The 230,686-nt window shown below is 55.1% G+C and carries 190 protein-coding genes, 38 pseudogenes, 1 riboswitch and 1 other annotated feature (1 of these 230 cut by a window edge); of the genes and pseudogenes, 131 read left to right on the forward strand and 97 right to left on the reverse strand.

From position 1 onward, the window contains the following. From GTU79_RS17180 to GTU79_RS17195, 4 genes and pseudogenes are all read left to right on the forward strand, one after another. Nucleotides 1-462: the 3' end of an O-acetylhomoserine aminocarboxypropyltransferase/cysteine synthase family protein gene (locus tag GTU79_RS17180; RefSeq protein ID WP_203523209.1), read on the forward strand. It extends 837 nt beyond the left edge of the window; the window shows 462 of its 1,299 coding nt (coding positions 838-1,299); its start codon lies beyond the left edge, outside the window; it ends in the stop codon at nucleotides 460-462. Nucleotides 463-475: 13 nt separating this feature from the next. Further along, entirely contained in the window at nucleotides 476-1,537 is a 1,062-nt protein-coding gene (locus tag GTU79_RS17185; RefSeq protein WP_203523210.1) for a homoserine O-acetyltransferase family protein, read from the forward strand. 32 nt (nucleotides 1,538-1,569) lie between these two features. Beyond that, complete coding sequence (gene nifA / locus GTU79_RS17190; protein WP_203523211.1) at nucleotides 1,570-3,153, forward strand: nif-specific transcriptional activator NifA; 1,584 nt, start codon at nucleotides 1,570-1,572, stop codon at nucleotides 3,151-3,153. Nucleotides 3,154-3,308: 155 nt separating this feature from the next. Further along, nucleotides 3,309-5,648: pseudogene (locus GTU79_RS17195) on the forward strand (DMSO/selenate family reductase complex A subunit); the annotation flags it as partial. A gap of 73 nt (nucleotides 5,649-5,721) precedes the next feature. Here the strand turns inward: GTU79_RS17195 and GTU79_RS17200 are convergent. The 4 genes and pseudogenes from GTU79_RS17200 to GTU79_RS17215 all read right to left on the reverse strand — a co-directional run bounded on the left by GTU79_RS17200 (nucleotide 5,722) and on the right by GTU79_RS17215 (nucleotide 10,555). Beyond that, nucleotides 5,722-6,966 carry an LVIVD repeat-containing protein gene (locus GTU79_RS17200; RefSeq protein ID WP_203523213.1) on the reverse strand — a complete coding sequence of 415 codons (1,245 nt, stop codon included), beginning with the start codon at nucleotides 6,964-6,966 and terminating at the stop codon, nucleotides 5,722-5,724. A gap of 9 nt (nucleotides 6,967-6,975) precedes the next feature. Continuing rightward, nucleotides 6,976-8,040: a sugar ABC transporter substrate-binding protein gene (locus GTU79_RS17205; protein WP_203523214.1), complete on the reverse strand. Its 1,065-nt coding sequence runs from the start codon at nucleotides 8,038-8,040 to the stop codon at nucleotides 6,976-6,978. A 19-nt stretch (nucleotides 8,041-8,059) separates the two neighbouring features. Then, a complete protein-coding gene (locus tag GTU79_RS17210; protein ID WP_203523215.1) occupies nucleotides 8,060-9,055 on the reverse strand; it encodes an ABC transporter permease in 996 nt (331 codons plus the stop codon). Beyond that, a pseudogene (locus tag GTU79_RS17215) lies at nucleotides 9,052-10,555 on the reverse strand (sugar ABC transporter ATP-binding protein). Before GTU79_RS17215 ends, GTU79_RS17210 begins: the two are co-directional and overlap by 4 nt. A 162-nt stretch (nucleotides 10,556-10,717) precedes the next feature. Between GTU79_RS17215 and GTU79_RS17220 the strand changes: the two are divergent. Continuing rightward, on the forward strand, nucleotides 10,718-11,833 hold the full coding sequence (locus tag GTU79_RS17220; RefSeq protein ID WP_203523217.1) for an oxidoreductase: 1,116 nt from the start codon (nucleotides 10,718-10,720) through the stop codon (nucleotides 11,831-11,833). A gap of 215 nt (nucleotides 11,834-12,048) precedes the next feature. On the opposite strand, the pseudogene GTU79_RS17225 reads toward GTU79_RS17220, so the two are convergent. The 3 genes and pseudogenes from GTU79_RS17225 to GTU79_RS17235 all read right to left on the reverse strand — a co-directional run bounded on the left by GTU79_RS17225 (nucleotide 12,049) and on the right by GTU79_RS17235 (nucleotide 13,727). Then, nucleotides 12,049-12,965, reverse strand: a pseudogene (locus GTU79_RS17225) (alpha/beta hydrolase fold domain-containing protein). Between the two features lie 20 nt (nucleotides 12,966-12,985). Next, nucleotides 12,986-13,249: a hypothetical protein gene (locus GTU79_RS17230; RefSeq protein WP_214513186.1), complete on the reverse strand. Its 264-nt coding sequence runs from the start codon at nucleotides 13,247-13,249 to the stop codon at nucleotides 12,986-12,988. Nucleotides 13,250-13,313: 64 nt separating this feature from the next. Further along, nucleotides 13,314-13,727, reverse strand: a complete 414-nt coding sequence (locus tag GTU79_RS17235) for a GlcG/HbpS family heme-binding protein (RefSeq protein ID WP_203523219.1) — start codon at nucleotides 13,725-13,727, stop codon at nucleotides 13,314-13,316. Nucleotides 13,728-13,851: 124 nt separating this feature from the next. Here GTU79_RS17235 and GTU79_RS17240 point away from each other — a divergent pair, with 124 nt between their 5' ends. Continuing rightward, the gene (locus tag GTU79_RS17240) at nucleotides 13,852-14,748 is read left to right on the forward strand and encodes a LysR family transcriptional regulator (protein WP_214513187.1); all 897 of its coding nucleotides are present in this window, start codon (nucleotides 13,852-13,854) and stop codon (nucleotides 14,746-14,748) included. Between the two features lie 46 nt (nucleotides 14,749-14,794). Here the strand turns inward: GTU79_RS17240 and GTU79_RS17245 are convergent, their stop codons facing one another. Continuing rightward, nucleotides 14,795-14,935 (reverse strand): hypothetical protein, encoded by a 141-nt coding sequence (locus tag GTU79_RS17245; protein ID WP_203523221.1) that lies wholly within the window; start codon nucleotides 14,933-14,935, stop codon nucleotides 14,795-14,797. Between the two features lie 227 nt (nucleotides 14,936-15,162). Here GTU79_RS17245 and GTU79_RS31155 point away from each other — a divergent pair, with 227 nt between their 5' ends. The 6 genes and pseudogenes from GTU79_RS31155 (at nucleotide 15,163) to GTU79_RS17270 (ending at nucleotide 20,331) form a co-directional block, all read left to right on the forward strand. Beyond that, nucleotides 15,163-15,291: a hypothetical protein gene (locus GTU79_RS31155; protein WP_338091411.1), complete on the forward strand. Its 129-nt coding sequence runs from the start codon at nucleotides 15,163-15,165 to the stop codon at nucleotides 15,289-15,291. A 46-nt stretch (nucleotides 15,292-15,337) separates the two neighbouring features. Next, nucleotides 15,338-16,026, forward strand: a pseudogene (locus GTU79_RS17250) (5'-nucleotidase). Nucleotides 16,027-16,461: 435 nt separating this feature from the next. Continuing rightward, a complete protein-coding gene (locus GTU79_RS17255; RefSeq protein ID WP_203523225.1) occupies nucleotides 16,462-18,024 on the forward strand; it encodes a PTS sugar transporter subunit IIA in 1,563 nt (520 codons plus the stop codon). Between the two features lie 27 nt (nucleotides 18,025-18,051). Further along, on the forward strand, nucleotides 18,052-19,071 hold the full coding sequence (locus GTU79_RS17260) for a PTS fructose transporter subunit IIC (RefSeq protein ID WP_203523226.1): 1,020 nt from the start codon (nucleotides 18,052-18,054) through the stop codon (nucleotides 19,069-19,071). Between the two features lie 19 nt (nucleotides 19,072-19,090). After that, nucleotides 19,091-19,945, forward strand: a complete 855-nt coding sequence (locus tag GTU79_RS17265) for a helix-turn-helix domain-containing protein (protein WP_203523227.1) — start codon at nucleotides 19,091-19,093, stop codon at nucleotides 19,943-19,945. Continuing rightward, nucleotides 19,945-20,331: a PTS fructose transporter subunit IIB gene (locus tag GTU79_RS17270; protein ID WP_253073338.1), complete on the forward strand. Its 387-nt coding sequence runs from the start codon at nucleotides 19,945-19,947 to the stop codon at nucleotides 20,329-20,331. The genes GTU79_RS17265 and GTU79_RS17270 overlap by 1 nt, the downstream gene beginning before the upstream one ends. On the opposite strand, the pseudogene GTU79_RS17275 reads toward GTU79_RS17270, so the two are convergent. Next, nucleotides 20,318-21,081: pseudogene (locus GTU79_RS17275) on the reverse strand (PHP domain-containing protein). The gene GTU79_RS17270 and the pseudogene GTU79_RS17275 sit on opposite strands and share 14 nt — an antisense overlap. A gap of 122 nt (nucleotides 21,082-21,203) precedes the next feature. Continuing rightward, nucleotides 21,204-21,302, reverse strand: a pseudogene (locus tag GTU79_RS31470) (hypothetical protein); the annotation flags it as partial. A gap of 632 nt (nucleotides 21,303-21,934) precedes the next feature. On the opposite strand from GTU79_RS31470, the pseudogene GTU79_RS30555 reads away from it, so the two are divergent. The 14 genes and pseudogenes from GTU79_RS30555 to atzF form a co-directional block, all read left to right on the forward strand. After that, a pseudogene (locus tag GTU79_RS30555) lies at nucleotides 21,935-23,131 on the forward strand (PEP-utilizing enzyme); the annotation flags it as partial. Nucleotides 23,132-23,192: 61 nt separating this feature from the next. Next, on the forward strand, nucleotides 23,193-24,203 hold the full coding sequence (locus tag GTU79_RS30560; protein ID WP_253073339.1) for a putative PEP-binding protein: 1,011 nt from the start codon (nucleotides 23,193-23,195) through the stop codon (nucleotides 24,201-24,203). Nucleotides 24,204-24,225: 22 nt separating this feature from the next. After that, complete coding sequence (locus GTU79_RS30565) at nucleotides 24,226-24,345, forward strand: PTS sugar transporter subunit IIA (protein WP_253073340.1); 120 nt, start codon at nucleotides 24,226-24,228, stop codon at nucleotides 24,343-24,345. A 41-nt stretch (nucleotides 24,346-24,386) separates the two neighbouring features. After that, nucleotides 24,387-24,705 (forward strand): annotated as a pseudogene (locus tag GTU79_RS17290) (PTS fructose transporter subunit IIB). A 159-nt stretch (nucleotides 24,706-24,864) separates the two neighbouring features. Beyond that, complete coding sequence (locus tag GTU79_RS17295; protein WP_203523232.1) at nucleotides 24,865-25,968, forward strand: PTS fructose transporter subunit IIC; 1,104 nt, start codon at nucleotides 24,865-24,867, stop codon at nucleotides 25,966-25,968. A gap of 9 nt (nucleotides 25,969-25,977) precedes the next feature. Further along, nucleotides 25,978-26,880 carry a class II D-tagatose-bisphosphate aldolase non-catalytic subunit gene (locus GTU79_RS17300; protein WP_253073343.1) on the forward strand — a complete coding sequence of 301 codons (903 nt, stop codon included), beginning with the start codon at nucleotides 25,978-25,980 and terminating at the stop codon, nucleotides 26,878-26,880. A 205-nt stretch (nucleotides 26,881-27,085) separates the two neighbouring features. Beyond that, complete coding sequence (locus GTU79_RS30575) at nucleotides 27,086-27,235, forward strand: hypothetical protein (RefSeq protein WP_253073344.1); 150 nt, start codon at nucleotides 27,086-27,088, stop codon at nucleotides 27,233-27,235. A gap of 451 nt (nucleotides 27,236-27,686) precedes the next feature. Further along, a riboswitch (guanidine-I (ykkC/yxkD leader) is annotated at nucleotides 27,687-27,804 on the forward strand. A gap of 68 nt (nucleotides 27,805-27,872) precedes the next feature. Then, nucleotides 27,873-28,940 (forward strand): putative urea ABC transporter substrate-binding protein, encoded by a 1,068-nt coding sequence (locus tag GTU79_RS17305; protein ID WP_214513188.1) that lies wholly within the window; start codon nucleotides 27,873-27,875, stop codon nucleotides 28,938-28,940. A 15-nt stretch (nucleotides 28,941-28,955) separates the two neighbouring features. Next, nucleotides 28,956-29,768, forward strand: a complete 813-nt coding sequence (locus GTU79_RS17310; RefSeq protein ID WP_132921029.1) for an ABC transporter permease — start codon at nucleotides 28,956-28,958, stop codon at nucleotides 29,766-29,768. A gap of 10 nt (nucleotides 29,769-29,778) precedes the next feature. Next, the gene (locus tag GTU79_RS17315; RefSeq protein WP_203523235.1) at nucleotides 29,779-30,558 is read left to right on the forward strand and encodes an ABC transporter ATP-binding protein; all 780 of its coding nucleotides are present in this window, start codon (nucleotides 29,779-29,781) and stop codon (nucleotides 30,556-30,558) included. Nucleotides 30,559-30,579: 21 nt separating this feature from the next. Continuing rightward, entirely contained in the window at nucleotides 30,580-31,380 is an 801-nt protein-coding gene (locus GTU79_RS17320) for an urea amidolyase associated protein UAAP1 (RefSeq protein ID WP_203523236.1), read from the forward strand. Next, nucleotides 31,373-32,011 (forward strand): urea amidolyase associated protein UAAP2, encoded by a 639-nt coding sequence (locus GTU79_RS17325; RefSeq protein ID WP_203523237.1) that lies wholly within the window; start codon nucleotides 31,373-31,375, stop codon nucleotides 32,009-32,011. The genes GTU79_RS17320 and GTU79_RS17325 overlap by 8 nt, the downstream gene beginning before the upstream one ends. Nucleotides 32,012-32,183: 172 nt before the next feature. Next, a pseudogene (uca, locus tag GTU79_RS17330) lies at nucleotides 32,184-35,798 on the forward strand (urea carboxylase). An 87-nt stretch (nucleotides 35,799-35,885) separates the two neighbouring features. Continuing rightward, nucleotides 35,886-37,694 (forward strand): allophanate hydrolase, encoded by a 1,809-nt coding sequence (atzF, locus tag GTU79_RS17340; RefSeq protein ID WP_203523239.1) that lies wholly within the window; start codon nucleotides 35,886-35,888, stop codon nucleotides 37,692-37,694. Here the strand turns inward: atzF and GTU79_RS17345 are convergent. Together GTU79_RS17345 and GTU79_RS17350 are read right to left on the reverse strand one after the other, a co-directional pair. After that, nucleotides 37,681-37,986, reverse strand: a complete 306-nt coding sequence (locus GTU79_RS17345) for a helix-turn-helix domain-containing protein (RefSeq protein ID WP_214513190.1) — start codon at nucleotides 37,984-37,986, stop codon at nucleotides 37,681-37,683. The genes atzF and GTU79_RS17345 overlap by 14 nt on opposite strands. A 41-nt stretch (nucleotides 37,987-38,027) precedes the next feature. After that, nucleotides 38,028-39,308, reverse strand: a complete 1,281-nt coding sequence (locus GTU79_RS17350; RefSeq protein ID WP_214513191.1) for a sigma 54-interacting transcriptional regulator — start codon at nucleotides 39,306-39,308, stop codon at nucleotides 38,028-38,030. 272 nt (nucleotides 39,309-39,580) lie between these two features. On the opposite strand from GTU79_RS17350, the gene GTU79_RS30580 reads away from it, so the two are divergent. The 15 genes from GTU79_RS30580 to GTU79_RS17420 all read left to right on the forward strand — a co-directional run bounded on the left by GTU79_RS30580 (nucleotide 39,581) and on the right by GTU79_RS17420 (nucleotide 50,214). Then, nucleotides 39,581-39,901, forward strand: coding sequence for an ATP-binding cassette domain-containing protein (locus GTU79_RS30580; protein ID WP_253073345.1), 321 nt, complete (start codon nucleotides 39,581-39,583; stop codon nucleotides 39,899-39,901). A 313-nt stretch (nucleotides 39,902-40,214) separates the two neighbouring features. After that, entirely contained in the window at nucleotides 40,215-40,379 is a 165-nt protein-coding gene (locus GTU79_RS30585; RefSeq protein WP_253073346.1) for a hypothetical protein, read from the forward strand. Further along, nucleotides 40,376-41,152, forward strand: a complete 777-nt coding sequence (locus GTU79_RS17360; protein ID WP_203523241.1) for an ABC transporter permease — start codon at nucleotides 40,376-40,378, stop codon at nucleotides 41,150-41,152. Before GTU79_RS30585 ends, GTU79_RS17360 begins: the two co-directional genes overlap by 4 nt. A gap of 24 nt (nucleotides 41,153-41,176) precedes the next feature. Further along, entirely contained in the window at nucleotides 41,177-42,103 is a 927-nt protein-coding gene (locus GTU79_RS17365; protein ID WP_214513192.1) for an ABC transporter substrate-binding protein, read from the forward strand. Nucleotides 42,104-42,164: 61 nt separating this feature from the next. Continuing rightward, nucleotides 42,165-43,832: a carbon-nitrogen hydrolase family protein gene (locus tag GTU79_RS17370; RefSeq protein WP_203523243.1), complete on the forward strand. Its 1,668-nt coding sequence runs from the start codon at nucleotides 42,165-42,167 to the stop codon at nucleotides 43,830-43,832. Nucleotides 43,833-44,234: 402 nt separating this feature from the next. Continuing rightward, nucleotides 44,235-45,230 carry an ABC transporter substrate-binding protein gene (locus GTU79_RS17375; RefSeq protein WP_203523244.1) on the forward strand — a complete coding sequence of 332 codons (996 nt, stop codon included), beginning with the start codon at nucleotides 44,235-44,237 and terminating at the stop codon, nucleotides 45,228-45,230. Then, a complete protein-coding gene (locus GTU79_RS17380; RefSeq protein ID WP_203523245.1) occupies nucleotides 45,227-46,024 on the forward strand; it encodes an ABC transporter permease in 798 nt (265 codons plus the stop codon). The genes GTU79_RS17375 and GTU79_RS17380 overlap by 4 nt, the downstream gene beginning before the upstream one ends. Before the next feature lie 2 nt (nucleotides 46,025-46,026). Further along, nucleotides 46,027-46,608, forward strand: coding sequence for an ABC transporter ATP-binding protein (locus tag GTU79_RS17385; protein ID WP_214513193.1), 582 nt, complete (start codon nucleotides 46,027-46,029; stop codon nucleotides 46,606-46,608). After that, nucleotides 46,596-46,781 carry a hypothetical protein gene (locus GTU79_RS17390; RefSeq protein ID WP_214513194.1) on the forward strand — a complete coding sequence of 62 codons (186 nt, stop codon included), beginning with the start codon at nucleotides 46,596-46,598 and terminating at the stop codon, nucleotides 46,779-46,781. Before GTU79_RS17385 ends, GTU79_RS17390 begins: the two co-directional genes overlap by 13 nt. Before the next feature lie 22 nt (nucleotides 46,782-46,803). Further along, a complete protein-coding gene (nthB, locus tag GTU79_RS17395; RefSeq protein ID WP_203523247.1) occupies nucleotides 46,804-47,484 on the forward strand; it encodes a nitrile hydratase subunit beta in 681 nt (226 codons plus the stop codon). An 11-nt stretch (nucleotides 47,485-47,495) separates the two neighbouring features. Continuing rightward, complete coding sequence (gene nthA / locus GTU79_RS17400; protein ID WP_203523248.1) at nucleotides 47,496-48,113, forward strand: nitrile hydratase subunit alpha; 618 nt, start codon at nucleotides 47,496-47,498, stop codon at nucleotides 48,111-48,113. Next, the gene (locus GTU79_RS17405) at nucleotides 48,110-48,496 is read left to right on the forward strand and encodes a nitrile hydratase accessory protein (RefSeq protein ID WP_203523249.1); all 387 of its coding nucleotides are present in this window, start codon (nucleotides 48,110-48,112) and stop codon (nucleotides 48,494-48,496) included. Before nthA ends, GTU79_RS17405 begins: the two co-directional genes overlap by 4 nt. Further along, entirely contained in the window at nucleotides 48,493-49,218 is a 726-nt protein-coding gene (locus GTU79_RS17410; protein ID WP_132921013.1) for a cysteine hydrolase family protein, read from the forward strand. Before GTU79_RS17405 ends, GTU79_RS17410 begins: the two co-directional genes overlap by 4 nt. 41 nt (nucleotides 49,219-49,259) lie before the next feature. Then, on the forward strand, nucleotides 49,260-49,916 hold the full coding sequence (locus GTU79_RS17415; RefSeq protein ID WP_214513195.1) for a LysR family transcriptional regulator: 657 nt from the start codon (nucleotides 49,260-49,262) through the stop codon (nucleotides 49,914-49,916). 16 nt (nucleotides 49,917-49,932) lie between these two features. Beyond that, the gene (locus GTU79_RS17420) at nucleotides 49,933-50,214 is read left to right on the forward strand and encodes a type 2 periplasmic-binding domain-containing protein (RefSeq protein ID WP_214513196.1); all 282 of its coding nucleotides are present in this window, start codon (nucleotides 49,933-49,935) and stop codon (nucleotides 50,212-50,214) included. A gap of 100 nt (nucleotides 50,215-50,314) precedes the next feature. On the opposite strand, the gene GTU79_RS17425 is transcribed toward GTU79_RS17420, so the two are convergent. Continuing rightward, on the reverse strand, nucleotides 50,315-51,229 hold the full coding sequence (locus GTU79_RS17425; RefSeq protein WP_253073347.1) for a LacI family DNA-binding transcriptional regulator: 915 nt from the start codon (nucleotides 51,227-51,229) through the stop codon (nucleotides 50,315-50,317). Then, nucleotides 51,190-51,450 (reverse strand): LacI family DNA-binding transcriptional regulator, encoded by a 261-nt coding sequence (locus GTU79_RS30590; protein WP_253073348.1) that lies wholly within the window; start codon nucleotides 51,448-51,450, stop codon nucleotides 51,190-51,192. The genes GTU79_RS17425 and GTU79_RS30590 overlap by 40 nt, the downstream gene beginning before the upstream one ends. 196 nt (nucleotides 51,451-51,646) lie before the next feature. On the opposite strand from GTU79_RS30590, the gene GTU79_RS17430 reads away from it, so the two are divergent. The 3 genes and pseudogenes from GTU79_RS17430 (at nucleotide 51,647) to GTU79_RS17440 (ending at nucleotide 53,665) form a co-directional block, all read left to right on the forward strand. Beyond that, the gene (locus tag GTU79_RS17430) at nucleotides 51,647-52,090 is read left to right on the forward strand and encodes a PTS sugar transporter subunit IIA (protein ID WP_203523250.1); all 444 of its coding nucleotides are present in this window, start codon (nucleotides 51,647-51,649) and stop codon (nucleotides 52,088-52,090) included. A 75-nt stretch (nucleotides 52,091-52,165) separates the two neighbouring features. Next, nucleotides 52,166-52,373, forward strand: a pseudogene (locus tag GTU79_RS17435) (PTS sugar transporter subunit IIB). Nucleotides 52,374-52,405: 32 nt separating this feature from the next. Further along, nucleotides 52,406-53,665 carry a PTS ascorbate transporter subunit IIC gene (locus GTU79_RS17440; RefSeq protein WP_214513197.1) on the forward strand — a complete coding sequence of 420 codons (1,260 nt, stop codon included), beginning with the start codon at nucleotides 52,406-52,408 and terminating at the stop codon, nucleotides 53,663-53,665. Nucleotides 53,666-53,829: 164 nt separating this feature from the next. On the opposite strand, the gene GTU79_RS17445 is transcribed toward GTU79_RS17440, so the two are convergent. Beyond that, nucleotides 53,830-54,114, reverse strand: a complete 285-nt coding sequence (locus tag GTU79_RS17445) for a hypothetical protein (RefSeq protein WP_214513198.1) — start codon at nucleotides 54,112-54,114, stop codon at nucleotides 53,830-53,832. Nucleotides 54,115-54,228: 114 nt separating this feature from the next. Between GTU79_RS17445 and GTU79_RS17450 the strand changes: the two genes are divergently transcribed. From GTU79_RS17450 to GTU79_RS17480, 7 genes are all read left to right on the forward strand, one after another. Beyond that, entirely contained in the window at nucleotides 54,229-54,711 is a 483-nt protein-coding gene (locus GTU79_RS17450; RefSeq protein WP_214513199.1) for a GntR family transcriptional regulator, read from the forward strand. Nucleotides 54,712-55,291: 580 nt separating this feature from the next. Next, nucleotides 55,292-56,179 (forward strand): ABC transporter substrate-binding protein, encoded by an 888-nt coding sequence (locus tag GTU79_RS17455; RefSeq protein ID WP_214513200.1) that lies wholly within the window; start codon nucleotides 55,292-55,294, stop codon nucleotides 56,177-56,179. A 203-nt stretch (nucleotides 56,180-56,382) separates the two neighbouring features. After that, on the forward strand, nucleotides 56,383-57,336 hold the full coding sequence (locus GTU79_RS17460) for an ABC transporter substrate-binding protein (protein ID WP_214513201.1): 954 nt from the start codon (nucleotides 56,383-56,385) through the stop codon (nucleotides 57,334-57,336). After that, entirely contained in the window at nucleotides 57,333-58,253 is a 921-nt protein-coding gene (locus GTU79_RS17465; RefSeq protein WP_203523256.1) for an ABC transporter permease, read from the forward strand. The genes GTU79_RS17460 and GTU79_RS17465 overlap by 4 nt, the downstream gene beginning before the upstream one ends. Further along, a complete protein-coding gene (locus GTU79_RS17470; RefSeq protein ID WP_203523257.1) occupies nucleotides 58,250-59,056 on the forward strand; it encodes an ABC transporter ATP-binding protein in 807 nt (268 codons plus the stop codon). Before GTU79_RS17465 ends, GTU79_RS17470 begins: the two co-directional genes overlap by 4 nt. Further along, the gene (locus GTU79_RS17475; RefSeq protein WP_203523258.1) at nucleotides 59,056-59,937 is read left to right on the forward strand and encodes a carbon-nitrogen hydrolase family protein; all 882 of its coding nucleotides are present in this window, start codon (nucleotides 59,056-59,058) and stop codon (nucleotides 59,935-59,937) included. Before GTU79_RS17470 ends, GTU79_RS17475 begins: the two co-directional genes overlap by 1 nt. A 25-nt stretch (nucleotides 59,938-59,962) precedes the next feature. Further along, entirely contained in the window at nucleotides 59,963-61,507 is a 1,545-nt protein-coding gene (locus GTU79_RS17480) for an amidohydrolase family protein (protein ID WP_203523259.1), read from the forward strand. A gap of 54 nt (nucleotides 61,508-61,561) precedes the next feature. On the opposite strand, the gene GTU79_RS17485 is transcribed toward GTU79_RS17480, so the two are convergent. Then, a complete protein-coding gene (locus tag GTU79_RS17485; RefSeq protein ID WP_420854189.1) occupies nucleotides 61,562-62,584 on the reverse strand; it encodes a LacI family DNA-binding transcriptional regulator in 1,023 nt (340 codons plus the stop codon). Between the two features lie 431 nt (nucleotides 62,585-63,015). On the opposite strand from GTU79_RS17485, the pseudogene GTU79_RS17490 reads away from it, so the two are divergent. Beyond that, nucleotides 63,016-64,211: pseudogene (locus GTU79_RS17490) on the forward strand (L-talarate/galactarate dehydratase). Nucleotides 64,212-64,322: 111 nt separating this feature from the next. Next, a pseudogene (locus GTU79_RS17495) lies at nucleotides 64,323-65,620 on the forward strand (MFS transporter). Between the two features lie 38 nt (nucleotides 65,621-65,658). On the opposite strand, the gene GTU79_RS17500 reads toward GTU79_RS17495, so the two are convergent. Then, nucleotides 65,659-66,417, reverse strand: a complete 759-nt coding sequence (locus tag GTU79_RS17500; protein ID WP_203523263.1) for an iron ABC transporter ATP-binding protein — start codon at nucleotides 66,415-66,417, stop codon at nucleotides 65,659-65,661. Beyond that, on the reverse strand, nucleotides 66,414-67,346 hold the full coding sequence (locus tag GTU79_RS17505) for an iron chelate uptake ABC transporter family permease subunit (protein ID WP_203523264.1): 933 nt from the start codon (nucleotides 67,344-67,346) through the stop codon (nucleotides 66,414-66,416). The genes GTU79_RS17500 and GTU79_RS17505 overlap by 4 nt, the downstream gene beginning before the upstream one ends. Between GTU79_RS17505 and GTU79_RS17510 the strand changes: the two are divergent. The 5 genes and pseudogenes from GTU79_RS17510 to GTU79_RS17530 form a co-directional block, all read left to right on the forward strand. Further along, a pseudogene (locus GTU79_RS17510) lies at nucleotides 67,324-67,464 on the forward strand (inositol 2-dehydrogenase); the annotation flags it as partial. The gene GTU79_RS17505 and the pseudogene GTU79_RS17510 sit on opposite strands and share 23 nt — an antisense overlap. 116 nt (nucleotides 67,465-67,580) lie before the next feature. Next, nucleotides 67,581-68,477, forward strand: coding sequence for a myo-inosose-2 dehydratase (iolE, locus tag GTU79_RS17515; protein ID WP_132927690.1), 897 nt, complete (start codon nucleotides 67,581-67,583; stop codon nucleotides 68,475-68,477). A 118-nt stretch (nucleotides 68,478-68,595) separates the two neighbouring features. Then, a complete protein-coding gene (locus GTU79_RS17520; RefSeq protein ID WP_203523265.1) occupies nucleotides 68,596-69,717 on the forward strand; it encodes a Gfo/Idh/MocA family protein in 1,122 nt (373 codons plus the stop codon). A 203-nt stretch (nucleotides 69,718-69,920) separates the two neighbouring features. Beyond that, entirely contained in the window at nucleotides 69,921-71,324 is a 1,404-nt protein-coding gene (locus tag GTU79_RS17525) for a sugar porter family MFS transporter (protein WP_132927688.1), read from the forward strand. A 52-nt stretch (nucleotides 71,325-71,376) separates the two neighbouring features. Beyond that, nucleotides 71,377-71,806: pseudogene (locus tag GTU79_RS17530) on the forward strand (PTS mannitol transporter subunit IIA). 260 nt (nucleotides 71,807-72,066) lie between these two features. Here GTU79_RS17530 and GTU79_RS17535 read toward each other — a convergent pair. Beyond that, the gene (locus GTU79_RS17535) at nucleotides 72,067-72,324 is read right to left on the reverse strand and encodes a hypothetical protein (protein ID WP_203523266.1); all 258 of its coding nucleotides are present in this window, start codon (nucleotides 72,322-72,324) and stop codon (nucleotides 72,067-72,069) included. 33 nt (nucleotides 72,325-72,357) lie between these two features. Beyond that, nucleotides 72,358-73,980 (reverse strand): DNA/RNA non-specific endonuclease, encoded by a 1,623-nt coding sequence (locus GTU79_RS17540; RefSeq protein ID WP_203523267.1) that lies wholly within the window; start codon nucleotides 73,978-73,980, stop codon nucleotides 72,358-72,360. Nucleotides 73,981-74,960: 980 nt separating this feature from the next. On the opposite strand from GTU79_RS17540, the gene GTU79_RS17545 reads away from it, so the two are divergent. The 4 genes and pseudogenes from GTU79_RS17545 to GTU79_RS17560 all read left to right on the forward strand — a co-directional run. Further along, a complete protein-coding gene (locus GTU79_RS17545; protein ID WP_132927685.1) occupies nucleotides 74,961-76,289 on the forward strand; it encodes an MFS transporter in 1,329 nt (442 codons plus the stop codon). A gap of 426 nt (nucleotides 76,290-76,715) precedes the next feature. Continuing rightward, nucleotides 76,716-77,166, forward strand: a pseudogene (gene rpiB / locus GTU79_RS17550) (ribose 5-phosphate isomerase B). 59 nt (nucleotides 77,167-77,225) lie between these two features. Next, nucleotides 77,226-78,176 carry a transaldolase gene (gene tal / locus GTU79_RS17555; RefSeq protein ID WP_203523268.1) on the forward strand — a complete coding sequence of 317 codons (951 nt, stop codon included), beginning with the start codon at nucleotides 77,226-77,228 and terminating at the stop codon, nucleotides 78,174-78,176. 20 nt (nucleotides 78,177-78,196) lie between these two features. Next, nucleotides 78,197-78,301 (forward strand): annotated as a pseudogene (locus GTU79_RS17560) (hypothetical protein); the annotation flags it as partial. A 117-nt stretch (nucleotides 78,302-78,418) separates the two neighbouring features. On the opposite strand, the gene dcuC reads toward GTU79_RS17560, so the two are convergent. The 5 genes from dcuC to GTU79_RS17585 form a co-directional block, all read right to left on the reverse strand. Beyond that, on the reverse strand, nucleotides 78,419-79,789 hold the full coding sequence (dcuC, locus tag GTU79_RS17565; RefSeq protein WP_203523269.1) for a C4-dicarboxylate transporter DcuC: 1,371 nt from the start codon (nucleotides 79,787-79,789) through the stop codon (nucleotides 78,419-78,421). 12 nt (nucleotides 79,790-79,801) lie between these two features. Next, complete coding sequence (locus GTU79_RS17570; RefSeq protein WP_203523270.1) at nucleotides 79,802-80,635, reverse strand: alpha/beta fold hydrolase; 834 nt, start codon at nucleotides 80,633-80,635, stop codon at nucleotides 79,802-79,804. Nucleotides 80,636-80,835: 200 nt separating this feature from the next. Next, nucleotides 80,836-81,405: a MurR/RpiR family transcriptional regulator gene (locus GTU79_RS17575; RefSeq protein WP_214513202.1), complete on the reverse strand. Its 570-nt coding sequence runs from the start codon at nucleotides 81,403-81,405 to the stop codon at nucleotides 80,836-80,838. A gap of 67 nt (nucleotides 81,406-81,472) precedes the next feature. Further along, nucleotides 81,473-81,691: a MurR/RpiR family transcriptional regulator gene (locus GTU79_RS17580; protein WP_214513203.1), complete on the reverse strand. Its 219-nt coding sequence runs from the start codon at nucleotides 81,689-81,691 to the stop codon at nucleotides 81,473-81,475. A gap of 210 nt (nucleotides 81,692-81,901) precedes the next feature. Beyond that, nucleotides 81,902-82,837 carry a quinone oxidoreductase family protein gene (locus GTU79_RS17585; RefSeq protein ID WP_214513204.1) on the reverse strand — a complete coding sequence of 312 codons (936 nt, stop codon included), beginning with the start codon at nucleotides 82,835-82,837 and terminating at the stop codon, nucleotides 81,902-81,904. Between the two features lie 63 nt (nucleotides 82,838-82,900). Between GTU79_RS17585 and GTU79_RS17590 the strand changes: the two genes are divergently transcribed. Beyond that, nucleotides 82,901-83,383, forward strand: a complete 483-nt coding sequence (locus GTU79_RS17590; protein WP_214513205.1) for a MarR family winged helix-turn-helix transcriptional regulator — start codon at nucleotides 82,901-82,903, stop codon at nucleotides 83,381-83,383. Between the two features lie 93 nt (nucleotides 83,384-83,476). Here GTU79_RS17590 and GTU79_RS17595 read toward each other — a convergent pair whose 3' ends face one another. Beyond that, on the reverse strand, nucleotides 83,477-84,307 hold the full coding sequence (locus tag GTU79_RS17595) for an SDR family NAD(P)-dependent oxidoreductase (RefSeq protein ID WP_203523273.1): 831 nt from the start codon (nucleotides 84,305-84,307) through the stop codon (nucleotides 83,477-83,479). 297 nt (nucleotides 84,308-84,604) lie between these two features. Between GTU79_RS17595 and GTU79_RS17600 the strand changes: the two genes are divergently transcribed. After that, nucleotides 84,605-85,513: an AraC family transcriptional regulator gene (locus GTU79_RS17600; RefSeq protein ID WP_203523274.1), complete on the forward strand. Its 909-nt coding sequence runs from the start codon at nucleotides 84,605-84,607 to the stop codon at nucleotides 85,511-85,513. Between the two features lie 173 nt (nucleotides 85,514-85,686). Here the strand turns inward: GTU79_RS17600 and GTU79_RS17605 are convergent, their stop codons facing one another. From GTU79_RS17605 to GTU79_RS17635, 7 genes and pseudogenes are all read right to left on the reverse strand, one after another. Further along, nucleotides 85,687-86,136 (reverse strand): flavodoxin, encoded by a 450-nt coding sequence (locus tag GTU79_RS17605; protein WP_253073349.1) that lies wholly within the window; start codon nucleotides 86,134-86,136, stop codon nucleotides 85,687-85,689. Between the two features lie 13 nt (nucleotides 86,137-86,149). Beyond that, the gene (locus GTU79_RS17610) at nucleotides 86,150-87,430 is read right to left on the reverse strand and encodes an MFS transporter (RefSeq protein WP_203523275.1); all 1,281 of its coding nucleotides are present in this window, start codon (nucleotides 87,428-87,430) and stop codon (nucleotides 86,150-86,152) included. A 76-nt stretch (nucleotides 87,431-87,506) separates the two neighbouring features. Continuing rightward, the gene (locus tag GTU79_RS17615; protein WP_203523276.1) at nucleotides 87,507-89,582 is read right to left on the reverse strand and encodes an FAD-binding protein; all 2,076 of its coding nucleotides are present in this window, start codon (nucleotides 89,580-89,582) and stop codon (nucleotides 87,507-87,509) included. Between the two features lies 1 nt (nucleotide 89,583). Next, complete coding sequence (locus GTU79_RS17620; RefSeq protein ID WP_203523277.1) at nucleotides 89,584-91,122, reverse strand: acyl CoA:acetate/3-ketoacid CoA transferase; 1,539 nt, start codon at nucleotides 91,120-91,122, stop codon at nucleotides 89,584-89,586. Between the two features lie 14 nt (nucleotides 91,123-91,136). Continuing rightward, nucleotides 91,137-91,916, reverse strand: a pseudogene (locus GTU79_RS17625) (enoyl-CoA hydratase/isomerase family protein). A gap of 11 nt (nucleotides 91,917-91,927) precedes the next feature. Further along, nucleotides 91,928-92,773, reverse strand: coding sequence for a sugar phosphate isomerase/epimerase family protein (locus GTU79_RS17630; protein ID WP_203523279.1), 846 nt, complete (start codon nucleotides 92,771-92,773; stop codon nucleotides 91,928-91,930). Between the two features lie 14 nt (nucleotides 92,774-92,787). Beyond that, complete coding sequence (locus tag GTU79_RS17635; protein WP_214514167.1) at nucleotides 92,788-93,549, reverse strand: 3-ketoacyl-ACP reductase; 762 nt, start codon at nucleotides 93,547-93,549, stop codon at nucleotides 92,788-92,790. A 253-nt stretch (nucleotides 93,550-93,802) separates the two neighbouring features. On the opposite strand from GTU79_RS17635, the gene GTU79_RS17640 reads away from it, so the two are divergent. Next, a complete protein-coding gene (locus GTU79_RS17640; RefSeq protein WP_203523281.1) occupies nucleotides 93,803-94,426 on the forward strand; it encodes a TetR/AcrR family transcriptional regulator in 624 nt (207 codons plus the stop codon). Between the two features lie 199 nt (nucleotides 94,427-94,625). Here GTU79_RS17640 and GTU79_RS17645 read toward each other — a convergent pair whose 3' ends face one another. The 4 genes and pseudogenes from GTU79_RS17645 to GTU79_RS17660 all read right to left on the reverse strand — a co-directional run bounded on the left by GTU79_RS17645 (nucleotide 94,626) and on the right by GTU79_RS17660 (nucleotide 97,653). Next, on the reverse strand, nucleotides 94,626-95,615 hold the full coding sequence (locus GTU79_RS17645; RefSeq protein WP_203523282.1) for an aldo/keto reductase: 990 nt from the start codon (nucleotides 95,613-95,615) through the stop codon (nucleotides 94,626-94,628). 343 nt (nucleotides 95,616-95,958) lie between these two features. Then, complete coding sequence (locus GTU79_RS17650) at nucleotides 95,959-96,615, reverse strand: DUF799 domain-containing protein (RefSeq protein ID WP_203523283.1); 657 nt, start codon at nucleotides 96,613-96,615, stop codon at nucleotides 95,959-95,961. Next, nucleotides 96,612-96,971 carry a DUF4810 domain-containing protein gene (locus GTU79_RS17655; protein ID WP_203523284.1) on the reverse strand — a complete coding sequence of 120 codons (360 nt, stop codon included), beginning with the start codon at nucleotides 96,969-96,971 and terminating at the stop codon, nucleotides 96,612-96,614. Before GTU79_RS17655 ends, GTU79_RS17650 begins: the two co-directional genes overlap by 4 nt. Nucleotides 96,972-96,986: 15 nt before the next feature. Continuing rightward, nucleotides 96,987-97,653 (reverse strand): annotated as a pseudogene (locus GTU79_RS17660) (CsgG/HfaB family protein). A gap of 880 nt (nucleotides 97,654-98,533) precedes the next feature. Between GTU79_RS17660 and GTU79_RS17665 the strand changes: the two are divergent. Further along, nucleotides 98,534-99,733: an MFS transporter gene (locus tag GTU79_RS17665; protein WP_338091412.1), complete on the forward strand. Its 1,200-nt coding sequence runs from the start codon at nucleotides 98,534-98,536 to the stop codon at nucleotides 99,731-99,733. Next, nucleotides 99,734-100,426: a cyclase family protein gene (locus GTU79_RS17670; protein ID WP_203523287.1), complete on the forward strand. Its 693-nt coding sequence runs from the start codon at nucleotides 99,734-99,736 to the stop codon at nucleotides 100,424-100,426. 3 nt (nucleotides 100,427-100,429) lie between these two features. Here GTU79_RS17670 and GTU79_RS30595 read toward each other — a convergent pair. The 6 genes and pseudogenes from GTU79_RS30595 to tehA form a co-directional block, all read right to left on the reverse strand. Beyond that, a pseudogene (locus GTU79_RS30595) lies at nucleotides 100,430-100,576 on the reverse strand (iron chelate uptake ABC transporter family permease subunit); the annotation flags it as partial. 44 nt (nucleotides 100,577-100,620) lie between these two features. Then, nucleotides 100,621-101,511, reverse strand: a complete 891-nt coding sequence (locus tag GTU79_RS17680; protein WP_203523289.1) for an oxidoreductase — start codon at nucleotides 101,509-101,511, stop codon at nucleotides 100,621-100,623. A 94-nt stretch (nucleotides 101,512-101,605) separates the two neighbouring features. Continuing rightward, the gene (locus GTU79_RS17685) at nucleotides 101,606-102,433 is read right to left on the reverse strand and encodes an EamA family transporter (RefSeq protein ID WP_203523290.1); all 828 of its coding nucleotides are present in this window, start codon (nucleotides 102,431-102,433) and stop codon (nucleotides 101,606-101,608) included. Between the two features lie 74 nt (nucleotides 102,434-102,507). Next, a complete protein-coding gene (gene gcvA, locus GTU79_RS17690) occupies nucleotides 102,508-103,413 on the reverse strand; it encodes a transcriptional regulator GcvA (protein WP_203523291.1) in 906 nt (301 codons plus the stop codon). Nucleotides 103,414-103,574: 161 nt separating this feature from the next. After that, the gene (locus tag GTU79_RS17695) at nucleotides 103,575-103,832 is read right to left on the reverse strand and encodes a helix-turn-helix domain-containing protein (RefSeq protein ID WP_253073353.1); all 258 of its coding nucleotides are present in this window, start codon (nucleotides 103,830-103,832) and stop codon (nucleotides 103,575-103,577) included. A 61-nt stretch (nucleotides 103,833-103,893) separates the two neighbouring features. Beyond that, nucleotides 103,894-104,889: a dicarboxylate transporter/tellurite-resistance protein TehA gene (gene tehA / locus GTU79_RS17700; protein WP_203523292.1), complete on the reverse strand. Its 996-nt coding sequence runs from the start codon at nucleotides 104,887-104,889 to the stop codon at nucleotides 103,894-103,896. A gap of 329 nt (nucleotides 104,890-105,218) precedes the next feature. On the opposite strand from tehA, the gene GTU79_RS17705 reads away from it, so the two are divergent. Next, entirely contained in the window at nucleotides 105,219-105,983 is a 765-nt protein-coding gene (locus GTU79_RS17705; RefSeq protein WP_203523293.1) for an SDR family NAD(P)-dependent oxidoreductase, read from the forward strand. Between the two features lie 157 nt (nucleotides 105,984-106,140). On the opposite strand, the gene GTU79_RS17710 is transcribed toward GTU79_RS17705, so the two are convergent. The 8 genes and pseudogenes from GTU79_RS17710 to GTU79_RS17745 all read right to left on the reverse strand — a co-directional run. Beyond that, entirely contained in the window at nucleotides 106,141-106,938 is a 798-nt protein-coding gene (locus GTU79_RS17710; RefSeq protein WP_132928087.1) for an SDR family oxidoreductase, read from the reverse strand. Between the two features lie 215 nt (nucleotides 106,939-107,153). Continuing rightward, nucleotides 107,154-107,414 (reverse strand): annotated as a pseudogene (locus GTU79_RS30600) (FGGY family carbohydrate kinase); the annotation flags it as partial. Beyond that, on the reverse strand, nucleotides 107,407-108,483 hold the full coding sequence (locus tag GTU79_RS17720; protein ID WP_203523295.1) for an ABC transporter permease: 1,077 nt from the start codon (nucleotides 108,481-108,483) through the stop codon (nucleotides 107,407-107,409). The gene GTU79_RS17720 and the pseudogene GTU79_RS30600, both read right to left, overlap by 8 nt. 9 nt (nucleotides 108,484-108,492) lie before the next feature. Then, nucleotides 108,493-110,083, reverse strand: a pseudogene (locus GTU79_RS17725) (sugar ABC transporter ATP-binding protein). 10 nt (nucleotides 110,084-110,093) lie between these two features. After that, nucleotides 110,094-110,711 (reverse strand): DUF2291 family protein, encoded by a 618-nt coding sequence (locus tag GTU79_RS17730; RefSeq protein WP_203523297.1) that lies wholly within the window; start codon nucleotides 110,709-110,711, stop codon nucleotides 110,094-110,096. Nucleotides 110,712-110,767: 56 nt separating this feature from the next. After that, nucleotides 110,768-111,700: a D-ribose ABC transporter substrate-binding protein gene (locus GTU79_RS17735; RefSeq protein WP_132927654.1), complete on the reverse strand. Its 933-nt coding sequence runs from the start codon at nucleotides 111,698-111,700 to the stop codon at nucleotides 110,768-110,770. 103 nt (nucleotides 111,701-111,803) lie between these two features. Further along, a complete protein-coding gene (locus GTU79_RS17740) occupies nucleotides 111,804-112,607 on the reverse strand; it encodes a GolD/DthD family dehydrogenase (RefSeq protein ID WP_243701546.1) in 804 nt (267 codons plus the stop codon). Nucleotides 112,608-112,655: 48 nt separating this feature from the next. Continuing rightward, a pseudogene (locus tag GTU79_RS17745) lies at nucleotides 112,656-112,904 on the reverse strand (transketolase); the annotation flags it as partial. Nucleotides 112,905-113,263: 359 nt separating this feature from the next. On the opposite strand from GTU79_RS17745, the pseudogene GTU79_RS17750 reads away from it, so the two are divergent. Next, nucleotides 113,264-114,060, forward strand: a pseudogene (locus GTU79_RS17750) (DeoR/GlpR family DNA-binding transcription regulator). A gap of 36 nt (nucleotides 114,061-114,096) precedes the next feature. On the opposite strand, the pseudogene bcsC reads toward GTU79_RS17750, so the two are convergent. From bcsC to bcsR, 5 genes and pseudogenes are all read right to left on the reverse strand, one after another. Further along, nucleotides 114,097-117,590 (reverse strand): annotated as a pseudogene (gene bcsC, locus GTU79_RS17755) (cellulose synthase complex outer membrane protein BcsC). A gap of 5 nt (nucleotides 117,591-117,595) precedes the next feature. Then, complete coding sequence (gene bcsB, locus GTU79_RS17760) at nucleotides 117,596-119,869, reverse strand: cellulose biosynthesis cyclic di-GMP-binding regulatory protein BcsB (RefSeq protein WP_203523300.1); 2,274 nt, start codon at nucleotides 119,867-119,869, stop codon at nucleotides 117,596-117,598. Between the two features lie 16 nt (nucleotides 119,870-119,885). After that, nucleotides 119,886-122,495: pseudogene (bcsA, locus tag GTU79_RS17765) on the reverse strand (UDP-forming cellulose synthase catalytic subunit). Next, entirely contained in the window at nucleotides 122,492-123,229 is a 738-nt protein-coding gene (bcsQ, locus tag GTU79_RS17770) for a cellulose biosynthesis protein BcsQ (RefSeq protein WP_203523302.1), read from the reverse strand. The pseudogene bcsA and the gene bcsQ overlap by 4 nt, the downstream one beginning before the upstream one ends. Before the next feature lie 3 nt (nucleotides 123,230-123,232). Then, nucleotides 123,233-123,463, reverse strand: a complete 231-nt coding sequence (gene bcsR, locus GTU79_RS17775) for a cellulose biosynthesis protein BcsR (protein ID WP_203523303.1) — start codon at nucleotides 123,461-123,463, stop codon at nucleotides 123,233-123,235. A gap of 178 nt (nucleotides 123,464-123,641) precedes the next feature. On the opposite strand from bcsR, the gene bcsE reads away from it, so the two are divergent. The 17 genes from bcsE (at nucleotide 123,642) to GTU79_RS17860 (ending at nucleotide 139,536) form a co-directional block, all read left to right on the forward strand. Continuing rightward, nucleotides 123,642-125,219, forward strand: coding sequence for a cellulose biosynthesis protein BcsE (bcsE, locus tag GTU79_RS17780; RefSeq protein ID WP_214513206.1), 1,578 nt, complete (start codon nucleotides 123,642-123,644; stop codon nucleotides 125,217-125,219). Beyond that, nucleotides 125,216-125,410, forward strand: a complete 195-nt coding sequence (gene bcsF, locus GTU79_RS17785; RefSeq protein ID WP_132927647.1) for a cellulose biosynthesis protein BcsF — start codon at nucleotides 125,216-125,218, stop codon at nucleotides 125,408-125,410. The genes bcsE and bcsF overlap by 4 nt, the downstream gene beginning before the upstream one ends. After that, nucleotides 125,407-127,047: a cellulose biosynthesis protein BcsG gene (gene bcsG / locus GTU79_RS17790; RefSeq protein ID WP_203523305.1), complete on the forward strand. Its 1,641-nt coding sequence runs from the start codon at nucleotides 125,407-125,409 to the stop codon at nucleotides 127,045-127,047. Before bcsF ends, bcsG begins: the two co-directional genes overlap by 4 nt. Nucleotides 127,048-127,624: 577 nt before the next feature. Beyond that, entirely contained in the window at nucleotides 127,625-127,993 is a 369-nt protein-coding gene (locus GTU79_RS17795; RefSeq protein ID WP_203523306.1) for a YidH family protein, read from the forward strand. Next, a complete protein-coding gene (locus tag GTU79_RS17800; RefSeq protein WP_203523307.1) occupies nucleotides 127,994-128,317 on the forward strand; it encodes a DUF202 domain-containing protein in 324 nt (107 codons plus the stop codon). A 675-nt stretch (nucleotides 128,318-128,992) separates the two neighbouring features. Then, nucleotides 128,993-130,135, forward strand: a complete 1,143-nt coding sequence (locus GTU79_RS17805) for a cupin domain-containing protein (protein ID WP_203523308.1) — start codon at nucleotides 128,993-128,995, stop codon at nucleotides 130,133-130,135. Between the two features lie 10 nt (nucleotides 130,136-130,145). Next, a complete protein-coding gene (locus GTU79_RS17810) occupies nucleotides 130,146-131,276 on the forward strand; it encodes an LVIVD repeat-containing protein (protein ID WP_203523309.1) in 1,131 nt (376 codons plus the stop codon). Nucleotides 131,277-131,285: 9 nt separating this feature from the next. Next, on the forward strand, nucleotides 131,286-131,681 hold the full coding sequence (locus GTU79_RS17815; RefSeq protein WP_132927641.1) for a RidA family protein: 396 nt from the start codon (nucleotides 131,286-131,288) through the stop codon (nucleotides 131,679-131,681). Further along, entirely contained in the window at nucleotides 131,674-132,303 is a 630-nt protein-coding gene (locus GTU79_RS17820; protein ID WP_203523310.1) for a glutathione S-transferase family protein, read from the forward strand. Before GTU79_RS17815 ends, GTU79_RS17820 begins: the two co-directional genes overlap by 8 nt. 29 nt (nucleotides 132,304-132,332) lie before the next feature. Continuing rightward, nucleotides 132,333-132,653 (forward strand): ATP-binding cassette domain-containing protein, encoded by a 321-nt coding sequence (locus GTU79_RS31025; RefSeq protein ID WP_214513207.1) that lies wholly within the window; start codon nucleotides 132,333-132,335, stop codon nucleotides 132,651-132,653. Further along, on the forward strand, nucleotides 132,565-133,149 hold the full coding sequence (locus GTU79_RS17830; RefSeq protein WP_214513208.1) for an ABC transporter ATP-binding protein: 585 nt from the start codon (nucleotides 132,565-132,567) through the stop codon (nucleotides 133,147-133,149). The genes GTU79_RS31025 and GTU79_RS17830 overlap by 89 nt, the downstream gene beginning before the upstream one ends. Beyond that, the gene (locus tag GTU79_RS17835; RefSeq protein ID WP_214513209.1) at nucleotides 133,146-133,970 is read left to right on the forward strand and encodes an ABC transporter permease; all 825 of its coding nucleotides are present in this window, start codon (nucleotides 133,146-133,148) and stop codon (nucleotides 133,968-133,970) included. The genes GTU79_RS17830 and GTU79_RS17835 overlap by 4 nt, the downstream gene beginning before the upstream one ends. Before the next feature lie 55 nt (nucleotides 133,971-134,025). Beyond that, nucleotides 134,026-135,057 carry an ABC transporter substrate-binding protein gene (locus GTU79_RS17840; protein ID WP_132927637.1) on the forward strand — a complete coding sequence of 344 codons (1,032 nt, stop codon included), beginning with the start codon at nucleotides 134,026-134,028 and terminating at the stop codon, nucleotides 135,055-135,057. 86 nt (nucleotides 135,058-135,143) lie between these two features. Further along, nucleotides 135,144-136,646, forward strand: coding sequence for an aldehyde dehydrogenase family protein (locus GTU79_RS17845; protein ID WP_203523313.1), 1,503 nt, complete (start codon nucleotides 135,144-135,146; stop codon nucleotides 136,644-136,646). Between the two features lie 3 nt (nucleotides 136,647-136,649). After that, nucleotides 136,650-138,296, forward strand: a complete 1,647-nt coding sequence (locus tag GTU79_RS17850) for a GMC family oxidoreductase (RefSeq protein ID WP_203523314.1) — start codon at nucleotides 136,650-136,652, stop codon at nucleotides 138,294-138,296. Nucleotides 138,297-138,320: 24 nt separating this feature from the next. Continuing rightward, the gene (locus tag GTU79_RS17855; protein ID WP_203523315.1) at nucleotides 138,321-138,770 is read left to right on the forward strand and encodes a Rossmann-fold NAD(P)-binding domain-containing protein; all 450 of its coding nucleotides are present in this window, start codon (nucleotides 138,321-138,323) and stop codon (nucleotides 138,768-138,770) included. Nucleotides 138,771-138,825: 55 nt separating this feature from the next. Continuing rightward, nucleotides 138,826-139,536 (forward strand): FadR/GntR family transcriptional regulator, encoded by a 711-nt coding sequence (locus GTU79_RS17860; RefSeq protein WP_214513210.1) that lies wholly within the window; start codon nucleotides 138,826-138,828, stop codon nucleotides 139,534-139,536. Nucleotides 139,537-139,562: 26 nt separating this feature from the next. On the opposite strand, the gene GTU79_RS17865 is transcribed toward GTU79_RS17860, so the two are convergent. The 3 genes and pseudogenes from GTU79_RS17865 to GTU79_RS17875 all read right to left on the reverse strand — a co-directional run bounded on the left by GTU79_RS17865 (nucleotide 139,563) and on the right by GTU79_RS17875 (nucleotide 143,629). Next, nucleotides 139,563-140,756, reverse strand: coding sequence for a CdaR family transcriptional regulator (locus GTU79_RS17865; protein ID WP_203523317.1), 1,194 nt, complete (start codon nucleotides 140,754-140,756; stop codon nucleotides 139,563-139,565). 462 nt (nucleotides 140,757-141,218) lie between these two features. Then, a pseudogene (locus GTU79_RS17870) lies at nucleotides 141,219-142,356 on the reverse strand (glycerate kinase family protein). A 28-nt stretch (nucleotides 142,357-142,384) separates the two neighbouring features. Next, nucleotides 142,385-143,629, reverse strand: a complete 1,245-nt coding sequence (locus GTU79_RS17875) for a GntP family permease (RefSeq protein ID WP_253073355.1) — start codon at nucleotides 143,627-143,629, stop codon at nucleotides 142,385-142,387. A gap of 729 nt (nucleotides 143,630-144,358) precedes the next feature. Here GTU79_RS17875 and GTU79_RS17880 point away from each other — a divergent pair. Next, nucleotides 144,359-146,440: a sigma 54-interacting transcriptional regulator gene (locus GTU79_RS17880; protein ID WP_253073356.1), complete on the forward strand. Its 2,082-nt coding sequence runs from the start codon at nucleotides 144,359-144,361 to the stop codon at nucleotides 146,438-146,440. Nucleotides 146,441-146,714: 274 nt separating this feature from the next. Then, on the forward strand, nucleotides 146,715-146,912 hold the full coding sequence (locus GTU79_RS30610; RefSeq protein ID WP_253073357.1) for a PRD domain-containing protein: 198 nt from the start codon (nucleotides 146,715-146,717) through the stop codon (nucleotides 146,910-146,912). Between the two features lie 73 nt (nucleotides 146,913-146,985). On the opposite strand, the pseudogene alsE reads toward GTU79_RS30610, so the two are convergent. From alsE to GTU79_RS31160, 11 genes and pseudogenes are all read right to left on the reverse strand, one after another. Then, a pseudogene (gene alsE / locus GTU79_RS17885) lies at nucleotides 146,986-147,668 on the reverse strand (D-allulose 6-phosphate 3-epimerase). Continuing rightward, entirely contained in the window at nucleotides 147,669-148,715 is a 1,047-nt protein-coding gene (locus tag GTU79_RS17890) for a galactitol-1-phosphate 5-dehydrogenase (protein WP_203523319.1), read from the reverse strand. Between the two features lie 36 nt (nucleotides 148,716-148,751). Further along, nucleotides 148,752-149,315: an SIS domain-containing protein gene (locus tag GTU79_RS17895; RefSeq protein WP_203523320.1), complete on the reverse strand. Its 564-nt coding sequence runs from the start codon at nucleotides 149,313-149,315 to the stop codon at nucleotides 148,752-148,754. Continuing rightward, nucleotides 149,316-149,504 carry a hypothetical protein gene (locus GTU79_RS30615; RefSeq protein ID WP_253073715.1) on the reverse strand — a complete coding sequence of 63 codons (189 nt, stop codon included), beginning with the start codon at nucleotides 149,502-149,504 and terminating at the stop codon, nucleotides 149,316-149,318. Continuing rightward, complete coding sequence (locus GTU79_RS30620; RefSeq protein ID WP_253073674.1) at nucleotides 149,426-149,695, reverse strand: hypothetical protein; 270 nt, start codon at nucleotides 149,693-149,695, stop codon at nucleotides 149,426-149,428. Before GTU79_RS30620 ends, GTU79_RS30615 begins: the two co-directional genes overlap by 79 nt. Further along, nucleotides 149,695-150,354, reverse strand: coding sequence for an alcohol dehydrogenase catalytic domain-containing protein (locus GTU79_RS30625; RefSeq protein WP_253073358.1), 660 nt, complete (start codon nucleotides 150,352-150,354; stop codon nucleotides 149,695-149,697). Before GTU79_RS30625 ends, GTU79_RS30620 begins: the two co-directional genes overlap by 1 nt. 56 nt (nucleotides 150,355-150,410) lie before the next feature. Further along, a complete protein-coding gene (locus tag GTU79_RS30630; RefSeq protein WP_253073359.1) occupies nucleotides 150,411-150,701 on the reverse strand; it encodes a PTS system mannose/fructose/sorbose family transporter subunit IID in 291 nt (96 codons plus the stop codon). A 64-nt stretch (nucleotides 150,702-150,765) separates the two neighbouring features. Then, a complete protein-coding gene (locus GTU79_RS30635; RefSeq protein WP_253073360.1) occupies nucleotides 150,766-151,266 on the reverse strand; it encodes a PTS system mannose/fructose/sorbose family transporter subunit IID in 501 nt (166 codons plus the stop codon). A gap of 15 nt (nucleotides 151,267-151,281) precedes the next feature. Continuing rightward, on the reverse strand, nucleotides 151,282-152,025 hold the full coding sequence (locus GTU79_RS17910; RefSeq protein WP_203523323.1) for a PTS mannose/fructose/sorbose/N-acetylgalactosamine transporter subunit IIC: 744 nt from the start codon (nucleotides 152,023-152,025) through the stop codon (nucleotides 151,282-151,284). Between the two features lie 52 nt (nucleotides 152,026-152,077). Continuing rightward, nucleotides 152,078-152,506 carry a PTS sugar transporter subunit IIB gene (locus GTU79_RS17915; protein ID WP_214513211.1) on the reverse strand — a complete coding sequence of 143 codons (429 nt, stop codon included), beginning with the start codon at nucleotides 152,504-152,506 and terminating at the stop codon, nucleotides 152,078-152,080. Between the two features lie 289 nt (nucleotides 152,507-152,795). After that, nucleotides 152,796-152,963 carry a PTS sugar transporter subunit IIA domain-containing protein gene (locus GTU79_RS31160; protein WP_338091413.1) on the reverse strand — a complete coding sequence of 56 codons (168 nt, stop codon included), beginning with the start codon at nucleotides 152,961-152,963 and terminating at the stop codon, nucleotides 152,796-152,798. A gap of 413 nt (nucleotides 152,964-153,376) precedes the next feature. Here GTU79_RS31160 and GTU79_RS17925 point away from each other — a divergent pair, with 413 nt between their 5' ends. The 3 genes and pseudogenes from GTU79_RS17925 to GTU79_RS17935 all read left to right on the forward strand — a co-directional run bounded on the left by GTU79_RS17925 (nucleotide 153,377) and on the right by GTU79_RS17935 (nucleotide 155,630). Beyond that, the gene (locus tag GTU79_RS17925) at nucleotides 153,377-154,105 is read left to right on the forward strand and encodes a GntR family transcriptional regulator (protein ID WP_203523326.1); all 729 of its coding nucleotides are present in this window, start codon (nucleotides 153,377-153,379) and stop codon (nucleotides 154,103-154,105) included. Nucleotides 154,106-154,293: 188 nt separating this feature from the next. Then, nucleotides 154,294-154,413, forward strand: a pseudogene (locus GTU79_RS17930) (PTS sugar transporter subunit IIB); the annotation flags it as partial. A 308-nt stretch (nucleotides 154,414-154,721) separates the two neighbouring features. After that, a complete protein-coding gene (locus GTU79_RS17935) occupies nucleotides 154,722-155,630 on the forward strand; it encodes a Kdo hydroxylase KdoO (RefSeq protein ID WP_214513212.1) in 909 nt (302 codons plus the stop codon). Between the two features lie 139 nt (nucleotides 155,631-155,769). Here GTU79_RS17935 and GTU79_RS17940 read toward each other — a convergent pair whose 3' ends face one another. The 5 genes from GTU79_RS17940 to GTU79_RS17960 form a co-directional block, all read right to left on the reverse strand. Beyond that, the gene (locus GTU79_RS17940; protein ID WP_214513213.1) at nucleotides 155,770-156,126 is read right to left on the reverse strand and encodes a hypothetical protein; all 357 of its coding nucleotides are present in this window, start codon (nucleotides 156,124-156,126) and stop codon (nucleotides 155,770-155,772) included. Continuing rightward, a complete protein-coding gene (locus GTU79_RS17945; protein ID WP_214513214.1) occupies nucleotides 156,123-157,670 on the reverse strand; it encodes an FUSC family protein in 1,548 nt (515 codons plus the stop codon). The genes GTU79_RS17940 and GTU79_RS17945 overlap by 4 nt, the downstream gene beginning before the upstream one ends. Continuing rightward, nucleotides 157,670-158,536, reverse strand: a complete 867-nt coding sequence (locus tag GTU79_RS17950; RefSeq protein ID WP_132927625.1) for an efflux RND transporter periplasmic adaptor subunit — start codon at nucleotides 158,534-158,536, stop codon at nucleotides 157,670-157,672. The genes GTU79_RS17945 and GTU79_RS17950 overlap by 1 nt, the downstream gene beginning before the upstream one ends. Next, nucleotides 158,533-158,748 (reverse strand): DUF1656 domain-containing protein, encoded by a 216-nt coding sequence (locus GTU79_RS17955; protein WP_132927624.1) that lies wholly within the window; start codon nucleotides 158,746-158,748, stop codon nucleotides 158,533-158,535. The genes GTU79_RS17950 and GTU79_RS17955 overlap by 4 nt, the downstream gene beginning before the upstream one ends. Nucleotides 158,749-158,971: 223 nt before the next feature. Beyond that, nucleotides 158,972-160,234: a PucR family transcriptional regulator gene (locus tag GTU79_RS17960; protein WP_214513215.1), complete on the reverse strand. Its 1,263-nt coding sequence runs from the start codon at nucleotides 160,232-160,234 to the stop codon at nucleotides 158,972-158,974. A 267-nt stretch (nucleotides 160,235-160,501) separates the two neighbouring features. Between GTU79_RS17960 and GTU79_RS17965 the strand changes: the two genes are divergently transcribed. Then, complete coding sequence (locus GTU79_RS17965; RefSeq protein WP_420854111.1) at nucleotides 160,502-161,098, forward strand: ATP-dependent Clp protease proteolytic subunit; 597 nt, start codon at nucleotides 160,502-160,504, stop codon at nucleotides 161,096-161,098. 147 nt (nucleotides 161,099-161,245) lie between these two features. On the opposite strand, the gene GTU79_RS17970 is transcribed toward GTU79_RS17965, so the two are convergent. The 11 genes and pseudogenes from GTU79_RS17970 to GTU79_RS18025 form a co-directional block, all read right to left on the reverse strand. Next, nucleotides 161,246-162,838 (reverse strand): ABC transporter substrate-binding protein, encoded by a 1,593-nt coding sequence (locus GTU79_RS17970; RefSeq protein WP_203523782.1) that lies wholly within the window; start codon nucleotides 162,836-162,838, stop codon nucleotides 161,246-161,248. Nucleotides 162,839-162,933: 95 nt separating this feature from the next. Beyond that, complete coding sequence (locus GTU79_RS17975) at nucleotides 162,934-163,605, reverse strand: GntR family transcriptional regulator (protein WP_203523331.1); 672 nt, start codon at nucleotides 163,603-163,605, stop codon at nucleotides 162,934-162,936. Nucleotides 163,606-163,689: 84 nt separating this feature from the next. Continuing rightward, nucleotides 163,690-164,463 carry a carboxymuconolactone decarboxylase family protein gene (locus GTU79_RS17980; RefSeq protein ID WP_203523332.1) on the reverse strand — a complete coding sequence of 258 codons (774 nt, stop codon included), beginning with the start codon at nucleotides 164,461-164,463 and terminating at the stop codon, nucleotides 163,690-163,692. Further along, nucleotides 164,460-164,858: a cupin domain-containing protein gene (locus GTU79_RS17985; RefSeq protein WP_203523333.1), complete on the reverse strand. Its 399-nt coding sequence runs from the start codon at nucleotides 164,856-164,858 to the stop codon at nucleotides 164,460-164,462. Before GTU79_RS17985 ends, GTU79_RS17980 begins: the two co-directional genes overlap by 4 nt. Further along, nucleotides 164,855-165,778, reverse strand: a complete 924-nt coding sequence (locus tag GTU79_RS17990) for an NAD(P)-dependent oxidoreductase (RefSeq protein WP_203523334.1) — start codon at nucleotides 165,776-165,778, stop codon at nucleotides 164,855-164,857. The genes GTU79_RS17985 and GTU79_RS17990 overlap by 4 nt, the downstream gene beginning before the upstream one ends. Nucleotides 165,779-165,858: 80 nt before the next feature. Beyond that, nucleotides 165,859-167,205, reverse strand: a complete 1,347-nt coding sequence (locus GTU79_RS17995) for an MFS transporter (RefSeq protein ID WP_203523335.1) — start codon at nucleotides 167,203-167,205, stop codon at nucleotides 165,859-165,861. Nucleotides 167,206-167,322: 117 nt separating this feature from the next. Further along, nucleotides 167,323-167,717: pseudogene (locus tag GTU79_RS18000) on the reverse strand (carboxymuconolactone decarboxylase family protein). Nucleotides 167,718-167,801: 84 nt separating this feature from the next. Beyond that, nucleotides 167,802-169,231: pseudogene (locus GTU79_RS18005) on the reverse strand (aldehyde dehydrogenase family protein). Beyond that, nucleotides 169,228-170,115 carry an NAD(P)-dependent oxidoreductase gene (locus GTU79_RS18015; protein WP_214513218.1) on the reverse strand — a complete coding sequence of 296 codons (888 nt, stop codon included), beginning with the start codon at nucleotides 170,113-170,115 and terminating at the stop codon, nucleotides 169,228-169,230. Before GTU79_RS18015 ends, GTU79_RS18005 begins: the two are co-directional and overlap by 4 nt. 47 nt (nucleotides 170,116-170,162) lie before the next feature. Continuing rightward, the gene (locus GTU79_RS18020) at nucleotides 170,163-170,489 is read right to left on the reverse strand and encodes an NIPSNAP family protein (protein ID WP_132927614.1); all 327 of its coding nucleotides are present in this window, start codon (nucleotides 170,487-170,489) and stop codon (nucleotides 170,163-170,165) included. A gap of 156 nt (nucleotides 170,490-170,645) precedes the next feature. Continuing rightward, on the reverse strand, nucleotides 170,646-171,449 hold the full coding sequence (locus GTU79_RS18025) for an N-acyl homoserine lactonase family protein (RefSeq protein ID WP_214513219.1): 804 nt from the start codon (nucleotides 171,447-171,449) through the stop codon (nucleotides 170,646-170,648). A gap of 526 nt (nucleotides 171,450-171,975) precedes the next feature. Here GTU79_RS18025 and pduA point away from each other — a divergent pair. The 21 genes and pseudogenes from pduA (at nucleotide 171,976) to GTU79_RS18125 (ending at nucleotide 193,102) form a co-directional block, all read left to right on the forward strand. Further along, on the forward strand, nucleotides 171,976-172,260 hold the full coding sequence (gene pduA / locus GTU79_RS18030) for a propanediol utilization microcompartment protein PduA (protein ID WP_132927612.1): 285 nt from the start codon (nucleotides 171,976-171,978) through the stop codon (nucleotides 172,258-172,260). Further along, complete coding sequence (gene pduB / locus GTU79_RS18035) at nucleotides 172,257-173,072, forward strand: propanediol utilization microcompartment protein PduB (protein WP_132927611.1); 816 nt, start codon at nucleotides 172,257-172,259, stop codon at nucleotides 173,070-173,072. The genes pduA and pduB overlap by 4 nt, the downstream gene beginning before the upstream one ends. Before the next feature lie 30 nt (nucleotides 173,073-173,102). Further along, the gene (locus tag GTU79_RS18040; RefSeq protein ID WP_476749677.1) at nucleotides 173,103-175,751 is read left to right on the forward strand and encodes a glycyl radical protein; all 2,649 of its coding nucleotides are present in this window, start codon (nucleotides 173,103-173,105) and stop codon (nucleotides 175,749-175,751) included. 10 nt (nucleotides 175,752-175,761) lie between these two features. After that, the gene (locus GTU79_RS18045; RefSeq protein ID WP_203523340.1) at nucleotides 175,762-176,682 is read left to right on the forward strand and encodes a glycyl-radical enzyme activating protein; all 921 of its coding nucleotides are present in this window, start codon (nucleotides 175,762-175,764) and stop codon (nucleotides 176,680-176,682) included. Between the two features lie 52 nt (nucleotides 176,683-176,734). Beyond that, nucleotides 176,735-177,561: pseudogene (locus GTU79_RS18050) on the forward strand (MIP/aquaporin family protein). Nucleotides 177,562-177,627: 66 nt separating this feature from the next. Further along, nucleotides 177,628-177,918, forward strand: a complete 291-nt coding sequence (locus tag GTU79_RS18055; RefSeq protein ID WP_132927607.1) for a BMC domain-containing protein — start codon at nucleotides 177,628-177,630, stop codon at nucleotides 177,916-177,918. 28 nt (nucleotides 177,919-177,946) lie between these two features. Further along, nucleotides 177,947-178,633, forward strand: coding sequence for a BMC domain-containing protein (locus GTU79_RS18060; protein WP_203523341.1), 687 nt, complete (start codon nucleotides 177,947-177,949; stop codon nucleotides 178,631-178,633). A gap of 5 nt (nucleotides 178,634-178,638) precedes the next feature. Further along, nucleotides 178,639-179,274: a phosphate propanoyltransferase gene (locus GTU79_RS18065; protein WP_203523342.1), complete on the forward strand. Its 636-nt coding sequence runs from the start codon at nucleotides 178,639-178,641 to the stop codon at nucleotides 179,272-179,274. 17 nt (nucleotides 179,275-179,291) lie between these two features. Then, nucleotides 179,292-179,771, forward strand: a complete 480-nt coding sequence (pduM, locus tag GTU79_RS18070; RefSeq protein WP_203523343.1) for a microcompartment protein PduM — start codon at nucleotides 179,292-179,294, stop codon at nucleotides 179,769-179,771. A 4-nt stretch (nucleotides 179,772-179,775) separates the two neighbouring features. Continuing rightward, on the forward strand, nucleotides 179,776-180,054 hold the full coding sequence (locus GTU79_RS18075) for a EutN/CcmL family microcompartment protein (RefSeq protein ID WP_132927604.1): 279 nt from the start codon (nucleotides 179,776-179,778) through the stop codon (nucleotides 180,052-180,054). 32 nt (nucleotides 180,055-180,086) lie between these two features. Further along, nucleotides 180,087-180,347, forward strand: coding sequence for a hypothetical protein (locus GTU79_RS18080; protein ID WP_203523344.1), 261 nt, complete (start codon nucleotides 180,087-180,089; stop codon nucleotides 180,345-180,347). Then, nucleotides 180,334-181,722: an aldehyde dehydrogenase family protein gene (locus GTU79_RS18085; protein WP_253073362.1), complete on the forward strand. Its 1,389-nt coding sequence runs from the start codon at nucleotides 180,334-180,336 to the stop codon at nucleotides 181,720-181,722. The genes GTU79_RS18080 and GTU79_RS18085 overlap by 14 nt, the downstream gene beginning before the upstream one ends. 63 nt (nucleotides 181,723-181,785) lie before the next feature. Then, nucleotides 181,786-182,850 carry a 1-propanol dehydrogenase PduQ gene (locus GTU79_RS18090; RefSeq protein WP_420854112.1) on the forward strand — a complete coding sequence of 355 codons (1,065 nt, stop codon included), beginning with the start codon at nucleotides 181,786-181,788 and terminating at the stop codon, nucleotides 182,848-182,850. A 450-nt stretch (nucleotides 182,851-183,300) separates the two neighbouring features. Continuing rightward, nucleotides 183,301-183,888 (forward strand): annotated as a pseudogene (locus GTU79_RS31165) (PocR ligand-binding domain-containing protein). Between the two features lie 44 nt (nucleotides 183,889-183,932). After that, nucleotides 183,933-184,217, forward strand: a complete 285-nt coding sequence (locus tag GTU79_RS30655; RefSeq protein WP_253073364.1) for a helix-turn-helix transcriptional regulator — start codon at nucleotides 183,933-183,935, stop codon at nucleotides 184,215-184,217. A 113-nt stretch (nucleotides 184,218-184,330) separates the two neighbouring features. After that, nucleotides 184,331-186,379 carry an NAD(+) synthase gene (locus GTU79_RS18100; RefSeq protein ID WP_203523347.1) on the forward strand — a complete coding sequence of 683 codons (2,049 nt, stop codon included), beginning with the start codon at nucleotides 184,331-184,333 and terminating at the stop codon, nucleotides 186,377-186,379. Nucleotides 186,380-186,571: 192 nt separating this feature from the next. Further along, entirely contained in the window at nucleotides 186,572-187,483 is a 912-nt protein-coding gene (locus GTU79_RS18105; protein WP_203523348.1) for a metallophosphoesterase, read from the forward strand. A 250-nt stretch (nucleotides 187,484-187,733) separates the two neighbouring features. Beyond that, complete coding sequence (locus tag GTU79_RS18110; protein WP_203523349.1) at nucleotides 187,734-189,011, forward strand: citrate synthase; 1,278 nt, start codon at nucleotides 187,734-187,736, stop codon at nucleotides 189,009-189,011. Nucleotides 189,012-189,384: 373 nt separating this feature from the next. After that, complete coding sequence (locus GTU79_RS18115) at nucleotides 189,385-190,518, forward strand: metallo-dependent hydrolase (RefSeq protein WP_214513220.1); 1,134 nt, start codon at nucleotides 189,385-189,387, stop codon at nucleotides 190,516-190,518. Between the two features lie 23 nt (nucleotides 190,519-190,541). After that, nucleotides 190,542-191,784: pseudogene (locus GTU79_RS18120) on the forward strand (MFS transporter). A 121-nt stretch (nucleotides 191,785-191,905) separates the two neighbouring features. Continuing rightward, on the forward strand, nucleotides 191,906-193,102 hold the full coding sequence (locus GTU79_RS18125) for a sugar transporter (protein ID WP_203523352.1): 1,197 nt from the start codon (nucleotides 191,906-191,908) through the stop codon (nucleotides 193,100-193,102). A 479-nt stretch (nucleotides 193,103-193,581) separates the two neighbouring features. Here GTU79_RS18125 and GTU79_RS18130 read toward each other — a convergent pair whose 3' ends face one another. After that, complete coding sequence (locus GTU79_RS18130) at nucleotides 193,582-195,273, reverse strand: sensor domain-containing protein (protein ID WP_203523353.1); 1,692 nt, start codon at nucleotides 195,271-195,273, stop codon at nucleotides 193,582-193,584. Nucleotides 195,274-195,628: 355 nt separating this feature from the next. Between GTU79_RS18130 and GTU79_RS18135 the strand changes: the two genes are divergently transcribed. Further along, entirely contained in the window at nucleotides 195,629-196,924 is a 1,296-nt protein-coding gene (locus GTU79_RS18135) for an NCS2 family permease (protein ID WP_214513221.1), read from the forward strand. A 430-nt stretch (nucleotides 196,925-197,354) separates the two neighbouring features. On the opposite strand, the gene GTU79_RS18140 is transcribed toward GTU79_RS18135, so the two are convergent. After that, entirely contained in the window at nucleotides 197,355-197,993 is a 639-nt protein-coding gene (locus GTU79_RS18140; protein ID WP_203523354.1) for a DNA-3-methyladenine glycosylase family protein, read from the reverse strand. 160 nt (nucleotides 197,994-198,153) lie between these two features. Here GTU79_RS18140 and GTU79_RS18145 point away from each other — a divergent pair, with 160 nt between their 5' ends. Then, complete coding sequence (locus tag GTU79_RS18145) at nucleotides 198,154-199,104, forward strand: L-lactate dehydrogenase (protein WP_214513222.1); 951 nt, start codon at nucleotides 198,154-198,156, stop codon at nucleotides 199,102-199,104. Between the two features lie 1,221 nt (nucleotides 199,105-200,325). On the opposite strand, the gene GTU79_RS18150 is transcribed toward GTU79_RS18145, so the two are convergent. Together GTU79_RS18150 and GTU79_RS18155 are read right to left on the reverse strand one after the other, a co-directional pair. Continuing rightward, the gene (locus GTU79_RS18150; protein ID WP_243701544.1) at nucleotides 200,326-200,706 is read right to left on the reverse strand and encodes a DUF496 family protein; all 381 of its coding nucleotides are present in this window, start codon (nucleotides 200,704-200,706) and stop codon (nucleotides 200,326-200,328) included. A 132-nt stretch (nucleotides 200,707-200,838) separates the two neighbouring features. Then, nucleotides 200,839-201,917, reverse strand: a pseudogene (locus GTU79_RS18155) (FUSC family protein). Between the two features lie 253 nt (nucleotides 201,918-202,170). On the opposite strand from GTU79_RS18155, the gene GTU79_RS18160 reads away from it, so the two are divergent. The 3 genes and pseudogenes from GTU79_RS18160 to GTU79_RS18170 all read left to right on the forward strand — a co-directional run bounded on the left by GTU79_RS18160 (nucleotide 202,171) and on the right by GTU79_RS18170 (nucleotide 205,906). Beyond that, nucleotides 202,171-202,926, forward strand: a complete 756-nt coding sequence (locus GTU79_RS18160; protein ID WP_203523357.1) for a gluconate 2-dehydrogenase subunit 3 family protein — start codon at nucleotides 202,171-202,173, stop codon at nucleotides 202,924-202,926. A gap of 6 nt (nucleotides 202,927-202,932) precedes the next feature. Then, nucleotides 202,933-204,699, forward strand: coding sequence for a GMC family oxidoreductase (locus GTU79_RS18165; protein ID WP_203523358.1), 1,767 nt, complete (start codon nucleotides 202,933-202,935; stop codon nucleotides 204,697-204,699). Beyond that, nucleotides 204,696-205,906: pseudogene (locus GTU79_RS18170) on the forward strand (c-type cytochrome). The gene GTU79_RS18165 and the pseudogene GTU79_RS18170 overlap by 4 nt, the downstream one beginning before the upstream one ends. 678 nt (nucleotides 205,907-206,584) lie before the next feature. On the opposite strand, the gene GTU79_RS18175 reads toward GTU79_RS18170, so the two are convergent. Then, the gene (locus GTU79_RS18175; protein ID WP_203523360.1) at nucleotides 206,585-208,645 is read right to left on the reverse strand and encodes a carbon starvation CstA family protein; all 2,061 of its coding nucleotides are present in this window, start codon (nucleotides 208,643-208,645) and stop codon (nucleotides 206,585-206,587) included. Nucleotides 208,646-208,956: 311 nt separating this feature from the next. Beyond that, the gene (locus GTU79_RS18180; RefSeq protein ID WP_132927568.1) at nucleotides 208,957-209,220 is read right to left on the reverse strand and encodes a hypothetical protein; all 264 of its coding nucleotides are present in this window, start codon (nucleotides 209,218-209,220) and stop codon (nucleotides 208,957-208,959) included. 537 nt (nucleotides 209,221-209,757) lie between these two features. Between GTU79_RS18180 and GTU79_RS18185 the strand changes: the two genes are divergently transcribed. Beyond that, nucleotides 209,758-210,426: a hypothetical protein gene (locus tag GTU79_RS18185; RefSeq protein ID WP_214513223.1), complete on the forward strand. Its 669-nt coding sequence runs from the start codon at nucleotides 209,758-209,760 to the stop codon at nucleotides 210,424-210,426. Between the two features lie 305 nt (nucleotides 210,427-210,731). Next, nucleotides 210,732-210,884, forward strand: a complete 153-nt coding sequence (locus tag GTU79_RS18190; RefSeq protein WP_214513224.1) for a hypothetical protein — start codon at nucleotides 210,732-210,734, stop codon at nucleotides 210,882-210,884. Between the two features lie 1,145 nt (nucleotides 210,885-212,029). Here GTU79_RS18190 and GTU79_RS31475 read toward each other — a convergent pair. Both GTU79_RS31475 and GTU79_RS30660 read right to left on the reverse strand, forming a co-directional pair. After that, nucleotides 212,030-212,209, reverse strand: a complete 180-nt coding sequence (locus GTU79_RS31475; RefSeq protein WP_420854190.1) for a ricin-type beta-trefoil lectin domain protein — start codon at nucleotides 212,207-212,209, stop codon at nucleotides 212,030-212,032. 548 nt (nucleotides 212,210-212,757) lie between these two features. After that, a pseudogene (locus GTU79_RS30660) lies at nucleotides 212,758-212,925 on the reverse strand (Arm DNA-binding domain-containing protein); the annotation flags it as partial. A gap of 39 nt (nucleotides 212,926-212,964) precedes the next feature. Here GTU79_RS30660 and sbcB point away from each other — a divergent pair. Further along, entirely contained in the window at nucleotides 212,965-214,386 is a 1,422-nt protein-coding gene (sbcB, locus tag GTU79_RS18200) for an exodeoxyribonuclease I (protein WP_203523365.1), read from the forward strand. 12 nt (nucleotides 214,387-214,398) lie between these two features. On the opposite strand, the gene GTU79_RS18205 is transcribed toward sbcB, so the two are convergent. After that, complete coding sequence (locus tag GTU79_RS18205; RefSeq protein ID WP_203523366.1) at nucleotides 214,399-215,829, reverse strand: glutamine synthetase family protein; 1,431 nt, start codon at nucleotides 215,827-215,829, stop codon at nucleotides 214,399-214,401. Nucleotides 215,830-215,950: 121 nt separating this feature from the next. Then, the gene (locus GTU79_RS18210) at nucleotides 215,951-216,784 is read right to left on the reverse strand and encodes an SDR family oxidoreductase (protein WP_203523367.1); all 834 of its coding nucleotides are present in this window, start codon (nucleotides 216,782-216,784) and stop codon (nucleotides 215,951-215,953) included. 179 nt (nucleotides 216,785-216,963) lie between these two features. Continuing rightward, nucleotides 216,964-217,080 (forward strand) — a sequence feature (His leader region). A gap of 33 nt (nucleotides 217,081-217,113) precedes the next feature. On the opposite strand from GTU79_RS18210, the pseudogene hisG reads away from it, so the two are divergent. From hisG to GTU79_RS18260, 10 genes and pseudogenes are all read left to right on the forward strand, one after another. Continuing rightward, a pseudogene (gene hisG / locus GTU79_RS18215) lies at nucleotides 217,114-218,012 on the forward strand (ATP phosphoribosyltransferase). Between the two features lie 4 nt (nucleotides 218,013-218,016). Then, nucleotides 218,017-219,337: pseudogene (gene hisD / locus GTU79_RS18220) on the forward strand (histidinol dehydrogenase). Then, nucleotides 219,334-220,422: a histidinol-phosphate transaminase gene (gene hisC / locus GTU79_RS18225; protein ID WP_132927554.1), complete on the forward strand. Its 1,089-nt coding sequence runs from the start codon at nucleotides 219,334-219,336 to the stop codon at nucleotides 220,420-220,422. The pseudogene hisD and the gene hisC overlap by 4 nt, the downstream one beginning before the upstream one ends. After that, entirely contained in the window at nucleotides 220,419-221,483 is a 1,065-nt protein-coding gene (hisB, locus tag GTU79_RS18230; protein ID WP_203523369.1) for a bifunctional histidinol-phosphatase/imidazoleglycerol-phosphate dehydratase HisB, read from the forward strand. The genes hisC and hisB overlap by 4 nt, the downstream gene beginning before the upstream one ends. After that, nucleotides 221,483-222,073: an imidazole glycerol phosphate synthase subunit HisH gene (gene hisH / locus GTU79_RS18235; RefSeq protein WP_132927550.1), complete on the forward strand. Its 591-nt coding sequence runs from the start codon at nucleotides 221,483-221,485 to the stop codon at nucleotides 222,071-222,073. Before hisB ends, hisH begins: the two co-directional genes overlap by 1 nt. Before the next feature lie 3 nt (nucleotides 222,074-222,076). After that, the gene (hisA, locus tag GTU79_RS18240; protein WP_203523370.1) at nucleotides 222,077-222,817 is read left to right on the forward strand and encodes a 1-(5-phosphoribosyl)-5-[(5-phosphoribosylamino)methylideneamino]imidazole-4-carboxamide isomerase; all 741 of its coding nucleotides are present in this window, start codon (nucleotides 222,077-222,079) and stop codon (nucleotides 222,815-222,817) included. Beyond that, a complete protein-coding gene (hisF, locus tag GTU79_RS18245; RefSeq protein WP_132927546.1) occupies nucleotides 222,799-223,575 on the forward strand; it encodes an imidazole glycerol phosphate synthase subunit HisF in 777 nt (258 codons plus the stop codon). The genes hisA and hisF overlap by 19 nt, the downstream gene beginning before the upstream one ends. After that, nucleotides 223,569-224,186, forward strand: a complete 618-nt coding sequence (hisIE, locus tag GTU79_RS18250; protein ID WP_203523371.1) for a bifunctional phosphoribosyl-AMP cyclohydrolase/phosphoribosyl-ATP diphosphatase HisIE — start codon at nucleotides 223,569-223,571, stop codon at nucleotides 224,184-224,186. Before hisF ends, hisIE begins: the two co-directional genes overlap by 7 nt. Before the next feature lie 575 nt (nucleotides 224,187-224,761). Continuing rightward, the gene (locus GTU79_RS18255; RefSeq protein ID WP_214513226.1) at nucleotides 224,762-225,742 is read left to right on the forward strand and encodes an ankyrin repeat domain-containing protein; all 981 of its coding nucleotides are present in this window, start codon (nucleotides 224,762-224,764) and stop codon (nucleotides 225,740-225,742) included. Beyond that, a complete protein-coding gene (locus GTU79_RS18260) occupies nucleotides 225,724-227,529 on the forward strand; it encodes an ankyrin repeat domain-containing protein (protein ID WP_214513227.1) in 1,806 nt (601 codons plus the stop codon). The genes GTU79_RS18255 and GTU79_RS18260 overlap by 19 nt, the downstream gene beginning before the upstream one ends. 2,042 nt (nucleotides 227,530-229,571) lie before the next feature. Here the strand turns inward: GTU79_RS18260 and GTU79_RS18265 are convergent. Next, entirely contained in the window at nucleotides 229,572-230,108 is a 537-nt protein-coding gene (locus GTU79_RS18265) for a hypothetical protein (RefSeq protein ID WP_214513228.1), read from the reverse strand. Nucleotides 230,109-230,686 lie beyond the last annotated feature (578 nt).

Here is a 230,686-nt window from a genome sequence, read left to right on the forward strand (position 1 = left end):
CTGTCGCCTTTCAATGCCTTCCTGCTTTTACAAGGGCTGGAAACGCTCTCCCTGCGGGTAGAACGCCATGTGGCTAACGCGCTGGAACTGGCCCGCTGGCTGGAAAAACATCCCGAAGTGGAAAGCGTGAATTATCCGGGGTTACCCTCCAGTCCGGCATACGACATTGCCCATAAATACCTGAAAAAGGGATTTGGCGGCGTGCTGTCCGTGGAAATCCGCGGCGGCAAAGAGCGTGCCGGCCGTTTTATTAATAGCCTGCAACTGATTACTCATCTGGCAAATGTGGGGGACGCAAAGACCCTCATTATCCAGCCTTCGGCCACTACCCATCAACAGTTAAGCGATGCGCAGCAGCTCTTGGCCGGGGTGACGCCGGCCGGGCTGCGGATCTCGGTGGGCATTGAGCATATTGATGACCTGAAGTCGGACATCGAACAGGCATTCAAGGCCAGTAAATAGCCTGGCTATCTCTATGACATTGCAACATTTTCACTCCGCTGCGTCCTTTGTCCTGGAGAACGGTTCCGTTCTCCAGGATATTGATATCGCTTTTCACACCTATGGTACGCTGAATGCCGATAGATCCAATGTGGTATGGATTTGTCACGCCCTGACAGGCAGTTCGGATGTTATCTCCTGGTGGCCCGGCCTGGTGGGCAAGGGGAAATGTTTTGATCCCGGTCGCTGGTTCATTGTCTGCGCCAATGTGCCCGGCTCGCCTTATGGCTCAACCAGCCCGCGGAGCCTCAACCCGGCCACCCATCAGCCTTATCTACAGGATTTTCCGGCCATAACCATTCGGGATATGGTTTTTGCGCACAGCCTGCTCGCCGATGCGCTGGGGATAGCGAATATACATTTACTGATTGGCGGTTCCATGGGCGGCCAACAGGCGCTGGAATGGGCCATTCATGAGCCTCGGCGAATAAGCCGGTTGGTGCTTCTGGCCACCAATGCCGTTTGTTCTCCCTGGGGAATTGCTTTCAATGAAAGCCAGCGGCTGGCGTTGCTGGCAGATAAAACCTTTGACGGCGTCGACCCCAACGGCGGCATGGCCGGACTGAAGGCAGCCCGAAGTATTGCCCTGCTGTCCTATCGTTGTTTCGATACCTACCAGCACACCCAGGCAGAAAGCGACCGGCATAAACAAGACCGTTTTCTGGCCGCCGCCTATCAACGTCATCAAGGGGAAAAATTCATCCGGCGATTTAACGCCTATTGTTACTGGTGCCTGCTTAACGCGCTCGATAGCCATAATATCGGCCGCCAGAGAGATAAACCGGAAGCCATGCTGGCTAAAATAACGGCCAGAACGCTGATTATCGGCATCACTTCCGATCTGCTGTTTCCGATCAGGGAACAGCAATATCTGTCTAGACATATCAAAAGTGCTCAATATGCGGAAATTGATTCCCTTTATGGACATGATGGTTTTCTGACCGAAGCGCCAGCGCTGGAAAAACATCTTTTCCCGTTTTTATATGGGCAAGAGATTAAGCCGGAAAAGAAAATAGCGGCTATGACGAGGCGTTAAAGCCCGAAAACGTAAGCAGCAGGAGAATCATCATGAATAATCTCCCCATCGCCGATCGGGTATCACGGCATTTTGATCTCTCCCGGCAGTTCACCGCACTGCATAAAATCAGCGTAACGCTCAGCCGCTCGCTGGAAACGGGACAAACACTCCTGGCCATAATCCGGGCGCTGTATGAAAACGCCGATATGCAGTACGGCATGGTTTGCCTGTTCGATAAAGCCCGCAGCGCATTATTTATCGAAGCGTTATACGGTGCCGATAGTGAAATGGAGAAAAAATGCAAAAATGTGCGCTATCGCATCGGCGAAGGCATTCTGGGGACGGTAATGAGCCAGCGGCGTTCACTGGCCTTGCCGCGGATTTCGGACGATCCGCGCTTTCTTGACCGGCTTAATCTGTATGATTACAGTCTGCCGTTTATCTGCGTGCCGATCCCGGGTTCGGACGGCATCCCGCTGGGGGTGCTGGCGGCACAGCCGATGGCAGCAGGCGAGGATCAACTGCCGGCCGCTACCCGTTTTCTGGAAATGGTGGCTAATTTGATTTGCCAAACCGTCCGGCCAGTGGAACACCCGTGTGATGTAACCGGCGCCCCGGAACAGCAAAGGGGCACACCGCGCCCCTTGGTAAAGCAGCGATACGGCTTCGACAATATGGTGGGCAGTAGCCGGTCGATGCGGCGAATTTTCGACATGATCCACCAGGTGGCCAAATGGGACACCACCGTCCTGGTACGCGGCGAAAGCGGCACCGGTAAAGAGCTTATCGCTAACGCGATTCACTATGATTCACCCCGCGCTCGCGAACCTTTTGTCAAATTCAACTGCGTGGCGTTGCCGGATACCTTGCTGGAAAGCGAATTATTCGGTCATGAGAAGGGAGCATATACCGGCGCGGTACGTCAGCGTAAAGGGCGGTTTGAACTCGCCGACGGCGGTACGCTGTTTTTGGATGAAATCGGTGAAAGCAGCCTCTCTTTCCAGGGGAAATTACTGCGTATTTTGCAAGAAGGGGAAATGGAGCGCGTCGGCGGCGATACCACTATCAAAGTCAACGTGCGTATTATCGCCGCCACTAACCGTAATCTGGAAGAGGAAGTGCAAAGCGGTAACTTCCGGGAAGATCTCTATTACCGCCTGAATGTCATGCAGATTAACTTACCGCCGCTGCGCAAACGGCAGGAAGACATCGTCGAGCTGACGCAGTTTCTCATTGCTAAACTGGCGGCAAAACAGGGGCGGGATCTGCGCATCAGCGAGGGCGCGCTGTGTTTGCTAAAGAATTATAGCTGGCCCGGCAACGTCCGCGAGCTGGAGAACTGCCTGGAGCGCGCGTCAGTGATGTCAAAAGAAGGCTTGATTGACCGCAACATCATTGTGTCCAATCAGAGAACACCGGCACGTCAGGCGATCCAGGCCTTACGGCGTAACCTGCCGCACCCGCAATCTGCCGAAGACCAGGACGATGACGATTTGGACGATCGGCAGCGGCTGATTGCCGCATTGGAAAAGTCCGGTTGGGTCCAGGCGAAAGCTGCCCGTTTGTTGGGCATGACTCCGCGTCAGGTTGCCTACCGGATACAGAACCTGAATATCGATATACCACGGTTATGATGATGCCTTTTTACGTTGGCTCGATGCGCATATATCGGCGCATTCCCTTTCAAGCAAGATGAATATCGATAGTTGCCGTGCGGCGCTACAAGCCTCTATGGAGGAGGAGTATGTTGAATAATAGCTCTCACAGCGGATCCGCCTTGGCGGCATGCGCAGGAGCATTGCCTTTCAGCCGAGATGCCGGCGCGGTTCCGCCAACGGCGGAGAAGACGGAGGATGTGGTCTGGAGCGCCTGCACGGTCAATTGCGGCAACCGTTGCCCGTTGCGTATGCATGTGGTGGATGGGGAAATTACCTACGTTGAAACAGATAATATCGGCAACGACGGCTTTGATGAACCGCATCAAGTGCGCGCCTGTCTGCGCGGGCGATCCATTCGGCGGCGCGTGTATCATGCCGACCGGCTGAAGTACCCCATGCTGCGAGTGGGTCGGCGCGGAGCAGGGAAATTCAGGCGTATCTCCTGGGACGAAGCCTTTACCTTAATCAGCGATAATCTTAAACGCATCATCAAACAATACGGCAATGAAGCGGTTTACCTGAATTACGGCACCGGCACATTGGGGGGCACCATTACGCGCTCCTGGCCGCCCGGCAAAACGCTTATCGCCCGGCTGATGAATTGTTGCGGCGGATACCTCAATCATTACGGCAATTACAGCGCGGCGCAGATAGAGGCCGGCCTGAATTATACCTATGGCGGCGGGGCCGATGGCAATAGCCCGACGGATATCGTTAACAGCAAACTGGTGGTGATGTTCGGCAATAATCCGGCCGAAACGAGCATGGGCGGCGGCGGCGTCGCCTATTTGCTGGAGCAGGCGCGCGAGCGCTCCAATACCCGCATGATAGTCATCGATCCCCGTTACACCGATACCGCGGCCGGCCGCGAGGATGAGTGGATACCCATCCGGCCGGGTACGGACGGGGCCCTGGTTGCCGGTCTAGCGTATGTGCTGATTAACGAAAATCGGGTGGACCAGCTTTTTCTGGACAAATATTGCGTCGGCTATGACGAGAAAACCTTGCCGGCCGGCGCGCCGGCCAACGGGCATTATAAGGCCTATATCCTCGGCAAGGGTCCGGATGGCGTGGCGAAAACCCCGGACTGGGCGTCCAGCATCACCGGCATTCCCAGCCATCGCATCATAAAGCTGGCCAGGGAAATCGGCGCCGCCAAACCGGCCTATATCTGTCAGGGGTGGGGGCCGCAACGCCATGCCAACGGCGAGCTGGCTAGCCGCGCCATCGCCATGCTGCCGATCCTCACCGGTAATGTCGGGATTTCGGGCGGCAACAGCGGCGCGCGGGAAGGATCTTATGCTCTGCCGTTCGTGCGCATACCGACGCTGGATAACCCGGTGAAAACGGCTATTGCCATGTTTACCTGGACCGACGCCATATTGCGCGGCGCGGAAATGACCGCCAGACACGATGGCGTCCGGGGCAAGGACAAGCTGGATGTACCGATTAAATTTATCTGGAACTATGCTGGCAATTGCCTGGTCAATCAGCATTCCGATATCAACCGCACCCATGGGATTTTGCAAGACGACAAGAAGTGCGAAATGATTGTGGTGATTGATAACCATATGACCTCATCCGCGCAATACGCGGATCTGGTTTTGCCCGATTGCACCGCCTCGGAACAAATGGATTTCTGTCTGGATGCCTCCAGCGGCAATATGGCTTACGTTATTTTCGCCAGCCAGGCGATAAAACCGCGTTTCGAATGTAAAACCATTTACGAGATGACCAGTGAAATCGCCCGCCGCATGGGGGTTGAGCAGCAATTCACCGAAGGACGAAACCAGGAAGAGTGGCTGCGTTATATTTATCAACAGTCCAGGGAAAAAATTCCGGCCTTGCCCGAATTCGAACAGCTCCAGGCGCAGGGCGTTTTCAAACAGCGCGACCCCGACGGTCACTTTATCGCTTATAAAGCCTTCCGCGCCGATCCTGCGGCGCATCCGCTGACCACCCCTTCGGGAAAAATCGAGATTTACTCGGCCGCGCTGGCGGAACTGGCCGCGACCTGGGAACTGACGCCAGACGATGTCATACATCCGTTACCCGTCTATAGCGCCGGCTTTGAAAGCTATAACGATCCGCTGGCCCAAAAATATCCGCTGCAATTGATCGGTTTTCATTACAAGGCACGCACCCACTCCACTTACGGCAATGTGGAGGTATTGAAAGCCGCCTGCCGGCAAAACATATGGATTAATCCCATTGATGCGCAAGCGCGCGGTATCAAGAACGGCGACGTGGTCCGGATTTTCAACGATCGCGGCGAAGTACGAATTGATGCCAACGTCACGCCGCGGATGTTGCCCGGCGTGGTTGCTCTGAGCGAAGGCGCCTGGTATTCCCCCGACGGTAACCGGATCGACCATGCCGGCTCTATTAATGTACTGACGACGCAACGTCCATCGCCATTGGCAAAAGGAAATCCTTCCCACACCAATCTGGTACAGGTTGCCAGACTGTAGGTATCGCCCATAATGAGCCAATATGGCTTTTTCCCGATATTGGCTCATAAAAGATTTTCAGGAAAAAGTTTCTCTATCCCAAATACTCTATTATCGACAAACCGCCATTATAGTCGGTGCTGTAGATTATCCCCTGCGCATCCACAAAAACATCGCAGGACTGGATAACCCTGGGGCGGTTCGGCCGGGTATCCATCATCTTCGCCGGCGCCGCGGGCACCAGTGCGCCGGTTTCCACCGGGCGGTACGGATTGGAGATATCGTAGGCGCGCACGCCCGCGTTCTGGTACGTGGCGAAAATCAGCGTTGAACTGATAAAGCTGCCCGGCCGGTTTTCATGCAGGTTATGCGGTCCGAAATGGGCGCCTTTGGCGACATAATCCGTTTCATGCGGCTGCGGGAAAGTGGCGATGCTCACCGGATTGGCGGGTTCACGGATATCGAACAGCCAGATAAGCTTCTCGCCGTCCTCCTGATTATCCAGCACCGCTTCGTCCAGCACCACCAGCAGGTCGCGATCCGGCAGGGGTAGCGCCGTATGCGTACCGCCGCCAAACGGCGGGCTCCAGTTGCGATGGCTGATAAGCCTGGGCTGTGTACGGTCTTTGACATCCAGGATGGTCAGGCCGCCATCGCGCCAACTGCCATAGGCGGTATCGCCGCTGATAATGGCGTGGTGAAGTGCGTAGCGTTTTCCTCCCGGCCAGACCGGCGTTTCCCCCGCTGCCTGGTTCATCCCCGGCAGCCACCAGCGCCCCGCCACCTCCGGTTTACGCGGATCGGCCAAATCAATGGTCAGGAAGATATAATCGGTAAAACCGTCTATCAACGCGGACACGTAAGCCCAGCGGCCACCGACATACCAGATGCGGTGGATGCCGATGCCATTGAGCGGCAGAAAGCCGATTTCCCGCGGCTGGTCCGGGGTGGAAATATCAAAAATACGCAGGCCGGCGCTCCAGCCCCGATCCCGCACATCGCTTACCGTCTCGCTGACCGCCCGGGTGTAGTAGACCTTTTCATCTGCAAACCGGACATCGGCGAACAGATCTCGGGCGTTAATCACCAGCAACAGGTCGTCATACGCCTGTAAATGTACATTCCAGGTGCCCGGCGGCGCAGGTACATACCCCACCGCCTTGGGATTCTTCGGATCACGCACATCGACAATGGAGAACCCCTGCGACACCATATGGCCGATGTAGGCAAAACCGCGATGCACCATCAATTGTACGCCGTCGGGGCGCCCGCCCTGATCGCTGTGGCCTATAAGCCGCATATTGCGGCTGTAGTCCGGGCGCGGTAATTCGTTAACCATAGCCGCTCCTTAGTGGTTTTTCTCTTCAAGCGTGGCAAACCAAGGGGCGATAAAGTCCTCGGTCTGTCCCCAGCCGGGGATTATTTTCCCCAGGCCGGCCACACTCACCGGTCCGGGCTGGCCGGCGACCAATGCCTGCGGAATAACCGCCGCCTTGAAATCATAGGTGGCGGGGGTTTTCTCACCGGCCAGCTTATTGGCAATCAACCGCACGTTGGTTGCGCCGATCAGTTTCGGGTCCACCGCCACGCTCACTTTCCACGGGCTGTTGGATTCACGGATCAATTGCAGATCCTGGTTGGACACATCGATGCTATAAAGCTTGATTTCAGTACGGCCATTTTCTTTCAACGCTTTGTAGGCGCCCTGGCTGAAGGCATCCCAGGTTCCCCAGATAGCGTCAATCTTTCCTTTCGGGTATTTCGCCAGTACCGCGCCCAGTTTGTTGGCGGTGTCGCCCTGGACATCGCTTGATACCGCGCCGATTGATTCCAGCTCTTTGATGCCCGGATTCTGTTTCAGCAAAGCCTCATACGCTGCCTGGCGGCGTTCCATTGGCGGGAAGCCGGCGACCCATAGCTTGATGATATTCGCCTTGCCATTGAAGTCTTTGATCAATTGGCCAAACGAGAGCTGCGTCAGCGAAATGTCATCCTGCTGCGTTACCGTCACGCCCGGGATATCTCCATTAACCGCCGTGTCGAACACCGACACGGCAATCCCGGCATCCGCCGCGCGTTTGACCAACGGCGTGGAATACGGGTCGCGTCCCTGGGAAAGAATGATACCGTCATATTTCTGGCTGATGGCCTGATTCACAAAATCCTGGAATTTGGCATCGTCGCCGTTACTGAGAAAGGTACTGACTTTGAAACCCAGCTTTTTACCTTCCTGTACAGCCCCTGACACAAATTGGGTGGTGTTATCGTCAGAGCCAAGGTTGCGGATAATCGCGATACGTATCGGACCGTTATGATTGGCGATGGCTGACGGTACCGGCGCCGGCACGGCGGCATGGCCCGGCATGGCGGCCAGCAGCCCGAGCATCAGCAATGAACCTGCGAAATGTTTCATTATTCTTCCCCTGTTGAAGTTAACGTCGCTGGAAATAGGTCAATGCAAGAGCGCCGGCCAGCACCAGTCCCTTGATAATGTCCATGGCATAATACGGGACGGACAGCATCACCAGGCCGTTTTGCAACACGCCGAGGATAACCGCCCCCACCAATGTGCCCAAGGCGTTGGGTTTGCCGGACCCCGCCAGTGAAAACCCGATCCAGGCCGCGGCGACGGCGTCCATTAAATAGCTTCCGCCGGCGTTGACCTGTGAAGAACCGATACGCGATGCCAGCAGAATGCCGCCCAGGCCGGCCAGCAGCGATGAGAGCACATAGGCAATGACTTTGTAGCGCGTGGTGCGGATTCCGGATAAGCGGGCCGCTTCCGGGTTGCCGCCGATGGCATACATACGGCGGCCGTGGGTGGTCAACGACAGCCCGAGCTGCGCCGCCACGGCCACCGCCAGCATGATGATGACGATGGTCGGCACCTGCCCCAGCAGGCCAAAGCCGGGCGGAATGGTCCCTTGCGCCATGTCGCCGCTCGGCAGTACCATATTTTCGGTAATGGAGCCGCCATAGCTGTAGGTCATCGCCACGCCCTGGATCACAAACAGGCTGGCAAGGGTGGCGAGCATATCCGGAATGCGCAGCACCACAATCAGTAAGACGTTGAATAATCCCACCAGCGTACACAGCGCCAGCGTCAGCACGATGGCTTCGGTGGCGCCGAAACCGTGCCAGACAAACATCGAGATAACCAGCGCATTCGCCAGCGAAGCGGTGGAGCCCACCGACAGATCAAACCCGCCCACCGTCAATGAAATCGACACGCCGATGGCGATAACCGTCACGATGGCGATAGACCGCAGGATATTGATGATATTGAAAGGATCGAGGAAATTATCCGACGCGACGCCAAAGATGGCGATAAGCGCCACTACGGTCAGCAACATGCCCCATTTATAGAGAAAATCGAACATCAGCCGACGGAGCGATACCGTCTTCTTCACAGTAAGAGCCTTGCTCACGACGCCGCGCCTCCGGTCGAGTAGTACAATAATGTGTCTTCACGGGCGTCGGCGCCGGCGATTTCCGCCACCACGCGGCCGTCCCACAATACGCAGATGCGATCGCATAAACCCACCAGTTCGCCGAACTCTCCGGAGGCATAAATCACGCCTTTTCCCTCCCTGGCCAAGCCGTCGATCAAATTGAATACATCAGTTTTCGCTTTTACATCCACGCCCTTGGTGGGTTCATCAAAGATCAACACCCGCGCATCGGCGCGCAGCCATTTGCCTATGGCCACTTTTTGCTGGTTGCCGCCTGACAAACGGCGCAGGGTTTGCGCCGGCCCGGTGGTTTTCACTCCCAGACGGGTTATCACCTGTTGCGCCCAGTGCCAGGCTTGGCGATGGCCAAAGACACTCCAGCGCGAGAAGCTGTTATCGGCGCTGACCGACAGGTTCATACTGATGGATTCATCAATGAAAATACCCTCTTTACGCCGCTCCTCCGGCACCAGAGCGAGGCCCCGGCTGACCGAATCAGCCGGGTCGTGCGGCCGCCACGTCCGTCCCTGCAGCTCGCCGCGGTCCAGACGGCTTTTACTGGCGCCGAACAGCGCCTTGCACAGCTCGGTCTTCCCGGCGCCGGCCAGCCCGGCAATGCCCAGGACTTCACCTTTATGCAGATGCAGGGAGATATCTCTCAATAATCCTTCGTCATGCAAACCCTCAATCCGCAGCAGCGTTTCGTTGCTGTGCGGCGGCCGGCGCGGGGGGTAGATATCGCGTATTTCATGTCCCAGCATCTTTTCGACGATGGTCTCGCCGCTGAGACTCGCCATCGGGCCGGATTCAATCAGCTGGCCATCGCGCAATACCGTCAGGGTATCGCAAACGGCTTTCAGTTCATGGATACGGTGGGAGATGAAGACCACGCCAATTCCCTGCGCCTTCAGGCGTCTCACCACGGTGAACAATCGTTCGCTTTCCTGCTGATCGAGCGGCGCGGTGGGCTCATCGAGTATCAGAAAACGGCAGTGATGGGACAGCGCGCGCGCCAGCATGATGTGCTGCTTTTGCGCCAGCAGAGCCGCCCGCCGCCTTGCGTCTGACACCCATCTGCATATCCAACTGGGCCAGCGCCGCCCTCGCCCGCTGCCGCACATCCCGCCAGTGGAAACGATGGCCGCCCTCGGCCAGCCGGTCGAGCATGATGTTTTCCGCGACACTGAGCCCCGGCACCAGGGCCACATCCACTTCCTGCTGCACCAGGTGGATACCCAGCCGTTTCGCCTCGCGGGGATGGCGAATCGTCACACTCTCATTATTAATGGCGATATTGCCCTCATAATGGCTGTGGATGCCGCACAACACCGCCATCAATGTCGATTTGCCCGCGCCGTTGGCGCCGGTCAGCGCATGTACGGAACCGCCCGACAGCGTGAAATCCACCTGCTTTAATGCCTGGAACCCCGAAAAGGCCAGACTGACTCCGCGCATCTCAAGTCGGTTGGCTACCATCCGCGGCGAATCCTTGTGATTAATGGTTTGATTTAACGAATTTTTCATAGTGTCCCTTGATTGGCAACAACGTAAAATGCATAAGATAAAGCAAAATGTTATTAGCCATCCAGGCGTCCAGACATAACATAGGGTTAGCCGTACACCAACAGGACAAGATTCATGAGCACTACCACCGATATCCGCGTCGTCACCGGGCCGGCCAACTACTACTCGCACAGCGGCAGCTTGACGCGGCTGGGCGATTTTTTCTCCGCCGGGCAATTGGCCCGCGCCGTCTGGATTTTCGGCGAACGCGCCATCGAGGCCGCGCGCCCTTATCTGCCGGCGGCCTTTACTGCGCCGGGGGCAAAGCAGCTGTTGTTCAAAGGCCATTGCAGCGAGAGCGATGTGGCCCGGCTGGCGCAGGACGCCGGCGATGACCGCGCGGTAGTGATCGGCGTGGGCGGAGGGACGGTACTGGATACCGCCAAAGCGGTGGCCCGCCGCTTGGGCCTGCCGGTGGTGAATATACCGACCATTGCGGCCACTTGTGCCGCCTGGACGCCGCTTTCCGTCTGGTATAACGACGCAGGCCAGGCGCTGCATTTTGAAATTTTCGATGACGCCAATTTTCTGGTACTGGTGGAGCCGGAAATCATCCTGAAGGCGCCGGCGGAGTATTTGCTGGCCGGGATCGGGGATACGCTGGCGAAATGGTATGAAGCGGTGGTGCTGGCGCCCGAGCCGCAGAATCTGCCGTTAACGGTGCGGCTTGGCATCAATGGCGCGCTGGCGATTCGCGATGTACTGCTCGAAGGCAGTGAAACGGCGCTCACACATCAGCGGCAAGGCAAACTCAGCCAGGTTTTCCGGGACGTGGTGGACGCCATTATCGCCGGCGGCGGCATGGTCGGCGGGTTGGGCGAGCGCTATACCCGCGTAGCGGCGGCGCATGCGGTGCACAATGGTTTGACGGTGTTACCGCAAACGGAAAAATTCTTGCACGGCACCAAGGTCGCCTACGGTATTCTGGTGCAAAGCGCCCTGCTCGGCCAGGACGATGTATTGGCGCAACTGATTGCCGCCTACCGCCGTTTTCACCTGCCCACCACGCTGGCGGCGCTGGAGGTGGATATCCATAACCGCGCGGATCTGGATAAAGTCATCGCCCATACCTTGCGTCCGGCGGAATCTATTCACTACCTGCCGGTGGAGCTGACGCCGGATAGCCTGCGGGCCGCTTTCGAAAAAGTGGAAAGCATCGGCCATCCCCGCTCAATACCGGCTCACTCATAGTCGATACCTTTCTCGCCAGTCTGTTCCGGCAACAGGCCGGCGACCACATCATCATGCATTGCCAAGGGATAAACTCATTAATTCATAATAATATTTCTGATAGCACATTCATTTTCAATATGTATTATTAATATTATTCCGGGGCGCATTCAGGGAGGGTGCTGCTGGGCACTATCCCTGAGTGTTAGAATGAGCAAACACAATGCCATTTATGGCTAATAGATATGACGCGCCAAGAATTGATAGTTACGCTCGAGGTTATTGGTCGTATGGAAATATAAATCTTCTGCATGATGAGCGCTCATCAATAAATTATATTCAACATTATCGCTACCAATGGCCTTTGCAAGGCGAACAGCGAATTCTTGGCTTTGCAAGCGTGGAATGGTGTCATCCAAATAGCCATGCTGGATAAGGAACGGGGAGCATCTGCAGTAATATAGTTTTCTGGGTTAGTTGTATCCATTACGCTCTTATCAACCTTGGTTATCTGTTTCCTCATTAACAAAGACTCAAATGAGTCTTCCGTTGAATGCTTCTGTCCATCTATACCGATTTCTTTCCATTGTTGATCCATCGTCAAAAATTGATCGGAGGATACCAGGCAATAACCGCCTGTACGCGCGTTGAAACATCGGCATTACCCAGTTTAGGATCTTCCAGGGATTTTACATCGGCAGAAACACCCGCCAGCGCCACCAGGTTGCCCCCGGCTGAACCGCCCATCAGGATGATATTATCCGGGTCGAAGTTATATTTATTCGCATTGGCGCGAACGAATTTTATTGCGGCTTTCACATCGTTGATCTGCGCTGGCCAGGGTGCTTCAGGGCTGAGACGATAGTTGATGTTCGCTACGGCATAACCTTTCTGTAAACCATAGAGCGCGGGAACCAACTGGTTGTCCATTTTATCACAACCAAAAAACGCGCCGCCGTGGACGTTGATAATGACCGGGTATTTTAACTTCCACTGTTCCGGAAGAAAGATATCCATCTTTTCCGCAGGCGAAACATTTGCATAACTGACATCGAGATACTTGTTTTTAATCCGAGAAATATCCGGGGCCTGACCGCAAGCGTTTGGTCCTTGCGGTGGGCCAATGATTTTTGCCATGCCAATCTGATGGCATCGGCACATCTGCCGCATGACTCAATGGGATGCCAGCGAAAATGCGGCAAGCAAGAGATATCCAATCCTGTTTTCATTCTTATTACGCTCCTTAAGGCGGTCTTCATATAAGATCGTCAAAACCAGGGAGTTAAAACCTTTTAAATCCGAACCGACGAACTCAATGCGCCAGAAGTCCTTCGCCACGCGAGTTTTGTTGGCAATCTTAATGCCTCGGAAACACAATTCGTGGCGTACGCGCTGCGGTTCACGGCTATGATTATCGTCAGTCTTTTTTTTACCCAAAAGAAAACTCCTTGCGTCACGGTGGAATAAAATGTCCTGGTTGGCGCCCACTGCCATTAGCGCTTCAAAGCGCGGCGACAATACATTTAGCCAAGCTCAGGTCGCCTTCACTCGTGGATCCGCTGACGCCCACGGCGCCGATAATCTCACTGTCGGCACACAGCGGCAGGCCGCCCTTTAACGGCACCAGATGCGGCACGGAAAGCATCGCCACCTCCCCTCGATTGATCATGCTTTCAAACAGCTCGGTACTGTCCTGAATGGCGGCGGCGGTGCGGGCCTTACCTTCCGCTACGCTGGCTGAAATCGGCGGCGCGGCGTCCATTTTGCCGAAGGCCACCAGCTGTCCGGCGCGATCAACCACCGCAATACTGACGGAGATGTTTTGCTTTATGGCGGTCTCGATGCCAACGTTAAGTAATGCCTGCGCCGCCGTGAAAGTAATATTATTAGCGGAATAATAATTTAAATTAGACATGGCTATTCCTTGAAAAAGCGGGAGACATTACACTGCCGTGTTCAATGGGCTAACCTAACAGTTGTCCGGGCCATGCGGTACCGTCATTCCTGGTAACAGAGCATTGACTAAAAGGGGAGTCATCATGCAGGTACTGGATGATATAAAGGGATTCGTCACCGTTGCGCAAACCGGTGGATTTACCCTCGCGGCCAGAAAGCTGGCTATTTCAACCTCCGTGGTCAGCCGTCGTATTGATCGGCTGGAAACCGAGCTTGGGGTCTGCTTAATGCTGCGCAATACCCGCGGCGTCACGCTGACCCCGGCGGGCAATGAATTTTACCGTCGGGCGCAGTTGATCCTCCGGGAGCTGGATAACGCCTATCAGGCCGTTGCCGAAAGAAAAGAAGAGATCACCGGCTGTTTACATATCAGCACGCCCTATTCTTTCGGCATTCGCCATTTAGAGCCGGTGCTGACCCGGCTGAGCACCCGTTATCCTTTGCTGGAATTTGATATCTCATACAACGATCGCTACGTGGATTTATTAAAAGAATCCTTTGATGCTGTCATCCGTATCGGCGCCATTAGCGAACTGAGCTTTGCCGCGCGCCGTATCGCCCCCATACCTACCGTCCTGGTGGCCAGTCCGGCCTATTTGGAAAAGCACGGGACATTGCAAACGCCTGATCTGATTTCGGGACACCAATGCCTGATTTATTCCGGCCGGACCCATGCCGAGTGGGTCTTTCAGCAGGGCGAAAACAGGATTTCCCTATTGCCCTCGGGGCGTTTCCATTCCGATAGCGGGGAGGTGCTGCTCAAGTGGGCATTGAATGGGCGCGGGATCGCCGTATTTCCCCATTTCATGGTCAAGGAGGCCCTGTCCGGGGGCGGGCTGGTGCGGCTGTTGCCGGACTATGCCATGCCGGAACACGATCTGTATATTTTGCGTCCCCCGGGCGTGCGGGTGGCGGGCAAGGTGCGGGTGCTGTTTGATGAAATGGTGGCCTATTGCCAGGATGCGCTGCAGGGACCGTGACAGCCGCAGGCAATTCTCCCCTGTTTTGCATCGGCTTTTCGGGCGATCAAAAATAGTTATAGGGATTGTCAAAAATCACGGTCACGTTGTGCCGGTAGTCAATGTCCAGACTAACGGCGATATCACGCCCCAGCGCCAGGACATCAAAGCGAAAACTCATGCGCCAAATGACAGGCGCCGCCAACAAGCCCGCTTCAGTTCCCTGAAGCGGGCTTTTACATTCAATTAACTCCTCGTTTTGTGGCCTCTTTGAGAAAATCACCCCATCGGTTCTGGCCCTTAGGTTTCTCTGCGTATGGTCGAATACGATGCAAAACTGTTGTACTATATGAAAAATATTCTTAAAGGAAATCAAATGGCTTACGACCTTGAACACCGTCTTGTCATAGGTGTCGCCTCAAGCGCTGTTTTGATTTGAAAGAATCCGATGAAGTATTCAAAAGTCAGGGCGAGGAAGAATACAGAAGATTTCAGGAGGCACATCTTAATCAAGCCTTACCCCAGGGATTGCCTTTCCCTTCATTAAACGATTACTTTCCTTAATGACCTCAGCGCTGATCCGATAAACGACCCGCTTGTTGAAGTAGTTTTGCTGTCAAGGAATGATCCTGATACAGGGTTGAGGGTTATGAAAACCATCGAGCATTACAGACTTAGCATGACCAGAGCGATATTCATGCAAGGCCGTTCACCGTATGAGTATATTCCTGCTCTCAATATTGCATTATTTTTATCAGCCAATAAAGCTGATGTTGACGCTGCCATCAAGGCAGGATTCCCAGCAGGGCAAGTATTAAATTCAAGAATCGTCGACGATGAAACGGATACATCTCTTAGAATCGCCTTCGATTTTGACGGCGTTCTGGCCGATGACGCCTCTGAGTCTGTCATGCAAACCTCCGGGCTCGGTGAATTCCATGCGAATGAAGTAAAGAACGTTATGCAGCCTCATAATCCCGGACCACTCAAAGAATTCCTTGTCAGGATGTCAAAAATCCAATCCGAGGAAGAAAAATATAAGATAAAACATCCCGGTTATGAGAATCGGCTGAGAATTTCAATAGTGACGGCCAGGAACGCGCCGTCCCATGAAAGAGCATTAACGACATTAAAAGCTGGGGCGTTATGGCAAATGACGCATTCTTTCTTGGTGGTATTGAAAAGGGTAAAGTATTAAAGATTCTTAAACCACATATCTTTTTGATGATCAATCTCGGCATTTGCTGGGCACGAGCGCTGTTGTACCCTCCGTCCATATTCCTTTGGAATAATCAATAATCCATCAAGCAAAATTGTCGAACCTCCAGCCGCACCGCAGGCGAACGATTCCAGGTAGGCGGAATACAACGCATAAACGCTCATCTGACGCTTATCACCTGGAGTGCCGGCAAGGACAACATTCCTCAACGCGCATAATTTGGACTGATTATCAGTTCGTGATAGTCGGGGAATTTCCCTAGGGATAAATCCACACCGTTGGCTTCAGGGTATGAAGAGGCGTCAGTCAAGACGTGACGGCTTATTCCACGCTATCCATTCATTAGCTTATTTATAAATATGACAACTGTCACAAACTCCGAAACAGGTAACAATTTTCCAGTAAATAGCACGTTTTACCATGTCGGCCCCCACGCGAACAGTTAAAGATAGGGTGCATAAGACGTTTGCGCGAGTACCAACTGATGGCCAAAGCGTGCAATCCCGGGGGTTTGAATGGCGCTGGAAATTACCTATCAATGCGAACTGAGCGAAGGAATCCATGCCAGGCCTGCCGGGCATATCGCTCGTCTTTGCAATGGTTTTCATGCCGACATCATCTGGCATAACACGCGTACCGTGCTGGATGGGAACGCCAAAAGCTCCCTCGCGTTGGTGTCTACCGATACCTTGCTCTATGATGAATGCCGGATTACGCTTTGCGGTTGTGATGAAAAAGCCGCTGCGGCAGAGCTTATCGCTTTGCTCAGGAATCTGACGACCTTCGCTGCTGAACAGGTATCTAAGCCGGTGCGGGGCGCAAGTTATCTGCCCCGTTGTTTGCGCGAGCTGCAGCCAACGTATCTGCGGGGAACCGCCATTAGCGCCGGAATCACCATCGCCAGGCCCGTTATCCTGCAGGGTGTCACCTTTTCCGAGTTGCTTGCGCGCAGTCCTTCGGCCCCGGTGACCCCGGAAGGTGAAAAGCGGCGCCTGACGCAGGGGCTGGAAAACCTGCGCCGCGCCAAAATGCGTGCGCTGACGCAAGCCGAAGGCATTGAGTACAACCTGCTTGAAGCCCATTTATCATTAATTAGCGATAGAGCTTTTCTGGAAAGCATCATCAGTTACCTTGATGAGCATATGAATGCCTGGTCGGCCATCGTCAAAGTGGCCATTGATTTTAGCGCCGTACTCGAACGTTCATCCAGCCAATACATCCAAGAACGCACCCTGGATGTTCTCGACATCGCAACGCAGATTCTTGCCCAGCTTTATGGCGAACAATCACTGATGCAAAACGCGCTGGTGTTGGACGGACCGGCAATAGTTCTTGCCAGTACGCTGACGCCAAGCCAGTTTCTGGCTATCGACAAAACGCATCTCGCGGGTCTGGTGCTGTCATCAACCGGAAAAACGTCGCACACGGCGATCCTTGCACGCTCACTCAACATTCCCACCCTTGCCGATATCGATATCGCCACTCTCAATATTTTGTCGCAGCAGGAGGTTGTACTCGACGCAGAAGCGGGAATTCTGATTACCAAGACCAATGAATCGATTCTTCGCTATTACCGCAATGAAATGGCTGTGCAGCGGCAAAAGACACTGGCGGTAGCCCTGCCCGACACCAGCAAACCTCTGCTGGTGCCGGAGGCAATTCTGTGGGGTCTGGACGCGGCGGATAAAAACGAAGCGATCAAAATGATGGTGGACAACCTCTGGCTGCAGCAACGCACCGATTGCCGGGATAAGCTGTGTGAGGATATCTGGGCCAGGGAAGTGCCCTTTCCCACCGTTGTCGGCTCCGGCTTCGCAATCCCGCATGCCAGGAGCGAGGCGATCCTGCACTCCTCCATCGGTATCGCCAGGCTCAGACAGCCGATCGCCTGGGGCGGCGTACAGGTGGATACGGTATTTATGCTCGCTATCCGCCAGGCCGCCGCGGAAAACGAACACATGAAATATTTTTCCACCCTCGCACGGATGCTGATGAATGAAGAGTTTGTCCAAAAGACCAAAGCCGCGCAGACGCCCATGGCACTTTACAACCTGATATTCAGTACATTATCACCCTAAATAGCCGAATCATGATTTGAGGCTGGTATGTTAAAACTATTAAAAAATACTAAAAGACATTTTATGACCGGGGTATCCTACATGATCCCGTTTGTGGTGGCCGGCGGTGTTCTGCTGGCACTGGCGGTGATGTTCAACGGTCAGGCGGCCATTCCCGATCATGGTTTTCTCAAGGCGATGTCGCAAATAGGCATCGCCGGATTGACGCTGTTTATTCCGATTCTCGCAGGCTATATTGCCTATTCGATGGTGGATAAACCCGGCATCGCACCGGGCGCCATTGGCGGATTAATGGCTTACCAGATGGGGGCCGGATTCTTAGGCGGGATGCTGGCCGGGATTATCGCCGGGCTGATTGTCTGGTCACTGTTGAATATCATTGCCCGCTTAAAAATCCCCCATTTTCTCAGAATGGTTCTGCCGATTTTTATTATTCCGCTGCTCGGCACTTTCCTCACCGGGATGGCGATTTACTACATCATCGGCGATCCTATTGCCGGATTGATGAAATGGCTCAGCGCCTGGCTTGCCAATATGCAGGGGACCTCTTTTATCATTCTCGGCAGCGTACTGGGCTGTATGATCGCCGTCGATATGGGCGGCCCGATGAATAAAACCGCCTTCTTCTTCGCTGTCGCCCTAATCTCCACCAACCCGCAATTAATGGCCGCTGTGGCCGTCGCTGATTGCACCCCGCCGCTTGGGCTGGCGCTGGCCACCTTCTTATTTAAAGGGATCTTTAACGATGTGGAACGGGAGGCGGGCAAACCGGCGGTGATTATGGGTTTTATGGGCATTACCGAAGGCGCCATCCCCTTTGCCGCCGCCGACCCGGTACGGGTGATCCCGGCGATTATGCTTGGCAGCGCGGTCGCGGCAGTGCTGTCGCTCTGGTTCGGCGCCACCAACGCTGCCCCTTGGGGCGGGCTTATCGTTCTGCCGGTGGTCAGCAATCATTTCGGTTACATCATTGCCGTTATCGCCGGAACGCTCACCACCGCCGTGGCCGTTAAGGTGCTGAAAACCGTCGTCAAACCCAAAGAATAGCAACCGGGGCAGAGAGAAGATGGCCGCATTTATTCAGTCGATTTTGAGCGAATTCAGCACACAGTGCGCCAGCGCGGAGAGTGTTCTGGTCGCCAATGGCAACGCGCCGGCTCCGGCAATGGCTTACCATCTGCACGTACCGCGCATCGAGCTGACGGTGAAAGGGATCATGAGCATGCTTATCCCCAAAGGGGCCGATCGGGTCGTCAAATATGTGCGTCCGGTGGGCACCATCACCTACATTCCGGCCAACAGCTGGAACTCGCCCCAGTGGGAAAGCCCGGTGATTTGCATGTCGATTGTTTTCTGGAAGCAGGATGTCGGTTTCAGTATCAGCAACTGGGATGGCAGCCAGTTTAAAGAGGTGGAGAAGTTCAATCTGCAGAATTCCAGCAGTGCCGTGCGTGATCACCTGCTTGAAATGGCAGAGTCACTGGCGTGGGGGCAGAACACCACCGGCGAAACCTTTTCCCATATCATCTACGCCCTGCTCAACGACCTGCTGTACCAGATGACTGAGGGAATGGACAACCCCAAAGGGCCGTTCTCTTTGTTTGATGAAATCAAAAACCATATCGATAGCCACTATCACACCGACATTAGCCGGGAGAGCGTCGCGGAAGCCTTTAATATCTCACCCGGCTACCTGTCGCGGCTTTTCTCCCGCGAGTCAGACATGAAGTTTAATGAGTATCTGAGGTTAGCCCGGATCTCACGCTCGAAAACGCTGCTCACCAACACCAATATGAAAATCAATGAGGTCTCATGGAGGTGTGGTTTCACTGATACCAACTATTTCTGCAAGGTGTTCCGGGATATCAATGACTGTACGCCGCTTGAGTACCGACGTAAGAACAAGGGAGCAAATGTATAATGATCCGTGCAGCAAAAGATGAAGTACACCCCTTCTCCAGCGATCGCAACCTGCATATCGTGGCGGTGACCGCCTGCGCCACCGGCGTGGCGCATACCTATATGGCCGCCGAACAGCTGGAAAAACTGGCGAAAGCCTATCGTTTCTCCATCAAAATCGAGACCCAGGGCGTGCTGGGGCTGAAAAATCCTATTACCGAAAGAGACATACTCTGCTCGGAGCTGGTTATCATCGCCTCCGATATCGCCATCGATAACCCCGGGCGCTTTGACGGCTGCCGCCTTCTGAATGTATGCATTAACTCTTTGTTGCTTAAACCTTCCGAGGTCATCTCCGCTATCCGCAAGTCGCTGAATCTACCCAGGGGTAACATCATCGACCTGTAGCCTGGCCATATCCTGTTAGTAAGGTATAAATCTCGGTAATTCTCGCGCCGCCGCGCTGTTCAAGGAATTCCAGAACGCGCAGCGGCGACGCATTCAGGTTTTGCGCTTCAGGGAAGTCGGCTTCATGCAGGAGATGCAGACAGCCACTGAAGCCCCCCACTAAAACGCACTGTGCGAATCGGTTCCCAGGGCGATCATCCCGCCGCTATCCCGCACGGCAGCCACGATTTTCCGGCAATTCGCTTCGCTCCCCTTCCTGGAGTGCACAAATGAGGCGTTGTTCACCTCCAGCGCAACATCGCAGGCTTTAGCCGCCGCCGCCACCGCCGGGATATCAATGGGATATTCGGGATTCCCCGGGTGGCTGATGATGTGCACCTTCCCGCTGGAGATCACCGCGATCAGCGCATCGGTATTGGTGACCGTATCGGCAGGCGCGAAAACCTGCTTGTGGAACCCGGCGATGATTAAATCCAGCGAGTCGCGCATTTTGTCGCTGCAATCGGTAGAACCGTTGGTTTTGATGTTGGCCTCAATGCCGCGCAAAATCCCCACCCCATCAACCACACGCGGCAAAACACGCAGGTTGGTAAAATGAAACGCATGGGGTGCATCCACCATTTCCGGGCCGTGATCGGTAATTGCGATAAGCTTGAGGCCGTTACGCACGGCGGCGGCAATATAATCATGAACGGTGCTATAGGCGTGGGTGCTGGCCAGGGTATGCATATGAAGATCGACATTGTACATCGTAACTCCTTTCCGTTGTGCCAAGGCCCCTATCACAGGAGACGCTGTATTTGCCGCAGCAGTGCTTTAGCCTGATGCGCCGCCGCTTCAGATCTAATACCAAACGCCGCTTAGCGCTGTTCCATCCTCATCGGCGCACCCGGATGACCGGATTTTGCCTGCTGCACCGCATCAATACTGATAAAGCGAATCGCAGCCGCCAGGGTCTTTGTTGATAACAATTCAAACCCCACCGTTATAGCCTGAGCAGAAAATCGCCACCGCGCGTAGGGCTGACGTCGAGACCGAGGTAATTGCTGATGGTGGCGAAGGTAGCGATATCGTGCGCCGTTGATTGCGGGGTGACGACTTCCACCACCACACTGCCCACGTTTCCGGCCGACAGCAGGCCCGCGCGGGAGTCTTCAAAGGCGATACAGCATGAAGCCGGTACGTTAAGCCTTTCGGCGCCACGTAAAAAAGGAGCCGGATCAGATTCCCACCATCTGACTAATAAAAAGATATCTATTTTTATCCCATCAGCCGGTAAACAATATATAGAAATAAAAGGCTTTCATAGCAATCAAATTACCCATCTACGGCAATGATTTACTCTGTGAACGTCATCACATAATTATAATCAGGCGGTTTTTGAGTAAAGGTCACTTTTTATATTTAAAAGCAGTGCGGACGGCAAAGACTATTAATCATGAAATACAGGGATGACGCCTGTTTATAAAATTACTGAGCTTTCGTATAAAGATTTTGGGAGTCGTTATGTCAGAAGTAATAATTTATCAATGTGAGCTTAAGGATGGCATTCACGCCAGACCCGCGGGACATATCGAGCGTCTGTGTAATTCTTTCCTGGCCGATGTGCGCTGGAAAATATCCGCACCGGCCTCGAAGGCAGTGCAAAAGCGCCCTGTCTATTGTTGCCACTGACACATTATTAAATGATGACTGTGAGATTACCCTCAGCGGTGAAGATGCGCGCGCTGCAGCAAAATTGCTTGCGGCACTGCTAAGGCAGCTGCCTGCTTTTGAAACCGCGGAGGAAGCGGAGCCCGCCGCGCAGACGGGCTATCTGCCACGTTCATTGCGTGAAACACATTTGAAGTTTATTCAGGGCACCCGCATCAGCGCCGGCGTCGCGATTGCTAAACCCGTATTGGTACAAAGCCTGACTTTTGCCGAGCTGCTGGCGCGCAATCCAGCGACAGCTCCCCCTGATGCCCATGAGAAAATCGTCGTCATTGAGGGGATTGAAGCGCTGAAACACGAAAAGCAGGTGGCGCTGGAGAGTAAAAACGGGGTTGAACACGATATTATTCAGGCGCATCTATCGATTATCTCCGATGCGGTTTTCCTGAGCGCCATCACCGGTTTTATCGATAAAGGTAAAAATAGCTGGGAAGCCATTATCCTGGCAGCAATGCATTTTTGTGATACTCTCAGCCGCTCATCCAGTAAATATATTAAAGAACGAACCCTGGATGTGTTTGATATTACCGCACAGTTATTAACGAATATCTATGGCACTGACACACTGCCGCAAAATAGTCTTGCTTTGCAGGAACCCGCAATAATTCTGGCCGACAATTTGACGCCCAGCAAATTTCTCGGCATAGACAAAAGTTTGCTGGCGGGCATGGTGCTGTTGTCCACCGGTAAAACATCGCACACCGCGATCCTTGCGCGTTCGCTCGGCATCCCGGCGTTAACCGATATCGATTTTTCCGCGCTGCACCTTGATCCGCAGCAGGAGATCATTCTCGACGGAAATCCCGGAATTCTGATCAGCGCACCGGATGAAAAAGTACTGCGCTACTATCGCAATGAAATGGCGGTGCAGCGGAACATGCAGCAACAGATGCTGGCCGACGCCACCCTGCCGGCCGCCACTGCTGACGGGTATCGCGTTGAGATCGCCGCGAACATCGCCAGCCTGGCGGAGGCCGAATCCGCGTTCGGCAACGGTGCTGAGGGCATCGGCCTGTTTCGTACGGAAATCTCGTTTATGGACCGGGAAACATCGCCGGATTATGCCGAGCTGGCCGATCTTTATACCCGGGTGATTAAGCTTGCCGACCACAAATCGGTTATCTTCCGCACCTTTGATATCGGCGGGGGTGAAACCGGCCAATTATCTCAGTATCGGCGAGGAGGCGAACCCGTTCCTGGGCTTTCGCGCAGTTCGCACCTATCCGCATTATCGGGAGCTGTTCGCCATGCAACTGAAGGCAATTCTCACCGCCTCTGCGCACGGCAACGCCAAAATCATGATCCCGATGATTGCCAACGTCGACGAAGTCATCTGGTGTCGCGATGCGCTGGAATCCGTCAAAGGGGAAATGCGCAACGCGGGACTGACGTTCAACGATAGCATTGAATTAGGTGTCATGCTGGAAGTCCCTTCCGTGATCTTCGCTATCCAGGAAATTGCCGACTATGCCGACTTCTTTAGCATCGGCAGCAACGACCTGACGCAGTACTTTTTTGCCGCCGACCGTGGTAATACCCGGGTGGCTGGCGTTTACGACAATTATTCCCCCGCCTTCCTGCGCGCCATGCGGTTCGCCGTCGACGAGGTACACCGCGCGGGAAAATGGATTGGCATCTGTGGGGAACTGGGTGCCAGCAAGGATTTTCTGCCACTGTTTACCGGCATGGGCTTTGATGAACTCAGCATGAGTGGTACCGCTATTCCAGGGGTAAAACACGCTCTGCGGGAGCTGAATTTCGACAAATGCCGGCGGCTGGCCGAGGAAATCGTCACCCTCCGGCGTTCTGATGAAGTGAAAAGCGCTCTGCGCGCCCCTGGCGTCAAAACAAAGAGTACAAGACCGCTTCTCGCACCGGAGTTTATCCTTAGCTGTTTGGCGGCCAGCGATAAAAATGAAATCATCAAGATGATGACCGATAACCTCTGGCTACATCACCGGACCGATAACCGGGATCGGCTCTGCGATGATATCTGGACCCGGGAAGACGCCTTCTCGACCGCCGTGGGATATGGTTTTGCCATCCCCATACCAAATCCGACCATATCCTCTATTCCACTATCAGTATGGCGACGTTGGATAAACCGGTTATGTGGGGCGACCAGCAGGTTGAAACCGTATTTTGCTCACGGTGAGTAAATCCGCCGAACCGAATGAACATATGAAATATTTCTCCACCCTTGCCAGAAAGCTCATGAAAGAGGAATTCCGTCATGAAATAAAACATGCCGAAAACGCCACGGTACTCTACAACCTGATGGCCAGAACCTTAGAGATATAAATCCAGGTCATTTTAAAATAAGCATAACTCAGGAGTCACTCATGAAAATCGTCGGAGTCGCAGCATGCATTACCGGTGTCGCTCATACTTATATGGCTCAGGAAGCCATTGAGCAGGAATGCAAAAAGGGGTTATGAGGTTAAGGTCGAAACCCAGGGCGGTATGGGGATTGAAAACGAATTAAGTGAAGATGAAATTGCTGCAGCGGATGTGGTGATTCTGGCTATTGCTATCGGCATTGAAGGCGTGGAGCGTTTTGAAGAAAAAGAAAATGCTGGGCTGGTTATTTCATTAAATCCGGCAGAAGTCGTGCGCGACCCGGCGGCGATTATTGATAAGGCCGTAAAACTGGCGCAGTGACTTCGCTTATTTCGCGATTAAGCAGCCGTGCATTACAAAAATTAATAAATATCTGTGAATCCCGGATATTCCCTGGCAAAGCAATATTGCCCGAGGATTAGCACGTCCCTACTCGTGGTAATCCCGTCCGGAAATAGAAGGGTTCGGGAGGAATAAATAATGTCCGATACGATGAAAGCCATTAAGAATGATTTAGTCAAAGCGTTCAGCACCGGCGTGTCCTATATGATGCCCGTGGTGGTGGTGGGCGGGATCTGTCTGGCGCTGTCGCTGGTTGGCGGAGAACCGACTCCCGGCAAAGGGATGGTGGTCACCAATCCATTTTTATTAAACCTCGGTGCCATCGGTAGCGCGGGCCTCGGAATGATGATCCCGGTATTGGCCGCCTATATCGCCTACTCCATTGCCGGTAAACCAGGGCTAACGCCGGGCTTAATCACCGGTTTCATGGCCAGCACACCATTGGGCGACAACCACGTGGTCACCGGCTTCCTCGGCGCGATGCTGCTCGGCATTCTGAGCGGCTACGTTGTCAAGTGGGTGAAAACCTGGAAGGTCGGCAAGGCGCTGATGCCGGTCATGCCAATCATGATTATCCCTATCGTCTCCACCGGCCTGGTCGGCATGCTTTATCTGTATGTGCTGATTGGCCCCATCGGGGTGGCGATGAGGTGGCTGGTTTCAATGCTCTCGGATATGCGCGGCAGCAGTGGACTGGTACTGGGGCTGATTCTCGGGGCGATGGCTGCCTTTGATATGGGGGGGCCGGTCAATAAAACCGCGACCGCCTTTACCCTGGCGCTGATGGCAGAAGGTATTTACGGACCGAATGGCGCTTACCGTATCGCCTGTGCTATTCCACCGCTGGGCCTTGCTCTTTCGACATTTATTTCACGCCGCAAATGGTCTGAAGATGAAAGAAGGATGGGCACCTCCGCCGCTTTTATGGGGTTGATTGGTATTACCGAAGGAGCCATCCCCTTTGCGGTTAAAAACCTCAAAACGGTTCTGCCGTCCATTATTATCGGCAGCGCCGTGGGTGCCGGTCTGGCAATGATTCACGGCGTTGAATCCATGGTGCCCCATGGCGGATTAGTCGCGATTGCCGGCGTGAATAAAGGCGCGCTCTGGTACGTCATCGATATGGCTATCGGCGTGATTATCACGGCTATTTGCCTGCATATTTTACGACCCAATATTAGCGAAGCCGTTAAAAAAGAACCGGCAAAGAAAATCATTAATTCTGACATGAACAAAGCCTGAGGAGTTATTATGAAAAACACAATGAAACAGTACGTCGATTATATCGTTAACGGTGGCAAGTCTACTATGCTGGGTATTGGTCCTATGTCCCCAGCGCTTATCCAGGCCTGCTTTGAACTGGGTAAAGAAAAAGATCTGCCGCTGATGTTTATCGCCAGCCGCAACCAGGTCGATGCTGATGAATTTGGCGCCGGATACGTGAATAACTGGGATCAGTTCCGGTTCGCGGCTGATTTAAAGGCGATGGCAGATAAAGTCGGTTTTGAGGGTGACTACTTCCTTTGCCGCGACCACGGTGGCCCGTGGCAGCGCGATAAAGAACGTAAAGATCACATCCCGGAAGCAGAAGCGATGGCGCTGGCGCGTCGTTCCTATCAGGTGGATATGGATGCCGGTTTCGATCTATTGCATATTGACCCCACCAAAGACCCGTATGTAGTGGGTAAAGTCATTGATATTGAATTGGTTCTCAGCCGTACCGTTGAACTGATCCGTTTCTGCGAAGATTACCGTAAGGCCAACAAGCTTAAGGAGTTCTTCTATGAAGTAGGCACCGAAGAGACAAATGGCGGCCTGACCGATATCAACGCTTATGAAGCCTTTATTAACGAACTCAATCAACGTCTGTCCGCCGAAGGCCTGCCGCAGCCGTTGTTCATTGTTGGCCAGACCGGGACCCTGACCCGCCTGACGCGCAACGTGGGTCACTTCAATGACAAACAATCGGCTGAACTTTCCGCTATCAGTACCCGCTACGGCGTGGGGCTGAAAGAACATAACGGGGATTATCTGCCCGATGAAATCCTGCTAAAACACCCGGGACTGAGGATCACCGCGATGAACGTCGCGCCAGCGTATGGCACCATCGAAACCCGCGCATATCTCAAACTGGCCGAGGTGGAAAAGATTTAGCAGCCAAGGGCTTTATCTCATCGGCCTCTGATTTGAAAAATGTCCTTACCCGTGAATGCGTACTTAGCCACAAATGGGAAAAGTGGATGACCGATGAGCATAAAACAAATCAGAAGAACAAATCTTCAGCGAGCCTGAATTACTGAAAGAAATCCTTGAGCTGAGCGGACATTATAATTATGAAAAGCCCGCCGTGGTGAAAGAAATGCAAACCCTGTTTGCGCACCTGAAATCATTTGGCGTCGAACCTGAGCGCTATGTGGTGAATAAAATCAAGGATATGATTCAGAACGAAGCGGAATGTTTTAATATGCCGGGACTGACGTCACGGGTCGCCAATGCTAACAACCGCTAACCCGATGTAATTTAATAAGGAGAGGGCCCTCCTTATTAGTACCCAGCGATATTGACTAAACAGGTAAGGTAAATAAATCAAATTGAGCAACTCAAGCAGTGGACAATTATTGTTGCTGGCAATGGGGCTATTGATAGCATTATTGCTTATCAACCCGACGGCATTCTCTAGCGGGAGAAGTAAAACGTGCAATATGCCAGGCGTTGCCCCGTCATGGAACAATTCACCAATAGAGTGCGTTTCCACGCTGTTTTTTTAATCGATCGGGTTCAAGGCGATTCAGGCTAACCTTCGCAACGTTTGTTTTTTTTATCCATCATCTAATTGATAAAAAACGAATTATTTCCAAAATTTTATTCCCATCCTTTAACATCATTACCAGATGGCAAGTTTTTTGCTTGTTTTCCCACAGCAGGAGCGATAGCGGGTAACCGGTGTCGCCATACAATTTGCAACAGGTCACTAGGGTTCCGGTTCGGTTAACGAATGTCTGGTCCGAGAGTGACCGACCACCATATGACGGTTAATACCCTCTGGCGGTTACACGGCGGGATAAAAGCCCGGGAGGCCAAGGTGAGACGTTTTCTCGCCGCCGACCTCCTGTGTCTATTTATCGTCGTTAACGTCAGAGGTGTATATGGTTACTGTTGTCAAAAGACTGCTGCTGCTCGCAACACTCTGTTTCACCACCCTGTTCAGCCCCATTGCGCCGGCCGCCGATAAGCCGGTTTTTAAAATCTGCTGGTCTATTTACGCCGGCTGGATGCCCTGGGACTATGCCCAGCAAACCGGTATCGTCAAAAAGTGGGCCGATAAGTACGGTATCGACATCCGCTTCGTCCAGGTCAACGATTACATCGAATCCGTCAACCAGTATACCGCCGGCGGCTTCGATGGCTGCACCATGACCAATATGGATGCCTTGACCATTCCCGCGGTCGGCGGCGTCGACAGCACCGCGCTGATTGTCGGCGACTATTCCAACGGCAACGACGGCATTCTGCTAAAAGGCCAAGGTGATATCCGCTCCCTGAAAGGCCGGCCTATCAACCTGGTGGAGCTTTCGGTTTCCCACTATCTTTTGGCCCGCGCGCTGGCGAAAAACGGCATGAGTGAAAAAGACATCAAGGTGGTCAATACCGCCGATGCCGATTTGGTCGCGGCTTTCGGCACTGCCGATGTGAATGCCATTGTGACGTGGAATCCGCTGCTTGCCGAGGCGGAGAAACAGCCCGGCAGTCATGAAATTTTCTCCTCCGCCCAGATCCCCGGCGAAATTCTCGATTTGCTGGTAGTGAATAGCGCAACGTTAAAAAAGCATCCGGAACTGGGTAAAGCGCTCACCGGCGCCTGGTATGAAACCCTCAACACCATGCACGGCGACAACCCGACGGCCGTTGCCGCCAGGACCATGATGGGAAAGAGTTCCGGCACCGATTTGGCGGGCTTCGCCGAACGGCGGGCGGCCACCTCCCTTTTAAGCAACCCCAAGCAACCGCTGGTTTTTGTACAGAGCAAGGCGCTCCTCACGACCATGCAGTCGGTGGCCGAATTCTCCTTCAAACATGGACTGCTGGGCAACGGCGCGCCGGGGGCCGATGCCGTGGGGATCGGCGCGCCCGCCGGCGTATGGGGAAACACCGCCAATATCAAGCTGCGTTTCTCCGACGAGTTCGTAAAGCTGGCCGCGGCCGGCCAGCTATAAAAGAGGGATCCGCCGATGCGCAAGATGATCAACAGCCACCCCCAGCGTCTGTCGCGAGGCCTGCTGGGCTTGCTGCCGCTGTTGCTTTTGTTACTGGTCTATCTGGTTGCGTCGGATGCCCGTTTGGCGATCAACCCCCTGGATAAGCTGTTGCCGGGGTTCAATGATATGAGCAGCGCGATTTACCGTATGGCGCTGGAGCCGGATGCCCGTACCGGCGAATATCTGCTGTGGACCGATACCCTCGCCAGTCTGACGCGGCTGCTGAGCGGTATCTTTATCAGCGCGCTGCTGGGATTGCTGCTGGGATTGTTCTGCGGCGGCCTGCCGCCGGTCGGGGCGCTGCTGTCGCCGCTGGTCATGCTGGCGGCGCTGATACCGCCGCTGGCGATACTGCCGATTCTTTTTATCTGTTTTGGCCTGGGAGAACTGTCCAAAGTCATGCTGATAGTGATAGGGGTAACGCCTTTTATCGCCCGCGACCTACAGCAGCACGTGCAAAACATCCCCCGAGAGCAGGTGATCAAAGCCCAAACGCTGAACGCCCACAGCGCCCAGATCCTCTGGCGGGTGATCCTGCCGCAACTGCTGCCGCGCCTGCTGGAATCGGTTCGGTTATCACTGGGCTCGGCCTGGCTGTTCCTTATCGCCGCCGAGGCCATCGCCTCCACCGAGGGGCTGGGTTATCGCATATTCCTCATGCGCCGATACCTGGCCATGGACGTCATTTTGCCCTACGTCGCCTGGATTACCCTGCTGGCCTTCATGCTTGAGGCTGTCCTGCGCATCTATGGCCGCCGGCAATGGCCGTGGTATTACGTCAAATAAGGACCGCATCATGAGTTTAGTGAGTCTGCGCCGGCTGGAGAAACATTATGGCGATCAAGTGGTGTTGGAACGTTTAAACGCAGAGGTAAACGAGGGAGAGTTTGTGTCCATTGTTGGCGCATCGGGCTGCGGCAAGACCACTTTCCTGAATATGATGCTGGGCATCGAGCCGCCCAGCCGAGGCGCGTTGCTATTGGACGGCAAGCCGATCCCGCAGGAGCCGGGGGCCGATCGCGGCGTGGTTTTCCAGCGTTACTCGGTATTTCCCCATCTGACCTCGCTGGAGAATGTGATGCTGGGTACCGAGTTTACGCAGGCGCGCTGGCTGGGGCGAGTCTGGGGATCCGCCCGGCGCGACATCGCCGCGCAGGCCCTCGCCATGCTGCAACAGGTAGGATTGGGACAGGCCGCCGACAAATATCCCCACCAGCTCTCCGGCGGGATGCAGCAGCGTCTGGCGCTGGCGCAGGCGCTAACCAAAAAACCGCGGATACTGTTGCTGGACGAACCTTTCGGCGCCCTCGATCCGGGTATCCGCCGCGATATGCATCAATTGATCACCGATTTGTGGCGGCAGCACCGGCTGACCATTTTCATGATCACCCACGATCTTAAAGAGGGGTTTTCCCTCGGGTCCCGCCTGTGGGTTTTTGACAAAATCCGTCACGACCCGCAAGCCCCCGATCGCTGGGGCGCCAGCATTACCTATGACATTCCGTTAGACCGTAATTCGGCCGGGCTGGAACGACAGCTCGACAACATTGTTTATCCGCGGCAGGACGTAGCCTGAATCCGCTGATAAGGAGGGATCATGACCGACAGCAGTAAATTGTTATATCGAACCGTATTGCCGGCCGGAGCGCACTGGTCGCTCCGGCTGCGGCGCGGCACCGCGTTGCGCCTGACCGATATCCGGGGCGGCGCCAATGTGGGCATGCTGTTTTATAACCCTGAGAACCTCTTGGAGCGTTATAACGCGCCGGACACCATGAAGTGCCAGCATACGTTCCGCCTCACCACCGGGCATTGCCTCTATTCAGACATGGGCCGCATTTTCTGCGGAATCGAACAAGATAGTTTCGGCTGGCACGATACGGTATGCGGCACCATGAACGCGCAGCTTACCGAGCAGCGTTTCGGAGCGTCCGATTACCAGCAGGCGCGCAACGATCGTCACCAGAACGGTTATGACAGTTTCCTGGTGGAACTGACCAAATACGGCCTGGGTAAACGGGATCTGGCCGCCTGCCTGAATGTCTTTTCCCGGGTCAGCGCCGACGAACAGGGCAATTTGCGGCTGGAATCGCCCGCCCTTCCCGGCGCGTCCGTCACGCTGCGTTTCGCCATGGATACCCTGGTAGTGTTGCATACCTGCCCCCATCCCCTCAGTCAGGCCGGGGCTTATCCCCGTTCGCCGGTGGAGATAGCCCTGCCGGCCGACCTTGCGCCGCTGCCGGAAGCCTGCCTGACCCGCGAGGAAAACCGGCGCGGACAGGCGAATAACGCGCTGTACTATTTAGGAACCATAGCCCCCGCAGGAACCATAGCCCCTGCCGGAACAATGCTCGGCGACAGCCATGCCGCGCCTGCCCAGGAATGCCATCATGATTAAAACCAGCCCTCGCCGGACACAGGATACCCTCTACCGGCGCCAAATCAATGCGGGGGATTATTGGCTCTACCGCCTGGAGGCGGGACAGACGCTGAGGATCACCGACAGTGAAGGCAATCAGGCGGTGGATACGCTGTTTTTCAACGCCGACGATACCGCTGAACGCTACAGCATGACGGACACCGTGCGGGGACAAAACAATCTGTTCCTCACCACCGGCAGCGTGCTGCGCTCCAGCGAGGATCGGCCAATGCTGAAGATCGTCGCCGACACCTGCGGCCGGCACGATACGGTGGGCGGCGCCTGCGCCACCGAGAGCAATACCGTGCGCTACTCGCTGGAAAAACGCCACATGCACGCCTGTCGAGATAGCTGGATGCTGGCGCTGGCCGAACACCCGGAATTCGGCCTGACCAAACGGGACCTGGGTCATAATATCAACTTTTTCATGAATGTACCGGTCACGGCCGAGGGCGGGCTGACCTTTGCCGACGGCATTTCCGCACCGGGCAAGTATGTCGAGCTGGAGGCGGCGATGAATGTATTGGTGCTGATTTCCAATTGTCCGCAGCTCAATAATCCCTGTAATGGCTATAACCCAACCCCCATTGAGGTGGCGGTCTGGTCATGAACAGGGGATATCGGGCGATGCCGGCGGGGCATGCCTAACGTCGCGGAAGGCCGGCGGTGGATATCGCCGCCTCGGTGTGAAGCGGATCGGTCAATGCGCGACGCGGGACGTCCCGGGAAAATACGCGCCAAAGAGATGCAGGACGACCTGCCGTTAGCCAAGAGAGTTAATCATGTTTACATGCATTTTGATCGCCAACCGGGGCGCCATCGCGGTGCGCATTATCCGCACGCTGAAAACATTAGGCATCCGGTCAGTGGCGGTCTATGCCGAATCGGACAGCCATTCGCTGCATGTCCGCCAGGCGGACGAAGCCTATAGCCTGGGGGAAGGAACCGTCCGCGAGACCTATCTCCACCAGGATAAGCTGCTGGCCATAGCCGCCCGGTGCGGCGCGCAGGCGATTCACCCCGGTTATGGATTTCTCAGTGAAAACGCCGATTTTGTGCAACGTTGCCAGCAGAACGGCCTGGTGTTTCTCGGTCCCACCGTCCGGCAGATGGTTACCTTCGGTTTGAAACATCGCGCCCGCGAACTGGCAAAGATCAACCGTGTGCCGCTGCTGCCGGGCAGCGGACTGTTGGCGGATGCGGATGATGCGCTGCGGGCCGCCGGGGACATAGGCTATCCGGTGATGCTAAAGAGTACCGCCGGCGGGGGCGGCATCGGCATGCAGCGTTGCGATGACGCCGCTATGCTCCTTGAGGCATTCAGCCGGGTTAAACGGCTGGCGGGCCATAATTTTGCCGATGACGGCGTTTTCGTCGAAAAGTACATCGGCGCGGCGCGCCATATCGAGGTACAGATTTTCGGCGATGGCGCGGGCAATGTCATTGCCCTGGGCGAACGTGACTGCTCCACGCAGCGCCGTAACCAAAAGGTACTGGAGGAGTGTCCCGCGCCGAATTTGCCGGCCCCGGTGCGCCGGGCGTTACATGCCGCCGCCGTGCGCCTGGGCCGGGCGGTCGGTTACCGCAGCGCCGGTACGGTGGAGTTCGTGTATGACGCCGCCACGGAAGCGTTTTACTTTCTCGAAGTGAATACCCGGCTGCAGGTTGAACATGGCGTCACCGAGATGGTGTACGGCGTGGATCTGGTCCAATGGATGATTGAACTGGGCGCGGAATGCCTGCCGCCGCTGGAGACGCTGGCGCCTAACGCGCCGCGTGGCCACGCGATTCAGGCCAGGTTATATGCGGAAGACCCGGCCAAGCAATTTTCTCCTTGCGCCGGGCTGCTGACCCGGGTGGTATTCCCCCGGCAGGCGCCCGGCGGCGCGGAACTGCGAATTGATAGCTGGGTTGAGAGCGGCAGCGACGTCTCACCCCATTATGATCCGCTGCTGGCGAAGGTCATCGTTCGGGGAGAAACCCGCGACGCCGCCCTGGACGCCCTGGCCGCCGTACTGGCCGACAGCGAATTATACGGTATTGAAACCAATCTCGATTATCTGCGCCATCTGCTGGAACTGCCGCTGGTGCGGGCGGGCGAAATCCGCACGGCGTCCCTGGGAACGGTACGGTACCGGCCGGCGACGCTGGATGTCGTCTCGCCTGGCACATTGACCAGCATCCAGGATTTCCCCGGCCGTACCGGCTACTGGCATGTGGGCGTACCGCCATCGGGTCCTTTCGACAGCCGCGCTTTCCGTCTCGGCAACCACCTGCTAGGCAACGGCGCTGATGCCGCGGGGCTGGAAATCACCCTGCGCGGGCCGGTGCTGCGCATAAATCATGACTGCTCGCTGGTCATCACCGGCGCGGATATTGAAGCGGCCCTTGACGGCGCCGCACTCCCCATGTGGCGTGTATGCCGGGTCCGCGCCGGTCAAACGTTAGCGTTGGGCAACGTCTACGGCAACGGCTGCCGCAGCTACCTGCTGCTGGCGGGGGGATTGCGTTGCCCTGCTTATCTTGGCAGCCGAAGTACCTTTACGCTGGGCCGTTTTGGCGGACATGGCGGGCGTCAATTGCGCAGCGGCGATGTTCTTCACTTTACGCCGCCGGACATCGACAGGACCCAACCGGACATGCTGCCCATGGATCTGCGGCCGGCCCTGGCGGGAATCCGCCCACCGCGGGGGGTATATGGCCCCCAGGGCGCACCGGACTTTTTTACCCCACAGGACATCGACCTGTTTTTCGGCGCGGTCTGGCAGGTTCACTATAACTCCAGCCGCACCGGCATCCGGCTGATCGGTCCGAAACCGCAGTGGGCGCGGAGCGACGGCGGCGAAGCGGGTATGCATCCGTCCAATATCCACGATAACGCCTATGCGTTCGGTACCGTGGACTTTACCGGCGATATGCCGGTGATCCTGGGTCCCGACGGGCCATCCCTGGGCGGGTTCGTCTGCCCGGCGACGGTTATCCATGCCGACCTGTGGCAACTGGGCCAGCTCAAAGCCGGCGATCGGGTGCGTTTTGTACCGGTATCGCTGGAACAGGCCGACCAGCTGGCGCAACAGGCGGAAGAGGACATCGCCGCGTTGCGGGGTTGGGAACCGGGCGCGGCGGCCCGCTGCCGTACTTCACCATTGCTTTGGCACCGGCCCGCGCTATCCCCCTACCCGGCGGTGAGCTACCGCGCCGCCGGCGATCGGTTCATCCTGGTGGAATACGGTGAACAGGTAGCGGATATTTCGCTGCGTTTTCGCGCCCATGCGTTAATGCAATGGCTGGAACGGCATACCTTGCCGGGGATGCAGGAGCTTACGCCGGGGATCCGCTCCCTGCAGATTCACTTCGACAGCCTGCAGTGCCCGCGAGACGCCCTGATCGCGCATTTGCAGCAAGGGGAGCAGGCATTAGGGGATTTATCGCAGGTCGACGTTCCCTCCCGCACCGTCTGGCTTCCCTTAAGCTGGGATGATGACGCCTGCCGGGAGGCCATCGAGAAATACAGCCAATCGGTACGCCCGGGCGCGCCATGGTGTCCCAGCAATATCGAATTCATTCGACGGATCAACGGCCTGGACTCGGTGGATCGGGTCAAGGACATCGTCTTCAATGCCCGTTATCTGGTCATGGGGCTGGGAGATGTCTATCTTGGCGCGCCGGTTGCCGTCCCCCTCAGTCCCCTTCACCGTCTGGTGACCACCAAATACAATCCGGCGCGGACCTGGACTGCGGAGAATTCAGTGGGTATCGGCGGCGCCTATCTTTGCGTTTACGGTATGGAAGGCCCCGGCGGTTACCAGTTTGTCGGACGAACCCTGCAAATGTGGAACCGTGATCGCAAGACCGCTGAATTTACCCAACCCTGGCTGCTGCGTTTTTTCGATCAAATCCGGTTTTAACCGGTGAGCGCCGCCGAACTCCAGGATATCCGCCAGCGTTTTCCCTACGGACTTTACCCGCTGCGCACCGAACCGGGACATTTTCGCCTGGCGGATTACCAGCGGCTGTTAGCGGAACAGCATCAAGACATTACGCAATTCACCCAGCGGCGCCGGCTGGCGTTCGACCAGGAACTGGCGCGCTGGCGCGCCGAAGGCCAGTTCACCTTTGACAGCGCCCCGCCGGAAGAATCCACCGCGGATACGGATATGCTGCCGCCGGGCTGCCTGGGCGTGGACAGCCAGGTGGCGGGCAACATCTGGCAGTGGCAGGTAAAACCCGGCGACCGGGTGAAAGAGGGCCAGACCCTGGGAATCCTTGAATCGATGAAAATGGAAATTCCCATTCCGGCCCCTGGCGCGGGCCGGGTGCGTCGCGTAGTGCGTACGGCGGGACAGCAGGTCCATGCGGGCCAACTGCTGCTGATACTTGAACAGGAAGGAGATTAACCCTCCCGATGAAAACCTGGGCCAGGCGCTCGATCCCGATAATCGGCGCCAAAATCATTTCTTTACCGACCTGACAGGAATCGGATTATGCAACCTATGACCCTTGGCACACTGCATGAATGGCAACGGCATTACCAAAACGATCCGGACAGCGTAAGGGCGACCTTAACCGCCCTGCTGGACGGACTTCCTAAACACGATACGGCATGGATTTATCTGCCCGGCGCCGAAGGTTTGGCGCCGCAGTTGGCCGAACTGGCGCGGCGCTTGGAGGATCTGGGGGGAGATCCGCTGTCGTTACCGCTCTACGGTATTCCCTTTGCGGTCAAAGACAATATCGATGTGGCCGGCTGGCCCACCAGCGCGGCTTGTCCTGATTTTGTTTATCAAGCGGAACGGGATGCGGAAGTGGTCGCCCGGCTGCGGGCATGCGGCGCCATCGTCATCGGCAAAACCAATCTGGATCAGTTCGCCACCGGACTGGTGGGTACGCGGTCTCCATACGGTGCCGTACCCAACAGTTTCAATCCCGCCTATGTCAGCGGCGGCTCAAGTTCCGGATCGGCTTCAGTGGTGGCGCGCGCGCTGGTTCCTTTCGCGCTGGGGACGGATACCGCCGGCTCCGGTCGCGTTCCGGCCGGATTCAATAATATCGTCGGGCTCAAGCCCACCAAAGGGTGGCTGTCTACCTCCGGCGTGGTGCCCGCCTGCCGCCTGCAGGACTGCGTCTCTATTTTTGCGTTGACCGTCGACGATGCCCAGCGGATAGCCCATCTAGCCGGCGGTTATGATAAGAATGATGCCTATTCACGCGGCAATCCCCACACCGCGCCGGCGGCAATGCCCGCCGCGCCGCGCTTCGCCGTACCGCAACGTCTGGAGTTTTTTGGCGATAGGCACAGCGAACAAGCTTTCCGGCAGGCTTTACGGCAATTGGAAGCCAGCGGCGCCACGCTTGAAAGCATCGATTTCGCCCCTTTCGCTCAATTGGCGGAACAACTCTACAGTGCCGCCTGGGTAGCCGAGCGCACCGTGGGAATCGGCGATCGTTTGCAGACCAACCCCGATTCATTGGATCCGGTGGTGCGCGCCATTGTCGCCAACGGTTTTAACTTCAGCGCCTGCGATGCCTGGCGGGCCGAATACCTGCGCGCCGAACTGGCACAAACTATCAACCGGGCGCTGGCGGGGTATCATGCGCTGGTAGTGCCCACCTCCCCCACCATCCGTACCCTGGAAGAAATGAAACAGGAGCCGGTTCGTTATAATTCGCAGTTCGGTACTTACACCAACTTTGTTAATCTGGCCGATCTCTGCGCGCTGGCGCTCCCCTCTTTCTTACGGGATGACGGTTTGCCGGCCGGCATTACCCTGATAGCCCCTGCCTGGCATGACCACGCGCTGGCGGATTTCGGCCGGCGTTGGCAACAGGCCCTCGGTCTTACGCTGGGGGCGACCGGCCGCCCATTGCCGCCGCCGGACGCAGGGTTATCCGCTGCGCCGGCCCATCAGGTGCGGGTCGCGGTGGTGGGCGCTCATCTCAGCGGTATGCCGCTCAATTTCCAGCTTACCGACCGGAATGGAGTACTGGTGGAAAAAACGCAAACCGCGCGGCAATATCGTCTCTATGCCTTGGCGAACACGCAGCCGCCTAAGCCCGGGCTGGTAAAGACCGATGATGGCGGGTTCATTGAGGTGGAGCTGTGGGATATCCCTCTGGCGCGCTTTGGGGAGTTCGTCGCCGAAATACCGGCCCCCCTGGGCATAGGCACCCTGACGCTGGCGGACGGTCGCCATGTTAAAGGTTTTATCTGCGAACCGGAGGCGCTGCGCAATGCGAAGGACATTACCGCCTATGGCGGCTGGAGAAACTATATGGCCGCTATCCCGAAGTAAGGCCGAATTTGCGTAGCCGGTAGACCAGCTGGCTCAGCGTCAGGCCCAGTTTCTGCGCCGCACGGGACTTATTACCGTCCGACTGGCGAAGCGCCTGCAATATTGCCTGCGCATCGTCGGCTTCGATGCGCGCCGCCGGCACCCCCATCCATTTTTTCTCCGGTTCCGGCGCCGGATTTTCCGCCGGCGCGGACGTGGTGCCCTCTTCGTTTGCCAAGATGGGCGCCACCTCGGCCGCGTCAACCAGGGGCGACTCGGACAGCAGGACCAGGCGGTTTACCACATTTTGCAATTGGCGAACGTTTCCGGGCCAGGAATAGCGGATCAGGGCGGCTAAAGCATCCCCGAGCAGTGAACCCGCCGTTGAAAAGCAACATTGGCTTCCTCGATAAAATGCTGAATCAAAATCGGTACATCTTCCGGCCGATCCCGCAGCGAGGGCAGGAAAATCGGCACCACATACAGCCGATAGAAGAGATCCAGCCGAAATCGGCCTTCCGCCACCCGCTGGCGTAAATCCTGGTTGGTGGCGGCGATGATCCGCACGTTCACCGCCCGTTCCCTGCCACCGATGCGCTGTATGGTTTTCTCCTGCAATACCCGCAGGAGCTTTGCCTGCAAGTTAAGCGGTAATTCACTTATTTCATCTAAAAAAAGAGTCCCATTGTCAGCCTGTTCAAACTGTCCGGCTTTTGCCGTCATCGCACCGGTAAAGGCCCCTTTTTCATGACCGAATAATTCGGACTCGAACAGACTTTCCGGCACCGCTGCGCAGTTCATTTTGATATATTTGCCCTCGGCGCGCCGGCTTGCGATATGCAACGCGTTGGCAAAAAGCTCCTTGCCGGTGCCCGATTCCCCCACCAGCAATACCGTGACATCGCTAGCCGCCACCTGTTCGATTTGCCGGATGGCGGTACGGACCTTGACGGAATCGCCATAGATGCCGTACTTGAGCGTATCGTGCTTCAAGGCTTGGCGTAATGCCCGGTTTTCATGCTCCAGCGCCACGGTGTGGGTTTGCACCCGTTCGGCAATCAGTTCTTCCACCCGCAGCATCTGGCCAATATGTCCCACCACCTCGTGCATGATCCCGATATCCGCGGTCAGGTTGCGCGATATGCCGCGAAAACGGTTGGCGCAAAACACCCCGCGGGTTTTACCATCCAGGACTATAGGGAAAAAAAACATTGATGTCGTGCCGCTGGGCATCGCGGAACGGGCCACGGACCGCCAAAGATAGGTGGGCTCGGAGTCAATATCCTGAACGATGGTCATCTGGCCCGAGACAAAGACCTTGCCGGTGACGCCCTCATCCGGACGGAGTATCCCACGGGCTTTTTCCTTTTCGGTCAGGCCATAGGCGCAGCGGATGGATAACAATCCGCTATTGTCGTCATAGATAAATAGCCTGCCGCGGTTCAGGCCTAAAATCTCCGACAGCAGATGGAAAACTTCCCGCAGATTTTGGTCGGTATCGGTATCCCGGCTGTATATCTCCGCCATCTCCCGCCGAAAAAACAGCTCATGCTGCGCCCAGTCGACATTCACATGCACATCGGGCGTCAGCGCGGCGCGCGCGGATGAGACCTGCTGGTGGAAAGCGCGTTTCATGGCATACCTTGTGGGAAGCGTTAAGGCCGAATAGCAGGCTAATGTTAAATTATTAATAATTTATTAACTTGTCAATAATATTGATTTTCTAGACCAGCCAGCCTACCCCAATCCGGCGCACACCTTTCCCATTGGTAAGGACAAGCTGCTGATTTAATTTGTATTATAAATAAAAAAGAAATTAACCCCATTTGGCGCAACTCTTGCTTTATTCAATATCACAGGATTCATTCATTTTTAGTTTAATGCTTAACAATGCTAAGGGTAGATTAATGCACGCGACGGTAACCGACTCGGCTAACTCCTATTCATCGGGGCCAAACACCTCCGTGGTCACCCTAACCCATCTTTGTAAAAATTTCGGTTCTGAGATCATCTACGACGATTTCAACTTCGATTTTAAATACGGCACCTTTACCTCCATATTCGGCCCGAACGGCTGCGGCAAATCCACCTTAATCAACATGATGGCCGGTTTGACGCCTTATGACGGGGACAGATACTCTATAATGGCCGGGATATCAGTAAAGCCACCATCGGGTATGTTTTCCAAAATTATCGCGAGGCGCTCTTCCCTGGTGGAAGGCCTATGAAAATATCGAATATCCCTCAAAATTAAAGGCATGCCGGCCGCTGAACGACATCAGCGGCTCGATGAACTCATTGAACAATTCGACATTAAATTTGATCTCAACCGCTACCCTATGAATTTTCCGGCGGGCAGCAACAGCTTATATCAATATTACGGGCCTTAGCGCCCAACCCGGAAATTGTTTTCCTGGATGAACCTTTCTCCGCTCTGGATTATGAAATGACCCTGTTCATCAGGGATAAATTACAGTTGATATTTACCCAAAGCAAAATTGCCATGGTATTGGTCTCTCACGATCTTGAGGACGCGGTATTTTGGCTGAACAAGTATTAATGCTCAGTAAAAGACCTACCCGTGTGGTTGAAATTGTGCCGGTGGACCTACCCTATCCCAGAAACGACCGAACGCTGCAACTGCCTGAATTTTTAGAGGCCAAACGGCGCAGCCTGGAAATTTTCCAGCAAGAGGTTCATAAATGATCAGGCTTTCATTACGGCGTCACTCTCGTTTTTTTCGCCCCGGTTTTATCGGTCCAATCGTACTGGTTATTATCTGGAGCCTAGCGCATACGGCCCATTGGGTCACGCCGCGCCTGTTGCCCGGTCCGCTGGAAACCTTTAACGCATTCTTGCAAAGTATCGCCGACGGCAGCCTGTGGGGCGATTTTATCCAAACGGTATTAAGAACGGTCTATTCTTTCTTGATTGCGGCTATTATCGGCATACCCTTGGGTATTACCATCGGCTCCAGCAAGCTGATATATCGCAGCGTGGAATTTATAATTGATTTTTTTCGCTCCACTCCCGCTACCGCGTTATTCCCTTTGTTCCTGCTGATTTTCGGCATCGGCGAAGAGTCAAAGATCGCCATCGCTGCGTTCTCCGCCTGCCTGGTAATCGTATTCAACGTGGCCTACGGCGTCATGAACGCACGGCAAACCCGCATCCTGGCGGCCAAGGTCATGGGTGCATCCCAATGGCGCATTCTGCGCGACGTGCTGCTGTACGAATCGCTGCCGCAAACGTTTATCGGTTTAAGGCTCGGGGTTTCTTATGCCCTGGTGGTCATTATTGTCGCTGAAATGTTTATCGGTTCATCCACCGGGATGGGACACCGGATCATTGACGCGGAACAAGTCTATAACCTGGCCGAGATGTACAGCTCAATTATAGTAACCGGATGCATCGGCTATTTAATCAACTTCATTTTTCTTATCGTCGAACGCCATTTTATTAAATGGTCTGGTAAATAAATCATCACCCCATAAGGAAATTGTATGAAACGACTGACGTTGCCGGCGGCGGCAACCTCGATGGTTCTTTTATTCTCTGCTCTGCCGTCATGGGCAAATGAAAAAGTCACCGTCGCCTGGTTGCCCATTATGCAAACCACCGCTTTTTATATTGCGATGCACGATAAATTATTTGAAAAAGCGGGAATCGATATTAACGCGGTCAAATTCGAGAACCCGAATCAGATTATCGATTCACTGGTCTCGGGACAGGCCGATGTCGGCGCGCCGGGCTCGGCCGCCGGTATAGCGGTACTGGCCGAGTCCCGTTTTCCCGGCACCTTCAAGGTGTTCGGCCTGCAGGGGGGAAGCATCAAATACCATCGCATCAATGACGGCCTGATTGTCGCCAAGGATTCCTCAATAAAAAGTTTCGCCGATCTCAAAGGAAAAAACATGGGCCAGCTGCCGGGCATTCAGTGGCGGACCCTTGCCCGCTATATGGTGCGTCAGTCCGGCCTGGATCCGGATAAAGACGTGCATATGCAGGATATCGCTACCGGCCTGCAGGTGCCGTCGGTGGTTTCCGGCAGCGTTGACGCCACACTGTCCCTGGAGCCGGTCGGCTCCATCGCCGTGGCCGACGGCGAAGCCAAACGGGCATTGACCAATCCCGCCGAGACCCTGATAGCCGATCCGTTTTATTCCGGCGTCTCGTTATTAACCACAAAATTCATCAAGGAACGGCCCGAAACGGCGAAAAAGGTGGTCGCGGTATTGGATGAGTCCACCCGTCTGGCCAATGAACGCTTTGATCAATACCGCCCGGTTATCGCCGACTTCACGCCCATCAAGCCGGATCAGCTGCCTTTGGTGGCGCAGCCTTACCTGCGGGCCTGGAAAGATATCGATGCCGAGGATATCCATTCTTATCAGGCCCTGGTGGATGTATTCGAAAAGAAGGCGTGCTGAAAAACCTATGGATGTCAAACCGATGATCCTGAACAACAATGATTTTACCAAGTGAGAAACCATGACTATCACCTTTAATGCCGCCGTCATTCAGACACTCGCCGTACTCGGCGATATCGAGGCCAATATCGCCCTGGCCGCCGCCGGTGTGCGCGAGGCGGTAAGGCAAGACGCCAAACTGATCGTACTGCCGGAATGCATGAACACCGGCTATCTATTTGACTCGGCGGCGCACTGCCGGGCATTGGCCGAACCGGTGGACGGCCGCTATTGCCGGGCGTTGGCCGCCTTGTGCCGCGAATATAATGTCTTCATCGCCTCCGGCATGACCGAAAAAGCCGAGGATGGCAAAATCTATAATTCCGGTGTGCTGTTTAATCCGGCGGGAAACCTTATCTGCCATTATCAGAAACAATTCCTGGCCACCCATGATCAGAACTGGTTTGAGGTCGGCGTGAAGGGCAATCCCTTTGTGGATACCGAACTGGGCCGGTTGGGGTTGCTTATCTGCTTTGACGGGCGCATTCCGGAAATCGCCCGCTGCCTGGCGGCGCAAAAAGTGGATGTGGTGATTGATATGGCAAATTTCTTCGCCATGGACCAGGCGGAAATGTGGGTGCCGGCCCGGGCATATGAAAATGGCAGCTGGTATGTGGCCGCCACCAAATCCGGCGTAGAGCGGAGTATCTACTATCCGGGAGGCAGCATGATTGTCGACCCGCAGGGCCGGGTGCAGGCCAAGGTGCCTTATGATGTCCACGGCGTGGCCAGCGCGCGGATAAGCCTGCCGGACCGGGACCGTAAGCCATGGCAATTCGGCGGCGACAAACTGACGGATCGCCGGCCGGAAACCTACGCTATCATCAATCAGCCGTTTGCAACCACCCCCCTGGCGGCATTGATGGGGGAAGCGCTGATACCTGAAAACAGCACCGTCAAACTGGCGGCGGTTCAGGCCCATGTGAGCGAAAGTCACACCCTGGACGACGCGCTGGAGATGATTGAACACGCGGCGTTGCTGGGCATCAGGGTTATGGCGCTGCCCGCCTGGTTCGCCGCCCCGCTTTGGCGCCCGGATGCCGATAATGCCGCCCTGTTGGCCCGGGACAGCGGGGCCGTCATCGCCCGCATCGCCGAACTGTGCCGGCGTTACGGCACTATAATCGCCCTGCCCACCGTAGAGGAACGGCAAGGCGCGCTGCTGCCGGAAATGGTTTTAGTCGGCCCGCGGGGCGTTATCGGACGCCAGGCCCAGGTGCATGCCAACCCCGGCACGCGCGATTGGGCCGCGGTGGCGGACGGAGGCTTCCAGGTATTCGAGACCGATTTTGGCCGTCTGGGACTGCTTAACGACTATGACGGAATGTTTCCCGAATCCAGCCGCGTGCTGGCCTTGCTGGGGGCGGAAATTATCCTATGGAGCTGCGCCTGGCGACACCCGAACCAAAGGAACCTGCTGGCGGTGCCGAAGGCTGAGGATAATCGCGTTTATGTCGTCTGCGCCAACCGCTGCGACGCCCCCGCCCCCGGCGGTTCGTTTATTATTCCCCCCGCCGGTTTCCCGTCCTGGGATATAGACGCCTTGCTACCGCCCAATCCCCGCTGGGGCGCGGTAACCCCCCTGTACGCCAACCGCGCCCTGACCCGGCAAAAAGAGATGATTCCCGGGGTAAATATGTTGCGCAACCGCCTGACGGACAGTTACGGGATCCTATCGCGCCAACCTTAATGGGATAATCTCTATGGGTTAACGACAATAGCGTTGTCCGCTGTTGAATGGATTTCGTTTTCAACGTTGATTAAATACTGATTTATACAATTAACCATCATCGATGCAGGAATAAATAATGAATAGCCCAAGATAACCCTTTGGATATTAATATCATATTAACATCAGCGGCCTTAAATATTTATCGAAAAGAATTTCTTATGGTAAGAGATGGTCCCATATTTTGTATGATTCAATCAAAACCACTATTTCGGATAAACAGTCAGTTCAAGAAAATCGATGTTTACATTGAGTCGCCGCTATATAACCCGTCAACAATGTCGGGGTATTACTAATTGAACCCAATACTCTTCCCTGTGCTTGATGCCATAGGAGAGTAATATCTCAATTACCGGAGCCAGCATGAAACCTAACGTCGGATTAATCATCGGTGCCACGTTATTAGGCTTAACTATTATGCCTGTTCAAGGGGCGGAGACATTAACCCATGTCAAAGTCGGCCATTTGGTGGCGCTGGATATGGCGCCGCTTTTTGTCGCCAAGGAAAGCGGCTGCTTTACCCGCCAAGGGCTGGACGTGGAGACGGTGTTTTTTGCCAATCCCGGCGACAATAACGCGGCGCTGGCAGGCGGCGCCATCGATTTTAGTATCAATCCATTTACTCTGCCGTTTTTTGCCGCCAACAGCGGTGTGCCGATCCGGGTGATTTCCGCCGCCGGGGGCTGGGGCATCATGGAGGTGGTGGCTAAAGGCTCGCTGGGTTTACACAGCATGGCGGATTTAAAAACCTATATCCAACAACACCCCGGCCATCCCTTGAAGATAGCCACGCTGCAGGGGGATACGCTGGAGCTGATCCTTGACCGGCAATTCGCCCGCAACGGTATCGATCCCAAAAGCGTGCGACTGGTCTATTTCAATGATTTGCTGGCGATGGTGGAAGCCTACCGCAGCGGCCAGGTGGATATTCTGAGCCATATCAAGCCCTATACCACCGATATGGAGGTGAATAAAGGCTCCACCTTGTTAACCAATAATGCCGAAACCTGGTCGTTATATTCCCCCAATGCAGTGGTTAGCGTGCTGGATAAAACCCTTAGCCAGCGAAAAATCGTGGTCAGGGAATTTCTGAGCGGGCTTATCTGCGGGGCGGACATTATCAATAAAAACCCCGACCAGGCGGTGAGCTATCTGGATAAGGGCCACTATTTCCGCGTCTCCCCCGCCGTACTGACGCGGGCGTTCAAGTCCGCTCCTGCTCCCATCAGTTTCACGCCGGATCTGGCCTCGATTCAGAGCGTGGTGGACGATCTGGGTAAACTCGGCTACATCAAAGGCGGTGCGCGCGCCGAGGATATCTTCCGTCTGGATATGATCCGCGGTCTGGAGAAGAAATGAGCCAGTCAGACACCGGCGTTCAAAGGTACCTGCCCGTGATGGTCGGTACCGCCTCCATCGCCTGCCTGGTGCTTATTTGGGAGTTCTGCGCCGGCAACAGCGATTCATCACTGGCGGCGGTCTTGCCTCCGCCGAGCCATTTCCTCGCCGAGATTGCCCAAAGCGATTTTCGCATCGGGCTCGGCAGCCAGTCCACGCCGGTGAGCCAGTCGGTGCTCGCCACCTTCATCCGGGTATTTAGCGGATTATTTATCGCGTTTATCGCCGCGATTTTAACCGCCATGCTGCTGAGCCTGTCAAAAGTCGTCAACTGGGTTGTCAGTCCCTTGATCTATTTACTGTCGCCCATCGCGCCCATTGCCTGGATCCCCACCGCCATTACCCTGTTCGGCATCGGTAACCCGACCGCAGTCTTTATCGTCTTCATGGGCGTCTTTTTTATCCTGACCATCGGCACGCTGGCCGAGATCCGCCGGTTGCCGGAGGAATTCCATATCGTCGCCGACGATCTCGGCGCCGGACCATGGCAACGCTGGTTATGGGTGGTGCTGCCCGCCATCCTGCCCGGCGCATTCACCCTGCTGCGCACTAATTTTATCGCGGCCTGGATGGCGGTGCTGGTGGCGGAAATGGTCGGCCTGCATGACGGTATGGGCGCCATTATCATGATGGGCCGCAATCTTTTTAATAACGATCTGATCATGTTCGGCATGGTGATTATCGGCCTGTCCGGCTTTGTCGTGGATCGCATCCTGGCCTTTATCGGCAAACATCTGCTGTGGTGGAGGGTCTAGGAATGAACAGCGCGTCTGATAACCCTCTGTTCCGCATCGCTGATTTCAGCGTGATGTACCCCGGCGCCACACCGCTGAGCCATCTTGATCTGACGATCCGCCCTCATGAGATTACCTGCATTCTGGGTAAATCAGGATGCGGTAAAACCACGCTGCTCAAAGCGCTGGGAGGATTTATCGCCGGCAACGCCGGGGGCGGCATCTTCTTTGACGGCGACAGGCTGACGGGACCGAACAGGCACAGCGTAATGATTTTCCAGGAAAACAACCTCTACCCCTGGCTGACGGTGAAGGGCAATGTGGCTTTCGGACTGCGCTTTTCAGCACCGGGGTTATCCCGTCAACAGCGCGATAAACGGGTTGGCGCCATGCTGGAAACCGTTGGTCTGACCGAGTCGGCCGGACGCTATCCCCATCAGTTATCCGGCGGCATGCGGCAGCGAACTGCGATTGCGCGGGCACTGGTGGCGGATCCCCGGTGCTGCTGCTGGACGAACCCTTCAGCGCCCTGGATATCAGCCTGCGCCGGCGGATGCAGGGACTGCTCGGGCAGCTGTGGCGGGACACCCGAATGTCCATGGTGATGGTCACACATAATATCGAGGAGGCGATCACCGTCGGCCACCGGATTATCGTCATGGGCGGACAACCGGCGGCCATCCTGCTTGAGCAGGATACCGGCGCCGCGGAATTCGGCGATCGGTATTCGAACGCGTTTCTTCAGCTGCAACAGCACATCGAATCCATTATTTACTGACATTATTTACCGGGAGGCGGCGATGAACGGTATTCATGATATGGGCGGCTTGCATGGATTCGGCACGGTGGAAGTCGAATTTGATGAACCGGTTTTCCATAGCGAATGGGAAAGCCGGGTGTTCTGTATCACCCAGGTACTGGATACGCTGGAAATCTGGAACCTTGACGAGCATCGCCATGAGATAGAGCGGATGAATCCGGTGGATTACCTGGCCGCGGGTTACTACGGCCGCTGGCTGTTTGCCATGGAGCAACTGCTGGACAGGAAAGGCATCGTCAGCCGGGAGGAAATGGAACAGCGGATCGCCGAATATCGCGCCGATGTACGTCATTACAGCCCCCTGGACAATTCCCGCCGCCGTTGGCCGCTGGCGCCGGGGGAACGGGTACGTTGGGGCGCCTGGCGCAAAGAAGTGCAGGTAACGCCGCGCTTCGCTGCACAACAACAGGTTCGGGTACGTAATATCCATCCCCCCGGCCATACCCGGGTGACGAATTATGTGCGGGGAAAAACCGGCACTATCGTCCAGGTCTATGATCAGGCCTGGGTGTTTCCCGACACCCGCGCCCATTATCAGGGAGAGAATGTCCAGCCGGTGTACAGCGTCCGGTTTTCGGCCCGGACCTTGTGGGGCGTGCAGGCCGAAGCGGACGTTTTTAATCACATCGACCTTAGCGAAGATCATCTTGAATCCCTGTAAGGAAAATAGTCATGAGTGATAAATCCAGTCAGGAAAAACCCTGGCAAGCCGTGCGCATCGAAGCGATGGAGAGCCTGCTGGCGGGCGCCGGCATCATTGATCCCAATCGTGTCGACGATATCGTCCATCGTTACGAAAAAAACGTCGGCCCTCACACCGGGGCGCGGGTAGTGGCCCATGCCTGGGTCGACAGCGGCTTCAAACAGCGTCTGCTGCGGGACGGGCTGGCCGCCTGCGCCGAACTGGGCATCGGCGGGCCGGAAACCGAGTATCTGAAAGTCGTGGAAAACAGCGCCACTGTCCACAATGTGGTGGTATGCACGCTCTGTTCATGCTACCCATGGCCTATCCTCGGCCTGCCCCCCGCCTGGTATAAATCCAGCGCCTACCGCTCGCGTATCGTCCGAGAACCACGCCGGGTGCTGGCCGAAATGGGGCTGGCATTGCCGCCGCAGGTCACCCTGCGCGTCTGGGATAGCGTATCTGAAATCCGCTATCTGGTGTTGCCGGAGCGGCCGGCGAATACCGGCCATCTTGATGAAACGGCCCTCGCGGCGCTGGTTACCCGTGATTCCATGATAGGCGTCGCCCGGCTGAGCACGCCGGAGCACGGAGGAACACGACCATGAATTCGCCGGAAATGTTAAAAGACGCCTTAAACGATACGCAGGCGCTGCGGTCCATTGTCTTTCCCAATCCCTGGGCCGCGCGGGCCTTCGGCCTGACCCTGGCGGCGGTGGAGAAAAATCTGTTCAGTTTGCAGGCGTTTCAGCATGCGCTAATCGAACGGATCGCCGAGTCGGAATCCCGGGGCGAGTCCATCACCGACGAAGAGCGCTACTATAGCTGCTGGGTCGATGCGTTAACCGTGCTTCTGGATAGAACGCCGCAGATAAGCCTGGCGTCGCGGGATGATGAGGAGCGGAAAATCCGCGAACATACGCACCAGGCGCATTTGCATCAGGAGGCCCATTTTCCCCCACGGCCATTACTCATCGTGGAGGGAAAATGATTATTACCGGCGAGCCCTATGATTTTCCTATTTCAGGGGAGATGATCCCGGCGCGCAGCGCGCTGCTGATCATTGATATGCAGCGGGATTTTTGCGATCCGCAGGGTTACATGAATCATCGCGGCGATGATATTACCGCCGCGCGGGCGATTATCCCGACTATCGTCCAGGTGCGCGCGGCGGCCACCCAAGTGGGCATCAGGGTCATTTATACCCGCGAGGGACATCGCCCCGACCTGTCCGATTTGCCACAGAGCAAACGGCTTAAAACCGCCAGGGCGGGTGCGGAAATCGGCATGCGCGGCCCATTGGGCCGATTGCTGGTCCGCGGTGAACCAGGCTGGGATCTGGTGCCGGAACTGCGGCCGCGGGACGGGGAAGCCGTGATAGATAAACCGGGAACCGGCGCCTTTCATGGTACCGATCTCCATCATATCCTAACGACAAGCGGGATCCAGAACCTCATACTTACCGGCGTCACCACCGGCGTATGCGTTTCATCCACGGCGCGGGAAGCCAGCGATCGGGGCTATGGCGTACTGGTGCTGAGCGATTGCTGCGCCGAACCGGATCCCTCCAACCATGCCATGGCGATAAGGTTGCTAAAAATTGAAGGGGGGTATATGGCCACCGTTTCCACTTCATTACGGTTCCTCTGCGCCTTAAGGAATTATCCGCCGACCTTGCTGCCCACCCCGTCGAAAGACGGTCATCATGAGTGACGCACCCAGGTATTTTCTTCGGTGCAGAGCAGGTGAGAATAATGATTATCAGCGATATCGATTTGAAACTGCTTAGGGTTTTAAAGATGGTCGTGGAAGCCAATGGATTTTCGAATGCCCGTGCGTTGCTTAACGTTTCCCAGTCCACCATCAGCGCGCAAATGTCCCAACTTGAGATCAGGCTGGGATTTATACTCTGCCAGCGTGGACGCGGCGGCTTTCAGCTTACGGCCAAGGGAGAGGAGTTTTACCGCTACACGCTGCAGTTTTTTCAGTCTTTACATGAATTTCAGGTCAGAACCACCGAACTCAAGGATGGATTGACCGGCACATTGCGTATCGGTTTTTTAGATAATGTCATTACCGATCCGGAAAACCCGCTCAGTCGGGCCATAGAAAAATTGATGTCGCTACCGCAAAACACCCTCCATCTGGTTCTGGAGACGCTTTCGCCGCCCGAACTGGAAAAAAGGGTCTTCGACAATAGCCTGGATGTGGCCATAGGAATATTCCCCAGCCGTATCCCCGGCCTCTGTTACCAATCGCTGTATTATGAGCGCGATATTCTTGTTTGCCGCAAGGATCACCCGCTGACACGGATGGATAGCGCGCAACGTATCATCGAAGCGATCCCCCGAATACCCCGCGTGGTTCGAACCTTTTTCGACGATAACGAATTCCCTGCAAATATTCAATGACACAGTATCCGCCAGCGTGACTAATCTGGAAGCCTCCGCCATGCTGGTAATGACCGGTCATTACATCGGCTTTTTCCCAAACCATTATATCCAGCGCTGGCTTGAAACCGGTGACTTAATCTGCCTGATACCGGATCGCATCAGCCGTCAGTCGCACTTTGAACTTATCATCCGCGACAGGAAGCAGCCATTGCCCATCGCGCTGGATGCATTTTTGCGCTGCGTATACAGTATTCGGGACCAGCGGGAAAGAAACCGGGCGCTCAATGAAGAGCGGGCCGCAAGCGGCGATGGATAGCAGGTTTTATCTTTCCAGCCAGGCTTTCAAGGAAGCAATATCGATGACAAAGCGATACTTCACATCCCTTTTCAGCATCCGTTTCCATGCGTAAAAGGAGCTAGGGCATGGCGGTGCTGGCGCGCATGACCAGCTGCGTGGCAAGTGTAGCGGAATCATCCGCTTTCCTGCCCTGAAGCGCCGACCAGATTTGTTTGCCGGCCAAGATGCCCATCTCCTGGTAAGGTAGCTCTACGGTGGTCAAGGCCGGTGAGCAAATTTCGGCAAGGACGCCCCCGCCGAGGCTCGCAACGGCCAATTGCGCAGGCACGGATATTCCCCGCGCATGGCAGGAGGAGATGGCCCCGCAGGCCACCTCGTCAGACGTGCAGATCAGTAAATCCAGCTCGGGCCAGTCAAGCAGGATCTTCGGCAAAAGATTTTTCCCAGTGCTGAAATCGGGCGGTAGAGAAGAACTGACAACCCGATGGGGCGACTGATTTAACGACAGCATAGCCGAATGCCAGCCGCTGAGGATTTGCTGATGTATGTGGTGCTCATGGGCGGCACACAGCAGAGCGATATTTTTAAATCCCTTGATGGCCAGGGCATTAATCAGTTGTTTAATGGCCAGGCCGTAATTGGCACCGACGCTCATCATGACGGGCGCAGGAGTAACGCCGCCGATTTCCAGCACCGGGATGCCGGCGGTGAGCAATAGCCGGCGGCTTTCCAATGAATTATCGAAATTATATAGCACCATGGCGGCCGGATTATAGGACAGCAGCTTTTCAATTAATCTGGACCCATGGGGGGCGGCGTAGTTATCCTCGGACAATAGCACGTCGTAACCACGAGGCCGGAGCACCGATTGAAGGGCTTGAGAAATAATGGCGCAGCCAGGCGAGGTCAATGCCGGCGTCGCCATGGCTACCAGCCGCGAGGATGCCGAAGCCAGGGTGCTGGCTGCAAGATTGGTGACATAGCCGAGTTCGGTTACCGCCGCGTCGATCTTTTCCCGAAGTTTTGGCGACACTTTTCCGGTTCCCGTAGCGCACGCGAGGCGGTCATGGTGCTGACACCCGCCATATTTGCCACATCAGCCAGGGTACTTTTACCAGAATTGCGACGCTGCTTCACCTTTTTCTTTCCTTTTCGGCAGTTAATTGGCCCGGTTTTTAAAATGGATTTTATCATAACTACAGCGCAAGGACTGCCCGACTGACAGGCGATCGCAACATTCCCGTTATTTTCCATGGCAATCCTGTATCGGTCCCTATCACCGTCCCTTGATAGGTTTCCCTCACTGTACAACAAAATCAGCCCCAAAATGTTAGCGGTAACAATATTTTCCCTTCACCTTTGTTAGCGCTAACTTTTGAGATTTATATCACAGAATAAGGATTACTTTTTCGCCTACACTCCAAGCATCTTCAGCAAATAGGGACTCGTGATGCTTGCCAAATGGTTAACCGCCGAAAGGATCGCCATTGTGGAACAGGTCGTCGACTGGCGCGGCGCTATTGAATTGTCCGCCCGTCCATTACTGTCGGAAGGCGCGATTGCCCCTGGCTACATTCAGGCGATTTTCGCCTCACATGAGGCAATTGGGCCCTATTATGTGTTAGCGCCCGGGCTGGCGATGCCCCATGCCCGCCCCGAAGAAGGTGTTAACCGCACGGCGCTATCTCTGCTGCATATTCGCCAGGGCGTCAGTTTCGGATCCCTGGAAAATGACCCGGTGCATGTGGTGATTTTGCTCTGCGCCCAAAACGGTGATGAGCATCTGAGCATGATATCCCAGTTGGCCGAACTGTTCAGCAACGAAGAAGATCTCCAGGCACTCCTTGGCGCGGATACCCTTGCGGCTATCCAGGCTTTGATTGATAAATACTGATGTTTATTAAGGGATATATATGAAAAGATTCTGATCGTATGTGGTAATGGTTTAGGCAGTAGTTTCATCGTGGAAATGAATGTCAAAAATCCTTAAAGAATTAGGTAAGGAAGCGGAAGTCAGTCATACGGATTTAAGTTCGGCCAAATCCGAATCTGCGGATATTTATATTGGGTCCAATGATATCATTTCCGGATTGGATAATGGCGTTCGTCATGTTTTTGGTCTGAGTAACCTTTTAGATAACAATAAAATAAAAGAGATACTTGCCAATAATTTATAATTCCTCTACATGGTAGTTCCATGGAGTTTACAATGCTCTCATTTATTATTAATGATGTATTAGGTACGCCTGCAATACTGGTGGGATTATTCTCTTTTTGCGGATTGCTGCTGCAGAAAAAATCTTTCTCCGATACGATATCCGGTACGCTAAAAACAATTATGGGGTTCCTGATATTAATCGCTGGCGCAGGTGTCATTGCCACCACCTTGACCAGTTTTAGTGAACTCTTTATCCATTCCTTTAATATCCAGGGCGTTGTGCCGAATAATGATGTGGTAGCCGCGCTGGCACAGAAAAATTTCGGCCCTGCCGCCGCCATGATCATGATATTCGGCATGCTTGTGAATATTATCCTGGCTCGGATCACTCCCCTTAAATATATTTTCCTGACCGGACACCATACCCTGTATATGGCGGCCATGTTATCGGTAATCCTCACCACCGGCGGACTCAGCGGAGGAGTGCTGGTCACTCTTGGCGCCATTATCCTCGGGGCGCTAATGGTCATTTCACCGGCCATGCTGCAGCCGTTTACCCGCAAAATCACCGGCAGTGATGATTTTGCCCTAGGCCACTTTGGTTCGACGGGTTATTTATGTGCCGCTCTAGTGGGCAAAATTGTCGGCAAAAATAGCCGATCGACCGAAGAATTCAATGTACCGAAATATCTCAAATTCCTGCATGACTCGTCCATCGCCATCGCGTTGACAATGACGATCCTGTTTATCATCCTGGTTTTGGTAGCCGGTAAAAACTTTACCGAATCCGAAGTCAGCGGTGGACAGAACTACATTATTTTCGCCATTATCCAGGCGATTACCTTTGCTGCGGGGGTTTATATTATTCTGGCCGGGGTGCGCATGGTCATTGCAGAAATCGTGCCGGCCTTTAAAGGCATTGCCGATAAAGTAGTCAAGGATGCCAAGCCGGCCCTGGATTGCCCGACGGTATTTCCCTTTGCGCCCAACGCGGTGATTATCGGTTTTTTAAGCAGCTTTTGTGCCGGGCTTATCAGCATGTTTTTCTTCCCGCTATTGGGGTTAAGCATTATTGTCCCGGGCCTGGTGCCCCATTTTTTCACCGGCGCTACGGCGGGCGTGTATGGTAATTCCACCGGTGGATGGCGGGGAGCGATTATCGGCGCTTTTGCCAACGGCTTGATCATTTCGTTCCTGCCGGCAATATTATTATCGGTACTGGGGAATCTTTCCGCCTCCACCACCTTTGGCGATGCTGATTTTGGTATCGTCGGTATTGCGCTGGGCAAATTCATGATGCTATTTCATTAAATAACTTTTGATTAAACCATCCCCCATTGATTGACCCGGCCGCTTGCTTACCCTGTAGCCGGGTTAGTCCGTTATTCCCTGATAACGGATTGTCCATCCATTCATCCTCTGCCGTCGGCGCCGGATATGTTACATAAAGACTATCAGATTTCAAATTACCTTTACTACCCCAGCGGAAAACAGCATACACAGGCTTTCACGTTGCTCAGCAATGCCTTGCGGTACCGTAACTCAAAGTCCCGGACCTGTTTCAAAAGCTTAAAGGCACGCCTGATAGTCCATGTATAGTTGGTATACTGAATATGGCGGTAGATGGTGCCCTTGCCAGGCCGGGTTATCACAACCACCACCGGGGCAGGGGTGGCATGGGCAAAATCTTTGATGGCCCAGTCCATACGCGCGGCAAAACCGTGCTGGCATGCCTCCCGCCAACGCCAAACGATAGACATAATTTATTTTGATAGTAAACAATTTTCCTTGTGGATATATACATCCTGGTGTCATGATTGTCATTAATACTGATATTCATTTCCGCTACCGGTTAGGAGGCTTAGTTTTTAAACATGGCCAGAGCAAAACGTCCGACAGATGAAAATATGCAGGCCGCGGCCACACTGTGCGCCAGGGATCGCAGCGCGGTTTATGAAAAATTGATGAATGCCATCTCGGAACACCGCCTTAAGCCGGGCACCAAACTTACGGAAGAAAAGCTGGCGGCCATTTTCAAGGTTTCCCGCACCGTGGTCAGAGAGGCCCTGCAGCAAATGGCTTTCGAGCGGGTGGTGGAAATCCTGCCCAACCGCGGCGCGTTTATTGCCAGCCCCACCATTGCGGAAGCTAAAGAATTTTTCCAGGCCCGGCGCTATGTCGAGGTTCCCTTGCTGGAAAATATATGTAAGCGAGTGACCGCGCAGGAAATCACGCTGCTGCGCCAGCACGTTAAACAGGAAGAAAAGCCAGGCATTCAGGCGATCGCCGCAAGATTGTGCGCCTGTCCGGCGAGTTTCATGTGCTGCTGGCCTCCTGGCGGGAAATCGTTTTCTTGAAAGAACGGTACGCGGCCTGCAGTTATTGACGTGCTTGACTATCCTGCTGTATGACACCCCACGGACGTTACCTGCCAGCACAATGAACATGAACGGCTGGTGGATGCGGTAGAGGCGCGGGACAGCATGCGCGCGCAAAACTGATGCTGGATCACCTGCTGGGGATCGAAAATTCGCTGCATCTGGATGAGCCGGAAGAAAAGGAGGAAGATCTGGAAGAGATCCTGCTCGGCACTGGAAACTAAATTTCTTATATCTAGGGCATCTGGCCCCGAAGCCTTAATTCCCCCTAGCCCTTACATCTACCGGTTTTTCCCTGTAGAAAGAGCGCGTTAGGCGCTCTTTTTTTTCACTTTATTCTTTTATTTCTTTTCGCTCGGAAAACGCTAAATATAAGAAATGCATATCGCAATAATAAAACTGATGAACCATTTAAATAATTATTGACTTCAATTTTGCATGATCTTATTGTCAAAATTAATCCATATCCTCTGCCGCAACTATCTCGACGCCAATTAGCTCGACGCCAATTCGCCGCAGATAATTGTTAACAATCTTTGAGTATTTTGTGGAGCACTGCATGTCTGAACTGGTATTGGCCCATGGTGAGGCGCTTTCCAATCTGCCGTTATTCGTGGCGCAGGCATGCGGTTACTTTCGCGACCGGGGATTAACGGTAATGGTGCCGAAACTCAGCGGCACGGCGTCGACCATTGCATTACTCAGAAGCGGCGCGGCGCAAATAGGCACCACGGGATTTACCCAGCCGCTGTGCGATTTCAACGCCGCTGACCCGTTGCGCATTATCGCTGGAAGCGGCGTCGGCGGCATGGCGGTAATGATTCATCCGGACAGCGTGGCCGCGGCGCCCGCCACCCTGCGCTTTGGCACCTTCTTCGAGGATCCGATGGAGGTGCTGCTGCACGATGCTATCAACCATTACCAGGGGGTCTGGCAACGCAGCGATATACGCTATTTCGACACCCTCCAGCAGGGGATAACCGCCATGCAGCGGCGTGAAATCGACGCCTGCACCTTTATCGAGCCGGTAATAGGCCAGCTCGAACTGCTGGGATTCAAAAAAATGTGCGACGCCGCCGACGTCTGGGGAACCGGTTATCCCGATACCGTACTGGTTACGCGCCAGAGTTTTTTGCATCAGTACCCGGATGTGGTGGATGCGGTGATAAAGGCTCTGCTGCAGGCGGAAAATGCGATAAAGGCCGATCCACAGGGCGCCTTGTCAAGCGTGGCGCGATTTTACCCCGGCGTTCCCCTGGCGGTGATGACGCAGGGTCTGTCACGGCAGCCTTCACAAATCGATATCCGTTCCCTTGCCGGCACCATTATCGGCCGGTTCGACGCACTGGCTGCAATGGGCAGGCTGGTACCGCCGGATAATCCGTATGCCGTGCTTGATTTTAGCCGCTTATCCGCCCTGCTGTCGCAAACGGAATATACGCACTAACGCGCGGCTTCGCCGAACCTTAAACCGCGACAGCTATCCGCTGGACGTTATGCCTTGCTGGCAGGGGTTCGTTCGCACTTTTTTAAACACCAGGAGCCAAAAAGATTTTTCAAACAAAACTGGTTTTCCCGCGGTTTCTGGCCTTTGATATAATTCCCGGCCTTTTTCTGAAACACAGGCCGCTGGCACCCGCCGCCTGGGCGTTGGGCAAGTACCTTATCAGCGCCCCCGCCCAGGCGGCGGATATAACAACTTTCAAGGCAACGCACGGCACGGGCTTGTGCAATTGTCCCTTCTTCCTGGTAAAGGAGCGCGGACTGGCGAAAAACGTCGCTCTGGATTTTGTCACCACCCCGACCAATGCCGATATAGCCGCCTTGTTCGGCGCCGGTCTGGTTGACGTAACCGTGGTGCCTTACACCAACTTCATTACGCTATTCGCCCAGGGCGCGCCTATCAAGATCGTCGCCGGCTCAGGGGTACAGGGCTGCGTGATAGTCAGCCAGCAGGGTATCGATTCCGCCGAAAAGCTGCGCGGCAAGACGCTGGGAACCTTTCAGGCGGATACGCTGGAAATGCTGCCTTACGATTATCTGAAAAAAGCGGGCATGAGCTTTGCCGACGTCAAGGTACGTTACTTCGGTACCTCGCCGGAGCTGGCTCAGGCCTTTATCAACGGCAATATCGACGCCATGTGCCATATCGAGCCTTACGCTACCCAGGCGCTGCAGGCGCGTCCGGGCGCGGTACGTCTTTCCGACGGCGTCGATATCTATGGCAAGAACTACAGCGATTGCGTACTGGCGGTAAGCGCCTCCGTGCTGGCAGAGAATCGCGAAGCGGTGAAGGCGCTTATCAAGGGCATGATGATCGGCCAGCATCAGGAAGAGACCGACCGCGCCTCGGCGGTCAAAGATACCGTGGGCAAATACTTCAAGACCAGCTACGAAGCCACCCTGGACGCCGCCACAAAACAGCCGGCGATGATCGACCAACGGCAGAACCAGGATTTTATCCTGCAGCGCGCCAATAACCTCAAAGAGCTGCGTTACATCCAGAAGGTGCCGGGAGCGGATATCTTCGACTGGTCATTGCTCAATGAAGTGATTAAGGAAAATCCCGACTTGTATGCCTCGCTGGAGCTGAAAAGCGCATGAATGTGAATACCCTGCCAAAGCCGGTAAAAGCGGGCGGTGTTTCACCGGTCGCAGTCAATCCTCCGGTGAGGAAAACCCGCCGCCGCGGCTGGGCGGATTTTTTCTCGCGCCTCGGCTGGGGCGTGGCTTCCGTCGCCCTGTTTGCCGGGATTTGGGAAGCGATATGGGCTTTTGGGGGATTGAATCCGCTGTTATTACCGCCGCCGCATATCTTCCTGGCGAATTTTGCCCAGCAGGCGCAATATTTTATCCCCACCGATGTTATCGGCCAGGTCACCAACGACACCGCCTTGTTGTCGTTGGGTAAAACCATCATCGCCACGGTTGGACGCGTGATGGCGGGCTTGGCCCTGGGTTTTGTCCTAAGCCTGATAAGCGGCCTGGCCATTTGCTATTTCCGCCTGTTCGGCAAGCTGGTATTGCCGACCATCACCCTGCTGGCGCCCATCTCCCCCATCGCCTGGCTGCCGGTGGCCATCTTTATCTTCGGCATCGGCAATCCGCCGGCGATTTTCATGGTGTTTATTTCACTGTTTTTTGTCATGACGGTATCCACGATCAGCCAGATTGAGAGTGTGAGCAAAACGCACCTCAACGTGGCGGCGGTGATGGGGGCAACCCGGGCGCAGACTTTCCGTTACGTCATTATCCCCGCCATCCTGCCTTCGTTATTCTTCGTGTTGCGCATGAACCTGTTCGGCGCATGGATGATTGTGCTGGTGGCGGAAGCGACAGGCGTAGGCAGCGGACTGGGACAAATCGTTATGCAGGCGCGCAATACCTTTAATTCCAGCCTGTCATTTTTCACCATGACCATCATCGGCATTACCGGATTCGTTTTCGATCTGCTGCTGCGCTATATGCAGAAGAAGCTTCTTTACTGGATACCTGAAAACAACGCCGGAGGCCGGAAATGACGAACAATACCAGCACGCAACCGCCATTGATCGATTGCAGCCGCGTGGGTAAAACCTGGGTTGATGCGCAAGGCGCTGCCGTCGTCGCATTGAATAATGTCGATTTACAGGTAGCGCGGGGGGAGTTTGTCGTGCTGCTCGGTCCCAGCGGCTGCGGTAAAAGCACCCTGCTGTATATGATAGCCGGGCTGGAATCGGTCAGCGAAGGATCGATCCGCTGTGGTGGAGCCGAGGTGTCCCAACCGGGCACCGATCGCGGATTTGTCTTTCAGGACGCGTCTCTCTATCCCTGGCTGACGGTAGCGGAAAATGTCGCCTTCGGCCTGAAGATGCAGGGCATGTCTAAAGAACAAAGGTTGAAACGGGCGCAGTCCATCCTGCAAAACGTCGGCCTTGCCGATGCCGCGGATAAACGACCCGATCAGCTTTCCGGCGGCATGCGCCAGCGGGTGGCGATGGCCAGGGCGTTGGCGCTAAATCCCGAGGCGCTGCTGCTGGATGAACCTTTTGCGGCATTGGATGTGCAAACGCGGGCGAAAATGCAGGATTTTCTGATCCGTATCTGGCGGCAAACCGGCGTATCAATGATTTTTGTCACTCACCATATTGATGAAGCCGTAGCGCTGGCCGATCGCGTGGTGGTCTTTACCGCGCGTCCCGGCGGCATTAAAGAAATCATCCCTATCGATCTCCCGCGGCCGCGCGATCCCAAAAGCCCCCTGTTCCATCAGCTCAGCGATCATCTAATCGACTTGCTGCGTGATGAAGTCGATCGCGCCTTTGCCGAACAGGAGGTGGGCTGATGACATCTCCCCGCCTGCCGGTTGCCGCGCTGCAAATGCCGCCGGGCCGCGAGGATCTGGCGTTTAATCGCCAGATGCTGGAGGCGGCCATTACCCGCGCGGCTAAAGACGGCGCACGGCTGGTGGCGCTGCCCGAGCTGGCCTTGACGCCCTATTTCTGCGCCGCGCCGGCGGAAAAATACCGACGGTGGGCCGAATCCGTCCAGGGTGAGAGCAGCGGCTGGTGCGCGGAGCTGGCCCGACGGCTCGGGTGCGCCATATTGCTGCCGCTCTATGAGCACCACAGCCAAAGCGGCTGTTATCACAATGCCGTTATCGGCTTTGACCGCCAGGGGAAAAGGCTGGGCAACGGCGCCCTGGCCAGGAAACTGCATTTGCCGGTCAACGATTATCCACCGCCCGGTTTTGACGAGGCCGCGCATTTCACCCCAGGCGACGAACTGCAAACATTTGAAATCGAAGGCTGGCGGTGCGCGGTGCTGATTTGTTATGACCGGCGTTTCCCCGAATGCTGGCGCGCGCTGCGACGGGCGGGCGTTGAACTGGTTATCGTGCCGGTCGCCGGCAGCGGCGGCGATGATGCGGCATTCTTTTTAGGCGAGCTGCGTACCCATGCCAAAGAAAACGGCCTGATAGTCCTTTGCGCCAATAAAGTGGGCGAGGAATGGCTGGACGGTATGGCGACGGACAATTACGGCGAGTCATGCGTGATCAATGCCGACGGCGCAATCCTGGCGCACCGTTCCCGAACGCAGGGACCGGGCGTGGTGAACGCTACGCTGGAGCATCAGCAACTCGTTCAGATTCGCAAGCAGCTACGCTATTTCGACGATCGCCGCGGCGATTTATTTGGGCCCGTGCCGCACGGCTGGGTGCGTTGATTTTACCGCTACAGGATATCCCCCTATGACTGAGTCACTGATATTAGCCGGCACGCTGATCCAGGGGATCGGCGACGATGGTCGCCCGATCGCTGTGGAACAGGCCGCGCTTTACCAAAAAGACGGCGTCATCCGTGACATCGGCAAGGCCGATGATTTAACAGCCGCCTATCCGCAGGCCCGGCGTTACGGTTCCATGCAGCACGTCTTGATGCCGGGATTTGTCAACAGCCATCATCATGTGGGTTTAACCCCGTTGCAGCTGGGTTCGCCCGATTATGCGCTGGAATTGTGGTTTGCCAGCCGTATGGGCGCGCGCGAGGTGGATTTGCGGCTGGATACGCTCTATTCCGCTTTTGAGATGATCGCATCCGGCATCACCACGGTACAGCATATCCACGGCTGGCGGCCGGGAACGCTGGAAACGATACACCAGGCGGCCGGCGCGGTGCTTGCCGCCTACCGTGAGATTGGCATGCGCGCCTCCTATAGCTTTGCGGTGCGTGAGCAGAATCTACTGGTCTATGAAGCCGATGAGCAGTTCGTGGCCCGCGTGCCGGCTGAAATCCGCCCGCAGTTGACCGCCCATCTGAAAAAGCAGCGGCTGCCGCTGGACGATCATCTTAAGCTGTTCCGTATGCTGGCGGCAGATAATCATGGACAGCCGCTCACCCGGATCCAGCTGGCGCCCGCCAACCTGCACTGGTGCGGCGATGAGGCATTACAGGCCATTAAAGCGGAAGCGGATAATGCCGGCGTGCCGATGCATATGCATCTGGTCGAGACCGCCTACCAGCGTGAATATGCGCGCAGGCGTACCGGCGGCACGGCACTGGCGCATTTGCATAAGCTGGGTTTGCTGGGGCCGTCGCTGACCCTTGGACATGGCGTCTGGCTAAATGAAGCGGATATCGAGCTGGCGGCGGCGACCGGCACCTGCGTGTGCCATAACTGCAGCTCCAATCTGCGCCTGCGCAGCGGCGTGGCGCCGCTGAACGCCTTTCGCCGGCATGGGCTGACCGTGGGATTGGGGCTGGATGAAGCCGGCATCAACGATGATCGCGATATGCTGCAGGAGATGCGTCTGGCGTTACGCGTACACCGCGTACCCGGCATGGACGACGATGAAGTGCCATCCTGCGGTGAAATCGTGCGCATGGCAACGGAAGGCGGCGCCAAAACCACGCCCTTCGCCGGGCGCATTGGCCGTCTGGAGCCGGGTAAACTGGCGGATGCGGTGCTGTTTGACTGGAAAAGTATTACCTGGCCCTATCAGGATGACGATATCCCCCTGCTGGATGTGCTGGTCCACCGTGCGCGCGGCAAGGATATCGAGAGCGTATTTATTGCGGGGGAAGAAATCTGCCATCAGGGTCAATTCACCCGGGTGGATCGCACGGAGGTGCTCAATGAAATCGCGCAAAAACTGGCCGCGCCACGCACCGCCGACGAGCAGGCGCGCCTTGAGCTGGGCAAAGCGGTCTTCGCGCACGTGAAAGACTTTTACCGCGATTACCTGGCGCAGGAAACGCCGCGCGAACCCTTCTACGCGCCGTCGTCCCGGCGTTGATGGGATAACATCCCGCCCGCGACCCGGAAGCACTGCGGCCCATGACGGCGGGAATCAGGTAGATTCCCGTTCAATCAGTTCAAAACCGATATCTCTCACCGCGTCAATGGACTCTTTTCCCTCGATTTTATCCGCCAGCATAGTCGCGGCATCTATGCCGACACGCCAGCGATCGATTTTCACCGTTGAAATGGAAGGACTATGATGCTGGGAAAAATCCAGGTCGCCAAAACCCATGACGGCTATATCCCCAGGCACTTTTAGCCCCCGATGGTTCGCCTCGATGATGGCACCCTGGGCGAGCGTATCGGAGCTGCAGATGACGGCATCAATCTGATGCCCGGATTCAAGCAGTTGGCGCAATCCGCTCCGGCCCTTCGACAGAGCGGCCGGCAGCGGAACGGATACTGACGGGATAGCGTCCAGCTTGTTTTCGTGCAATACGTCGAGCACCCCTTTTTTACGCACCGCCGCCCGTTTGTCCTCGGTCCAAATGAGGCCGATGTTTTTATAGCCTTTTTCACACATATACCGGGCTATTTTATTGCCTACCCTTTCATGGGAGAAGCCCACCAGCATATCCAGGGGAGTGGGGGTTAAATCCCATATTTCCACCACCGGCAGCTCGGAAGATAAAAGAATGCGTTTTAACCTCGGCGCATGCTGTATTCCGGTTAATACCACGCCTTCCGGGCGCCGCGAAAGGATCGCCGAGACGATGTCGGCCTCCCGTTCTTCCGTATAGCCGCTTACGCATAACAGCATATGATAACCGCGTTCCGCCAACCGATCGCTTAAGGCCTGAACGGTATCCACAAACATATTATTATTGATTTGCGGCACTACCACGGCAATCAGCTTACTGCGCCTTGACGCCAGTCCCCCCGCCAGCAGGTTTGGGATATAGCCTGTGGCGGCAATCGCCTCCCTGACCTTTTCCAGCGTAAGGGCGCGCACAAGATGAGGATTATTTAATGCCCTGCTCACCGTCATGGGAGACAGGCCGGCCCTGAGCGCGACATCTTCAAGGGTGGGAGACTTCGCTTTCCCCGCGTTTTTCTGCGTATTTTTAGCCATCATACCGGTCCTTGAGCGACGCTTAAACAGTGTTACCGCGGATAGAGTACCGTAAAAACAGTGCAAACCCCAAAAACAAAGACTTCCCTTCTTACCCCCCGCCGTGAAGAAAAGGGTCACCACCGCCCCGGCCGCGAAAGCGATGCCCATCGTTTTAATTACCCGCTTTTCCAGCGTCCTTGGCACCGGTATCGGCCGGAGCCGCGCATTGTTATAATGATTGCGCAATCATTTACCATATGAATTAATTGTTTATGCCCATGACGGTGCAATATCGGGTGATTTACCCGCCGATTAACCAGAAATATTTTGTGATCAGCCCCGCACATAAACCCGGAAAATATAGTGTATTTCTGCGGTTCGCGCTAAAAATGTTAGCGCAATCATTTACTGATGAATTGAATAAGTCCCCCCTATGAGGAGAAATGAATATGACAGCCAGCGCTAACTCTGATGCGGTATCCTACGCCAAGGTATCGCATGTGCGTACCGCCGCTGAAAGCGGGGATCGCATCGTATGGGTCAAGATTTCGTTGGCGTTTTTGCCCCTGGCAACCCCCGTCAGCGATGCCAAGGTACTGACCGGCCGGCAAAAACCCCTCACCGAAGTGGCGATTATTTTTGCCCAGCTTCTCACCCGCGACGGTTTCGAGGGCATTGGCTTTAGTTATTCCAAACGCGCCGGAGGCCAGGGCATCTATGCCCATGCCAAGGAAATCGCCGATAACCTGCTGGGTGAGGACCCTAACGATATCGATAAGATCTACACCAAGCTTTTGTGGGCCGGCGCCTCGGTGGGCCGCAGCGGAATGGCGGTGCAGGCCATTTCGCCTTTGACATTGCCCTTTGGGATATGAAGGCCAAGCGGGCCGGATTGCCGCTGGCGAAATTATTGGGCGCCCATCGGGACTCGGTCCGGTGCTATAACACCTCCGGCGGCTTCCTGCACACGCCGCTGGATCAGGTGATAAAAAATGTGGCCATATCCAGGGAAAGCGGCATCGGCGGCATTAAAATCAAAGTCGGTCAGCCGGATACCGCCGAGGATCTGAAGCGGTTAACCGCGGTGCGTCAAGAGCTGGGGGATGATTTCCCGCTAATGGTGGATGCGAATCAACAATGGGATCGGGAAACCGCCATGCGTATCGGACGGAAGATGGAGGCCTTCAATCTGGTGTGGATTGAAGAGCCGCTGGATGCCTATGACGTTGAGGGCCACGCCGCGTTAACCACCGCCCTTGATACCCCCATCGCCACCGGAGAAATGCTTACCAGCTTCCGCGAGCATGAACAGCTGATCCTGGGGAATGCCAGTGATTTCGTTCAACCCGACGCCCCGCGCGTAGGCGGCATCTCGCCATTCCTGAAAATCATGGACCTGGCCGCCAGAAACGGCCGCAAACTGGCGCCGCATTTCGCCATGGAGATTCATTTGCATCTTGCGGCGGCATATCCCATCGAGCCCTGGCTTGAGCATTTCGAGTGGCTGAACCCGTTGTTCAATGAGCAATTGGAGCTACGCGACGGCCGCATGCTGATTTCTGACCGCCATGGCCTTGGATTTACCTTAAGCGAACAGGCCTTGGCATGGACGGTGCAACAGGCCGAATTCGGTAAGCGTCCTTAATTTACCGCTTTTCAAAAGCCGATGTGTTTTTTAATACATCGGTTTTTAGGACATTTTTATTAAAAAATAAAAAATAACCTTCTAGACTTAACATTATGTCAGAGGCCCTACATGAAAGAAAAACCGGTAAAAAAAACCAACATAAGATATATAACGCTGTTTTTCCTGTTTGCCGCTACCGTATTTAATTATTCCGATCGGGCAACGCTTTCTGTCGTCGCGCCTTTTATGAGTAAAGAATTTAATTTCTCTCCCGAAATGATGGGTGTGGCGTTTTCAGTATTCGGCATTTCATACGTAATAATGCAAATACCCGGCGGCTGGTTATTAGATAGATTCGGCTCACGGCTGGTTTATGGCTACGCCTTAATAGGCTGGTCCCTGGTCACCATGCTGCAAGGGACGATATATTTATTTTCCGCGCCGCTGATGGCTCTAATCATTTTAAGATTACTCATGGGGGCGATTGAAGCGCCGGCTTTCCCCGCCAATAGCCGCCTGAGCGTTCAATGGTTTCCCAATAATGAGCGTGGCTTCGTCACGGCGATTTACCAGGCGGCACAATATATATCGTTAGCGCTTATAACGCCATTGATGACCTTTATATTAAACATAGGCAACTGGCATCACGTTTTTATTATATAGGCTTAATTGGCATCATACTGGGCGGATTATGGCTGACGTATGTCCGAGACCCCTTGCGCCACAAAAACGTCAATCAGGCCGAGATTGACTATATCAGGGACGGCGGCGGCGAGCCGGAATTAGGTTTTAATACGCAAAAAGGAACCGTGACGCTTGAACAGATAAAAAAAGTCTGCATTAACAGAATGATGATCGGCGTATACATCGGCCAATTTTGTTTGACCTCCATTACCTGGTTCTTTCTGACCTGGTTTCCTACTTATCTTTATCAAGCAAAAGGCATGTCGATACTGAAAGTGGGGATGATAGCCTCTATTCCCGCCGTCGCCGGTTTTATCGGCGGCATTATCGGCGGCGTTTTTTCCGATTACCTGCTCACGAAAGGCTACAGCCTTACGGTGGCAAGGAAAGCCCCCATAATCTGCGGCATGCTATTGTCATGCGCCATTATCACGGCAAATTATACGCAGTCAGATACTCTCGTCGTGGGCGCCATGAGTATCGCTTTCTTCGCAAAAGGATTTGGTAACCTCGGCTGGTGCGTGTTGAGCGACACATCGCCGAAAGAGGTGCTCGGCATCGCCGGCGGCGTATTTAACATGTGCGGCAATCTGGCGGGCATCGTAACACCGCTGATCATCGGGTTTATTTTGTCTTGGACCAAATCCTTTGATATGGCGATTCTTTATGTAGGCTCCATGGGGCTGCTGGGCCTGCTCTCCTATCTGCTGATTGTCGGTAAAATAGAGAGGCAGCACATTTAGTCTCTCTTGGGCATCTGCGCGCGGATTCTAGGCGGTCGTCAGCGGTAGTACACGGCGATATGCTGATTATTCAGCCATTCAATGGCTACCGGCGTATCAAAAATGTCCTCCAGGATCGCCGGCGTCATAATGTGCGCCGGCGTCCCCTGATAAATCACCCGGCCTTCCTTCATGGCGATGATGTCATCCGAATAGACCGAGGCGAAATTGATATCATGGATCACCAGGACGATGGTTTTACCCAGCTCATCCGCCGCGCGGCGGAGCTGCTTCATCATCGCCACCGCGTGTTTCATGTCCAGGTTATTAAGCGGTTCGTCCAGCAGGACATATTTCGTATCCTGGCACAGCACCATCGCCACATAGGTCCGCTGGCGCTGCCCGCCGGAGAGCTCATCCAGATAGCGATGCTGCAAATCGGTCAGGTTCAGGAAGTCCATCGCCGCGGCGATGCGTCCGCGATCGTCCTCATTCAGCCGTCCCTTGGTGTAGGGATAACGGCCGAACCCCACCAGATCCGCCACGGTTAAACGGCTGGTAAACTGATTCTCCTGCCGCAATACCGACAGGTATGTCGCCAGCTTATCCCCCGGCGTGGTGGCCACATCCAGGCCATTGACCCTTACCTGTCCGCCATCCGCCGGCAGCAGGCGGCTGATGACCGAAAGCAGGCTTGACTTGCCCGCGCCGTTGGGACCGATTATCGAGGTGATCCCGCCCTCGGCAATGGTCGCCGTAATCCCTTTCAGTACGGCGACATCGCCATAGCGTTTGCTGACATTCCTGATCTCAATCACAGGGTGGCCTTTTTCAATAGCAAAAACAGGAACAGGGAACCGCCGAGGAACTCAATGACCACCGACAACGCACCGGACATTTTCAGCAGGTGTTCCAGAATCAATTGGCCGCTCACCAGGGAAATGATGCCGAGCAGGAAGGCGGTGGGCAGCAGAAAACGGTGCTGATGGGATCCGCCGATGAGATAAGCCAGGTTCGCCACCATAAACCCCAGGAAGGTCAGAGGGCCCACCAGCGCGGTGGAAATGGCCACCAGCACCGACACCAGCAGCAGGATGGCGATCACGTTGTGCCGGTAATCAATGCCCAGGCTAACGGCGGTATCACGCCCCAGCGCCAAAACATCAAAGCGAAAACGCATACGCCAAATGATAGGCGCCGCCGCCAATACCACGGCCGCCGATACCCCCAGCAGCTCCGGCGGCGCACGGGTAAAGGTGGCGAACATCCGCCCCTGCAGGATGGCAAACTCGCCGGGGGTGAGCAGCCGCTGCAGCAGAGTGGCAAAACTGCGAAACAGGGTGCCGCAGATAATCCCCACCAGCAGCAACAGATGCAGGTCATTGCCCCGCCCGATAAACAGCCAGCGATACAACAACGCGGAAAACAGCACCAGCAGCAGCGATTCGCAAAGGAATGTCCCGACGACACCGAGCAAACTGATGCCTGGTGCATCGATAAAAAAAATCATGGCGGTCTGCAGCAGAACGAATAGCGCCTCAAAACCCATAATCGACGGCGTCAGGACTCGATTATGGGTGACCGTCTGGAATAACAGGGTTGAGACGCCGGCGGCAAAGGCCACCAGCAGCATGGTGGCCAGGATCAGGGCGCGATGCACCAGGATATAGTGCAGATTGCCGCCCAGATTTACCGTCATGAACAGCGCCATGACCGCCAGCGACGACGTCGAGCTGCAGGACTTCATTAACGGTGTAACAAAATCGGAACTGACCGGCCCTTCCGCCTGGGACGGCTATGCAGCCTCAGTAGCCGCGGACGCCTGCATAGCGGCGCAAAAAACGCCTGGCGTGGTACAGATATAACTGCCGCCCCGTCCGGCATTTTACCCACATTAAATCTCAATGCCCTTTTATTAAGCGCAGCGGGCAGCCGCGCTGGACAATCATTCTATTATCGTTCAATTCAAGGTGCCATCATCATGGATAAAAACAAAGTCAAACTCGCCATCGCCCCCATCGGCTGGACCAATGACGACATGCCCGATTTAGGCAAGGAAAATACCTTTCAGCAGACAGTGAGCGAAATGGCGCTGGCCGGTTTTATCGGCAGCGAAGTGGGCAGTAAATATCCCCGCGATCCTAAAATCCTTAAACCGATGCTGGATATCCGGGGTATTCAGATTTGCAACGCCTGGTTCAGCACTTTTTTTGCCGACGGACTAAAAGCCAAAACCATCGATGAATTCATCACCCACCGCGATTTCCTGCATGCCATGGGGGCGAAAGTCATCGGTTGTTCCGAGCAATCGCGCAGTACCCAGGGGACGCCAAAACCGGTACTGGAGGGACGTCCCGACTTTACCGACAGGGAGTGGAGTTTGGTGGCTAGCGGCTATAACGAGCTGGCGGATCTCGCCGCTGAAAAGGGCATGACCGTCGGCCTGCACCACCATATGGGCACCGGCATCCAGACCGCCGAGGAAATAGACCATTTTCTGGATCTGGTGGATGACGATGTTTACCTGCTCTATGACACCGGCCATGCCTACTACTCGGAAGGTTCGCAGGAAGCGATGCTTCGCATCCTGGAAAAGCATCTGCCGCGCATCAATCACGTTCATCTGAAAGATGTGCGGGATAAGGTCGTGGCCGAGGTTCGCGCCCATAAGCTCAGTTTTCTGGACGGCGTAAAGAAAGGCACCTTTACCGTGCCGGGCGACGGGGTGATTGATTTCAAGCCGGTATTCAGGCTGCTGGATGATTTTGGGTATAAAGGTTGGCTGGTGGTGGAAGCAGAACAAGACCCTGCCAAAGCCAATCCTTTTGAATATGCGGTTAAAGCCAGGCGATACATTCGCGAGGTCGCGGGCATTTAACGCCGGTCATCCTTGCATAATGGTTAAATACTTTCCGCCAGGCGTTTTTTGCCCCGTGGTTATCGGTTGCCCCCTATGACGCATTTGATGGGCAAAATAAAAGTACGGAGAATCATTCATGAAAGAAGTCAGAATTGGATTAGTGGGTACGGGTTATATTGGCCGTTGCCATGCAATTGCCTATGCCCAGGCTCCCACTGTTTTTCCGTTAAAAGGAATAATAGTCAAAGAAATGCTGGCGGAAATAAATGAAGACCTGGCGGAAAAAAAAGCAAAGGACTTTGGCTTCACGCGTTTTACAGCTGACTGGCATCAGTTGGTAAGCGATCCGCGCATTGATGTCGTTGATATTTGTGTGCCCAACTTTCTTCATAAAGAGGTCGCTATTGAAGCCATCAAGCATGGCAAACATGTCTATAGCGAAAAGCCTTTGGCGCTGACTGCGGCCGACGCCGCTGAGATGGTTGCAGCCGCCAAAAAAGCCAACGTCAAGACGCTGGTGGGTTTTAATTATATGAAAAACCCGGCGGCACAGCTCGCCAGGCAGATCATAGAAAATGGTGAAATTGGCGAAATAGTGCATTTTTACGGGACGCATAACGAGGATTATTTAGCCAGCCCGCAGACGCCCATTGATTGGCATTGCAAGAGAGCATTAGCCGGCCTGGGCGCTCTGGGGGATCTTGCGGCGCACATTGTTAATATGGCTCATTACCTTATCGGCAATATCCGTGAGGTTGCCGGCGATATGCAAACTGTTATCGCTGAACGCCCCGATCCTCAAGCTCCGTCTAAACGGGCCAAAGTGGAAAATGAGGACCAAGCGAGCGCGTTAATCCGTTTTGAGTCCGGTGTCATGGGCGTGATTGAAACATCACGGATCGCCAGCGGGTGCAAGATGGGATTAACGTATGTGGTCACCGGAACGAAGGGATCGATTACCTATACGCAGGAGAGAATGGCTGAATTAAAACTATATCGGCATGATGAGCCCGTGGAAAGGCAGGGTTTCAAAACAATCTTGGTCGGACCTTCACATCCTGACTATGCCCCTTTCTGTGTCTCTGCCGGGCATGGATTTGGTTTTAACGATCAGAAGACGATCGAAATCAGGGATTTGATTGATGGTATAGCAGCCGGCGATAAATTGTGGCCCGACTTTGAAGAAGGCTTGCGGGTTTCAAAAGTGCTGGAAGCTATTGCCCAGTCAGCGCAGGAACGCCGGTGGGTCCAGCTATAGAATTCGATAATGGCGAAGGGGCAAGGGTGAGAAATCAAACCAGTGGTAGCACCGGAATCAATCTCACTGCTGACTCATATGTATGTAATATAAATTTAATTAAGGAAATAATTAAGAACACTCGACCCCTTCATCACCTTTAATTTACCGGCGGCTAAAGATATTTTAGCCGCCGGTAGAGAATAAAATAAAAAGGTAGAAAAATGACTCTTATCTCTCATATAGATCTCAATATAGACCAAAGAAAACGGCTACACCAAATAACGCTCGTTGCTACTTTTGGCGGTTTGCTTTTCGGTTATGACACGGGTGTTATTAATGGTGCTTTCCCTTCCTTAAAGGAAGGTATGGCCCTCACACCGACGACAGAAGGCCTCGTCATGAGCGTACTGTTAATCGGGGCCGCTATTGGCAGTATTTGTGGCGGCAAGCTGTCCGATTATTTTGGACGTCGTAAATATCTATTATATCTATCCTTTGTTTTCTTTTTCGGCGCCATGATCTCTGCATTATCACCCACGATCACCATCCTATTGATTGCCCGTTTTTTACTTGGTTATGCCGTAGGGGGAGCATCGGTCACGGCGCCAACATTCATATCTGAAGTTGCGCCGACGGAAATGCGAGGGAAACTCACCGGCTTGAATGAAGTAGCCATTGTCATCGGCCAGCTGGCCGCCTTTGCGATCAATGCCATCATTGGCTACGTCTGGGGGCACCTGCCTAACGTTTGGCGATATATGTTAATAGTCCAGGCAATACCCGCCATGAGTTTGCTTATCGGCATGTGGCGCGCACCGGAAAGCCCCCGCTGGCTGGTGAGTAAAAATCGTAAGGAAGAAGCTTTAGCAATTTTAAAACAAATTCGACCCGTAGAAAGAGCAAAAAAGGAATTTGAAGATATCGTAACATTAATTAATATTGAAGCAGAAAAAAAGCTGCATTCCGGAGGATCGCTGTCAATTATTCTTAACACGCCCTGGATTTTCAAACTACTCCTGGTTGGTATCGCCTGGGCAGCTTTGCAGCAAACAACCGGGGTGAATGTCATCATGTATTATGGTACGGAAATACTGCGAACAGCAGGTTTTTCCGAAAGAACTTCATTAATATGCAATGTGTTAAATGGTGTCTTTTCTGTCGGCGGCATGGTTATTGGGGTGGTGTTTCTGGTTGACCGGTTTAAGCGCAAGACGCTGATTATTTCTGGTTTCGCCCTTATGGCAACGTTGCATCTTATCATAGCGGGCGTTGACTATTACCTTACGGGTGATTTGAAAGCCACGGCTATTTGGTTGCTAGGAGCATTATTTGTCGGCGTCATGCAGGGTACCATGGGGTTCCTTACCTGGGTGGTATTGGCTGAACTTTTCCCACTGAAATTTCGCGGGCTATCAATGGGCATTTCGGTATTTTTTATGTGGATCATGAATGCCATTGTTAGCTATTTATTCCCGGTCCTTCAGGCCAAACTCGGTTTAGGGCCCGTATTCCTGATCTTTGCGATCATCAACTATCTGGTAATTTTATTTGTCATATTCGCATTACCGGAAACATCAAATAAATCATTGGAACAATTAGAAGAAGAGCTGTCTTCTGGCAAGTAAAAAGGTGCTCTATGCGAAATCAATATAAATTATATCGTAAAGGAGACAGATTATGATAGACAATGTTTCAATCGATAACCTTCACTTAGGTTGTCAAGCCAAAAACAAAGCTGAAGTCTTGTATATGGTGGCGAGGATTTTTGGAAAAGGGATACGTAAACCAGGCCTGCGCTGCTTTTCTCAACGAAAGAGAGCAACAGGTATCGACGTTCTTAGGGAATGGTATTACCCTTCCTCATCTGCCAAAATCGGCCAATAATATCATTATCAAAAAAGGCGTTGAGATTTTTCAATTTCCGGATGGCGTCATCTGGGACAGAAACAATGTCATGTTTATCGCTATTGGTGTTATTGCTAAAGAAAAGGAGCATATAGATGTGCTAAAACAAGTCGCATCGATTTTTAGTGATGAGATCATAGCAAATGCATTATCACTCATCTCAAATAAAGAGGATTTTCTTCGAGTGCTAAATCGAGGATAGGTGTAATTTCAGTTAATCTGCATACTCATAGATACCGACCCGTACCCCGGTATCTATGAGTAGACCTCTTTTTATCCCTCGAATTCCCATTTGTTTGCCCTACTTATCCTAAACCGGCCCTGGCGCGGGCGATTGCCGTCGGTTACCTAACCACTGGCCCGTGCAATGAAATGCCAGTCCATGATTAAGCGCTCTGCCAGCGCGTCAGGATTATCATTTTTTTTAGCAGCAGCGTATTAGTGTCTTGACCGCCGTTGTCGTTAAAAAACGATCTCGGCGCTGGAACTGATTTCCACTATGGTCCTCGGCTCGCGCATAAAAGCGTTGATACCCTGCCCGGTAGTCGCCATTTCGGGATGCTGCATGACATCAACCGCCCCATAGGCGGAGAAGTCGAGCGCGGTTCGTGCAGTGAGCTGCGGCACGCTGACCTGGTAGATGCGAAAAGGGTCCAGGTCGAGGCTTTCAAGATCGTTTAGCAGATTGTCTTGCGAAAGAACGAAAGCCGAGCAGCGCAATTGACCATCACCGGCCCGATAAGCGATCAGCTTCTAGAAGGCGCGAGGTAAGCGTATCTCGCGGTAGGCGGGATCTTCGTTGCCGAATACCGGCCCGCCAAGGATGGCAAGCTTGAGGTCCTGCACATCCGCCTGATCAAAAACCAGGTTCTCCAGCTCACCCCACAGGCCCTTGCGGGACGACTGGTTAAAGCGTTGGTGCTGGGGCGTAATGTTGGTGAAATAGAAGGAATCCTTGTTTGCCTGCCTTGCCTCTTCAATATCGCCCCAGCAGAGATCCGCCCGGCGGGCGATATGCCCGCGATCAAGCCGGTTGTCCTTGTACAGCTCATCTCCAATCTGATATTTGCCGTCGATGCGCGGATCAAGCGCAAACCCTAGCCTGGGAAGCTTGACCATCCGCGAGCCATCAATATTCCAGGCCACATAGCGCGCCATGCGGCGGGCAGCGCTGAGGCACACCGAAAAATGGGTATAGGGGAGGGTCTGGCCGCGGCCGAAATTCACCGCGTCGCGCTTGAAGGCCGTTGAAAGCCCTGGTTCCGGAGCAGGTATTCCGAGAAAATCAGGATCATAGCCGTTTCGGACAACGGCCGTTTCAATAAAAGGCAAATTTTTCGCATCAGAATGAGGCGGCGTAAGCAAGAAGTCGAGCTTCTTCTGTACTGATGCCGGATAGCACGCGAGCGCGTACTCGTCCGGATTGCCGTCGGCGTTGCCGGCGAAGTGCAATCCCGCGAAGATATCGGTCGGCTTGCCATTCTCGGCGATAAGCCAGGCCGAGCCGGAATCGCCGCCCTTGCTGATACCGCCATCCGAGGAAGGATGAGCCGGATCGGGGCCGATTTCAAAGCCGCCGATCGCCTGCTCGCCCTTGGGAAGGCCATAATTGATACGCGCCATTACATCAATGCGGCGAACCTTGCCATAGGTCACCCCGGTGGTGCGCCCCGACTTGACGACCGGATCGCCGAGCTCGACTTGCGCCATGCGGGTAGGCATCACATCCAGCTCCAAAACCGAAGCGTCATACCCGCGCAGGCGGATTCCGGCAAGGGCGCAATCCCCAGCCGGCCCCAGATGACTGCGCAGGAGTTCGCCGGCCACGTTGCGGGCAGTGTTGTTGTCGTCGAAAGGCCCTGGTTGAACGATGGTGCCGCCGACCTGACCGGCATTCCCGTGCAGGACATGCCAGTTCGACAGAATGACGGGCATGCCGGTGGAGCGATCGTAGACAATCAAACCGATCGTCCCCGCCGTCCCCGCCAGATGAGAAACGCTGACGCCCGGACGGATGGGATCGATGCGTTCCCGGCGCGCATCCATTTGTTCCGGCTTGACGAGCTTGAACGAAGGATCATAAGAACGCTGTATTACGTCGGTGGGTATCATAACGCCTTCGATTTCGATAGCCTGCGGAATCGGCAGGCTACCGAGGGACTGTAGGGCGGATTCGCCCTTCGCTCCGACGGTGAATTGAATGCAAACGGGTCCATCCCCATTCTTCAAGCCAATGCCAACGGACGTGATATTGGGATCCTTGAGGTAGTCGGCGCCCTTTGCCCGTATGTGCCTGCGCAGGGCTTCTAGATCCGGCCCCGGCGATCCGCCTTTCTTGCGTGATGATTTAGCTTTGGCCATCCGGCGTTCTCCCATGATTATAACCTCCCTGTATTGAATACCCTCATTACGCCATCATCGCGGAACACTGCCCCCATTGGCAACCCCGAACTGTTCCATTTTGAATTTTGCGAATCACCCCTTATTCATGAACAATCGTCCGCCCCTGCATTGCCCGGCCGGAGACCCGGCGCAAGCTTGGTTATCTAATTTACTAAATAATATAAAATAGAAGAGTATATGCTGATGGCGATTATGGTGCGGTGGCGGCTGATAAGGTTGCAAAAGAACCAAATCCTCAGCGGAGGTATTTTCCGCCCATATTAGCGGGCGCCATAATATATCGGCAAGGCCGGCCGCGGCCAAGGTACTTTCAAGAGTATGGGCTGACCATTAGTAATATTCTGCCGTCTTTACCCTATATTCCCGCACGTGTCCCCGCAGCGAACCGCTATTAAAACGGGCTATCGCATCTTTAGATGGCGGACCGTGCTTTCAATTATTCCTTGGCGCTGTGCCGGCGGGTATGAATTCGCAGGATAACGTGCTATTTCAGGTAGATGTTGCTTTTATTTATGATAGACCGCACAATCATATGTTCAACTAACGTTCATTTATTACATAATATTTCTCTCAGCCCGCCTCTCAAGAAAGCGATATAAATCACATTTTAGAAAGTTAATAGCGTTACTTGTCTATTTTATAACGGGTTCATGCGCTAAATCACACTTTCAAATCTTCACTGTGGACAACAAAGGCGATTAAGTGGATTGTTCATATGTTCAAGTATATAACTTATGATCAAAAATCTTAACCTTTCATAAAGACGAGAGCGAAAACATGTACCGAAAGTTTATCACGCCCTTACCAGCGGCCACTCACTGGCCGGGTTCAAAAGGCTGCCGTAGGCCGCACGCCCTATATCACATTCTGCACGTTCTTCGCCATCCTGGTTTTGCCAGGATATATCGGGTAAACGGGACATTCTTGATGAATAAAGCGGATTGGAGGGTTCTATGCTAGACGGAATGATCAAACGGATTGGGCTGTCGCCAAAGCTTATGCTAGGTTATGCCGGCGTGCTGGTATTTATGATGGGCGAAGGATTGGAACAAGGATGGCTTTCACCCTATCTGATCAACAAAGGATTGACTATTCAGGAAGCCGCGCTGTTATTCAGTGTTTATGGTCTTTTTGCCGCCATCTCCGCCTGGTTTTCCGGTGTATTGGCGGAAATCTTTGGCGCGCGCCGGACCATGCTCACCGGGTTTATACTATTCATCATCGGTTCGGTCTTTTTTCTGTCGTTCGGCCTGCCCAGCAATAATCTTTCTATCATGATCCCCACTTACGCGCTGCGCGGTTTGGGATATCCGTTATTTGCCTATGGTTTCCTGGTATGGGTTGCCTATGAGGCGCCGCCGAAAAAATTGGGTTCGGCGGTGGGAATTTTCTGGTTCGTTTACAGCGGCGGGCTGAGCGTGCTGGGGGTACTTTACTCCAGTATTGTATTACCGTACCTGGGGGAGATTCACACTCTCTGGAGCGCGCTGGCATTCGTCGCGATCGGCGCGATGATTGCTTTATTGTTGAATCGGGGCGAGAGCCATGCCGGTAAAGACAGCCATCAGGAAAAAACGTCGATAAAGTATGTGCTCAAAGGCATCACCATCGCCTTTGAAAACCCGAAAATTGGCCTGGGAGGCATTGTCCGTACCATAAATACCTCGGCGGCCTATGGCTTTGTGGTATTTATGCCGATGTACATGATGGAGATCGGTTTTACCCGCGCCAATTGGTTACAAATGTATGCGGCTTTATGGACGATGAATATCATCTTCAATCTTATCTTCGGCATTATCAGCGATCGCCTGGGCTGGCGTAATGTCGTGATGTGGTTTGGCTGTGCCGGTTGTGCCATCACCACGCTGATGTTTTATTATATCCCGCATTTCCTGGGGCCAAACTATCTTCTCACCGTCATTTCCGCCGGATTATTCGGTATCTGCCTTGCGGCATTTGTTCCTCTGTCGGCCATTATGCCTTCACTGGCGCCGGAGAATAAAGGCGCGGCCATGTCGGTACTGAATCTGGGCGCCGGGCTGAGTACGTTTGTCGGTCCTGCCGTGGTGGGACTCTTTATCGGTAGCTTAGGCAGCGGCGGCGTTATCTGGATTTATACCGGCCTATACCTCTTTGCCGGCGCATTGATGAAATTTATTACCTTGCCAAAAGCGCTCCCGGAAACGACAAAAATTGTTTATACCACCGCCGAAAACAACGTCCGGCCGAGGGTGAACAATAATGAGGGAGGACTTATAGTCAACCAGCAATCTGAACACTAAATGGGTTGTCCCCCCCCCTTAAGTCACCGCCCCCTATTCATGAGGTAGCGGTGGCGGCATAGCATCCGGGCAGGCCTTTACATATCCCAGAATCGCGTCTTCAACCATATGGTCTGGATCGTTGATAATTCTATTCATTACGGCCTCGTCTTCTCTAAAGTAAGAAATTATTGAATGGTATAACCACCGCTGACAATCAACCATATGAACAACTATAAAACATATGAACAGTCAAATTATTGACAAAGACTGCCACGCCTACGGATAAATTTCGCTACACACCTCGAACCTTTTCTCCTGGTCGCTTAAAAATAGCGATATACCCCGCATAATGGCAATTTCTCTAAAAGAATGGCTCGCAAATGGCAAAAGAAACGATGTATCATAAGAACACATTATGAACATATGAACATATGAGAGAACGATATGAAAACCTCGATTGCCATCGGCTGTGACGACGCCGCCGTGGAACTTAAGCTTCTTTGAAGGAATTCCTTAAAACAAAGGAATAGAGGTGGTTGACTACAACATCCCCCAAGGAAGCGACTATCCGGATATCGCGTTTCAAGTCGCGCTGGCTATTAAGGAAGGCAAACATCAGCGCGGCATTCTGCTGTGCGGTACCGGCATCGGCATGAGCATCGTGGCGAATAAAGTCCCCGGTATCCGCGCCGCACAATGTTATGACACCTACTCCGCACAACGGGCCCGCAAGAGCAATAACGCGCAAATCATTACTCTCGGTGCGCGGGTAACCGGACCGGAACTGGCAAAAACCATCATCGAAGCCTGGCTGGAATCCGAGTTCGCCGGTGGCGGTTCAGCCCCCAAAGTAGAAAAAATCGGCTACTACGAACGCCTCGCCGGCCGGAACTGAAACCGCTGTGCAGAGGTACCCTAGTTTCATTTCTTTAGATTGAGTTAAGGAACTTCCAGATGAATCAATTAGACGCACTCAAGCAAATGACCGTCGTGGTTGCCGACAGCGGTGATATCGACTCTATCCGCCGGTTTGAACCCCAGGACGCCACAACCAACCCTTCCCTGATCCTGAAAGCCGCCGCGCTGTCTCAATACAAGCCCCTGATTATCGAAGCGCTGGATTACGCCCGCAAGCAGGGCGGCTGCAAGGAAACCCGGCTCATCAACGCCTGTGACAAGCTGGCGGTCAATATTGGTCTTGAAATTCTGAAAACCGTGCCCGGCCGTATCTCCACTGAAGTTGACGCCCGCATGTCGTTCGACCGCGGCATGTGCGTCGCCAAGGCCCGCAAGCTGATAGCCCTGTATCAGCAACAAGGCATCGATAAATCCCGCATCCTCATCAAGCTGGCTTCAACCTGGGAGGGCATCAGGGCGGCGGAAGTGCTGGAAAAGGAAGGCATCAATACCAATCTGACGCTATTGTTTTCCTTCGCCCAGGCTCGCGCCTGCGCCGAAGCGGGCGTATTTTTGATTTCACCGTTCGTCGGCCGTATCTATGACTGGCATCAGGCCAGGCAACCGGCCGCCGACTATGATCCCGAGCAGGATCCGGGGGTGAAATCGGTACGCGCTATCTATGACTACTACAAACGGCACCGCTACGAAACCGTGATCATGGGCGCCAGCTTTCGCCGCGTACAACAGGTTCTGGCGCTGGCCGGCTGCGATCGGCTGACCATTGCGCCGAACCTGCTGGCAGAACTCAGGCAAAGCGACCAGGGGTTTGAACGTAAGCTGATACCCAGCGCTGAAGCCGTTCTTCAACCTTCGCCGCTGACCGAGGCCGAGTTCCGCTGGCTGCATAATGAGGACGCCATGGCGGTGGAAAAGCTCGCTGAAGGTATCCGCCTGTTTGCTGTCGACCAGCGCAAGCTGGAAGACTTGCTGACCGCTGAACTGTAATTATCCCGGATAACATAGCTATGTTATCCCGCAAAAGGCTTGCCAACGCCATCCGCGCCCTTAGCATGGATGCGATACAAAAGGCCAAATCCGGTCATCCGGGCGCCACCATCCCTTGCCACGACCCCGAGTGCGGCCTTTAACCAGAGAAGCCGGTATTAGCACTCAGGCGGTCTGGTAGAAGACAACGCGCGGCGGGGATCAGTCAACCGGCGGATAGCCGCGGGGATCCTGCGCCGCGCTCAGTTCAGCAGGCCATTGCAGATAAGCATCGCCAGCATACCGCCGATGGCGGGGATAAAGGTCCGCCGGACAATCATAAACGGGGAACACTCGCCGGCCTTACTGACGGCGATAATGACGCCGGCCACCGGTGATATGGCCCGTCCCATCCCGGCCATAAGCTGCATCGGCAGAATCATGCGTACCGCGTTTTCGCCGAATTTGGCCGCAATGCCCGGCGCCAGGCCGGAAAACGAAAAAAACGCCGCCACGCCGGACCCGGTCAGGGCCGCGGTCACACACACCAGCAGCGCCATTACCACGGTCATGCTGGCAAAACCATAGCCGGCGGTCTGGACCGTATGGATGATAAAATCCACGGCGCCGATGATTTGCAGTCCCTGGGCAAACACATCCGCGCACACCAGCAAAGAAACGATACTGGCGAACATATTGCCCATGCCCTTGAAAAACACCTGCACGCCCCGGCATGCCGTTTTAACATCCCGTTTCACCAGCAGTTCGCAGAAAAAGGCCAGTAACGCCCCGATTATCATGGCGGTCACCACATCAATTTTGATACTGCTGACAATCAAGGGACTGAAAACCAGCACCAGCACCACCGGGAAAACCGGCAGCAGGGCATAAAAGCCCGGCACCCGCTCAACCGGCCCATCGGCGGGATGCTCCGGTTCCTGCTCGCCGGCCGCAAATCCCTCTTTGGCATCAAAATAGCGGGCGGTGAAAAAGATCAATATGGCCACGGTCAGCATAACGCCGACGGCAACCGGCAGCTGGTAATGGGCAAAATACACCGCCGCCTCCATATTGGCGTGCTTGGCCGCCAGGTTAGCGGTGCCCACCGCCGGGCCGAGATCCATAAAAGCCGACATCCCTATCATGGAAGCCGCGGCCGCTTTGCTGACCCCTAGGCGCACCAGAACCGGAAAAAAAGTCACCAGCAATAACATGGCGAGACCCGCGGCGCTGGAGATGGCGACGTGCAGCAATTGGGACAAAATATACCCTATGGACAAAATGACATAGGGCGCCTTTATCATTTGCAACGGCTTGATGCACAGATTCACCATGGCGTTGGAGGCTTTGATATGATCCATATAATCAGCGAATCCCCCGGCCGCCATGATGATCAACCCCACGCCGGCCACCTGGGTAGTCAATGATTCTTTGACAAAAGCGAAAATATCCCCGCCCACCCAGCCGATGGAAACCGCTTTGCCATATAAAATTGAGCGCTGCGGAAAAAATATCGCCGTCATCAACAACAGGCTCAATCCCGCCAGCAGCAGCACCGTTTGCGGCTGATAATTTTTAATAATGAACCAGGCGGCAAAGGCGGTAACAATCATCCCGATAATAAATCCGGCCATACTCTCCTCCTTTTATTCCGTGCCATCATTGGCGATGAAGTCTCGCAGCAGAGAATTGTAATAGCCGGGAGCCTGAAAATACGGCGCATGCGCCAATCCCGGCATTTTGATATGCCGGGTAAAAGCAACCCCCGCCAGCAGGTCGGCGGTCAGCCGCGGCTGAACCACCGGGTCTTTTTCCCCCGTCAGTATCAGCGTCGGTTGGGATATTTTCGGCAACAGCGGTCGGTTATCGGCAAGCTGTAGCATTCTCGAGGCGCGCCTGAGCCCTTCCGGATGGGTCTCGGCGGCGATATGAGCCGCATAGGACAGCACCTCGGCCGGGATATCAGGAAAGGGCAATAAATCACGGGCCCGGTTCCAGCCATAGGCCTCGGGGCCTATTTCCTGTAACTCCCGCAAACGCTTTTCCAGCTTTTCGGAGGCCGGCGCGTTTTCCGGCGCTCCGTATCCGGGATGCGTACAGGATAATACCAGACGCCGTATTTTCTCCGGATACCGCACCGCGTACCGGCTGGCAACCGTCCCGCCCATGGAGTGGCCCACCAGAGTTATTTTTTTATCGCCGTATCGCCCGATAAATTCATGTAATGCCAGGACATATGCATCGATATCCGCCGGCACCAGCGCGGATTCCCCATACCCCGGCGCATCCCATGCAGCGACATGATAAGCGCCGGACAGCCCGGCAAACTGGAATGCCCAGGCTTTTGAACTGCCCAACAGTCCGTGCAGGAAAATCACCACGTCGCCTTTGCCGCAGCATCGATACGATAGCATACCCTGGCTGGTGACCATTAATTGCTGTGGCGGACAGGCAGGAACCTCTTTACTTTCAATATTCATAATTAGAACCTTGTAATGTAAATTAGATAATAATTATCTTGAATTAATCCCGTAGTACTATGCTTAGACAATACAATAACCGGCAACACGCTGCCTGAGAGTACTGTATTATTAATAAAGTAAAAGCCGGAGCGCGTAAAAACATTTAAAGGCGTCGGCCTGATGGTCAATGGTTGGAATGAAATCGCGGTCAGCGCATATTATTTGTTGAATACATTAAATTCCTCAAATAAGGATTCCATCACCTGGAAATTATCTCCCAGCTCTTTACCTGTCACCTCTCCCATATAATTTACCAACGCTTCAATCAGAACGAAGCCGGCGCTTCGGCTGTTGAATAGCCCTTTATGCCGGCTTTCCGTAAGCAACACCACGCTGGCGAAATGGCTGAAGGGGTTAACCTCACGGTCGGTTATCACCACCGTATCTCCCCGATGCTGGTGAAACCATCGCACCAGGCGTGTGGTGACGCTTGAAAACCGGAAATAGGAAATGGCCAATAACACGTCGCCCCGGCGGGAATCCACCAGCTTATGGGGCAGATTACCGATATTGGCATCAAGCAACACGATATCTTTCTTGATATAGCGGCCCAACAAATAAAAATACTCCGCCAGTGCGTTAGCGCTCGCGCTGCCGATAACATAGAGCCTTTTTTCAGGGTCGCAAAGCAGTGCGATCGCCTTTTCAAGGTCCTGAGCATTCATTTTATTCAACGTATCAGTGATATTATCCGTGACGTCGGAGAAATGCCTTTGCACATAAGCCATGCCGCTTTGCAGATTATTTTCTTTATTAAACCGTTCTATAGGGAAATATTTCGGTAAAGCTCGGGTTTTATCGTGGCTTTTTAAAATCCTGAAAACCATTAAAACCGATTTTTATCATGAAACGGCCCAAGGTGGACTTTGCGATGTTTATTTCACTGCAGATATCAACCACTTTACTGTACGGAAGGGAAAGAAAGTGCTTGTCAAGATAATCGATGACGCGCCGATCGGTCGCAGTCAAATTATCCAATTGAGCGACACGTTGAAAGAATTCTGTTTTGTTCATGCCATTCTTCCCCGATGTAAATCCCTGAGATATTAATAACGCAACCCAAAAGTTATTAAAGGGGAATTAGGAATTCCCCTTTCAGAATGTGCGTCATCTCTCATTCCCAGGGTTCGGTCCGGTCCCTGGTGTCAGGATACATGTCCCCCCATCAGAAACTCTAATGGAATAATGGGGACACGCTGTAGCGGTGGGAGTAAAACATCTATATCAGAGGGTAAACACAGTGCGGCAGCGGCTGTCATCCTCATTCCAGGCATTTTCTACTTCGCTTAACGGACGCAAACGGAATGGAATGGAGAAATCGCTCTGTGCAGCGGCTTGCAGGAGTTCACCCACTGAAGCAACCAACTCTGCATTTGATACGCTACCCAGACCACTCCCCATTAAGGTCAACCCTGAAGAGCGCAGCAATTTGCTGTGCAATGAAATTTCTTGGCCGCTCAACGAGCCGATTTGCACAAAGCGCACCACCTTGTCGCCTCCGGCAACGGCAGACATCATGATATCCAGTGCGCTCTGTCCCCAGAGATAATCCAGTACCACATCGATACCCGCCTCCATCAATGCCGGCAGTTGCGCCGATAATTCATCCAGCGCAAGAGTGATATCCGCGCCTTGGGTACGGAGTTTTTCCAGCACTTCTTTATTACGTCCGGTTGCAATGATTTTACCGGCGCCCAAGTGACGGGCTATCCGCACTGCCAGGCTGCCGGATGTGCCGGTGGCACCATTAATCAGAACCGTTTCACCTTTGCGCAGCTGCGCCCGGCGCGTTAATCCCGTCCAAGATGACATACCGGGATTACCTATTGCGGCCGCCATTGAAAAGTCAAGCGTTCCCGGTAGCGGCACGATACTTTTGGCCGTAACCAGCGTCATCTGCGCCATACTGCCAAAGGGAGAACCAAATGCGAAAAAAAAGACCGGATCGCCGTTACCGAGATAACCGGCGCCATCGATCCCGGGTATAAACGGATATTGTATGTCGGAGCTGTAATGGGTACCCGCAGCCCGTGCTTTAGCCAACTGACTTATCGCGGCAGCTTTTACCTTGACCACCAGATGCTGTTCGTCAGCGAGTGGATCGCGGAAATCACCGTAGATCGGCGTTTCACCTTTCCCATTTACAATGGCTGCTTTCATTTTTATCACCTTCTCTTTATTAAATATAAGTGTATAATACACACATTAACCTGAACGGCGTCAATGAAAAAAGTGCAAAATACACATAAAATCGCAAATTTCGAAGAATTACATGATGATATGCTGGCTATCGTCGGTGCTTTTAACCGTCCGCAACGGGATGAAGTGATGATAAAAGAATCCGGTATTCATCTTGACCGCGCGTTGTTTCCACTTCTGGTGCTGATAAGCCGTTTTGGTCCAATGGGCGTTGGAGAGCTCGCCGACCGGGTAGGCCGTGATTACACCACGGTGAGCCGTCAGGTGGCAAAACTAGAGAAAACCGGTCTGGCGCGGCGACAAAAGAATGTAAAGGACAAACGGATCAATGAAGCCGCCATTACCGCAGAAGGGAAAAAGATGACCGATAAAATTGATGAAACGCGCGCACAAATTTATGGCAGCATCTTCCGGAACTGGCCAAATGATGAGAGCAGTGAACTGGAAAGACTGTTGAAAAAGTTTATAGCGGATTTCACCACGCTGGAGGGAAAAAAAACCGGTTGAATCGAGGGCAGCCCCCGGAATGTCCACGATCCCAAGGGCTGTCTATTTCGCCCAGTACGCTTACGCTTACAGTCAGGGCAAGGTTCTGTTTTCTTACTTGATATCGGTTGACTGCGACAGCTCCCGCCATTCGCCCGCGCTGCGGTGAAGCTCATCTGCCCGCGCCGCCAGCGTCTCGTAGGCGTTCGTTCCCGCCGCCCATCGCACCGGCGGCTTCTCATCCCCAGCGAGCCTGACCACGGCCCGGCCGAATTTAACCGGATCGCCATCCTGGTTGTGGTTCGCATTATCTAGAGCCTCGCGCTTGGCCCGGCTCGACTGTTGATAATCATCCACGACGAGATCGCCATAGCTCACCGAGGTGGACTCGAGGAAATCGGTGCGAAAAGGCCCCGGATGGATGCAGGTCGCCTTGATGCCGAAAGGTTCAAGTTCGATGCTCAGGGATTCGGACCAGCCCGAGACCGCAAACTTCGTCGCGCAATAGATGGATGCACCGTCAAATCCGGTGATACCGCAGGTGGAAGAGACGGTAATGACATGGCCGGAACGCTGCGCTCGCATTAAGGGCAGCACTGCTCGCGTGACATTGAACACGCCGAACACATTCGTCTCGAACTGTTTACGGATAAGTTCTGGCGACAGCTCTTCAAACGCGCCCAGTTGACCGTAGCCGGCGTTATTGACCAGAATGTCCAGTCGGCCAAACTGCCCAACCGCCGCGTTCACCGCCCTTTCCGCCGATGCATCGGACGTAACGTCCAACTGAACCGCAGACAACCGCGCGCCATATCCCTCCAGTGCGGCAAGTATTTGCCCGGGCCGGCGAGCGGTGGCAACCACGTTGTGTCCGGCTTCCAATGCTGCACGCGCAATTTCGAGGCCGAGTCCGCGACTCGCACCCGTAATAAACCAAGTCTTCATTAACGTTTTCTCCCCGGTGACTGAAGCTGCGAATCGCAGCTCATGGGCCAGATACTAAAGCCTGCGCCGAAACCGGCAAAGACACGTTCCTTCCCATTCGCTGCCTGATTCTCTTGCTGCCGCCCTGCACAGGCCGTAGCCTGACAATTTAATGCGTACCAAAGGCCGGCTGGCGCAAAGGCTATAGACGGGAGAGGGATTGGACGGGATTTATTGCCCAATAGTATTGATCGCCCTATAATTTGTGGCGCCATCGCTTGTATCGGCACTTTCAGTGTGTTTCAGGAGATCCCGGCCATGCCCGCCCCGCCCATTCATTGTTCACGCCAAAGGCTGGCCGCCAGGATCCTGTCGCTGACTGCCGATACCGAAGTGCTGCCGACAGCAATTCCCCATGTCACCCTGTTCAGGCGACCGGGTCCGGTGGCGCCACAGGCGGTGGTCTATGAGCCGAGTCTTGCGATTATCGCCCAAGGTAAAAAAAGGACCCTTGTCGGGAACGAGACCTATATTCACGACGATGCCCATTTTTTGCTGACATCCATAGACCTCCCCACGATTGCGGAGGTGCTGGATGCCAGCAGGGGCGCGCCCTATCTCTCCATACTGCTGAAACTCGATTTGCAGGCGGTGCGCGAATTGATGGCAGAGATCGATACGCTCGAAGTCGATCCGACCCCGCAAGGCACCGGTCTGGCCATAGGCCCATCGACGGAGGCTTTGTTCGAAGATGCGGTTCGACTGCTTGAACTGCTGGACACACCGCAGGACATTCCTATCCTCGGGCGGCTTATTCTCAGGGGCATTTTTTATCGGGTTCTGACCAGCCCCGCCGGCGCTCGCCTTCGGCAGATTATCCATACCGGCACGCAAAGCCATCGTATCGCCAAGGCGGTCAATTGGTTAAGGGAAAACTATCTGCAGCCGCTTCGGGTTGAGGAGCTGGCAGCCGTGGCCAACATGGGGGTCTCCACGCTTCATCACCACTTTCGGTCCCTTACGGCTATGTCGCCTCTGCAATACCAAAAACAGCTGCGTTTGCATGAGGCGCGCCGACTCATGTTGAGTGAAGAACTCAATGTGAAGGCAGCGGCGATACGCGTGGGCTATGAGAGCACCACGCAGTTCGGCAGAGAGTATCGGCGCCAGTTCGGCGCGCCGCCCCTGGCTGACATCAAAGCGCTGCGAAGCAAAGACACAGCGTAATCATCGGCGGGACTAACGCCATGAAAGACGTTTTATTACGACCCTCGCTAAATGATGTGCCTGAGGATGAATTATGATGTGCCGCTCTGGAGGAGTTTACACCATGTCCTTATACGTTCATCTGTAAGATCGGCTTGGTTAACTTCATCAATCGCCAAGCCGACAAATTCCTTTTATTTTCCATCAATGATTTTTGTATTGAACTCATAACCGACAATAGGCCACCGGCCTATTACCTGAGCGCCCTGCTCGATTACTATATCATGCAATATTCCCATCGCATCCACAAACCATTCGGAATAACCCAATTGATCGCCCAAGCCAAAAAAAGCCACTGTCTTATGGGTGAAATCGAGTCCATCAATCTGTTTCCATGCATTTTGCCATGAGGACTGTATTTCACCGTAATCCCAGGTAGGAAGTCCAAATATAATGAAATCATAGTCCATTACAGTATTCAATTTTATATCTTCAATATCAAAGAGGTCTGCATTCTCAAAACCAGGACATTCCGATATTTTAGCGGCAACCCGTTCGGTATAACGCGTGGTACTGCCATAAACGATGCATGTCTTTAACATGGTTTCCTCATGAGAAAAATCGGTGCCGGTGTTATCCGGCACAGGTTTCGCCGGGTTATGCCACAACGGGTCTGGCGTCGGCTTTATCGTGCTGCGGGTCAACAATCGTCACCCAGATAACGGCAGCGGCGATGAGATCCAGCACGCTCAGAGCGATAAAAAACGGGGTATAGCCAATCTGGTGCACCAATAGTCCCATCACCAGGGTGAACAAGAGTTGGCCCAGCCAAGCGGCAGAGCCGGCCATGCCGCTTACGGTAGCGACCTGGTTCTTTTTGAACAGGTCAGAGGCCAGCGTCATGGCCATGGTGGAGAGCATTTGATGCGCAAACCCTCCCACACTGATTAGGGCAATCGCGGCATAGGCGTTCTGGACAAAACCCACGGCACAGAGCGACGTCATCAGTACCGCGCCGATGGTGAAACTGATACGGCGCGAATTGACCGTTGTAATGTTAAATTTGGTGATGAGTATGTTTGACAACATCCCGCCCGCAATGCAGCCGATATCCGCCGCCAGGAAAGGCAGCCAGGCAAACATGGCGATGTCTTTCAGCGGCAGATTTCTGACCTGGATCAGATAGAGCGGGAGCCAGAAGCTCAGCGTGGCCCACACCGGGTCGGAGAGAAAACGCGTTGTGGCAATACCCCAAAAATTACGCTTGCGCAGTAATTCTTTCAGTTTCGGGCGTTTCTCGCCATCCGCCTGCAGACTCGCCTCTTGACCGGAGTAAATGTACTCGCTCTCCGCCTCACCCAGCCAGCGGTGTTTTTCCGGCGGCCGATACAAATAAAGCCACAAGAAAGCAAAGATGATGCCCAACCCGCCGGTGATTAAAAATGCCGCCTGCCAGTGATAGGTAAGAATCGCCCAGACCACAATGGGCGGGGCCAGCATCGCCCCGAATGAAGTACCGATATTAAACAAGCCGCCCGCGATACCGCGCTCTTTGGAGGGGAACCATTCCGAGGCGGTTTTAATCCCGGCCGGGATGGCCGCGGCTTCGCTGAAGCCAAGCAGGCCACGACAAAATGCCAGGGTATGCCAGTTAAATGCTAATGCGTGCGCCATATTGGCAAATGACCATGCTATGGCAAAAATAAAAAACCCAACTCTTAATCCCAGCGTATCAAGAATATAGCCGCAAATAGGCTGGGCGGCAGTATATGCCATTTGGAATGACATAATTACCCATGAATATTCTTTTTCGCCGATATGCAATTCTTTAAAAATTGTGGATGCCGCCACCCCCAATGAGCTTCTGGCAAGATAATTGATGGCCGTGCCGAGCGCCACCATACCAATTATCCACCATCTCAGGCCTTTTACTTTCATTCTTTCACCTTTTTGGAAGACAGGAGTACAGTACATAATTTTCCTAAAGGAATTATGTATGTAAGATTATTCAATCTTAATTGCTGGAATAAATTTTACCGGTCAAGAAATCCGGCCAGTTTTTCTCAAAAACTATTTTTCTGATATCAATCATTTTTCTGAGTGGTTTTTTATTAATAACGAATGTGTCCTCCTTATAGCTTATCGTTAATTTGACATGTTTATCTTCTTCTCGCTCCGGCCTGAAACGCCATTCTTCACAAATTCCATGCCGGGTGTCAGGAACACATCCCCCGGCACTGTCCAGAATGATCCGCGCACCGCGACTGCCGCCCCCTTCCAGCACGTAGTGTTCCAACATAGTCAGCACCGCCGACGAAGCCAGCGCCAAATGGCGCCACATAAACAGTTCACTGACTTCAGCCGCATGACTTATGGATATACCGCCGGCATAGACTTTCCCTTTCAGAAGGTCTGCCTGCTCGCGAGCAGAGGAAATATCCGCGGCTGAACACAGAAAGCCCGCGTAATCGGACATCCGATTTTGTATATCATCACGGATGTCACGCAAGGACATCCCTCCGTCATTATTGATGGACTGCCGAATAACAGTATTTATCTGGCGGAGGGCCTCGCCGGCAAACGCCGCCGGGGTTTCCGGCGTCACCCGCTGGCCGGTGCCGGCGATGTAGCGGGCGGTTCGTACCGCGAAGACCTGTCCCGCATTGAGTGCCGCCCCGCCCGGACGCGTCACGCCATGAGTACCGGCCGCTTCCCCGACGGCATGACAGCCCGGCAAAGAGGACTGTCCCCAGATATCAACCTCTATGCCGCCATTCATGTGCTGATTGTTCATAGCGAGCTGAAGCGGTGCGGCGGCCAAATCATAGCCATGCATGCCATACAATGAGATGGCCAGGGGGTTCATCTGACGCAGACGCTCAATGGGCAAACCGGCCAGCGCGTCATTGCTTTCCAGATAGGTCCTGACATCCTCATCCAGTCGGCTCAAGTCAAAAGGCAGATCCACGGGCACGGGCTCTGGGTTACGCAGAAAATCCATGAACACCTTGCGACCCAGCGTTTGCTGTTTCGCTATGGCCATATCCACCAGGCTGGACCCGAAATCGAGCGTACGCGTAGCGTGGAAGGGCCACTGATATCCTTTGCGGAAGATATTCGAGGCCAGCTCCTGTGTAGTCCGGTAATATTCAGCCAGGAAATTATATTCCCTGCCCCTTTCGTCCGCTGAGTAGATATAAGGGATAACCTGAACATAGGTCCCCGACAGGTTCCATGGGAAAGCGGTTCGGGGAGTGCCGATGCCAAACTGGCTTTCGATAATATTGGCCAGGCTTATCCCCTCTTCGAGGGCCAGGCCCAGCGACCCAAAACATTTCTTCGGATAAACACTGTCCCGGTACATCTCACCCGGACCACCGGTGGCCAGTACGACATTGGGTGTGAGAATCACGGCGAGGCCGTAGGTGTTTTGGCTACGGGAACCGGTAGCGACCACCAGCCCCGCACAGCGTTCCGTACCGGTATCGTCATGGCGGCGCAGAAGCTTCAGTGCGGTCGCGCCGCTCAGCAAAGGAATGTTCAGTTGCCGGACTTCATCCAACAGCACTTTCACCATCAGACGAGAGGTTCTCGGACCACAGGAGGTGGCCCGGCCCGCCTCGTCATGGTCAGTCTGATAACGCAGGATCCCGCCGAGCTTATCCTCCGGCAGCTCCAGCCCGAGATACTGCAGACCCGCCAGGGTATGAATGGAGCCCACCGCTTCAACATAGGCGGTATCGGCATCCATGCCGCCTCCGCTGCCCAGAGCCTCGGCCAGTTTCAGAAAATTGTCCCCTTTGCCGGAGGTGGCCGCGGTAAAGAGGGTTTGTTTATCCGATCCTGAACAGGCAGAGGTCCCCATATAAAGTCCTGCTGTGGCGATCAGTACGTCAAGGCCGCGGCGTCTGAGCTCTACGGCGGCACGCAAGCCCGCCGCCCCCGTGCCAACCACCACGGCATCGGCACGGTAGACCGGATAGCTTTCACCGTCCTGTTCCAGAACGTCGTTGTATTCTGCGGTATTAAAACCTTTCGGGAAATTTACGCGGGTTAGCGCGTCGAGGATGTCTGCGCTGACGTGGCTCATATCACTCCTCCATCGCAGAAAACAGCCCGATATCCATTATCGCGGGGTTGCGAATAATGGGCTTAAATTTCATATAGGGCAGGATATCGCGCTCCATATTCACACCAGGGGCAATCTCAGCCAGTTCCACACCGTCGGGCGTCAGACGGAATACGGCGCGCTCGGTGATGTACAGCACTTTCTGCCCGGACTGGCGGGCATAATCGCCGCTGAAAGTGATCTTCTCAACGTTGCTCACCAGTTTTGGGATTTCACCCGCTTTCTCGATGGTGAGCCCCTCCGGCGTAACCGCTACTTTGCTGCCTTTGGCGTCAAAGGTACCGCAGAACACCACTTTCTTGGCGTTTTGAGCAATTTCCAGGAAACCGCCCGGGCCGATCAGGTTACCGTTCAGGTGCGAGACGTTGACGTTACCGTGTTGGTCCATTTCACCCATTCCCAAGAAGGTGACGTCAATACCGCCGCCGCTGTAAAAGTCAAACTGGTCCAGGGAGGAGACAATGGCATCGGCATTGCGGGCGCACCCGAACAGGGCATCATCCAACATCAGGCCGTTATGAACGCCCTGCTCGACGCTCAGCCAGAGTGATTTGTAGGGTATTCCCTCACGCAATGCAATCCCGGGTATTCCCCCCGGAATACCGAAACCGAAATTGGTAGATGCCCCGCTCAGCAGTTCCCGAGCGGCACGGCGGGCGATAAGACGGCGAACGGGATGCTGCACGAGGGCAATGCCCTCCCGGGAAGACAACCGTTTTTGCTGACCGCTGATGGACAGGTCATATCCCCCCAGATATGTCTGCTCCTGCTTCCGGTATTCCACCAGGCTGTCCACCAATACCCCGGGGATAAGGACATGACGGGGATTCAGGCTGCCCGGTTCCACCAGGTCGCGAACCTGCGCAAACACGTTTCCGCCGGAGTTGTGCGCAGCCAGCGCCATGGAATAAACATCCATATCAATGGCTTCTTCCTCCAGGCTGATGTTACCGTTCGGATCGGCATAGGTGCCGCGAACGACGGCGTAATCCACTTTAAACGGACGGTAGCGAAGTTTTGTCTCCCCATCGATTTCCACCAATTCCACCAATTCATCCTTGGTGATAGGGTTTGCTTTACCGCCGCCGTTCCGCGGATCAACATACGAACCGAGCCCCACATGAGTGAACAGTCCCGGACGGCCGGCGCCAATTTCACGCAGTAAAGCCTGAATAACTCCGCCCGGGAAGCAATACGCCTCGATGTCTTCATTTTTCACCAGCGCCTGCATGGCGGGTGACCAGGTAAAATGCCCGGCGATAACGCGTTTGAGCATGCCTTTATGGGCGAAGCGGTTTGAACCTTTATGGTCCCGATCGCCTATGCCCAGGGAGTGAACCAGCGTCAGGTTGCAAGGGTGGCCGGTATCCAGAAAGCGCTTTTCAATGGCTGCCAATAGATGGTCCGCTTCAACCATGCCGCCACCATTGCCGCTGATGGCAATGGTAGTATTGTCCTGAATCCGGGCAGCAATCTGCTGGGGTGTCGTTAACTTGTTCATATTGCCGGTCCCGATTAATTATCTGTAAAGGTGGGGATTGAGGTTTGCTTGCTGGCGAAAGCATCGGTCGCGCTCCGGCAGTCCACGGTAGCGGACATCAGTGCCGCCAATAATTGATGGTCAAATGAGGTATGTTTGTCGGTAATGCTATTCACCAGTTGCTTGATATGAGCAAGGGCCACCGGGCCACATTTTTTCACCTCTTCGATACGGGCCACCCGCCACGCGGGCACATTATCTTTTTCCACCACCGCATTAATCAGACCGGCTCTGGCCGCCTCCTCCGCCGTCAGACGTTTGCCGAGCAATAGCATTTCACGGGCAGTGGCCTGGGACACCGTGCTGAGGATGCGCTCAATTCCCATCCAGCCGGGGATCATGCCCAATGTCACTTCCGGTGTTGAGAATTTGGCGTGGGGCGGGAAATACGGATATCGCAGCAGAGGGCCAGTTCAAGTCCCCGCCGATGGCATGGCCGTTGATATTGGCCACGGTCAGTTTGGGCAGGTTACGCAGGCGATTGAATACTTCATTCCCCGCTTGATCCATTTTCTGCCCATATCCAGAGGCGAATAGGCCGACCAGGAAGTGATATCACCGCCGGCGCAAAAAAATTTGTCGCCTTTGGCCGTAACTTCCACCAGCCGTATATGTTTGCCTGATTCAATTTCAGAAAGAATAACGTCCAGCTCTTCAATGAGTTCTTCATTGATGGCATGGCATTTATCTTCCCGGTTCAGAATAATGGCGCAATAATTATCGCTTTGTTGGAACTCAATGGTTCTATTACTCATAATAAATATCCTTAGCAATGCTCGGAAATTCTTTCGACGCTGACATCCAGAATCCGGCTTTGATTTTTCTTCCACCAGTTATTGGCGGAAAATATTTCCAGTTCAACCAGACCATCAAATCCGGCAGCTTCCACCTGCGCGCGTATCGCACGAATATCGATGACGCCATCTCCTGGCATGCCCCGGTCGCTCACCAGATCGGTAGTAGGAACCAGCCAATCAGAAACGTGAAACGCCAAAATGCGGTTGCCGGCGCGCGTTAATTGTTCTGCCAGATAAGGATCCCACCAGAGGTGATAGACATCGACAGCGACCCCAAGACGACATTCCCCATCGGGATCCAGTTCATCGCACCAGTCCAAGGCCTGGCGCAAGGTGCACAGGCAGGAACGATCCGCTGCTGTCATCGGGTGCAGCGGCTCCAGGGCGATGGGCACGCCGACATCCCTGGAGTGAGGGAGTAACTGACGGATACCCTCTTTGACCTGCCGATGCGCCTCTGCCAGATTTTTCGAACCGCTGGGCAATCCGCCGACGACCTGCATGTAGCAGTTCGCGCTCAGCTCTGCGGCGGTATCCAATGCCCGGCGGTTTTCGTCAACGGCCTGCAGGCGCTCGGCCAGGGTCGGCGCTGTGTAATAGGTGCTCCGGCACAGGCCGGATACCGACATATGGCAATTTTTCAGCCGGCGGGCGACATCCTGCACGTTGCGACCGTCCAGTTCACGCCGCCAGGGGGCGATCCCGCCGATGCCACGCTGTGCGCAGTCATCAATAATGGCTTCAAGAGGCGCCTGATAGCCCAGCGTTGCGGTATTGATGCTGTAGAGCGCCGGCTTTCCGGAAATATCTCTCATTTTTCGCACCTTGCTCAGAAATGAGGAACGCTTAAACCACCATCGATGGCGATCGGCACGCCACAGGTATAAGGCATTCTGCCTTCCGCCATTGCGCGCACGGCAGACGCGATATCCGCCGGATAACCCCAACGCCCTTGAGGCACCAGCCCTTTGGCAATCAGTTCGTCGTAATACGCCGTAGCAGGAAGGGTCATGTCGGTTTTGATAAGACCCGGACGGATTTCATAGACACCAATGTTGTCTTTGATCAGGCGCAAAGCGAACAGGCGGGCAGCGGTCGACACCGCCGTTTTCGCCATGGTGTATTCGCCGCGGTTGAGCGCCAGCATGACGGCATTGATGGAGCTGATGAAAATGATCGAACGGTAACCGTCAGGCAGCACACCCTGGGCGAGCAAGCGGCGGCTGAATGACTGGGTCAGAAAGAACGGCGCACGGGTATTCACGGCGAAATTTTCATCGAAGCTGTCTTGTTGCATATCAAGGAGGTCGCCGCGGCTTTTAACGGAGATCCCTGCATTGTTCACCAGACAGTCCAAACGGCCCCATTTGCCCTGGGCGGTATCCAGCAGTTCTTCGTGTACAGATACATCGGCGATATCCGCGCTGAAACAGGCCGCCTCAACGCCCGCAGCTTCGCACTCCACCTGTACCAGCTTGAGCTTTGCCACACTGTCCGTGTCCGGGCGATCGTTAATGAGCAGGTTAAAGCCTGCCGCCGCCAGTTCCAGCGCACACCCCTTACCAATACCCCGTGCCGCCCCGGTGATGATGACGACTGGTTTTCGCTTACCATTTTAACTCCTGAAGTTGGAACCACATGTACTTGAGCACATGATGAACTTGAAAGAAAAAAGATCAACCAACTAGTTGGTAAAATGTGAAAACGATCACGATCGCTCATAATTATATGAAAATAAGGTGTTTTTTATTTTCCCTGGCTCGGGTATTATCTCAAGGTCAATCCCGCCGTACTGGTGTATAGTGGAAACATTGACAGAACGTAATTTTAGCGTTGGAGTCAAGATGTACTTTAATACCGATTCAATAACCAATCTTAAGGACAAACTTTTATTATGTGCCATCAATGAATTTGCTGAGTATGGCTATGAGGGCGCAAGAATCGACAATATCGTTAACGCCGCGGACTGCAGTAAACAAACGCTCTACCACCATTACGGTAATAAAGAGAAACTTTTTATAGCGGTTATTGAATACAGCTGGAATGATATACGCACAAAAGAAATGGCCGTTACGTTAACGGCGGGCGATCCCGAAGGAAACTTGAGCAAACTTATCGATTTCACTTGGGATTATTACATACATAATATGTGGTTTTTGAAAATAGTTAATACTGAAAATCAAAATAAAGGTGAGCACTTAAAAAAATCACTCAAAATAAAAGAAATAAACAAAAACCATCTCAATATAATGGATCAAATAATCTTGGAAGGCAAGAAAATGAACATCTTCCGAGAAGATATCATCCCGGTTCATGTTAATATAAGCATTGCTGCATTAGGATTTTATTATTTAATCAATCAGCACACTCTTGGATTTATCTATAATATGGAAATGGCTTCCAAAGAAAACTTGGATTGTCGGCATAGTATAATTAAAGAGACGATTATCAGATGGGTGTCCGCCTAAGCGTAATAAAACCCCATGGCACCGCGCGTTGCGATGGGGATCTTGCATTTATCCCTAGGAAACCATAGCGTTTAGCGCGACAGGGCCAGGAGAGGAGATAACCTGAACGGGCGCCCGGTCCGCATTGGATTAGCCCTCGGTGCTAACGCCGTCGAGGGTAAGGCGCTCCATTCAGATGAGTTGCCCACCGGCGGGACGATCAGCGGCCGGTGCTCTTTTGCAGATGGCTTGGATAACGATCCCCCTGCACGGTGATGTTCGCCAGGGCGCTGTTAATGTCACGCAAATCGTCCGCGGTGAGTACCACCTCGACGGCTCCCAGATTTTCCTCCAGACGATGCAGTTTAGTGGTGCCGGGAATGGGTACAATCCACGGTTTTTGCGCCAGCAGCCAGGCAAGGGCGATTTGCGCGCGGGTTTTCTGCTTGCTTGCCGCCAGATCGCCAAGGAGCTTCACCAGGGTCTGGTTAGCGTCCCGCGCCTCCTGGCTAAAGCGGGGTAGGCCGGTGCGAAAATCATTACTGTCGAAGGCGGTATTCTTATCAATGGTGCCGGTAAGGAACCCTCTGCCGAGAGGACTGAAGGGGACAAAACCAATGCCGAGTTCTTCAAGGGTCGGCAGGATTTCCGTCTCAGGTTCCCGCCACCATAATGAGTATTCACTCTGTAACGCGGTTACCGGCTGAACGGCGTGGGCGCGGCGAATGGTCTGCGCGCCCGCTTCGGAAAGCCCGAAATGTTTTACCTTGCCTTCCTGGATCAACTGCCTGACCGTACCGGCGACGTCCTCAATGGGGACTTCCGGGTCCACCCGGTGTTGATAAAGCAGATCGATAACGTCGGTTTTGAGCCGCTTGAGCGATGCTTCCACCACCTGCCTGATATGATCCGGCCGGCTGTTCAGATGCTGTTTGCCGTCCGGGCTCGGCAGCACAAAACCGAACTTGGTGGCAATCACCACCCGATCGCGAAACGGCGCCAGTGCCTCTCCCACCACATCTTCATTGGTGTACGGACCGTAGACTTCCGCGGTATCAAAAAAAGTGACGCCATGCTCCACCGCGGCACGGATAAGCGCAATGGCTTCCTGCCGGTCCTTCGCCGGGCCGTAGGCATGGCTCAGGCCCATACAGCCCAGGCCTAAAGCCGACACTTCCAGTTTACCGTTGCCAAGCGTTCTTTTTTGCATTTTTTTTCTCCAGCAAGCATAGGTTGAACAGGACAGGCCAGCATGACGCCGGCCTGTTGTTTTTAATCGATTATCTGATGCGGATAATCAACGTTAGCAGACCGAAGCTCTGTACGGTAGCGTCCCTGGGAAAATGCCCTTATGAAAAAAATTCATTTATCAAACGCAGAGGGCTTGGGCAAACAAGTGCCTATGTGCACCCTCCCCAATGGAAAAATAAGGTTAGCGAAAGAAAAATATGGCCTATTACCGAACATTTTGCGGCACGATTCAGGCAGCCAGCCTATGCTTGGCAAGCTGCCTGATAGTATGGATAGACGTCGTGAAAAAATCCGGGTTAACCCTAAATTTTATCTTTACCATACGACGGGGAATATGGACCGTATAATATTCCTCCCGGCACGCCGGCGGTTAACATACGCGCACTGGTCATTCCGGCAATATCATGCCCTTTATCCATCAGATTGTTCGCCACTTGATTAATGGCGGCGCTAACCAGCATTCCCAACAAACTGCTGTTATTGCTGTCTTGCTCATTAGATGACGCGGTTGCCCCGCCGGACCAGAGCTGTTTCCCGGTGCGTAAATCCACCAGTCTTGCCGTAGCCGTTACGCGCGTTTCGCTGGATACCACGATATATTTGGTGCCGTAGTCGGTCACATCCACATACAGCACGGTATCGGCGCCAAAAATCTGATGTAACTTGGCCACGCTGACGGCGCGGATATCCTGCGGCGTCGTCATGCCATGCTGCTTAAAGGTCTCCTCCACCACCGCAACCGGCAACACATAATAACCGGCCTCAGCCAGCGGAAGCGTCATTTGAGAAAGCATGCTGTGGCTGGCATTCACATCCAAGGACTGGCTTACCGGCGGCAACACCAGAATTGATCTTGGCTTGCTCTGCTTAAACCCAGTGTAATCACGGGGTATCGGTTTTGCACAACCAGTCAACGCCAGGGTAAAAACCAGGCTGATGAAGACTAAAAGACGATTCATTTCGTCTCTCCTTTATTTTTGCTCAGCAGTAGATCCATAAAGGGTGCTGATTCAGGAAATAGCGCTTTTTCATGATTAAATTCTTGAAAAGCCAGGTCGGTACGACCGGTATTGGCATAAAGCAGGCCAAGATGGGCATGTACTCCGGGCGGGACCTTTTTTGCGGAGGCACGGCTTTTTTCCAGGGAGGCATTCAACGCTGCGATCTGTTCATCGGGACTGGTTTTCCCACTTTGGTAATAGTGATACACCGTTGTCTGATAATTATCCCAATGATATATTTTTTTCGGTGCGGTGGCGCAACCCGCCAGGGTTATGACAACGCCTAAGATAATGCTTTTAGTTAATTTCGTCATTCAAATAACAATCTCTTAATTAATTGGCCGCCATGAACCGCTCTCGATACCTGAAACCAGATTATTGACGGCTTCGCGGATTGCCAGGTCCAACACTTTGTCATTTAACGTCGAGTCATGACTTGCCGTGCTGCCAAAACCAACGACTTCCCGGTTGGAAAGCTCAAACTCCCCCGCGCCCAGGGTGGAAAAAACAACTTCAGAGGTTTGTACGTTAACGATATTAAGAGCGACCTTGGCATAGGCAACTTGCGTTTTACCCCTGCCGAAAATACCCCAGAGTTGTTGATCGCCCACTTCCTTACGGCCAAACTCAGTGACATCCCCGGTCACCACATAAGCGGCTCCTTTCAGTGCCTGCGCCTGCCCTTTGATATTCGCTTCTGCTTTCAGCTCATCCATATTGGCGCGATCCAAAACGTTAAAACGCCTGGTTTGCTGTAAATGCGTTATCAAAATGGTTTTAGATTGATTGCCTAAATGGTCAATGCCGTCGGAGAAAATACCATTCATATAATTAGAACGATTATCAAATTTACCCACAGCTATAGGACTTCTCTGCCCTGATAAGGGTATTATATGAAGCGACTCGCTGCACTGTCCGTATCTGAGAGGACTCGGTGGCGCACCCCAGTAGCGCGGCTGTAATCAGCAGCGGATAAATAAAACCCTTGTTTGCCATTCTTTAACCTTTTTCCCTTGGATGATGTTACTCATTACACTTGATAGGTCAGTTAACAATCGTAATCAGCAGGCTTGACAGCCGGGCGAAATATCTCGCCGCAGGTTAAACATCGTGCGCCGGAGGGATGAAACAGCAGTTAAACAGTCATGTTTATGGTACCGCTCTTAGCCTTAATTACGGTCTCTGTTTACCTCGGGATGAGGATGATTTTCCTAACAAAAATGCTGGTCATGGATATTATCGTCCTCGCTCAAAGATAAACATTACCGGCTTTCACTCATTAGCCCATAGGGTGTAGATAAGAAAACCGCCAAAGGAGGACCCCTTATGCTTCTACCCACGGTCTGGTTAATGACAGCGGTGGAATGTGAAAAAATGTGATTTACGTCTAATTTCAATGTTTCCATTCTTGTATGGTAGCATTCAAGCGCTTATCTTTACATCAACAACCTTGCTTCCAGGTGTTTTCGGTACGCACTTCATTTTCAAGAAGGAGACATTATGGCTTGACTTGATATTAGCGTTAATAACAAAACTGATCTCTGTTATTGGAGCTTAGGTATTTTACCTTATCTTTAGAGGACATTTCTCATGATTGTCTTTTATTGATCAAAGGTTGATATTTTACGTCTATTATTTCCTCGTCTCGTTATGAATATCATTGGGTCGAAAAAATTGGATAAAACTATTTGCCTGACAATAAAGAGGTTTTAGAAATGGGAAAAGAAGAATTATCTTTACTCAGCCCTGAAGAAAATAGGCGTGAACCTGTGGCGAACACGAATGACACATTGAATTCTACAGGAAAGCGTCGCTTTTTCCCAAGGCACACCCATTATCGTGGTGGATGTTGGTAATAACGACATTAGCCATTTTGATGAACTCAATAGACAGAATTATATTGCCCACATTATTGCCCGCCATAATGAAAGATTTCAACCTGACGGAAATACAAGTCGGCTGGCTCAACTCGTTAAGCTTTTTCGGTACGCTGAGCGGCGCGGTTATTTTCGGAATATTTTCCGATTTTGTGGGAACCGGTCATAAACGCTGTTATAGCTGGACGGTGGCGGTCATTGTTGAAGTCGTATCCGGAGTGGCCACCGCATTTTGTAAAACCTTGGGCGCATTCCAGGCATTGCGGATTTTCATGGGAATGGGGACCGGCGGATCCGAACCCATCAATGTGGCATTATTAGGCGAATGGTGGCAAAAAGAGAACCGGGGCTTCGCCATCGGCGTCCACCATACCGGGTTCCCATTAGGCCAGTTTATCGGACCGGTACTGATTGCGGGGATTTTGGCTTTCGGTACCTGGCGTCAGGCATTTCTCTTCATTCCGCTCATCGGCCTATCCATTGTCTTTATACAATATTTCGTCGGGACGAAAAAAAATCATCAAAAGGTGATGCAATGGATTGCGGAAAATAAACTTACCCAGCCCATCGAGCCTGTTGCCGATGTAAAACGTGATAGTTTCAGAACGGCGTTGGGTAAATCCTTGTCTTGCCTGAAAAACCGCAACTGTCTGCTGGCGATTTCGTTAATTTTCGGTTTTACTTGGGCAGAAATGGGGATAGCCAACTTTCTTACCCTCCAACTGACGCGCGAAGTGGGCTTGCCGCTTTCCACCGCGGCCATCATTTCCGGCGCGTCGGGTCTTACCGGCTGGATCGGCCAGATTTTATGGGGCGGCTATTCTGATGTTAAAGGCCGTAAGAGCTCGCTGGGCATTATCATTTTTGGCTGGATGATTGCCACCGCCCTATGCATGTATATCCATTCCGCCGCATTTGGCTGGGGAATACTGATCTTCTGGGGATTGTTCAGAAACTCGCCTTATCCGGTCGCCTATGCCTTGCTGATAGATTCAGCGCCTAAAGCGGCCGCATCCAGCATGGGTTTAATGATTGGTTTGGCCGTCGGGATCGCGGGCATCCTGGTCGCCCCCGTGACCGGCTGGATTATCCGTGACTATGGCTTCAATGTGCATTATATGATTATCGTCGGCGTTCTGATCCTGTCCTGCTTGCCGCTTTTTTTCATTAAAGAAACCATTACCCATAAGAGCGCCTAAATGAATAATGAACTGTTGACCTTATTGCATCACTGCGAACTTATTGAACTGAATTATTTTTATGACTCCTCTATGCCCGTATGGCCAACCCATCCGAAGTTTATGCTGAACGACTGGGAAACCCATGCCGCAGGAGACGGAAATTATAATAACCTATTGCAAATGGGCGATCACTGCGGTACCCATGTTGACTCACCCTCGCATTTTATCCCCGCCGGGAACACCATCGAAAAAATCGATGTCCGTCAATTGATTGGCCGGGGCGTTAAAATAGACGTTTCCGGCTATCCCGCGGATACGGAAATTACCGTCGCCATGATCCAGTCTTGGGAAGCGAGAAATGGAGATATCCAGGCCGACGATATTGTATTATTCCGCACCGGCCATGATAAAAAATGGCAATCTCGGCCAAATCATAAATCCTTTTTATCGGGTTGGTCCGGTTTGTCTGGGGCGGGGGCGGAATACTTATTAGCAAAAGGGGTTAATGTCATCGGTTCTGACGCCATGTCGCTGGATGCCTGGTCAAATTCCACCTATCCCGCCCATCAGATTATTCTAGGATCCGGAAAACTTATCATGGAAAACCTGGCGAATCTGGACAAGGTTCCCGAGACGTTTATCTTTATAGCTTTACCCTTGAGAATAAAGGGAGGTTCGGCCTCCCCTGTCCGCGCCATTGCATTGATTTAAAGTTCAGACGGCGGTTTTGTCCTGCCGCCGCCGCAGGAAAACAAAATAGGGCGCGCCGATAAACGTCGCCAGCAGCCCCGCCGGGATCTGGTTCGGGAACATCACCATGCGGTCGCACCAGTCGGCCGCCAGCATCAGCGCGGCGCCGATAGGCCATCGCTGGCCACGAGAATATAACCGCAGGGGGGAAAATCTCAGCCGGGTCCGTCGCTGGCGGCCGCCAACAGCGGCACGATCAAATCGCTTATGGGCGTCGGGATACCGCGGGATCGGCCGCATCGCTGCACGACCCCGTTCCGGCAGTCCCACTCCAGAGGACGGCCGGCTTGCCGGTCGGCGAGAATGGAGGTGCCCAAGTCAGGCGGGGAGCGATGGAATTTATCGACTATCTCCTGCGCCACGTCGTCCCCCAGCGTGGCGCCCTCCGCACGGGCAACCGCCAGACATTCCCGCAGGTAGGCCATAGACAGCGCGGTAATATCGGCCCGGGCGAACATGCCGGAACGGCGGCCGGTCAGCACCATTAAACCCGCCGCCGCGTTCTGTAAAAGCTTTCGCCACGCAACCGACGTGAAATCCGCCGCGACATCAACCGTGCATCTCGTACCGCGCAACGCCTCGAGCACCACGCCGGTGGCCGGCGTGTCCGGCAAGGTGAGGCGCGCCTCGGCGCGCAGCCACACCGATGCGTCCGGTTCACGTTGAGCGGGGAACCACACCACCGAGGGCAGCACCGGGCCGCCGGACAGGTAGGGCGCGAACTGCGTTTTCTGCTCAACGCCGTTTTGCAGCACGCAGACAACCGTCTTCGCACCGCACAGTGCGGAAAGCCACGGCGCCGCCGCCTCTGTTTGTGTCACCTTGACCGCGACGAAAACCAGGTCGAACGGGTGTTTGATCTCGGCCGGATCGCTTAGCACGGGCCCCGGGACAACGATACGACCGCCATCGAAGCGCAGCTCCAGGCGCTGGTGCGCCGTGCGGCCGCAAATCGTCGGCGTACGCCCCGCCTCATGCAGCGCTGCCGCCACGGTGGTGCCTATTGCCCCCGGCCCCACCAGGGCGACGGTTGGATATTCTGACATCACTTTATCCTCTTGTTCTGATAGTCATTTGCTGCCCTGACCGCCATGCGGCTCGGGCCAGCCCTCGATATTCAATAGCTTCACACAACAGCGGTCAGCCGATGAGGATCGTGCCGATGGCAATCACCGCGCACGCCAGCATCTTTCGAACCGTCAACGTCTCCCCCAGGTAAAAATAACCGATCAACGCTGCAAACAATACGCTGGTTTCGCGCAATGCCGACACCGCGCCCATGGGCGCGCCGGACATGGCATAGATGATGATGCCATAGGCCAGAAGAGAGAGCAGCCCGCCGATGAAGGCCATGATAAATCCGGGCCGCCAGGTCAATAAACTGCGCGCGCCGCGCAGGCCGATGTATACCGATGGCATCAAGATGCCCCACAAGGCGCACATCCAGACCGTATAGGTTATGGGCGCGCCGGACAGACGTACGCCGATGCCGTCCGTGACGCTGTAAGCGGCAATGAAACAGCCGGTTCCCAAGGCATAGGGCAGGCTGGGAACCGCAAGCCTGCGTTCTTTGAAGGCCAAGGAAACAATGCCGACCGATACCAGAACAATGCCAAGCAGGGCGCCCATCCCTACCCTCTCGCCGGCGAAAACAGATGCCGCGAGGGTGATTAAAATGGGGGAAGAACCCCGCGCAATCGGATAGGTTTGCCCGAGGTCTCCCGCCTGATAGCTCCTGACCAGAAACAGGTTATAGCCAACGTGCAGCACCGCTGAAACTACCGCATACCTCCAGCCGGCTTTTGCCAAAGGCGCCAGAAACAGGGCTATGGCGACGCTTACGATGGCCACCGCCAGACACATGATCGTCATCGACCAAAGTCTGTCGGCCCCGCCGCGCAGCAGCGCATTCCAGCCGGCATGCAACAGCGCCGCAAAAAGCGTCAGTAAAATGATATCAAAAGGCATACGCCATACTAAGCAGCCCGGCGCTGTTGTTAAAGCGAAGTCTCTTCATTTCAGCATGAGCAATTACTCATGCATTATCGATAGTCTTGCCGGGCCTTGCTTGATTCCGTCTGAAGCCATTGACGAAAGCTGATGATGTGGGACTGGGATTCGATGCCTTTCGGACAGACAAAATAGTAGGCGACCGGAGAAGGGAACGGCACGTCAAACAGCCTGACCAGGCTGCCGTCGCCGATCTCGGCTTCCACATGCCCGCTTCGCGCCAGCGCGATTCCCTGGCCCAACAGCGCCGCCTCGATAGTCATGTTGGTGTCGGCGAATCTGACGCTTTCCTTGAGGGCGGTGATGCCGACGCCTACTTGCCCAAACCAAACCTCCCATTTCGGCACCAGATCCGCGCCGTCACGCGTAAGCAGCGGGTAGCGCAGGAGTTCGGCGGGTTTGCCCGGCGCGCCGAAGCGACGCAGGAAATCAGGACTGGCAACCGGGAAAATCTGCTCCCTGAACATGAATTCCGAATACAGGGCCGGATAATTCCCGCTGCCGAAACGGATCGCGACGTCCGACTCCGCGCTTGAAAAATGAATGGCCTGGTCAGTGGTTTCCAACGTGACCAGAATTTCCGGGTGCTGCCGGGACAGGCCCGGTAATCTGGGCAGCAGCCATTTCAGCGCGAAGGAGTAGGTCGTACTGACCCTAAGCCGGACCCTGCCCTTTTGCTCTCTCAAATCAGTGAGCGTCGCCTCCAGAGTCATGAAGAATTCACGCACGATAGGCGCGAGGGCCGCGCCGGCAGGCGTCAGGCTCAATGACTTGCCGCGCTGGAATAACTGCAGCCCCCAAAGCTCTTCGAGATTTTTCAGCTGATGGCTGACCGCGCTTTGGGTGATATGCAGTTCTTCTGCAGCGGCGGTGAATGTGGCGTGCCGTGTCGCAACCTCAAAGGCGCGCAGCGTGGCGGTGGGCGGCAGGTCTCTCATAATCGTGTTTCCTGGTGCGAGATTCGAAAATCAGCTTTATGAACAGAAACTCATGATAGAGCATTATAACCCTGCGCCGATAGATGCCGATGTCTTGGCGCCTTTAACCCCTTGCCGTCAATGGCATCGCTCAGTCCGCCGGGACCCCCACCATGCCCTCTTTAAAATGCAGCCGCTGCGTCAGGCAAATGGACAATGTTCAAAATGGTATCGAAGGACGCGGAAACCTGGCCGTCCTCGATTGTTGATAGGGTTGAAATGGACAACCCGCTTTTTTCCGCCAACTGTTCCAGCGTCCAGGCGCGTTCCTGGCGCATGGTTTTCATTCTCGCGCCAAAATCGAGCTCATTGGGCATCCCGGTTGCATCGTCTTGTTTGTTCCTCGCCATTCCTGCGCGGTGATGGCGATGTTTAATCATTGTGTGCTGCGCAATGCGCAGTATGATGGCGAGATATTGCCCATTGACGCTCGCGGCGCATTTATCTAACGGTCACGTCCGGGCCGCCGCCGCTGAGCTCCGCCCGCATAATCAGTTTCCCCTGTAATAGCAGGATAACCGTACGCGCCAGCAGCAGGCCGATAATGGCATTGCTAAACAGGAACAGCGGCAAGGCGATGGCGTTGAACAGGCCGTCATTGCCGCCATGGCCGAGGCGCAGCGCGGTGTTTGCCAGTGCGGAGAAGCCGAAGGAGAAACTCCAGAAAGAAACGTTGAACGGCTGCGCCGCATACCAGGGAATCAATCGCAGCATAAACAGCAGTTGCAGTAGGCCGTAGCCGAACAGCATTTTGGCGAAGACATCGGTCTGGCCGCCGTCAACGCTCAAATAGGCGCTGCAGGCCACCAGCGCCGGCGCCAGCTGGATGCCCAGCGAGGGCCGCACTGCCGGCGGCAGCTCGCCGGCAGTGCGCATCCGCTGCAGTATGACCGGTTCAAGGCTTAACCATGAGAACACCCCGGCGCCTAAAAACAGAAATCCCAGATCGTGATAACCCAATGCGCCGCACGCCATGGCGCTGATAAAGTTATTGGCCACCGTCGGCAGATAGAGGCCGGGGGTGGTGGCGGTTTCCGGGTGGTCGCCGCGCCATAGCCCGGCGGTTTTCCAGGCGGCGTACAGCAACTGCAAAGAAGCGCCGAAGAGGAACAGTCCCACCGCCAGCGGCCGCAGATAAGGCGCTGCCCCGATGGAGACCAGCATGGTCGTGGCCGGAAACAAACTGACGTAGCTGCTCATCAGGGGATGGTGAATCTCCGCCAAAATCGTATGGGGATACTTCACCAGTCTGGTGATGAAGGTCAGCGACAGCGCCAGCCAAATCAACGTCGCCAACGCCACCAGCGCTTCGCCGATGGCCGCACTGACCGGCCAGATGGTCGCCGCATAGCGCCAGGCAAAGCCCATGCCGATGATGCCCAGCACCATGCCGAAATAGCCGGCGGGAAGGTTGATAATTTGGTTTTTTTTATGCATTTTGTTTAACTATTAAAATGTATTTTAAATGCATCTTATCCATTTTCCACCGATTTCACCATAACCGAAAGATGACCTGCGTCATGGTTTCGCGCGTTTTTTCGCCCATGGATTACTTCGCATAACGACCTCGCCGCCGTACTCGGCCGTAACCGGAAAGTCATATTGAAAACAGCCTGGTCCGCGGAATGCCTCGGCAAATGAGGGTCAAAGCCGGCCCTGCCGGCAAAACCTTTTCTTGACAAGATAGATTCCGATGATCATATAATTTAGATTATAATCATAATCTAAATAAAACCAGGTTCATCTAGCCAAAAAAAGGAAAAACCATGGAACTGTTAAAGAATAAAGTCGTGCTGGTCACCGGCGGCACCTCGGGTATCGGCCGGGCGAGCGCTATCCTGTTCGCCCGCGAAGGGGCAAAGGTAGCCCTCACCGGCCGGCAGGAACAGGCCGGACGCGACGTGGTGGCGGAAATAGAACACGCCGGCGGCAGCGCGCTGTTTATCCAGGCCGATCTTAACCAAACCGATGCCATCCCGGAGATAATCGCTCGGGTGGTGGACGAATACGGCAGGCTGGACTGCGCGTTCAATAACGCCGGCGTGTCCGGCGGCGGCCCCATCGAAACCCTGAATGAAGCCGTGTGGGATAACGTGGTGGACACCAACCTCAAGGCCGCCTTTTTCTGCCTGCAGGCAGAAGTGGCGCAAATGAAACGCCAAGGCCACGGCGGCGCCATTCTTTTTAACGGATCGGTACTGGCGAAGATAGCCCAGCCGGGGACCTCCATATACAGCGCCAGCAAAGGCGGCATTGTCTCTCTGGCACAGGCGGCGGCGGTAGAGTTCGGACCGGTGGGTATCCGCGTGAATTCCATCAACCCGTCCATCACCCGCACCCCCATGACCCTCTCACGCATCAGCACCGATGAACAGGGCCATGAATCCCACCCGTTCGGCGCGGGCATCCCCCTGGGCCGGCTGGCGGAACCGGAAGAAATGGCCGAAGCGGCGCTGTTCCTGCTGTCCGACCGGTCCTCATACGTCACCGGCCAGGCGCTGGTGGTGGACGGCGGGCAGAGCGCGGTGTGATGAGGCGCCGGCCATCCCGCACCGGTTATGGGTTTAGCCGTTCGCAGGCAAAGAGAAACAGAATGTGCCGTGGTGGGTGAAAACAGACGTCGGCAGGCGTCTGTTTATGCATTCGCCGCGTCGCGGGGGAGGCCAGCGTCCCGCCCGGCCTCGGCGATCAGGACATGATAAGACCACCGTCGATATTGATGGTTTGCCCGGTCAGATATCGGGCGTCATCGGACGCCAAAAACGCCACCAGCCCGGCCACATCCTCCGGCTGTCCCGCCCGTTTCAGGGGGATGCCCTGCACCCATTCAGCCATGAGTTCGCCCTTGCCGTAACGTTTTTCATCACTGCTGAGGAATTCGCCCCAGACCCGGTCGTTATAGTCCCACATTTCGCTTTCGATAATGCCGGGGCAGAACGCATTCACCGTAATATTGTGCGGGGCCAGCTCGTGGGCCATGCTTTGGGTAATACCGATAACGCCCATTTTGCTGGCGGCGTAATGGGGCGTGTAGATAAAGCCCTGCCGCCCTTGGCCGGAGGAGGTATTGATCAGGCATCCGGCCTGTTGTTTCACCATGATTTTTGCCGCTTCGCGGCAGCATAGCCATACGCCGGTGGTGTTTACCGCCAGAACCCGCTCAAAATCGCTCTTCGGCATCGAGTCAAAATAATCGATGGTAATGACCCCCGCGTTCTGGATCGACACGTCCACCGCGCCGAACCTGGCCAACGCCTGCCGGTACAGATCCTGCACCTGCGTCTCATCGGTGACATCAACCTGCAAGGGTAAAATTTCCGCACCGTATTGTTGCCGCAACCGGTCGGCGGTGGCGAATATCCGTTCGGCGTTCGATACCATGACCAGATTCGCGCCGTCGCGGGCGAAACGTTCGGCGATGCCTGCGCCGATACCGCGACAGGCGCCGGTAATAACCACGGTTTTACCACTGAAATCTCGTTTCATCACTTCATCTCCACGTTATTTGAGGTTACATCCATCCCCCGCGTGACCTGCGGCCGCCACAGCGTTCGTTCTACGGCGGTTTGCCAATTCCGCCAAGATTCTTGTAACCGTGCATGCCGGTCCGCATCGGGTGTAAAAATATCGTGTTGCGGCAGTAAAGGCGCCAATGCCCCATCGTCCAGACCGTCCAGCGCCTTGCGCGCCAGCAATCCCGCGCCAATAGCCGAAAGTTCAGGCGTGTTGCTGCACGCGGCCACGTTATCCCCGCCGACCTGCCCAATCACCTCGCGCATCACCGCCAGCGATTGCGCGATAAGCGCCTCGCCGCGCTGTTCAACCCAGCCGGCCTGGGGCGTCTGTACGCTCAGCGGGCGCGAGGACTGGCACAACACCTGCCCGTGGGCATCAATGGCCACCGCTTTGGCGTTGCTGGTGCCTTCATCCAGCGCCACGATAATCCTGCGATGATCAGCCATGACTCACCTCAGAGATCGGTTGTTGCGCCGCCTGCTGCTTTTTTTCATGACGCCGCATCAGCGTGACCTTGCTTTGCAGGCGTTGCTGGAACTGGTCGATAACCACGGCGGTAACGATCACCAACCCCTTGATCACCATTTGCCAGAATTCGCTGACGCCCATCATGACCAGCCCATCGGCGAGGAACACAATGACAAAAGCGCCGATAAGGGAGCCGAATACCCGCCCGCGCCCGCCGGATAACGCCGTGCCCCCAAGCACCGTGGCGCCGATGGCGTCCATCTCGAACATATTACCGGTCATCGGATGGGCGGTCTGCAACTGGGAGGCCACCACCAGCCCTACCAGCGCCGCGCACAGACCCGAGAAGGCATAGACGAAAATCTTTACTTTTATAATCGGCACACCGGCCAGGCGCGCGGCCGGTTCATTGCCGCCGATGGCGTAGATATAACGGCCCAGCGGCGTTTTTTTCGTCAGATAAATACCCAGCAAGACGATGGCTATCATCAGCCAAATCGGGTTATATACGCCCAGCACGGTGCCGGAGCCCAGGGTGGCGAACCCGGTATTGCCCAACGGTGCCAGTCCGGAAAGGTTGGGGAAGGTTTTACCGTCATTGGTCAGCAGCGCCGCGCCGCGCGCCACATACATCATGCCCAGGGTGCAAATAAAGGGCGCGACGCCCAGCCGGGTAATGACCAGGCCGTTAATGGCTCCGATGGCAGTACCGGCGACGGCTACCACGACAATCACCTCCATCACGTTCAAAAATAGCAGGTTGTCGCCCCACAGCGGCACGCCGAGGGTGAGCAGCGCGCCGCTGACCATGCCGCAAATACCGGCCACCGCCCCCACCGACAGATCAATGCCGCCGGTCAGGATGACCAGAGTCATTCCCACCGCAAGTAAACCGGTGATGGCCACATGCTGGGTCATGATCAGCAGGTTGGAGGTGGTGATGAAATTCGGCACCATGGCGCTGAAAAAACCGATGACGATTAACAGGGCGATAAAAGTGCGCGCTTTGAGCAAGTACATATAGACAAGATATTTTTGGCTTTGCATAACCTTTCCTTAATCGTGAGGCGTCGAAGCACGGATCAACGTTTCCCGGTCTATCCCGGCACGCGGCAGGTCGGCGGTGATTTTACCGTCTGCCATCACTATCACCCGGTCCGCCAGTTGCATCACTTCGTCCAGCTCGGACGACGAGAACATAACGGCCAGCCCCTGTTGCGCCATGGCGCCGATCAGATGGTAGACATCGGTTTTCGCCCCCACGTCTATGCCCCGGGTGGGTTCATCAAGGAATACCACCAGCGGCTGGGTCATCAACGCTTTTCCCAGCACCACTTTTTGCTGGTTGCCCCGCTGAGGAAGTTACCGACAAATCGACATCGCTGACTTTGATTGCCAGCTTGTCAATCATCTGCCGGACCGAACCCGATTCCTTTTCGGCGCGGATCGGCAGCAGGGTTTGCCAAAAGCGTTTACTGCACAGACTGGAGAGCGTCATATTGGCTTTGATCGACAACAGCTGGACCAGTCCTTCCGCCTGCCGATCCTCCGGCACCAGCGCCATGCCCCGTTCCAGACGATGACGAAAGGAACATTGCTCGACGCGCCGGCCGCTAAGGGTTATTTCGCCGGCATCCTGTTTGAGCAGGCCGAGCAGGGTCTTGAACAGTTCGGTACGACCGGCGCCCAGCAAGCCATATACGCCTACCACTTCGCCCCGCTGCAATGTTAAATTGACGTCATTGAGCGCGTAGCCGCCGTTTTGATGCAACATCGTCAATCCTTGGGCACGCAGGACCTCCTCCCCTTTGACCGCGGGACAATAATCAAAATGCTTTGCCTTCTCCCCCACCATACTGGAGATGATCCACGGGATACTGGCTTGCGCAACCGCCCGCTCGTCGACAAATTTGCCATCGCGAAATACCGTAATATGATCGCCGATGGCCATCAGCTCCTCCAGCCGGTGGGAAATATAGATAATGGTGACGCCACGATGTTTAAGCTGCCCGATGACATTAAAGAGTATTTTCACCTCGGACTGGCTCAGCGCCGACGTCGGCTCATCCATAATCAATACCCGCGTGTCCTTGGATAGCGCGCGGGCGATTTCCACCAGTTGCTGATGACCGATGGCCAGTTCATCCAGCGGCGTCATCGGGTCTATATCCAGTTCCAGGCGATCGAGCAATGCTTTCGCCAACTGATACTGGTATGCCACGTTGATGAGGCCGTGCTGGAAAAATTCATTACCGATAAAAATGTTGTCCATCACCGTCATATTGGGGAACAGGTTCAGTTCCTGGAAAATAATGCTGATGCCCAGCTTTTCCGCCTGCTGCGTAGACCCCAGAGACACCGTTTCGCCATCGAGCAGGATCAGCCCGCTGGTAGGCGTTTCCACGCCGGCCAGCATTTTCATCATGGTGGATTTGCCGGCGCCATTTTCGCCGATCAACACGTTGACCTGGTTGCGATACACTCGATAGTCGACGTTATCCAGCGCAACAACGCCCGGATATAACCGCGAGACGCCGCGGGTTTCAATGATCACCGGCGTCCCTCGCCGCAGTGCAGCCCACGACGTAACCCGTTCATTAACGGGACGGGATGGTGGTTCGGCGGCGGTAATAGGTGGCTTTGCCATGGCGTTCTCCTTACGGCGTGATTTTGGCCGGGGTGATCAGCAACGGCGGCTGAGGGGTATCAAAAGCGCTGAACGCCCCATATACCGTGACTTTGCCGCCGACGGCAAACGTCCGTTGCGCAAAAGAGCCGATCGCCCGCTGATTGATCGCTTTACCGAAATCACCGAACAGATTCTGATCGTTAAAGTCGGCATAGCTCAGGCCGCGATAGCTATCGCGCAAATCGGTGCCGCGAAAGGTCGGTCCAATCTGCACCTTGACGTCTCCCACGCTTGCATCGTCGCTCTTTATCACGATCTGGCCATTACGGGATGTGGTATTGACTTCAGTGATGGTTCCGGTCACCGAGACGGTAAATACGCAGGGGTTTTCTTCCTGGCTGCGATAGCCGTACTGTTGACAGGCGGTATCAAAATCCTTGGCCTGGCCGATTTGGGTAAGCAAGGTGCCCAGGGGTTTGGCCGAGGCGACCACCTGCGGAGCGATTTTCTGGTCGAATAGCTGCGCCGCTTTGGCCATATTGGCATTCGGCGGATTTTTCAGGTCCGCCAATTGCTTCTCCGACACAATCCGGCAGCCGGATAACAGCAGAGACGCCATTACCGCCCATATGACGCGAGTAGACATGAAGGGTTCTCCTTACGCGCCCCCGTTCAGCCCGGGGACGCCGCTGACGCCGGTTGTTACTGCTGATAATGGAAATTGTTCACTTTATCGGCGTTGTTCTTTTTGATCAAAATGCCCCGGAACATGATGCGTTCTTTGCCGGTATAGCTGCCTTTTTGTAAATATTGATCCAGTATTTCAACACCTTGGGATGCAATGGCCTGTGCCTGCAACATGACGCTGGCGTAGAGGTCCCCGGCCTTGATGGCATCCCGTTCATCATTGCTGCCGTCAATCCCCACCACCGTGACATCGCTGCGCCCCGCGGCTTTTAACGCCGCTATGGCGCCCAGAGCCACCGGACCGTTACCGTTAATCACGCCCTTAATATCCGGATGGGCCTGCAGAATGCTGTCCATGATGCGTTTGCCATCAAGCAGATTGCCTTTGGCATCCTGGCGGGCAATCATTTTCATATCCGGGTATTGGTCAATGACGTTATGAAATGATTTCGAACGGGTCACGCAGTTGTTATCTGCGAGATTACAGGTCAATTCGGCATAGCTGCCTTTCTCGCCCATTTTCTCAACGAATTCGTTGGCCACGTCGGAACCCGCCTGAAAGTTGTTGTGGGTGATTTGCGCCAGCGCCACCCCGTCCACCGGGATTTCACGGTTGATAAGCACCACCGGCACCCCCGCGTCTTTGGCCTGCTTCACCGCCGCCACGCTGGCCTGCGAGTCGGCGTTATCCAGCACGATGCCCTGCACCTTGCGGCCGATAACCAGGCTTATCAGCTCGCCCTGACGTCTGACATCTTCACCGTGCGACAATACCAGGGTTTTGTAACCCATCGACTGGGCTTTGGCTTCAGCGCCTTTGGCTTCGGCGGAGTAGTAAGGATTATCCAGGGAGTTGACCAGGATGGCGATGGTGCCTTTCTCGGCGGCAAGGGCGTACGGCAGGTAACAACTGGCGAGCAGGGCTAACAAGGTAAGATGTTTTTTCATAATATGTTCTCTCGTGGTTATTGTTATTTATCGTAGGTACAACGATCGTAGGTACAACGGGCGGATACTCTTTATTACCGGGATTCGTACCGCGGCGGACCAGCTACCAGATGGTAAAGCCACCGTCGATCATCAGGTCCGCGCCGGTGATCATGTCGCTACCATTGCTGGCGAAGAAGACGATCGCGGCGGCGATTTCGTCGGTGTAGGCAAAGCGTCCCAGGGGGATCAGCTTCTTCATCTCCTCCCCCTTCTCTCCCTGCCAGGCTTTCTCGCCCATGGGAGTCAACACGACGGTGGGGGACAGGGTATTCACGTTGATACGGTGGGCCGCCCACTCTTTTGCCATCACTTTGGTCATGCCCAGCAGCCCGGCTTTGGACGAGGTATAGGCGCAATGCCAATCGATGGCGATAGACGCGGCCTGGGAGGCGATATTGATGATTTTGCCGCCCTTGCCGCGGGCGATCATGCTGCGGGCGGCGGCCTGCGAGCAGAGGAACGGACCGGTCAGATTCACCGCCAGGTGTTTCTGCCATTGATCGAAAGCGGTGTCGACCGCCGGCTCCAGTTGCACATAACCGGCGCAGTTGACCAGAATATCAATCTGGCCCCAGCGCTGCTCCACCTGGCTGAACGCCCGCGTCACCTGGTCCGGGTCGCTGACATCGCACTCGATATAACTCACCCGCTCGTCCCCCAGTTCCGCCGCCGCCGTCTCTTTGACCCCACGATCGAAAGCCGGATAAAGCAGCGCCAGCGCCGCGCCCTTCCCGAGCAGCATGCGGTTGGCGGCCATGGCAATACCGCCCAGGCCGCCGGCCACCACCGCCACCTTGCCGGCCAGCGATTGGGAAGGATCCACGCCATAGCGCAGATTAACGTCATATTGTTTATCGTTCATCATGGGTCTCCAACGGTGAAAGGGCCGGCTGCCGGCTCATTGCGGCAATCAGGCCGGCGGTATCAATGGAAAACTGGCGGCGCTACAGTACAGTCCGCCGGCGCGATGGCCTTTGGTAGGAATAAAACGGTCCTGATCGAGACGCTCGCGGCTGCGATCCTTGACCGCCATATAGAGCGTGCAAATAATGTCGATTTCCGACAGGTCCGCCCCGATATGGCCTTTTCCCGCATGGTGGTTCATTTTCAGGACATATCGGCGAGCCTGGCGCGCCTTTGCTTTAATCCTTTGAAAGTCCATCTGCACCTCATCTTGACGAGTCTACTTATTCCTCATCCGCCCCCTTGGGCAGTAACGATTTGCGACCTGATGTGTTTTCGAATAAAACTATATAGCGTTGCTTTTGTTCAATATGAGACCAGCATCTACTTTCGAATAAAAATCATGATGGATAAAATGAGATCTATTTTGCGATTTTAAATTTTCATATGAAAATGTAACATGAATAACCTGCTGAAATTTTGGCTTATTTAGCTGGATTCGATACGCAGATTTTCGTTCGGAAGTGAGAGGAAAGAAAATTATCGCAACTCGCTTTAACATGCGGGCAAGGTTACTATCTTGCTGCGAGCCACAAGGAGGTGGATACCGATAGGAGTATGACGATTGAAAAGCAAAATGAACGCTGGACGGATATGCAGCAACGGCGTAATAAAATAATAGAAATGATGAAGGAAGATGGCACCGTGTCGGTAAAAAGCTCACCGACACTTTTGATTTGACGGAAGCGACGATTCGTTCGGATTTACGCGTGCTGCAAAAGCAAGGCTATATACAACGCTATCATGGCGGGGGGACGCTGCTTGACGGGAAAAAGCATACCCATGCGATGTTGCCGGGGGGCCCGATACAGCCCAGCGAAAAAGAAGGCATCGGGCAATTGGCGGGCGGGTTAATCGAGCCGGGCGGTACCATCATCCTTGATGGCGGGACCACGACCACGGCCACAGCCAACCACCTAAACCACATCAAACGGTTGTCGGTTATCACCACTGCCGTCAATATCGCCTTGCAGCTGGGGGGCGAACCGGGCGTAAACATTCTGTTGACCGGCGGGACATTCAAATTCCCCACCCTCTCCACCTCCGGTGACAAAGCCGCCAGCTTTTTTGATAATATTCTGGCTGAAAAGCTGTTCCTGGCCACCGCCTGCATTTCGCCCCGCGTCGGCCTCAGCTATCCCAGCGAAACGGATATCAAGGTCAAAACGGCGATGATCAATTCGGCCAATACGGTTTTTGTAGTGGCGGACTCCACTAAAATCGACAAAGTGTCGATGTTCGCCTTGCCTTGCGAATGGCAAAAACTGCATTACCTGATCACCGACAGCGGGATTACGCCAGAGGCTAAAGAGGCGTTTGAAGCCCTGGGCGTCACGGTACTGGTCGCGGAGTAATGTGCCGACACGGGGGTGCGGGGGAGATTAAAAACCCTACCGGAAATCCGCATAAGGCGTCAGCGGCTGCGGCGGGGAATCCAAATCCCCCTCCCAACCCGCCAAACCATACCGCAAATAGATAAAACCATGGCTTGGGGTATAATCCTTGGCCTGCTGAATATCAATGCCCGCCCCCAGCGTCCAATGGGCATCCAAACGCCGCTCCACCATCGCCAGCAAGGTATAACCGATGCCGGAGCTGGAGCTCCCTGCTCGATATCAGCCTTATCGCCATTGCCATCGGGAATAAGATCCTGCAAAGGATAACGCAGCCCATCGCGGGTTTTCGCCTGCGAATAGCCCACCGTCCCCCAGCTGCCATGACCAGTTGTCGCTGCGCTGGCGATAATTCACCGGCACCGACAGCGAAACGTAGCGCTGGGGCTGTAATACCCCTGACCGAGGGCATAATCGCTAAGATCCTTTTGATAATGCCACCACATGCCGTTCAGGCCCACCGTCATCCTGCGGTTATCGTCGTTGATAAACTTATGGTAATACCCCGCCATCAGCCGCACGCGCTCATTGTCGGCGACGTTTTGCCCGGTGAGCTGCTGTAGTCCGGCGTTGCTCCACAGCCCGTTGGCTTCCCCCCGATCGTAGCTGGCGGACAGGGTCACCCCGGTGGCGCGCACGCCGCCCCAGGTCATGCCGGTGGCGGGATCGCGGGCGCCGCCGAACGCCAGCAGGGAACTGGACAGGGCCCGGCGCGACGCGGTAGCGGTCCAGCCGATATGCTGCCAGACGTCGCTGTAGCTCAATCCGCCCACCCAATCCACCACGTCGAAGCCCAGCGGCGTGGTGCCCAGATCCCCCTGCCAGCGGTCGTTTTGCCAGCCGGCGGCCAGACTGGTGCCGGAGGTACTTTGCCGGGAGTCCCCATGGCAGCCGACGCCGGCACAGGTGCCGAACAGGTTATCATAGGTCCCTTGACGGGTGGCGAAACGTCCCGCATCCATCTGAATGGTATCGGTGCGGAAAAAGGCCCGTCCGTCCCATGACGGCAGATCCACCTGCAGCATGGTGTCATGGGAGGTTAAATCAGAAACGCCGCCGGTGCCGCTGGACGAGGAGTAATCATGGGCCAGGGTAACGTTAACCTCCTCATGCCGGGCGAGATCCGCCGCGTCGCTGCGGATGCCGCTTTTGAGCCAATCGTCATCCCGGCGAGTGCGGGTCAGGCGGGGATACTCATCATGATCCGCAGGCAATCGGTCAGTGATTCCGCTCTCCACCATGGCTTGCCGATAGTCCTCAAAGGCGGCCCGGGGCTGGTTGGATTGCGCTTCCAGCCGCGCGCTGTCGCGAAATACCAGGGCATCGGCCTGCGACGGGCCCTGCCCCAGCGCCGCGGGCTTCAGGCGATTTAACAGCGCCAGCCCTTTGCGGGGCTCGCCCAGCTCGGTCCAAAGCGCGGCGATTCTGCGCTGCGTATTGAGGCTGTCGTTCTGGCCGGACGCCGGGGACGCCGTGGCAGCCAGCAGCCGTTGCCGCGCCTCCTCTTTTCGCCCCAGTCCCGCCAATGCCTCGATTTCCCCAAGCCGGGCGGCACGATTGCCGGGTTCATCGGCGCTGACCCGCCGGTAATCCGCCAGCGCGCCGGCGTAGTCTTTGCGCGCCGAGGCCCAGTCCGCCAGCATCAGCCGGCTGCCATTGTCCACCGGCGGCGCTGACAGCATGGCGATGGCCGCCGCTTCGTCGCCCCGGTCCCGCAGGCGGGAGGCATTATCCTGCCTGGCCGCCAGCCGCAGCCGCGCCGCCAGTTCCCCCATACCTTGACTCCATTTCGCCGGCGCAAGCTGTTCCAGACGGGCCAGCGCCCGATCCGGCCGGCCGGTGGAGGAGAGATACAGGGCGTAGGCATACACCTGCTGCGGATCGTCCGGCCGGCGTGCGGCCAGCGCCGCGAAAACGGCGTCCGCCCGGGGCATCTGTCCGGCGTTCTGCAATGCTTTTCCCAACCGGTAGGTTAGCCACACCCGGTCAGGGTCCAGCCGCTGGGCCCGGCGGTAGTCATCCGCCGCCTGTGCCCACTGCCGCCGGGCACCATGTTCATCCCCCCGCGCGCTCCACAGTTCAATCTGTAAATCAACGATATTGTCATGCATGGCGGCACGGGGGGCCGGCGGCAAGCCGGTGAGAAAGTCTAAAGCCTTTTGCGGCGATCGGCGCTGATAGATCCCGTCCAGCCCGCGTATCGCGCTGCCGTTGCCGGGTTCGATGCGCAGCGCCCGCAGGTAATATCCCTCGGCGGCGGCATCATCGGATCGGGCGGCGGCCGTTTCCCCCAATCCGACCCAGGCCTGGCTGCGGCTGCCGTCGATTTGCAGGGCCTGCCGGTATAGCTGTTGCGCCAGGGGCAGGTTATGGGCTTTCAGCGCGCTGTCGGCCATGTCCAACAGCAGCCAGTAGCGGTTGCTGGCGATCAGGGTGCGCCATTTATCGCCGTGAAAACCGTTCTGATCGTCCTTTTGCGCCTGCTCGAACAGCGCAATGGCCTGCCGGCGCTGTCCGGCGCGGGCGTAGGCCAGTCCCAGCGCCCCCAGGACCTGGGCATCGTCCGGGGCAAGCTGAAGGGCTTGTCGCAGGGGGGCAATCGCCTGGGTGCTTGCCCCGCCCTCCACTGCCGCCAGGCCTCTTAGCCGCGCCTGATAACGTGGGTCTTCCGCCAGGCTTTGCTGGCGGGCCAGCTCTTTTCGCGCCTCCGCCACCTGCTGTCCGTCGCCAAAAACCGCGATAAATTGCCGCAGCGCGTCGATACTCCCTTCACCCACCGGCATGGCCTTGATATTGTCCATCCAGATATCAAGCGCGTCGCCGCGGCCGAGAGGGGAATCGGCCAATTGCCGCAGCAAGGCGTAGCCTTCGGCGTCGCGGCGCTGCGCAAACAGCAATCTAGCCAGCAGTATGCGAAGATCCGCATTGCCGGGAAACTCCCGGTCCAGCTGCTGCAGCCGGTCAATAGCCAGGGACTGTTGGCCGGGCAGGCGGGCCGTCAGCCGCCAGTACTCCACCGCCAGATCCACCGTCGGCGGCTGTCCCTGGAACAGGGCGTCATACTGCTCCTTGGACTCGGATAAGCGTCCCGCCGTCGCCAATAAGCGGGCCTGCTGCAACTGCTGCTGCGCCGCCGTCGTGGTGAGGCTGATGTTCAGCCGCGCCTGCCGGGTAAGGGCCGAATCCGGCGCCAGGCGCTGCAATCTATCCAGTTGCCGGCCGGCCAGGACCAGGTCGCCCTGGCGCAGGGCCAGACGCAGCCTGGCGGCTATCACCTCGGGATTATCCGGATCCATCAGTTCCAGGCGATAAAGGGACTGGCGAACCAGGAGATCGTTATGGGCGGCTTCCCCGACCCGGACCTGTTTTAGCAGCCATTGCCGCGGCGACACGTCCGCCGACGCCGGCGGCGGATAAAGAGGCAGCAGAACCGCGGCCAGCATCACGCCGCGGATCAGCATCACGCCGCGGATCAGGGGCATGTTATGCATCTGCCTTATTCCCGGTCATCGGGGGAGAGGCGGCGGCGGGTCAGGGTAAGCAGTCCCCGCCACAGCAGCAATGCCACCAGCACCACCGACAGCATGGCGATGATGGCCATCAGTACCGGATGCGTCGCCAGGGCATTCCAGATACGTTCCCACCATGGCAGATGCCCGACGTAGTAGATGTCCCCCACCCGCAGGCTGTTGACGCCGGAATCGCGGATAATCGCCACCGACCCGAACATGGCTGCGCGCTTGCCGCTGTCCGCCAGCGCCTGGTTAAGCAAGTCAAAACCCTGCCGGCTGTCGGCCAGCAGCGCCACGATGCTGCGTTGGGCGTGCGACGGCGACTGGACGCCGATAATGGCGGCCAGCGGCCCCTGGGCGCTGACGGTGGTTTGACTGTCCGGCGCCGCATCGCTCACCGGCAGCGCCATATCCGGCAGCGGCACCTGACGGTTGGGTTGCTCCACCCAGCTCTGGGTAGCGTCCACCAGCATGCTCATCTTGCGATCGTCCCGCAGCGACGGGGGAATGGTGCCCACCATCAGGATATCGCTATCGAGATTCTTCGCCTGCGACCAGTCATCGCTCAGGCGCAGCCCCAGGGCCGGATAACCGGTCAGCGCGCCGATTTCCCCCAGCGCGTTTAAAAGCGTGGTGACCTGAACCGGCTCCGGCTGCCGATTCACCAGCACCAGGGTTTCGGACAAATCCGCCATACGGCTGAAGGGAAAACCGGCGCTGGCGAAGGCGCGCAGATCCGGCATCGGCATAAAGTGGCGATAGCCGGAGAAATCCAGCGTCGAGCTGTCGTCAATCACCACATGATTGACGGCGGTGGTATAGGTGTCGCAACGCCCTACGGTGCCGCTGGCCAAAAGCGTGGTGTAATCAAAATCAAATTTGAACTGATTGTTGGCCCCCAGCTTCAGGGCGGGAATGGTCAGCGCTTTCGACGAATCAAACAGCCCCTGCAGCATTTGCAGATGCAGGATTGCGCTGTCCTGCTGCCGGTCGGGCACCAGCGTATAGGCCTGCACGAACTGATTATTCAGGCTGATATTCAGCCGTGAATCGTTTTCCCGCTGCGGCGCGGTATAGCGATATTTCAGCCGCATATCGATACCGGAGCTGTGGATCAAGAACAGATCCGGCGGCAGATTGATGGTCAGGGGTATCGGCGCGGGCTGGATGCCGCTGGCCGCCAGCTGTTCCGGGTACTGCTTCAATTCCCCCAGCGTCATGGGCCGATCGGTACGCACCCAGTTCGGGGCGTCGTAAGGCTGGCGGGGCGCTATCTGGCTGACCTGGTCCACCGTCACGCGCGGTCCGCGGAACAGGATATTTCCCTGGGTTATGCCCTGCACCGCCCTGACCAGATCCTTGTCATCCCGCCCCATGATAAGCAGCAGCTTGACGTAGGGGTCGGCGGGATGGGCTATCATCTCCACCGTCGGACCGTCCACCGCCGCATGGTCATGGAGAAAATCCGGACGCCAGGCATTGGTGGCGAAGATGATGCCGTGGCTGTCGGGCAGCTGATTGAACAATACGGGAAAGGTCTGGCCGCGCCACTGCGCGCGGCCGCCGAACCAGGAGGCCAGTATCGCGGCGGCGCGCTGCTGTTCGGCATCCGGCGAGGCGGCGAAAACCATCGGCAGCACCAGCGGCCGGCTGTCGCGCGCATCAAAAAAAGGCTCCGGAAAATGCGACAGCTCGTTTTGCAGCGGCAACCGCTGGTAGTGCAGGTTCAGCGAACTGGTTTTGCCGATATCCAGCCACAGCGTGCTGTTGGCCGGATTTTCGCAAATATCCTGGTAGTGGCCGATAAACTCCAGGCGCAGCCGGTTGAAATCGCTGATATACAGCGGATCGATATCCATCAGGACACGATTGGATTTGCCCAGTTGATCCTTGGTTATGGTGACGATGCCCGCCAGTTGGTCGTTAAGATAGACTTTGAGATGGGACTCGATGGGTATCAGCGACGGCGACGGGGTAAACTCCAGGTCGAGCTGGGCCTTGGAGACCACTTCATCGCTGCGCACGCCGAATTCGATTTGTCCTTCGGGACTGATGCCGCGCAGTACAAAAGCGCCCGGCGGCGGCGCCACGTTGGCGAACCGCAGCTGTACATCCCGCGCCGGCGCCTGAGGCAGGGCAACCGGACGTACCGGGGCCACCGCTTCCGGCGACGGCGTCAGATTGTCCATGCCGTGGGCGCCATAGGCGGTGCCCAGGGCGAAAACCAACAGAGTCAAACAGGTCAGGTTTTTCATCATATTATTATCATCGGCGTCAGGACGCCGTCTCGTCGTTAAGAGGGGCGGCGGGCGCGGCCGCCACGCCACGGGGCATCAGGGAGATAAACCAGGTCACCGCCGCCGCCAGGCCCAAAAACAGCCGACGGAAAAAGGGCGGAGCATACTCCGCCATCTGTTGATAGCCGCTAAAACCCAGGGCAATAACGTCGCGCAGGCTGTTGATAGGCTTGTCTTCGGGAAAACCGTCCTGCCATAACGCCCAGGTATCGGCGCGGGCAAAGGTACATTGGATAAATTCAACGTGCTGCTGGGTCGTCAGCGGGCACAGCCGCATGCCGAGCCGATCGCGGTAAACGCGGGTGATGTCGCAAGGGAACGTATATTCCTGCCGGCCCCGCCGCAAGATCAAATTGACCCGGTCGCCGTCGGCGATGGCTTCCCCATAGCTCAGCTGGACGCCGACGCCGGAATCGGAATAGTCATGCAGGGTGCAGGTGTAGATATGGCCGTCCCCCACCATCAGCGCCGCCGGCATGTTGATTTCCACCCGGTGGGCCTGGCGCAGCTGCCTGGCCTCGAAGGCGACGGCAATGGCGCCGCCGAGGATCATCATATTGTATAGCGTCCAGCCCAGGCTGATGAAAACCGTCATGACTTCATTAAGATCGCCATAGCCCAGCCGCCAGATGCCGGTGAGAAAGCCGCACAGATTCAAAAACATCAGTATCCGGTACGGCCGGGTGAGCACCCAATCGACATAGGGTTTTTCAATCAGGCCGCCTTTGGCGGTGACGTTGAATTTCCCGCTGCGGGGATTGAGCAACGCCATGGTGGAGGGCATGGCGATGTGCCAGGCCAGCACCGTTTCGTAGATTTCGCTCCAGAACGAATAGCGGTACTTGCCCTGCACCCGGGAGGTGGTCAGGCTGGCATGCACCATATGCGGCAGGACATACAGCATGATGGCAATGGCCGGCGCGAAGATGATATAGGCATGCAGCAATAAAAAGGCCAGCGGCGCGGTAAGAAAGATAAGCCTGGGCACCCCAGACAGAAAATGCAGCATGGCGTTGGCGTAACAGAGGCGCTGCGCCAGCTTCAGTCCCTTGCCCAGCAGCGGATTATCCAGCCGGAATATCTGTACCATGCCCCGCGCCCAGCGAATGCGCTGGCGGATGTGCGCAGACAGGCTTTCGGTGGCCAGGCCCGCCGCCTGGGGAATACGGATATAGGCGGAGGAGTAGCCGTGGCGGTGCAGGCGCAGCGACGTATGCGCATCTTCGGTCACGGTTTCCACCGCCAGCCCGCCTATCTCTTCCAACGCGGCGCGCCGCATTACCGCGCACGAGCCGCAAAAGAACGTGGCATCCCAGAGATCGTTGCCGTCCTGCACCAGGCCCTAGAACAGCGAACCTTCATTGGGGGCGCGGCGAAAGCGGCCCAGGTTGCGCTCAAAGGGATCGGGGGAAAAAAAATGATGGGGAGTCTGCAGCATACCCAGCCGCCGGTCTTTGAAAAACCAGCCGAGGCTTATTTGCAAAAAAGAGCGGGTGGGAACGTGGTCGCAGTCGAAAATCGCGACGAACTCCCCCTCCGATCGCGCCAGGGCGTAATTGACATTGCCCGCCTTGGCATATTTATGGGGCGGCGGCGCGATATAGCGTATGCCTATTTCTTCGGCGAACGCCTTGAATTCCGGCCGGTTACCGTCATCCAGCAAATAGATGGCCAGTTTTTTCTGCGGCCAGTCGATACCCAGGGCGGCGTAGAGCGTCGGTTTCACCACCGCCAGGTCCTCGTTGAACGTGGGAATAAAGATATCCACCGTCGGCCAGGACGCCACATCCGGCGGCATGGGCACCGGCTTGCGGTGCAGCGGCCAGATGGTTTGGAAATATCCCAGCACCAGCACCACGCAGGAATAGGTTTCCGCCAGCAGCAGCAGCAGGCCGCAGGTCAGGCTTACCGGATCGTCCCAGTTCAGGGTCGAGGTATAGCGCCACCACATATAGCGGCAGGAAATGGTCAGGGACAATATAATAAGCATCAGCGCCGGCAGCCGTCCGGGAATCCGTCTGACCACCATGGCGATACACCACAGCAGCGAGACGAAGACAAACTGGGCCCACAGGCTAAAGGGCTGCGAGATGCAAAACAGCGTGGTCACCACCGCCACCAGACTGAGAGAGTAAAGCATCGCCCGGCGCATGCCGCGATTGAGCAGGCTCAGCCGCTGCATGGCGTCCTGCCCCACCCCCGCCCTGACCAGGCGCTGTGGCAGCAGCTGCAACCACAGATAATAGGATTGCCGCCAGCGAAGGATAAACCCCGGCGCCGTCAGCCACTTTTCCCGGCGCCGGCCGGATATCACCAGCAGCAGCCAGACGCCCTGCAGCAGATAGCGCAAGCCGTCCAGCAGCCGGGGACGAACCGGGGAAATATGCGGAAACCATTGCCGGCGGCGATACCGCACCCGGCGCCAGGAGGCTGACTCCAGGCGCAGGAACATCCAGCACAGGGCAATCATGCCGCTCATCAGGACCGATGCCGCCCGCGATGCCCCCTGCCGGCGATAAGCCCGGTAGCGCTGCTGCAGGCCCCATGTCGCCGACGGCATCAGAAATAACCGTAGCAGGGTATTCATGCAGCGGATTCCGGGCAATGGATCAGACACCAGTTGGCCAGCGTCACGATCTCTTCGGCCGCGTTGCTGTCCGGCCGGTATTCCCCCAGGGGCTGTTTCGCCGCCAGGGCTTCGGCCACCGACTCGTCGCGATGAATGATTACCGGCAACAGGCCGTCCAGCGCCTGCAGCCATAGCTGGTTGATATCATGCTGCAGTCCGCTGGTGGGCAGATAACCATTGACCAGCAGCCGGCAGCCGGCGGGCAGCGCCTGCTGGTGCAAACGGGCATGGCAATTGGCATCCGGATTGATGACCATCAGCACATGGTCCGCCACCGGCAGGCATTGCTGCGCCAAGGGAGTGTCGGCACCGGGCATATCCAGCAGGATCCAGCGATAGCGCTTGCCGTCGCGCAACCGGCAAAGACGATCCCCCCAGCTCTCCCGCCCGGGCGCCGGCGGCTCAAACAGCGCAAGCCGTTCTGCCGGCGTTGTGCGCCCGAACGGTAAAAACGCCAGTCTTTCCAGGTACTCCATCGCACCCTGATGCCAGCCTTCGCCGTCAATTTCCGCCCGCGCCCACCCCCTGGCATGCTTAAAGGGCATATTGAAATGGAGCCTCAGCAAATTATCCGGTGACAAATCCACCGCCAGGACGGATTCACCGGCCTGACATAGCGCCCAGGCCAGCGCCGCGGTGATTGACGTTGTCCCGGCGCCGCCGCGGATACCGGACAAGGCGATAATCGGCATGGGTTACTCTTTCTGAAGGGAGCCGGCGGTTGACGAAGACTGGGCATCCAGGCCGTCGGAATGGGCAAATTCGGCCAACAGCGGCCAGCGCGACAAAATATGCGGAAATTGTTCTTGCAAATTGATATCGACGTAATGAAAACTCGGCAGGGCGAAAATATGACTTAGCACAAGGACATCATCTTGTTTTTCTGCATTCGGAGTCGCACCGGTGATAAATAATTTATTTTCCATATCGCGCCTTAAAATATTTCAATAACTTTATAATTTAGTTTACTCGCTGCAGAATTGGCCCAGCACATTTCTTCGAACGAGAGTTCATTTAGTTATTGCTAATAGCGAGATGACAATTTAGCATACTCTTAAAAGCGTTATTATCTCAACAGACTTTTAACTAAAAGCAAAATAACACATGGCGCTCTCCTTTTCATTTGGTCTCTATCATAGTTTTGAAGAGTTATCGGTAATGCAGTCCCGCGGCTGTTACTGGGTCAATATAGAACGCCAAACGGATGCGCGCCAGTTATGCCGGCAAATCATTAACGCCCAGGGAGCGGCAACCCGCGGGGCGCTGATCTGCTGCGGCGATGGGCCGGAACAGCTGCTGGAAGGGCTGCCGTCCACCGGCGCGGAGGGCGCCGGACCGCCGGCCTCGCTGCCCCTGTTTACCCTGCCGGAAAAAAAATCGGCCCTTCGCCGGCTGACCGCGGATTTATCCCGGGCGATTAATGTCAAGGAACGCCTGTTTATCTTTCTATTGACCGCAAGCGCATGGAAAGACTTTTCGCAAACGGAAATTGATGACTGGCTGGGAAATACCCAGCGGTGGTTAATAAAACACAATGCCGCTTTTTTAATTCTGACTTACGGCAGCGGCATATCGCAATTAAAGAATCAACTTATTTCCCAATTTCCCACCCTCTCCGGTTTATCCAGCGTGCACTCGCTGCAAGATTGTGTACGATATCAAGTATCTTGGTGGTTTAGCGGTAAAGGATTAATTGCCAATCAGGCAATGAACTGGGAACCGGACGATCGGGAGCGGTTCGTGCAGAGCGTTCTTTTGCCCGCTTTTTCCCCGTCGGTAAATGACGAACAGCTGTGCCTGGCGGAAAAAAGCGTGCTGGAAGGCGCGCCTCCCCTGTCGGTAAACTGGCGGCTGCTGGAAGATAACGCCCTGTTGATGCAGCAAGGCATGGCGAGACACTCCGCCACCCTGATTTTCGCCCTGACCGAAAGTGAACAGGTCGCCGAATTGGCGCGGCAGATCCACACACTGCGCCGTCAGCGGGGTATTGCGCTGAAAATCGTGGTCAGGGAAATGAAAGCCAGCCTGCGTTATACCGATGAAAGACTGTTGCAAGCCTGCGGCGCCAATCTGGTGGTGCCCTATATCGCGCCGTTATCGAGCTTTCTGACCCTGCTGGAAAGCATACAGGGGCAGCGTTTTACCCGTCATGTGCCGGCGACCATCGATCGGCTGCTGGCCGCCATCAACCCTTCGCGCATAAAAGGCGCGATGAGTAACGACAGGTTCCGCCAGGTGGTGCCGGAGCTGATTGAGAATCCCCTCATGCCGGAAGACGACAAGGGCATCCTCATCGCCCTGCGGCCGGTGCCCGGCCTGCCGCCCCGGCAGGCGCTGTCCTTATGCCGCCTGCGGCGCGGGGGCGATGTGATGACCGCCACCTCGCGCCGGATTTATCTGTTTCTCTCCAATTGCCGCATCAACGATTTGGATACCGTGCTGGGCTATCTCTTCCGCCTGCCTATCGCCGAGGCATTCAGCAACCGCCAGGTCTGGACCCAAGACGTGCACATCATCAGCCAAGTCAAACTGATGGGTAAAACCGACCGCCGGGCAGGCTCGCCGGAGCCCGCCGATACGCCCATCACGGCGGCCGTCACCTTCGCCCGCCCCGCGACGGCGCGGCATAGTCCGCGCCCCTTGACGCTGTCCCTTGCCGCCCCCCAGGACATCCAGCCATGAACCTTGACGATATTTTGCAGTTGATTCTGCTTTGTGCTTTGGTGTTTTTCCCGCTGGGCTATCTGTTTCACCGCCGGTTTCCTTTTTGGCTGCCCGCCCTGCAATCCTTTATTCTCTCTCCGCGATATTTGAAATCAGCAGGCATCTGGACGCGCAGCGATCTCCCGTCAGGTAAAAAGAAAAAATCATGAATCTGATAAAAAAACCGGGTTTCAAACACCATTGGCGCGGACTTGGCGCCTGGAATTATTATTTCCTGATAAAATTTACGCTGCTGTGGCTGGGCTATCTTAATTTCCACGCGCTGGACAACCTGGTATTCGCCGCCTATTTGCTGTTTCCGTTAGCTTCGCCGCGCCTGCACCGCTGGCGAAATATCATCGGCCTTCCCATCGGCTTTGCCGTGTTTTACAACGACACTTGGCTGCCGGGCATCCATTCCATCCTGTCGGAGGGATCGCAGGTGACCGGCTTCAGCGCCCTGTATCTGCTGGAGCTGGTTAACCGCTTTATCGACTGGCAATGGGTCGGAGCGGCTTTTGCCCTGCTGGTGGCGTATCTGTTTATATCGCAATGGCTGCGGATTACGGTATTTACCGTGGCGATTTTGATAGGCCTCAACCTGATGCACCTTACCGGTCCGCTCATCCAACTGGGCCCGATAACATCCGTAGCCGCCGGGCCCGCCGATGTACCGGCCCCCGCCGGCGACGGCAAGGCCGCAGGGGCGGCGTCCATGAGCGCGCCGCCCAACAACCAGAATCTCACCGCTTATCTCAATGATTTTTATCAGCGTGAAAGCCAGCGCGCCACTGTGTTCCCCCAGGCGCTGCCCGCCGACGCCGCCCCTTTTTCGCTGCTGATCATCCAGATCTGCTCACTGTCCTGGTCCGATCTGGAGGCAATCCAGATGAAGAATTCGCCGTTCTGGGGCACGTTTGATCTGATGTTCGATAACTTCAACTCCGGAACCGCCTACAGCGGTCCGGCGGCCATACGTCTGCTGCGCGCCAGCTGCGGCCAGGAAAAGCACAAGGATCTCTATTCTCCCGCCAACCAGCAGTGTTATCTGTTCGATAATCTGGCGAAGCTGGGATTCAGTACGGAGTTGATGCTCGACCACAGCGGGAATTTCGATAATTTTTTGCAAGAACTGCGCGAAGACGGAAATATGCAGGCGCCGCTGATGTCACAGGCCGGGATCGGACACCAGCTAAACTCCTTTAACGGCGAGCCGGTCTATGAGGATCTGCCGCTGCTGGATCGCTGGCTGGCGCAGCAAACCCGGGACGGGGATGCGCGCTCCGCCACCTTCTTTAATCTCATCCCCCTGCATGACGGCAACCGTTATGTGGGCGCCCACAGCGCCGCCGATTATTCCTCCAGGGCCGGCACGCTGTTCAGCCAGCTGGACAGCTTTTTCCAGCAGCTGGAAAAATCCGGTCGCCGGGTAGTAGTGGTGGTGGTGCCGGAACATGGCGCCGCCCTGGTGGGCGATAAAATGCAAATGCCCGGTTTGCGGGACATTCCCAGCCCATCCATTACCCATGTGCCGATGGGCATAAAATTTATCGGCATCAAGGCGCCCCACCAGCAGCCCTCGCTGCGCATATCCGCGCCCAGCAGCTATCTGGCGCTGTCCGAGCTGGTTTCCCGCCTGGTGGACGGCAAAATATTCGACGCGCCGCAAATCGATTGGGCCACCCTGACGAAAGACCTGCCCCAAACCGCCGCCGTATCGGAAAACGATGCCAGCACGGTGATCAATTACCAGGGCAAGACCTTTATCCGCCTCGACGGCGGCGACTGGGTGCCGTATCCGCAATAACCGCCCGAGCGCCCCATGGCACGCTAGGCCCACCATCACCGGCGCTTGAATCAAGCCTGTTAAAGGGAGAGCGCGCCAATGTGGTCGAATCGGGCGTGGTTTTTCCGCCCGACCGAGCGCCACATGGCACGCCAGGCCCGCCATCACCGGCGCTTGAATCGAGCCTGTTAAAGGGAGAGCGCGCCAATGTGGTCGAATCGGGCGTGGTTTTTCCGCCCGACCGAGCGCCACATGGCACGCCAGGCCCGCCATCACCGGCGCTTGAATCGAGCCTGTTAAAGGGAGAGCGCGCCAATGTGGTCGAATCGGGCGTGGTTTTTCCGCCCGACCGAGCGCCACATGGCACGCCAGGCCCGCCATCACCGGCGCTTGAATCGAGCCTGTTAAAGGGAGAGCGCGCCAATGTGGTCGAATCGGGCGTGGTTTTTCCGCCCGACCGAGCGCCACATGGCACGCTAGGCCCGCCATCACCGGCGCTTGAATCGAGCCTGTTAAAGGGAGGGCGGGCCCAAGCAGCCATTTACTTATGGCAGGAGTATGCCTACCCTAGATCACCAGCTTCACCGCGGGAAGAGATATGTTTTTCAAAAACAAAGGCTGGCAGCAGCAGGGCAAGAACCCTGATTACCGCTTTTCGCTGGCCAATGAGCGCACTTTTTTGGCCTGGATACGCACAGCACTCGCCTTCCTGGCGGGTTCCATCGCACTGGACCAGTTGGCCTCGGGGTTCGCCTCGCCGCTAATCCGCAGCCTGCTGGCGATATTCCTGTCGATAGGAGGGGCGGTATTGGCCCTAGTGGCCCTGCGCCGCTGGGAAGAGAATGAAAAGGCAATGCGCAACGATGGGCCGCTGCCTTATACCCGCTTATTACCCGCCATCACACTGCTGGTGGTCTTAACCGCGATGTGTTTTATCGCGTTTATCATTATCGGCGGTTGGGAATAAATGGGACGGGACCCGGGCCTGCAGCCCGAACGCACCCGGCAGGCATGGGATCGAACCCTGTTTGTCATCATGCTTGACGCGGTATTCTTCCTGCGCGTCGGGCTGCTAAACAGCAATATATTCACCTGCCTGGCGGGAGGCCTGTTATTCCTGCTTACCCTGGGCGTCGTACTGGCCCGCCATTTCTCCTCCGCTCATAAACCACACGCCTTGAACACCCTTTCACCCCACATCCTTCGGGCGGTATCGTTGACGGTGATTATCGCCTGTGCCTTGACCGTTATCAGCATTGTCGTATCGGATATCAGGGTATTCATCCGCTAACCTTATGCCGCGGTTTTTGACGGTATTCACCGGTATTTTTCCTTTTGTACCGGTAAGACCGGGTTAAAAACGCGTTTTTTAAAAAAAATTTTTCTTCGCTGAAATGAGGATTTTTCTCGGTTAAACCAGACTGGCGATGCCGGTATAACCTGCTTGGCTGCCATCACTTTTTCATGTCATCCCGCACGCGCCGCTGCACCGGCCAAGAGCAGCGCCCGCTGGTTGCAGGCGGCGAGCGGCGAAGCGTCTACCGCCGGCCCCTCCGGCCGCCATTGAAACTGCTCATCTTCTCACCGCCATGTCACGGTTGATTTTTTTGTTTGATTATTGTGCAAGTGAAGTCAATTCCCTCAATAACGCTTTAATTCAGTGCAACCATATAAAAACCATATTGCTGTTTATATCTTTTACCAGCCACGACCATTTATAGGATAACTTTTTTCACCTCTTCGCAGGTGTAAGTTATATTTTTATAATTATCATATATTTATTATTATTGTTTTTTCAATAATCAGGCTTTTATCGCTGCTTCATCGCCGGTAATCCAAAAAACGCTGTTTCTAATCGCCAAAAAAAGAGCAACCTGATTTTGATTATTTCAACCTATTGCCCGTTTTGGTTAATTATGGTTTAAATTTGGTTGTTCATTTTTCAAGCCCACAGCAGGAACCCAGCATGTCCGACATAACCCAGCCCGGCACCGACCCTACGGCGCGTAAACAGGCCCTCGACAGCATGTATGAGGAGATCAACCGGAAAAACATGTTCCCCTTTTGGGCCAAGCGCTCGGACGTGGAGCATGACGAAATCAGCTCCCTGATGGAGGGCCGCAAGGCGGTGCCTTTTCACTGGAGCTACAAACGCGATCTGGAGCCGTTGCTCTATCAATCCGCCAGCCTGATTTCCACCGGCGATTCGGACCGGCGTTCGCTGATCCTGCTTAATCCCGGATTAAAACCGCAGCGCGCCACGGTCACCACGTTGTATACCGCCTACCGTCTTAACGATCCCAACGAGGTGATGCCGCCCCATCGCCATACCGCCAGCGCCATTCGCCTGGGGTTGACCGGCACGCAAAACTTTACCGGCGTGGAGGGGGAGGACATTGTGTTCGGGCCGGGGGACATGGTGCTGACGCCGCGGGATACCTGGCACAACCACGGCAACCAGGGCAGCGAACCGGCCATCAACCTGTCGGTGCTGGATTATCCGCTGGTGGAGTCCCTCAACGCCTTGCAGTTTGAACACGACTACAAAGAAAACGGCGAAGCGAAAAAGCAGCAAAGCGCCCGTTTCGACCCGCACTACTCGGCGCGCATTTACGGCACCGGCGGCATGACGCCCCGTTTCGTCAATCACTATCGCGGCGTCGGCGGCTCCTCGCCGATGTTCGTTTATCGCTACGACGCCATGCGCGAGCTGCTGGAGCGCAACCGCTCCTCGGAAGCCAACCCCTATGAAGGCCTGCTGGTGGAATACACTGACCCGTTAAGCGGCGGCCCGGTCTACAAGACCATGACGTTTTTCATGCAGCTGCTGCGTCCCGGCGAACGTACGCTGCCGATGAAACAAACCGCCAGCCTGCTGGTTTCGCCGCTGGAAGGTTCGGCCCGGTGCATCGTTGACCAGCAGACCTTCAGCTGCGATCTCTTCGATACCCTGGCCCTTCCCGGCAACTGCTGGATGCAGTGGGTCAACCCCAGCGCCACCCAGTCCGCCATCCTGTTTATCGCCAGCGACGAACCGGCGCTGAAAGCCTTCGGCCTGTTGCAGCGCTTCGGCAAAAACGAGGCCGGCGACATCATTCGTCTGGTGTAGGAACCTATTCATGGCACGAGCCTTTAACACGCAACTGGTGAGTCATATCGATTGTCCCGGCGGCGGGCAGGTCTGGGTGGAGAAAAATATTCTCTACGTCTCCCATATGCGGCCGCCGGACGGGACCTCCATTTATGACGTATCCGACCCACGCAGGCCCAGACTTCTCCATAAGATGGAGATCCCCCTGGGCTGGCACTCGCACAAGGTGCGGGTCCAGGACGACATCATGATCGTGAACTACGAGAAATTCCGTACCGGCGCCGATGAATTCGGCGGCGGACTGGGAATTTTTGACGTAGCCGATCCCGAACGGCCGCGGCTGCTGAACAAGTGGCGGGTCAAAGGGAAACAGGGCGGCGTCCACCGTTTCAGTTACGACGGCCGCTATGCCTATATTTCCCCCACCGAGGAGGGGTATATCGGCAATATCGTCAAAATCCTCGACCTGGCGGATCCCGTCCGGCCGGAAGAAGTGTCCAGCTGGTGGATCCCGGGCCAGCACGTCGCCGGCGGTGAAAGCTACCCGTGGGATGACTATGTCAAGCCCCGCTGCCATCACCCGTTGCGTATGGGTGACCGGCTGTATGTCTCCTACTGGCATCACGGATTTTTTATTCTGGATATTTCGGATATCCGCAAGCCGACCCTGATCTCCGGCATGAACAGCAGCCCCGCCCATCCCCATCCCACCCATACCGCCCTGCCGATACCGGGTCTGCTGCGCGGTCGCCGGATCATGGCGGTGTCCGATGAGGATGTGGCCAAGCTCTATCCCGCGCCGCCGGCTTTCAGCTGGTTTTATGACATCACCGATGAGCGCCAGCCCATGCCCATCTCCACCTTCCAGGTGGAGGGCATTGACCCGGACGGGCGTCCGCAGGAACCCATGACCGGCTGCCATCAGCCGGCGGAGAAATTTTTCGGCCACGTACTGCCCTATGCCTGGTTCGCCCAAGGGCTGCGCCTGGTTGATATCTCCAACCCCTTCGCCCCGAAGGAAGTGGGCTTTTACGAGCCCGATGTGCCCGCGGGCTATGAACGGGTGTCATCCAATGACGTGACGATGGATGAACGGGGACTTATCTACCTGCTCGACCGTCAGCAGGGCCTGGACATTATACAAAGCAACGTGCTGTAAGGAGCAACCATGAGCAGCGGCAACGCCGAGGTTTTCGGCGACAAAAATCCGAACCTGCCTTTCCACCCCGCGGTGCGCGCCGGCGACTATCTGTTCGTCTCCGGCCAGGTGGCCAAAGACAGCGACGGCAATATGATAGGCGGCACCATCGAAGAGGAAACCCGCGCCACCCTGCTGGCCATTGAACGGATCCTGTCCCTGGCGGGCTGCACGCTGGACCAGGTGGTGAAGGCCACGGTGTATCTGGCGGACGCCAGGGACTTCGGCCGCTATAACGGCGTGTTCAAAAGCTTTTTCCCCGCCGGCCGCCTGTCGCGAACCACGGTGGAAGCCCGTGCCGTGATCACCACCCGTATTGAAATCGACTGTATCGCTTACGCCCCACTGGAGAAGTCACATGTATAAATTGCTTGGCCGGGCCACGTCCGGCAATGTCCAGAAGGTCCTGTTCCTGCTGCAGGAACTGAATGCCGAATACCGGCGCGAGGATTACGGCCGCCAGTTCGGCAATACCGCCACGCCGGAGTATGCCGCCCTTAATCCCACCAGGAAGGTGCCGACGCTACTTGACGGGGATGTGGTGATTTGGGAGTCCAATACCATCCTGCGCTATCTGGCCTCCAGCTTCTCCCCGTCGTCCCAAAGCCCGGCAACCGCTGCTTCGCCTAAGACCCTGTACCCGGCGGACCCGGCCATGCGCAGCCAGATTGAACGCTGGATGGACTGGCTGCTGGCGTCCATGAACCCGGTTTATCTCAGCGGCTTTCGCGATGCCAAAAAAGAGCCGGCCGAACGGGCCGCCGATACCCGTCCCAAGCTCATCGATGAGCTTCAGATACTGGAAGAGAATCTTGCCGGACGAGACTGGATGGCGGGGGACGAGTTCACCCTGGCGGATATCGCCCTGGGTCCCATCATCAGCCGCTGCGTAAAATTCCCCTTCGACCTGCCGCCTTTTCCCGCCCTGGCGGCCTGGATAGACCGGCTCCAGCAGCGGCCGGCTTTCCGGTCCGCCACCGGCGGATAGCGTTTGGTTAACCTCACGAGGCAGCTTACATGAATGCAACGATGGATACGCCCGATACCCGGCCGCATCTCTGGGCCAGGGGCGTGGCGGTGGACTTTACCCATGACGGCGTGCGCAACCGGGTGCTGCACAATATTGCGCTGGATATTCCCCGCGGCAGCTTTGTTTCCCTTATCGGCCCGTCGGGCTGCGGCAAAAGCACGCTGCTGAAAGTGCTGGCGGGCCTGCTGGCGCCCACCGAGGGCGAAGTCAGGGTGGCGGATGTGGAACCGGGAGGCCGCGCGCCAGCAGCGTATCGGCCTGGTATTCCAGGAGGCGACGCTGATGCCGTGGAAAAACGCGCTGGATAACGTCAAGCTGCTGATGGAAATCGCCCGCCGGGATCTGAATAAAAATCAGATAAACGAACGCGCCATGGAGATGCTGACCCTGGTGGGCCTGGAAAAATCCGCCAATAAGCTGCCGTCGCAGCTGTCCGGCGGTATGCGCCAGCGGGTCTCCATCGCCAGGGCGCTGGCGCTGGATCCGGAAGTCCTGATGATGGATGAGCCTTTCGGCGCCCTCGACGCCATTACCCGCGAGGAGATGTGCGAATTCCTGCTGGAGATTTGGGCCCGTACCCGCAAGACCATCGTGCTGGTCACCCACTCCATTGAAGAGGCGGTCTTCCTGTCCCAGGAGGTGCATGTCATGGCCACCAACCCCGCCCGCATCATCGAGACGTTGCCCATCGCCCTGCCGCTGCCCCGCTGCGAGGCCACCTACGCCCTGCCGGATTTCGGCATGACCGCCGGCCGGCTCCGGGCATTGCTGAAACACGGACACGGGGCGGGGGCGGCGGCATGAACAATCCTCTACGCGCGACGCTGGCCTTCAGGCCGGCACCAGGCAGTGAGAAAAAGATGTCTCATTTTCGTCATGCAGTACGTGAAACGTCGCCGGCCCTGCTGCTCATCGTCGGCATCCTGGCCTGCTGGCAAGGCATTGTCAGCCTTTGGCAACTGCCGGAATTTGTGCTGCCGGCGCCGGCGGGAATTTATCGCATCCTGGTGAACCAGCAGGGGATTTTAGCCCAGGCGGCCTGGGTCACGGCCCGGGAGATTGTCCTGGGCGTAGTGCTCTCCAGCCTGGTGGGGGTGGCGATGGCCCTGTTCATCGCCCGTTTCCAACTGGTGGGCAAAGCAATCTATCCCCTGATGGTGCTGTTTCAGAACGTGCCGAAAATTGCCCTGGCCCCGCTGTTTATCCTCTGGTTCGGTTATGACCTGGCGCCGAAGCTGCTGCTGATCGTGGTGATGGCCTTTTTCCCGGTGGCGTTGAATATGCTGATGGGCCTGCGGGCCGCCGATCCCAATTTGATGGCGTTGCTGCGTTCGGTGGGCGCCGGCCGCACGGAGATCATGTGGCGGGTGCAGATCCCCAACTCTTTGCCCTACCTGATGTTCGGGCTGCAGATCGCCGCCCCCCCGAGCGGGGTCGGGGCGATCGTCGGCGGATTTGCCGGCGCCCCCCCCCGGCCGGGCGACCCTATCCCGTTCGCCTCGACGCAAATGGAGACCAATCTGGTGTTTGCCGCCCTGGTGGAGATTTCGCTGCTGGGCATGGTGTTTTATTACGCCGTCGAGCTGATTGAATGGCGTTATTTGTCCTGGGCAACCAAATCCTGAACGTTGGCGTACTACCCCTGGGTTTACAACCTGAATAATTCGAGTGGAGAACATCATGGCGTTATCTTATCAATTGCGGCGGCTTGCCGCCTGTGCGGGTCTGGTTATCGCGGTGTCCGGCGCCTTCGGCCGGGCCCGGGCGGCGGACGATGTCTCTGTCCAGCTCGACTGGGTGGTGCGCGGCGGCCACGCGCCGTTTTTCGTGGCGCGGGATAAGGGCTTTTTTGCCCAAAACGGCATCAACGTCACCGCCATCCGCAAAGGCTCCGGTACGTCGGACGCGCTGCGGCTGGTGGCCAACGGCAATGCCGATTTCGGCTTTGGCGACCTGCCTACCCTTATCACCAGCCGCGCCCAGGGGGTGAATGATAAAGCCCTGATCGCCTTCAACCAGAAAACGCCGCTGGCGATGCTGAGCATCAAGGCCAAACATCCGCTGGCTAAACCCGCCGACCTGAAGGGACTGAACATCGGCGTGCATCCGTCCGGATCCACCTTTGTATTCCTCAAGGCCTTTTTAACCTCCAACGGTATGAGCCTGGGGGATATCAAGCAAAGCACCGTTTCGCCGCCCTATGAAAGCTTTCTGCTGATGGGCCGGGTGGACAGCGTACCGGGTTACGTCGACGCCGAGGTGCCCGAGCTGGAGGCCAAGGCCGGGGGCGCCGGATCGCTGTCGATTTTGTACGGCGGCGATTTCGGTTACGACGCCTACGGCTCCGGCGTCTTTACCTCGGACAAGATGATCGCCGCCAAGCCCGATGTGGTGAAACGCTTTGTCAAAGCCTACCTGCAGGCCTTTGCCTACTCACTGGACCATCCCAAGGAAGCCGTGGCCATCCTGGTGAAAGATAATCCGGAGTACCAGGGCAAGGAAAACGTTCTCGCCGAGCAGCTTGGGCAGGACATTCAACATACCGCCACCAGCGAATTCACCCAAAGCCAGGGGCTGGGCATTATCACCGCCGGGCAATGGAAAAAAACCGCCGATATCCTGATATCCCAGCAGGTGCTCGCCAAAGACGCCGACTATAACGCCGCCTTTGATACGTCATTTCTGCTGGCGGCCAATCCGGTGAAACGCTGACATACCCTCTAAGTCGGGGATGAATGTAATGCTGGCCCACACTGGAGGCCGATGATGAATGCAACGATGATACTCACGGAAAGCCGATGATGAATCTCAATGAGTCCGGCGGACATCCGCCACCCTGGATCCTGCCCGAACACCGGGATCTCTATTACGGCGGCGGCTGGCATGCGCCCCTGGCCGGCGGTTATGAAACGATCTTCAATCCCGGCAGCGGCGAGCCCCTGGCCCGGGTGGGCATCGCCACGGCGGCCGACGCGGAGCCGGCGGTGAGCGCCGCTAAAACCGGTTTCCGGCAGTGGCGCGACACGCCGCCGCTGGAACGCGCCGCCATTATGCGCGCCATCGCCGCCGAGCTTCGCCGGCACGCCGGGGAGTTGGCCATGCTGGATGCCGCCGACTGCGGTAATCCGGTGCGGGAAATGGGGCGGGACGGCCTGGGGGCGGCGGCGCTGTTCGAGTTTTTCGCCGGCCTGGTGACGGAATTGAAAGGCGCCTCCATTCCCATGGGGCCGGATGCGGTGAATTTTTCGGTACGCCAGCCCCTGGGCGTGGTGGCGCGCATTGTCGCCTTCAACCATCCGCTGCTGTTTGCCGCCGGTAAAACCGCGGCGCCCCTGGCGGCGGGCAATGCGGTGATTATCAAGCCGCCCCGCCAGGCCCCCCTCTCCGCCCTGCGCCTGGCGGAAATCATCGGCGGCATGCTGCCCCCCGGCGTGTTCTCGGTACTGCCGGGGGACATAGAAATAGGCAACGCCCTCACGGCCCATAAGGACATCGCCATGGTGGGTCTGGTGGGCAGCGTCCCTACCGGCCGCAACGTCATGGCCACCGGCGCCGCCCGCCTAAAGCCGGTGTTGCTGGAACTCGGAGGCAAAAATGCGCTCATCGCGTATGGCGATACGGATCCGGCCATGGTGGCCCGGGGCATCGTGGACGGCATGAACTTCACCTGGTGCGGCCAATCCTGCGGCTCCACCAGCCGGGCCTTTGTGCACCGGGATATTTATGATGAGGTGCTGCGGCATGTGGAGCGGTTCACCGCCGCCTTTGTGCCCGGCCTGCCCACCGATCCGGCCACTACCATGGGGGCGATTATCAGCGACGTTCAGCATAAGCGCATTTTGTCCTATATCGATGAGGCCAGGCAGCAGGGCGCCCGCCTGATTTGCGGCGGCGGCGTGCCCGGCGACCCGCTGCTGCGCAACGGCTTTTATATCGAGCCCACGGTGTTTGCCGACGTTACCCCGGCCATGCGCATTGCCCGGGAAGAAATCTTCGGCCCGGTGCTGGCGGTGCTGCCCTGGCAGGACGAGCAGGACATGCTGCGGCAGGTGAACGAACTGGACTACGGGCTGACCTGCGCCATCTGGAGCAACGATCTGGAAAAAGCCCACCGGGCGGCACAGCGGGTGGACGCCGGCTTCATCTGGATCAATGACGTGGGCAAGCACTTTATCGGCGCGCCGTTCGGCGGCGTCAAACAATCGGGCATCGGCCGGGAGGAGTGCCTGGGGGAAATGCTCTCCTTCACCAGCGAGAAAAACATCCACATTAGCCTGCGCCGCGTGGCGGCCAAGGAGTAAGCCATGGATAAGGAATACGACTACATTATCATCGGCGCCGGCTCCGCGGGCTGCACCCTGGCCAACCGCCTGAGCGAAGATCCCGACGTCCGGGTACTGCTGCTGGAAGCGGGCCGGTGGGATCGGGATCCCTGGCTGAAAATCCCCCTGGGCTGGGGCCGGATATTGCAAAAGCGGTTACACGACTGGATGTATTTCTGCGAGGCGCAGGACAACGTGGGCGGGCGGCGGGTGGAGTGCGCCCGCGGCAAGGTGGTGGGCGGTTCCTCCTCCACCAATGCCATGGCCTGGGTACGCGGCAGCCCGGCGGACTTCGATCGCTGGGCGCGGGATTACCGGCTGCCCGACTGGGGCTGGGATCGGGTCATGCCCTATTTTATCCGCCAGGAGACCTGGTCGGAACAGCCGGCGCCGGAGCGCGGCCGCGCCGGGCCGGTCAATGTGCAATTTTGCCGCTACCAGGATCCCCTTATCCAGGCCTATGCCGATGCCGCGCAGGGGGTCGGTTTCAACTGGATCGACGATTACAACCGTACGGGCAGCCGGCCGGGTTTCGCCCGGCTGCAGATGAGCATCCGCAACGGCAGCCGCTGCAGCGCGGCCACCGCTTATCTGCGCCCGGCCCTGGGGCGCCCCAACCTGGAGGTGAAGGTGGGGGTGCATGTCACCCGGCTGATGATGTCGGGTACCCGGGCCCACGGCGTGGAATTTATTCAAGACAATCGGGTGCGGCACGTCACGGCACGGCGGAAAATCCTGCTCAGCGCCGGCGTGATCAATACGCCGCAGCTGTTGATGCTGTCCGGCATCGGCGATCCGGCGCAGTTGAAGCGGCACGGCCTGACAACCCGGGTACCCTTGACCGGGGTCGGCAAAAATCTGCAGGATCACCCCTCGGTGATTGTCATGTACCGCCGTAAGGAGGCCGGCCCCTTTCATCGCGCCATGCGTTTCGATCGCATCGCGCCGGCCCTGCTGCAGGCCTGGATGGCCGGCACCGGCTTTGCGGCGGATGTCCCCGGCGGCCTGGTAGGATTTATGAACAGCGAAGCCGGGCAGGAAGCGCCCGATCTGCAAATGCTGCTGACCGCGGCGCCGCTGGGGGCCTGGCCCTATCTTGAGCCTTTTCGCAAAGGTTTTGCCGACGGGTTCGCCTGCCGCGCCGTGCTGCTGCATCCGCAAAGCCGCGGCGAGGTCAGCCTGATGTCTGATAATCCCTTGGACGCCCCACGCATATTCCAGAATTTCCTGTCCACAGATGACGAATGGCGTGCGCTGCGCACGGCCATCCGGCGGATTCGCGACATCGGCCGCCAACCGGCCCTGGCGCCCTTTATCGATGTGGAAACCGCCCCCGGTCCCCACAACGACAGCGATGAAGCGTTAAATGCGTTTATCGGCCAAACCGCCATCACCGTGCACCACCCGGCGGGCACCTGCCGCATGGGGGCGGAAAACGATGCCGGGGCGGTAGTGGATAGCCAATTGCGGGTCATGGGGACGGAGGGCCTGCGGGTTATCGACGCCTCGGTAATGCCGGACCTGACCTCCGGCAACATCAACGCCCCGGTCATCATGATTGCCGAACGCGCCGCCGATATGATCCGGCAGACATTCAATCAAACGCAATCCGCGCCGGTACCGGCCTGACCCCCTCTTGCATTGAGGTATAAAATGAGCTTAAGTCTACCTAAACACCCCATACTGCTGTGCACGCCCCTGGCCGCCGCCGCCGTTGAGCGCCTGGGGCTGTTCTTCCATGTCCGCCAGGCCGGCGGCTCGGGTACGATGGACGATGAGGGGTTTTATTCGGCCCTGGCCGGCAACGCGGCGGTGCTGCTCACCGGGCAGCACTGTCTTGATGCCTGCTTGTTGGCCCGCCTGCCGTCGCTAAAAGCGGTATGCGTACTGGGTGCATTGCATCCGGCCATGGATTTGCCGGCGCTTACCCGCCGCGGGATCCGGGTCACGCGGGTGGATGCGGGGGAAGAGTGTTCGGGGTTGAGCCTTGGTCCCGCCCTGGAGGCGGCCGAACAGCTTATCGCCGCACTGGGGTTCGGCCGGGACGGCTGGCATCCCGCCGGCCTGGTGAATCCAGAGGTCGCCTGCGGCTCATGCTGTTAGCCGGCGGCTATTTTTCAACCTATCACGGTAACCCGATAGCGATATGCAATCAAACATGCAATTACATCACCATGACAGCAAAAAAGACCTGATTGAACACATTGTCGAGATCCTGACCCCGCGCCTTGCCGCGGGAGAAACCCTGCCCTCGGAGCGGGCGCTGGTGGAGGAGCTGGGGGTGAAACGCTATGCCCTGCGCAAGGCCTTGCAGCAGCTGCGGGCATCGGGCCTGATGCCCGCAGCCTCTGCCGGGCGGGCCAAAACGTCGCTGGAGGCCAGTAAAAAAAGTCTGGCGTTAATCACCAATCCCCTGGAGGTCATCGAACTGCGCCTGCTGATTGAACCCATGCTGGTGCGCCTGACCGCCGTGCGCGCTTCCCAGCAGGACATCGATCGTATTCTGCGCACCGCGGCCATGGAGGGGGGATATGACAACGGCAAGGTGGACCTGGCCTTTCATAAGCAGGTGGCCGCCGCCTCCAATAACCGGCTGGCGGCGGAACTCTACAGCCTGCTGCGGCAAATCGGCTCCGATGTCCGTCTGCATATCCAGAAAAACGATCTGCCGCTGTCAAAAGATCGCCTGACGGTGCGCAACCATGAACACGGGGAAATCGCCCTGGCCATCGCCGCCCGTAACCCGGACGCGGCGGAAAAAGCCATGCGCAACCATTTGTATAGGGTGCAGCGTCAAATACTGGATCATCTGGTGCCGCAGCCGCCGGAACCGCTGCTGCTTGAACAGCCCGATGTCCAGGTCAAATAATCGTCAGGGCGGGTTGCCCGACGGCATCAAAGGGAGTGAACGTGCAAAGCGCCGCCGTTTTTCACCTGGCTCTCTTCGTCAAGCTGTACGGCGATATACAGCGCCAGGCGGTCGTCAAAATCCGCCAGATTGAGGCCGGTGATATCGGCGATACGGTTGAGCCGGTATTCCAGGGTATGGCGATGGATAAACAGCCCGTTGGCGGCGGCGCTGGTTTGATTATTATGCTTGAACCAAATCTTCAATGAATTGAGCAACTGGCCGTTCTTGTCCATCATTTTCAATCTGGTCACCGGCAGCAGCAGTTCCGTTTCCTGCCAGCCCCCTTGCAGCCGCTGCAGCAATACCGGCAGTTTCAAATCACGGTAATTGTAGCAGCGCTCTTCCGGCATACGCCTTTTACCGATTGACATGGTGGAATGGGCCGTTTGCCACGAACGGGCAATGCTGTTGGCGCCGGAAAAATAATTGCCCAGCGCAAAGCGTATCCGCAGGTGGCCTTTGGTTTTCAGCAGCGCCAGCGTTTCCTGAAATTGCCGCAAATGTTCATTTTCATCCCAGCGGCCGTATTTATTCAGCGCCGGCCTCAGCACCGCCAGTTCGGTGAGGGAAATAATGGCAATGAGGTTTTTCTCCCCCGGCTGGGTTAATAATGCCTGTAATTGCTGTAGCTCCTCGATGGGATTATCCACGTCCAGCTGCCCGCTGTCGATTTCAACGGCGGCGGCGACCCGGGGCTGATGCAGATCGATGCCCAGGCGTTCGGCCCATTCCGCCAGCATGGGAGAAATTTCATCGGAGCGAATGAGGTTATGCACCAGCTCTTCCCGCAGCCGGCTGTCCTGGGCCAGGAAAGAAAGCAATTTCGCCTGCTCCACCATCATCTCCGCCGCCATGCATACCAGCTCGCCGTATTGCCGGAGCTGGGAGGGATTACCGGTAAGGCCGATTACGCCGGCTATTCTGCCGTCGATTTTCAGCGGCAAATTTATGCCGGGGCGAACGCCGAACAGATGTTTAGCCATGCTGTCGTCCACTTCCACAATGCGCGCCTGGGACAGCACCAGCAACGCTCCCTCATGCAATTCTCCAATGCGATCCCGATCGCCGCTGGCAATTATTTTTCCCTGTCCGTCCATGACATTAACATTGCAGTTGATAATCTGCATCGTCTTGGCAACAATTTGCCCGGCAAGTTTAGGTTCCAGATAATCATTCATTGTAATTATTTCCAAAAATAATAATAACTTTTAATGCAAAATAAAATTCCGCATCAAAGGTAAATATATTGATGGATATTTCTCCCGGCATTATGGTGGAATGATATTTTAAAAACAGATGTTCTTCGGTCACCATTGCATATATTAAAATATATTTCAACCCACAATCCCATTGGCCATCATTAAAGCACGTTTCACTTAAGTAAAAGCAGGCCGGTAAATTCCGGCGCTGTTTTAAATAACGCAACAAGATAATTCACATGTCGCTAGTTTCGGCTACGCTTTAATAACACTTATGGTCAGTACAGATATCCATAATAAAAGTATGGACTAGCTATATACCCAAAATAATTCGAGTTGCAGGAAGGCGGCCCCGTAGGGGCGAGGCTCATGGATGAGCCGAGTATTGCCAGCGCACCTGCAACTTGAAGTATGACGGGTATCATTTCGGCGAATGATTTTTTACTTTAGCGTGGCTATTTTCATCAATCTGCCAATATTTTCGCTGGTTCTGGTTATATTGATTTCACCATCGGCCAATAAAGAACCAAGCTCGCCGATATCCGGAATGATACCGAATATCGCATCGATACCTTCCTGGTATAACTCATGGGTACCTTTGCCGATACGTCCCGCCAGCGCAATTACCGGCACATTGCCGGCCTTGGCCGCTTTCGCCACGCCATAAGGGGTCTTGCCGAACTTGGTCTGGAAATCAATCCCTCCTTCGCCGGTAATGCAATAATCGGCGCCGGCCAGTTTTTCCTTCAATTTGCTGAAGTCGATAATAATATCGATGCCTTTTTTCAATTCACAGCGGGTAAACGCCAGCAAACCGGCCCCCAGACCCCCGGCCGCTCCGGCACCGGGAATAGTCTCCACATCCCGGCGCAGCTGCCGGCGGATAATCTTCGCGTAATGCGCCAGATTGCCGTCCAGGGTGCGGACCATTTCCTCCGTGGCGCCTTTTTGCGGACCGAACACCGCGGATGCGCCATGCTCGCCGCATAAAGGATTGGTGACATCGCAGGCAACGATAATCTCCGTTTCCCCCACCGCCGGATCCAGCCCCGACATATCGATACTATGCAGCCGCCCCAGGGCGCCGCCGCCGAATGGCAAGGCCATCCCCTCCTCATCAAGGAACCTTACCCCAGCGCTTGCGCCATACCGGCGCCGCCGTCATTGGTGGCGCTGCCGCCGATGCCGATGATGATGCGGCGAATCCCGCGCTGCAGGCAGGCTTTTATCAATTCTCCCGTGCCACAGGTCGTGGCGATGAGGGATTACGGTTTTCCGCGTTGATATACTGGATGCCGCTGGCGGAAGCCATCTCAATCACCGCGGTTTTGCCATCTCCCAGCACGCCGTAACCCGCCTTGACCCGGCTTCCCAGCGGCCCGGTGCCGTCCAGGTGAAAGATTTCCCCGCCGGTGGCGTCCACCAGCGACTGTACCGTCCCTTCTCCGCCGTCTGCCATGGGGACATGGACAAATTCGGCATCGGGGAAAACGGTTTTGAAACCTTGTTCCATCGCCACGCAAACCTGTTTGGCGGTCATGCTCTCTTTAAAGGAATCCGGCGCCAGGACGAATTTCATGTGGGTCATAATGCTTACCTTCATACAATTACAGAATAAAGCCATAAAGCAGCGTGGCGATAATGGTCATGGTGCCCCCCACCAGCGCTTCATAAGGAATCAGGCCGATACGTTGCCTGATGGACATAAACATGCTGTTGGCGGTGACGTGGAAATAATTGCCCTGCGGCAGGGAATCGATTACCGTGGCGCCGGTGTGCATCATGACCGCCGAGGCCAGGGCCGGAATCCCCATATGGATAAGGGTGGAGCCGAACGTGCCGGTGGCGAGAATAACGCCGGTGGAGGTTGATGCGGTGGCGGCGGCCATCAGGATGCCCGATATCGGGGCGAGGAAGGTGCCCGAGATGCCCGCCGCGTTTATCAGGGCAATCACCTGCTCGGAAAGAGTGGACGCGCCGATTAATCCGGCTATGGCCCCGGCGCCGATAAGTATCAGCACGGTAGCGGTCATTTTTTCAATGCCGGAGGTGGTGTATTGAATGATTTTCCCGCTTTGCCCCATGGCCACCATACCGACAATGCCCGCGATAGGCAGCACATACATCGCGTCAAGTTTGAATGCGCTTAATGCGCTGATATGCAAAATGGAACCCAGGGGGTTGATCATCAGCAATATCACCGCCACGGCGGGAGCGACGATGGATTTTCCCAGCGACGGACCGCTGACCTGCGCGCGGGTATCGGTATCGGCTTCCGCATCCGAGACCATTTGTCCCTTATGCTTAATCAGCGAAGCCAGCAATACGGTGACAATCAATCCGCCGATGGCCGGAATAAAACCGGCAATCATGACATCGCTTAAGCCAAGATGAAAACCATTGGCCGCCGCGATGGTATTAGGGTTGGGGGAAATAATATTGCCCGCTTTGCCGCCGCCGGATAATGCCAATAATAAAGCGGTTTTAGATAATCCCATCCGGTTGCCCACCGAAAGGGCAATGGGCGCCACAATCAGCACCGCCACGGGAATAAATACCCCTACGGCGGTAATAACCATGGTGGCAAGCGCCAAGGCAAAAATGGCTTTACCTTCGCCCATCCGGCGGACTATTTCCCGGGCAATGGTATTTGCGGCACCGGATTCCATCATGACCCCCGCCAGGATCCCTGCCGCCAATACCCTGATTACCGTGCCCATAATGCTTTGAGTGCCTGATATAAGCACGTTGATGGTTTGCTGTAAATCAGCGCCGCCGATAATGGCGCCGGCAATGGCGCCAAAAACAGGGCATAGACGGGATTGATTTTTCTTAATATTAAAATATGGCAATAAACAGACCCAATATGGCGCCATACCAAGCCAAATGCAAATCGTGCATGGGATTAAAACTCCAGTTTTAAATGTAAGGTTATTTAATTATGAAAAGTAGAGATAATTATTTTATTGAATGTAATTTCTTTGAAATTTCATTCATTGCTATTCCTGCGTGAATCTGAAACCTGGCGATATTATCCGGTGGCCGCCGGTTTTTAATATGTCGGGATGGATAAAAACAGTCCGAGAAGGAATATTTATTGCGCCGCCTGTCCAGTAAAAGGTGATGTCCATCACACAGGATCCTAAAACAAGGCGGGACGTCGCCTCGCCCGTCCGGGTCCGAAGCGGGATTTGTCTTCTTCGGTTCAGCCATTGAAGCCGCCGACTATGTGCCCTTGACAAGGAGGTTGATCGTGAAAGCACACCGGAACGACAGAGGGTTGGTTCAGTCGGGGAAGGGAATCGGGGTATTCCATTCAATGGAATATAACTTGACAATGTCAAGATAACTTATATATCGATAATGCTCACAGTACCCGGCGGGTAAAATTACCATAATAATGAAACCTATATACATAATAAAAGGTCAATCATGATGACCAGAAAACAGAACATATTGCATCTTCTCACTGAATTATGCGAAACCTGCCCCGAGGGAATCACTACCCTACAAATTGCTCAACGGTTGGAAATATCGCGACCCAATGTGAGTAACGATCTCAACCTGCTAATGCGTGAAGGGTGCTGGGCAAATCCGATAGTCGCCCCGTACGCTATTTTGTCAAAGACAAAGGAACAACGGTAAACACCGATCGTCCTCCGCGCCCGTTGGATCCTTTCAATTATCTCATCGGCTATAACGGCAGCCTGAAAAAGCAAATTTCCCAGGCTAAGGCAGCGGTAATTTACCCGCCGCACGGGTTGCATACCCTGCTGACCGGCGATACCGGCGTCGGTAAAAGCTTGTTTGCCAACCTGATGTACAACTACGCTATTTTTCAAGGCCGTCTGGTGAAAAAATCGCCGTTTATCGTATTCAACTGCGCTGACTATGCCAATAATCCGCAACTGCTGGTCTCGCATATTTTCGGTCACGTGAAAGGGGCGTTCAGCGGTGCGTCCAAAGATAAATTGGGCTTGATAAGCGAAGCGAATCAGGGAGTGTTATTCCTAGACGAAGTACACCGCCTGCCGCCGGAAGGCCAGGAGATGATTTTCTATTTTATGGATACCGGCACTTACGGCCTACTGGGGGAAACTAAGCGTAACCGTAAAGCGGAAATATTCCTGGTCTGCGCCACCACCGAGGAACCGAATTCCGCCTTATTATCCACCTTCCTGCGGCGGATACCGATTAAAATCAACCTGCCCAATCTGGCCAACCGGGAACCGGGAGATCAGGTTGAGCTGCTGAAGTTCCTGATCGGCATTGAAGTGAGAAAAATCAACCGTCCCCTGTCCATGGATGTAGAAAGCGCCAAGGCCATAATCGGCTCGTCCTTTTCAGGCAATGTCGGTAAGCTGAAATCCACCATTCAATCGGTTTGCGCGCAATTTTTCGCTAATGACCCCCGCCACGACGAGCCGTTGGCGATACGCTTTGAGGCGCTCCCTTCCGATATCAAAATCGGCATTTTCAACCTGACCCGGGATAACGATTATCTGGTGGGTCTGCAGCGTGCGCTGGGTGAGGAAATCACCATAAATCCCGATGATCCCGGTCCTGAACTCCGGCAATGTCCCGATATCGATGTTAATAGACATGATACACCTTTTCAGGTTTATGATTTTATTGATAATAAAATAGAGCTTATGCTGGAGCAGAATTTTTCCGATAAAGATATTAATCGTTTCATTACCTCAGAAATCAATAATTACATTGCCTGCAATCTGCCTTTTAATCGCAACCGTCTCGACCACGGCGTGAGCCAGAAAACCCTGGCGTTTTGCCAATCCATCAAGGTTGAACTTGAAGTGCAGTTGGGCAAGAAATTCAGCGAGGGATTTCTACTGTCTCTGGGTTATCATCTCGATAATCTGATGAATAATAAAAACCAGCCCAGGGCCACGATCTGGGCACGGCGATATCAGGTCAACAAGCTCGAAGAGTACAATTCGGCGTTAACGATCAAGCGGCGGCTTAATAAGGAATTCGACATCTTTATCAGCAATGACGAGGTCGCTTATATCACCCTTCTTCTGGCGTCCCTGGTAGTGAGGGAACGGGAAAAGCATATCCATGTCATCGTCGCCACCCACGGGGATAACATTGCCAGCAATATGGCCGATATCGCAAGAAAACTCATTGCCGAGAACAATATTTCCGCCGTGGATATGCCGCTGGATATTCGCCCCAATCAGGCGATTGATCAAATCAAGCACTGCATCAGCACCACGCCGAATACCAAGGGTTTTTTACTGTTGGTGGATATGGGGTCTCTACTGCAGGCCGGGGCAATTATTTCACAGGATTGCCATATTGCCATCCGAACTCTTGACATGGTCTCTACTCCCCTGGTGATAGAGGCATTACGACGCACGGTGATCCTCAATGCCGAGCTGGACGATATCTACTTCAGCCTATTGCACTTCAAGGGGTATGGGGCCGGCGAGCGACAGCTCCCGCCGGCGGACAATAAGCCTCTAGCGATATTGGCTATTTGTTCCTCCGGCGAGGGCATCGCCAAAAACTGCAGGTGTTCCTGCGTTCGGTACTGGATGAGATGGATCGTAAAGATATCAACATCATTAATCTTTCGGTCGATGACATGCTCGGCAGCATCCATAACCTCATGTCCGAATACCAGGTACTTGTATCCGTAGGCGTGATAGATCCCGATATCAATGTACCGCATATTCCCTTGTCGCAATTTTCTCACCCCAGGAGAAATCACCTTCCAGACGATCATCGGCGGCAATTTCCTCTCGCGTCGGTAGCGGATAATCCGGTCACCCTGACAAAATTATCCGAACAGTATCTGCAGGATTTTTGGTGTTTCTCAATCCGAAAAGATTGTCCCCATCGTGATGTCGTTTATCCATATCCTGAGGGAAAACGTCATTTAGAGGATTCGGCACCAGCCTACTGAATATCTGTGTGCATACCTGTCTGGCGTTGGAACGTTCTTTGCGTAATGAGACCATCGGCTATAACAAGCAGAATCGCGAACAGTACCTGTCGAGTCAGGCCTTCGCGCTTTATCGGGCGGCAAACGATGATTTGGAAAACACGCTGGGCATTAAACTCAGCGAAGACGAACTGCTCTATATTATGGATATGCTGGAAGACAAATAAATCGTTGAACCAAATAAACACGCGCCATACTCTTTCACCTTGTACCAAGAGAAAAGTATGGCGCGTAATGCAGCTAACGAGCGAGTGCCTCGGTCAATTCCTCCTGCATCATCCGCCAGGCAACGACAATTTCCTTATCGAGGTTAAACAGTCCGCTCGAACCAAGAATCAGGATATCCGATCCGGCGTTAACCAGGGCTGAATAGGTTGCCTTATTGCACGAGCCGTCGATCTCGATGAGATATTTCAGCTGATGTCGTTGCCGATAATCGGCAAATTGTCTGATTTTATTCAGCATGGCGGGGATAAACGCCTGGCCGGCAAAACCAGGATCCACCGTCATAATCGTCACCTTATCGATCATATCAAGATAGAGGACAACATCATCGATAGGGTTTCCGGATTCAAGACCAGGCCGCATTCCATTCCCAGTCCTCTGATGCTGTCGATAAGCCGGAAAGCCTGACCGTTCACCGTTTCGGCGTGAAAGCTGATCATGTCGGCCCCCGCCGCCGCCAGCGGCTTCACATACGCCTCCGGATTGGTGACCATCAGGTGGCAATCAATGGGCGAGGCTGCCGCCTTTTTTAACTGGCCGACAAAATAAGGGGACAGGGTCATATTGGGTACAAAATGCCCATCCATAATATCCACATGAAAATAGGCGATTTTGCCGTTAAAAAATAAAACCTGCGCCTCGAAAGACATTAAATCCATGCACATTAATGAGGGTGCGATAGCGGGAGTTTTCATCATTCATTCCTCGGCAACCATCATGCCTTTACAGATAAATTCACGCCGGTTCCTGATGGTATCAAAGAGATCGGCAAGCTGTGAAATATCGACCTGACGGGAAATCAAATCGCTGACCGGTAATTTACCCGAGCTTATCGCTAAAGCCGCATCCGCCCATTCATCATGGGGCATACGCTTATATGCCGAGTTATAAATTCCGATAATTTCCGCCTCCTTGCGCATGAACCGGTCGTAGGTTTCCCGTGCAAGCGCCATATCTCCGTGCGGATTACCCAGCAACACCACCTTGCCGAAGGTCCGGCAGGCCATTAATGCCTGCGACAGCCCGCTGGCCGATCCACTGCCTTCAATCGTGACATGGGCCCCGAATCCCCCGGTCAATTGCCGGACCCATTCCACCGGATCCGACTCGCCGGCGAGCAGAACATGCTGGAAACCCAGCGTGCGGCAAAATGACACCTTATCGGGATCGGTATCGATCAGCATAATCTTACCGGCGCCATAGAGCCGCGCCCAGCGCGCGGTCAACAGCCCTATCGTGCCGGCGCCGAAAATAGCCACCGAATCGTTCAGATCAAGCCGCGCGCTGCGCAGGACATGCATACCGATAGTGGCCGGTTCAAGCATCGCCGCGTCGGTGTAGCCGACGGTATCGTCAAACAATACCAGATTGAATTCGGGCACGGTAACGTACTCGCTGAATCCGCCGTCGCGCCGGGAACCGTAAGAGCTGTAGTTCAGACAGCGGGGATAAACATGATCTTGGCAAAATTCACACTGTCCGCAAGGGATAATGGGAAATACCGCGGCTTTGCGCCCTGACAGCGCCGGGTTGACTCCCGGCCCGACGGTTTCGATCCTACCGGAAAATTCATGGCCCAGCACACGGGGAAATGCCGGCGTCCCCGTCTGAAAAGCCCGGGGAATATCGGACCCGCATATTCCCGCGGCCATCACCTTCATCAACACCTCGCCCGGCCGCGGCGCCGGTTTATCCCGTTCCTGCAGCGCCAGATGACCCACCTGGGTTAATGCCACCACTTTCATATCATTCTCCTCATAGCGAACAACACCGTAGCGCGGCTATTCAAGATTCGCGTGATTACCGGCGACCTCAGCCAGGGATAATTCTTTTATTGCCATAATGCGCAAGCAGACCAGATCGCCGAATATCACCAAAACCTGCTCGAACAAGGTGGTCATCGGCTGTATGGAGGTAAAGGCGCCTTGCCCCGATTTTGAGCCGCAATGAAAATCCACGATGACATCGGCCACTTGCGCGATGGAACTGGCGGGATTGGAGGTTAAATGAACCAGCGTGGCGCCGTATTTTTTGGCGCAACCGGCGATATGCTTGGGGAAAATCGATTCCCCCGAACCGGATCCCACCACCAGGACATCTCGGGGGCCGATGGGCGGTTCATTGATATCACCCACCACGCAGGCTTTAATCCCCACATGATTCAAACGCTTGACCGCGGTTTCCAACGCCAGCAGAACGCGTCCCACACCGACAAAAAATACGGTGTCCGCCTTCAGCAACGCCGCAACATAAGCCTGTATCTGTTCCTCTTCGATGCCTCTGAGCACCGAGGCGATTTCAGCGGTCACCCGGTCTACGGTCTCAACATATTGAAAATTGCTCATTTAAATCACCATCATTCCCTTACAGAAGAGAACCTTGTTTTCGTGGATAAGATCAAACAACCCGGATAACCCTTCGATGCCCACTTCCTGAGTGATGAGATCGCCGACCTTCAGTTTTCCCGATTGAATGGCCGCGGCGGCGTCCTGCCATTCATCATGGGGGAACTGTTTATAGATGGAGTTGAACACCCCAGGATACGGGCCTCCTTACGCATGAACCTGTCATAGATTTCACGGGGAATATTCATGTCAACATGAGGATTTCCCAGCATCAGTACCCGGCCGAACACCCGGCAGGACATCAACGCATTAACCAGTCCGGCCGCAGAGCCGCTGCCCTCAACGCACACATCCGCGCCGTACCCGCCGGTATGCTGCATCACCCAGGCCACCGGATCGGTTTCGCTGGCATTACAGAGGAGTCAAAACCCAGCGACCGGCAGAAGTCGATTTTCTTCGGATCCACATCCACCATCAGCACCTGATTGGCGCCATAGATTTTAGCCCAGCGGGCAATCATGATGCCGATAGGCCCGGTACCGTAGATCACCACATTGTCATTAAGATCCAGATGCGCGCGCCGCATGACATGCAAACCCACTACCGCCGGTTCAAGCATTGCCGCTTCCCGCAAATCGGCGGCGTCGTCCAGCAAGACCAGATTAAATTCCGGAACGGTCAAGTATTCGCTAAATCCCCCGTCCTGCCGCGAACCGAAGTAGCTGTAATTTGTACACTTCGAATAATGACGTTCCTGGCAAAAACGGCATTGGTTACAGGGCACCAACGGAAAAATGGCGGTTTTTCTGCCCAATAAAGACGGACTCACATCCGGCCCGACGGCGTCGATCTGGCCGGCGAATTCATGGCCGAGAACGGTTGGATAATGATAAGGGCCATTGACAAAAGCGCGCGGTATATCGGAACCGCATATTCCAGCCGCTTTGACTTTCACCAAAACTTCTCCTGCGCCCGGCTGCGGGACAGATCTCTCCTGCAGCTCAAATTTACCGAGCTGGGTCAGCGATAAGACTTTCATTTCCCTCTCCTTTAATTCCAGCGCCCTAAGACACTGGAACTGATAACGTGAATCTATTAAGCGGCGGGTACGGCGAGAATATTTAAATAAGAGCAGATCACCCCGACAATAAATATCACCGCAATAACCGTGTTGGGTTTCATTTGACGGTTAATCATTTTCAAAATACCCAGTGTAATCACTAGGGGAATAAGCGAGGGCAATAGTGTATTCAGAATATCTTGAAACACGACATGCACACCATTTATATTAATGATCGCCGGCGTGATGATATTCACCCTGGACGCAGCCATGCCGCCCACCACCATCAAGCCTATTAGCCCGAAAGCATCGGTTAATTTATCCATTAACCCCTTTCGCAGAATATCAAGAATAACCGTACGTCCTTTACGGTAGCCGAGGAAAACATGTTCAGGCTACAAAAATCATAATAGCCTTATAACCCACTTCAAACAGAATCGGTCCGGCCAGGTTTCCCTGAATCGCCAGATTACATGCTATCGCCGCCAGTATAGAGTAGACAATGGCCTGCAGGGTATCACCGATACCCGCCACCGGCCCCATCAGGCCGGAACGTAGCGAGGCAATCGCCTCGGCCGGTAAATCCGCTCCATTGGCGCGCTGTTCTTCCATGGCGGTCGTGACGCCGGTAATAACCAATCCGCAAAACGAGGGTTCGGTATTGTAGAATGTCAGATATTTTTTCAGTTCTTTAACCTGACGGACTTTATCATTCGGATAAAGCTTACGGATAACCGGCACCATGGCATTAGTTTGTCCCAATGCCTGTAGGCGTTCATAGTTATAACAGGTTTCGGATGAATAATTCAGCGCCCAGGTTTTCAGTAATTCTTTTTTGGTGAGCGTCGGTACAGTCCGAACGTCTTCTTCAGCAATTTTATCTATAGTCATGATAGCGCCTGCTCCTTATCCTTTAATAATGGATATAGTCCGATCGGAGTTCAGAATAATCGCCGCGATAATGGCAAATACCGCGATGGCCATAATACCCAGATGTAAAAATGCCACTAAAAAGAAACCCAGGTAAAAGAACGGCATTAACCGTTTTTTTCCCAGGAACGATACCAGCATGGCGATACCCAGCGCCGGCATGATGCCGCCGATGACCTGGAAAGCGCTCACTAGACTCGGCGGGATCATCGCCAGCATCTGTTTCATGAAATCGGCGCCGAAATACACCATACAAAAGGCCGGCAGGCCTACCAGCACCAATGCCACAAAAAACGACGGCACATAATTCATCATGCGCATGCCGGTAATATTGCCGCGATCCAGCATGGCTTCCGCCTTATGGACCCACAGGGCGTTAATGCTCATCGAGGCCTGGAAAGTCAAAATGCCCAGCAATGAGAACGGCACGGCGAATACCACGGCGGTTGAGGGTTCAGCGCCGCTGAGGATGGTCATCGCCGTACCGAATACCGAGGCGACGGGCAGGTTTCCCGGCATGGTGCCGCCGACAGTCATCCAGCCCAGGTAAGCCAGGTTGATATAAGCGGCGGCTTTCATCCCCTCGATAGGCGAACCTAACGCCAGGGCAACCAGAAAACCCGAGATGATGGGGTATAACCAAGTGCGGGTAACCAAATGCGTTACCCACCAATTACTGAGTATGGCGATCAAGGCGACCAGAATGGCTGAGATTAGCATACAATATTTCCTTTGATGGCGTAGGAGTACGGTACAACTGTTTTGTTTGATTTTATAATAACGGCATTAATTCCATCGGAGCATCGTTGGGCAGAACCTGAATATGGATCGGCAGGCCAATCGTATTGATTTGTTGAAACGCTTTTCGTTCTTTATCGGAAGCGGCGAGATTACGGTACAGCCGGGAACGGTTTTCGTTTACGCCCATGCCACCGATGGTTAATTCATCGAAAACCACTCTGCCTTCCAGCATTTTCAGAACAGGGATCGGGCTTTTTACCAAAATGATAATTTGGTCATTTTTACCGTCATTGCTAATAGCATTCAAAATGTCTATTGCTGTTTCGGCATTATAGATATTCAATGTCATATGGCTGGGTACGGCCATTTCCAGCACTGATATCATAAACTCATCGTTAACAAGCTCATCATCGACAATAATAATTCTATTGGCATTGAGATGCTTAACCCAGCCGGTCATCACCTGACCGTGAATCAATCTATCATCGATACGTAATAATGCAATTTTGACATTTTATAACTCCATGAATTTACATCGGTTTAATTGCATTGCGTCCCACGGTTATCGCCAGATCAACCAAATCGTCCAGATTGGGTACCTCCCGGCGTTCTAATAAAATATTCACTAGCATCGGTATATTGATGCCGGCAATCACTCGTGTGGACTTGCGGTTTTTGCAAAATAGGTGGAAGCATTGAACGGACTGCCGGAAAACATATCCACCACAAAAGCACGGCTAAATCAGCCGCTACCGTCTCGATAATGCCGGCGAGTTTTTGATTAAGCTTTCAAGATTCTCTCCTGGCATAAAATCCACCGTTACCACGTTTTCCTGTCTACCAATTAACATATTCGACGTTGCTATCAGCTCATTAGCCAATTTTCCATGCGTTACAATAATGACTGTACATTCCATGCTTGATGACTCCTTTGCATGAATTTATTTATTCGAACCCCATCCCATAGCAACGCCTTTGGAGTCTCGAATTCCGCCGGGCTGTTGATGTACTATTGCATTGCAGGAAGCGCGCCAACTTTTCAATCAACGCTAACCAATTGATTTAATACCTTAAAATTTACGTAATCATCAGTGTATCCCTTAACGTGGCAGTGTTTTATCTTACTGGGGACAGTGTATCCCTCGATTGAGTACCGCTGTTGATAGCCGCTATGGCGCGAACGGCCGATCTTTGAGCTATTGATCAACACAAAATTTATTATTCGGAATCTCGCTGGCGCGCTCGGGGTCACGCCGGATAGCCCGTCACAGGAAAGTAAAGTGGCAAAAGTCTGCCGGGTCACCCTTTATTGAGATAATGGAGACTCGGCATGGAAAACGAACTCGAACAGGCCGCGCCGCTTTATCTGCATATTGCCCGGGGTATTCGCCAACGTATTGAGTTCGGCGACTATCCGCTCGGGTCGCTGTTGCCGCCGGAAGGGGAATTATGCCGAGCCTACCGGTGCGGGCGGGCCACCCTGCGGGCCGCGGTGGAATTGCTGGCCCATCGCGGTTATCTGGTAAAAAAACAGGGCCGGGGCACCACGGTGACGTTGCCGCCATGGCTGGCGGATCCGTCGCTGCCGGTGGGGTTCAGCGATAAAATGGCGCAATTGGACCTGCGGCATCATACCGTCATACTTCATGACGCAACGCGGCAACCCGGCGCCGAACAGGGCCGCCTGCTGGGACTGTCCGGCCCTGAGCCGGTGCTGGCCCTGACGCTGCTGCGCTACGTGGAGGGACATCCGGCGCTGTATGAGGAAATCTTGCTGCCGGCAGCGCGATTTACCGGGCTGGACCGGGATAAAGTGGCCCGCAACGGCCTGTACGACACCCTGGCCCGCGACTATAATCTGCTTAGCATGCGCGCCTGGGACGACTATCGGCCCGTGGCGGCGCCGCCGGAGATTGCCCGGCATTTAAACCTGCCCGCCGGCCAGCCCTGTATTGAAATCACCCGGCTGTCCCGCTCGCGGGACATACCGTTCGAACTGACGGTAAGCCATACCAATACCGAATACTATCCGCTACGATTTCATTATCTACGAGGTTAATTATTACAGCGCTGCAAGGTTCGCTCCCCTTCCTTGCAGCCTTGCAATAAAACCATAGCATCTTGTAGCCTTCCGCCGTTTTTCTCCGTGCACAATGCCTGTGTCCCTTCTTTGCATCCACCCTGCCTGTTTTCCCCCACGGATGCGAAGACGGGATACGGTCAGTCTTAACGGCAAGGAAAAACATCATGGCAACTCCCAATATTCTCTTATTGCGCATCGATAATCGCCTGGTCCACGGACAGGTCGGCGTCGCATGGTCCTCTTCACTGGGCGCGAACCTGCTGCCGGCGGCGGAAAGCGCCATTTAATATGTGATTCAGGACACAGTTTCAACACAGCAAAAATACCCTCTCCCGGCCGCCGGATGGAAATACATCAATAAAACAGCTGATATATATTCCGGTGGATCCCCCCGCCGGTTCGATCTCAATTCGTTATGCCTATTATTCCGGGAGAAATACATTAACGTTCATGGATCATTACATTCTGGCGTTTGAAATATAGTTTTATTGTATTTAAGCTTCGTTTAATACTGATATTGTATTGCTCCAGAATATCGTGAGAGAGTTGATAACCAAGTATGACGGGTATATAGCAATAGCAAGGACATGATATGTCAGATAATAAAATTGTCTTTGAGCACGCCGTAACCACGTTTACCCATGAACGGTGGGACGCGGACGGGCAAGATGCGCCTTTCGCCCTGGAAGCGCTGGAAGAGGGAAAAATACTTTTTTTCCCCCACCTCTCGTTTAGCCTGACCGCGGATGAAATCGCCCTCCTGGATCCGACGCTGGTGGATCCGAAACGGAAGAATATCAGCTTCCAGCCGCTGAAAAACCGGCTCACCGGGGTGGCGGCGACGGAACGAATCCCGGCGGTACGGCATTTGCTTGAACGCTACTACCAGGACTGCTGCCGTCTGGCGGCGGCGATACTCCCCCTATACCGGCAGACCCTGCACAGCCCCGCCAATACCCTGCGGCTGCATCCGATTACCGCCTGGACAAACACCCCCTCATGGCGCAAAGACGATAGCCGCCTGCATGTGGATGCCTTCCCTTCACGCCCTACCCACGGCCAGCGCATACTGCGCATCTTCACCAATATCAATCCCAACGGGGAAAACCGCTCCTGGCGGGTGGGTGAGCCTTTTCCGCAGCTGGCGCAGCGCTTCCTGCCGAATCTCGGCCGCTACTCCCCGCTGAACAGCTGGCTGCTGAACAAGATGGGCATCACCAAAACCCGCCGCAGCCACTATGACCATCTGATGCTGCAGCTGCACGACGCCATGAAGTCGGACCGGGATTACCAGCAGTACGGACCGCAGCTGGCGGTGGATTTCCCCCCCGGCAGCAGCTGGATCTGTTTTTCCGATCAGACGCCCCACGCGGCGATGAACGGGCAATTCATGCTGGAACAGACTTTTTTCTTGCCGCCGGAGGCCATGAAAAATCCTCGCCGCGCGCCGGTAAAGGTACTGGAGTCTCTGCTGCATAAGCCGCTGATTCAGCCTTTTTGACGTCGATCCCGTCCGGCGAGGTCGGCGCTGCCCGGTTTATCCTGCGCGGCGCGTTCGGGCCAAAGCCCGGACAATCGCGCATTCAGCCGCCCCGCTCCCCGCCCGCGGCGTGCCCGTGCAAATGCCCGTGTAAATTCCCTTATAATAAATAGCGCAGTACAGTGCCGGTTTCCCACCAATACCCCCAGTCGCTATCATCCCCCTTAGCCAGGTAGGTCTCAGTCAATGCCAGGCAAAGGGCATAATTTCCCTGCATCAATGCGTCAATAAAGGCCGCCGGGAAAAACGGTTCCGCCGGGGAGCGCCGTCCCGCCCGTGACCTTATCCGGCTGATGGCGAGAATCACGCAGCAGAACCGGACAAAGCGCTGTTTCTCCGGGGAGCGCGGCATCATCCTGGTGAGAAAAAGCGCGCTGTAGACATAGTCTTCAAACGGCCCGTGCCGGGCTTCCCGCGCCATATCGCCGGTAAAACGATCGGAAATGGCGCGGGTCATCCGTACCAGTTTGGCCCGGTCGGCGCTTTGGGGAATGAAATAAAGACCACGGCGACGATAAGCACGCTAAAGACCGCCGCCACCGCCATATTGGCAAAGCGGGAAAAATCATAGTCCATGGGGTTGGCAAAATTAATCAGAAAAATGACCCCAGCATAAACACATGAAAAATATGAATGCAACGGGGAAAGGGATTTCCCCGCGCCGGCGAGCAACAGCACCGGGGTCATGGCCAGCATGGCGGGCAACAGTTCGGAGGCAGAGATAAACGCGTAGAACAACAGCACATAAGCCACCGGCACCGCCAGGACGACGGCGGCCAAGACCACCAGCACCAATTTGCTCACCGCGGGATAATGCGCGCCCAAGGCGCAGGAAATACCGATGAGTACGGTAAGGATATAGCCCATATCCCAGTCGTTCCCCAACCAGAAAAATACGCCCGCCAGGACGCTGCAAAAGGTCCGGACGGCATTCAGCAGCATTTCATGGCTATCGCGAAACACCCGGGCCCCGGCAAATACTTGCCCCGTCCGGCTTTCCGCCCATCCGGCGGCCTCTGCCCCCGCGTCATCCAGACAGGAACGCAGGGTTAAACAGAAGTGTTGACCGGCGCGGTGGGCCATCAAACCGTCCGGCGGCCAAGGGGGCGCGGTATCGGGCGGAAAAGGACGCGGGCCCAGCCATTTTTCCACTTCATTGAGATAGTCCCCCGCATCCGCGCCGCTGTCATGCAGCAGCAGCGCGGACATGGAGTGCAGGGATAACAGGCCGCTCGCCGAGCTCAGCTGCCGGCGGGTAAGACGGGACTGCCGCCGGCGCAGGGTATTATCAGTGGCCGGAGACAGGGAGTCGTTCGCCGCCAGCAGTTCGGCATTCATCAAACCGGTCACCAGTTCATACCATCGCTGGAACAGCGCCCGTTCCGGCACATACCTGTGCAAGCAGGATTGGAACAGGTCCCGCATCCTGTGGCTATTACCCTGCGCCGCCTGCAAAAACAATCGATTATCCAGCCGGGACGGCAGCGCAAAGGTCACCAGCAGCGCGGCGGCCAGACCCAACGCGATTTCCGACAGCCGGGCCTGGCTGATGAAAAACAGCGTATAGGGCGTAGGCGACACCGAGATGCCGAAACCCACAATGGCCGACGTATAGCCGCACAGGGCGCAGCCATAGGTCACCATCCCGCTATAGCGGCCGGCAATATAAGTGCAAAGGGAGAGCCATAGCGCCAGATAGAGCGACATCAGCCAGGGCGCGTTCAGGCTGATGCCGGCAAGCCAGGTCACCATCAGGATACCCACCACGGTGCCCACCAGCCGGGCGATAAACTTGGCGATGAGCATCCCCTGGCTGGGGTAACTTACCACCGCCACCGTCATAATGGCCCAATAGGGTTTATCCAGCTGCAGAGAAAAAGCGGCCGCCCAGGCCAACAGCGTCGCCAGCCAAAAACGCAGGGCAAAAAAGTAATCCGGACGCTGGAAAAACCGGCCGATCTTCGCCATCGGTTCGGCGATGCTTTGCGCCGCCACCCCCATTAGCGGTCCCTTATTTTTACGGTGCAGGTGGTACCCGCGATCAGCGGCGGATAAGCCGCCCCGCCGTCCCGGCGGTCAATGGCAATCCGTACCGGAATCCGCTGCGCCAGACGAACCCAGGGATAATCGGGCTCAACGTTTTGCAATAGCTGCTCTCCGGTCGACGCGCTTTGATCGACGATTGCCCGTCCGATGCCGGTAATATGTCCGTACAGGGGTTGCCCGCCGTCATAAGGGTCGATTTCCACCGGTTTGCCGGCGGCAATATAGCGCAATTTTGTTTCTTCAAAATAGGCCATGACATAAAAGGAATTCGCATCCACCAGCGCCAGCAGGGATTGCCCGGCGCTGATGTAATTTCCTTCCCGTAATCCCAGATTGGTGACGTAACCGTCGGCGGGGGCATATATTTTGGTGCGGCTCAAGTCCAGACGGGCTTTTTTGATGGCAATGGTTGCCTGATCAATTTGATTATTCAATGAGGACAACGCTGTTTTGGCCGTTTCAAGATCTTCTTGGGAAATAACCTGATTGGTCAACCGCGCGCGCCGGGCGTATTGATGCAGCGCTTGGTCCCGCTGGATAATCAGCTGTGCCGATTTGGCCAGCGCGTTATCGAGGTTGATTTGATAATCGCTGGGATCGATGGCCAACAGCAGGTCGCCCCGGCTGACTTTCTGATCGTCGGTGATGGGCAGGTGGATCAGTTTGCCCGGCACCTCCGCCGCGATTTGTATAACTTCCCCCCGGATTTTGGCATCCCGGGTCCAGGGGCCGAGGGTGTAAAAATTCCACAGTCGATAGCTTACAACCACAATCATAAATAGCATGATCACACTGAGAATATATTTCCCAATCGCTTTCATAATAAGATTTCCAGCGAGATAATCACTTTATGGCTTAAATAAATACACAAAAACAAGACACCAAGATCAATAAGATTTGGATGCCAGAAATAACCGTTAAAAATGATATCCCGATAGGCTACACGCACCAGCAGCCAGATAAAAAAACCAAGTAAAATAACCCATATCAGTGCCGGGAAAAATATAATCGCTCCCAGCGTGAGATCTTTCATAAGGTCTCAACCATTATCAAAATCCCGGCATACCGGCGGTAAGCTGCGAATGCCATATACCGGGTAATCGTGGGTGGAAAAATGTTAAAGTATATATGAACCACCTTCTTGTCAATGGATGTTTTCGCGAAAATAATAATCCCCGGATAAATTGTATAGAGTCACAATGAATAGCGATTTTTTTCCAAATAAGGCGCATTCATTAGGGTTATTTCCACCGGCGCTATGCGTCCGGGTTTAGGGCAATTCGGGGACCGGCGCGACGGAGCTTGAGCGCCACATAGAGTTTTGTCGTCCAGCCCACGTCATCCAGCCGCGCCCCCAGCAGTTTTTCAATACGCTCCAGCCGATAGTTCAGCGTATTGGGATGAATACCCAGTACGCTTGCCGCCGCCTTCCGGCGCTGGCATTGCTCAAAGTAGGTTTCCAGGGTCAACAGCAGATCCGGATCGCCGGATAATTGTTCAATCAGCGAGACCAGATAACGTAACGTCGTATCGGTGCCGCGCACGCTCTCTTCCATAACAATATCGGAATAAAAATACACCCGGCGGCCATCGTCGCAGCGCATGCCGAAATCGAGGGCCCTGATAGCCTCATCCGCCGTGGAAGCCCATCCTCTTGCGCCCTGGCCCATCAGCCCCACTCCCATCATGGCCGATGAGGGCAAGGCTTCTCTCAGCTCGGCCACGCGACCCGCCATCATGCGATCGTTGGCATTCATGGCATTGCCCGGCACCGCCGGCACCCAGATAACCAGCCGCCCGTGGTGCCAGACACGCAACAGAAAATCCTCGGCTACGGTAAGCCGGCGCGCAATTCCTGACACCACGCTATCGAGTTCCTGGGCAAACTGCGGGGAATTGCTATCCGCCTCCGGGAGCTCCACGGCGAAAGCAATGCGGGGGGCAGACGGATCCAGCCCCAGCGCCGCCGCGGTTTTGTGGAATTCCCCGGTTTCTTCGGGAAAAGTGAAAATAATACCGTACAATTGGTGTTGTAAAGATTCCCGCCAGCGTGCCTGACGGAACTGTTCCTTGAGGTATGCCTGGGAAATCAGCTGCGCCATTTCATCAAAATACTCCAGCAAATAAGGCGAGATGTTAAACAGCAGCTCCCCGCGCAGGCTTTCGTTTCGTTCCGCGATAAGGATATACCCGCGCCATAATTCCAAGGCCCCCAGTCTGAACGCCCGCAGCAGCGCCGGCAGCGGCGTGCCCTGATGCACCCGCCGTTTGCCGAACTCCTGGAATAGCTGCAAATCCTCCTGCGAGGGCGGCGTTCCGTTCAAAATGGACCCGAACCAGAGACGGGCGGAAAAGGTGATGGATTCATTGACATCCAGCCTCACCACCGGCGTCAAATCGGCATATTCTTTCATTTTGGGCAACGATGAGAACACCCCGTCCGTCATAACCGTCAGATTGTCCGCCAGGGATAAGGTGTTTTCCCGCAGGGAGGGGGAAAGCGTCGGCACGTACAGCATAGCATTGTCTCCGGCCCTGCCGGCGGCAGGGAAATGATCATAACGGCCCCCGTCCCGAAAATCGGGCCCGATAACCCGGCACAGCCGTCCGGCGACCGTCGGGGAACAAAACGCAGCGTTCCGGCAAAACGTGCCGGCCGGCGATAAGTATAAATTTTTCGCGACCGTGGTGGATAGACCCGCCGCAAAGGTATGCTCCGTCCCGTCATTGGGGTAAGCTTAGGTAGCGCCAGAAAACTCACCTTATTCACAAGAGAGGAATGCTATGTGGTCTCAAGCAAAGAGAACGATGAAGACAAAGAGAAAGATCAACCGGCGATTTCTTCCTTTGCCCTGAACAAATTATTGGATGCCCGTTCCCTGATCATTTCCGGCGAGATCAATCAGGCATTGACCGAAAAGGTGGTGTCCCAGCTGTTGATTTTACAGGAAGTGAATGATAAGCCGATAAAAATCTTTCTCAACAGCCAGGGCGGGCATGTGGAAGCGGCCGATACCATCCATGACATCATCAAATTCATCAAGCCGGAAGTGCAGATAATCGGCACCGGCTGGGTGGCCAGCGCCGGCATTACCATTTTCCTGGCGGCGGAGAAAAAGAACCGCTTTGCCCTGCCCAATACCCGCTTTATGATCCATCAACCCCTCGGCGGCGTACAGGGACAGGCGACGGATATCGAAATCGAAGCCAAAGAGATCCTGCGCATGCTGGACCGGGTCAACAAGATGATAAGCGACGCCACCGGCCAGCCGCTGGAAAAAGTGCAGAAAGACACCGACCGCAACTTCTGGCTCACCGCGCCGGAAGCGTTGGATTACGGGTTGGTGGGACAGACCACCCCCCCCGAGAGGTCTCTTCCCTGACATTCCCCCCGCCGATAAAGTGCTGAGAACGCCGTTTATATCGGCGTTCTCAGGACATCCACCGGCCAAAGCTGCTTTGCCAATAGCGTTTAGGTTCTGTGGATTTTAACACCCCGTTGCTGGCCGCCGGCCTGGACCTCCTCCCGGTCAATGTTTGACCACGTAAAGATCCTTGGTGTAATACACCCCCAGCGGGCTCGGGCTGAAGCCGCCGATATAGGGTTTCACCAGCTGTACCGACACATAATGGTAGACCGGAATCGCCGGCACATCCCGGGCCAGGATATCTTCCGCCTGCTGGTAGTACCGGCCTCTTTGCGCCGCCGTGCCCGACCGGGCGGCAAGGGCAAGGGTCCGGTCATAGTCCGGATTGGCATATAGCGAGGTGTTTTCACTGTCGCCGGTGCGAAAGTTGTTCAAAAAGGTGGAAGCATCATCATAGTCGGCCACCCAGGCATAACGCACCAGATCAAAACCACCGCCGTGCATGGTGTCGAGCATGGTTTTCCATTCCTGGTTATGCAGCTTCACCTCGACGCCAAGATTTTTTCGCCACATCGAACTGGCGGCAATGGCGATGCGCTGGTGTGATTCAGACGTGTTGTACAGCAGGCCCAGCGTCAGCGGATGCCCGGCGGTAAATCCGGCCTGGGCCAATAATTTTTTCGCTTCGGTAATCCTTTTTTCCCGCGGCCATCCGGCATAGTCCGGTTTTTGCAGCGTCACGCCGCCGATTTTTTCCTGGCTTATCAGCCAGGCGGGAATTTGCCCCTGTCCCAGCACCTTACCGGCGATGATATCCTTATCCAGGCCAAGGTTAAGCGCTTGGCGCACGCGGCTGTCATTAAACGGCGCCTTGCGGGTATTGAACTCATAATAATAGGTGGCCAGTTTCGGCGAAATATGGACCTGATTGCCCAATTCCTGTTGCAGCGATGGGAATAACGTCTGCGGCACGGTATAGGTAATGTCGATTTCACCGGCCTTATAGCGGTTAACGTCGGCGGTTTCCGAACCGATGGGCAAATAGGTCACTTTGTTGATTTGGGTATGCCCGTCATCCCAGTACCGTTTATTACGCACGCCCGTCAGGCGCTCGTTCACCACCCATTCCGACAGGGTAAAGGGGCCGTTGCTGACGAAATGGCCCGGCTGGGTCCATTTATCCGCAAACTGAGCCACCGCCTTTTGCGGAACGGGCACCAGGGAGGGATGGGCCAGCATCGCGAGAAAATAGGCCGTCGGCTGCTCAAGGGTGATGGTCAGCGTCACGTCGTCCACCGCCTGGATACCCAGCGTTTCGGTTCCTTTTTTACCTTCGATAATCTGCCGCGCGTTCAGCAGGTGCATATTGGCAAGATAGCTTTCATAAGGCGAGGCGGTCTTGGGATCCACCAGGCGACGCCAGCTATAGACCACATCACCGGCGGTGAGGGGATCGCCGTTCGACCATTTCAGCCCCGGACGCAGATGGAAGGTCCACACGCGGTTGTCTTTGTTTTCCCAGCGGGCGGCCAGGCGGGGCCGGACATGGCCGTCATTGTCAATGCTCACCAGTCCTTCAAAAAAGTCGCTGATGATATTGAATTCCACATCGCTCTCCACTTTATGCGGATCGAGGGAAGCCGGTTCGCTGCCGTTATTGCGCACGATTTCCTGTTTGGCCGCCAGTTCGACGCCGGGCGGCACGGTGGCGGCGGTGGCGGGCAACGCCGCCCAAAAGCTCAGGCAGCTTAACATTAACAATGCCGCCCTGGCCGCCCTGGCGAAAGGGAACATTTTTCCTGGTTTTCCCGACATCTATGCTCTCCATCACGACACGTTCCGATTGCGGATTAATGCTGCAAGCCGACCAGCAGGCGCAGGGCCATTTTTTCGGCGTTGGCCACATGCAGCTGCGCCGCCGCCTGGGCGGCATCCGCATCCCGCTGCTGTATCGCGCGATACAGATTATCGATTTCGTTCAGGCTGGCGGGCAGGCGTTGCAGATGCATCAGCGACGTGGCGCGCAGCAGATTTACCCGCGAATGCAGGCTGCCGAGGATCTCTTTCACCAGTGAATTGCCGCAGTTGCTGAGCAAAACATCATACAAAGCGTTTTTTGCGTCCAAGACCCGGCCCTGATCCTGCGCCGCGCCGGCGGCGTGCAGCTGCTGCACCGCGGCGCCGAAGCGGGCGATGTCCTCTTCACTGGCCCGTACGGCGAACTCACGGGCGGCAAAGCCTTCCAGCAGTCCGCGCAGCGCGTACAGCTCCGCGGCTTCCTGCGGCGAGATAATGGCCACAATCGGTCCTTTATTCGGCACGATATGCACCAGTTTTTCCGCTTCCAGCTTACGCAACGCCTCTCGCACCGAGGTACGGCTGACCCCCAGCGTTTCACAGAGCTCCCGCTCGATAAGCCGCTCACCGGGGGCATAACGCCCGGTCATGATTGCCTGCCGCAGGACATTTTCGACCTGGTGACGCAATGATTCGGGTCGTATCATTTCCAGTTCTGCTGACATTATTGTATTCCTGTCCGACAAAATATGGCTTCTTTGTACCACATTCTCCCTGCCGGTCACAAGAGCGCGGGCGTCGCGCCAGTCCTACCCCAGCCGGCCAGGGGATAGCCGCTCCGCCAGCGCCTGCTCCAGCAAGGGCGCGGCGGCGGCGGCGCCATGCATGCCGATGGCGCTGACAATCTCCAGCACTTCGAGGATCTCCTGCGCGCTGGCGCCGTAGCCGATGGCATTGCGCATATGCAGCTTTAATCCCTGAACATACAGGTGGGTGGCGGAAGCGTCAAAGGCGCAGTAAATCAGCTCTTTCACCTTGGGACTCAGTACGCCGCTGCGCCAGGGGACCGAGGAAAACGCCACGTAGGCGTCAAACAATTCCGGATCCAGCTCCAGCATGCCGTCCCAAAAGGCGTGCCAGTAGCCGCGGTTTTCAATAAAACGCTGCTTCAGGGTTTCCTGGCGGGCATCAAGGGGGGATGAACCGCTGCGCAGCCCTTCCTCCTCCAGGACTTCCATCAGCAGCGGGACACCAATATTGGCGGCGTGGATGCCCAGGGTGGCGGTGAGTTCCAGCACTTCCATCAGTTCCTCGCGGGTAGCGCCGTAGCTCAATGCCAGGCGCAGGTAGCGCCCCACCCCCGGCAGATAAAGATGGGTGGCCGCCGCGCTGGCGCTGAGGGCGATAAATGCCTTGGTCTTGTTATCCAGATGATTTTTTTGCCAGGGCACCGCGGCCAATTGCCGGCAGGCGTCATAAAAACCCGCATCCAGGCGGCGGATGCTTTCCCATTGCGCCCCCCACTCCCCCTGCGAGGAAACACCGGTTTCATCGATGGGTAAAAAAGTTTCATTTAAGCTCATGATTTACGCTCCGTGCGGTCCAGATAGTCTTGCTGCGCTACTTCCTCTTGCCACCGGGTCTTGCCGAGGGAAATGGCGGTATGCGCCAGGTAGCTGTCGCGGGCGGCGCCGTGCCAGTGGCGCTCATCGGCGGGAATCCATACCACATCGCCCTGGCGGATTTTTTGCGCGTCCCGGCCGTCGACGCAAATCCAGCCGCAGCCCGACGTGACCTGCAATATCTGGCCCTGCTCATGGGTATGCCAGTAGGTGCGCGCCCCCGGCGAGAAAAACACGTTGGCGATGGTGATATTGTCCGTGGCGGGCATCACCGGATCCGCCCACACCACGCCGCTGAAGCTGGCGGTGCGTTGTTCCGACGCCGCATCCGCCGCCCTGCCGTAAAAAATCTTCATTTCTGTCCTCCCTCAGGTGTTGAACCGGCATCATAAAGCCTGACGCCGCCGGAAATATCGCCGATGGCGTCCACCACGCGATTGCTGATCTTATCGCCGTAGCCCAGGGCGCCGGCCAATCCGAAGCTGGCCAGCGGACCCGCCGCGTTCAGCGACGCCACCCCCAGTTCATGGGTCAGGTCGGTGTAAAGCACCACATCTTTGATCATCAGCCGGGACGTAAGGCCGCCTTCCAGATAATCGCCGTCGACAATTTTCGGAAAACGGTTCAGGGTGGCGAAATTAACGCCGCTGCTACTGTTAAGCACCTCCAGCAGCGAATGCAAATCCAGACCGGCCTTTTTCGCCGCCACCATCACCTCCGCGGTGGCGGCGAGACTGACGGCGTTAAGGAAATTATTCAGCAGCTTAGCGGTATGCCCCGCGCCGCTGTCCCCCATGTTGACCACCTTGGCGGCGAAGGGACGGAACACCCATTGCACCGCCTCGATGGCGGCGGCGTCTCCTCCCACCATCAGCGTCAGCGCGCCTTTTTCCGCCGCCGCCGCGCCGCCGGAAATACCGGCGTCGATATAGGCCACGCCCCGGGCCTTGAACAGGCCATGCAGCCGGCGGGTGGACGTGGCGGCGCTGGTGCTCAGATCAATCACCGTTTGCCCGGCGCGGCAGTGGTCCAGCAGTCCGTCCCGCCCTTCAGCCACCGCCTCCACCACCCGGCTGTCGGGCAATGACAGCAGCACCACGTCGCCATACTCCGCCACGTCGCGCAGCGATGCGGCGGCCTGGGCGCCCGCGGCGGCGGCCCGCTCCCGTTCGGTGTCATAGCCCCGCACCGCGATGCCGGCCTCCACCAGACGCCGGGTCATGCGCCCGCCCATATTGCCTAAACCGATAAATCCCGCCCGATCGATATTCATCATGTCACCCTCTTTATAGGCATCCGATAGTGCCGGTCCCCGCCGGCGGTGAAAGTCTCCGCCTTGCGCCGGGCCGATCCCCCTCAGGAAAAGTCCACGTCTTTGGTTTCCGGACCCATGGCGGCGCCGACGGTGCCGATAATTCCCCCCAGGGCCAGCAGAGCCACCGCGGTAAGGGCCAACGGCATCACCGCGCTGAGCCAATCCATATAGAAGGCGTAGAACGAGGGAATAATCACCGACAGGCTGAAGCCCACGCCGAAGCCGGTGGCGCGCACATCGGTGACGAAGCGTTCATTGATGTAGGTGACGATCACGCCCCAGGGAGAGGTTACCAATACCGCCAGCAGGCATACCAAGGCGACGGTGACCGGCACCGGCATACCCTGCCGGGTGCTCAGGATATACAGCAGCGCCGAGCCCACTACCGCTATCAGCGGACCGACAATCAAAAAGAACAGCCGGCGGCCGATTTTTTGCCCCAGCATGCCGGAACCGATGTACGTGAAAAACAACACGAAATAGGTCAGCATCAGGGTAGCGGTCATTTCTATGCCATTGAAATGCAGTGTTTTCACCAAGAGGCCGGTGGGCAGGAAAATCGTGATGATATTCTGGGTCAGCCAGAAGCCGGTCATCATTAACAACACCTGCAGCAGATTGCGCCCGCTTTTGCCGTGCAGCAGATCGGTCAGGGCCAGTTTCTCCTTTTTCTCGCCGCTTTCGCTTTGCCAGATTTCCGATTCGGACACTTTATAGGTGTAATAAAGCACCAGCACCCCCGCCAGCAGCGCGCCTATCACGAACGGTATGCGCCAGCCCCACTGCGCGAAGGGCGAGTGCAGACCGTGCAGGGGAGAGAACATCAACACCAGCCAGGTGATGAGATTGATGCTGACATAGGCGGCGGGGAAGCCGCTGATAATCAGGCCGCCGACAAATCCGCGCTGGGATTTCTTTGAATACTCGATGGCCAGCGGCATGGCGCCGGTATAGCCGCCGCCGAGGAATATTCCGTCCACAAACCGCAAAATCACCAGCAGCACATAAGAGGTCACTCCCAGGCTTTCATAGCCGGGCAATAACGCAATCAGCAAGGTCACCACGCCGAAACCCGACACCGAGTAGATGGAGGCTTTGCGGCGGCCGATGCGATCGGCCACGATGCCGAACAGCAGCGCGCCGATGGGCCGGCCCAGCAGTGTGGTAATAAAGACCAGCGATGCCAGGATGGTTTCCAGGCCGGGCGAAAGCTGCGGCGGCTGGAAGTAGAACAGCACCGGCGACAGCGCCACCACCGGCAGGTAGATATCAAACATATCGATGTATTCGGAAAAGAAGGCGCCTTTGATGGCGTTCTTCCTTTTTACTTCTATGGATTGGTCGCTTTCTTTCGCCGAGGCGATGTTATAGTCGCTTAACGTTTCCATATCCGTCTCCCATTATTCAAGCGCACCTCTTACGGATGCGTGGGGTTGCGATCCGCCGTACATCAGCCGCGGCGGGCAGGTAGGGAATACAGGGTCTACCGTGGAGCAGGCGCGCCGTCAGGCGCCGCCGGTTTCATCCTCGTAGGCTTTGATGGCCGCGCTGGCCACCCGGAACGCGGCCAGCGCCAGCGGCGCGCCGCAGTAGACCGCGGTCTGGATCAGCACCGCGCGGATCTCCTCGCGGGTCACGCCGTTTTCAAGGCGCCTTTGATATGCACCGACAATTCGTGATGCTGGCTCATGGCGGTCAGGATGCCGATATTCAGCATGCTGCGGATTTTGAAGGTCAGCGTCGGATCGCCCCAGACTTCGCCCCAGCAATACTCCGTCACCAGCTTTTGTATCGGGCGATTGAAATCATCGGCGGCGGCCCAGGATTTTTCCACATGGGCGGCGCCCAGCACTTCCTTACGATTTGCGAAACCACGCTCAAAACGCTCTTCGAATTCCATGGTGACTCCTCAGGCTATGGCAGCGAACAGAAATCGTATGATTGTATGACAGCAGTTTCAGGCAAAAAAAAATATGCCTGCCCGTTAATCCTCACCGTAACCGACGAGGGATTTTATCTCCAAATACTCCCGCAGGCCGGCCTCGCCCCATTCACGGCCGTTGCCCGAGCGCTTGTAGCCGCCGAACGGCGCCAGGAAGTCCGCCGGCGGATAATTGATATGGACGCCGCCGGCCTTGAGCTTACGGGCCACCCGCCGCGCCCGCTGCCTGTCGCCGGACTGGACATAGGCCGCCAGGCCGTAATCGGTGCCGTTGGCGATGTCGATGGCCTGTGCCTCCGATTCATATCCCATGATGGACAGTACCGGGCCGAAGATCTCTTCGCGGGCAATGGTCATCTGCGGCGTCACATGGCTGAACACCGTCGGTTTGACATAATAACCCCGCTCGAAACCCTCGGGCCGTCCGGTACCGCCGGTCACCAGGCGGGCGCCCTCATCGATGCCGGCTTGAATCAAGGCCTGCACCCGATTGAACTGATTGCGGTTCACCAGCGGTCCGAGCTGGGTGGCGGGAGAATCCGTCGGTCCCAGGCGAAAAGCCTGCGCCGCGGCCTTGGCGATGTCCGCTGCCTCCTCCATCATGGCATGCGGCACCAGCATGCGGGTGGGAATGGAGCAGGATTGACCGGAATTGGTAAAACAGGCGGCCACGCCGCGGCTGACCGCTTCCGGCAGATTAACGTCGTCCAGCAGGATATTGGCCGATTTGCCCCCCAACTCCTGCGCGACCCGTTTAACGGTGTCGGCGGCCATCTTCGCCACCTCGATTCCCGCCCGGGTGGAGCCGGTGAACGACACCATATCGACGCCGGGATGGCGGGCCAGGGCCGCGCCGACGGTGGGACCGTCGCCGTTGACCAGATTAAACACCCCGGCCGGAACCCCCGCTTCATCCAGCACCTCGGCGAACAGCAGCGCGCTGAGGGGGGAATATTCGCTGGGCTTGATGACCATGGCGCAGCCGGCGGCCAGGGCCGGGGCGATTTTCACCACAATCTGATTGATAGGCCAGTTCCAGGGGGTGATAAGGGCGCAGACCCCACCGGTTCCAGCCGCAGCCGGGTCGTCCCCCGCTGCTCCTCAAAGGCGAAACCGTCCAGCACCTTGAGTATCGCCTCCAGATGCGCCACCCCTCGCACCGCCTGGCCGTCGCGGGCAAAGGTAATGGGGGAACCCATTTCCCGGCGCATCGTCTCGGCAAATTCGTCGTAACGGCGGCGGTAGATTTGCAAAATTCTCCGCAACAGGGCGACACGCTCCGATACCGGGCTGTCGGCATAGGCGGGCAGCGCCTCTCGCGCCGCCGCCACCGCGCGATCCACATCGGCGCCGTTGCCCATGGCCAGCCGGGCAAACGTCCGTTCGGTGGCCGGATCGATCAAATCGAGTCCGGCGGCGGACAGGGGCGTTACCCACTGTCCGCCGATATAAAACTGAGCGGCACGAGTCATGGCATACTCCTGTTAATCAGCCGGTACATTTCGGTGTGATCGGCGCCGGGGGCGCCGCGCCGGGCCGCTTCGTCCCACAGCTGCGCGCAAACGGCGCCGAACCGCATGGGATAACCCAGGTCCCGCGCCAGCGCCCGGCCGATACGCAAATCCTTGTTCATCAGCTGCAAGGCGAAACCGGAGTTGAAGGCGCCGCTTAACATATACTGCTTAACCTTGTTTTCCGAGGTGTTGCTTCGGCCGGTAGACGCATTAAGCACATCGGTCATCACGCCGGGTTCGATGCCGAACCCTTCGGCGATGTGCAAGGCCTCTACCGTCGCCAGCAGCCCGGCGGCGGACACATAGTTATTGAGCGCCTTGGCGGCATGGCCGCTGCCCGCCGCGCCGATATGCAGCACGCTTTTACCCATTGCCTCCAGCAGCGGCCGGCAGAGGTTAAGCACCGCCTCCTCGCCGCCCGCCAGAATCGCCAGTTCACCCGCCACGGCTTTCTTCACGCCGCCGGAAACCGGCGCATCCAGATAATCCAGGCCCATCTCTTTTAGCTGGGCGCCGAGCCGGCGCGATCGCGCCGGTTCAGAAGAACTCATATCGATGACCACCGCCCCTTTGGGCAGCATCGACGCCAAGCCGGGGGACTTATCCCCCAGCAGGACGTTTTCCACGATGTCCGAATTGGGCAGCATGGTAATCAGCGCATCCAGACCCGCCGCGCGGGCGGCATCCAGCGGACCGGCGCCTAGCCGGTCCATTAACGTCTCCTGGCGCCGGCGGTCGGCGTCGCCAAGACAGAGTGCGAAGCCGGCGTCGGCCAGACACTGCGTCATGGGGGTTCCCATCATACCCAGCCCGCAAAAACCGATGTTGTGCAAATCACTCATCTGCAGTTATCCTTTTGAAGTCAGGGTTGCCGACCGCCCGCCCGCATTCAGCTGCGGGGGGAGAAATCCGTCGGCGTTAAAAAGCTGTTTTCAATACGGGCCACAATCGGCGTTTGCGCTTCGCTGGCGGCCCGCTTGGCCTGCCAATCCGCATCCGCCTGGAAAGCGGCCCAGCGCGTTTCCCGATCCGCCAGGCTTGCCCATTTCAGCATGTAGGTCAGCGACTGGTTGCTCTCGCCTACCAGGGTTGTCCAAAAACCGACGGGCTCAATGCCGTATTTTTCAAAAAAAGCCAGGGTGGTATCTCTGAAGCGGTCCTGCAGGGCCGGTAAACGTCCCGGTAAACAGTGATAGACCCGCAATTCAACAATCATGATTTCTCTCCGCTAGAATGTGTTGCCTTGTCCCCGAGGCCATCCCGGGGACGACGATGGTTCAGCCGGGGTCATACCCCGGATGCACTTTCGACCCCATTATGGCGCAATCATGACTCGGTCCGGCAGCTTTATCAGGCTTTCGCCCGCCGTTATTCAACTTCCAGGGGAGAGATCCACCCGGACAATCCATCCCGCCGTATCCCCGTCCATCGCCGGGTAGCGTTCCAATACCAGCGGATCGTGACCCGGTATCACATGTTCCGCCGATGCCGCCAATCGGTTTACCGTGGCATATCCTTCCAGCATATCGCCGATGTGATACACCACCGGATAGGGACGCTGCTGTTCGATATTGGCGAAAAAATGCGCCGCGTCCGACGCCAGCACCACCCAGCCGCGTTCCGTATGCACCCGTACGATTTGCAATCCGTCCGAGTGGCCGCCGACCCGGTGCAGGGTCAGACCCGGCGCCAATTCGGCGTCGCCGTGATGAAACCGCACCCGTCCGGCGAAAAGCTTGTCCACCATGGCCTTCACATCCTCCACCGCGAAGGGATGGCGCAGTTCGCCGTGGCACATGCAGCGGCCGGTGCAAAAGGCCATTTCCCGCTCCTGTACATGGAACAAGGCGCCGGGAAACAGCAGATGATTGCCCGCGTGGTCATAATGCATATGGGTAATGATGACATCGGTTACCGTTTCGGTGTCTATCCCTACCCGGCGAACCCCTTCCCCCACCGGGTGGGTAATGGTGCGCCCCCGCCGATCGGCCATGGCGCCGTCAAAACCGGTATCAACGATATAGGTGTGGTCGCCGCCGATAATGGCCCAGACAAAATAGTCGATGGGCATCGGCCCGTCGTGCAGATCGCCGCCGATGAAATTTTCCCGGGCCAGACGATGGTGATGAGCATATTTAATAGCAAAAATACGGTAATCCTCAAGGGGCAAAGACATGGGCCATCTCCACTTTACTTATTGAATTCTCGCGATAAATACGTTCATTCACCGTTGCCGGCGTACTTGCTCCATTCGCCAACGCGGTTGCGAACCGGCGATGGGTAAACGTTATTGTCAGGTTAAAACTGGGTTACCAAAACGTTTTACATGAGATAAAACTATATTATCGTCATACAATCAGTCAAGAAGACAATGAGTGATGCAGTTCACAGATAATACAATCGGAAAAAATGGCGAGGCGGCAAAACCATTATTAAAAAATCGGCCTGGCTATCATAAAAACAAACGAAACAAGAGTCATGATGTAAAATAAATACCCGCTTCGCAATTTTTCAACAGCGCAATAAATAAAAAAATCGATTTAACTCAAATACCTACTTTATTTCCATAGCAATAAAACACCGTTAATCGCAAGGCCGTATTTGCCAGAAAATTTAACAGGGCAATTATTTTATTTTTTTCTCCCTTACCCTACCCCAGTGAAATTAATCCCCTACCCATGATTTGCGCCAAGGAGAACAACATGCAACAAGAAGCGTTAGGTATGGTAGAGACCAAAGGGTTGACCGCGGCCATTGAAGCGGCGGATGCCATGGTCAAATCTGCCAACGTGGTACTGATTGGCTACGAGAAAATCGGCTCCGGCCTGGTGACGGTATTCGTGCGCGGCGATGTGGGTGCGGTAAAGGCAGCCACTGATGCCGGCTGCGCCTCGGCCCGCCAGATTGGCGATGTCATCGCCACCCATGTCATCCCGCGTCCGCACTCCGACGTTGAAAATCTGCTGCCGAAAGGCCTTAAAGCATGAACACCGACAACCTGGTGGAAAACATCATCGCCGAGGTACTCGGAAAAGTGGGTGAATTAAAAACCCCCGCCACGGCATCTCTGGAAAACAGCCCTCAAGCGGACCCTATCATGTCAGAAAAAATATGTACGTTAACGGAATTTGTCGGCACCGCCATTGGCGATTCCATCGGTCTGGTTATCGCCAACGTCGATAGCGCACTGCTGGAAGCGATGCACCTGGAAAAAAAATACCGCTCCATCGGCATCCTTGGCGCCCGTACCGGCGCCGGCCCGCAGATTATGGCGGCGGATGAAGCGGTAAAAGCCACCAATACCGAAGTGGTGGCCATTGAACTCGCCCGCGATACCAAAGGCGGCGCCGGTCACGGCTCATTGGTGCTGTTCGGCGGCCAGGATGTATCGGACGTTAAACGGGCGGTGGAAGTGGCCCTTAACGAACTGGATCGCACCTTCGGCGATATTTATGCCAACGATGCCGGACATGTGGAACTGCAATATACCGCCCGCGCCAGCTATGCGTTGGAAAAAGCCTTCGGCGCACCGTTGGGTAGAGCCTGCGGCGTCATCGTCGGCGCCCCCGCCGCCATCGGGGTCCTGATGGCGGATACCGCTATCAAGGCGGCCAATGTCGATGTGGTGGCCTACAGCTCGCCGGCCAAGGGCACCAGTTTCACCAACGAAGTCATTCTGATCGTGTCCGGCGATTCCGGTGCGGTTCGCCAGGCTGTGCGCTCAGCACGGGAAGTCGGCCTGGTCTTGTTGGAAACCATGGGCGGCAAAGCGCCTTCAGCCACGACACCTTACATCTAACCTGCGTTGCTTGATGCGGAGAAAAACATAATGAGTCTTATATCACAGGGTTTTGGCGAACCGACCGCTAGAGTCAACGCGTTGCGGGAACAAATTCTTGACAGCACGCCCTGCATTGAAACCGATCGCGCCCGGCTCGTCACGGCGTCATACCAAGAAACGGAAGCATTGCCTACCGTGATCCGCCGCGCCAAGGCGCTGGAAAAAATCCTGGCGGAGCTGCCGGTCACCATCCGCGACGGCGAGCTTATCGTCGGTAGCCTGACGGTGACGCCGCATTCCGCGCAGATTTATCCGGAATTTTCCAATATCTGGATCAAAGATGAATTTGAACGCCTGAATTTACGCAAAGGCGACCGGTTCACCATTTCCGAGCAGGCCAAGCAGGAATTAAACGAGGTTTTCCCTTACTGGCAGGGCAAAACCACCAACGAACTGGCCACTTCCTACATGCTGCCGGACACCCGTGAATGCATAGCGGAAAACGTTTTTACCGTCGGCAACTACTATTTCAACGGCGTCGGCCATGTTGCGGTGGATTATGCCAAGGTCCTGAACAAGGGCTATAAAGGCATTATCCAGGACGTGCTGGCCGCCATGGCCGCCGCGGATAAAACCTCCCCCGATTATCTTAAACAAGAGTCGTTTTACAAAGCGGTGATCATCTCCTGTAACGCCGCGGTGAATTTTGCGCACCGTTACGCGGCTAAAGCCCGCGCCCTGGCAAACAGCGCCACGCCGGAACGGAAACAGGAATTGCTGAAGATCGCCCAGGTTTGCGAAACCGTGCCGGAAAACGGCGCCGGCAATTTTTATGAAGCCTGCCAGTCATTCTGGTTCGCCCATGCCATCATCCAGCTTGAATCCAACGGCCATTCCATTTCGCCGGCCCGTTTTGATCAGTATATGTTCCCGTTCCTGGAAAAGGATAAGACCCTGAGCGATGAACAGGCGCAGGAACTGCTGGATTGCCTGTGGGTGAAATTCAACGACGTCAATAAGGTGCGTGACGAGGGGTCCACCAAGGGTTTCGGCGGCTATCCGATGTTCCAGAACCTGATTGTCGGCGGCCAGACCCGCGGCGGGCAGGATGCCACCAACCGTTTATCGTTTATGGCCATGGCGGCCACCGCCCACGTGCGGCTGCATGAACCCTCGCTATCGGTGCGCATGTGGTCGAAAACCCCTGATGATTTATTACTTAAATCTTGTGAAATCAGCCGCATGGGCATGGGTATCCCGGCCTATTACAACGACGAAGTCATTATCGCTTCTTTGATCAATCGCGGCCTGACCCTGGAAGATGCGCGGGAATACGGCATCATCGGCTGCGTGGAACCGCAAAAGCCGGGCAAAACCGAAGGCTGGCACGATGCCGCGTTTTACAATATGAGCAAGGTATTGGAAATCGCCCTCAATAACGGCCGCAGCGGCAACAAACAGCTCGGACCAAAAACCGGTGAACTGGATTCGTTCCACAGCATCGACGATATCATCGAGGCTTACCGCAAGCAGAACGAATTTTTTGTCTACCATCTGGCGATGGCGGACAACAGTGTGGATCTGGCCCACGCCGAACGCGCGCCGCTGCCGTTTCTTTCCAGCATGGTGGATGATTGCATCAGCCGGGGTAAAACCGTGCAGGAAGGCGGAGCGCACTATAACTTCACCGGTCCGCAAGGAGTGGGCGTCGCCAACGTCGGCGATTCTCTGATGGCCATCAAACGCCTGGTGTTCGACGAAGGCAAACTCTCCCTGGCCCATTTGAAAGAAGCGCTGGATGCCAATTTCGGCGTTCCGGTGGGATCGGTGGATGCGGCGCCGGCCGCCGCAGGGGGCGTGAAAAAAGACGCCGCCTACGATCTGGTGCTGGAAGCGGTGAAAAAAGTTCTGGGTGAAAACGGCGCGCTGGCCCTGTCGTCCCTTAACATCACTCCCCGTGAATCGGCCACTGCCTCGAACGGCAACGGCGGCCTGACCGCGGTACGCCAGATGCTCATCAACAACGCGCCCAAATTCGGTAACGATATTGATGAAGTGGATATGCTGGCGCGCGTCGGCGCTGAAATTTATTGCCGCGAGGTTGAAAAATACACCAACCCCCGCGGCGGTATCTTCCATGCCGGGCTCTATCCGGTATCGGCCAACGTGGCGCTAGGGGAAACCGTCGGTGCGACGGCGGACGGACGCCTGGCCGGCCAACCGCTGCCGGACGGGGTCTCCCCCAGCCGCGGCATGGACACCAAGGGCCCCACCGCGGCGGCCAACTCGGTGGCGAAACTGGATCATTTCCTGGCTTCCAACGGCACGCTGTTCAATCAGAAATTCCATCCGGCGGCGCTGAAGGGCGATGAGGGTCTACATCACCTGGCGGCGCTACTGCGCGGCTATTTCGATCAAAAGGCATGCACGTCCAGTTCAACGTGGTTGACCGCGCCACGCTATTGGCCGCGCAGCAGGAGCCGGAAAAATACCGCGATCTGGTGGTGCGGGTCGCCGGCTACAGCGCGCAGTTCGTGTCGCTGGATAAAGGCGTTCAGGATGACATTATCCTGCGTACCGAACACGTCTTTTAATAGGGACCTTTTTAGCCGCGACGGAAATACGCCGCGGCCAAAAAAATCACCCGGCCCCAGCCCGGAAAATAGATGTCGAAGGACAGATGGCGGAATTAATTAAAGGTGATGACATGGCGGCAATTGATTCTGAACAAACTGGCACCGTGTTTAATATTCAGAAGTTCTCTTTACATGACGGACCGGGCATTCGGACCATCGTTTTTTTAAAAGGATGTTATCTGGCATGTAAATGGTGCAGTAATCCTGAATCGCAAAAAACCGAGCCGGAGATGTTCTATCATGAACGCAACTGTATTCATTGCGGGCGCTGTGTGGCCGCATGCCCTATCGGGGCGATAGATCCCAAACGTCCGGGCCTTATCGATCGTGAGGCATGCACCCATTGCGGCGCCTGCGCGCAAGCGTGTCCGGCGGGCGCTATGGTGCAGTCAGGTACAAAGATGACGGTGGCGCAAGTCATGGACGAACTGCGCAAGGACGAGACGCATTACCGCCGTTCCGGCGGCGGCATTACCCTGTCCGGCGGCGAAGCGCTGGCGCAGCCGGACTTTACCGAAGCGTTGCTGAAGGCGTGCAAGGCCAGGGGCTGGCACACGGCGATGGAATCCACCGGCATCGCCTCCCTGAAGGTGCTGGAACGGGTTATCCCCCTGCTGGATTTGCTGCTGCTGGATATCAAGACCTTTTACAGCGCCCGGCATGAAGAATTTACCGGCCATCCGAATGAAGTGATTTTACGCAACGCCCTGGCGATTTCCGAGCTGGCGAAAAATATTGCCGTCCGGGTACCGGTAATTCCGACATTTAATGATGACGAACAGAGTATTAGAGCCATTGCCACATTCGTCACGCATATGAAAAATGTCTCGCGATTGCATTTATTGCCTTATCACAATTACGGACAGAACAAATATTCCCTGCTCGGCAGGCAATACGGCTTGATTGGTATAAAGCCGCCTGAAGACAGCCGTCTTCAGAAATACAAAACTATTGTTGAATCATTGGGAATAGCCTGTGTTATCGGCGGTTAGCAATAAAAATAACGATGGACATTATTTCGAACAACTTATTTAGGATCCTACTATGAACGTATCCTTACCCTCATTAAAGCAACAATGTCTTGCCGAGTTTTTCGGAACCGGATTATTTTGTTCATCGGTATCAGCTGCCTGGCGGCCATCCGGTTGGCCGGGGCCAGTTTCGGCCTGTGGGAAATCTGTATCGTATGGGGCCTGGGGGTCTCGCTGGGTGTTTATCTTACCGCCGGGATTTCCGGCGGCCATATCAACCCGGCGGTCACCATCGCCCTGTGGCTGTTCGGCAACTTTGAAGGCAAAAAGGTCCTGCCTTATATCCTGTCGCAAACCGCGGGCGCGTTTGGCGGCGCCCTGGTTGTCTATCTGCTGTATTACAATTTGTTCATTGACTTCGAAACCCTTCACCACATCCAGCGCGGCAGCATGGAGAGCCTGGCCCAGGCCGGTATTTTCAGCACCTATCCTCATCCGGCCATCAATATGGTACAGGCGTTCGCCAGCGAAATGATCGGCACATTGACGCTGATGTGTCTGATTATGGCGTTGACCGACGACGGTAACGGCGTGCCGCGCGGCCCGCTGGCGCCGTTGCTGATTGGCATAACGGTTGCCCTGGTTGGGGTCGCCCAAGGTATGTTGACCGGTTTCGCCCTGAATCCGGCGCGGGATTTCGGCCCCAGGCTGTTTAGCATTCTGGCGGGCTGGGGCGTCAACGCGCTGACCGGCGGTCGCGAGGTTCCCTATTTTATTATTCCCATTGTCGCCCCGATTGTCGGCGCCTGTCTCGGCGCGGTGCTGTATCGCAGCCTGGTCAATAAGCCGCTGCCCGGCAAAACAAAAGATAAGAAAAATCTCCCTGAACGCGCGTCATAACCGCGATGCCGCGGACGGGGAATGGATATTTAATCAAAAGCAAAGCATTTCTGGAGATACCAATAAATGAATAATGCACTTGGCATGATTGAAACCTATGGCCTGATCGGCGCCATCGTCGGCGCGGATGCCATGGTCAAATCGGCGAACGTCCAGTTGGTGGGCTACGAGAAAATCGGCTCCGGTCTGGTTACCGTTATGGTGCGCGGCGATGTCGGCGCGGTAAAAGCGGCGGTGGAAGCCGGGTCGGTGGCGGCGACCAGCGTGGGTGAAGTGAAATCCACCCATGTAATACCTCGCCCCCACAACGATGTGGAAGTCCTGTTACCCGTTTACCAGACCTTGGTGACTGAGTAAATCACTCAACCTGGATAAGGGGGACCACGTGCAACATTCTCTCGGCTTAATCGAAGTCACGGGTTTGTCGTTGGCGATAACCGTCGCCGACGCGATGGCTAAAACCGCATCGGTCGGATTGCTCGGGGTGGAGCGGACCATCGGATCCGGTTGGATGCTGGTGAAAATCCATGGCGATGTCGCGTCGGTGCGCACGGCGCTGTCCGCCGGCGAGGAAATGGCGCGGAGTTGTTCGGGTTTTGTCGCCTGCACCACCATCGCCCGTCCGGCCACAGGCACGAGCGAAATCATTTCGGCGTCGCTGCGTCAAGACAACGGCATCAAGGAGGACGTTGCCGGCGATAGCGCTGACGCCGAAACCCCGGATGCCGATGGCGATGCGGCGCCGGATCCCGCCGGGTCAACAGGCGTCGAAGACAGCCCGGCGGCCGTCGCCGCTGAAACCACGGCGCCCTCTGGCGATGGGGCTTCGGCTCCGGCCGGGGCGATAGCTATCGGGGAAAATCCGCAGGCCGCCGCCGTTGAAACGGTTTTGGTTTCCTCTGCCGAACGGCCGGAATTCACCGACACGCTGACCAGAACGGTCAGTACGGTGCAGGCATCCGCCGGCGTATTGCCGGCCACCTGCAAAATCTGCGGCGATCCGTTATGCGGCAGACAAAAAGGGGAACCCCGCAGTAAATGCATTCATTATCAAAAAACGGTATTGAGGTAGAGCAAATGGATAACGATCAGATTACGTTGCTGACCGGCCAGGTTATTGCACAAATGCGGCAACGGGCCATCCCTCTGGGGATATCCAACCGGCACGTCCATTTATCGGCAATGGATTATCAACGTTTATTTCCCGGACAGCCGCTGACGGTTAAAAAAGCGCTGGGACAGCCGGGCCAGTTTGCCGCGGAACAGACCGTTACGCTGAAAGGTCCCAAGGGCCAGCTCAAGAATGTTCGCCTGCTGGGACCGCTGCGCGGCCAATCGCAAATCGAAATATCACGCACCGATGCGCGCCTGCTGGGGATCACGGCGCCGCTGCGTTTGTCAGGCGATGTGGCCGGCTCCGCCGGCATCACCCTGGTCAGCGATTACGCTGAAATATCCCTGGCGGAAGGCGTGATCATCGCCCAACGGCATATTCATATGTCGCGCCTTGATGCGGCGATATTTGGCGTAAAGCAGGGAGAAATTGTCAATGTCGAGATTAAAGGTACCGACCGCCCATTGATTTTTGGCGGTGTGTGCATTCGGGTCGGCGACGATATGCGTCTGGAACTGCATATTGATACCGACGAAGCGAATGCGGCGGATATCGGTGAAGGCAAGCCGACGGCCAGGCTCCTCCTCACGCCGTTTTAATGGATGGAGGAGGACCTATGCTTGAATTGATTGTCGCCCGGGTTATCGCATTGCTGCACGAACGGGAAAATAAAACCTATACGGCAAATATGTCCGAGCTGTCCGCCGGATTAACAAAAACAGTTTATTTGCATCATGCGCAATTGTCTTTGCTATTACCGGATCTGGCCTTTATTCAAAGCCTGGCGGCATATGATTCCGGCAATCCGGCTGTGGCGACCCTTTTGGAAGCATGGGCCTATGGCGTGCGTTTACGGCTGATGGTGCACCGGCAGTTATTAACCGCTCTGCCGCTTCGGGAATTATGCCGTTTGCCGGTATCCGTGGTGGATCATCTGGAGATACCGGTGCATATGGCGGCCGGCGGCAGCATCAGTTATGCCAATGTGGTTTTATTTCATGACTGCTGGCTGTTAATAGAAAGAGAAACTTTTATAACTCCCCTGGCGCGGGATGTTATGGAAAATCAGAATATTAAACTGATACGGCGGGAATAACGCGATGCAATTGGCAAAAGTAATAGGCTCGGTGGTGTCAACGCAAAAATCCGCATCACTGCTCGGCAAAAAGCTGATGGTGATTACCTGGGTGAACCTGGATGGTTCCGGACCGGCCCAGAACGAGAAACTGGAAGAGATTGCCGTGGATTCGGTAGGGGCCGGCGTGGGTGAATTAGTCCTGGTTACCCGCGGCTCCTCGGCCAGAAAAATTTTTCCGGAGCCGAACCAGGCCATCGATTTGGCGATTGTCGGCATTATCGACACCATCGACAGATTTTAGTATCGGGCGATAGCCCGACGAGGGATTGAATCATGCCGGACAATGATATCGCGGCCCTTATCAAAGAGCATCGCGTATTGCTGGAATATGCCATCAAAGAGGTTATTGCTCAATTCCAGGCGCAGGAAACCCAGGGTGAACACAGGGATGCCGGCAGCGCGCATCCTGTTTATCTCCCGGGAACATTAATCGGAGGAATCGATATTAACGACGGTTCCGTTAAACAAAGTTTGTCTATTGCAATAGAGGCTGCAGGCAGCCTCAATCAGGGAGTTAAACATGAACAGCACTGAACTGGAGAACATGATTCGCGCCATTCTCGCCGATAACCTGAATGGCGCCGTGGGATCCAAAGCCACGCCAAATGCCATATTCCACCAGGTTGAAGATGCTATCATCGCCGGTTATGGCGCCTACCGGCAATATATGGCCGAAGCCCTGGCGCTACGGACCAAAATCATTACGGCCTTGAGAGAAGAACTGGCGCCGTTGATTAGCGAAATGTCCGAACGCGCCGCCGACGAAACCGGCATGGGTAACGCACCGGATAAAATAGCCAAAAACACCGCGGCGCTGGCCAACACCCCGGGCATTGAAGATTTAACCACCCGCGCCCTCACCGGCGATGGCGGCATGGTATTGTTCGAACTGTCGCCGTTCGGCCTTATCGGCGCCATCGCCCCCAGCACCAACCCCACCGAAACCATTATCAACAACACCATCAGCATGCTGGCCGCCGGCAACGCGGTCTATTTCAGCCCCCATCCCGGCGCGAAGAATGTCTCCCTATGGCTGATAGAAAAAATTGAAGGGATTATCTACCGCGCCAGCGGTATCCACAACCTGGTGACAACGGTGGCCAATCCCACCTTTGACGCTACCCGGGAAATGATGGCGCATCCGCGCATTGCGCTGCTGGCCGTCACCGGCGGCCCGGCCATCGTGGACATGGCGATGAAAACCGGCAAAAAAGTCATCGGCGCCGGTCCCGGCAACCCGCCGGTGCTGGTGGACGAAACCGCCTGCCCGATTAAAGCGGCCAAGGATATCGTCGACGGGGCGGCCTTTGACCACAACGTACTGTGTATCGCGGAAAAAAGCGTGATAGTGGTCGACAGCATTGCCGACCGCCTGGTGGACAATATGCAAAAAAACGGTGCGTTGCTGGTGAGTTCCGTCGCCGACGTGGCCAAGTTGCGGCAGGTGGTGATAACTGAAAAAGGTGAAGCCAATAAAAAACTGGTGGGCAAAAGCCCGGCGGTGATTTTACAGGCGGCCGGACTGAGCGCGCCTTTCGCGCCGCGGCTGATTATCGTTGAAGTCGGAAAAGATGACCCGCTGGTGCTGGTGGAACAGTTGATGCCGGTATTGCCCATTGTGCGGGTCAAAGATTTCGATGAGGGTCTGGCATTGGCGCTGGTGGTGGAAAACGACCTGCATCACACCGCCATCATGCATTCGCAAAATGTCAGCCGGCTGAATCGCGCGGCAAAAACCATGCAGACGTCGATCTTCGTTAAAAACGGCCCCTCTTATGCCGGTTTGGGTATCGGCGCCGAGGATTCACCACTTTCACCATTGCCACACCCACCGGCGAGGGGACAACCTCCCGCGGACTTTGCCCGCAAACGTCGCTGTGTGCTGACCAATGGGTTTTCCATTCGTTAGGATCACGAGGCGAATCATGGCTATTTTACGGTAAAGACCCGGATTTACAGCGGTGCCGATAGCTTGTCCTGGTTGCAGACCCTCCATGATAAAAAGGTTTGGATTGTCTGCGACGGCTTTTTGGCCGGCAGTGAAAATCTGAAAATGATTACCGATAACATAGGTGCGGATAACGAAACCGCGCTGTTTACCGATATCATTCCGGATCCGCCGATCGCGACGGTGGTGGCCGGTATTACCGAGATGAGCAAAGTCCAGCCGCAGGTGGTGATCGGCTTCGGCGGCGGCTCGGCGCTGGATTCCGCCAAAGGGATCATTTTTTTCGGCCGCAAACTGGGCATAGCGATAGAAACCTTTATCGCGATTCCCACCACCAGCGGCACCGGTTCCGAAGTGACCAGCGCCTGTGTGATAAGCGATCCGCTCACCAAGGTTAAATACCCGCTGTTCGATGACAGTATCTATCCCGATATCGCCATCCTGGAACCGCGGCTGGTGATGAGCGTACCGCCGGCGGTCACGGCGAATACCGGTCTGGACGTGTTGACCCATGCGCTGGAAGCCTATGTCGCCGTCGGCGCCACCGACTTTACCGATGCCCTGGCCGAAAAAGCGGTGCAAATGGTGCTGCTTTATCTGGGAAAAGCCTATCAAAACGGCCATCAGCAGGAAGCTCGGGATAAAATGCACAATGCCTCCACCCTGGCGGGCATGGCGTTCAGCCAGGCGGGACTTGGGTTAAACCACGCCATCGCCCATCAATTGGGCGGGCAATTACATATTCCACACGGTTTGGCCAATGCCCTGCTGCTATGTCATGTGATCCGCTTCAACAGCCGGGATAAAACCGCCCGGGCCAAGTATGCCCGGTTAAGCAAGCTCTGCGGGCTGGCCAATTTCCAGTCAACGGATGATTACTGCGTGGCTAACCTTATAAACCATCTGCGCAATCTCATGCTGCAGTTCAACATCGCCGGGACCTTGAGCTCGCTGAATATCGAACGTCCCCGCGTTCTTGAGGTGATAGACGCCATGTCGACGGCGGCATTGCATGACGTGACGCTGGCAAGCAACCCGTTGCCGGCCAGTGTCGCCGATATCAGGGGGATTATTCACGGTATCATTTGAACCACCTCGCCATTGATTGGACAATCGGTCAATGGCGCCTATAAGAAACGCAAAAGATGACTATGTTATGCATCACTATAAGACATATCGTCCGCCTGATAAGATATCGTGACATTATCTTATGTGGGGCCTTGGCGCGGCCGAAAGTTTTTCCTCGGATATTACCCTAGATCAATTTTATGCTTGAGGAGGAAATAAAAAGACAATTCATTAAGGCATATCAATTTACCGGAATATCACATTACATCAACACTTTTACTATTAATGAAATTATTGTTCAAATTAGCAAGAGTCGGTAAAGTGTGATTTCACTCTAATTTACAGAGCGATACAGGAGAGTATAATGTTAGAGGAATGACGCCCATTGTAGACAAAAATAGGTTGTCTTATAGGTTAGGATGACTCATAAGATATTTTGATTTATTACCATTAGCAATAACGGGTTAAAATATGCGACCATCCAAAGATATTATCGATAAGATCTCGTATGATTTTGCCTATGCCACCGGTTTGGGTTCAGTTGTGGTCGATCTTAACGGCAAGGAAATCTCACCATGGTATAATTTTACCTCCTTTGCCAGCATGTGAGAAAAACGCCGCCTTTATCCTTATTGTCAGCAATGCGATCGCAGTGGCGGTCTTGAAAGTTCAAAACTCAAACAAGTCAATTGCTATCGCTGTCATGCCGGATTAGTGGATTTTTCCATCCCCATTGTCATCAACGACAGTTTGGTGGGTTTTCTGGCCTGCGGCCAGGCGCGGGTAACGGATGATTCACCCATCCCCAATATCCTGCGCGATAATAATGATATGCGCAAAGAATCGCGACTGTTTGATCTTTATCATGAGGTTCCGGTGATGAATCTGATGAAGATCAGGGCCGCTGCGCAATTATTGAACGTTATCGTTGAAAATTATCTGTGCAAGCAATACGACGTACGTATTATCAAAAGTATTGATCCGGACGATGATACCGAGACCTATATCGGCACCTCGGACCTTCATCGGGCAAAATTGAAAAAATCGTCAATTATATAAATCAGAATTTCTCCGACAATCTTAATCTTGAACAAATGGCGAACATGGCCAATCTTAGCCAGTTTTATTTTTCCCGTTTGTTTAAACGTATGCTTGGCGTGGGATTCAATTCTTATTTGAATAATAAAAGGATGAATGAGGCGCGCTATTTGCTTGAAAAAACGGAGTGGAGCATCGATAAAATCGCCAGGAATGTCGGCTTTTGCGACAGTCCCTACTTTGCCCGATCCTTCAAGAAAAGCTTTGGCCTGTCGCCAAAGGTGTTCCGGCAAACCAGCGCTGGCCAGATTATGATTCAGAACAGTTACACCCCCTCGCCTTCTCTCTGAAAAGATAAAGGTGTGCTCTCAGGTTATGGGTAAACCGCTACAGAACAGGCAGTGCCATCTGCTATAGTTTCGGGAATCGGTCATGAATTCAGCCCAACTTGAGAAGACGTATTATGTCAATGAGCTTTCGCTCCCTTTATCAGCATGGTTTCGCCCGCGTAGCAGCCTGTACCGTTCCCTGCGCGCTGGCGGAACCCTCAAAAAATGTCCGCACCATTGTCGAGACGGCCGTCCGTCTCGACGCCGAGGGCGTCGCGCTGGGCATCTTTCCCGAATTATGCTTGTCCGGCTACTCCATAGAGGATTTGTTGCTGCAGGATACCCTGCTTGACGCGGTGGAACGCGGCATCGGCGAACTGCTGGACGCCACCGCCGCGCTCCAGACGGTGCTGGTGGTGGGCGCGCCGCTGCGTTATGCCGGGCGCATCTATAATACCGCCCTGGTGCTGCACCGGGGCCGGCTGCTGGGGGTAGTGCCGAAATCCTACCTGCCCACCTACCGGGAGTTTTACGAAAGTCGCCAGTGCGCCGCCGGCGACCAGACCAAAGGGACTATCCGCCTGGCGCGGCAGGATGTGCCTTTTGGTCCCGACCTGCTGTTCGCGGCGGAGGATTTGCCGGGTTTTGTGCTGCATGTGGAAATTTGCGAAGACTTCTGGGTGCCGATTCCCCCCAGCGCCGAAGCCGCGCTGGCCGGCGCCACCGTCCTGGCCAACCTGTCCGGCAGCCCCATCACCATCGGCCGCGCGGATACGCGCAAGCTGCTGTGCCGTTCCCAGTCCATGCGCTGCCTGGCCGCCTATCTATATGCCGCGGCGGGTTTGGGTGAATCCACCACCGAAGTGGCCTGGGACGGCCAGTGCGTCATTTACGAAAACGGCGAACTGATGGCGGAAACGGAACGTTTCGCCTTGGAAAGCCAATGGGCCATGGCCGATATCGATATCGACCTGCTGCGCCAGGAACGCCTGCGCATGGGGACCTTTGACGATAACCGACGGACCCATGAGGCACGGACCGGCGCGTTCAGGCGCATCGCCTTCACCCTGGCGCCCCGTGACGAAGATCTGGGTTTGACGCGTTCGGTGGAACGTTTTCCCTTTGTCCCGGCCGATAAGGAACGGCTGGCCCAGGATTGCTACGAAGCCTATAACATCCAGGTGGCGGCGCTGGTGCAGCGAGCGCTGGCCACCGGTATCAAGCGCCTGGTTATCGGCGTCTCCGGCGGGCTGGATTCCACCCAGGCGCTGATTGTCATCGCCAAGGCGGCGGACCGCATGAACCTGCCGCGGGAAAATATCATTGCCTGCACCCTGCCGGGGTTCGGCACCAGCGATGAAACCTGGCAAAACGCCCTGAGCCTGATTACCTCTCTGGGGGCCACCCACCGCGAAATAGATATCCGCCCCGCCGCCTTGCGCATGCTGGAGGATATCGGCCACCCCTACGCGCGGGGAGAAAAGGTCTATGACGTCACCTTCGAAAACGTCCAGGCGGGGCTGCGCACCGATTACCTGTTCCGCCTGGCCAATCATGAAAACGGCATGGTGGTGGGTACCGGCGATTTATCCGAGATGGCCCTGGGCTGGTGCACCTATGGCGTGGGCGATCAGATGTCCCATTATCATGTGAATGCCGGCGTGCCGAAAACCCTGATCCAGCATTTGATCCGCTGGGTAATTTCCTCCCGCCAGTTTGAGGAGCCGGTATCGAACACCCTCGAGGCCATTCTAGGAACGGAAATATCCCCGGAGCTGGTGCCCGCCGACGATGCCGGCGCGATACAGAGCACCGAGTCCCTTATCGGCCCCTACAACCTGCAGGACTTCAACCTGTTCTATACCCTGCGCTACGGCTTCCGGCCGTCAAAGATAGCCTTCCTGGCGCTCCACGCCTGGGAAGACGAGGCGGCGGGCGCCTGGCCTCCGGGTTATCCGCAGGAGAAACGCCACGGTTATCCGCTGCCGGAAATACGCCGCTGGCTGCGGGTCTTCCTGTATCGATTCTTCACCACCAGCCAGTTCAAACGTTCCGCTTCGCCAAACGGCCCCAAGGTCACCGCGGGCGGCAGTTTATCGCCGCGCGGCGACTGGCGCGCTCCGTCCGACGGCAACGCCCGCATCTGGATCGAGGAGCTGGAAACCAACGTGCCGGAAAGCTAAGCGCCGCGGCCGGACGCTGATGATTAATACCCCGTCGGGAAATACCGGCGGGCTGGATTTTTGCCATAAAACCGTCATGCTTTTGTTATAAACCCGTCCCCCCCCCACTCTATCTTTTGAGGTCCTGACTGGAAGAAACGACCTATCCGGCGGACGGCTGGCGAACAGCGTCGGCCATGGGCGGAGGACACGATGAATTCACTACTGACCGCCGAGCAGTGGCAGGCGCTGGGAGAGGTCGGCACGTTTTACCACCGGCCCGCCTTTGCCGAAACCGCCTCCTCCGGCAGGGTACGCTTTGGCTTGATTGCCGATCCGCAATATGCCGACGCCGATCCCGATATGCGCCATGGGCGTTATTACCGCCACAGCTTGCGCAAGCTCGCCGCCGCCATCGCCGACCTCAACGATACGCCGCTGGATTTTGTCGTCACCCTCGGCGACCTGGTGGATAGGGCATGGTCCAGCTATGGGGATCTCCTGCCCCTGTATGGCCGCTTGCGGCATCCCCATGTGACGGTGATGGGCAACCATGACGCGGATACCGTTTCCCGTTATTTAGCCGGCCGGCAACCGCCGCTGGGGCTGCCGAAACACTATTTCCATTTCCTGGTGAACGGTTATCGCTTTGTGGTAATCGACGGCAACGACATCAGCCTGTATTGCAATCAGGCCAACGGCGACGACCTGCCGGAGGCGCAGCGGATGCTGGCCCAGCTCACCGCCGACGGCAAACCCCAGGCGCAAAGCTGGAACGGCGCGCTGGGCAAGGCGCAATTATACTGGCTGGAAAAAACCCTGCACGCAGCCCAAGCCCGTCAGGAAACGGTGATTGTGCTCGGGCACTATCCCCTTGCTCCGGTCAACAGCCATAATCTCTGGAACGATGAAATAGTAGCGGCGCTGCTGTGCCGCTACGGCGTGCGGGCCTATTTCGGCGGACATCAGCACGGCGGCGGTTACCAGCGCATTGAGGGCACCGATTTCATCACGCTCAAAGGCATGGTTGACGGCGAGGAGCAGACGCCTTACGCCATCGTCGAACTCCGGGGTTCGGCACTCACCCTTCATGGCCGCGGTCCCGAGATCAGCCGGGAACTCTGAAGCGGCAGGACCCGCACCCACGGTCATGCCTATTCTCCCTCGGCCAGATCCGCTCTTCTTCGGCCGGACCCGCGCCGTCCCGCGCCATGACCGCCCGCCACGGGCGGTCCATTTGATTAGAGCTCCCCGCAGGCTTTCCTCTGGTTAAATCCTCTCCAGACGAGTAATGTTAAAACATTACGGGATAATTATTACAGAACCTACCTACGGGTTCTGTCTTGTTCAAATTCGGGCTGGAGAAAAAATAGACATGACCGAGCAAAAAGCGACCCTTACACTTAACGAACACAAAGCAGTGGTACTTGATTTCAACGCCGGCACGGGGGGACCGGCGGCGCTGGATATCCAACCGTTCGGCGTCGAGGAATTATTTACCTACGATCCCGGATTTACCCATACCGCCGGCTGCGAATCCGCCATTACCTTTATCGACCCCCGCAACAGCGTGCTGCTGCACCGGGGGTTTCCGGTTGAGCAGTTGGCAAGCCAGTGCTCCTTCCTGGAAGTCTGCTATATCCTGCTGCACGGCGAGGCGCCGTCCCCCGCGGAGTTCGCTACGTTCACCGATACCATTACCCGCCACACCATGATCCATCAGCAAATGAGCCGCATGCTCAGCGGCTTTCGCCGCGACTCCCATCCCATGGCGCTGATGTGCGCGGTGGTGGGCGCGCTGGCGGCGTTTTATCACGATCAGCTGGACGTGGGCAACCCGGAACACCGTGAACTGGCGGCGGTCAGGCTGCTGTCCAAAATGCCTACCGTGGCGGCAATGTGCTATAAATATTCCATTGAACAGCCCGCGGTCTACCCGAATAATTCACTTTCCTATACCGGTAATTTCCTGCATATGCTGTTCGCCATCCCGGCGGAAAAGTCAGAAGTGAACCCGGTGCTGGAGCGCGCCATGAACCGCATCCTTATCCTGCATGCGGATCACGGACAGTGCCCCTCCACCACCGCGGTCAGAACCGCCGGCTCTTCAGGGGCGAACCCTTTCGCCTGCATAGCCGCCGGCCTGGCGTCATTGTGGGGCCCCCTGCACGGCGGGGCCAATGAAGCCTGCATGCGCATGCTCGAAGAGATCAGTACGGTGGATCGCATTCCGGCCTTCATCAGCCGCGCCAAAGATCGCCACGACTCCTTCCGTCTGATGGGGTTCGGCAATTCGGTTTATCATCATTTCGACCCGCGCGCCGCTATTTTACGTAAAACCTGCCACGAGGTCCTGGCGGAGCTGGGCATGGAAGACAACCTGCTGCAGGTGGCCATTGAGCTTGAGCATATCGCCATGACCGATGCCTATTTCCTTGAGAATAAACTGTACCCCAGCGCGGATTTCTACACGGCGCTTATCCTGAAAGCCATGGGATTGCCCCCCTCCATGTTTACGGTGATCTCCGCGGTGGGCCGCACCATCGGCTGGATTGCCCACTGGAGCGAAATGCACGGCCAGCGGCCGCAGATCTACCGGCCGCGCCAGGTGTATACCGGCAAAGCCCGCCGGGATTATACCTCGCAACTCTAGCCATCGGACGCCGGGGCCGTTGCCCCGGCATGCGGATCAAGGCGGAATGTCTCGTTTATACGTCTGGAAATAACGTTGATATTTTTGCGGAATATATTTTTATGAAAATAAAAAATATTCATTATTAATATTAAAAATACTTTTTATTCTGCTTTGCGCTGATGATACTTAAAATATACCTTTGTGATCCGCTTCAAAATAACCCGATAAATTGTGATCCAAAAGACATTACCTTGTTAAATACAATCTAAAAATGAATTTTAAGCAACAGCAATTCATGCATTCGCCTAATGAACAGGCCCTGCCGGAGTGAAATACTGCCGTTACCCTAATGCTTTTGTTACAGGCTAGAGTGTCTCGCTCTAGAAACACAATGCTGAATCCAGATATACTCATTACCGGCGCGCATATCATTGATCCCGCGCAAGGGATTGACGGAATACAACCGCTTCGTATTATCGGTGACCGTATTGTCGCCCCTGATACCCCCTTATCTTCCTCCACCGAATCCATCCATGCCGAGGGGTGTTACCTTTTCCCCGGATTGATTGATTTTCATGCCCATGTATTTTACCGGGGCACAGAATACAGCGTGCCCGCCGATTTGGCGACTTTGCCCTACGGCGTTACCACGGTGGTGGATGCCGGCTCGGCGGGCAGCGCGAATTATGAATCGTTTCACCGGCAGGGTATTTCCCAAAGCCTGGTGCGAATCAAAAGCTTTCTGGCCGCCTCATCCCCAGGGCAAACCTGGGATGAAGAAAACCAGGACCCGGCCAAATATGATATTCCCAAAATCAAAGCCCTATTCCGACGTTATCCGGATACGCTGCTGGGCCTGAAAATCAAACAGGAAGCCGGCGTGGTAGGCGATCTCGGCGTCAAGCCGATGCATGCCGCGGTTGCGCTGGCCGAAGAGCTGGGCTGCCCGGTGGCGGTACATACCACCGATCCGGCGGTCCCCGTGGCGGCGCTGGTACGGCTTTTCCGCGCCGGGGATATCTATGCCCACGCCTTCCACGGCAAAGGCAGCACCATCATCGGCGAAGACGGCCATGTCCTGGCGACGGTGAAGGAAGCGCGCCGGCGGGGCGTGCTTTTTGACTGTGCCCACGGCCGCCGCCATTTTTCCCTAAAAACCGCTCGCAGCGCCATTAACGAGGGCTTTTTCCCGGATATTATCAGCAGCGATCTATCCCGCTTCAGTTTCAATATCTCTCCGGCGTTTAATTTACCCTGGGTGATGTCGAAATTGCTGGCCCTGGGTATGCCGCTCTACGACATTATTGCCGCCTGTACGTCCACACCGGCCAGGGCGATAAACATGCCGCTGGAGATAGGCACTCTTGCGCCCGGCGCCTGCGCTGATATCGCGTTATTTAAATTAGCCCGGCGACAGGTGACCTTCACGGATATTCACAGAGAAATACAGACTGGCGAGAATCTATTAATCCCGCAAATGACCTTGCTCGCCGGTGAAAAAGTTTATCGCCAAAACGGATATTAAACTCCTGAATCGAGGATAACGTTATGAATGCTCGTTGGTTACGTATCGGCGGAACACTTATGCTCGGCATGTTTGTTTCCTATATTGACCGGACAAATTTATCCGTCTCGTTACCCTCGGTGGCCCATGACCTCGGTTTTGCCGACAGTACTTTCGCCACCGTTTCGGGTTGGGTATTAACCGCTTTTCTGATCGGCTACATTTTTGCCAATATTTTCGGCGGCGTGTTTACTTCCCGTTTTGATCCGAAAAGAGTTGCCATATTAATGATGGGGTTATGGTCCGTTTCAACACTGATTACCGGCATGGCGCAATCGGTTACACTGCTGGTGATTTGCCGCTTGGTGCTGGGCATAGCCGAGGGTATCTATTGGCCGCAGCAGTCGCGTTTTGTAAAACTCTGGTTTGCGCCCAATGAGCTGACCCGGGCAAACAGCGTGATTCAGTATTACGGGCAATTTCTGGCATTGGGACTGGGCTTTATTATCCTGACGCCCATCCACAATACGTTGGGATGGCGTAACCTTTTTTATGTGTGCGGCGCCGTCGGCCTGTTTATCATGGTACCGCTTTATGTCAGAACATTATTAAGCACCGCCGATGCGCCCTACCCGGAAAACCCAGAGATACGGCAGCGGTTAAGCCGCCCAAACTGACGCTGGCCTCTTTTGGCGGTATCTCTTTCGTGCTGATAATATTTGCCTATCTCACCCAAGGCATGCTGTTTTGGGGCATTACGTTATGGATTCCCATGGCGGTGAAATCCATTGGGTTCAGCGGCATGGGACCCACGCCTTCGGCAGCGCGCTACCCTACCTGGCCGCCGTGGGGCTGGCCGTTCCGATGGCCTATATCAGCGATAAAACCCGCAAACGCATCCTCATTGCCGCGTTAGGTTTGCTGATTCCGGGCGTCCTGTTGCTGCTACTGCCCGCGGTGGATAACGGATATCTCAAGCTGGCCCTGATAACCTTCGCCATGGGTTATTACGCCAGCAGCTTTACCCCCAATATCTGGTCGATCATTCAATCCAATGTACAGCCCCACGCCATCGGCGCGTCTTCCGGTATCGTCAACGGCGTGGGCGCCGGCGGCGGCGGGACCTTGGCCGGCCTGATGGTGGCCCGCATCTATGCCTCAACCGGTTCCTATATGTCGGGTTTTATGGTGTTGGGGGGATTGGTGGTGTTGGGAGGATTGTCCCTGTTGCTCTATGGACTGATTCGCCGGAATTATCCCCTCGGCATTCACACCATAAAGGCATAACAGATTTACCGTTAATATCATTAGCAGATAAATTATCGGTAACACTGCCCAAGAAACGCGCTATCATTAACAGCCGAAGAGAGTATTACGTTAACATCATAAGATTCTGGCTGTAATTTTTATGCAAATATCGCGTTCTCCCCGCTCCACCGCCTGGTTAAGAGTGGTCAGTTTGACCCTGGCCGCGTTTATCTTCAACACTACCGAATTTGTCCCCATCGGCTTGTTGTCCGATATCGCCGCCAGCTTTTCCATGACCGCCGCCCAAGCCGGCCTGATACTCACAATCTATGCCTGGGGGGTGGCGCTGATGTCCCTGCCCTTTATGCTGCTCACCAGCCGCATTGAACGGCGCACCTTATTGATGCTGACCTTTCTGGTGTTTATCGCCAGCCATGTGGTTTCCGCCTTCGCCTGGAGTTTCGGCGTATTGATGATTGCCCGTCTCGGCGTGGCGATGGCCCATGCCATATTCTGGTCCATCACCGCCTCGCTGGCCATGCGGGTGGCGCCGAGCGGTAAAAAAGCCCAGGCCCTGGGTTTACTGAGCACCGGGACCGCCATGGCAATGGTATTGGGCTTGCCCCTGGGACGCATGATAGGCGAAGCATTGGGCTGGCGAACCACCTTTATGATCATCGGCGTACTGGCCTGCCTGATTATGGTGGTCCTGTTCAAGCTGCTGCCGACGCTGCCCAGCCACCATTCCGGTTCGCTTAAAAGCGTGCCTGAGCTGTTCAGGCGGCCGGCGCTGGTAGGCATGTATCTGCTCGCCGCTACCGTGGTCACCGCCCATTACACCGCCTACAGCTATATAGAGCCGTTCCTGCAGAAAATCGCCGGTATGAGCGAGAACTTTACCACCATGGTGCTGCTGTTATTCGGCTTGGCAGGTATTATCGGCAGCCTGATGTTCTCCCGGTTCAGCACCCGCTATCCCTCGGGAATATTGATAACCGCCATCGGTGTCCTGTTCGTCTGCCTGCTGGTATTGCGCCCGCTCTCCTTTAGCGAATTAAGCATTGCGCTGCTGAGCCTGGTATGGGGCGTCGCCATGACGGCCATCGGACTCTGTATGCAGGTGAAGGTATTGACGATGGCCGCGGACGCCACCGACGTGGCCATGTCGCTCTTCTCGGGCATATTCAATATCGGTATCGGCGCGGGGGCGCTGCTGGGCAATCAGGTGAGTATACATATCGGCATGGAGAATATCGGCCTGGTAGGCGCGGCATTCTGCGCCCTGGCGCTGGGACTGTGCGCGTTTATTTTTCACCGCTACTCGGCCATCGTAAACCAGGCGGCGGAAACAGAATAAGCGCCCCGATCGCCGATCGCGCAGCGAACGTGTTAAAGGGAGACCGTGCTGATGGGGTCGAAGCGGGCGTGGTTTTACCGCCCGCTGGAGCGCCCCACTGCGCGGTAGGCCCGCGATCGCCGATCGTGCAGCGAGCGTGTTAAAGGGAGACCGTGCTGATGGGGTCGAAGCGGGCGTGGTTTTACCGCCCGCTGGAGCGCCCCACAGCGCGGTAGGCCCGCGATCGCCGATCGCGCAGCGAACGTGTTAAAGGGAGACCGTGCTGATGGGGTCGAAGCGGGCGTGGTTTTACCGCCCGCCGGAGCGCCCCACTGCGCGGTAGGCCCGCGATCGCCGATCGCGCAGCGAACGTGTTAAAGGGAGACCGTGCTGATGGGGTCGAAGCGGGCGTGGTTTTACCGCCCGCCGGAGCGCCCCACTGCGCGGTAGGCCCGCGATCACCGATCGCGCAGCGAACGTTTGCCAGCGGCGGCACACGATCACCCTTCCTTGGCGTTTGTAGAGTGATAATCCGTCCCGTCGCCGTCCAGCAAATACCCCAGATTTTCCTGCGTCAGAGGCTTGGAAAATAAGAAACCCTGCAACTGCGTACAGCCCGCATCCACCAGGAACTGCTGCTGCTCCACCGTCTCCACCCCTTCCGCGATCACCTGCAAATTCAGTTTCACCCCCAGATTGGATACCGCGGTAACAATCGCCGCCGTATCCTTCAACTGCGTAACAAATTGCACAAACGAACGGTCAATCTTCACGCTGTCCACCACGATGTCCTTCAACAGGCTGAGGCTGGAATAGCCGGTACCGAAATCGTCCAGGGAAATTCTCACCCCGGCCAAACGCAAGGCAATCAGCTGGTCCTTACTGTTGGCATCGGAATTCATGATGGCGGTTTCGGTCAGCTCCAGCTCTAGCCGTTGCGGCGGAAAATCCTCTTCCACCAGCAACTCCAGCACCATCCGGGCAAAGGCGCCGTCCCGAAGCTGAATAGGCGAAACGTTAACCGATACCGAAAGCGCGTCCCAGCGCCGCATCTCGCGACAGGCCTGGCGCAGGATAAATTTACCCAAGGGAATGATCAGGCCGGTCTCTTCCGCCAGCGGCACAAACTGCACCGGCGAAACCTCACCCAACACCGGATCTTCCCACCGCGCCAGCGCCTCCACCCCGATAATCGTCTTGTCCGACGCCCGCACCAGCGGCTGATAGGCGCAGCTGATGCCGACATTACGGGACAGGGCGGACGCCAGCGCCTTTTCCATGCGCCGCTTACTGGTGAGGCTGGCATCCAGCGATTCGGAATAAAAACAATGCACGTTTTTACCCTTGCGTTTCGCTTCATACAGGGCCGCATCCGCTTTGCGCATCAGCTCGCCGGCGGTGGTATCCGACTCCGCTATCTGAATAACGCCCACCGATACCGTGACAAAAGGCGAGGCGCCGGTAATGGTGAAAGGCGATTGCGTCTGCTTAACAATCTTGCGACATAACAATTCCGCGTCCTGGCGCGGAAGATCGCCCCTGATCAGCAATGCAAATTCATCACCGCCCATCCGGGCCACCAGACTCTCTTCCGGCACCACGTGCTGCAAACGCCGGGCAAATTCGCACAGCACGAAATCTCCGGCCTGGTGGCCGTAGGTGTCATTGATGTTTTTAAACCCGTCGAGATCCATCAGCATCAACAAGCCGCCGGTCTGCCCCGACGTTCCGCCGGGCACCACCACATGGTTCAGATCTTCATACAGGGCGGTGCGGTTATGCAGGCCGGTGAGAATATCGTGATAGGCCAGATAGCGGGTTTGGGCTTCGGACTCGCGCAGTACCGAAATATCATTCAATGAAATCAGTATATAAGGCTGAGCATTCAATAAAATTCGCGATGACCGCACCATAAAGGTCGTGATTTGGTTATCCTGTCCCGATACGCGTTCTTCATATTCTACCGGTTCACCGGTTTCCATCACCTGCCGATCCCGTTCCTGGATATGCGATACCAGCAAAGCATCCAGCCCATCCAAGGCGGTCTGGCCGATGAGCTCCTCAGCGGTTTTGCCAAACAGTTCGCAGGCCTTGCGGTTCAAAAACACCAGCCGGTAATGGTGATCCTTAAGAAATGTAGCGTCAGGCAAGGCATTAAGCACCGCCTGGCATACTGCGAGATTATTGAACATACAATGGCATCCTGGAGTATCGCTCTTGAAAGAGTAGCATAACTTCCCTTAGCCGCTGAGACGGTTATTTAGACATGGAAAGAGAAAAAGCGTCATCAACGGTAATACCTTGAGACAGCCCACCGCGTCAAACGCCCCTTTGTAGCACCATTGTGGTGCTTTAGCACTATAATGGTGAGCCCTCAGCCCTCTTTAGGTGCCATTCTCGAAGGCAGCGCCTCTCTTTTTACGCGCTCAGTTCGTTGTTTCCTTATATAATGCGCCTGCTTCAGTGTTTGCCGCCGCCGGATAAAAGGCGGAATGATGGCATAGCTATTGCTTAGGCTGTGCAGACAACTTCAATGAGATAACTCCCATGTTAGAAAGAATTTTCAAATTAAAGGTTCATCGTACTAACGTTCGAACCGAAATTTTGGCAGGGCTGACCACATTTTTGGCGATGGCATATATTCTGTTTGTAAACCCCTCTATCCTGAGCGCTACCGGCATGGATAAAGGCTCGGTGTTCGTGGCGACCTGCCTGGCCGCCGCTATCGGTTCGGCATTGATGGGCTTTATAGCCAACTATCCCATCGCCCTGGCTCCCGGCATGGGGCTCAATGCCTTCTTCACCTATACCGTGGTATTGCATATGGGCCATACCTGGCAGGTGGCTCTGGGGGCGGTATTCCTGTCGGCATTGATCTTTTTTGCCTTGTCCATTTTCAAAATCCGCGAATGGATTATCAGAAGTATTCCGTTACCGCTGAGATCGGGTATTGCCGCCGGCATCGGCCTGTTCCTGGCCATTATCGCTCTGGAAAGCTCAGGGATCGTCGTAGCCAATCCCGCCACCCTGGTGGGCCTGGGTGATTTGACCAAAGGCGGCCCGCTGCTGGCCATGCTTGGTTTTATCATTATCGTGGTGCTTGAAGCCCGCAGGGTGCCTGGCGCGGTGCTGATAGGCATCCTGGCCATTACGTTTATTTCCATCGCCGTGGGCCTAAGCCCCTGGGGCGGCGTACTCTCCATGCCGCCCTCCATCGCGCCGACCTTCCTGCACCTGGATATTCGCGGGGCGTTGGATGTGTCCAGGATAAGCGTAGTGTTCGCCTTCCTGTTCGTGGATGTGTTCGATAACTCCGGCCCCTTGATTGGCGTCCCCAAGCGCGCCGGACTGGCGGACGAAGACGGCAACATTCCCAAAATGGGCAAAGCATTGGTGGCGGATAGCGCCGCGGCCCTGTTCGGTTCGCTGCTGGGCACCTCCACCACCACCAGTTACATCGAATCCGCCGCGGGAGTCAGCGCCGGTGGCCGTACCGGCCTCACCGCCATCGTGGTGGGTATACTCTTCCTGCTGAGCCTGTTTTTCGCCCCGCTGGCCGGCAGCGTCCCGGCCTTCGCCACTGCCCCGGCGTTACTGTTTATCGCCGTGCTGATGACCTCCGGCCTGGCGGAAATCGACTGGCGTGACATTACCGTGGCCGCGCCGGTCACCGTAACCGCCCTGACCATGCCGCTGACCTACTCCATCGCCAACGGCATCGCCTTTGGTTTCATCACCTGGACGGTAGTGAAACTCCTGAGCGGCCGTTACCGCGATCTGAACGCCGCGCTGGTAATTCTGTCGCTGCTGTTTGTGATCAAGCTGGGCTGGCTCAGCGCCTAAGCGGCAGGCCGGGCTCGCCTCAGCAAATCTTATGTTGATGCGAGCGCGTGTTAAAGGGAGACCGTGCTGATGGGGTCGAATCGGGTATGGTTTTACCGCCCGACCGAGCGCCCCATAGCGCGGTTGGCCCGCGATCGCCGATCGCGCAGCGAGCGTGTTAAAGGGAGACCGTGCTGATGGGGTCGAAGCGGGCGTGGTTTTACCGCCCGCCGGAGCGCCCCACAGCGCGGTTGGCCCGCGATCGCCGATCGCGCAGCGAGCGTGTTAAAGGGAGACCGTGCTGATGGGGTCGAAGCGGGCGTGGTTTTACCGCCCGCCGGAGCGCCCCACTGCGCGGTAGGCCCGCGATCGCCGATCGTGCAGCGAGCGTGTTAAAGGGAGACCGTGCTGATGGGCACGGTAGTCCCGCCAACACCAAACGTGACAGAGCCTATTTGCCGGATTTTACGATGGGCTGCAGGCTGTATTCCGGGGCCGAATAGGCCCACAGATAAAGGGACGCGGTAGAGCCATAAGGAGAGTAACGCCGGCGATAGCGCTCAAAACGCTCCCGTGGCAGTTCCCTATGCCGGTAAAGATTCATCATCCCGCGCCGAATGGCCAAATCCCCCCAGCTCAAAATATCCGGCCGCCCCATTGAAGACATCATCAACATCTCCGCCGTCCAAATGCCGATGCCCGGCAGACGCGATAACACCGCAATCACCTCCCCGTCCGTATACCCGCCGATGGCCGCCAAATCCAGCTCACCGCTCATGACCGCCGTAGCCGCCCCCTTAATATATAATGCCTTTCTCATCGACATACCGCAGGATTGAATCTGCTCCGCCGTCAATTGCTCCATGGCCGCCGGGGTTATGGCGCCCGCCAGCGTCCTCAGACGTCCGTTTACCGTGACAGCGGCCTTAGTGGATATTTGCTGATCGACAATATTGCGAACCAGGGCGGCAAACAGATCCGGCATCATCGGCCGGCTGATGATGCCGAAACGCTCAATGGCCTCCGCCATGCGCTTATCTCTTTTCGCCAGCCAATTCAATTCTTTCGCACCATATTCAAATATTGCCATGAATCTCACTCTCTGTTTCAATCCCCAAAGCACACTCTACCGCCTCAAGAATAGCATTTTGTTCGTTAGGCAATAATTTATAAAAATGCTATAAATGAAGGCTTACCATGCCCTTATCCGTACTACGGACTTCATTTTCCTATTCATAGAGGCAGGCAGTATGAAACCACGTAAAGTGATGATCATCGGCGCGGGCAATGTAGGATCCTCCGCCGCCTATGCGCTGCTGAACCAGCAGATTTGCCAAGAGCTTATCCTGGTGGACCTGAACCAATCCCTGGTGGAAGGCCATCGCCAGGATCTCGCCGATGCGGCGGCCTATATGCCCGGCCGGATCATCATCAGCGCCCGGCCGGTGACGGACTGCGCCGATGTGGATATCGCGGTGATTACCGTTTCCGGCGGCGGCCTCAAACCCGGCCAGACCAGGCTGGATGAGCTGGACGGCACCGCCCGCATCGTAGGTAATATCGTACCGGAGATGATGCAAAACGGCTTTAAGGGCATATTCCTGGTGGCCACCAACCCCTGCGACATTATCACCTATCAGGTATGGAAGCTCTCCGGCCTGCCCCGCCACCAGGTGCTGGGCACCGGCGTATGGCTGGATACCACCCGCTTGCGGCGCATCCTGGCTGAGCAGTTGGATATCGCGGCCCAAAGCGTCGATGCTTTTATTCTCGGCGAACACGGCGAAACGCAATTCCCGGTCTGGTCGCACTCGTCGGTGTACGGCATGACGCTCAATGAATACAGCCGCTTGAAAACCGGGCAGGAACTGGACTTTGCGGCGCTGGGCGAGCGCACACGCCGGCTTGGCTTTGAAATCTATTCACAAAAGGGCTGTACCGAATACGGCGTGGCCGGCACCATTACCGAAATTTGCCGTAACCTGTTCACCAGCAGCCATCGGGCGCTGACCGTCTCATGCGTCTTGGATGGGGAGTATGGCAAGGAGGGATTAGCCATCGGCGTTCCGGCGGTATTAACCCAGCGGGGCATCGAACAGATTAGCGAGCTGGATTTGAACGAACTGGAGCAGCGGCAGTTTGATGATTCGGCGGCCGCTATAAAAACCAATATCCAGCGACTGGCGGTGCTTCACCATTAACGGTCTAAGGTTAACGCAATAGGATTTTCCGGTCTGCCGGCCGGGAAAAACCCTTTAGGTGATTGCAAATAAAGAATGCGAGCGCTCAATAGAAAATGCGATGTCCCATTAAAAAAACAGCATAAACGACATTACGTCAAATTATATATTATGCGAAACCATAAAGACGTTAATATTTATTTACAGCGTTTTATTCAGGTCAATCCGCACCGGATCAGGCCGTTTGACTGAAATAACCTTTTTTTATTTTAACTTAAGCAATCGCCTTACCATGCTTTTTAATCTTTTCTTGAAATCATCATCCTTGACGAAGCGGTAAGGACCGTGATTGCCTTGGGTTTGCCAGTGAAAAAGGACATCACTATTGTTGGCGCTGACATAATTCGGCAATAATCCCCCCCGCCGCAGGTTGCATGGGCAGTGCGCCGGGTGAGCCTTTCGCACGCAGACCGGGATCGAACAGAACAGGCTGGCCCGCTGGGGACCGGCGACAATATCGGATAATAATGCATCGGTAACGGAGATTGAATCATTGGCATCGGCAGTCTGGGTGGGTCCAATGATTGAATTAAAATCATTATCATTGATAATAATAGAACTGATCGCAATATTACATTAAGCTGATTTTTCTGCTGGTCATGAAATAACTTACCTGCGTTTCACTGATGCCATTGTCGGTTTCCCATCTGGCGGAACAACGCTTTGCCGGCGGGAAAAATTTTTGCCCTCCTCTGTCGATAATTATATAAAATTCTATAAATTTTATTTAATATAATGCTAGTAATACAATACAAACCCGGTTAAATCATTCCCATCAAAGATGGCATGGTGTTAATATACAAATAACCCTACAAGTCTACAATATTATTCAGATAAGAGTGGGTGTGCAATAATGGAATGGCGAAATTCATTATCCTTTATAACCAAAGTGCATCCATAACATCATTTTTTCCATCCATTTGATTCTTTATTCATCAGTAAGGGAATATTATTTCCTCATGAACTAATGAATCTATTTAAATAGAATATTCACGAACGGCAGGCAAATGCAAACCGTTAAACTCCGCCAGGGCAGAAAAGAGAAAGAATCCGGGAGAACAGGCTGGACCGGATGGCCGGACAGTTTCCGGCCCTCGGTGTGTCTTGCACTAAGGCTTGAGCGGGCGCCGCCGCCGGCGGCATACTCACCGGCGAAATCGGCATGGCCCCCGTTGAATTGACTCAGGCGGTGGGCGTTCCGGTGGGGGTGCCTGTCGTGGCGCCGCTTGGCGTATTGGCGGATACCAGCGCTTTCACTTCGCCGATGGATTTCAGTTTTTTCGACAGTTCGCGACGTTCTTTCGACAGCTCGGCGTTTTTGATGATGTAATCATCCACGCGGTCTTCATAATCGCTGCGCATGCTGGCAATGATCGCCAAGACTTCGTCGATGGACATGCCCGGCTTGATATAGTCACTGAGGTTGTCCAGCAACAAGACCCGTTTTTGGTTGTCACGGATTTTTTTCTCGTTATCGGCGATTTCGCGCTGCAATTTGTTTTTGCGGCGAAACATGCGCACAAACTCCAGCACATCCTGGAAAGAGGGCTTGATATGATCCATTTCGATTTCCTTGCTTAAGTCATAGGTTGAATAGGTTGCGATGACAAATTCATAGCCGCTACCCTACAGAGTAGCAGCTATCCTGTGCAATGGCTTAACGCATTTTACCCGCTTTCGCCCGCGAACCCTACTTCAATCTTCCTGCTCAGGCAAAGGCTTACGCAGCGCCAGGCAAAGCAGCTGCGCCATCTGCTCAAGCTGTCCGGTAAGCTTCAGGCTCAGCCAGACATAGCCGAATATCGGCGCTTCAATCTGCTCGCGGCGGCTGGCCAGCTCCATTAACTGCCTCAGTTCAGCGGCAATGGTGTCCAGCTCGCCGCTGTTGGCGACAATAGGCGCGGGATTACCTTGGCGCAACGCCTCGGCCAGGGTCAGCAGGGTACGCAGCGTTACCATCTGGGTGCTGCGCAGCGTGGTGGCGTTCAGTAGGATAAAATGGCTTTCCCGCGAGGCCCACCATGCATCGATTTGCAATTCCAGCACGCAGACGATGTTACGGCTGAGGTTCTGGATTCTGTCGAATATATCCTTGGCGATGGCGGTTTCCTTAGCGGCCGGCGCCGCCAGCGTGCTCATTTTTACCACGTCATTGAGCAGCTTTTTCAACCGTCCCTCCAGACGCGGACGCTCGATGATATTCGGCGAGACATAGGCGGCATAAAGCTTGCTCAGGGCGGTGAGGTTAAAGCTCATTTGCATGCGCCAATGAATGAACGCCCGCTGCGGATAAATACTGGTAAACAACAGTGCCAGCAGCGAGCCGATGATCACATCGCCGCTGCGCCACAGGGCGGTTTGCATATCGCCGGCCCCGGCGCCGCAGACCACCGCCAGGGTAATGCCGATGAGCAGCGCCATATAGGGCCGCTTGCCCAGGGTCAAATAGCCGCAGACGAACATCACCAGCCCGCACCAGACCAGCATTACCGGCAGGGAATAGAGCTCCAGCCGCAAGGCTATCAGCCCCGAGGCGGCGCCAAAAATGGTGCCGATAATGCGCTGCCCGGCGCGCTGCAGCACATTCCCCCAAAATGAAATCGGTCCCATGACCACCACCAGGTAATCAGCGGCCAGGTTCCTTCCGGAATATCCAGCAAGCGGATGATCATAAACGTGAGAACAAACGCCAGTCCGATGCGCAATCCATGGGCGATACGGTAATTCTGGTAAATGGTATTTTCGAGGGAGGAAATCTTTCTGTCCAAACGCACGGGCTATCGACCTGGGATGACTAAGCTGAAAAATTATTTTAAAGAAATTAAACGGCTTTCACATCATTAATTCTTCTTATCTGTATCGGAATGTAACCATCATAACGTGACTATTTTGTTATCAACATATTTATTCATTGCAACATAGTTGGTTTATTTATAATTTAACCACAACAACTCTGGCAGTTTTGTCGTGAAATCGAAAACGCATGATGCCTACACGCATCATTACAATAAAATAGGAAACGTCATAATGCGCAAGAGACAGAAAACCCTGCCGGGGATGACCCGCAGACAGCTGCTTTCCTATTCCGCCGCCTCTCTTGCCCTCGGCGCCGCCGAAACCGCCAAAGCCACCGCGCTCAAAGGCACGCCCGGCTGGAAGCCGTTCTCCCACAATCCCATCGAGACCTATGAACACCAGGGATGGCTTTTCCTCAATGAGAAAGAAGTCGCTGCCCTTGAGGCCATAGCGAACCGTCTGATTCCCGCCGACGATCTCAGCGTAGGCGGCAAAGACGCCGGCTGCGTGGTGTTTATCGATCGCCAGCTGCACGGGTTTTACGGCACCTTTTCCCGTCTTTATAGGGAGGGCCCCTTTTTGCCCGGCGCTCCCGAACAGGGGGATCAATCTCCGCTGGTACCGCAACAACGCTATCGAATCGGCCTGGCCGACCTGGAAGACTATACGCATCAGGAATTCCAGAAGCCCTTTCATCAGCTCACCGCCGAGCAGCAGGACCTGGTTTTGCACGGTTTGGAGAAAGGCGACGTCAAGCTTGCCCATATCGATGGAAAATTGTTTATGGCCCAGGTGCTCAGCAACACCATGGAAGGATTTTTTGCCGACCCCATGTACGGCGGCAACCGCGATATGGTGTCATGGAAAATGATTGGTTTTCCCGGCGCCCGCTATGACTACCGCGATCTGGTCGAAAAACATAATCAGGATCTTCATCTTGCCCCGGTCAGCATCGAAGGCGGCGAACAATGGAAAACCAAGGGCTGAACCGACATGGCAAAAAAACGTCCTAAGACTGACGTGGTAGTGGTGGGACTGGGCTGGGCGGGCTCCATCATCGCCAATGAACTCACCGATGCCGGCCTGGAGGTTATCGCCATCGAACGGGGCCCCTGGCGCGATACCGCACGGGATTTCAACGTCGCCTCGGTAACCGATGAATTGCGGTACAATCGCAGCCAGGAGCTGATGCTGCGCACCCGGCAAAATACCATCACCGTTCGCAATAGCCTTTCGCAAACCGCCTTACCCATGCGATCCTGGGGCTCCTTTCACCCCGGCAACGGCACCGGCGGCGCCGGCAATCACTGGGCGGGCATTACCTTCCGTTTTCAGCCGGAAGAGTTCCGCCTGAAAAGCCACCTTATGGAGCGTTATGGCGCCGCCGCCATGCCGAAGGAATTAACCCTGCAGGATTGGGGGGTGGACTGGGAAGAAATGGAACCGTTTTATATGCAGTTCGAGCGGCTGGCCGGCACCTCCGGTTATGCCGCCAATCTCAACGGCATAAAACGCGAGGGCGGCAATCCTTTTGAAGGCATGCGATCCGGCGACTATCCCACGCCGCCGCTCAAGCAACCCTACGGACCGACGCTGTTTGCCGAAGCCGCCAGGAGTCTGGGTTATAAACCCTTCCCGGTCCCCTCTTCGCTGGTGTCGCGGGCCTACACCAATCCCTTGGGCGTTTCCATGGGACCCTGTACCTACTGCGGCTTCTGCACCAACTACGGCTGCGCCAACTATGCCAAAGCCAGCGCCATCACCACCGTGCTGCCGGTGCTGGTGCGTAAAGAGAACTTCTCCACCCTCGCCCACTGCGAAGTGATGAGGGTCACGATGGATTCTACGGGCAAACGGGCCACCGGCGTGGTCTATATGGATTCTTCCGGCGACGAGTGGGAACAGCCCGCCGACCTGGTGGTGGTCACCGCCTTTACCTTCGAAAACGTGCGCTTGATGCTATTGTCCGGCGTCGGCAAGGCATACGACCCGGTGACCAATACCGGCACCACCGGCCGTAGCTATGCCTACCAGACCGCCAATTCAGTGCAGGTATTCTTCGACGATAAAAACTTCAATCCCTTTATCGGCGGCGGCGCGGTGGGAATGGGCATTGATGATTTCAATAATGATAATTTCGATCATTCCGGACTGGGCTTTTTCGGCGGCGGCAGTATACGCGTCACCCCCATCGGGTCCGCGCCCATCGCCTATCATCCCACCCCGGACGGCACGCCGACCTGGGGCAGCGAGTTCAAGCGCCAGGTCAAGAAAAACTATCTCAGCAGCATGAGTATCGGCTGCGAAGCCAGCAATTATTCCACCCGCACCAACTATCTGTCTCTGGACCCGACCTACAAAGATCCCCTGGGCCGGCCCTTACTGCGCATGACGTTTGATTTCACGCAGAATGAACTGAAGATGGCGAAATATTGCACCGACCGGGTGGGGGAAATAGCCAAGGCGATGAACCCGCGGGAATACTTCCTGCATCCGGTGAAAGGTCACTGGAACTCGGTGCCCTATCAATCCTCCCATGTGGTGGGCGGATTTATCATGGGCGCCGATCCCTCCACCAGTTCGGTAAACAGGCACCTGCAGGTATGGGATGTACCCAACCTCTTTGTGGTAGGCGCCTCGGCCTTTCCGCAAAATCCCGGCTATAACCCCACCGGTACCGTGGGGGCGCTGGCTTTCAAAGCCGCCCACGCCATCCGCACCTATTACATGAAACGCCCCGGGGAGATGATCACCGCATGAGAGCGCTCACGTTTTTATACATCGGACTGCTGGCGCTGGTGGCAGGATCGGCGCTGGCCCAGCCGGAGTTCGATCAGGTGGAACGGGGACGGTACCTGGCGGTGGTGGGAGATTGCAGCGCCTGCCATACAGCGGATCCGGCCAACCCCTCCGCGGGGGGTTTTCGCATCGACACGCCGTTCGGGCCGCTGCTGGGCGCCAATATCACGCCGGATGTGGTGACAGGCCTCGGCACCTGGACCTTCAGCGACTTCCAGCGCGCCATGTCTGAGGGTATCGGCCACGGCGGCAAGCGGCTCTATGGCGCCATGCCTTTCACCGCCTATACCAAAATGACACAGCAGGACGACCAGGATCTATGGGCCTATTTGCAAACCCTGCAGCCCATCGCCAAAGATGTACATACCAACCAGCTGCCGTTCCCCTTTAATATCCGCACCAGCCTGCTGGTCTGGAACTGGCTGAATTTCAATAAAGGCGAATTCAAACCCGACCCGCTGCAATCAGCCCTTTGGAATCGCGGCGCTTATCTGGTGGAGGGCCCCGGCCACTGCGGCACCTGCCATACGCCGAAAAACGCCCTCGGCGGCGACAAAAACAGCCAATTCCTGCGGGGGAATAATCTCGGCGCCTGGTGGGCGCCCGATATCACCAATAACGATCACACCGGTATCGGCCAGTGGACAAACGACGATCTGGTCACTTATTTACGCACCGGCGTCAATCGCTTCGGCATCGCCTCCGGACCCATGGCGGAAGAAGTTGAACACTCCTCGGCGCATTGGCACGACGCGGATCTCAAGGCGGTGGCGGTTTATCTTAAAAGCGGCAACAGCCTGCAGCCGGCGCCACGGGCCCTCAGCGCTGGCGACAGCCGCATGGTGGCGGGAAAGGCGATATATTTCGACCGCTGCTCCGCCTGTCATAACGCTTCCGGCACCGGCGAGCCGAATATTTTCCCGCGCCTGGCGGGTAACCCGCTGATCCGCGCCGCCGACCCCACCTCCCTGGCTCACGTGGTGCTGGCGGGCAGCCGCGCCGGTTCCACCGGCGCCCCACCGCGCCGGCAATGCCCAGCTTCGCCTGGGACCTCAACGACCAGCAGGTGGCCGATGTCCTGACCTATATTCGCAATAGCTGGGGCAATGCCGCGCAGCCGGTGAAAGCCGCCGAGGTTGCGCGTCTGCGCAAAAACTTGCAGCCATGACCACGGCAGTACAGGGCAACGGTATGCAGCCCTGTACGCAATTTTCACGATTTGCCGCGACGGGTGCTACCTATTATCTTATTACCATAGGGTAGGCTATCAAAGTATTTCTCCCGCTATACCCCTCATACTTCAAGTTGCAGGTGTGCTGGCTTTCCCGCTACGCGAATTATTTAGGGTATGACGCCGTTTTTCCAAGGCGCCAAATTAAGTTATCTAAATAGCTTTGCGCATTAATGCTTCACTTCTCATCGTTCAGGGCCAGCGCTGGCGGGATGTCATCTCCCGCAAGTGTAGCGCTAACGCTAATATGAAAAGCTATTTAGCACAGTATATTCAAATCACCTTTAATTTATACTTTACTTAAATTCATTCAACTTTACCGAGGGGAAGCTGTTTCGCGGCCATTATTTAGGTTATGCTGCCCGGATAATTTTTCCCATCACATTATTTTTAGTTATTCATAAAAATAGTTAACTTATTATTTAACCTTGTTCAATTATATACCTGCATATGATAAATATTTCAAGATCCCTGGCCTGGAAACTGGTCTTTTTATTATCTTCTCTCTTCTGGCTGGCGGTAATCGGCCTCATTACCTGGCTTTAACGCCGCCTATACCCGCGGCTTGAAGTATAACGGGTATATGCCCCACGCCCGCGGCGCGGGGCATATTGTCTATTTCAACGAAGGCTGCGCCTGATAAGGAACTTCCCGATCGCTGCGTTTATCAAGGCGGTAAGCCAAATACGCCGCACGGATACCAAACAGGAAAATACTGATCATCACAAAGATAAAGACGGCGGTCAATCCGGCGTTGAGCTGATTATTAAATACCAGCCGGTTCATTTCCACCATGGTTTTAGCCGGGCCGATAATCTGGTTTTGATCGATGCCTGCCTGGTATTTATTGGCTAGGGCCAGAAAACCCACCCTGGGGTCGGCGGAAAAAATCTTTATCAAGCCCGCGGAGGTGGTGCACACCAGCAAAAACGCCATCGGCACGCCTGCCACCCAGGCATACATCTGTCGTTTCATCTTGAACAGCACCACAAAACACAGCGTCAGCGCCATGGCCGCCAGCATCTGGTTGGCGATGCCGAATAGCGGCCACAGCGTGTTGATGCCTCCCAACGGGTCAACCACCCCCTGATATAGAAAATAACCCCAGGCGGCCACGCAGAGCGCGGTGGCGATAACATTGGCCGCCAGGGATTCGGTGCGCCGTAAAGAGGGTACCGCGACGCCCAGCAAATCCTGCAGCATAAACCGCCCGGCGCGGGTGCCGGCGTCCACCGCCGTCAGGATAAACAGCGCTTCAAACAGGATCGCGAAATGATACCAGAAGGCCATGCTGATAAAACTGACCGCCTGGCTGAGGATATGGGCCATACCCACCGCCAGCGTCGGCGCGCCGCCGGCGCGGGAGACGATGCTGTTCTCCCCTACCGATTGCGCATACTGGGTGAGCATGGCCGGCGTCACTTCAAACCCCCAGCCGCTGACGGTGGCGGCGGCTGCTTCCACCGTGGAGCCTCCCAGCGCGGCGGCGGGACTGTTCATGGCGAAATACACACCCGGATCGATAACCGAGGCGGCCACCAGCGCCATGATCGCCACAAAGGACTCCATCAGCATGCCGCCGTAGCCGATAAAGGCCGCCTGGCTTTCGTTTTCCAGCATTTTAGGCGTGGTGCCGGAGGCAATCAGCGCATGGAAACCGGACACCGCGCCGCAGGCGATGGTAATAAACAAAAAAGGAAACAGCGAACCCGACCATACCGGCCCGGTACCGTCCACAAAACGGGTCATGGCGGGCATTTCCAGCGTTGGGGCAATAAAGACGATGCCGATGGCCAGGCCGATAATGGTGCCCACTTTCAGAAAGGTGGACAAATAATCCCGCGGCGCCAGCAGCAGCCAGACCGGCAGGATAGAAGCCACGCCGCCGTATATCACCAAGACCCAGGTCAGCTGTTTGCCGTCAAGGGTAAAAAACGGCGCCAGGGCCGGACTGCGGGCCACATCGCCGCCAAAAATAATGCCGGCCATCAACAGGACAAAACCGATAAGGGACACCTCACCGATTTTACCCGGCCGGATAAAGCGCAGATAAATCCCCATAAACAGGGCCAGCGGAATGGTAAAGGCCACGGTGAAGGCCCCCCAGGGACTGTTCGTCAGCGCCTTCACCACAATCAGCGCCAGCACCGCCAGGATGATAATCATGATCATAAAGGTGCCGAATAAGGCGATGACCCCAGGCACAGCGCCCAATTCCTGCTTGATCAGATCGCCAAGGGAACGGCCATCCCGCCGCAGCGAAACAAACAGCACCATGAAATCCTGTACCGCGCCGGCCAGCACCACCCCCGCCAGAATCCAGATCATGCCCGGCAGATATCCCATTTGCGCCGCCAGCACCGGCCCCACCAAAGGTCCGGCGCCGGCAATGGCGGCAAAATGATGACCGAACAGCACATATTTATTGGTAGGCACAAAATCCAGTCCGTCATTATGCCGGAAGGCCGGCGTCATGCGCGTCGGATCAAGTTGCAACACGCGGCGGGCGATGAAACGGCTGTAATAGCGATAGGCAATTAAATACACCGACACCGCCACCACTAAAATCCACAGCGCATTAATTTTCTCGCCGTTATGCAAAGCGATAATACCTAACCCAAAGGCACCGGCAATTGCGACTAAAACCCAGACAAGATGGGAAGCGATGTTTCGCATAGACTCCTCCATGTTGATTATTAGCTTTCTAAATTAAGACGACGTCTGATGAGGACCCAACCGTTGTATTCCACATCCTCATAACATTGCCTAAACAATATTGACAGCCGCTTGATTCATATTTGTGATCCACTAAGAAAGCTTTGATAATCTCTTACTGATAATCCGGGGTAGGCTATAATGCCGGTTCCGTTAGGGAAGGTCTTTGCAATAACATCTTACAGCCAGCTTTACTTCAAAGAGAGCCCGAGCCGGCAGAGCAGGTTAAATTGAGACAGCGATCACGCATTGCTCAGGAATAAGGGCGGCATTCACCCCGCAGTTACCCATTTCAGCAGTATCAGCGAAAAAATCGCCGGAATGCCGAACACCAATAACAGCATCGGTAATTCCTCCAACAGCGAATAACCGCCTTGGGTCACTCCGCCCCATAAATTAAGCAGCGATACCACCAGCCAAACCACGATAAAAACCTTGACCGCCGCCAACAGCGTGACGGCGGCGATAAAATGCGCCACCAGCACAAACACGCCAAGCAGAAGCAGACCGCCGGAAACCACTAACACTGTATGCATGGGATAAGTCCCGCAGAAAATGATCGATAACCTATCATGCATAACATAATGAAACCTTGCCGTCATCTCTAAATGGCTAACTTTACAACGGGCCACATGAGGCGGCAGGGCACGAAGGGCATAAAACCGCGATCCCGGCGCAATAAAGGTTATTATGATGACAAGCCGCCATTCGTGCCATCCAAGTGTGTTGAAATGTAGCCAGCGAATTCTTCCTGGAATTCTTCCTGGAATGAGTAGTGAGATAGCTCATAAATCATTAATTGCTCCATTAACGAATAAACGGTGGCTATTATTCCTCTCGAAATCAATTACTCTTGATGTAAAATGCACATTAATAATTATTTCCATAAATCCTTTTTTCGTTTATGCACCATCATGGTTTTATTTATATAAAGTTAAGAAACACCTTATTTACTTAGCGTTGCTAGCCATGAGATTATACGTTTCAGCCAATGATTTTCTCGCCAAAATTGGTTTTGTTACAGTCAGTTTATCCACAATTCTCTATTTATCATGGAAAAGGATCTTCACAACATGAATAATAATACAATCAGCTTAACAGAAACCTCCTCCTATCAGCACAATAATGAGCCGGTAAATCATGAAACCCAAAGCCCGCTAGCTTCAATGGCTAATGCCGCAAATATCGTACTTGAAGGACCAGGCTCAACGGCAGGGCAACCGTTTGATTCTCCTTCGTCCACCCTTAATCTTCACCAGGCAGGGTCGCCTGGAAGTAGCCATCAAGACACCGACGGTCAAACGGTCCTCATTGACGAAGAGTCCCGAAAGTTGGAAAACAAGGCCAGACAATGCGTGCTCGAAGCAATCAAAGCACAAAAAACGCAGCAGCAGCTTATCGCTCAGGAAGCTTTCCGGGCACGGGAAAAACGCGCCTCGAGACACCTGGCCGGTGAAACGCCGAAACCGGCTCAAAGGCTCAGCTTTATATCGGTGGAGCAACGTGGCGACGCCTTGCTGCCGGGAAACGTTAAAGCTCCCAGTCTTTCTGATGAACAGAGCGCCTTTGCAAGCTCTGACGCAACACTCCGCACGCAAGCCCATGATGACGTTCAGGAGGATCACGCTGCCTCTCATGTCACCCTGCGAAAACAAAAACCGGTTCCCCGGCCACGTTTATCAACTCCGGCGCCACTGCCATCTAGACTCTCCCCGCAGCCACAGCGGCTCCATGAAATTTAGCAGAGTCCATTGCAAAAATCTGTAAGCTTGAAAACGGAATCTGAATTGGACAAAACTTCGCTAGCGACTCACCAACCCCCTTCATTTCAGTCAACCTTTTCACAGGGAGTTATGCCGGAAAATCTCGAAGAGTTGAAAAGGCTTTTCTCTCCATACTAGACACGAGAAAAAAGAAGTTAAGGATTTTAATAATTTAAGAATTAACTATATAGATAATTTAGATTTAATATTGCAAGAAAAGCAAGATGCTATGAGTAAAATGATTGAAATTCTGAAAAGAGGAAAATTTATAAAATGAATCCATCATGCTGAATGCCCTGATACGCATTCGTCTTGATGCTAAAGATCTCAGCGGATTTTACGAAGCCATTGCGAACGATGCTGAAGTCCTTATGGCGCTTGACGGCTGGCCCGAATCTATAGATAAAGACCCCCTGTGGTCACGGCTTTTCAAATAGATATGATTTCCAGAAAAAACAGGTCTATTGCATAATTTGAGATACGAAGATTTGTATTCTGAATACTGCGCTGAAACAGTAACCCAGCGCCATGTTATAGACCAGGACTCTCCTGGGCTGACACAAATATTTGATTTCAATGGGCAGCCTTTATGACGTGCCCGCATCGGGTTTACAATACCAATTGCCTAGCCTGGTATCCCTTCGGGGTCCAGGCCACTTCCTGGCCGGTCATCCGCTAACAGTGCCAAAATCAACCAAACAGCCGACCTGGGTGAATGCCAATATGGCAGACGGCATAAGAATCTTTGGGTTATTTGTACGCAAAATTTGACCGCTGTTCTTGCTGAAATTTTCGAAAGCAGATTAAATGTTTTTATTCAAATAGTTAGGCACAATAAATGTCACGCTATTTCTGAACGCGTCATTATTTCATATGTGCTGATTTCACTAAAACTAATTTCATAAGTTTATTTCATTTATGAAATTCCGGATAAAGTCAAATTTCACCCATTCTTCACATTAACTTTATTGAATATCGAATGACTAACACGCAAACTGATGATGTTATATTTTTAACAGAAAAACCAAATTTTGAAAAATATAATAACCTTTTTCAACTGGAAACTGTGTTAACGGTTTCGTTTGGAACAACTATCCTCAGGAATAAAAATTGAACAGATCGACTTATATAATCCTATTGGCTATTATTATCCTCTCGTCTGCAGGCTGTTCATATTTAAGCGGAACCCCAGGGGTAATCCTTCCAGCACGTCACCAAGAATTGTTACGGCTAGCGGACAAAAGCAGCTATGGAACGATCCGGGTTTATTCGGAGCCGTACCTAAAGACTTGCAGGAGCAAGGTGATAACACCTGTGCCCGGGATGGCAATGGTAAAGCCATTGGCTATCACCCGCACCCCAAAAAATACGATGGTTCCTATTATTCCGGCCCGGGATACTTATGCTCAATGATGTAGCAAGCAACTTTTGCCATGAGCGTAATAACTCGCGCAAGGTTTGAACCTCATCAATAATATTATAAAAGGCCGCCGGCAACCGGGCCGTGATGGCGGTAGGTGTCACTGGTGGCTTTGCTTGCGCATTATCGATGGCTCTCCTGAAAGCCATCTGTAATGCTACTTTACTGAGGTAACGTCCAATTCTGTGCAGGCAGACCAGCACATGCGGCCATCGTCACCGGCTTGTCCAACCCTGCGGCCGTCAGGCACTTATTTGATGCCATATTACGGACCTCCGTACCAACACCTTGAAAAGCTTTCCATTGCTGTTTTGTGTCATTAAAGTCACAGGCAGCGGTCACAGGGACTTTACCACCGTCATCAGACAGACACTGACCGCTTTTCAGTACGATGTAATGAAAATTATTTTTACAGGGCTGGCTTTCGCCACGGAATCGCAAGCTAATAAACTGGGTTTACCCTGGTCATTCTCATCCAAACAGTTACGGCCATTTGCAATATTAAGATGACCAGATACTGTTTCAGTCGTCACCGTCACTACTTTGGCCCTTGGATATCTTCCTGTGAAACTGCTGCAATCGAAGAGAACGATACCGTTAAAACAACAATTGATGCAGATAAACGTGCTGCCATATAATCACTCCTTGTGAATTAATTATCTTTTGATTATTAACATGTTTAGCTTAACAACAAGTTAATGACATGTTTTTGATACAGTTAAATAAGGTCTCTATCAAGATTTTATTTACATTTATTAACTCCATTTATATAACGTTTAGCTGAGGCCGCTCTGGGTTGTGCCCTGGGCCGGAGTCACGGTTCGATTGGGCGACATGAACGCTGGGGTCAAAGCCCCTCTCCAGCAGCGAGCGCAAATCCACAACCGGGTTAACGTCAGGGCTGGGTGCTTGCCAAGGCCAAGCCGATGCTGTTTCCCCTGCCACCTGTAACGGTACTGAAAGTTAATCACGCCTTTAGGTGATATCCTTAAACCAAGCCCATCCGAATCAGTTATTTCGGCAGGGCCGGCATAGGGTTTACCCTGTAACGAACGTAGCCAATGTCATACAGATACATTGAAGAGCGATGAGATACCATGGCGGACACAAAAAGACAGCCGACCTTTCTGGTGCATGATTACGAGACCTTCGGCACGCACCCGGCGCTGGATCGCCCGGCCCAGTTTGCCGGCATCCGGGCCGATCTGGAGTTCACCCCGCTGGGGGATCCGCAGGTTTTTTACTGCCGTCCGGCGGACGATTACCTGCCCGACCCGGAAGCGGTGCTGATTACCGGCATCACGCCGCAGCAGGCCGCCCGCGAGGGAGTGAACGAGGCGGAGTTCGCCCGGCGTATCCATGCTATGTTCAGCGTGCCGGATACCTGCATCCTCGGATACAACAATATCCGCTTCGATGACGAAGTGACGCGCAATATATTCTACCGCAACTTCTATGATCCCTATGCCTACAGCTGGCAGCAGGGAAATTCCCGCTGGGATCTGCTGGATGTGATGCGTGCCTGTTATGCTCTGCGTCCGGAAGGCATCCACTGGCCGCAGAACGATGACGGCTTGCCCAGTTTTCGTTTGGAACACCTGACGCGGGCCAACGGCGTGGAACATACCCATGCCCATGACGCCATGGCGGATGTCCATGCCACCCTGGCCATGGCCCGGCTGGCACGCCAAGCGCAGCCAAAGCTGTTCGATTATCTCTACCGTCACCGCGGCAAGCAGTCCCTGAAGGCCTTGATTGACATCGCCGCGATGAAACCGCTGGTGCATGTATCGGGCATGTTCGGCGCCGGACGCGGCAATACCGCCTGGATAGCGCCGCTGGCCTGGCACCCGGATAACCAGAACGCATTGATTGTCTGCGATCTGGCCGGCGACATGTCGGTTTTGCTGGACCTGGATGCGGACCGGCTGCGGACCCTGCTCTATACCCGCCGGGATCAACTGGGGGAGCAATCGCCGGTGCCCATCAAGCTGGTGCATATCAACAAGTGCCCGGTGCTGGCCCCCGCCAATACCCTGCGGCCGGAGGACGCGCAGCGGCTGGGTATCGATCGGAAGCGTTGCCTGGATAACCTGCTCATTTTACGCCAGCATGCCGAAGTGCGGGAAAAGGTTTTAGCGATATTTAGCGAGGCGGAACCTTTTGTCCCTTCGCAGGATGTGGATGCCCAGCTGTATAACGGCTTTTTCAGCGACGCCGACCGGACGGCGATGGGGATTATCCTGGAAACCGATCCGGTCAATCTGCCGGCGCTGGATATCAGCTTTGTCGACGGCCGGCTGGAAGAGCTGCTGTTTCGCTATCGGGCGCGAAATTTTCCCCACACCCTGGATGACAGCGAACAGCAGCGCTGGCTGGCCTATCGCAAGAATGTGTTCAGCCCGGAAAAATTACAAACCTACGTCGCGACCCTGGAACGGCTTTATGCGGAACACCAGGACAATGAAAACCACCTTCGGCTGTTAAAGGCGCTGTTTGACTATCTGCAGCAGCTTTAAGTTACCGCAGCTTCAAGCGTTTTTCAGCATCCAGCCGATTTCGGTCTGCGTCACCATACGTTCGAAATGCCGCAGCTCCGCCTGTTTGCAGGTATGGAAAACATGGCAAAAATGCTCGCCCAATCGATGCGTTAACGCCTGATTGCCGGCAAAAAGCCGCAGTGCCTCGCATTGCCGGATGGGCAGCGTCGCTCCCTGCAGCTCCTCGCCGTTGCCGGTGACCTCCTGTGGCAGCGGCAACGGATGCTCCAAACCATGGGCTATGCCGGCCAGCGCCGCGGCCAGGGCCAGGTAGGGATTGGCATCAGCCCCAGGAACCCGGTATTCCACCCGGTGATTGGCGCTGTCGCTGCAGGGAATGCGCAGCGCCACGGTCCGGTTGTTATAGCCCCAGTTGGCCTGGGTCGGCACATACATGCCCGGCTGGAAACGCCGGAAGGCATTGACATTCGGCGCCAATACCGCCATGGAAGCCGGCAGCAAATCCAGCATTCCGGCCAGGATGCGGCGCATCAGCGGGGAATTCCGGCCGGCGGCGTCGGACAGCAGATTTTTGCCTTGGCCGTCCTGCAGGCTGATATGCAAATGCATACCGCTGCCGGCGAAGTCCTCGTAAGGCTTCGCCATAAAGGTGGCGTTCATGCCGTGATTTTCCGCCACCAGCCGCACCAGCCGTTTGAGCTGCAGGGCGTGATCGCAGGCCTTCATGAGATTATCCCCATGCAGCAGATTGATTTCGAACTGGCCGGGGGATGATTCGGCTACCGCGCCGTTGAGAGGCAATTTCTGTAAACCGGCCAAGCGGTGGATATCGTCCAGCACGGCGGCAAAGTTATCCAGATTTTCCAATGAATAGATTTGGGGCTGGGTATGGCGTTCATGGGTGCCAGGCGCGCAGGGCGGCTGCAGCATGCCGGAGGAATCCCTGTCCTGATCCACCAGGTAAAACTCCATTTCCACCGCCACCACCGGGAAAATATCCTGTTGCTTTAGGACATGCCAAACCTGATTCAACACGTTGCGCGGTTCAACAGCAAACGGCGACCCGTCCTCATCCAGCATGGTCAGCATAAGCTGGGCAATATGGAAGGGATCGGCGGCGGAAGGCATTAATGTACCGGCCACCGGCATGCACAGATGATCCGGCTCGCCTTTTTCCTGTCCGAGTCCCGCTTCCTCCACCGTATGGCCGTAGAGGTTGATGGCAAAAACCGATGAGGGGAAATAACAGCCGTTTTCAATTTTCGCCAGGCTGGCGACGGGAAGACGTTTACCGCGGAAAAAACCATTCAGATCGGTGAGAAGAATATCGACATGCTGCGTATGGGGATAGCGTTCCAGGTAAGCATGGACTTCCCGCTGGAACGCGCTGGTTCGACTCTCATCGTATCGCGCTGCACGGCGAACGGCCGTACAAGGCTCGGCTTCCTTGAGATTATGCATAGACCACCCGCATGAATATGCTGCTGATGAGATTATGGCTGACGCCAAATCCGAGAGCGCACACTACGCCCGCTATAAAAAACATAGCGGCAATCGCCGGTATTGGCAAATACGTCCCCGGCTAGGATAACCGGATCGGCATCAGCGCGGGATCCGGATACTGATATTCAAAGCCCAGCTCACGGCAGATACGGTTACCGTCGACGATTTTACCGGTTTCCTTGTCGTCGCCGGGCAAAAATTCCGGCGGCTTGGTGCCCAATTCACGCGCCCGCGCCGGATAGTAGTCCCGTTTCGCCGGATGCCCCGGGGCGCAGATATTATACAAATGGCCGCCCTTAGGCAGTTTAAGCAACAATTCGATAGCGCTTATCACATCGGATTGATGCACCAGATTCACCCCATGGGAACCGCCGGGTAAATGGGTTTTGCCCGCCAAAAACCGGCCGGGATGGCGGCTCGGCCCCACCAGCCCCGCCAGGCGCAGAATATCCACCGAGGTATTGGGCAGGCGATGCAGCCACTGCTCCAGTTCCCTCAGGCAAATCGCCGTGGGGGTCACCGGCTCCAGCGGGCTGTTCTCCCGCAGGGTGCCGACGGTATCGCCGTATACCGACGTGGAGCTGGTAAAAATAATCCGCGGCACGCCAAAGGACAGCGCGCTGTCCACCACCTGCCGGACCGCCAGGAAATAGTCCTCCGGCCGCTGCGCGGTATGGCCCGCCGGCAGGGTCACGATAAGCGCTTCAACCTGGAGCAGAGCGGCCATATCATCCGGCTCGGCCTGGATCTCCGGCGTCAGCAGCAGCGGATAACACTCCACGCCGCACATCCGGGCCGCATCAACCCCGTCCGGGGTGGTTTTCGTTCCGGTGACGCCATAACCCTTGGCCAGTAATGACAGGGCCAGGGGCATTCCCAGCCACCCTAAACCCACAATCGCAATTTTTTTCATAATCCCTCATCCGCAAGGCTCCGTTCTCACAGGATCGATAGCCTCGCTGCTAAACGTCAAGCCAATCGGCAAAAAAATGTTGCACTCGGCGGCAAATATCGTTAGGTTAACTATAAATGTAATACACCGTTTCATCAGCTTATTGCGAGAATATTTATGAACTGCGTTCAGTTTAGCCACCATCGCCACCATCACCCTGACTAGTCTTTCAGGCGTTTGGTGCTGGAAGACAAAAATCTTCCAGTGGCGCAGAACGTAGAGAGCCCTCGGAAGATTTCTTCCGAGGGTTTTTTGGCTCGATAATTTCAAATCTTAGGTTAGAGGACTTCATTTTGGACAAATCACGTTTACGGATAGCGATGCAAAAATCAGGCAGGCTCAGCACGGACTCGCAGAAACTGCTTGAGCACTGCGGCATTAAAATCAATCTCCAGCAGCAGCGTTTGCTGGCTTTGCGGAAAACATGCCCATCGACATCATGCGCGTCCGTGACGACGATATCCCCGGATTGGTGATGGACGGCGTGGTGGATTTGGGTATTATCGGTGAAAATGTCCTGGAAGAAGAGCTGCTCAATCGCCGCGCCCAGGGTGAAGACCCCCGGTATTTTATACTGCGCCGCCTGGATTTCGGCGCCTGCCGTCTGTCGCTGGCGCTGCCTCTGGATGAGCCCTTCACCGGACCGCAGTGCCTGCAAGGCAAACGCATCGCCACCTCCTATCCGCACCTGCTCAAACAATATCTCGATAAACTGGGTATCAACTTCAAATCCTGCCTGCTGAACGGCTCGGTGGAAGTGGCTCCCCGCGCCGGCCTGGCGGACGCCATCTGCGATCTGGTTTCCACCGGCGCCACCCTCGAGGCCAACGGTTTACGGGAAGTAGAGGTGATTTACCGCTCCAAGGCCTGCCTCATCCAAAGCGACGTTGAGCTGCCGCCGGCCAAGCAGGCGCTGATCGACAAACTGATGATCCGCATCCAGGGGGTCATCCAGGCCCGGGAATCGAAATACATCATGCTGCATGCCCCCACTGAACGTCTTGACGATATCGTGGCCCTGCTGCCGGGCGCCGAACGCCCCACCATCCTGCCGCTGGCCGGCGATAAACAGCGGGTGGCCATGCATATGGTCAGCAGCGAAACCCTGTTCTGGGAAACGATGGAAAATCTCAAAGCCCTCGGTGCCAGCTCCATTCTGGTACTGCCCATTGAAAAAATGATGGAGTAGCCTGATGACCCCCTCCCCTTTTTCAACGCCGATTCGCTGGGACGCGTGCTCGCCGACGCAGCGGGCGGCTCTGCTGGCCCGCCCGCCGTGGCGGCCTCGGACAGGATTGGCGACGCGGTGCGCGACATTATCGCGCAGGTCCGCCAGGGCGGCGATGACGCCATTAAAACCCTTAACCAGCGCTTCGACCACACCGCCACCGAACAATTGCGGGTCAGCGATGAGGCTATCGAACAGGCCGCGGAACGCCTGGCGCCGGAAGTAAAACAGGCCATGGCGACGGCGGTAAAAAATATCGACTGTTTCCATCGCGCCCAGCAGCTGCCGCCGGTGGATGTGGAAACCCAGCCCGGCGTGCGCTGCCGCCAGCTGACCCGCCCGGTGGCCTCGGCGGGTCTCTATATTCCGGCGGCTCGGCGCCGCTGCCTTCCACGGTATTGATGCTGGCGACCCCGGCGCGCATCGCCGGCTGCGCCAAGGTGATCCTCTGCTCGCCGCCCCCCATCGCTGATGAAATCCTCTATGCGGCGCGGCTGTGCGGCGTACAGGAGGTCTATCAGGTGGGTGGGGCGCAGGCCATCGCCGCCATGGCCTTCGGCAGCAAATCCATACCCAAGGTGGATAAAATCTTCGGTCCCGGCAACGCCTATGTCACCGAGGCCAAACGCCAGATAAGCCAGCTTCCCGGCGGCGCGGCCATCGACATGCCCGCCGGCCCCTCCGAGGTGCTGGTGATAGCCGATAGCCATGCCGTTCCGGCGTTTATCGCCGCCGACTTACTGTCCCAGGCGGAACACGGCCCGGATTCCCAGGTCATCCTGCTCACCCCCGATCCGGCCATCGCCGATGCAGTGGCCCGGGAAACCGACGCGCAGCTCGCTCGGCTCTCCCGTGGCGATATCGCCCGCCGGGCGCTTAAGAGCAGTCGTTTGATTATTGCCCGCGACCTGGCGCAATGCATCGAGATCAGCAATGAATACGGACCCGAACACCTGATTATCCAGACCCGCGACGCGGAACAGTGGGTGCCAGCCATCATCAATGCCGGGTCGGTATTTCTCGGCGACTGGTCGCCGGAGTCGGCAGGGGATTATGCTTCCGGCACCAACCACGTGCTGCCCACCTATGGCTACACCACCACCTATTCAAGCCTCGGGCTGGCTGACTTTCAAAAGCGGATGACCGTCCAGCATCTCACGCCGCAAGGGTTGCTGGGATTGGCGCCCACCATTGAAATCCTGGCCGCGGCGGAACAGCTCACCGCCCATAAATACGCCGTCACCGTGCGTGTCGCCGCACTCAACGCATTACAGGAGCAACCATGACTATCAGCCACCTGGCGCGCGCCAACGTATTGGCGCTGGAGCCCTATCAATCGGCGCGACGCCTCGGGGGTAGCGGTGATGTCTGGCTCAACGCCAACGAATATCCCCTGCCGCCGTCCTTTAAACCGCGCTACGGCAATTTGAACCGCTATCCGGCCTGCCAGCCCGAACAGGTGATTAACGGTTATGCCGCCTATGCCGGCGTAAGGCCCGATGGCGTGCTGGTCTGCCGCGGCGCCGATGAAGGCATAGAGCTGCTGATTCGTGCCTTTTGCGAACCGGGCCGGGATGCTGTCCTGTTTTGTCCGCCCACTTACGGCATGTATGCCGTCAGCGCCGAGACCTTCGGCGTGGCGCGCCGTACCGTCCCGGCCCTTCCTGACTGGCAGTTGGACCTGCCCGCCATCGAAGCACAGCTGGACGGCGTCAAGCTGGTATACGTTTGCAGCCCTAATAATCCCACCGGCAACATTATCCAGCCCGAAGAACTCAAAGCGCTGCTGGAGATGACCCGCGGCCGGGCGCTGGTGGTGGCGGACGAAGCCTATATCGAATTCTGCCCCCGGGCGACCCTGGCCGGCTGGCTGGCGCACTACCCGCACCTGGTTATCCTGCGCACCCTGTCGAAAGCCTTCGCCCTGGCGGGGTTGCGCTGCGGTTTCGTACTGGCCGGCGCCGAGGTGATCCAGCTTTTGTTAAAGGTGATTGCGCCCTATCCCTTGTCGCTGCCGGTGGCGGATATCGCCGAACAGGCCTTAAGCGCCGAGGGCGTGGCGCTGATGCGCGAACGGGTGGCCCAAATCACCGCCACCCGGCAATGGCTGGCGAATGAACTGCAAGAGTGCGATGCGGTGCTGGAGGTCTATCCCAGCGAAAGCAACTATTTGCTGGTGCGTTTCGCTCCCGGCAGCCCGGCGTTTAAAAGCCTCTGGGATCAAGGCATTATCCTGCGCAATCAAAGCAAACAGCCGGGCCTGACCGATTGCCTGCGCATCACCATCGGCACCCGGGAAGAGTGCCGGCGGGTGGTGACCGCGCTTCGTGAACTGCCGGTAACCGCAACCCGCCGCCAGGAGGCATTGTGAAGCAGAAACTACTGTTTATCGATCGCGACGGCACGCTTATCACCGAACCGGAAGATTTCCAGGTCGACCGGCTGGACAAGCTGGCGCTGGAGCCGGGGGTCATCACCGCCCTGCTGGCGCTGCAAAAAGCCGGCTTTAGCCTGATTATGATCACCAATCAGGACGGACTGGGAACCGCCAGCTTCCCGCAGCCGGATTTCGATGCGCCCCATAAAATGATGATGCAGATCTTCGCTTCCCAAGGCATCCGGTTCGACAAGGTATTAATCTGTCCCCATCTGCCGTCCGACGGCTGCGAATGCCGCAAACCCGGCACCGGCATGGTACAGGTCTATATGGAAAACGGCCTGATGGATACCGCCAACAGTTATGTGATAGGAGATCGGGAAACCGATATGCAGTTGGCGAACAATATGGGCATCAAGGGGCTGCGCTACCGGCCCGAAGCCCTGGATTGGCCGGCGATAGCCGGGCAGCTGACCCGCCGCGACCGCTACGCCCGCGTTAACCGCGTCACCCGTGAAACCGCCATCGATGTCCAGGTCTGGCTCGACCGGGAAGGGGACAGCAGCATCAATACCGGCGTCGGCTTTTTTGATCATATGCTGGATCAGATAGCCACTCACGGCGGCTTTCGTATGCACATCGACGTCAAGGGGGATTTGTATATTGACGACCACCATACGGTGGAGGATACCGCCCTGGCGCTGGGCGAAGCCATTAACCAGGCCCTGGGGGACAAGCGCGGCATCGGCCGTTTCGGTTTTATGTTGCCCATGGACGAATGCCTGGCGCGCTGCGCGCTGGATATTTCCGGCCGCCCGCACCTGGAATACAAGGCGGAATATAGCTATCAGCGGGTGGGCGATCTCAGTACCGAAATGGTGGAACATTTTTTCCGCTCCCTGTCGTACGCCATGGCCTGCACCCTGCATCTGAAAACCAAGGGTAAAAACGATCACCACCGGGTGGAAAGCTTGTTTAAAGTGTTCGGACGTACCCTGCGCCAGGCAATCCGGGTGGAAGGCAACACCCTGCCCAGCTCGAAAGGAGTGCTCTGATGAACGTCGTGATCCTGGACACCGGCTGCGCCAATCTCTTTTCCGTCACCGCCGCCGTGCGCCGCCTCGGCTATCAACCGACGGTCAGCCGCGAAACCGATACCGTCCTGCGGGCGGATAAACTCTTCCTGCCCGGCGTGGGCACCGCCCGCGCGGCGATGGAACAACTGCGGGAACGCGGCCTGATTGACCTGGTGAAATCCTGCACCCAGCCGGTATTGGGCATTTGTCTGGGTATGCAATTGTTGGGCAGCGCGAGCGAGGAAAACGGCGGCATCCGCACCCTGGACATCATCGATACCCCGGTCGTCAAAATGACCGATTTCGGCCTGCCGCTGCCGCACATGGGCTGGAACCAGGTACAGGCCCGCAGCGACAGCCGTTTGTTCCGCGGCATCGATGACGGCAGCTATTTCTATTTTGTCCACAGCTATGCCATGCCGCTCTGTGCCGCCACCCTGGCCCAATGCAATTACGGCGAGCCGTTCAGCGCGGCGGTGGAGCAGGAAAATTTCTTCGGCGTGCAGTTCCACCCCGAGCGCTCCGGCGCCGCCGGCGCCCGTTTACTGAAAAACTTTCTGGAGATGTAACCGGTGATTATTCCCGCTTTGGATTTAATTGATGGCCAGGTGGTGCGGCTGCATCAGGGCGACTACGGACAAAGCCGGCGGTATGGCAACGATCCCCTGCCCCGCCTGCAGGATTACGTTCGGCAAGGAGCACAGCTCCTGCATCTGGTGGATCTGACCGGCGCCAAAGACCCGGCCGCGCGCCAAATTCCCCTGCTGAAGACGCTGCTGGCCGGCGTAACGCCGGCGCCGGTGCAGATAGGCGGCGGCATCCGCACCCTATCGGATGTGGAGGCACTGCTGGAGGCCGGCGCCACCCGGGTGGTGGTGGGATCCACGGCGGTGAAGCAGCCGCGGGAGGTACAGGGGTGGTTTGAACGTTTCGGTCCGGACGCGCTGGTGCTGGCCCTGGATGTCCGCATCGACGGCCAGGGACAGCGCCGGGTGGCGGTGAGCGGCTGGCAGCAGGATTCGGGCATGACGCTGGAGGAAGCCATCGGCCAGTATCAAGCCTACGGTCTCAAACACGTATTGTGCACGGACATTTCCCGCGACGGTACCCTGCAAGGCTCTAACGTCGCTTTATACCGGGATCTTTGCCGCGCCTACCCCGCCATCGCTTTTCAGGCTTCCGGCGGTATCGGCGGCCTGGAAGATATCAAACAGCTGCGCACCAGCGGCGTTCAAGGGGTGATCGTGGGCCGCGCCCTGCTGGAAGGCAAATTCACCCTTGAGGAGGCCATCGCATGCTGGCAAAACGTATAATTCCCTGCCTGGACGTCCGGGACGGACAAGTGGTGAAAGGCGTACAGTTCCGCAACCATGAAATCATCGGCGACATCGTGCCCCTGGCCCGGCGTTACGCCGAGGAAGGCGCCGACGAACTGGTGTTCTACGACATCACCGCCTCGTCGGACGACCGGGTAGTTGATCAGAGCTGGGTGGAACGCGTGGCCGAAGTGATAGATATTCCCTTCTGCGTGGCGGGAGGCATCAAGACCCTCGAACAAGCCGGCCGCATACTGTCGTTCGGCGCCGACAAAATTTCCATTAATTCGCCGGCGCTGGCGGACCCGACCCTCATCACCCGCCTGGCGGATCGCTTCGGCGTACAGTGTATCGTCGTGGGCATTGATACCTGGTTCGACGCAGGCAGCGGTACCTATCAGGTCAATCAATATACCGGCGACGAAACCCGCACACGCGTGACCCAATGGCTGACCCCTGACTGGGTAACGGAAGTCCAGCGGCGCGGCGCCGGTGAAATTGTCCTGAACATGATGAACCAGGACGGCGTCCGCAACGGCTACGACCTGAAACAGCTCAAGCTTATCCGCGAACTGTGCCACGTACCTTTAATTGCCTCCGGCGGCGCCGGCACGGCGGAACACTTCCTGGAAGCCTTTCGCGACGCCGAAGTGGACGGCGCGCTGGCGGCCTCGGTATTCCACAAACAAATCATCAATATCAGAGAGTTGAAAGCGTTTCTCGCACAACAGGGAGTAGAGATCAGATTATGTTAACCGAACAACAACGCGCCCGGCTGGATTGGACCAAAACCGGTCAAATGATGCCCGCGATTATCCAGCATGCGGTCTCCGGCGAAGTCCTCATGATGGGCTATATGAATCCGCAAGCGTTGCAGGTCACGCAAGACTCCGGCAAGGTCACCTTCTTTTCCCGCAGCAAGCAGCGCCTGTGGACCAAAGGAGAAAGCTCCGGCAACTTCCTGAACGTCGTCAGCATCCATGCCGACTGTGATAACGACACGCTCTTGATCCTGGCCAATCCCGACGGCCCCACCTGCCATACCGGCGCCGACAGCTGCTTCTCCCCCGCCGCCACCGACTGGGTTTTTCTGTACAAGCTGGAAACCCTGCTGGCGGGCAGAAAAAACGCCGATCCGCAAAGCTCCTATACCGCCCGGCTCTATGCCAGCGGCACCAAGCGCATCGCCCAGAAGGTGGGGGAAGAAGGCGTAGAAACGGCCCTGGCGGCCACGGTCCATGACCGGGAGGAATTAACCAACGAAGCCGCCGACCTGGTCTATCACCTGCTGGTTTTACTGCAGGATCAGGATCTGAACCTCAGCCGGGTGATTGGCCGTTTGCGTGAGCGGCATAACAAGCCATAAAAATCCCGCTGCCGAACCCGTGTCGGCAGCGATCCTTTGCCCATCTTCCCTTTTCACCGGCGACGGCACTTAAAAGGAAACTCTCCTTGCCGGTTTGTCAGTACGCTACAATTTTTCCCAACCAAGCGTTCCATGGCTAAACGCCCTCAATTATTATAAAATATTAGCACCCAATCCTAATAATCGGCTAAGGTGGTAATCTTCTAGAAAAACATATTTACACATATTATAAATAAACGAGAATAGTAAACACATCTCATATCAACTGCGTTTTCTTATATACCCAACCTTGAAATCAGGATACGTTCTTAGAGGCCACTACGAGCTCTTTACGAACACTTTTCGTTATAAATATCTAGAGAGGAATTAAATGAATACGACATTGCAGCCATACCTACAGCCTGAGTTGGCTAATTTGTCTAAGACTATGTCATTACCCTCGAAGGGCAATAATCTTGCCAATTATACTGCACAACTAGACTTAATAACCAATAGGGTTTTACCCATGCTGGCTAAGGCTGAAGAGCGCTATGGTAATAACTCAACCAAAATAATAAATTTAAAGAAAACCATTATTGCACGATTTAAAAAACAAGAGCGAAAATATCACGGCAGAACATCGCAATGCGTATATTCATCGAAAACAAGCAATACTCAGTTGCCTGCCTCAGATGGGAAAAGCAAATGGTGTTATTGCAAATAATCGTGTGTTTGACAATAAACGTTTATATGAAGCAAGGATTAACAGCAGCGACATTAACGCACAAAATCAACATGGAATAACACGTTTGATGGTGGCTTCAGCCACTACGTACAGCCTAGAGTATGTTATAAATTTATTAAATAATGGCACAAAAATAGACCTGCAAGATCAAGAAGGAAACACGGCATTGATCTGGGCCATTAAGAGTCTTGCATTGGTTGGCCAGCAATATAGAAAAAAACTACGCTACCTAAAAAAATGGAAAAGCGCGTCAGAACTATGGATTAACGCCGCTATGTCAACGGATCGCGCCCGCGAGAATCCATCAGAACGCAGAGAAAAAAAATTAAAATCGGCAAGGGATAAAACATTCGAAGAGGTGAAAATAAACATCGATCTCTTTCCCACGCAACGCAAAGATAAAGCAATATTACAGATAATCCACACCTTGATTGGCCACGGCGCCAGTGTCACCCTAACAGGCACCGGCAGCTTTAGTGCAGTGATGCTCGCGGTGATAAGCAATGAATTAACACTCTTGGAAAAGCTGCTAAAAAACAAAGCCAATGCTGACCTGCAAAATAACGCGGGTGAAACGGCTCTTCATCTGGCGGTAAAATACAATACCTGCTGGAGAATAGTTGAATTGCTTTTGCTTTACGCCACTGATATCAATAAAAAAGATAAGAAGGGTCAAACGCCGTTTATGCTGGCGGTACAGCGAGGGAAATGGGATATCATCGCTATCATGCTGGCCAAAGGCGTTGATTTAACAGAAACCGATACTCTGGGCTGGACGGTTTTGATGCACGCCGTAAATTGCGGTGAGCTAAAATGGTCGACTATTTGTTGAAAAGAGGCGCTGACGTCAATTTTGTGAATGCCGATAATATAACAGCACTCCTCATTGCTGAGGAAAATAAAGATAACAACATCACTGAATTGCTGAACACACACCTATCTGACTTATCATCTCGAACACCACAGCAAGCAACGCTAACGACGCAAAGCATTCTGCCAACGCTTACTCCCGTAAGGAATTCAGATGATAATAAAAGAAGAAAACGGACAGAGGATCATATAGCGCCGACGTTTCAACATAACGTCAGGCGTAAAAAAAAGCATAACGCAAATAAAAGGCATGCCCCTGAAGAGAAAAAAAGTAATTCCCATGAAAGTATTGTTTGGCATGATATTATCAAAAACCATATTAGAAAACTTACCGCCAGCAATAATAAAGTTAAAAATCCTTTCATTGACCAGACACGTCAGGCATGCCTGCAAACGGTAAATGGCGCAAAAAACATCGCGGTAAGCGCTATTGAATTGGAAAAACTACATCAATTTTGTGCTGAAATTGGGAATAGCAGCAATGCCCAAAACCATGATGGCATTAGCGATTTAATGATGCAGGCAGCCACCAGCTACTCTAATGCTGGTTTTGTTAATCCTATGATAAGAAATGATGGCGCCGACGTAAACCTTCGGGATAAGGAAAACAATACCGCATTAATGTGGGCCGTTAAATCGTTTCTTGAGATGAATGAAGAAAAAGAAAGAAATAAACATCAGCTGCAAAAATTGACGTTGGGAAAAGTCAATCATAAAGATTATTATCTCCGCTTTCGTCCAGAAGAAGAACAGCCACAAGAATTGCGTTGCGATGACATCATTTGTGACGAAACAGCCTGTGAAGAGGATATTTTCGATGTTGCCAAGCCTAAAAGATTATTTGGCAAAGCCAAAATAGCAGCGAATAATGCCCTATTAAATATCATTGATAAAAGTTTTAAATTAGATAATTTACATTGTACCGACATGTCATGTGAGGAGAGCTATATGGCTGTGCTGAATAGCGATACGTCCGAATACCGCAACACTCCATGTGACGAAACGGGTCCAAGCGACGACCCGCTGCATGAGATTAATTGCCATCTTGCCGTTAAAAAAGAAATCATAAGAAGCCTGCTAGACAACGGCGCGGACAGCGATTTAACGGGCACAGAGGGTTTTAGTCCGCTGATGATGACCGTTATTAAAAACGATTTATCAACGTTTATGCAGCTGATCGCAAGGGGCGCAAATAGCGAGCTAACCAATGACGCCGGGGAAACCGCTTTGCACTTGGCCATCAAATACTCTACCAACCAGAACATCATCAACTTGCTTATAGTCTTAACTAAAAATATAAATGTTAAAGATAGCAACAATCAAACCCCCTTTATGATTGCCTCCTTTCGCGGGAAACTGGATGTCATGGAATTACTGATACAAAAAGGCACCGATATCAATCAAGCGGATCATCAAGGCTGGACGGCGTTAATGCATGGGGTAAATTGTAACAACGAAAAGATCGTGAAATATCTCATTGATAAAGGAGCCGAAGTTAACTTACCTACCTCATGTTCGAAAAGCGCTCTCATGATTGCATTGGAAAAAAGAAACAAAAATATGGCACAATTACTTTTCGTCGCCGGGGCGAACATAAAGGCGAAGGAAAGAGACTATTTTGAGTCTTTAACGATAAAAAGTATTCATAAAGGGAGCGCTGCTTTAGACTCAGAGACATCGAAAGAAAACAAAGATCAATCTACCGGTCAAACATTCACTGCAGACCACAATCAAACCATGACTGACTAAAAAACGATTTCCCAAGGTGATCTTAGACGTGAACAAGCGACGCTAGGACAACTTTTTTGCACCCCACATCCTCAACTAAGAAAAACAATCATGCATCTGTCATTGCCAACATATGTTCAGCCTGCGTTGGCTAATGCTACTCAGCCGATAGTGGCTGATGGCAATAATTTTGCTTAGTACTCAATCAATCATGTTAGGTCTCAATATCGCATGGATAATTCCTTGTCCGGCAGGATCTAATGACATGCTTAGATTTTTATCGCCAACGCTTGCTGGTAACGCAGTTTAGGGCAAGATATTTCACATTCTCCGCCAGCAGTTTGATATATTCATAGCTAACCAACGGCTTGTGCTGTATGCATAATTTTGTTAATTTCAGGAAAACTTCTTCATTGTCCACTTGTGGTATATATCTAAACCCTTTTAGAATATTGCTTATGATTTCTATTTGATATTCATATCGAAACGTGCTTCTGGTATTGAAAATTCTCGACATATTAAAATATATGTTTTGGCGGGACTTTATTAAACTGCTCCCGATAGAATTTCAACCATAGTTCCCCGCGGCTGTATTTTCCCTAATGTAGAAATATCCCTTTGAATTTCAAGCAATACATAACGATTTATTATTTCCAGCAAATCGGTATCGCGACCATAGACATCTTCAAAGTATTCGGACCATTGACAAGAAATCTCCACACATCGCCTGAAAAATATGCAAAAGTGGTCATTATTGATATTTACCTTCCTAAACAGCGTTTTAAATATCATCAATTGCATGAGCGGGTCATAGTTACTCAGTTCTCCGGGTTGCCATCCTGCCCTAACAATCTTTTGATTTCCGGTTCGGTATAATGATTTTCGAGACTGGCTAACAGGAGTTGCCCTGCTCAATACTTTTGTAAGTAATCGAACGAGTCTTATCATCTGCGGCTGATTTCTCAGCCGGCAGATTAAAGCTCACCGTTCGTTTGACGCGAGGCGGCCGTCCCGCTCCCGCTGGCGAAACATACGGAGATAACGGGGTGCTTGGTTCATCACTCTTTTGGTCTTACGTTAAAACTTTGGGTACGATTTATTATTTTTTGATGGAACATAATTACACGTAGAAGCATGCCGAGCTGGGTATGTCTTGATTTTGACAACGACGCCTTGTGCGGATAAGCATTCACTTCCGTAGGATGGAGCGCCATCAGAAGTGGACATTGCTGGGGAGACCATTCTACCTGGTCTGCAGGATAAACGTTGGTACAACCCATACCCGCCGTCGTCTTAGGAAAAGAGGCCAACGTGTGATGATTGGAAATCGTTTTCAATTGGGTTGCACCACAAAAGCTTCAGCCACCGGCTCGGTTGTTAGATTATTTTGCGTGTGGCGACAGCATAAAAATCGGATCATTTCAAATTCCTCTGTTATAAAAAAATCATTCTCATTGTTGAACCTGATGATTAATTATCAAATTCTTAAAGAGCTTTTATCCTCTTTTTGGAGAGAATGAAATCCACGATGACGTGATCATTTTAGTGCAGTCAATATTGGTGAATAGAAAGTTGAATTGATAATATCTAACTTATAATGAGCTAATTCTTCTTTTAAACAGTATGAGATGTTTTTTCAATTTTTGATTAAAGCGCTTTGACATGAATTTTCTTGAACATAATTCCATTAGAATGGCACCATCTTTGACAAGATTATCAGGTAAAAAATCAGGTTTTTGATAAGCCATTGAAAATATAATTTCTCACGTCACTTGAGCATAAAAAGACGCTTCCAAAAGAGATTTAAAATATGGAAAAGCGTTGCAGGCGGTGCCTGTTGGCACAAAACCGGGAAATGCTTAAGTAATTGCCGGATAATGACATTGCAATTGACAGTAGTGAATCGAGAGACTGTCTGAAATAAGTAATCATAGACCTGTGGAAAAATTGACTTGGGTAGTGCCGGAGACAATGTCGACTAAAATAAGCCAAGCATTTCCCCAATAATTGGAACTGCCGCTGAGTTAAATCAACGTTATCCACCGATGGGGAAAATAGACTCTTCAGCCTTTGAAAACAAAAATTTTATGATTCCTTTCCAAGTGCTGAAAATTATCCATAATAATAATGAGCTTTCGAAGTTGCTCCGGTGGACTCAATGTTGCAATAGCCCCTGGTTGAATTGCTGTGCCCAATAAAGCCTTTAACAAGGATAAATTGTATTCTGTCCATACTCCCCGGCTGATATATTCATTTTGTATATCCGCACTCTCGCTAAGATTAACTAATTTTCTCGGTACGCGCTTCATCTGCTCATTTATAAGCTTAGCGTTGTTACGCGCGATGGTATCCGCCGTCAGAGGTGAACGCTTAGCGGATGAGTGCCGCCTTGCCCGACCGGCCGTCAACGGCAGCACATATTGCCGATATATGGCGCTGCTTGCTTCTGCCTCAATTGGGGCCGGCGTATTTCGTACTCCATTGATCCTTTGCAAGGACGCTATGGGCATTGCTCCTTGGGATTTTAAGTTGTCATGGTCGAGGTTGAAAGCCAAAAACCCTGGATGTGCGGAAAGTCGATGGGTGACATTATTTTGCATATTATTAGTTTTATGATTATGTTAAGTTCAGCGATCGTTTGACCGCGTTGTTTTTTCAGTAACGCATACTAACGCCCTCCTCTTTTAAAGGCATTCAATTTCAGCTTTTTATTAAGCTAGCATTGAGTTCCTGGTGTTTTGCAAGATATCACGCAAATAATGACATGCTGGACATGAATACGAACCTTCCTTCAACAGGTCGGCAAGAAACTGAGAAAGTAAATTTTTTTCATCCGATGTTAATCTGGTGCCGTTACGGTTAATTTCAGTTGCAAGATAGAGTTGGCACGATGGCGGGAACACTTCAAATCGGGCAAGCAAGACCTTGCAAGCACCCAGCAGCTCGCTATTTTCTATATGTTTTAATCCCCGTTCGCTGAAAACGGTTTGGGCCAGCCTCTGTACCGCCGGCGGCCACTCTTATGATTTCACGCATGCGGATGAACAGCAGCTGTTGTCCCGCCATAAAGACGCTTCCACCCGTCTGCCGGTGTTGGCCGGACGGTATCTCGTCTGCGGGCGTACCGCTTTAAAATGGTTAGATTGACACAAAGAGACGTCCGGCCGATTGCCCATAC

It is taken from the genome of Sodalis ligni (genome assembly GCF_016865525.2).
GTDB classification, from domain to species: domain Bacteria; phylum Pseudomonadota; class Gammaproteobacteria; order Enterobacterales; family Enterobacteriaceae; genus Acerihabitans; species Acerihabitans ligni.

What these genes read in the sequence shown, in the direction of transcription:
- GTU79_RS17185 (WP_203523210.1), top strand. Translation starts at nt 476, where the DNA reads ATGACATTGCAACATTTTCACTCCGCTGCGTCCTTTGTCCTGGAGAAC.
- nifA (WP_203523211.1), top strand. Translation starts at nt 1,570, where the DNA reads ATGAATAATCTCCCCATCGCCGATCGGGTATCACGGCATTTTGATCTC.
- GTU79_RS17200 (WP_203523213.1), bottom strand. Translation starts at nt 6,966, where the DNA reads ATGGTTAACGAATTACCGCGCCCGGACTACAGCCGCAATATGCGGCTT.
- GTU79_RS17205 (WP_203523214.1), bottom strand. Translation starts at nt 8,040, where the DNA reads ATGAAACATTTCGCAGGTTCATTGCTGATGCTCGGGCTGCTGGCCGCC.
- GTU79_RS17220 (WP_203523217.1), top strand. Translation starts at nt 10,718, where the DNA reads ATGAGCACTACCACCGATATCCGCGTCGTCACCGGGCCGGCCAACTAC.
- GTU79_RS17235 (WP_203523219.1), bottom strand. Translation starts at nt 13,727, where the DNA reads ATGTCTAATTTAAATTATTATTCCGCTAATAATATTACTTTCACGGCG.
- GTU79_RS17240 (WP_214513187.1), top strand. Translation starts at nt 13,852, where the DNA reads ATGCAGGTACTGGATGATATAAAGGGATTCGTCACCGTTGCGCAAACC.
- GTU79_RS17255 (WP_203523225.1), top strand. Translation starts at nt 16,462, where the DNA reads ATGGCGCTGGAAATTACCTATCAATGCGAACTGAGCGAAGGAATCCAT.
- GTU79_RS17260 (WP_203523226.1), top strand. Translation starts at nt 18,052, where the DNA reads ATGTTAAAACTATTAAAAAATACTAAAAGACATTTTATGACCGGGGTA.
- GTU79_RS17265 (WP_203523227.1), top strand. Translation starts at nt 19,091, where the DNA reads ATGGCCGCATTTATTCAGTCGATTTTGAGCGAATTCAGCACACAGTGC.
- GTU79_RS17270 (WP_253073338.1), top strand. Translation starts at nt 19,945, where the DNA reads ATGATCCGTGCAGCAAAAGATGAAGTACACCCCTTCTCCAGCGATCGC.
- GTU79_RS30565 (WP_253073340.1), top strand. Translation starts at nt 24,226, where the DNA reads ATGAAATATTTCTCCACCCTTGCCAGAAAGCTCATGAAAGAGGAATTC.
- GTU79_RS17295 (WP_203523232.1), top strand. Translation starts at nt 24,865, where the DNA reads ATGTCCGATACGATGAAAGCCATTAAGAATGATTTAGTCAAAGCGTTC.
- GTU79_RS17300 (WP_253073343.1), top strand. Translation starts at nt 25,978, where the DNA reads ATGAAAAACACAATGAAACAGTACGTCGATTATATCGTTAACGGTGGC.
- GTU79_RS30575 (WP_253073344.1), top strand. Translation starts at nt 27,086, where the DNA reads ATGCAAACCCTGTTTGCGCACCTGAAATCATTTGGCGTCGAACCTGAG.
- GTU79_RS17305 (WP_214513188.1), top strand. Translation starts at nt 27,873, where the DNA reads ATGGTTACTGTTGTCAAAAGACTGCTGCTGCTCGCAACACTCTGTTTC.
- GTU79_RS17310 (WP_132921029.1), top strand. Translation starts at nt 28,956, where the DNA reads ATGCGCAAGATGATCAACAGCCACCCCCAGCGTCTGTCGCGAGGCCTG.
- GTU79_RS17315 (WP_203523235.1), top strand. Translation starts at nt 29,779, where the DNA reads ATGAGTTTAGTGAGTCTGCGCCGGCTGGAGAAACATTATGGCGATCAA.
- GTU79_RS17320 (WP_203523236.1), top strand. Translation starts at nt 30,580, where the DNA reads ATGACCGACAGCAGTAAATTGTTATATCGAACCGTATTGCCGGCCGGA.
- GTU79_RS17325 (WP_203523237.1), top strand. Translation starts at nt 31,373, where the DNA reads ATGATTAAAACCAGCCCTCGCCGGACACAGGATACCCTCTACCGGCGC.
- atzF (WP_203523239.1), top strand. Translation starts at nt 35,886, where the DNA reads ATGCAACCTATGACCCTTGGCACACTGCATGAATGGCAACGGCATTAC.
- GTU79_RS17350 (WP_214513191.1), bottom strand. Translation starts at nt 39,308, where the DNA reads ATGAAACGCGCTTTCCACCAGCAGGTCTCATCCGCGCGCGCCGCGCTG.
- GTU79_RS30580 (WP_253073345.1), top strand. Translation starts at nt 39,581, where the DNA reads ATGCACGCGACGGTAACCGACTCGGCTAACTCCTATTCATCGGGGCCA.
- GTU79_RS17360 (WP_203523241.1), top strand. Translation starts at nt 40,376, where the DNA reads ATGATCAGGCTTTCATTACGGCGTCACTCTCGTTTTTTTCGCCCCGGT.
- GTU79_RS17365 (WP_214513192.1), top strand. Translation starts at nt 41,177, where the DNA reads ATGAAACGACTGACGTTGCCGGCGGCGGCAACCTCGATGGTTCTTTTA.
- GTU79_RS17370 (WP_203523243.1), top strand. Translation starts at nt 42,165, where the DNA reads ATGACTATCACCTTTAATGCCGCCGTCATTCAGACACTCGCCGTACTC.
- GTU79_RS17375 (WP_203523244.1), top strand. Translation starts at nt 44,235, where the DNA reads ATGAAACCTAACGTCGGATTAATCATCGGTGCCACGTTATTAGGCTTA.
- GTU79_RS17380 (WP_203523245.1), top strand. Translation starts at nt 45,227, where the DNA reads ATGAGCCAGTCAGACACCGGCGTTCAAAGGTACCTGCCCGTGATGGTC.
- GTU79_RS17385 (WP_214513193.1), top strand. Translation starts at nt 46,027, where the DNA reads ATGAACAGCGCGTCTGATAACCCTCTGTTCCGCATCGCTGATTTCAGC.
- GTU79_RS17390 (WP_214513194.1), top strand. Translation starts at nt 46,596, where the DNA reads ATGTCCATGGTGATGGTCACACATAATATCGAGGAGGCGATCACCGTC.
- nthB (WP_203523247.1), top strand. Translation starts at nt 46,804, where the DNA reads ATGAACGGTATTCATGATATGGGCGGCTTGCATGGATTCGGCACGGTG.
- nthA (WP_203523248.1), top strand. Translation starts at nt 47,496, where the DNA reads ATGAGTGATAAATCCAGTCAGGAAAAACCCTGGCAAGCCGTGCGCATC.
- GTU79_RS17405 (WP_203523249.1), top strand. Translation starts at nt 48,110, where the DNA reads ATGAATTCGCCGGAAATGTTAAAAGACGCCTTAAACGATACGCAGGCG.
- GTU79_RS17410 (WP_132921013.1), top strand. Translation starts at nt 48,493, where the DNA reads ATGATTATTACCGGCGAGCCCTATGATTTTCCTATTTCAGGGGAGATG.
- GTU79_RS17415 (WP_214513195.1), top strand. Translation starts at nt 49,260, where the DNA reads ATGATTATCAGCGATATCGATTTGAAACTGCTTAGGGTTTTAAAGATG.
- GTU79_RS30590 (WP_253073348.1), bottom strand. Translation starts at nt 51,450, where the DNA reads ATGGAAAATAACGGGAATGTTGCGATCGCCTGTCAGTCGGGCAGTCCT.
- GTU79_RS17430 (WP_203523250.1), top strand. Translation starts at nt 51,647, where the DNA reads ATGCTTGCCAAATGGTTAACCGCCGAAAGGATCGCCATTGTGGAACAG.
- GTU79_RS17440 (WP_214513197.1), top strand. Translation starts at nt 52,406, where the DNA reads ATGCTCTCATTTATTATTAATGATGTATTAGGTACGCCTGCAATACTG.
- GTU79_RS17445 (WP_214513198.1), bottom strand. Translation starts at nt 54,114, where the DNA reads ATGTCTATCGTTTGGCGTTGGCGGGAGGCATGCCAGCACGGTTTTGCC.
- GTU79_RS17450 (WP_214513199.1), top strand. Translation starts at nt 54,229, where the DNA reads ATGGCCAGAGCAAAACGTCCGACAGATGAAAATATGCAGGCCGCGGCC.
- GTU79_RS17455 (WP_214513200.1), top strand. Translation starts at nt 55,292, where the DNA reads ATGTCTGAACTGGTATTGGCCCATGGTGAGGCGCTTTCCAATCTGCCG.
- GTU79_RS17465 (WP_203523256.1), top strand. Translation starts at nt 57,333, where the DNA reads ATGAATGTGAATACCCTGCCAAAGCCGGTAAAAGCGGGCGGTGTTTCA.
- GTU79_RS17470 (WP_203523257.1), top strand. Translation starts at nt 58,250, where the DNA reads ATGACGAACAATACCAGCACGCAACCGCCATTGATCGATTGCAGCCGC.
- GTU79_RS17475 (WP_203523258.1), top strand. Translation starts at nt 59,056, where the DNA reads ATGACATCTCCCCGCCTGCCGGTTGCCGCGCTGCAAATGCCGCCGGGC.
- GTU79_RS17480 (WP_203523259.1), top strand. Translation starts at nt 59,963, where the DNA reads ATGACTGAGTCACTGATATTAGCCGGCACGCTGATCCAGGGGATCGGC.
- GTU79_RS17485 (WP_420854189.1), bottom strand. Translation starts at nt 62,584, where the DNA reads ATGGCTAAAAATACGCAGAAAAACGCGGGGAAAGCGAAGTCTCCCACC.
- GTU79_RS17505 (WP_203523264.1), bottom strand. Translation starts at nt 67,346, where the DNA reads ATGAAGTCCTGCAGCTCGACGTCGTCGCTGGCGGTCATGGCGCTGTTC.
- iolE (WP_132927690.1), top strand. Translation starts at nt 67,581, where the DNA reads ATGGATAAAAACAAAGTCAAACTCGCCATCGCCCCCATCGGCTGGACC.
- GTU79_RS17520 (WP_203523265.1), top strand. Translation starts at nt 68,596, where the DNA reads ATGAAAGAAGTCAGAATTGGATTAGTGGGTACGGGTTATATTGGCCGT.
- GTU79_RS17525 (WP_132927688.1), top strand. Translation starts at nt 69,921, where the DNA reads ATGACTCTTATCTCTCATATAGATCTCAATATAGACCAAAGAAAACGG.
- GTU79_RS17540 (WP_203523267.1), bottom strand. Translation starts at nt 73,980, where the DNA reads ATGGGAGAACGCCGGATGGCCAAAGCTAAATCATCACGCAAGAAAGGC.
- GTU79_RS17545 (WP_132927685.1), top strand. Translation starts at nt 74,961, where the DNA reads ATGCTAGACGGAATGATCAAACGGATTGGGCTGTCGCCAAAGCTTATG.
- tal (WP_203523268.1), top strand. Translation starts at nt 77,226, where the DNA reads ATGAATCAATTAGACGCACTCAAGCAAATGACCGTCGTGGTTGCCGAC.
- dcuC (WP_203523269.1), bottom strand. Translation starts at nt 79,789, where the DNA reads ATGGCCGGATTTATTATCGGGATGATTGTTACCGCCTTTGCCGCCTGG.
- GTU79_RS17570 (WP_203523270.1), bottom strand. Translation starts at nt 80,635, where the DNA reads ATGAATATTGAAAGTAAAGAGGTTCCTGCCTGTCCGCCACAGCAATTA.
- GTU79_RS17575 (WP_214513202.1), bottom strand. Translation starts at nt 81,405, where the DNA reads ATGGCTTATGTGCAAAGGCATTTCTCCGACGTCACGGATAATATCACT.
- GTU79_RS17580 (WP_214513203.1), bottom strand. Translation starts at nt 81,691, where the DNA reads ATGAACAAAACAGAATTCTTTCAACGTGTCGCTCAATTGGATAATTTG.
- GTU79_RS17585 (WP_214513204.1), bottom strand. Translation starts at nt 82,837, where the DNA reads ATGAAAGCAGCCATTGTAAATGGGAAAGGTGAAACGCCGATCTACGGT.
- GTU79_RS17590 (WP_214513205.1), top strand. Translation starts at nt 82,901, where the DNA reads ATGAAAAAAGTGCAAAATACACATAAAATCGCAAATTTCGAAGAATTA.
- GTU79_RS17595 (WP_203523273.1), bottom strand. Translation starts at nt 84,307, where the DNA reads ATGAAGACTTGGTTTATTACGGGTGCGAGTCGCGGACTCGGCCTCGAA.
- GTU79_RS17600 (WP_203523274.1), top strand. Translation starts at nt 84,605, where the DNA reads ATGCCCGCCCCGCCCATTCATTGTTCACGCCAAAGGCTGGCCGCCAGG.
- GTU79_RS17610 (WP_203523275.1), bottom strand. Translation starts at nt 87,430, where the DNA reads ATGAAAGTAAAAGGCCTGAGATGGTGGATAATTGGTATGGTGGCGCTC.
- GTU79_RS17615 (WP_203523276.1), bottom strand. Translation starts at nt 89,582, where the DNA reads ATGAGCCACGTCAGCGCAGACATCCTCGACGCGCTAACCCGCGTAAAT.
- GTU79_RS17620 (WP_203523277.1), bottom strand. Translation starts at nt 91,122, where the DNA reads ATGAACAAGTTAACGACACCCCAGCAGATTGCTGCCCGGATTCAGGAC.
- GTU79_RS17630 (WP_203523279.1), bottom strand. Translation starts at nt 92,773, where the DNA reads ATGAGAGATATTTCCGGAAAGCCGGCGCTCTACAGCATCAATACCGCA.
- GTU79_RS17640 (WP_203523281.1), top strand. Translation starts at nt 93,803, where the DNA reads ATGTACTTTAATACCGATTCAATAACCAATCTTAAGGACAAACTTTTA.
- GTU79_RS17645 (WP_203523282.1), bottom strand. Translation starts at nt 95,615, where the DNA reads ATGCAAAAAAGAACGCTTGGCAACGGTAAACTGGAAGTGTCGGCTTTA.
- GTU79_RS17650 (WP_203523283.1), bottom strand. Translation starts at nt 96,615, where the DNA reads ATGAATCGTCTTTTAGTCTTCATCAGCCTGGTTTTTACCCTGGCGTTG.
- GTU79_RS17655 (WP_203523284.1), bottom strand. Translation starts at nt 96,971, where the DNA reads ATGACGAAATTAACTAAAAGCATTATCTTAGGCGTTGTCATAACCCTG.
- GTU79_RS17665 (WP_338091412.1), top strand. Translation starts at nt 98,534, where the DNA reads ATGAACTCAATAGACAGAATTATATTGCCCACATTATTGCCCGCCATA.
- GTU79_RS17670 (WP_203523287.1), top strand. Translation starts at nt 99,734, where the DNA reads ATGAATAATGAACTGTTGACCTTATTGCATCACTGCGAACTTATTGAA.
- GTU79_RS17680 (WP_203523289.1), bottom strand. Translation starts at nt 101,511, where the DNA reads ATGTCAGAATATCCAACCGTCGCCCTGGTGGGGCCGGGGGCAATAGGC.
- GTU79_RS17685 (WP_203523290.1), bottom strand. Translation starts at nt 102,433, where the DNA reads ATGCCTTTTGATATCATTTTACTGACGCTTTTTGCGGCGCTGTTGCAT.
- gcvA (WP_203523291.1), bottom strand. Translation starts at nt 103,413, where the DNA reads ATGAGAGACCTGCCGCCCACCGCCACGCTGCGCGCCTTTGAGGTTGCG.
- GTU79_RS17695 (WP_253073353.1), bottom strand. Translation starts at nt 103,832, where the DNA reads ATGATTAAACATCGCCATCACCGCGCAGGAATGGCGAGGAACAAACAA.
- tehA (WP_203523292.1), bottom strand. Translation starts at nt 104,889, where the DNA reads ATGCATAAAAAAAACCAAATTATCAACCTTCCCGCCGGCTATTTCGGC.
- GTU79_RS17705 (WP_203523293.1), top strand. Translation starts at nt 105,219, where the DNA reads ATGGAACTGTTAAAGAATAAAGTCGTGCTGGTCACCGGCGGCACCTCG.
- GTU79_RS17710 (WP_132928087.1), bottom strand. Translation starts at nt 106,938, where the DNA reads ATGAAACGAGATTTCAGTGGTAAAACCGTGGTTATTACCGGCGCCTGT.
- GTU79_RS17720 (WP_203523295.1), bottom strand. Translation starts at nt 108,483, where the DNA reads ATGCAAAGCCAAAAATATCTTGTCTATATGTACTTGCTCAAAGCGCGC.
- GTU79_RS17730 (WP_203523297.1), bottom strand. Translation starts at nt 110,711, where the DNA reads ATGTCTACTCGCGTCATATGGGCGGTAATGGCGTCTCTGCTGTTATCC.
- GTU79_RS17735 (WP_132927654.1), bottom strand. Translation starts at nt 111,700, where the DNA reads ATGAAAAAACATCTTACCTTGTTAGCCCTGCTCGCCAGTTGTTACCTG.
- GTU79_RS17740 (WP_243701546.1), bottom strand. Translation starts at nt 112,607, where the DNA reads ATGATGAACGATAAACAATATGACGTTAATCTGCGCTATGGCGTGGAT.
- bcsB (WP_203523300.1), bottom strand. Translation starts at nt 119,869, where the DNA reads ATGATGAAAAACCTGACCTGTTTGACTCTGTTGGTTTTCGCCCTGGGC.
- bcsQ (WP_203523302.1), bottom strand. Translation starts at nt 123,229, where the DNA reads ATGCCGATTATCGCCTTGTCCGGTATCCGCGGCGGCGCCGGGACAACG.
- bcsR (WP_203523303.1), bottom strand. Translation starts at nt 123,463, where the DNA reads ATGGAAAATAAATTATTTATCACCGGTGCGACTCCGAATGCAGAAAAA.
- bcsE (WP_214513206.1), top strand. Translation starts at nt 123,642, where the DNA reads ATGGCGCTCTCCTTTTCATTTGGTCTCTATCATAGTTTTGAAGAGTTA.
- bcsF (WP_132927647.1), top strand. Translation starts at nt 125,216, where the DNA reads ATGAACCTTGACGATATTTTGCAGTTGATTCTGCTTTGTGCTTTGGTG.
- bcsG (WP_203523305.1), top strand. Translation starts at nt 125,407, where the DNA reads ATGAATCTGATAAAAAAACCGGGTTTCAAACACCATTGGCGCGGACTT.
- GTU79_RS17795 (WP_203523306.1), top strand. Translation starts at nt 127,625, where the DNA reads ATGTTTTTCAAAAACAAAGGCTGGCAGCAGCAGGGCAAGAACCCTGAT.
- GTU79_RS17800 (WP_203523307.1), top strand. Translation starts at nt 127,994, where the DNA reads ATGGGACGGGACCCGGGCCTGCAGCCCGAACGCACCCGGCAGGCATGG.
- GTU79_RS17805 (WP_203523308.1), top strand. Translation starts at nt 128,993, where the DNA reads ATGTCCGACATAACCCAGCCCGGCACCGACCCTACGGCGCGTAAACAG.
- GTU79_RS17810 (WP_203523309.1), top strand. Translation starts at nt 130,146, where the DNA reads ATGGCACGAGCCTTTAACACGCAACTGGTGAGTCATATCGATTGTCCC.
- GTU79_RS17815 (WP_132927641.1), top strand. Translation starts at nt 131,286, where the DNA reads ATGAGCAGCGGCAACGCCGAGGTTTTCGGCGACAAAAATCCGAACCTG.
- GTU79_RS17820 (WP_203523310.1), top strand. Translation starts at nt 131,674, where the DNA reads ATGTATAAATTGCTTGGCCGGGCCACGTCCGGCAATGTCCAGAAGGTC.
- GTU79_RS31025 (WP_214513207.1), top strand. Translation starts at nt 132,333, where the DNA reads ATGAATGCAACGATGGATACGCCCGATACCCGGCCGCATCTCTGGGCC.
- GTU79_RS17830 (WP_214513208.1), top strand. Translation starts at nt 132,565, where the DNA reads ATGTGGAACCGGGAGGCCGCGCGCCAGCAGCGTATCGGCCTGGTATTC.
- GTU79_RS17835 (WP_214513209.1), top strand. Translation starts at nt 133,146, where the DNA reads ATGAACAATCCTCTACGCGCGACGCTGGCCTTCAGGCCGGCACCAGGC.
- GTU79_RS17840 (WP_132927637.1), top strand. Translation starts at nt 134,026, where the DNA reads ATGGCGTTATCTTATCAATTGCGGCGGCTTGCCGCCTGTGCGGGTCTG.
- GTU79_RS17845 (WP_203523313.1), top strand. Translation starts at nt 135,144, where the DNA reads ATGATGAATCTCAATGAGTCCGGCGGACATCCGCCACCCTGGATCCTG.
- GTU79_RS17850 (WP_203523314.1), top strand. Translation starts at nt 136,650, where the DNA reads ATGGATAAGGAATACGACTACATTATCATCGGCGCCGGCTCCGCGGGC.
- GTU79_RS17855 (WP_203523315.1), top strand. Translation starts at nt 138,321, where the DNA reads ATGAGCTTAAGTCTACCTAAACACCCCATACTGCTGTGCACGCCCCTG.
- GTU79_RS17860 (WP_214513210.1), top strand. Translation starts at nt 138,826, where the DNA reads ATGCAATTACATCACCATGACAGCAAAAAAGACCTGATTGAACACATT.
- GTU79_RS17865 (WP_203523317.1), bottom strand. Translation starts at nt 140,756, where the DNA reads ATGAATGATTATCTGGAACCTAAACTTGCCGGGCAAATTGTTGCCAAG.
- GTU79_RS17890 (WP_203523319.1), bottom strand. Translation starts at nt 148,715, where the DNA reads ATGAAAGTGGTGGCATTAACCCAGGTGGGTCATCTGGCGCTGCAGGAA.
- GTU79_RS17895 (WP_203523320.1), bottom strand. Translation starts at nt 149,315, where the DNA reads ATGAGCAATTTTCAATATGTTGAGACCGTAGACCGGGTGACCGCTGAA.
- GTU79_RS30620 (WP_253073674.1), bottom strand. Translation starts at nt 149,695, where the DNA reads ATGCAGCATACCGGCGGGTACGGCGCGGATGTGTGCGTTGAGGGCAGC.
- GTU79_RS30625 (WP_253073358.1), bottom strand. Translation starts at nt 150,354, where the DNA reads ATGAAAGTCTTATCGCTGACCCAGCTCGGTAAATTTGAGCTGCAGGAG.
- GTU79_RS30630 (WP_253073359.1), bottom strand. Translation starts at nt 150,701, where the DNA reads ATGGATAAATTAACCGATGCTTTCGGGCTAATAGGCTTGATGGTGGTG.
- GTU79_RS30635 (WP_253073360.1), bottom strand. Translation starts at nt 151,266, where the DNA reads ATGACTATAGATAAAATTGCTGAAGAAGACGTTCGGACTGTACCGACG.
- GTU79_RS17910 (WP_203523323.1), bottom strand. Translation starts at nt 152,025, where the DNA reads ATGCTAATCTCAGCCATTCTGGTCGCCTTGATCGCCATACTCAGTAAT.
- GTU79_RS17915 (WP_214513211.1), bottom strand. Translation starts at nt 152,506, where the DNA reads ATGACCGGCTGGGTTAAGCATCTCAATGCCAATAGAATTATTATTGTC.
- GTU79_RS31160 (WP_338091413.1), bottom strand. Translation starts at nt 152,963, where the DNA reads ATGGAATGTACAGTCATTATTGTAACGCATGGAAAATTGGCTAATGAG.
- GTU79_RS17925 (WP_203523326.1), top strand. Translation starts at nt 153,377, where the DNA reads ATGGAAAACGAACTCGAACAGGCCGCGCCGCTTTATCTGCATATTGCC.
- GTU79_RS17935 (WP_214513212.1), top strand. Translation starts at nt 154,722, where the DNA reads ATGTCAGATAATAAAATTGTCTTTGAGCACGCCGTAACCACGTTTACC.
- GTU79_RS17940 (WP_214513213.1), bottom strand. Translation starts at nt 156,126, where the DNA reads ATGACCCGCGCCATTTCCGATCGTTTTACCGGCGATATGGCGCGGGAA.
- GTU79_RS17945 (WP_214513214.1), bottom strand. Translation starts at nt 157,670, where the DNA reads ATGGGGGTGGCGGCGCAAAGCATCGCCGAACCGATGGCGAAGATCGGC.
- GTU79_RS17950 (WP_132927625.1), bottom strand. Translation starts at nt 158,536, where the DNA reads ATGAAAGCGATTGGGAAATATATTCTCAGTGTGATCATGCTATTTATG.
- GTU79_RS17955 (WP_132927624.1), bottom strand. Translation starts at nt 158,748, where the DNA reads ATGAAAGATCTCACGCTGGGAGCGATTATATTTTTCCCGGCACTGATA.
- GTU79_RS17960 (WP_214513215.1), bottom strand. Translation starts at nt 160,234, where the DNA reads ATGCTGTACGTGCCGACGCTTTCCCCCTCCCTGCGGGAAAACACCTTA.
- GTU79_RS17970 (WP_203523782.1), bottom strand. Translation starts at nt 162,838, where the DNA reads ATGTTAAGCTGCCTGAGCTTTTGGGCGGCGTTGCCCGCCACCGCCGCC.
- GTU79_RS17975 (WP_203523331.1), bottom strand. Translation starts at nt 163,605, where the DNA reads ATGTCAGCAGAACTGGAAATGATACGACCCGAATCATTGCGTCACCAG.
- GTU79_RS17980 (WP_203523332.1), bottom strand. Translation starts at nt 164,463, where the DNA reads ATGAGCTTAAATGAAACTTTTTTACCCATCGATGAAACCGGTGTTTCC.
- GTU79_RS17985 (WP_203523333.1), bottom strand. Translation starts at nt 164,858, where the DNA reads ATGAAGATTTTTTACGGCAGGGCGGCGGATGCGGCGTCGGAACAACGC.
- GTU79_RS17990 (WP_203523334.1), bottom strand. Translation starts at nt 165,778, where the DNA reads ATGATGAATATCGATCGGGCGGGATTTATCGGTTTAGGCAATATGGGC.
- GTU79_RS17995 (WP_203523335.1), bottom strand. Translation starts at nt 167,205, where the DNA reads ATGGAAACGTTAAGCGACTATAACATCGCCTCGGCGAAAGAAAGCGAC.
- GTU79_RS18015 (WP_214513218.1), bottom strand. Translation starts at nt 170,115, where the DNA reads ATGAGTGATTTGCACAACATCGGTTTTTGCGGGCTGGGTATGATGGGA.
- GTU79_RS18020 (WP_132927614.1), bottom strand. Translation starts at nt 170,489, where the DNA reads ATGATTGTTGAATTGCGGGTCTATCACTGTTTACCGGGACGTTTACCG.
- GTU79_RS18025 (WP_214513219.1), bottom strand. Translation starts at nt 171,449, where the DNA reads ATGTCTTTGCCCCTTGAGGATTACCGTATTTTTGCTATTAAATATGCT.
- pduA (WP_132927612.1), top strand. Translation starts at nt 171,976, where the DNA reads ATGCAACAAGAAGCGTTAGGTATGGTAGAGACCAAAGGGTTGACCGCG.
- pduB (WP_132927611.1), top strand. Translation starts at nt 172,257, where the DNA reads ATGAACACCGACAACCTGGTGGAAAACATCATCGCCGAGGTACTCGGA.
- GTU79_RS18040 (WP_476749677.1), top strand. Translation starts at nt 173,103, where the DNA reads ATGAGTCTTATATCACAGGGTTTTGGCGAACCGACCGCTAGAGTCAAC.
- GTU79_RS18045 (WP_203523340.1), top strand. Translation starts at nt 175,762, where the DNA reads ATGGCGGCAATTGATTCTGAACAAACTGGCACCGTGTTTAATATTCAG.
- GTU79_RS18055 (WP_132927607.1), top strand. Translation starts at nt 177,628, where the DNA reads ATGAATAATGCACTTGGCATGATTGAAACCTATGGCCTGATCGGCGCC.
- GTU79_RS18065 (WP_203523342.1), top strand. Translation starts at nt 178,639, where the DNA reads ATGGATAACGATCAGATTACGTTGCTGACCGGCCAGGTTATTGCACAA.
- pduM (WP_203523343.1), top strand. Translation starts at nt 179,292, where the DNA reads ATGCTTGAATTGATTGTCGCCCGGGTTATCGCATTGCTGCACGAACGG.
- GTU79_RS18075 (WP_132927604.1), top strand. Translation starts at nt 179,776, where the DNA reads ATGCAATTGGCAAAAGTAATAGGCTCGGTGGTGTCAACGCAAAAATCC.
- GTU79_RS18080 (WP_203523344.1), top strand. Translation starts at nt 180,087, where the DNA reads ATGCCGGACAATGATATCGCGGCCCTTATCAAAGAGCATCGCGTATTG.
- GTU79_RS18085 (WP_253073362.1), top strand. Translation starts at nt 180,334, where the DNA reads ATGAACAGCACTGAACTGGAGAACATGATTCGCGCCATTCTCGCCGAT.
- GTU79_RS30655 (WP_253073364.1), top strand. Translation starts at nt 183,933, where the DNA reads ATGGCCAATCTTAGCCAGTTTTATTTTTCCCGTTTGTTTAAACGTATG.
- GTU79_RS18100 (WP_203523347.1), top strand. Translation starts at nt 184,331, where the DNA reads ATGTCAATGAGCTTTCGCTCCCTTTATCAGCATGGTTTCGCCCGCGTA.
- GTU79_RS18105 (WP_203523348.1), top strand. Translation starts at nt 186,572, where the DNA reads ATGAATTCACTACTGACCGCCGAGCAGTGGCAGGCGCTGGGAGAGGTC.
- GTU79_RS18110 (WP_203523349.1), top strand. Translation starts at nt 187,734, where the DNA reads ATGACCGAGCAAAAAGCGACCCTTACACTTAACGAACACAAAGCAGTG.
- GTU79_RS18115 (WP_214513220.1), top strand. Translation starts at nt 189,385, where the DNA reads ATGCTGAATCCAGATATACTCATTACCGGCGCGCATATCATTGATCCC.
- GTU79_RS18125 (WP_203523352.1), top strand. Translation starts at nt 191,906, where the DNA reads ATGCAAATATCGCGTTCTCCCCGCTCCACCGCCTGGTTAAGAGTGGTC.
- GTU79_RS18130 (WP_203523353.1), bottom strand. Translation starts at nt 195,273, where the DNA reads ATGTTCAATAATCTCGCAGTATGCCAGGCGGTGCTTAATGCCTTGCCT.
- GTU79_RS18135 (WP_214513221.1), top strand. Translation starts at nt 195,629, where the DNA reads ATGTTAGAAAGAATTTTCAAATTAAAGGTTCATCGTACTAACGTTCGA.
- GTU79_RS18140 (WP_203523354.1), bottom strand. Translation starts at nt 197,993, where the DNA reads ATGGCAATATTTGAATATGGTGCGAAAGAATTGAATTGGCTGGCGAAA.
- GTU79_RS18145 (WP_214513222.1), top strand. Translation starts at nt 198,154, where the DNA reads ATGAAACCACGTAAAGTGATGATCATCGGCGCGGGCAATGTAGGATCC.
- GTU79_RS18150 (WP_243701544.1), bottom strand. Translation starts at nt 200,706, where the DNA reads ATGGATCATATCAAGCCCTCTTTCCAGGATGTGCTGGAGTTTGTGCGC.
- GTU79_RS18160 (WP_203523357.1), top strand. Translation starts at nt 202,171, where the DNA reads ATGCGCAAGAGACAGAAAACCCTGCCGGGGATGACCCGCAGACAGCTG.
- GTU79_RS18165 (WP_203523358.1), top strand. Translation starts at nt 202,933, where the DNA reads ATGGCAAAAAAACGTCCTAAGACTGACGTGGTAGTGGTGGGACTGGGC.
- GTU79_RS18175 (WP_203523360.1), bottom strand. Translation starts at nt 208,645, where the DNA reads ATGCGAAACATCGCTTCCCATCTTGTCTGGGTTTTAGTCGCAATTGCC.
- GTU79_RS18180 (WP_132927568.1), bottom strand. Translation starts at nt 209,220, where the DNA reads ATGCATACAGTGTTAGTGGTTTCCGGCGGTCTGCTTCTGCTTGGCGTG.
- GTU79_RS18185 (WP_214513223.1), top strand. Translation starts at nt 209,758, where the DNA reads ATGAATAATAATACAATCAGCTTAACAGAAACCTCCTCCTATCAGCAC.
- GTU79_RS18190 (WP_214513224.1), top strand. Translation starts at nt 210,732, where the DNA reads ATGCTGAATGCCCTGATACGCATTCGTCTTGATGCTAAAGATCTCAGC.
- sbcB (WP_203523365.1), top strand. Translation starts at nt 212,965, where the DNA reads ATGGCGGACACAAAAAGACAGCCGACCTTTCTGGTGCATGATTACGAG.
- GTU79_RS18205 (WP_203523366.1), bottom strand. Translation starts at nt 215,829, where the DNA reads ATGCATAATCTCAAGGAAGCCGAGCCTTGTACGGCCGTTCGCCGTGCA.
- GTU79_RS18210 (WP_203523367.1), bottom strand. Translation starts at nt 216,784, where the DNA reads ATGAAAAAAATTGCGATTGTGGGTTTAGGGTGGCTGGGAATGCCCCTG.
- hisC (WP_132927554.1), top strand. Translation starts at nt 219,334, where the DNA reads ATGACTATCAGCCACCTGGCGCGCGCCAACGTATTGGCGCTGGAGCCC.
- hisH (WP_132927550.1), top strand. Translation starts at nt 221,483, where the DNA reads ATGAACGTCGTGATCCTGGACACCGGCTGCGCCAATCTCTTTTCCGTC.
- hisF (WP_132927546.1), top strand. Translation starts at nt 222,799, where the DNA reads ATGCTGGCAAAACGTATAATTCCCTGCCTGGACGTCCGGGACGGACAA.
- hisIE (WP_203523371.1), top strand. Translation starts at nt 223,569, where the DNA reads ATGTTAACCGAACAACAACGCGCCCGGCTGGATTGGACCAAAACCGGT.
- GTU79_RS18260 (WP_214513227.1), top strand. Translation starts at nt 225,724, where the DNA reads ATGGTCGACTATTTGTTGAAAAGAGGCGCTGACGTCAATTTTGTGAAT.
- GTU79_RS18265 (WP_214513228.1), bottom strand. Translation starts at nt 230,108, where the DNA reads ATGCAAAATAATGTCACCCATCGACTTTCCGCACATCCAGGGTTTTTG.